This window comes from Fulvivirga sp. AWR4_260 (genome assembly GCF_056158185.1).
The window spans coordinates 922,744-1,153,429 of the sequence record NZ_JBSWSU010000015.1; the positions used below are offsets into that span (position 1 = coordinate 922,744).

The following is a 230,686-nucleotide window of genomic DNA, read 5'->3' on the forward strand; positions in this document are numbered from 1 at the left end:
TATACGTTGACCAGATATTTATTAAGCAAATTCATGAGAGAGAAAAAAGATCTTAATTTGGCCGTTTTAATCGATGCGGATAATATACCATATGCCAATATAAAAGGCATGTTAGATGAAATAGCAAAGTTAGGTACACCTTCTATAAAAAGGATATACGGTGACTGGACTAAGCCAACCGTTAGTGGTTGGAAAACGCCTTTGCTTGAGCATGCCATAACACCAATACAACAGTATAGTTACACTACAGGTAAGAATGCTACAGATTCTGCTATGATAATAGACGCAATGGATATTTTGCATAGTGATAAAGTAGATGGATTTTGTCTTGTTTCTAGTGACAGTGATTTTACCAGGTTAGCTACTAGGTTAAGAGAGTCTAGTAAACTGGTAATAGGTATTGGGGAAAAGAAGACACCTCAGCCTTTTATCGTGGCTTGTGATAAGTTTATATATATTGAAATAATAGGGGCGAAAGATAAACCTAAGAGGAATGAACTGAGCAAAAATGAAATTGATGACCATGGAGATGTTGAAGCGTTGGATAAAAATTTCATTCAATTAATCAGAAATTCGGTAGAAGATCTTGCTGATGATAATGGTTGGGCATTCTTGGCTGAAGTAGGTAATCTCATAATGAAGAAAAAGCCAGACTTTGATCCTAGAAACTATGGTTTTAATAAGCTAACTCCATTGATAAAATCTTTGGATAAATATTTTACTGTTGATGAGAGAGAGGTGGAGAAAACTCACATTAAGCATATTTATGTGAAGATTAAATGACTTGCTATTTAAGTAGGTTTCGCAAATAAGCTGTAAATGTGCTTTTGTTAAACAGCCAGTCGGAGTATAAGAGTGGGTGTATGTTAATCCCTGCTCTTTTTAATATTTTGTATTCGTTTAGAGAAAGCGCCTGTTCAAAAGCTCCTTGATGTCCAATCAAATCAAATGCAATGTATTCGTCTTTGTGATAAAGTAAAATGTCTAACTGAATGCCTGCAACCGTATAGTTGATCCAGTAATTTTCAATTCTCAACTCTTTGAGTAAATTAATTATTATTTGAATAAAACTGTCTTTTTCATGATTTGTGGTGGTTTTACTCTCCTTGAATTCCGTAACCTTGCTGAGGTACTGATTTAATAGTGATGTAGCATCTAGTTCGGTTTGAGAGATAGAAGTGTATACATGCTGATGTTTTTTTGCTCTTGTAATAGCCACATTAAATACATCTCTTTTGTTGAGGTGTCCCCACGCTGAATGATGTGAATTTTTATCAATGGCCATTGATAGAAACATCTCGTCTCTTTCTTCTCCTTGGAATGAATATGCTGTACCTACCTTTATCTTATGTTTTTCAATTTCAGAAATGCTAAAATCTTTAATTACTCTATTGCCAATATATTCAGACTGATCTCTGAAGGGCGATAAAATCCCTATTGTAGTGGCATTTGCCTCAGCACTACTTTCATCATTAATAATTTTTTTTACTTTATTTATTATCGCTTCAGCTTCTTCAGTGTTGTAGCCTTGTTTCGTTCTGCTGCCGTTGATTTTATGAATTGAGATGGACGGTTCATTGCTGTGAGGCCTGCTGGTCATAATTCTTAATGCTCCGTCATAAAAATGCTGATTACTAAATGCGATGATGGGGGCTTTGCTCCGGAAGTGTTCATCTAGCATGGCCACCTGACCTTCGGTTTGCAGCGCATCGATAGTTAGATCTAAAATACTGTTGTTTCTATAATTTAGGAAGTCAGCGCTTATATTTTGTAGCTCGTGTTTTTCTTTGAATAATGTTTGTCGTGCTTGTGACAGGAATGAAATGTGCTTTAATTGATTGGGGTCTCCTGCAATTACAACTCTTTTAGCTCTTTGAAATAATGCTAGGCAGCTAGCAATGTCGCATTGAGTTGCTTCATCAATAATGGCTACATCAAAAAGTTCCTTTTTAAATGGGATTACATCCTTCAATTCTGATAACGGGGCAAGCCAAATAGGAAAAGCTTGTTTTATGACATTGAAATCGAGTGCTTGAAGTTTCTTTATCTTTACCGTGTCACTTTTTTCTAATAGCGCTTGCCTGAAATTTTTGAGTGACTGCCACCTGTTTTTCTTTACAATAGCTATATTTTTTGCGCTCTTTAATCTTAAATATGTTTTTACATTTTCAATATGCTGTGCTTCAAGAGCGTTGAAATCCTTGAAAAGCTTGTTGAAGTCTTTTTGCCAGTTGAGTTGAATTTTGAAGAATAGAAGTTGTAACCTTTGTATTATCCCATAACTGCTGTTGCTTAGTAATGGACTGTAATTCTCTTCTTTAAAAATCCTTTTCTCAATTTTCTTTTTCCAGCTTCTGAGTTGTTTAGTTTCTTTTTCTATTTTTTTGCTATGCTCTGCAAAACTACTTTCAATGCTATATAAACGTTTTATTGAGAGGTTAAACTTTTCCTTAAGTAGGTCTTGGGTATTAAGCCTGGTGATAATGGCTTTTAATAGTTGAGACGTGGGGGTAGCATATTTTCTTCTTTTTCCTGCTCTGAGTGCTAAATGCTCACATCCGATTTGCTCAGCTATTTTGTTCTTAATTACATCTACTGCTTCATCTGTTCGGGATGAAATTAATACTGATTCGCCCCGACTGAGATGGTCTGCTGCTATAGAAGCTATGGTATAAGATTTTCCGGTGCCAGGAGGACCAACAATTAAGGTAAGAGGGTTAGTGGCGGAAGAAATGAGGAGTTGTTGTTGTGCTTGGCTTAGTGTATATGGCAGGTGACTTGTTTTATATTTACTTTCTTTAATTTTATTGTTGAGAAATAGGTTTTGAAGAGGGAGAGAGTAATCTTTTTGATCGGCCAGTTCCTTCAGTTCGTTCAGAATACCCCTAGAACTTGAAGACTTTTCTATAATGCCCAGCATGCTCGAGGGTATTATTTTTAACGTGTTGAGCTTTTTTTGCTCAGTTACTGTGCGTTTAATACCCGATAGTGCTTGCAATGATGGATAATTAAATAGCTCATCTGAATTAACGGAAGGGAAGAATTTTTTAAATATTGCATCAATATTATGAATCTGAGAGAAGGTTATTAGGCCTGCAGGTAAGTCTTTAAATGCATTGTCATCAAGGTCAATGTCACTATTTTCTTTGTCAAGAAATTTAAAAGTAGGATAGTTAATTATTCGGGCTTCCGGATCAATGGATAAATAATGATAATCTCCATTTTGTGATATCTCAGCCGGGTAATAGAAGAGAGGCGAGCATAGATCAACTAGTTTTCCATTAGTATTAGTGTATTGTCCACAAACAAAAAAGGAGGCATAGATTAATTCTTTTTCTTTTTGGTATATGTCTAGCTTTTTTAGAATATCAACTGCTAGTTCACTGTCAATAGGAATTATTGGTGCATCGCCAGTTAATAGTTCTTCTTTACCTTCTATCGTTATTTTGTTTTCTATTGATGAGTGTAAAAAATTAAATAAAGTTAATTCTCTATTGTCTGCACGATAACAATCATAATAATAGTTGATTAAGTTTTTTAACTCCATGTGAACAGTAAATAATAATTGAAGGACTAATATATTACTTTATTTATAAATAATAGACTTCGGAAATTCACTCATTCGGTTGCTGATTGATAATAATGTAAATCACTATTTATAGCTATTGCATAAAAGGAAGGTTAACTTCATATTTACATTATTTAGAATGATTATAAATAATTAATCGATGCCTATTATGAATTCAAGTGTTGAAATCTTGTTTGGGGTGATTAAGGATATTGAAAAGGAGACATCCTTTGAGCGGGTGAAGCCCTATTATTTTATGAAAACCTTTGTGGATATAATATTAGGTGTCGATGAAAATCGGAAATATAAAAGCTATGTAAAATGAACAGTGCAGTAGAATTAATAGGAACAGAATATTATTCCATATCACAATGTAGTTGTTGCGGTAAGGTGGGTATACATTATAATAATATACTTATAAGTCTCCAAGAGCATGAATTTAAAGCATTTGTTAGGTCTTTTTGTCGTATAAATTTTAGCCAATCATGTGACATCCTGAATGGCCGAACAGAGCAAGTGATTATTAATACGCCTCAGCAAAATTTATATTTCACTTTTGATGAGTTTGATTTCCACGAGTTTAAAGATGTTTTGCAGCAATCTTTGTTGCTTATGCAGGCCAGAAGTTTAGTGAATGGATAAAATATTAAAGAAGGTTAGCGTTCAGTGCTAACCTTCTTTAATATTATGCTAATTCTACCACTGTAATGCCCGCGCCACCTCTATCTACGTGCTCATCTGCCACGGAAGAAATTCCAGGTATTGATTTTAAGTGATTTCTTATCAAATCTTTGAGGATTCCATTTCCTTTTCCATGTAAAATTTTAAGCTCTGACATGCTGCTTAGTAAAGCATCGTCAATGAATTTGTCCACTATGCCTAGTACTTCTTCTGCTCTTTTACCCCTTACGTCTAGGGTGGAGCTGAAGTTGGCTAGCTTTTGGTTGAGGTCAAGGCCTGCAGTGGATTTTGTAAGGTTTCTGTTAATCTCTCTGGCTTTCGTTTTTGATATTTTTTCCAGCCTATTTTTCTTGGCTACAGTTTTGAGGTCTCCAATTTTCACCTCAATGTCTTTTCCTCTAATATCTATAACTTCACCCGTTACCTGATTGTCTTTAAACCTTACTGTATCTCCAATAATTATGTCGCCAGGTAAAACCTTTTGCGGGGCAGCTTTTATTTGCTGTTCTACATGAACCTGATCTTTAAGATCATTTAATCTTGCACGCATTTTGAGCGTTTCCTTCTTTTCTGCCTTATTCTCTTTAATGTGGCGAATAGTTTTCTCTATTTCCTTGTTAGTCTTAGAGAGTAGAGCGGCCGCATCTGACTTAGCTTTGTTCAGGATTTCCTTTTTATTGCCTTCTAGTTCTTCGTATAACCGGTCATACTTGGCCTTCATACGTTTCACTTTTTTGTCGGTCTCGTTTGCTTCAGTCTTTCTGCGTTTTATTTCCTGCGTTTGGCGTTCCAGTTTAAGGATAAGGTCGTCTACATCCATGCTCTTTCTGCCAATAATGTCTTTTGCATAAGTGATAACATCGTGCGATAAGCCAATCTTTCTAGCAATTTCTAAAGAGAATGAACTACCGGGGTTGCCAAGCTCCAACTCATATAATGGCTCAAGGTTTTTGATGTCAAATTTCATAGCCCCGTTCATTACGCCAGTCTTATTAGCTGCATAATGCTTAATGTTACTATAGTGAGTAGTAACTACTCCGTGGGCTTTTATATCTACCAGTTTATCTAAAATTGCCTCGGCTATAGCACCACCGTAATGAGGGTCAGTGCCGGTTCCAAATTCATCAATGAGGTACAGCGATCTTTTCTCAGCATTTTTAATGAAATATTTCATGTTAGAAAGGTGAGAGCTGTAGGTACTCAAATCATTTTCTATTGATTGCTCATCGCCAATGTCTATAAATATATCCTCAAAAATACCGGCCGATGAATCCTCTCGTACTGGTATTAATAAGCCACATTGTAGCATGTATTGCAATAGAGCTACTGTTTTTAAGCACACAGATTTACCACCTGCATTAGGTCCTGAAATAATAATTACCCTCTGCTCACCATTGATTTCAATGTTTAAAGGAACCACATGTCTGTTATTATCTTTATAGGATAAGAATAATAGAGGGTGGCGAGCTTCGTGCCATTTAATGCCGGGTTTATTGCCTAAATGAGGTCTCACCGCCTGTAGGTCTAAGGCTAAGCGTGCTTTAGCTCTAATGAAATCAACAAATGCTAAAAACTGATATGCTTTCCTTACTTCAGGAAGGTTAACTCGTAATAAGTTAGTGAGCTCGGTAAGGATTTTTATTACCTCTCTTTTTTCAGCGTTTTCGAGCTCTCTTATTTCATTGTTGCCTTCAAGTACTTCAGATGGTTCTAAAAATACAGTTTGTCCGGTTGATGATTCATCGTGAACGAAACCTTTAATTCTTCTTTTGTACTCTGCACTAATAGGGATTACCATTCGGCCATCCCGTACGGTTAAAGATGCTCCTTCTGGCACGTATCCAGATTTTACTGCATTTTTATATATCGAATCTAATGTGCGCCTTACTTGTGAGTGCTTACCTTTTAATTGTTTGCGAATCTCGGCTAAAGCGATGCTTGCAGAGTCTTTCACGAAGCCACCTTCATCTATTTTATAGCTGATTTCATCAACTAATGATTGGTCAAAATTAACTAATCTATTAAGCTGAAATAGATACGGATATTCTTCTTCTTTTTTATTAAGAAAATTGACACAAGCGGTAATGGTTTTTAAGGATTGATGGATTTTTAAAAAATCATCTTCGCTCAAAAATGCCCCTTCAGTACGTGCTTGTTTTAAAGATAAGGATACGTCAAAATAGTGGTTAGAAGGAAATGGTTCTCCACTAGATATGATGTATGCAAATTCAGATGTTTGATGAAGTAATTTTTCAATTAATTCATGGTCTGTAGAGTAAGAAATTTTATCTACAATAGATGCCCCTAAAGAAGAAAGGCATCTTTCGCTTAATAAAACTCTTATTTTGTCAAAACCTATTTTTTGTTCTATGTCTTTAGGATAAAGCATTATTTTGCCTCCAATTTATTTTTCTCTGTTTCTGGTTTAACCTCTTTCAATCTTTCTTGCATTAGGTTGAGGCTATCTAGTACTTTACTATAGATTTTCTCTAACTTTTCAGGATTATCATAGTAATAACTAATGCTGGTTCTGTATACGCTATCTTTTACCTGATGTTGGGCAAAAAGTGAATCTTCATAAACGGAGAAAATAGACATACTAGAGTCTCTGCTTATTCTTAAATTATTGACTTTGCCTTCTGCAATGTACATATCTAGGTAAAGCGCTGCCATTTTGTCTGGCGGAATTATACCCTCAGGTACATCATCTTCAGATGAACATGCGAATAGCAGGGTAAATGCATAACATATAATTAATAATTTCGTTTTCATGACAGTAAACTAAGTTTGTTAGCGTAAGCAGCAGGGTTTATATTTGCCTCTTAGGGTATAAATTTCCTAAGAATATCAAGGTTAAACACCTGTCAAATCTTACACAGAATTATGTGTAGCTAATATTCTTAAAATTTGTTCTAATTTTATAGCGAAAATTGGGCCAATGAAACACCTTTTAAAAAAGCTACGAAAATACGAAATACAAATTAGAAAGGCTATTAACAGCCAGATGCAAGGTGATTTTCACTCAATATTTAAAGGATCTGGGCTGGAGTTTGATGATGTGCGTACATATCAGTATGGTGATGACATCAGAACTATAGACTGGAATGTAAGTGCTAAAGGGCACGGTACATTTGTTAAAACCTTTAAAGAAGAGAAGGAACAAACTGTTTTTTTTGTATTGGATGTTAGTGGTTCTCAAGAAATAGGAAGTCCTGGAAAGCAAAAGCTTGATGTAAGTAAGGAAATTTGTGGGGTTTTAGCATTGTCTGCTGTAAAGCAGGCCAGTCAAGTAGGTTTGGTTTGTTATTCAGATCAAAAAGAAAAGTATGTAAGGCCTGCTAAGGGCGCTAAGCAAGCTTATGAAATCATTAATAGCCTAGTAAAAGTACAGCCTACTTCTTTGGGTACAGATCTTTCGCAGGCCATCATGTATAGTTTGAAGACTATTAGGAAACGAAGTGTGATCATTTTTATCAGTGACTTTATTGATGAAGGATATTATCACAACCTAAAGGGGATGGCCAAAAAACACGATTTAGTGATGATCAGGGTTACTGATAAAAGAGAAACTAAATTGCCAAATTTGGGTATTGTGCCGGTTTATGAGAAGGAGAGTGGTAAAACTATTTGGGTAAATACCTCTTTTGGAGATTTTAAGTCAAAGCTTAAACAGAATTACTCAGATAAAGAAGATGAACTTTCTACATTTTCTAAAAAGCATCAAATTAACTTTATCTCAGTGGACACTGAAGAAGATTACGTGCCCAAATTGTTGAAATTATTTAAAATCAGAAATAAAACAGTAAAGAGTGTATAAAGGAATTATTAGTCTGGTTCTGCTTTTATTTTTTGCATTTCCTGAGGCTATAGCGCAGGAAATCAAGCCTCATGGTGAATTTGCAATGGACACCATTAAAATTGGAGTTCCTATACCTTTCTCATTGTCAGTTCGCTATCCTAGAGAAGTGGATGTGGTTTTTCCTGATTCGCTGTATGACTTTTCTCCTTATGAGCTGGATCATAAAGTTTACTTTCCAACGCAATCTGACTCGATAAATAGTTATGATAGTGCGGTTTATTACCTCACCTCTTTTGAAATTGATAGTGTACAGGAATTTCAGTTGCCAATTTTTGTGCTCCATGGAAACGATAGTACAATTATCAACTCAAATATCGATCAGGCAATTTTAGAGCAACTTGTATCTGCAGTGCCTGACTCTGTAGCCGTGGATGCTTTACCTCTTAAAGAAAACGCAGATTATATTAAGGTAGACTTTCAGTTCAATTATATCTACTTCCTTATAGGTTTAGGCATTATAATTATAGGTCTAGTGGTAATTATTGTGGTTTTTGGAGGAAAAATTAAAACTCAGGTTAAGCTTTGGAGAATGAAAAAGCACCACGCTAAATTTATTGCTGAATATGAGGTTATAGCTCAGAAAGGCAATATTTCGGCTAGTGAAAAGGCTAATGAGGTACAGTTAAGATGGAAGACATATTTGGGCAAGCTGGAGAAAAAACCTTATAAAGAATTAACCACAAAAGAAATTGTGAATAGGTATGGTATTGTAGAAGCAGAAGAGGCCTTGAAACAGATGGATAGATTAATATACGGAGGTCAAAGTATTGATAACATGCAGACTGACTGCGCTACTTTAAAGCAAATAGCAATTACAAGATATAACAAGAAAGTGGAGGAGGTGAAAAATGACTGATCAGGTTGGATTTGACATGCCTTGGTACTCGTTAGATTGGTTTGCTCCTTCTACCATAAAAAATTTCACATGGGAAAATTCACTGTATTTATATGGATTGGTGCTTATTCCTATATTTATAATTCTGCGATGGGTGTTCAGGTATTTTTTTAATCAAAAATTACCAGTGGCATTATCTAAAAGTCAGGTGAAATCTAACCCGCTTAACTTGGTTCGTTTACTACCTGATGTGCTTATGGTTATGATTATGGCCTTGTTAATAGTGGCCATGGCACGCCCACAAAAGAGTAATGAGCGTGTTGATCAATGGACCGAAGGTATTGATATTATGCTTGTGATGGATATCTCTCAGTCCATGCAAATCGAAGATTTTAAACCTAACCGCTTAGAGGCGGCTAAGGGTGTAGCTAGAGAATTTATCGATGGCCGTTTTCAAGATAGAATAGGGATGGTGATTTTTTCTGGAGATGCTTATTCTCTATCTCCATTAACAACTGATTATGACTTATTAAAATCTTATATAGCAGATATTAATTTTGACATGATAGAAAATAGAGGTACTGCCATTGGTAGCGCCTTGGCAGTGGCTACAAATAGAATGCGAGAGTCAGATTCTAAGTCTAAAGTTATCATCTTACTGAGTGATGGAGATAATACTGCAGGTAATATTGATCCTATCACAGCAGCCAAACTGGCCAGTGCTTACAATATAAAAATATATTCAATAGCTATAGGTAAAGAAGGTCAGGTGCCATTTGGCAAAGACTTTTTTGGTCGTCCACGTATGATTGATAATTCTATGGATGAGACAACACTGCGTGAGATAGCCAAAATAGGGGAAGGACAGTTTTACAGGGTGTCTAATAATAAAGCATTAGAAAATGTATTTGGCTTGATAGATAAATATGAAAAGGCTGAAATAAAGGAGACTAGGTACAAGGATACCACTGATTTTTATAGGAATTACCTAACCTGGGCCATTTGTTTCTTCTTACTTTGGCTGATGCTTAAATCTACATTTATAGCAAACGTATTACAAGATTAAGGCTTTAGGTGCGAGTAAGTGTAAAACAACATGTGTATGCCAAAGCCGATCATGGTAATGCCTACCAGTAAGTTTAAGATTTTAAAAGTTTTTGGTTTGATAAAACTTCTTAGTTTGCCTGCCAAGTAAGCTTTTAGCATATCAGATAAAAATACGGTAAGCAAAGTGGCTGTAAAGAATATAAAAAGTTCTTTGCCGTGGTAGCCGTATCTCATAGATGCGAGACTCATGGCTCCAATCCAGAATAAGAGTACATTGGGGCTTATTCCATTAATTAAAAAGCCTTTTATGATAAACCTAAATGTTCCTTTTGCAGATACTGAATGAGCTTCTGTTATAATTGATTGGCGAGATTTCCATAAATAAAAAAATCCGAAAGCACATAAAATGACTCCGCCAGCATAGCCTAGCCATTCATCGTATCCTTTTTCGTTGATCAATTGAGATATTCCTATGTAGGATAATATGATGAATAAGGAGTCGCTGCATAAAATTCCAAAGGCCACTAATATGGCCTTTTTGAATCCTTTTTCTATACTGGTTTGTATTAAGGTGAAAAATACTGGTCCTATTAAAACCATCAAGACCAGTCCAAATAAAATACCGTTTATTACATACATGAATTACACTTCCTTGATAAACTCCTTCCAGTTTTCGTATTGATGATTTTTGATTACTCTCGGGAATTTATGTTGCCCACCTACTTTTCCTTGCGATTCCATCCATTTATAGAATGTACTCACAGGTAAAACATCTACAAATATATCTTTTAGTGCGGCACTGCGCTCTACTTCATAATCATCATTCAGCTCTTTTAAGTGCTCGTCAAGTTTTTCTTTAATTAACTCAGGGTCTACATCAGCATCGGTACCTATATACCAATGGTGGCCAAATAGTGTTCCGTGCGGAATGCCCGCCACCGTAAACTCTGGTATGTTAATGTTGAAATCCTCAGCTACCCATTCCATAGCCTTATTCATATTGTCTACAGAAAGGTGCTCACCACATAAGCTTAAAAAGTGCTTGGTTCGGCCTGTAATCACTATTTCATGCTCTTGCTTATTAGTGATTTTAACTACGTCCCCAATCATGTATCTCCATGCTCCAGCACAGGTTGAAATCAATAATGCATATTCTTTACCTTCCTCTACTTCATCAATCATGTATGTTTTTGCATCTGATGCAATCTCACCATTCTCATTAAAGTATTGATCTTCGAAAGGCACAAACTCATAGAATATACCATTGTTAAGTACTAATTTCATCACACGCTGATCAGGAGCGGCTTGAAATGCGATAAAGCCCTCTGAAGCCAAGTAGGTTTCAATGTATCGGATGTCTCGCCCCAAAAGTCTTTTGAAGCCTTTGCGGTAAGGGTCAAAAGAAACTCCGCCATGTACATATACTTCTAGGTTAGGCCATATCTCATGAATGTTATCTACATGGTGGTATTCCAATATTTTTTCCATTAAAATTTGAATCCATGCAGGTACGCCAACAATAATGCTAATGTTCCAGTTTTTCGCTTTTTTCGCTATCTCATTCAGCTTCTCTTCCCAGTCCTTGGTCTTAGCTATTTTTTTTCCTGGTTTATAAAAATGCTGAAACCAAAAAGGTAATTGAGCTGCTTGTATACCGCTGAGATCTCCTTCAAAATAACTGCCTCTATTATTGAGATGAGTGCTTCCTCCGAGCATTAGGATACCTCCCTGAAAAAATCCCGAAGGCAAATCATACTTAGAAAGTGATAAAATTTGGCGAATACTAGTTTTTTGTATTGCCTTTTTCATATCCCTTGTAATAGGGATATACTTTGAAGATGCTTCAGATGTGCCAGAGCTCAGTGCAAAATACTTAACTTTACCAGGCCAGCATATGTCAGATTTTCCATCTTGATTCATATGCCACCAATCGGCAAACATTTTATTATAGTTGTGAATGGGCACATTCTGAGTAAATACTTTAAAGAATGCTTTCTGATCTGATTCTTTATAGGCGTTTAATATGTTTGCAAAATTATACTGCTTGCCAAATGCGGTTTGGCGAGCTGTAATCAATAATTTTTTTAATTCTTGCTTTTGTAAGTCATAAGGATTGGAAAATTCTTGATCTAAACTTTCTCTAATCCTAATTCCTTTCTTTAATAAAGTACCTAAAATAGGCATAAGCTATCATTTAAAATTTCTTACTTTGTTAACAGTAAATCTTGACTCGATATTAAAACTATAATATGGATATCAAAAACAATATTAAAGAATTTCAAAATTTTTTATCTGAAAAAGAATGTCAATTAGTGGCGGTGAGTAAAACCAAACCTGTTGAAATGTTGCAAGAGGCGTATGATGCTGGTGTAAGAATTTTTGGTGAAAATAAAGTGCAGGAGCTGGCAGAAAAGTATGAAGTGCTACCAAAAGATATCCAGTGGCATATGATTGGCCATTTGCAGCGGAATAAAGTGAAATATATTGCGCCATTTGTGAGTCTTATTCATTCGGTAGATAGTTTACGATTGTTAGAAGAAATAAATAAACAGGCCGAGAAAAATAATAGAGTTATTGAATGCTTGCTTCAAGTCCATATTGCAGAGGAAAGTAGCAAGTTTGGATTATCTCAAGACGAACTCCTTGAAATGCTTGATACGCAAGAAGTAGAAAATTTAACCAATGTGAAGGTAGTAGGACTGATGGGAATGGCCACATTTACTGATGATGAAAATCAAATAAGGAGAGAGTTTGCATTCCTAAAGCAGCTTTATGATAAAGCTAAAAGTGTACCCGTAGCTGATAATGTAGAAATAAAGGAATTATCTATGGGTATGAGTGGTGATTATAAAATTGCAATAGAGGAGGGAAGTACCTTAATCAGAGTAGGAAGTGCTATTTTTGGAGAACGTAATTATGCAAAGTAACAGTAAGAATATTATTATAGTGGCTGCAGTTTTGGGAGCATTAGCAGTAAGTATTGGTGCTTTTGGAGCACATGGTTTGCGCCCATTGTTGATGGAGCATGGTCGGGTAGAAACTTTTGAAACAGCAGTGAAGTATCAGTTTTACCATACGTTAGCATTGCTTTTTATTGGGCTTTTGTACGATAAGTTTCCAATGAAACAGTTGACTTGGGCTGCTTATGCTATGTTTGTTGGGGTGCTAATTTTCAGTGGTTCTTTATATATCCTTTGCGTAACTAATGTTAATATGCTGGGAGCTATAACTCCTATTGGTGGCGTTTTTCTGATCGTGGGGTGGATAATGCTTTTGCTTGCCGCAGTGAAATCGAAAAATTGAAATAAGACTATAAAACAAAAAGCCCCAATAAAGTAATTTATTGGGGCTTTTTGCGATAAAAGCTTGTGTTATTTATTGCTGTCTTCCTTAGGAAGTACATTTGTTTTTATCATCAACTTATTTTGACCAGAAGCATTGCTTACTATAGTAATTACTTTTGTTTGCATTCCCATTTTGCCTGCACTATTAAAAGTGATTTTGATGCTTGATTCTTGCCCTGGAGCGATAGGGTCTTTAGGCCAATCAGAAGCAGTACATCCGCAAGTAACTTGTACATTACTGATGACTAAAGGCTCATTTCCAGTGTTTTCAAAAGCAAAAGTGTGTTCTACTTTGTCTCCTTGATGAATATCCCCAAACTCGTGCTGAGTCTCTTCGAAAGTCATTACTGGTCCGTTTTCGCTGCTTTCCTGAGCCATTACACTACCTATAGCGAAAAGGCTGAAGATAAATACTACTAATGTCTTCATAATATAGTTATCTGGTTTTGTTTAATTCAATTTAATAAAGCTATAAAGAAACGATTTTCTTTAAAAAGAAGTCAACTATGAGGTAAACAATTTTTTGTTAAAGTTTACTAAAAATAGCTGAGTAGTGGCTCTGGTGACTGCAGTGTAGAGCCATCTCACATACTCTTTATCTATCTGATCGTCTTTAAGGTAACCTTGATCTACAAAAACGGCATCCCACTGGCCACCTTGAGATTTATGGCATGTTAAAGCGTATGAAAACTTCACCTGAAGAGCATTAAGGTAAGGATCCTTTTTTATAGCGTCTTTTCGGTCCTTCGTTTTCGGCATGTCTGCGTAATCTTCAGCTACCGCTTCATATAATTCTCTGTATTGATCTTCAGTTAACGAAGGCGATTCAGAATGAAGCGTGTCTAGCATTACTTTAGCTTCAAAGGTGGTTTCATTGCCATAGTCCATAAGTCTTAGGCTTAACGTAGCAAACCTTAGGCCATAAATTTCTTCGAAGTTGATAATCTTCATTACTTCTACAAAATCACCATTAGCTAAGAAGTTTCCAGGGTTGTCATCAGGGCTATAAACGTAGTTATTTCTCACTATCATTAGATATTCACCTACTTCAAGTTCTGATTCATAATAATGAAGTCTATTTCTGATGTATTGGTTGTAGTTATTCGCAAGTTTATTAGACCTGCATATAATAATTGTGTTTTCTATTCCAAAATGATCATAAGCATACCTTAAGCCATCTTCTAGTTTTTCACCTGTCATCCGGAAAATATCCTGATGCTGTTTAGTGCTAAAGCCAATTGAAGGGGTATCTTTTACCAGTTCAGTTCTTAACTGGGTGGCGTTAAATAGTATGCCAGAGTCTTCTTCTTGCCTCATAACTTCCGTCAATGTGGTGTGATGTACCGAGGCTCCGAAATTACCTTGGATGTAATCGGGGTTCAATGCCGGACTTAATGTTTGGCCAACCGGAGGTAACTGAGCATCATCACCTATGAGAATTAGTTTGTTAGTGGGCTCTGAAAATATATATTTAAATAAATCGCTAAGTAAACCCTTGCTGCCAAAACTACGGTCTTCACTAATCATTGAGGCCTCATCTACAATAAAAACGGTGTTCTTAGAGTAGTTGCGTTGAAGTTTAAATGAAGGGCCATTGATCTGTTCGCTCGTTTGTTTATATATTTTTTTATGTATAGTAAAAGCAAGTCTTTTGGAATAGCTACTCATTACCTTTGCTGCCCGTCCTGTAGGGGCTAGTAAGGTAAATTTCATATTGAATAGTGGAAGCACTTTTACCAATGTACTTACTACTGTAGTTTTACCGGTACCGGCATACCCTTTTAAAATTAATACTGATTTCTCATTCTGCTCTTCTATGAAATTATCAGTTAATTGAAAAAGTTTTAATTGTCCAGGTGTGGGGCTAAAAGGGAATTTATTTTTTAAAATATCTGATGGCCTGGGCATATTAATTTAATGGAATTTAGCGTTTTTATTAACAGTAAAGTGTCATGTAGTAAAACACAAATATAGTATTTAGTGTTAAGGGTGTCCTTATCTTTACTGTATAGAGTGGCAAATGACAATATGAAAGACACTATAAATAAAGTATACGGAAATAAAGTAAGAGTTAGGGCGTGTGGTGTTTGTACTGAAGGAGATGCTATATTATTGGTAAATCATAAAGGTTTGGGCGATGGAGATAATTTCTGGGCTCCGCCAGGAGGAGGAGTTGAGTTTGGAGAAACAGTAGAGCAGACTATAGTGCGTGAGTTTAAAGAGGAGACGGGGCTATTAGTGGCAGTGAAAAAGTTTTTATTTGTAAATGAACTTTTACATGAAAACTTACAAGGAATAGAGTTGTTTTTTGAAGTGAAGAAAGTAGGAGGGGAGTTAATGACAGGCACCGACCCAGAGCATGAAAAGTCTCAACAAATAATAAAACAGGTGAAGTTTGTGACTTTTAACGAATTAGCTTTTATGAATAAAAATGCTATGCATAATGTGCTTCATGGCGTTGTTGATAAAAAAACACTACTAAAAATGAGCGGCTATTTTAAATTTATAAGATAATTGCATAAAATAGCGGTTTAATTAATTATGTATTGCAGTTCAAAATTTTTATTATTGCACCAAAAAATTTCTAAGAAATGAACGTCACCAGAATACTCTCTATAATATTGTTAGCTTGTAGTCTTGGATTAGCTTACTATTTAGTAAAAGATGTTAAGACTGATATCGATGAGAAGGAGTTAATCGCATCGCGTGAAGATGCCGTTATCGAAAGGTTAAAATTAATTCGCGAAGCTGAAATTGCTTTCCAAAAAGTACATGGTAGCTATACCAGCGATTGGAATGAATTAGCTAATTTTATAAAAACAGGCGAGGTGCCGATTATAGAACGTAAAGAGACTGTTATAACTTTAGCATATGGAGCTGATAGTTCTGTTGTGAGTTATGATACTTTAGGTTTTGTGTCTGCTAAAGATGAAATTTTTAAAGATATTCATAACGTAACAGCTGCCAATAATGGTGAGTTCGTTAAATATTTAGTTAAGGAAGGATCGGAAGTTAATAAAGGTAATAGCGCTTACACTTTAATCCAGAATGGTAAAAAAGTAACTCATGACTTTAAAGAAAAAGGTAAAGTTACTAAAGTGGAAAATGTAAATGCTGGCACTATGGTTAAGAAAGGTGATTTATTACTTACCTTAACAGAGGCTATGTTTAGCTCTAATGTGAACCTAGATCAAATTGGAAATGTTCCGGGTTATGAAGGTGTGAAATTTGAAATCTTCACATCTAAAGTTGACAAAGGTGGATCTTCATTAGATGTTATCGAAGTGAAAAATCCTAAGCCTTTTGATAAAACAAGATCTGAAGGAGCTGAGAGTAAAAACAGAAAGCCTTTAAGATTTGGTTCTAAAACAGATGTAACTACGTCAGGAAACTGGGAATAATATTATCTTGGATACAACAAAAGTCAGTTATAAACTTATAAAGAAGGTAAAGGATGCGAAGTTTGACGTAGACAAACTGCATCAGTATAATCTTATGCTCCAGATTGGAGTAAGAGATGTACAGGTAGGCGTGGTGGACTCAACTACCAATGATACCCTTTTACTTGAAGATTATATTTTAGCAAGTGTAAAGTCTCATCAAGAGTTTGTAGAGATACTCAATGCTCTTTTTGAAGAACACCATCTGTTGATGGCTGGCTTTTGGAAAAATGTGCGTATAAGCATCAAGAATAGTAAGTTCTCTTTGGTGCCATCTTCATTGTTTGTGAAAGAGGCCTTAGTAGATTATTTACAACTTAATAGCCACGTTAATCCTGAGAAAGAGGACGTTCTCTATTATAAACATATTAAGTCTGATGTAATCTGCGTGTTTGCAATACACAAAGAGCTTACAGCTTGGCTACATAGCTTGTATCCTAATGCGGAAGTTGGTTTTATCCATCAATCTAGTGCGCTTATTGAAGGGGTTACCAATTACGAGAAATCCAATAAGAAAAATACTTTATACCTGTATATTGACAGGTTTAAACTGCACATAATAACCCTGAAGAATAATAAATTAGAGTATTATAATCAGTTTTCTATAAAACAATTTAATGATTATATACGCTATATTATGTTGGTGATTAAAGGTTTACAAAAAGATCAGCAGCAAAGTGATGTTATTCTTTGGGGTTATATTGGCAAACAATCACCTCACTATAACGAGTTCTATAAATACATTAAGAACATATCTTTTGGAGAAAGACCTGATTACTTGAAATACGGGTATGTTTTTGATGAGGTTCAAGATCACCATTTCTTTGATCTTTACAGTATCCATCTCTGCGATTAATAAAACTAACACATGAGTCGAATAGCTATATTCCCAGGTTCTTTTGATCCATTTACAAAAGGTCATGAAGATATTGTTTTACGAGGATTACAGCTTTTTGATGAAATTGTGATAGCCATAGGCCACAATTCAAAAAAGAATAATAGATATTTTGAAGTAGAGCGTATGGTAGGCTTAATTGAGCAGACCTTCGATCAGTACGATAATATTAAAGTTATTATTTATAATGAACTGACTGCCGAGTTGGCTAAGAAGCATGGAGCTAGGTTTCTTTTAAGGGGGTTAAGAAATACAACAGATTTTGAGTATGAAAACAGTATAGCTCAGGTTAATAAGCATTTGAACGAAGAGCTTGAGTCTGTATTTCTTATTACTTCACCAGAGTTTGCGGCTATTAGCTCTTCTATTATCAGGGAAGTACACCGCTATGGAAGCGATGTAAGCGATTTTCTTCCCTATGAGATTTAAGCTTCACTTTTAGATTCTGACTTCTCTTTCTGAAAGTATTCATCAAATACGAAAGCTATTGATTTGTAAGAATCCTGAATAGCATGAAATACTTCCTTGCGAGTCATCCATCTTACTTCCTCAATGTCTTCCTCAATTTGAGGTTTCATTTTTGAATCCTTTAAAATATCCATAGTGTACCACACTGTCTTTTTAAGGATTTTTCTCTTTTTCATGGTATAGGTATGCCAAGTGGTACAAAGTTTTTCTTTTGTAGTCACTTTTACGCCACATTCTTCTTCTACCTCACGTTGAGCTGCGGTTTTATTGTCCTCGTCTTTGTCGAGTTTTCCTTTCGGTAAATCCCATTTTTTAAGGCGGTAAATCATCAAGATTTTATCTTTTTTCCTTACCAAACCTCCTGCAGCTCTAATTATTTTAAATTTCTTCTTAAGGAATTTCTTGATATCATCGTAATCATCTACCGTAAGGGTTATAGAAATAAGACCTTGCGGAGAGATGGTGTCTAGCATGTCTAGAAGATGATCAATATCTTCTCTTTTGGCATGCTTAACCCACACTCTGTGCAATAGTTTTGCCTGAGTAATAGGTTCTGTTTCTGCATTAATGATATTGTTGAATTCCGTTTTATCCGGCTTTTCTTCCGTCTTTATTAATTTTAATGGAATGTCGTTGATGAATAGGTTCATCTAAGGTAGTTTAATGTATATCGCAAATGAAAAAAATATTTGGCAGCACAGCAATAGAATTTCATTTTTTTAATCCATAATTTCGCAAACAAACACTTGAATATGCAAAAAGACATCGGATACACTATTGCAGGTAAACTTTTAGATATTGAGGCAATTAAATTGAATCTCGAGTCTCCTTTTACATGGAGTTCAGGTTGGAAGTCTCCAATTTACTGTGATAACAGGTTATCATTATCATTTCCTGAAATTAGGACATTAATTAAAGATCAGTTAGCAGAAGTAATTAAGGAAAAATACCCAGAGGTGGAAGCTGTAGCTGGCGTGGCTACTGCAGGTATACCTCAAGGTGCTCTTGTAGCTGATGTACTTGGTGTTCCTTTTATTTATGTTAGAAGTAAGCCAAAAGGTCATGGTATGGAGAATATGATAGAAGGGAAGGTAACGAAGGGGCAGAAGGTAGTGGTAATTGAAGATTTGGTGTCTACAGGAGGTAGCTCTCTTAAAGCAGCAGAGGCTTTAGTGGCTAATGATGTAGAAGTGTTAGGTATGGCAGCTATATTTACTTATGGGTTCCCATTAGCAGATGACAATTTTAGAGCTGCAAATATACCGTTAGTTTGTTTAAGTAATTATGAGCTGCTAATAGAAGAGGCAGTTAAAAGGGGCTATGTAAAAGAAGGTGAAGTTGGTCTTTTGCAAGATTGGAGAAAAGACCCTGCTAACTGGCAAGGGGCATAAAGCATAAAAGAGAGAAAGGTTATGGCCTTTCTCTTAAAACTTTTCTTCTACACCTAAGCCAAATAGGGCAAAGTCATATTTTATTGGATCTTGAGCATCAAAGGCCTTTAGGTTATTAGTTAGTTCTATGGCAGTTTGCCAGTCGGTTTGTTTCCTCGTTATTAGACCTAATTTGCGTGCTACTCTGTCAACATGTAGATCGCAAGGACATACCAGTTGAGAGGCTTTGATGGTATTCCAAAGGCCGAAATCTACTCCATTATTATCTTTTCTAACCATCCATCTCAAAAACATATTTATTCGTTTACATGCTGATTTTCTCTCGGGAGTAGCTATGTGTTTGCGAGTGCGCTGTGGGGCATCTGGCAAGCTGAAGAATAAATGATGAAACTGTTTTATCCCTTGTTCTACCGAATCGTCATGGGGGCCAATAGCCTTAGAAAAGCCATCTTCTAAACTCTGATGGTGTGAATAGAACCACCGAAAGAAGTGAATAAAGTATAGTGTATCCGTGGCGTTGAATGTTCTGTGCTTGAAGGAGATGAATTTTTTTAAGTCAACTTCCTCATGTTGAGTAATAAATTCAAATGGGGCATTGTCCATAAGCTCAAATAATTCTTTGCATTTGTTGATTATCGTTTTTCGCTGGCCCCAGGCAAGTACAGCAGCAATAAAACCTGCTATTTCAATGTCTTGCTGTAGTTTAAACATATGCGGAATGGATACAGGATCGTTAGTGATGAAATTTGGTTGATTATATTCATCAGTTTTTAAATCTAAAAAGCTCTTGATCTCTTCAAAGTTTGAAATCACAATATTTGTATTAAAGTTTTAAATATTTGGAATAAAAATATTTTAAGTTTTGTTATTAACTCATAAACAAAGAGTTATTTATGATGTTGTAATTTTAATTGAATCCTAACACCCTAAACTACCTTAACCATGAAAAAGTGCTATTTAGATAATAAGTTTTTAATAATGGTAGCTATGTTGCTCAGTGTGCAGCTAAGTTACGGACAGATGATTGAAAAAATTACCCTTGGTGGTGTACAAAATGAAGCTTTGGTTTATACGCCTTCAGGTTATAGCGCATCAGGCACAGCTCATCCACTTTTGGTCTTTTTGCACGGAGGGGAGGGGATAGTTAAAGGTTTGGATAATGGAACTGTTTTTACTCAGCCTTATGGACCAATATTATTAGCAAGTGAGGATAATCGAATTAATAAGTCTTGGCCAGCTTTAGGGGCAGAAGAATATATAGTGCTTGCTCCACATTTACCTAGAGATGAGAGTATCGGTAACAAAAATGATCAAGAATGGCCTGTTGAATTTGTTAAAGGTTTTATTGACTATGCAAAGGCGAATTATAATGTAGATGTGAATAGAATTTATTTGACAGGGATAAGTTTAGGAGCCAAAGGGGTTTGGGATTATTTGGCGGTATATCCCAATGATATAGCCGCAGCGGCTCCAATAAGTGGAACGGCTGTAATTGATGATCTATGTCCGCAATTGGCTAATATTCCTCCTGTGTGGGCTTTACACGGTAAGTCTGATGGGTTGGTTGATCCAGAAGGTGTATATGATGACGGAAGGGCTGGTAGTAGCCTTATAGTCCAAAGTTTGAATGAGGGATGTAATGAGATGTATTCCTCATATCCCTTGCGTCTATCTATTCTGGAGGCAGTGGGGCATGATCATTGGAATGAGTACTATGATCTAACTATGGGGTATAACATATATGATTGGTTTAATACTTTTGAAAAAGGTAATAACTTAACAAATAAAGCTCCTGTAGTTACAGTTGATCAGGAGACTGTTACTATAGTTGGAGGTGGCTCACCTTTAGTACTCAGTGCTAATGCATATGACCCTGAGGGAGGGGTATTAACTTATGCATGGGAGCTAGAGGGGGCAACGGTGCCGTTAAGTATAAATATAGGAGATGCTAATACTTCTAAAACCACCATTTCTGGTTTAACTACGGGGGATTATTCTTTTAAGGTTACGGTTACTGACAATGCTCTGAATGCGGTGAGTAAAAGTGTAGAGGTAAAAGTGCTAAATAGCATAGGGACTACCCCGGCTGTTACTACCATATGGTTGGAGCCTGTGGGGGGAGGAGATGCTGTAGAACTATCAAACGGGCAAACTATAAGTACAGATACTTATGGAGAAGTTTTTAATATTAAAGCCAATACGATTAACACTACTAATGGTTCTAGTGTGGTATTTCAGCTCAATGAAAATAGAAATATAGGTACTGATGCCAGTAATCCATATTATGCTCAATTGAGAGGAAAGAACATAAAGTGGGAACCCAAAAACGGGAATTCTTATGTGATTACTGCCACAGCGTATAATGATAAAAACCCATCACTAACACCTGGAGTATCTTTAAGGATGAATGTCAATTTTCAAGCAGGGCCATTGCCTGTTGAATTTTATAGTATAGACGCAAAAAGAGTCAAAGGTAAAAATGTGATTTATTGGAAGACTGCCTCTGAATTGAATAATGATTACTTCACAGTAGAAAAGCTTACTGCTAATGGTGTCTTTAACAAAATAGCAAAAATATATTCTCAAGGAGATAGTAAAGAAATAAGACACTATGAATATTCTGATTTAGAAGTCAATGCGGCAGATCCTTGTTACTATCGTGTAAAGCAAACTGATTTGGATGGGAAATTTAGTTATAGTGAATTAGTAAAAGTAGAGACCACTTCTTTTGGAATACTAAGTTTTGAAGTTTATCCAAATCCATTAAAAAACAATCAGTTGCATCTGCGTTTAGATAATCAGATAAGTGGTAGTGTAGAGCTGAAATTAATTGATGGAGTAGGTGTAGTTTATCAGAACAAGACAAACTTAAATGATGGTGATAATGACATATTTATAGACCTTGGCAGTGAACACCTGCAAGGCTTATATATATTGCAGCTAATGTATAAAAATCAAATTGATACCAGAAAGGTATTAATTGACTAAAACGAAAAAAGGGAGCTCTAGAGCTCCCTTTTTTCGTTTTCTATAAAAAGCCAGTATTACTCAGCTTTTTGGAATGTCATATTCCATGTACCCTCTACACTTTCAGTTTTAGCATTGCTGTAACCAGGACCGCTATATGAGAAAGTTAACTTAAGAGTGTTATCCGTTAATTCAAAAGAAGATGTAGTTAAATCTCCTAATTTAATGTTTGTCGCATTGTCATCTGTAAAACTCCAGTTTCCTGATGGTTTAATAGGTACCAAATCAGGACCATTACTTGTAGTATAAGCAGATGAAGTAAATGAGATGGTATATGCAGGATCAGTAGTGTAGTCAGAACGATTAGTTCCATCGCTTACTGATGTTGCAACCCATGCACTTGTGGTTAATTGCTGAGTTTTTTCTTCTTTAGGAGATGCAGGAGAATCATCACTACCGCAGCTTACGGTAAATAGAAACATAAAAATGGCACCTGCAGATAGTAAGTATTGTAATTTTCTCATTATAAAAAAGTTGTTTAACTAATCAGATTCGAAATATAGGGAAAAATTTAAAATTTATCTTAAATTATTTCGCTAATATATGATTTTGTTTGCTGTGTATAAGTTTAAATACGTTATTTAACTAAAAAGTAACATTAGAGGTCATTTTTTTAGTTGAAATGCAGCTTATGGTTTAAGTTCTTGAATGTTAATTATGTTAGGGCAATATTCTTTATATTCATAGTCTTGGTTAGAAGCAACTATTAACGAGATGTTTCTGTCGTTGTTTATCTTCTTTATCTCTTGATGGTACCAGTCTATGCCTTGATTATCTAAATTTGAGGTAGGTTCATCAAGGAAAATCACCTCTGAATCGGTATAAAAAGCTAAGGCTAATCGTAACCGTTGCTTCATACCCGAAGAGAAGTTCTTGATGAATTTATCTTCTGATTTGCTTAAATAGGCTATATCAATAATGTCTTGGATTGATAAGTTACCTTTTAATTTTCTGAATTTAAAATGAAATTCAAGATGCTCCTTTAGAGTGAAATCTTCAATTAGATCCATGTAAGGAGTGGTGATGGATATTTTTTGAAATACAGTTTCTATGTCTAATTTTTGATCACCTTTGCTGTACTGTATTTTGCCTTCAGAAAGAAGGTGATAGGAGGTGAGAATTTGTAATAGCGTGCTTTTTCCACTTCCATTGGATCCCGTAAGGGCATAATTCTCACCTTCTTTAAAAGTGAAGTTAAAGTGTCGAAATATCCATTCTCTATGGAATTTTTTACCTCCCTCTTGAATGGATATGTTCATACTTTATTAATAGCTATAACCTTTCATTACACCGCGGTCAGAGTTTCTGATGAAATCAATGATTTCGTCTCTCTCTTTTGATGGTGCTAATTCTAGCTCAACTAAGTCTAGAGCTTTAGAGTTATTAAGGCCTTTTAGGAAAACGTATCGGTATATTTCCTGTATTTCATTGATTTTTTCTGATGAATATCCTCTTCTACGAAGCCCAATAGAGTTAATTCCACAATAAGTAAGAGGTTCTCTTGCCGCTTTTGTATAAGGGGGAACGTCTTTTCTTACTAAAGATCCACCTCCTATGTAAGCATGGGCACCAATTCTAGTGAATTGTTGTACAGCACATGATCCTCCAAATATAACGTTGTCTTCTACTATTACGTGTCCGGCTAGTTGGGTAGCATTACCTACGATACAGTTATTGCCTATAATACAGTCATGCCCCATGTGCACATAAGCCATTACTAAGCAATTACTACCAACTTCAGTTTTGTATTTATCAACAGTACCTCTGTTTATAGTGGCACACTCTCTTATGGTCGTGTTGTCTCCTATGATGGTTTCTGTTTCCTCACCGGCAAACTTAAGGTCTTGCGGAATAGCAGAAATTACTGCACCAGGATATATTTTAACATTTTTTCCTATACGAGCCCCCTCAAATATGGTAACATTTGGACCTATCCAAGTTCCTTCTTCTATAATCACGTTTTTATGAATAGTAGAAAAAGGCTCTATTACTACATTTCTGGCAATTTTTGCCTGGGGATGTATATATGATAATGGTTGATTCATATAATTCTCATTAATTAGTGCAACAATAGGGTCTCTCTATTGCCACGTGTTTCCGTAAGGGTGCTAGTCTCTCAATATCAATTTTTATGCCTTAAGCATCTTTTTTTACTATGCTAGCTGTCATAGTACCTTCACATACCAAATTATTTCCAACATAAGCCCTACCAGACATTTTTGCGATTCCTCGCTTAATTGGTGCTAATAAATCGCATTTTATGATTAACGTATCACCAGGTAACACCATCTTTCTGAAACGGAAATTTTCTATTCCTAAGAAATAGGTCCAGTAATTTTCTGGATCAGGAACGGTATTTAAAACTAATATACCTCCAATTTGAGCCATAGCTTCTACTTGTAATACACCAGGCATTACAGGATTTCCAGGGAAGTGTCCTAAGAAGAAGTGCTCATTTAGAGTAACATTTTTTATGCCAGATACGCTGTGCTCATCTAAGTGGATAATTTTATCAATTAAAAGAAACGGATATCTGTGCGGTAAAATATTACTTATCTGATTGATGTCTAATACTGGAGGTGCACTAGGATTGTACTTAGGTACATTTTGTTTAGCACTGCTTTCCATAGCTCTTTTAAGCTTTTTGGCAAAAGCTACGTTAGCAGCATGGCCTGGTCTAGCAGCCAAAATTTGTGCTTTTATAGGTTTTCCTGCCAAAGCAAGGTCACCCATTACATCAAGCAGTTTATGGCGTGCAGGCTCATTTTTATATCTTAACTCTACGTTATTAAGAATTCCTTCTTTTTTAACCTCTACTTTAGGTTTGTTAAACAAGCTAGCAAGGCTTTCTAATTCTTCATCTTTCACTACTCTATCTACAACTACGATAGCATTGTTTAAGTCACCACCTTTAATAAGGTTGTTTTTATGAAGCATTTCCAATTCGTGAAGGAAGCAGAATGTTCTACATGAAGCTATTTCCTTTTCAAATTGGCTAATGTTATTTAATGAAGCGTGCTGGCTACCAAGTACGGGCGAATTGTAATCCACCATAACTGTAACACGGTAGTCGTCTAAAGGTAAGGCTGCTATTTCTACGTCTCTTGATGCATCACTATAGAAAATGCTATCTTGTACTTCGTAGAATTCACGTAAAGCATTTTGCTCTTCAGTGCCAGCTTCTTTTAATATGTCTACAAATTGCTGGGAGCTACCATCCATAATTGGAGGCTCTGGCCCATCAAGTTGAATTAATACATTGTCAATTTCAAGGCCTACTAATGCTGCCAAAGTGTGTTCTACCGTGTTTACACGTGCCCCACTTTGTTCTATAGTAGTACCTCTTGATAAGTCAACTACGTTATCTACATCAGCATCAACAATAGGCTGACCTTCGAGGTCCGTTCTTTGAAACTTAATACCGTGTCCTGGTTTTGCAGGTAAGAAGGTCATCGTTGCGTTTACACCTGTGTGTAGACCAACACCTGATAAACTAACTGATTTTTTTATTGTATGCTGTTTGATATTCATTGCTTTTCCTGAAATGTCGGCAAATTTAGAACTTTTTCTTCAAGTTGTTTTAATCTGATATTTAAATCAGGGAGATTTTTAAAAACTGCGTAAGCTCTGTAGTAGTCCTTGTAGTTGAAGGCTGGGCTTCCCATGAGTTGTTGGCCTTCTTCTTTTATGTTTTTTCCTAAACCGGCTTGAGCACCGATGGAAGTTTTATTTGCAATTGAAATATGACCTGCTATACCAACTTGCCCGGCTACAACACAATTATCTCCTATTTTTGCAGATCCACTTATGCCACTCTGGGCGGCAATAACAGTGTTTTTTCCAATTTCTACGTTATGAGCTATTTGTATTAGGTTGTCTAGCTTGGTGCCATCACCTATTTTGGTAGCATCCCCGTAAAAAGTGGCGCAGTCGATAACGGTATTAGCTCCAATATCAACATGACTTCCAATTTCTACATGACCCATTTGAGGGATCGTTTTATAAGATCCGTCAGCCTGAGGAGCAAAGCCAAAGCCATCACTACCTATTACACAACCAGAATGGATCACCGAATTGTGACCTACTTTGGTGTAAGGGTAAAGCTTTGTGCCCGCGTTTATAATAGTGTTATCACCAATTTCGCAGTTATCTCCAATGTAGGCGTTAGGGTAAATTTTTACATTTTCACCCAATTTTACATTATTGCCAATGTACGAAAAGGCTCCTCTGTAAAGATCGTTTCCGGCAGAAACATCTTTTCCAATAAAAGAAGGCTCTTCAATACCCGACTTTTGATAACTTAAAAACTTATGATATTCCTCTAGCATTAAGGTGAAAGAACTGTAGGGGTCTTCCACAAAAATGAGGGTGCTGTTAATTTCTTTCTTAGGTTTAAAACCTTTTTTTACGATTACTGCACTTGCCTGAGATGTGTATATGAAATGTTCATATTTAGGGTTAGCAATGAAAGATATTTCACCTTCTTTGGCATTTTCAATTTTTGCCAACATGCTTATTTCGGTATTGCCATTCCCTTCTACTTCACCTCCTAAAAGTGATGCAATCTGATCAACCGTAAACTTCATTAAACTAGTGTAGGATAGTTATATTCTTTTTACAAAGATACATTTTTGGGGCAGCATAGATAGTATTTTTTCACAATTTTACTCATAGCTTTTATGTTGGGTAAATCAGCAGCTTCGGCAATGTCTATAACCTTTCCTTTTTTTGTTAACATATTGATGGTCTGTCCACCGGCTATGTAAGCTTTGTTAGTCACTTCTCCATGAGCAAAGAAATACCTGCTATCGGCCCTTAAGACTCCATATTCTTCACTTATATGATTGCGTAAAGTGGTTAGGGAGTCTTTGCTCAAAGGTTCATTGCTTAGGTGTATTTTAAATAGCTTTCGGTTTAAAAGATAATTACTTAAAGTGTTGAGGATTTTATCATCACTATTTTTCCATACCTTAATAGCTCCCCATATATCATAATCATCGAGGTCGCCAAACGTAGCGAGTATTTTGGGGTTTTGCTGAAAGTCTTCTAGGGTATATTCTTTGTAGAGAAAAGCTTTTAGTGCATCAGAACCAAATATTTCATGACCTCCGGTGGCTAAATCTTTGGCGCGTAAAATTAAATTGATGAGCATTTTTTCTGCACTTACAGAAGCTTTGTGTAAGTATACTTGCCAATACATCAACCTTCGGGCGTTTAAGAAGTTTTCTATACTGTAAATTCCTTTTTCTTCTACCACAATATTATCATCTACTACATTAAGCATGCTGATAATACGCTCTAGGCCTATGGCGCCTTCAGATACACCTGTGAAAAAACTATCACGTTTTAAATAATCAAGCCTGTCCATGTCCAGCTGACTGGAAACTAACTGATGTAAAAATTTTTTATGATAGGTATTCTGAAAAATCTTGTTGGCAAGCTCTAGCTGGTTGTCAAATTCTTTATTCAGCTGTTTCATAAAAAGAAAAGAGATACTTTCGTGCTGAATGCCATGCAATAAGCTGTATTCTAGAGCGTGTGAAAAAGGCCCGTGGCCAATGTCATGCAAAAGAATGGCCACCTGTGCAGCTTCGTATTCTTCGTCTGTTATTTCTACATCTTTGCTGCGAAGGCTGTCTAATGTGCGACACATGAGGTGCATAGCACCTATCGCATGATGAAACCTTGTGTGCAAGGCACCAGGATATACCATGTCGGTTAGGCCTAGTTGCTTGATGCGTCTTAGTCTTTGAAAAACAGGATGTTCAATAATATCGAACACCAAATCGCTTTTTATGTTAATAAATCCGTATACCGGATCATTGAAAATTTTCTTTTTATTCAATCTTATCTGGAGTTAATGCGTTACGATTGTAAAAGAAGTTATTATTTTGAGAAAAATATCAACCTATGCAAAGATATAATATTTTGTGGGCAGACGATGAAATTGACTTATTAAAGCCACACATACTATTTTTAGAGAATAAAGGGTATGACATCACTCCTGTAAATAGTGGGACAGATGCTATTGAGCAATGTGAAGAAAAGCATTTTGATGTAGTTTTTTTAGATGAGAATATGCCGGGGATGACAGGTTTAGAAACCTTGACCCAAATTAAATCTACTAAGCCAAATTTGCCTGTGGTGATGATCACTAAGAGCGAAGAAGAGCAGATTATGGAAGATGCCATAGGAGCTAAAATTGCTGATTACCTTATTAAGCCTCTTAATCCAAGTCAAATTCTGCTTTCTGTAAAAAGAATTTTAGATAATAAAAGGTTAGTGACGGAGAAAACTAATCTTAGTTATCAGCAAGAGTTTAGAAATATAAGTATGGCTTTTCAAGATGACTTGGATCATCAGGAATGGGCAGAGATTTATAAGAAACTTATTTTCTGGGAAATGGAAATTGACGAAACAGAAAATAAGAGCATGGCTGAAGTTTTATACAGCCAAAAGGATGAGGCTAATAATCAGTTTACACGATTTGTGAAAGAGAATTATGAGTCTTGGTTGAATGACCCAGATGTGGATAAGCCGTTATTATCTCATCAGCTGATGAAGAAGAAAGTGTTTCCGCAGCTTAGTGATGATAAACCATTGTTTTTTTTGGTAATAGATAATTTGAGGTATGATCAATGGAAAATTATTGAACCTTCCATTCTTGAATACTTTAACGTGGAGTCAGAAGAGACCTATTACTCTATACTTCCTACTACTACTGCCTACGCGCGTAACTCCATTTTTTCTGGAATGCTTCCTTTAGAGATGGCGAAAAAACATAAAGATTTGTGGGTAGGTGAAGATGAAGAGGACGGAAAGAATAATAATGAACAGGAGTTTGTTGAGCGCCAGCTGAAGAGAAATAACCTAGACATTAAAATGAGTTACACCAAGGTGAAGCAGATTAGTGAAGGGAAGCAATTGGTAGATTCTGTGAGAAACCTGATGTCTAACCCGCTTAACGTGATAGTGTACAACTTTGTAGATATGTTATCGCATGCGCGTACCGATATGGCAATGATTCGTGAGTTGGCTCCCGATGAGGCTGCATATCGTTCTATAACAAAATCATGGATTGAGCATTCACCTTTGTTAGAAGCTATGCGCATTATTGCAGAGGGTGGTGGTAAGCTTATAGTTACTACAGATCATGGTACTATTAGAGTGAAAAGGCCGTTTAAGATAGTAGGAGATAGAAATACTAATACTAACTTGAGATATAAACAAGGTAAGAATTTGGGTTACGATAGTGGTTCAAAAATAATGGAAGCAGTAAAGCCTGAAAGGCTGCATTTACCTAAAGTTAATGTGTCTTCTACCTATGTTTTTGCTACCGAAGACCAGTTCTTTGCTTATCCTAATAACTATAATTATTACGTAAACTACTATAAAGACACCTTCCAGCATGGAGGAGTATCCATGGAGGAAATGATTATTCCAATTATTTCACTAAATTCGAAATATGGTTGATAAAGAACTGTCAGGCTTGCGCTTAGAAACCAGTGGGCCAGACCTGCTTAGCGATGCCGCAAAGCAAATTGTAGACTTTGCAGCGGGGTGGAAAGTGTGGGTTTTTGAAGGAGATATGGGGGCTGGTAAAACTACCCTTATTAAAGCCATTTGTGAAGAATTGGGAGTGTTGGATATGGTGAATAGCCCTACATATTCTATTGTAAATGAGTATGAAAATGAGAATGGAGAGGTGATTTTTCATTTTGATTTTTATAGGCTGAAAGATGAAATGGAAGCCATGGACATTGGCACGGAAGAGTATTTAGATTCTGGAAATTATTGTTTTGTGGAATGGGCCAGTAGAATAGAAGGCCTTTTGCCAGACAAGCTTTTGAGAATAGATATAAGTATTGTAGACGAAAAGAAAAGGTTAATAGAAGTAACCAAGTATGAGTAAGAAAGAACGCCTAGGGTTTGCAGAATTAGCAAAGGAGTCGAGCCTGTATCCTCAGGAAAAATTGATGGCTGTAAAAAGGAATAAACATTCTTTTTTTATTGGTTTACCCAATGAGATTTCTTTGCAGGAAAGAAGAATTACATTGACTCCGGATTCGGTAGCACTTTTAGTGAATAATGGTCATGAGGTGTGGGTAGAGACGGGTGCAGGTAAGGGGTCTAAATTTTCGGATACTCATTATAGTGAGGCGGGAGCCAAGATTGTATATTCTGCTGAAGAAGTATATAAAGCAGATGCAATTTTAAAAATTGAGCCGCCTACTATGGAAGAGATAACATTAATGCAGCATCGCCAGGTCTTGATTTCGGCTTTGCAAATGGGCAGCCAATCGCCAGAGTACATCAAGGCTCTTAATGCTAAGCAAATTACAGCACTGGCTTTTGAATTCATAGAAGATAAAGTAGGTGGAATGCCTATAATCAGGGCTATGAGTGAGATTGCGGGTAATACTGTAATGTCCATTGCTGCTGAATACCTAAGTACCAGTAGTGGAGGTAAAGGTGTGATTATGGGAGGTATTACGGGGGTTCCACCAACTAAAGTAGTGATACTTGGTGCAGGTACGGTGGCTGAGTATGCAGCCCGTGCTACTATAGGTCTAGGTGCTGATTTGGAAATCTTCGATAATCATATTTATAAGCTTAGGCGCATTAAACAGGCGTTAGCAAGGCAAGTGTATACTTCCACTATTGATTCTGCAACATTAGCCAGATCTTTGAAAAATGCTGATGTTGTGATAGGAGCGTTAAGGCCTGAAAAGGGAAGAAATAGGTATGTGGTAACGGAGGAGATGGTAGCAGAAATGAAACCTGATTCTTTAATAATAGATTTGTCGATTGATCAAGGAGGGTGCTTTGAAACCTCTGAACAAACTAGTCTAAAAAGTCCTGTTTTCAGGAAATTTGATGTAATACATTATTGTGTGCCTAATATAGCGTCAAGGGTAGCACACACAGCTACTACTGCGCTGAGTAATATTTTTACTCCTACTATTATTCGTGCTGCAGAAGAAGGCGGAATGGATGATATGATTTTTGCTCATAAATGGTTTATGCGTGGTGTTTATACCTACAAAGGAAGCTTGACTAATGAGCATATTGCACGTAAATTTCATATGAAACATAAAGACCTTGGCTTATTAATGGCTGCTAGGTTTTAATTTAGAAAAGCATATAAACAAGAAAGGCTTACCAAAATGGTAAGCCTTTCTTGTTTATAGTTTAAAGCAATTAACTTTCTGCTTTGTTTGCCATTCTCTTTCTCTCGTTTTCATCAAGATAAATCTTTCTCATACGCATAGATTTAGGCGTAACTTCTAAGTACTCATCTTTTTGAATGTATTCAAGAGCTTCTTCTAGGGAGAAACGTTTTGCCGGAGCAATTTTAGCGTTACTATCAGAACCTGATGCACGCATGTTTGTAAGTTTCTTTCCTTTTTGAATATTTACTACTAAGTCATTGTCACGAGAGTGCTCTCCTATAACCTGACCTACGTAAAGTTCTTCTCCTGGATCTACGAAAAATACTCCTCTATCTTGTAACTTATCAATAGAGTAAGCTGTTGATGGGCCTGATTCCATTGATATTAAAGAACCATTAACTCTACCAGGTATATCACCTTTGTAAGGAGCATATTCCTTAAATCTGTGAGTCATGATAGCTTCACCAGCAGTGGCAGTAAGAATATTGTTTCTTAAACCAATGATACCCCTTGCAGGAATATCAAACTCTAAATGTTGTAAGTCTCCTTTAGGCTCCATGATTTTCATTTCACCTTTTTTCGCACTTACTAATTCTATTACTTTACCAGAGCTTTCTTGAGGCACATCTACTACCAAGTGCTCGATAGGCTCATGCTTTACGCCATCAATTTCTTTGAATAGTACTTGAGGCTGACCTACTTGAAGTTCGTAGCCTTCACGTCTCATTGTCTCAATTAATACAGACAAGTGAAGAATACCTCTACCAAATACGTTGAAACGGTCTTCAGAAGTAGTATCTTCTATTCTTAAAGCAAGGTTTTTCTCTGTTTCTTTGTATAAACGATCTCTTAGGTGTCTAGAAGTAACGAATTTACCTTCTTTACCGAAGAAAGGAGAGTTGTTGATAGTGAAAAGCATACTCATGGTAGGCTCATCAATAGCAATCCTTGGAAGTGGTTGAGGGTTTTCGTAGCTAGTAACAGTATCACCAAGCTCGAAATCTTCAACTCCTACTAAAGCACAGATTTCTCCACTAGAAGCTTCTGGTACTCTTTTCTTACCTAAGCCTTCGAAAATGTGAACTTCTTTGATTTTTGCTCTTTTTACAGAGCCATCTTTTTTAGTAAGTCCTACAGTATCGCCTTCTTTTACTGTGCCTTGGGCAATTCTACCAATAGCAATTCTACCTACATAAGCAGAGAAGTCTAAAGAAGTTACCTGCATTTGTAGAATACCTTCTTGCTGAGGAGCAGGAGGGATATATTTTACAATAGCATCTAGTAAAGGTAAAATATTGTCAGTTGGTTGGTTCCAGTCAGTGTTCATCCATCCTTGTTTAGATGAACCGTACAATGCAGGAAAATCTAACTGCTCTTCTGTTGCCTCTAAGTTGAACATGAGGTCGAATACTTGCTCATGAACCTCGTCAGGACGACAGTTTTCTTTGTCTACTTTGTTAACAACTACTATAGGCTTAAGACCTAAAGATAAAGCTTTGCTAAGCACAAATCGAGTCTGAGGCATTGGACCTTCAAAAGCATCAACTAATAAGATAACACCGTCTGCCATCTTCAAAACACGTTCCACTTCACCACCGAAGTCCGCGTGACCAGGAGTATCTATAATGTTGATTTTGGTGTCATTATAACGTACTGATACGTTCTTAGATACAATCGTAATACCTCTTTCCTTCTCTAAATCTTCGTTATCAAGAATAAGATCGTCTGTTTCCTGATTATCACGAAGGATTTTCGAAGCATGAATGATTTTGTCAACCAAAGTAGTTTTACCGTGGTCAACGTGTGCTATAATAGCAACATTTCTAATATTTTGCATAGCCTAAAATTGAATTTGCAAACTTACTAAAAGCAAATTAAAGAATGTAATCTCAAACCTTTTTTTGGTGTAATAAGTTGCGGTTTGCTCGTATATTTCCTTTATATGGCCAAAATCAGCTATAATTCTTAATGTTTTATTATATTATGAAGTTTGTGAAGTTAAACTAACAATCATTTAATATGCCGAAATTGTACTGTAGAGACTGTCAGTATAATTTTGCTTGGATGTTTAAAATCTATTCTCTAAAGTATTCGCTGCCTGCTGTTTATTCCGCTGTTATCTTAATATTAGCAGTGTTGTATATATTATTATCTTCTTTTGTTCAGTATAACTCTGTGGGTACTACCATTGAATCATATCTGACAAATTTTAAAAGGGAAGTTAGTGACCTAGATATTGCCGCAGAAAAGTTAGTGCATGGCGAGAGTGATTTGAAAGATTTCAGAGCTCAATTATCCAGAACCAGAAATAGTTATAAATCTATAGAGTTTTATCTGGCCTATTTGTATCCTGAATATGTGAACAGTAATATTAATGGGGCTCCTATTTTGCATATCGAAAAAGAAACTACCAAGGCAATGGTAGTGCCTCCTGTGGGCTTACAAGTGCTAGATGAGTTGGCTTATGACGATGAAGTAGATCAGGTGAGGTTACGCAATTTATGTAAGAAGCTTACTGGTGCTATTGATATACTTTTTTATAACAAGCTAAATACTGATATACCACAATATGATCTGGTGAATGCATTAAGGCTACAGTTGGTAAGAGTATTCACGCTTGGGGTTACAGGGTTTGATACTCCAGGATCATTAATGGGCGTAGAGGAAACAAAATATTCTATGCAATCATTAAGAGCCATAGTGAAGCGCATGAGTTTTGACGATGAGGAAAAGGAAAAAATGATTTTACTTTTTGATCATGCCATAGGGTATATTAATGATAATGACAATTTCGAGAATTTTGATCGGTTATATTTCCTTAAAAACTATGTTGACCCGCTATATGAATTATTAGGAGAAGTCAATTCGAATAAATCATCAGTAAAGTTAGGAAATTGGAATAATCAAAGTCAGCATATTTTTTCAGATAGTTTTCTAAATCCATATGCTTTCACTTTTTTGAATGAGCAAGAAGACAGTGATCAATTAAGGGCACTGGGGAAAATGCTTTTTTATGATGCAAGCCTTAGTGGTGATGGCAAAATGAGTTGTGGTACTTGCCATCAACCCGAATTAGCTTTTACTGATGGTCAGGTGAAATCTAAAAGTAGTGTGGAAGGCGAGACTGTTTTAAGAAATGCGCCAACATTGCTTAATGCAGTGTATGCCGATAGGTACTTCTACGATCTTCGTGCTTTTAGCCTTGAACAACAAGCTGAGCATGTGATTTTTAATAGAAACGAATTTAACACTGCCTATGATGACATAGTGGCTAAGCTAAAACGCAACAAGGCTTATCAAAAGGCTTTTTCAAAAACTTTTAAAAATAAAAAAATTAATAAAGATAACTTCTCAAAAGCCTTAACCTCTTATGTAATGTCGTTAAGATCATTTAATAGCCAATTTGATCAATATGCCAGAAATGAAACCGCCTTACTACAAGAGGAAGTGAAAAATGGATTTAATTTATTTATGGGCAAAGCTGCATGTGGTACATGCCATTTTGCTCCCACTTTTTCTGGTTTGGTGCCACCGCTTTATCAAGATAGTGAAAGTGAAGTGCTTGGTGTTTTTGAGCATGCTGAGGATAAAGTTTTAGACAGAGATGAAGGACGCTACGCAAATGATAATACAGGTGAACAAGCATGGATCTTTAAAAATAGTTTTAAAACTCCTACTATTAGAAATGTGGAGTTAACCGCTCCTTATTTTCATAATGGTGCTTATTCGTCTTTAGAGCAGGTGGTGGACTTTTATGACTTGGGTGGTGCTGAAGCTCAGGGCGTTCAAGTTGTTAACCAAACGCTGTCAGCGGATCCGCTTCAGTTAACTGCAAAAGAAAAAAACGAGTTAATCGCATTTTTAAATGCTTTAACCGACAATCCTTTTAAAAATAATTAATGCTATAAATGTTAGGTAATAAGGTTGTAAGATTACTATTGATTATATGTTTAGCGATGGTGAATGTACAATCAAAATCAATATTTGATAATGATGGTTATAAGAAAACCATCTTAATGGATGCAACGCAACTAAAAAATGAAATAGATCAGCTACTCCAAATAGAGCATGATTTTGAAAAAGGGAATGCAAGCATAATAGCATTAAAAAATCAATTATCAGCCACTAGAAAAGCTTATAAAACTATAGAGTATATTCTAGAATATTTATTCCCTAAACATGTAAAAGCTTATATCAATGGGGCCCCTCTTGATCATATTGATCCTTATCCTTTGAGTACAGCTGTTGATAGTCAAATTTATGGAGATCCTGAATTGTATAGAAAAAGTTATCCTATTGACTACCTCAACCTAGATCATCATAGAGGTGCTAATAGGGTAGTGGCGCCAGCAGGTTTGCAAAGAATAGATGAGCTTTTGTATCAAAATGATTGCCGTGAGTGTATTGTTGAGTTGATTGCTTTAACTCAAAAATTAAAAGAAGACTATGCAATAATCTATAAATCTATTGAGCAGTGGAAATATTATTATGATTATCAGGTTTTTGAGGCGTGTAGGCTTGAGGTGGTGCGAATATTCACCTTAGGAGTAACTGGCTTTGATACTCCTGGCTCATTAAATGGGATAGAAGAGGCTCGGTCTGCTTTGAAGGGAATGCAGAAAGGCTTGCCGGTATTAGTAGGTAATAAAGTAAGTGTAAAACCGTTGATGGCCCTGTTTAAGAATACAGATAAATACTTAAGCAAACATACGGACTTTAATACTTTTGATAGGTTAGAGTTTCTTATGACGTATGTAAACCCTATTTATGCTGAACTGGCGGCTTTAAAAAGTGAAATGGGACTGCCTTCCTCTGCTGAGAAGCACCATTCTACCCCAGCATGGAATGGCAACAGCACCAATATATTCGATGAAGATTTTTTAAATCCATACCATTATAGCTTACTCAAGGCAGAAGAAGACAGCAAGGCTTTAAGAAAGTTAGGTGAAATGTTATTTTATGACCTCCAGCTAAGTAGTAATAGCAAGTTAAGTTGTGCTAGTTGTCATCAGCCTAAGTTGGCGTATACTGATGGCGAAAAAACTTCATTGGCAGGCATTGACCATTTAAGGGTAAAGAGAAATTCACCTACATTAATTAATGCAGTCTTTTCTGATAGGTATTTTTACGATATGCGTTCTATGGACTTGGAGGATCAGGCTGAACATGTTATTGAAAATCACCTTGAGTATAATACCTCTTTTAGTGAGATTTTGAAAAAGTTAAATGCGGATAGCGGTTATACAGCTGCTTTTGAAAGCTTATTCAAATCTTCAAAAATCACAAGGTATAATTTTTCTAAGGCCTTAGCTTCTTACGTTATTTCACTAAAATCAGTAAACAGCCCTGTAGATCAATACATAAGAGGGGAAATAGCAGAGCTCCCACAAACAGTAAAAAACGGTTTTAATTTATTTATGGGTAAGGCTGCTTGCGGCACTTGCCATTATGCTCCTACTTTTAGTGGGTTAATTCCGCCTACTTTTACTGAAAATGAAAGTGAAGTTTTAGGTGTGCTGCAGCAACCTAATGGAAATATAGTAGATAGTGATTTTGGGCGCTTTGACAATGGGGTTGTAAATGAAGCGGTAGAGATTTATCGCTATTCTTTTAAAACCATGACGGTCAGAAATATAGCTTTAACAGCCCCTTATTTTCATAATGGAGCCTATACAACCCTTAGAGAGGTGCTAGATTTTTATGATAAAGGAGGAGCTGCTGGCATAGGATTGTCAGCTCAAGTACCTCACCAAACATTGCCCGATGCCCCCCTTAACCTCACCGAAAGCGAAATAAGTGATATTATCAATTTTTTAAATGCGCTTACTGATATTAGTTTAACAGAAGGTACAGATCATTGACATTGATTTTAAGTCACTGTTAATGTATTAATAGAATATTAAATAACAGTGCTTTTTGATTATTGCCCTTTATCCTACATTCTGACCTTCAGTACATTTAATTTTTTAGTTTCAATAGTATTGCTTTATCTATATTGTTAAGCCTTAAAATCATATAGAGTCCTTATGTTAATATGGTGTAAATCCTATGTAAATAATGATGTAAAATGATAATGAATGCTTAATTGATAAGGACAATAAACAGATTTGTAAGGGTATAATTTTGTTTGCTAAATAGGTTTATTTTAAAATATTATGAAGCAATTTAACTACTTACTAGTCGTCTTGCTGGTATTTGCTGCCAGTTTAAAAGTAAGCGGTCAAACACTTCCTGGAGATTCTATTGTTTACGGACCCATGTTTAGTCCTGTATACAATAATTCAGTGAGAGTTTGGGTGCTTACAAAGCAAAATACAGGTTCTGACAATGCACTTACTTTGGAAGTTGCTGGAGCAGGTAATCCCTCTACACCTCTTAGCGGTGAAGTGTTTAATAGTGATGATAGGCTCGGATACAGCCTGAGGTCATTTGAATACACAGGCCTTACCCCAGGTGAAACTTATCAGGCACATATAAAAGAAAATGGTGTAGTGCACGCCAGAACGGCTTCTATTGTGAACGAAGCTGATCTATTGAGTGATTTTGAGTTTTTGGCCGGTGGTTGTGGTAGAATATATGATACCACACGCTGTATAGATAGACCAGAATCCCAAACACATAAAAATGGTGATCCCGAAATATTTAATCAGATGTCTACCGAAGGTAGTGATCTAATGGTCTGGTTGGGAGATGCTACTTATTTGCTAGGCTTGCAGCACGCTATGGGGCAGTGTCCTGATGGTGTTGATGACTGGGCCAATAAAGATATGGCTTTTGATAGGTATATGTTTTATCGTCAGTTTCACGATAAATTATTGATGTCAATGCCTCAATTGGCTATCACGGATAATCACGATGTTGGCCCAAATGAGTTCAATAAAACTATGCCTACGTTAGGTGAAATGCGAGACATATTTAAGGATTGGTGGCCAAACCCTGAATATAAAAGCACTCCTGAAGGACCGGGCTTATTTTCTTCATATACATATAAAGATGTGGAGTTTTTCCTTTTGGATAATAGAAGTTATAGAGATGGTACTGCTCAGCACTTAGGTCCCGATCAGCTGGCTTGGCTAAAAGAAAGCCTTTCAAACTCTAACGCCACGTTTAAAGTTCTGATTTCTGGAACACCTGCTTTTGCAAAGCACTGGGGAGGAAGAAATTTCTCGGTAACAGCTCAGGGAGATGATCTGGTAAATTATATCCAGCAAAATAATATTGATGGGGTGCTTTGCCTTAGCGCTGATATCCACCAGCAAGAATTGTATGGTAGATATGGAGATGTCAACTATCCTTTGTTTGATGTTTTGTCGGGTAATATTAATTCTGATGTTGGTGATGGTAACTATTCGGTAGATTATAATAGCGATCGTATTCTTAGAGGGGTGAAGCAAACCTACTTAAGGATAAATGTTATAGGTGAGCAGAAAGACCGAAAAATGAAAGTGGAATATGTGGATTTAGAAGGGAAACCATATTTTGAAACGATAATTCATCAAGATATGCTGGCCAGTGAGCGTGCAACAGCAACTGAGCTAGATCTGTCATTCACAAATAATACTTTGGATTCATCGGCAAATGATTTACCCGTAATTGCCAATAATGTAAACTTTATAAAAGATAAAAACGGAGTCACTAATTCGGCTATTGAGTTGTCAGAGGAATCTGAAATTAAAATAGATTATACCCAAGAACTTAATATGGCTGATAAGGCTTACACTCTTTCTTTTTGGGTGAAGCCTCAAGTAGCAAAAACGAGTACTATATTTTCTAATGTTAATGGAGCCTCAGGCTTATCATTTAACTTAGATCAAGATAATTATCTTCATTACAAAGATATAGCCAATAGCATAGATTTGGTGAGCTCATTTGCATTGCCGGTCAGTAAATGGTCTCATGTGGCGTGGAAATACGATAATGTGAAGCGCTCTTTGAAGTTGTATTATAATGGACTCGAAGTGCAAAGCTGGTCAAATATAGTGTCTTCTAAATCTTCTGACGCATCTATTTATGTAGGAAGTGATACTAACGGAAATCGATTAGTAGGAGGTTTAGATGAATTTGAACTGTATAGTAAGCTTATTGATGATGAGGCTATCAGAGATAATGCAGAATATGCTTCGCACCGAGGAGAGGTTTTGAAATTGAATGGAGCTCAGCAAATGTATATCCCTTCAAATATTGTTAATGAAGCTCTAAAGGAAGATTTTACCATTGCGTTTTGGGCGAAACTGACATCAGATCCAGGTGATAACTTTAAAATTTTATCTTCAAATGGTCGCGTAGATGGCAATAGTACAGGTATTTCATTCGAGTATCCGGGCAGCAATAAGCTTAATGTTGTATTGGGTAATGGAGGTAGTGACTGGACCAGCATTTCAGAACAAGGTGATGTTTGGAATTTGGGAGAGTGGAATCATGTAGCATTTTCTGCTAGGAAGAATGATAAAATGTACTACTATGTAAATGGTGAGCTGGTGGCGGAAGGTGATTTCTCTGGCTATGTTCCTAATAATTTTGATGGACTTGGATTGGGGTATAGCCCTAATTATTCTGGAGCTATACAGGCTGAAATGGATGAGCTTAAAATTTATAATACTTCATTGACGCAAGCTCAGGTTAATAAACAGTTGCATTATGAAATTACGGGTACAAATGAAGAAAACTTAGTGCTCTACTATGATTTTGGTCCTTATGAAGATCATTCAATTATCAGTAAGGGGAGTGAACCTTTTGAAATCGAACTGAATGGAGCCGAGCTCATATCGGGAACGTCTCCTGTAGGGAGTATTCCAGGTGCATATACTTCTGAAGTAACTGCTTATTGGAGCAAAGGAGGTAAGCCTAATAACGGACTTTCAATTGCCGACCCTATTACATTGTATAATAGTAATGTAGTTATTGGAAGTGGTGATGGCGCTAATGAAGTGATCGATTCAATAGCAGTAGAAGAACTATACTATTCAAATATAGGTTGGAGCATAGACCCCGTAAATGTTTCTTTCGCTACTCTAAAAGTAGATTTGGAAACAGCTTTGGCGAATTATGATAGCATTACCAAAAATGCCAGTGAATACTATTTGCTTCAACAACAAGATGGTGGTTTAACCGCAATCGGGAAAGGTGCATTTGACGGTAGAAGCGTTACTTTCTTTAATACATCATTAGAGAAATCTGAATACTTCATAGCCTGGAAGGCTGGTGAATATGGAGCTGCAGGTAGAGGAGGAGCCTTGTCGCTCATAGAAAATCATGATGTAGTCATTCCGTCTGTGGACGTAAATCCATTGTTGTCTAATTCATTTACTATAGAGTTTTGGTCAAGGTTGATGAAAGATCCGGCTAATAATGATAAGCTTCTTTCTAATCATGGTAGGGTAGATAATAATAGTACAGGCTTCAGTATTGAAGTGCCCGATGATAATACCATAAAGGTGGTTTTTGGCCTTAATAATAATGATTGGTTAGAGCTACGTTCGCCTTCGGCAGTAAATGTTGGAGAGTGGAATCATATTGCAGTAACAGCTGCTCCCGGAGAATGGGTTAAATTATTTATTAATGGCTTAGCAGTAGATAGCGCTGAATATGACAGTTACGTACCCAATGAAAATTGGGATTTGGCATTAGGCGAGAGTTTAAATTATGGAGGTGAAACCATCTCAATGATGGACGAACTAAGGGTTTGGAGTCAGGCAAGAACGGCTACTGAAATTCATTCTAAAATGTACTCATCTATAAAATCGGATGACGAGCAATTGGCTTATAACTTTACTTTCGATCAAGAAAATGATGGGAGTTTGTTAAATTCTGGTGTTAAAGGAGGTGAAATACCTTCTTCTAATGCTAATATAGTTGCGTCTAGTGCACCAGCAGGTACAGTTCTGGAAAACTATAATGAGAATATAGCTGCTAGTTGGAGTGTGATAAGAGATCAAAGTACAGGGCTTTTTGTAGAAGGAGCTATTCAGGATTACACGTCTAATTTAATCGTCAGCTCAGCAATTAATTATGGCATAAAGCCCTTAGCACAAGATTCATTTTATATCGCCCAAGGATGGAGCATTAATGCTCTGAACTTGCCCGTGGCTGATTTAAAAGTGGATGTGCGGAGAATCGTTAACAATGTAGATTCACTATTGAATTATGTAAGTGAGTTTTATCTCCTTCAAGGTGACCCTGAGTTAAATTACGAATTGATAGCCAGCTCAAAGCCAGAAGGAGCCTTAGTAACTTTCGCTGATGTAAATTTAAAACAGGGCGTATACTACTTAGCTTATAAAAGTAGTCCTACTGAAGCATTTTCAATTCTTGCAGCTTCTGATGATGCTGAGCAAGATGTGGAGTCTGGGCATATGTATATCGATAGTTCTGATATTGAGCTAACCAAAGACGGGGACAGTGAGCAGTTAATTGGACTGCGTTTTGATGAGGTTAATTTGCCTCAAGGTGCCATAATTAGAAATGCCTATATTCAGTTTACTGTGGATGAAGTAAATACAGATGGTGTTGTCAATGTGGCCATTGGTATTGAAAATAGCGTTAACTCATTGCCAATACAAACATTTGATTTTGATCTTTATCACCGCACCATGTACTTGGGTGATACCGTAGTTTGGCAAGCGGCTCCTTTTGCTAACGTAGGAGATGCAAACGAAGCTCAAAGAACGCCAAATATTGCTCATTTGCTAGATTCGGTTTTGAGTAATCCTGCATGGGAGAAGGGGAATGCTGTCACATTCTTGCTGGCGGACCCCGTTACATTTAATATACCGGGTTATAGTGCTAATACTAGTAAAAGAGTGGTGCAGACTTTTGATAAATCTGCTACTGCCGCAGCTAAGTTAATAGTTACTTATGATATGCCTGATAGGTTCATTAATGGAGATTTTCCAATGGGAAAAGGTGCATTATGGATGTATAATGATAATGGAGAAAGCCTAGATGAGGTGGATTGGACTGCTTTAGATTTTGCGGACGATGAATGGGCCTATGGAAATGCAACTCTAGGTTATGGTGATGCATCAGTAACCACTTTAAATTATGGAGATGATGCAGAAAATAAATATCCAACAACGTATTTAAGACATGTTTTTAAGGTAGAAGATAAAACGTTGTACGATTCACTAGTCTTTGATGTATTGAGAGATGATGGTGCAGTAGTTTATGTAAATGGCATAGAGGCCTTCCGTATGAATATGCAAGAAGGTGAAATTAACTATAATACTCTAGCTACAAGTGCTGTTTCTGGTCAAGATGAAGAAAAGTATTTTAGAGTTAAAACTGCCAATTTATTAAATGATGGCTTAAATGTAATAGCAGTTGAGCTACACCAGGCCGCATTAAATAGCTCTGATTTAGCTTTTGATATGCAAATTGGCTATGAAGAACCTCCTTTGGCTCCAGCAAATTTCCCTCTAGTTAAAGCCTCTAGTTGGCATTATCTCGATAATGGAAGCAGCCTTGATGATGTGGAATGGATGGATACCTCTTATGTTGCATCTAATTGGTCAGATGGTGAAGGTCCATTAGGTTATGGAGATGAAATGAACACTGTGATATCTTATGGAGAAGATGCTTCAAATAAATTTATCACTACTTATTTTTATCGTGATATACTTATTGAAAAGGATAATCTAAATAGTGCTCTTGAGCTTGGACTTAGGAGAGATGATGGCGCCATTGTTTATATCAATGGGAAAGAAGTGGTAAGAAGTAATATGCCTGAGGGAGATATTAATTATTTAACTACTTCTTCAGCAATAGTTGATGGAGCAGATGAGCGTGCTTATTTTTCATACATCATAACTTCTGCAGATTTTAGAGAAGGCCTCAATAGAATTGCTGTAGAGGTGCATAATAGAGACGGCCAAAGTTCTGATTTAGGGTTTGACCTTTACCTTAAAAATGCATCAGAACCAAACCCTCCGGTAGACTGTGGCGAAGATCATATTGGTTGCTTCACATCTATTGACCCTACCGGGCAGACAGATAAATTGATTATTTCTGAAGATCATGACTTTCAGTTGTTATTTAAACAAGGGGATAGGTATACTGAAATAGAGGGTGATGTGCCTGGTAATAATGATTTTACCGCTTATGTGCCGATTAATGGAAGCAGTATTCAAGGGTATTTATCTGTTAACCATGAAAACACACCAGGTGGAGTGTCTATGTTAGATATTCATTACAATACCGATAATTACTTGTGGGAAGTAGATAAGTCAACAGCGGTAGACTTATATAATAATGCTTTGGTTACCACTACTAGAAATTGTTCTGGAGGTATTACTCCATGGGGTACAGTCATTACTTGTGAAGAGTCAACCAATAATGGTGACTTAAATGGTGACGGATACCAAGATGTTGGATGGCCCGTAGAGATAGATCCTAAAACTGCTCAGGTAGTTATTTACGATGAAAGTGTAGGGCAGGAAAAACTTTGGGCAATGGGGCGAATGAATCATGAGAATGTTGTAGTGGCTGATGATAGTGTTACGGTCTATTATGGCGAGGATGGAGGCACACACTGTGTTTATAAGTTTGTTGCAGATGAACCTGCAAATCTATCTTCAGGCAAGGTATATGTGCTAAAACTTGATGATCCACTAGTGGCCGATGATCCATCAGGGTCTACTGCTACTTGGGTACAGGTACCTAATGTAACCAAAGAAGATAGAAATAATATCAATAGCATGGCGGCAGCTTTAGGAGGTACAAACTTCAATGGTGTAGAAGATTGTGAAATCAGCCCTATTGATGGTAAAGTGTATTTTACTTCTAAAGGAAAGGGAAGGGTTTATCGTTTTAAAGATGAAGGAGATCATGTAAGTGACTTTGAGACTTTCGTAGGTGGTAGATCTTACGAAATTACTACAGCTGCGGGTGTTGTAAATGAACCTTGGAGAGGTGGTAACGATAACCTTACTTTTGATGATAAAGGTAATTTGTGGGTGTTGCAAGATGGTGACAATAATTACATCTGGGTGGTAAGGCCTGATCATACCCAATACGCACCTAACGTAATGTTATTTGCATCAATGCCTATAGGTTCTGAACCAACGGGATTAACTTTTTCACCTGACTATAAATTTGGTTTCTTTTCAGTGCAGCATCCTAGCTCTGCTACTTCATATCAAAAGGATGCAACGGGTAACGATGTTAAGTTCGATGCCTCTGCCACCGTTGTGTTTGCATTAGAAGATAACTTGGGAATGGACTTGCCAAAAGTGGTAATAGATGCCGATACTACCAAAATAATTGTAGGTCAGTCGGTTACCTTTTCTGATGTAAGTTGGGGAGCTGTAGTTGAAAGAACTTGGAATTTTGATGGCGGAAGTCCGCTAACTTCTAACAATAAGACTGAAGTGGTAACTTACAATGAAGTTGGTGAATATACTGTTAAATTGACTGTAACTAACGTAATAGGTACAAGTTCCAAGGAGTATCCTGCTTATATATCTGTAATGAATCCATTGCCTATGGCAGAGTTTGAGGCTAATCCACGTACAGTTTTTAAAGGAGAGTCAGTTAAATTTACTGATATGAGTACAGGTTTCCCTAATATATGGGACTGGAGCTTCGAAGGAGGCACTCCTAATACTTCAGATATTCAAAACCCTACGGTAGTTTATGATACTCCAGGAGTGTATGATGTGTCATTAAAGGTTTCTAATGAATCAGGAGAGAGTCCTGTCAGACAAAAAACAGGTTATATTGAAGTGTTAGATGATGTTACAGGGGTTGATCCAGGGCAGGAGACCTCGGTTCAAATATATCCTAACCCTACAAACGGCACGTTAACATTGAGTTTTGGTAATAACACTGTTTATCAAAATGCTGAAGTGGAGGTGTTTAATGTTATGGGTATATCATTGTTTAGCATGGAAACCAGTAGTGCTGAAATAACCATAGATCTTAATGATTATATCAATAGCAGTCAAATGCTAGTAATAATGGTCAAAAGGGCAGATCAGGTTACCAGATATAGACTTCAGTTCATTAAAAATTAAATTATAATTCAATCAATATATTAGAGAGTCGGCTAAGTCCGGCTCTCTTTATTTATGCACATGAGAGCTATTATATTATATCTTTTAGCAAGTTTTTCAACTGTCTTTAATGTCTCTGCACAATATGTAAATCCATTAAAGGAAAAGGTTTATACGAGTATTACAGATGCCGTAAATGCAGATACGAAGGCTAAACAATTAAACCTGAGAGATCAGCACCTGTTTAGCTTAGACGATAATATAGAAAAGCTTAAAGAACTGAGGTTTTTGAATATTATGCGTAATAACTTCGAAACTTGGGATCATTCAATATTTGAATTAAGAAAGCTAGAAATCTTAAATGCTAAGTTAAATACGTTAAAGCTAATCCCTGATGATATTAAGTTGCTGCCGCACTTAATTAAGCTAGAGCTTTCTAATAATCACATTATGGAGGTCAGTAAAGATGTGGCGAGGTTAAAGCACTTAGAATACCTTCATTTATCAATTAATGATCTTGGGAGGTTTCCTGTGGGCTTTGCGGAGTGTAAAAAGCTTAAGGTAGTAGAGCTAGATTATAATCAGATAAGTGATGTGCCTTATGATTTGTCTAAACTGCAAAAGTTAGAGGTCCTCAACTTAGGGCATAATCAAATGAATGAAGCTAATGTAGACTGGAGTGGACTTAATAACTTAAAGGAATTAAACCTTGAGTTTAATAAGTTAAAAGCGCTGCCTGAAAGTTTGGGTGAACTAAAGTCTTTAAAGGCATTAATAATAAATAATAATCAATTAACAGCTTTACCAAATTCTATTGGAAAGTTATCAAATCTAGAATTGTTGATTGTGTCAGATAATGAATTAGAAAGTTTACCAGATAATATAACACAGTTAAAAAAACTGAAAACATTAATCATAAGGAACAATCAAATTAGTGAAATAGAGGTAAACAGCATCAAAAACTTACTTCCTGAGTGCAATATTTATTTTAAATAAAAAGAGACTCAATGGTTAACACCGTGAGTCTCTTCCATCATTAAATGATTTAAGTCACATTATGTTTTGGCAATTAACTTCCAATACCTCCATTTTCACTGTCAACTGGATTGCCTTCAGAACCTCCGCCTTCAGTAAATTCTTCTTGGTTTTGACGTGGATTAATATCCTCTTCAGAACATGAATAAAAAATGCCAGACAATAATACAACTGTAAAAAGGGTTAATAACTTAGTTTTCATATGTTTTAGTTTAGTTTTGAGAATACTTTGTTGTAAAAAAATAGTCAAATGATGAAAAAATTTCTTTTATTTAAAAAAGAATTGTGAGTCGGCAAATTTATTTATACTGATATTAATTAGGATAAACAATAGATGCAAATTAGCATATTATTTTATAAAGACTCCACTTAACTTTGACTATAAACTTACATGTGTTTTTGAAAAGGATATTCCTTGTGAAGCGAAGCTTAATTATATACTTGATTATCACTTTATTTCCTCTGTATTTATCTGCGCAAGATAATTTAGATTCTCTAAAAAATTTATTGAATTCTGAAATAAATAGTGCAGAAAAAATGGATTATGCCAAGTCATTATTTCTCAGGTATAGAAAGATTGACATTGACAGTGCTATAAAGTATGCGGAGGTATTTAAAGAATTAGCAATTGATAAGGGGGACTCTGTGTCAATTCTCCAATCTGACTTTAGTATAGGGTTGTTGTATCAAAAAAAGAGCTTTTATAAAGATGCTATTGATCATTATAAACAGGCCCTTATTATATGTGAGGTTTTAGAGTCTCATGAGTCATTGTCAGAAATACTCAACAACTTAGGTAATGCCTGCTATTTGTTTGGAGAATATGATGCAGCATTAGATTATCATTTAAGAGCTTTAAGGTTAAGAGAAAAAGAAAGAAACCCCGTTGAAATAGCTAATTCCTTTAATAATATTGGCTTGGTTTATTTGAAAATAACTGATTATTCAAAAGCACTTGGATATTTTTTAAATACTCTAAAAATTCAAAATAAAATCGGGGATGACCTTGGGGTAACGAATACCTTGTACAACATTGGTGTCTGTTATACAGATTTAAAAAATTATGAAAAGGCATTAGAGTATTTCAATCAGGCTCTGGAGTTGTGTGAGCAGGAGAAATGTAGTGAGCTCAGTAAAATAAGTGTATATAGCGGAGCTGGAATCGCTTACTTTCATGAAGAGAAATTAATGGAGGCAGAGGAAAACCTTCAAAATTCAATTACCCTTTCTGAAAATGGTAATTACGAGAGGTATCAGGTGATAAATTATCACTTTTTAGCTTTTGTAGAACTTAAAAGGGGGAATTTGAAAAACGCCAAACTCAACCTCGATAAAAGTCAAAAATTAGCAACCAAGCTAGAATATAGAACATGGTATAGGGATAATTACGATTTATACGCAAAAATTTATTTTGAATTAAATGAGTATAAGGACGCGTATTTGTTTAAAGAAAAATACGATTCGTTAAACAGTCTGATCCTAAATGAGGGGGTTATTAAGAATTTGGCTTCTATACAAGTTGAATACCAAGAGAAGGAGAACCTTGAAACTATAGATTTTCAGAAAAACGAGATAAGTAAAAGAACTACCTTGTTGATGCTGCTAGGGATTATTACACTTATGGCTGTAATTATTCTTATTATATTGATTAAAAATAATCAACAAAGGAAAAAGGTAAATCACGCTCTATCTACAGCAAATGCCACCATTGAAAAGCAGAATCATGCACTTACAGATGTTAACTTTAAGCTAGAGGAGAAGGTTAAGGAAAGGACCAAGGAGCTGAAAGCTTCCAATGCTGCATTGATTAAATCTAACAACGAACTCGATAATTTCATTTATAAAACCTCTCATGATATCAGAGGGCCATTGGCAACGCTGCAAGGTATGTGCAATGTAGCAATGATAGATATTGAAGATGCTAAAGCTCGAGACTATTTTGAAAAGCTAGGCAAAACGGCTGACCGATTAAATGAAATACTATCTAAGCTGTTAATTATAAATCAGATCAATACTTCTTTGGTAGAGAAAAATACCATAGTTATTCAGCCTGTAATACGAGATATTATAGCAGAACAACGAAGTAATTATAAAAAGAAAGATATTGCTGTTAATGTAGATATAGATGAAGGGTTAACCCTGCTGAGTGATGAGGGGCTTATCAGAATTATATTGAATAACTTAATTAGCAATGCCTTTAAATTTCATAATACCTCTGAACGTTTAGCATCTTTTGTACGAGTAAGGGTGGAGAAGAAGGAAGGAATGGTGTTTATGGAAGTGATAGATAACGGAATAGGCATAGATGATAAGCTAAGCCATAAAGTTTTTGAAATCTTTTCTAAGGTGTCAGAAATAGCTGATACAGCTGGCTTAGGGCTTTATCTGGCTAAGTTGGCTGTAGAAAAGCTAAAAGGAGAGATTAGTATTAAAAAATCTAAGGAAGGCTTTACCATCTTTGAAGTAATCCTTCCTCAGTTCTAGTGTTAGTCATTAAAGCTGTTCATAGTTCTCACTGCTCCTATAGTACAGAATGACAATATCATATCTATAGCTTTATCCATTTTTTCTGGGAGCATGTCAAATTCAGATCGAGTAAATGAGCTGAGTACAAAATCAATTTGTTTCCCTTTGGCATAGTCATCGCCTATACCAAATTTAAGTCTAGAGTAATTGCTTCCGCCACAAACTTGCTCTATGTTTTTAAGCCCATTATGTCCGGCTGCAGATCCTTTGGTTCTCAGCCTCAAATTGCCAAAAGGAAGCGCTATATCGTCTACTATTACTAATAGGTTCTCTTTAGGAATTTTAAGCTCTTGCAGCCAGTAATTAATGGCTTTCCCGCTAAGGTTCATGTAAGTGGTAGGCTTTATTAAATGAATTTGACGAGACTTGTGCTTGAACTCACTTTTAAAAGCGAGTTTGCTTACTTCAAAAGATGCCTTTTCCTGTTCAGCCAGCCTGTCGAGTGTTAAAAAACCGATATTATGCCTTGTGGTTTCATATTCGGCTCCTATGTTTCCAAGTCCTGCAATTAGGTATTTCATTGTCTGTAATTGTCTTTAAACAAAAAATCCTACCCTTATTAGGGGTAGGATTTGAATCTTTAAAAAGCAGTTATTATGCCTCAGCTTCTTCTTCAGCATCATCATCAGCCATATTAGTTTTTCCTCTAAGTGCTCTAGGAATTTCTACTACCGCTACTGATGCAATTTTAGAGTCTAAGATATTGAAATTATTCTCTTCAATTTCTTGAACTTTAATTGCTTTACCGAAGTCTAAAGAACTAAGGTTTACTGTTACGAATTCAGGCATGTTTTTAGGCAATGCCTCGATTCTTAAGTATCTTCTTTTCTTGATTAAAGTACCACCTTTTGCAACTCCTGGAGATTCTCCTTCGAAGTGTACAGGGATATCCATTTTTACAACTTTTCCATCGAATAATTGTAAGAAGTCAGCGTGAAGAATAATCTCACTTACTGGGTGGAATTGTATGTCTTGAAGAATCGCTTGGAACTCTTCTCCTTCTACGTTAATATTAACGAAGTGAGCTTTGTCAGTATAAACTAACTCACGGAAAAGAATCATTGGAGCGTAAAAGTGAACTTGTTTGTCTCCTCCATAAATTACGCAAGGTACATAACCTTCTGCACGTAATTTTTTAGATTCAGACTTGCCGAGATTTGCTCTTTTAAACCCTATAATCTCAACTGTTTTCATAGTAATATATATTTATGTTAGAAAAAATCTTATGAATGAATGAACAGTGAACTGATAGATTCGTGATCATGAATCTTACGAATAGCCTTTGCAAATAAGTCAGATAAAGTAAGAACTTTAATTTTGCTAGACTCTTGCTTGATAGGCAAACTATCTGTTACTACTAATTCTTCTAATACCGATTTCTCGATATTTTCGTAGGCTTTGCCTGATAATACCGGGTGAGTGGCTACTGCTCTTACAGATCTTGCTCCTTTGTCTTTCAAAAGGGCTGCTGCTTTACAAATAGTGCCTCCAGTATCGATAAGGTCATCTACCATTACTACATCCTTACCTTCTACATCACCAATAAGCCTCATAGTGGCTACTTCGTTTGCTTTCTCTCTAAACTTGTCACAAACTACCATTTCTGCATTGAAGAACTTGGCGAAGTATCTTGTGCGCTTCACACCACCAACGTCAGGTGAAGCAAACATGATGTTTTCTAATTGTAATGATCTGATGTATGGAATAAAGATTGAAGTCCCATCCAAGTGATCAACAGGAATATCAAAGAATCCCTGAATTTGATCGGCATGTAAGTCGCAAGTCATTATTCTGTCAGCACCAGCAGCAGATAAAAGGTTGGCCATTAACTTAGCTGCGATAGCAACTCTTGGCTTATCTTTTCTGTCTTGGCGTGCATAACCGAAATAAGGAACTACGGCTGTTACATATTTAGCGCTGGCTCTCTTTGCTGCATCTATCATCAGTAACAGCTCTAAGAAATTGTCCGCTGGAGGAAAAGTTGATTGAATTAGAAAAACATCGCTACCTCTTACAGATTCTGAGAAGAATGGAGACATTTCTCCATCGCTAAATTTTTGGAGAGTAACTTCACCTAAAGGTTTACCATATGCCTGAGCTATTTTGTGTGCTAGATACTCAGTAGACTTTCCGGAGAAGATTTTAACTGATGACATTTTTTTCATTTTGCCGTTTAAACAACTAAGGCGGACTAATTAGTCCGCCTTTTTAGTTGCCCGACTAGGGCTCGAACCTAGACTCTTCTGAACCAAAATCAGACGTGTTGCCAGTTACACCATCGGGCATTTTGTGTTTCCCTTATCGTTTGGGAATGCAAATGTAGTAGGAAATTTTAAAAACAAAAACATTGTGCGAAAAAAAATGTAAAAAATTTCAAGATCCATCCGAAAGTGCCTCATTTTGCTCCTTCAAAAAGTCCTCAGCAAAGAATTGATATTTGTTCAAAATGGACTTTACAGCGTTATTTACGTCTTTTATGTTATTGAAGTCTACCTTTTTGTAATAGTCGGTGGCATAACCTTGCCAAATCGACATTTTTTGTTTGCGATCAAAAAATTGAATCAGTAACGTTCCTTTTTTTATATCATACTTTTGTCTTTCATAAGTAATTTCTGTTGATGGGCGTTCGGCCCACTCAATAATGTTGGGTTGCTTATAGCCTCTGAAGTTTAGGCTATCCATATAAACTTTAAAAGATAAGAGTAAGTCGGGCTTACTGTTATTCTGTTTGTAGCCCAAAAATTTCATGTGATTTTCAATAGCGTATGTTATAGCCTTAGTACTGGTTAAGTTTTCATCAATGTCAGTCTGAATGAGGAAGTCGTAAGTTTTGTATTTTTTAAACTTACCACGGTAGCTATAGTCGTATTCTACAGGTAATTCTCTGTAAGTAAAACATGCATATAGGAGTAGAGGCATTACTCCTATGAGTAGGATGGTGATGAGACGAGATTTCATATGGTCAGTTATTTAAAAGGGAAGTATTATTAATATAATATTTATTCTTCTCTTTTTATAGTAAATCCTGTCCTTATTTAAATGAAATCTCGTCTTATTGTATTTTAATTATTTTTTTCTAGCAACCAATTACGGGCATTTACAAATGGCTCTATCCAAGGGCTTACATCGTCTTTTCTGCCTTGAGGGTAGTCAGCCCAGTTGTAAGGATATAAAGAGCGCTCTAAGTGCGGCATAATGGCTAAATGACGACCATCCACTGAACACAATGCAGCCGTGGCATAATCTGACCCGTTAGGGTTGGCAGGGTATGCGTCATAAGCAAATGTTGCAGCGAAGTTGTAATTTCTCTTATCACCTTCTAAGTCAAACCTTCCTTCTCCATGTGCTAGCCAAACTCCCAGTTTAGTGCCTGCAAGTGTGCTAAATAGGATAGAGTTAGATTGTGGAATTTCCAAATTAATGAAGCATGACTCGAATTTTTCCGATCTGTTGTGCTTCATAGTAGGATGGTTTTCCATTTCAGGGTATATCAAGCCTAGTTCCATCATTAATTGACAGCCATTACACACACCTAAACTCAAGGTGTCAGGTCGGCTGTAGAAATTATCTAAGGCCGCTTTTGCTTTTTCATTAAATAAGAATGCACCTGCCCACCCTTTAGCAGAACCTAATACATCAGAATTGGAGAATCCTCCCACGAATACAAGGAACTGTATGTCAGATAAATCTTCTCTACCAGAAATTAAATCCGTCATGTGAACATCCTTTACATCAAAGCCAGCAAGGTGCATTACCCAAGCCATCTCTCTGTCTCCATTCACACCTTTTTCTCTGATAATTGCGGCCTTTAAGCCAGTTTTGTTCTTCCTGTTAAGGTCTATGTTGTATTTGTCAAGTTTGCCTGTAAAATGCTCAGGGAAACGATAATTAAGTGGCTGTTTTTTGTAGTTCTCGAAACGAGCTTTTGCTAAATCACTTGCTGTCTGTTGTCTGTCAAGTAAATAACTTGTTTTGAACCAGGTGTCTCTTAAGTCATCTATGTCAAAACTGTAAGTGCTGCCGTTAAAGCTGATGTTCAAGCTTCTCTCAGTAGTGGTTTTGCCTATTTTGTAAGCTTTTATACCTTGATCTTGCAGATGATTGAAAGCACTTTCATTATTAAGCTGAAGGATTAATCCAGGCTTTTCACTAAATAAAATCTTTATGATGTCACTTTCTGGCAGTGCGGAAAGATCGATATTTAGACCTAGTGATTCGCTAGGGAATGCCATTTCTGCTAAAGCAGTAATCATACCTCCTGCAGAAATATCATGACCGGCTAATATTAAATCTCCTTTGATCAGTTTTTGAATAGCTCCAAAAGATTTTTTGAAGTATTCTGCATCTTTTACAGTAGGGGCTTTCTGACCTAACTTATTAAGCACTTGAGCAAATGAACTGCCACCAAGTTCAAACTTATCTAACGAAAGATCTACGTACGCCATAAAGGCATTGTCAGCCTTTTTAAGGTTTGGAGTGATGGTTTGTGTTACATCGCTCACTTCACCTACCGAACTTATGATAACTGTCCCTGGTGAGTAGACCACTTTTCCGTCAGGGTATTTCTGGGTCATAGATAATGAGTCTTTACCCGTAGGAATGTTGATCCCTAGCTCTTGGGCGAAGTTACTCACCGCCTCTACGGCACTGTAAAGTCTAGCATTTTCTCCTTCGTTTTTGGCAGGCCACATCCAGTTGGCGCTAAGAGATATTCCGCCAAGGCCGTGGCTTAGTGGTGCCCAGATGATATTGGTCAAAGCTTCTGCAATAGATAGTTTTGAGCCTGCATCAGGATCAACCAAAGCACTTACTGGCGCATGACCAATAGAAGTGGCGATACCTTTTTTGCCTTTGTAGTCGAGCGCCATAACCCCAACATTATTAAGCGGTAGTTGTATTTCTCCGCATGTTTGTTGTGTAGCTACTTTTCCTGTTACAGACCTATCGACCTTATTGGTTAACCAATCTTTACATGCTACAGCTTCCAGTTGTAATACGGCTTCAAAATATGATTTGAGATTCTCAACGCTATACGATAGGTCTGAGAAGTTACTCTTAGAAGTTTTGTCTTCTAATATAGTTTTTGGAGATGAGCCAAACATATGCGATAGATCCCAGTCTATAGCATTTTTGTCAGCATCTTTATTTTCAAATTTAAAATGACCATCGCCCGTAGCTTCACCCACAACATACATCGGTGATCTCTCTCTATCAGCCACTTTTTTCAGTAATTCAAGATCTTTTTCCTTCATTACTAATCCCATTCTTTCTTGAGATTCGTTACCTACTATTTCTTTATCAGATAGTGTAGGGTCACCCACAGGCAGTTTTTGTATGTCTATGGTTCCTCCAGTTTCTTCTACTAGTTCTGATAAACAGTTGAGGTGTCCTCCGGCTCCATGGTCGTGGATGGAGATGATAGGGTTTTCATCACTTTCTACCATAGCTCTAATGGCATTCATTACCCTCTTTTGCATTTCCGGGTTAGAACGTTGAATAGCATTTAGTTCTATAGAGTTACCAAACTCACCAGTGGCTACAGAAGATACTGCGCCACCACCCATGCCTATGCGGTAGTTGTCGCCACCAAGTATTACTATTTTATCCTGAATTTCAGGAGATGCTTTTAAGCTATCTTTTTTCTTGCCATAGCCAATACCGCCAGCAAGCATAATTACTTTGTCAAAGCCATATGACTTATCATTTTCAGTATGCTCAAAAGTTAATACGCTACCGCTGATAAGTGGCTGGCCGAATTTATTTCCAAAATCACTGGCTCCATCAGACGCTTTGATGAGAATGTCCATTGGTGTTTGATACAACCATTTTCTTGGAGCTAAATCTTTTTCCCAGCTTCTGTTTTCTTCCAATCGTGAGTATGAGGTCATGTACACAGCAGTTCCGGCCAAAGGTAAACTTCCCTTTCCGCCAGCTAGTCTGTCTCTTATTTCTCCTCCTGAACCTGTAGCAGCACCGTTAAAAGGTTCTACTGTAGTGGGGAAGTTATGTGTTTCAGCTTTTAAGCTGATTACCGTGTCAATGTCTTTGGTAGTAAAGAAGTCAGGCTTGTCTTGCGTAGCTGGGGCAAACTGCTCTGCCACTGGGCCTTCTATAAAGGCTACGTTGTCTTTATAAGCAGAAACTATATAATTAGGGTGCTTGTCTGAGGTGTCTCTTATTAATCTGAATAGAGATTTTTCTTTTTCCTTTCCGTCAATAATAAAGGTGCCGTTGAAAATTTTATGACGGCAGTGCTCTGAGTTTACCTGAGAGAATCCAAAAACTTCACTATCAGTAAGTTTTCTTCCTAGCTTCTCACTTACACCTTCTAAATAGTTAACTTCTTCTTCACTTAGGGCCAAACCTTCAGCTTCATTATAAGCTGCAATGTTGTCAATTTCTTTTACCGGATCAGGACTTTTGTTGATAGTGAAAAGGTCAGCATTAAGGTTGTTATACAAAACCTGCAGCATAGGGTCGTGCGCTGCATCTGCATTTTCTACCTTTTCAAACTCTTCAATACGGCTAATTCCGCTGATGCCCATATTTTGAGTTATTTCCACGGCATTGGTACTCCATGGTGTAATCATTTCTTTTCTAGGGCCCACAAAATAGCCTGATAGGGAATCTGCGTCAACTAATGCTGCATTACCCAATAGCCATTTTATTTTTTTTGTATCGGTCTCATTAAGAGGCTGCGATAGTTCTACTGCGTAATACCGCTGGTCTGAAGCATGGAAAAATTGGATCATCAAATTTGAAGATTTGGTGGTTAATTTTTAATGCTGCAAAAGTAGTTAAAAGAATTAAAAAGATTATTTAAAAGTAAAGGATTAGCCTTTCTTAAAATCTTAAATAACTGGAATATAGCCTTTATGGCAGGGGGTGGCTATAAAGTGGAGGTTATGGCGGTGTTTTTATTGCACTTAGGCGTGAAGATATGCTCTTCTGCCACCTGTTATGAGGCAGAAGAGCACGGCATTAAAAGAATTTTTTGTAATTGTCTTCATCTTTCCAAAAATCCCTACATTTCTCTATCTGTTCATTTTTAAACGATTCGTCATTTTTTAAGGTTTGCCAATCTCCATAGCCCAACGTTTCGCCCAGTTTAAAAAACCTGTTGCCTTGTCCGTTTTTGGCATCTTGTATAAGTGCACTTAAAAGTGGGCGCCCTTGTTCATGCTCTTCGATAGAGATTTCGTCTAATATAGTGCCTAATAACTGCTTTTCGTGTTTTATGTCCAGATTCAGGCCTAATTCAACAGTGTTGATTAACCTTCTGTAGGAGATAGGAGCACTTTCAGTTCGTGCTAACTGTATCAGTTTGTTTCTAATCCTTGTATCCAAAATATCTACGTATTTAGTTTTAAACTATACATTGTTAACATGATTTTTAATCGAAAAAATCAGTGATTAACCATTTTTAAATGCTTAGCAACCATAAGAATTAGCTTATTATGGTTACTGTCCAAAGTCACTAAATTGTACACATCCAGCAATTTGATCAAATTTTTAACTGTTTTTGTTGTAATTATTTTATCCTGGGCGCCAATATATATGTTTGGTTTTATCTTATTTTGATTAAATGTAGACGCTAATTTTTTTGTGCTAAATTTTAGTTTAGAGAAGATCATCCAAGTGTTATAGACCAGTTCTCGTTTGGCTTCAGTATTCATTTGGCTAGAAGCAAATTTATGCAGCCCCCTGTCAAGAAACCCTATTTTTTTTAGCGTATTGATGATGTTGAAAAACCTTTCAGGCCTTTTAATCATACTTTTGAAATAGTTGCGCGTCAATTTTCTTTCAGTAGCTAATTTATACCAAAAGTTTGTTTTTATGCCATCAGGCGCTATTAATGTCACTTTGGTGATTTTTTCTGGGGCAGTAATTATTGAAGCTAATACTAACTTATTGCCAAGGCTGAAGCCCATTAGCTCAAACTTCTTGATATGATATGTGTTGAGGAAATTTGTTAAAATTTCAGACCAATTGGTTAGGCTGAACGGCTGGTTGGGGTCTAGCCACCTGCTTTTGCCATGAAAAAATAAATCGAAACTATAAAGCGTGTAATCTGGGCCTAAGCTATTGTAAACATTTTTATAATAAGTTCTGTCTTGGCCAAAGCCATGGAAACAAAGCATAATATTTTTACCTTCACCATATTTGGAAAAGTGCAAATGAAACCCGTTTTCTATGATTGTGTGCTCGGTCAAAATAACTAAATTATTTTTTTTATAAACTTATAAAATATTTCTCTTACTCGTTCGACTATAGGTTTATATGAGTAATGGACAGACCATATCGGTAAATGTAACATCCATGAGCAATCATCAGGAAGAGACTATAAAGCGGGAAAGAGGGCGACTTTTAAATTTTATAAGGTCGAAGGTAGATAATGCTGAAGATGCAGAAGATATTTTGCAGGATGTATTATTTCAATTTGTGGATGGGTATGGAACCATTAAATCTTTAGAGCGTGCTACTTCATGGTTATTTAGTGTAGCAAGAAACAAAATCATTGATTCTTACAGGAAAAGAAAGATAAAAACCGAGGATTTGAATTATCAGTCATCGGATGATGAAGGTCAACTGATGTTGGTAGACATATTGCCCGACTTGGGGAGCTCTCCTGAAGATGTGCATTTTCGTGAATTGATATGGCAGGAGCTTAATGTGGCGCTTGATGAGCTTCCTGAAGAGCAGCGCGAAATATTTATTCAGCATGAGTTTGAAGAAAAAAGTTTTAAAGAGCTTTCTGCGAAGTATGGTTTGCCAGTAAATACCTTAATATCTAGAAAAAGGTATGCGATGCTGGCACTTAGAAAAAAATTAGAAACAATATACAAGGAGTTATAAATAATGGCACTTAGAAAACGAAAAAAAGTGGGGCTAATCATTGTAGGAGTAATTACTATGATTGGAATTCTGGGAGCATTAGTAATGGTGTTATGGAATAATTTAATTCCTGAACTATTTCACGGACCAATGATTACTTATTGGCAAGCCTTAGGCTTATTAGTGTTGTGTAGGTTACTGGTTGGTAAGTTTGGTGGAGGAGGACCTGGAGGTAAAGAAAGATGGAAACGAAAGTGGGAAGGCATGAGCCCCGAACAGAAAGAAAATCTAAAAAATAGGTTTTTTCAGAAATGGTGTGAGCCGCACGAAAGAGGGAGAGGAAGGATGCATCCCATGCAGGCTGCTCCGCCACCAGAGAAACACGAAGAAAACTAGTTCACTTTAGGCAGAAAATTATCTGCCTTTTTCTCTTTCAAAAACCGAGGAAACTTTCTGGATAATAAAAGTTTCCTTAGTTTCGTGACAAATTTAGGAGTAGTGGACGATACAAGAGAAAAGTTGATAGCGGGAGCCTGTGATATGTATACCAAGTACGGTATCAGAAGCGTTTCGATGGATGACTTAGCAAGAGAGCTGTCAATGTCTAAAAAAACAATATATCAGTTTTTTAAAGACAAAAAAGAACTAGTGCATACATCAATAGAGCATGTTTTGCATGAATTGCATGCAAATTATATTCGTATACAGGCAGTTGCCGAAAATGTTATTGATGAGTTGATTTTGTGTAGCAGGTGTATGAAAGATGATTTTGAATGTATAAACCCATCTTTACATTTTGATATGCAGAAGTACTACCCAGAAACTTGGGCGCTGTGGAGTAATTTTAAGGATAAACACTTAAAAGAGTTTATAGCCGATAATTTGGATAGAGGTATAGTTTCTGGCTACTACAGAAAGGATATTGATACTAAATTATTAGCCGCCTTTAGGGTAGAGTTAGTAGAAACAGCATTAAACGATAAATTATACCCTGATGCTTCTTACAATATGAGACAGGTACAACTACATTTGTTTGATCATTTTATGAGGGGCATTATTACCAAGCAAGGTGAAGAATTATACGAACAATATTTAAAATTAGAACTACCAAATAACCATAACCATAATTGAAAATGAGAGTAAAACATGGCTTCATAGTATTGCTGATACTATGGGTAAGCAAATTGTCAGCGCAGGAAAATCCCCCCACTGATTATTCTTTGCAACAATGCATTGATTATGCCATGGAGCATAATCAGGACATTATAAATAAAGCTTATGATAAGGACATAGCACAGACGCAGGTGGGCGAAACACTGAGTAAAGGTTTGCCACAAATAAGCGTGGGAGCAGGAGTCAACTATAACTTTGAAGTTCAAAAGTCATTGTTAGATGCCAGTACTTTCGATCCTACTGCACCGGTAGGTCAGGAGGTGGAGTTTGCTTTTGGCCAAACTTACGATGGCAACATTAGCCTGTCGGCCACTCAGCTTATTTTTGATGGTTCTTTCTTTGTGGGCTTACAGGCCTCAAAAACCTACAAGGAACTTTCGACCAAAGATCACATTAAAACGCAAATAGATGTGATAGAGGCAGTTTCAAAAGCTTATTATAATGCTTTGGTAAGCGAAGCGAGGTTTGAACTACTGAAAACCAACTTCAATAGGCTGGATACGCTATTATATGAGACGCAGAGTATGTTTGAAAATGGCTTTGCTGAAAAAATAGATGTTAGCAGATTGAAGGTGCAGTATAATAACTTGGTTGTGGATTTAGAAAACGCTGAAAAAATGCTTGCCGTAAGTCGTGACTTGCTAAAGTTTCAAATGGGCGTTAATCTTTCTCATCCTATAACTCTAACAGATGAGCTAGAGGAGGTGACTTTTGAAGATCCTGGTACGCAAGGAGAAGACTTTAACTATGCCGAAAGAATTGAATACTCTCAGTTACAAACTAATATGGCATTAACACAGCTAGATTTGAAAAATAACAAGGTGCAGTATGTACCTACTTTATATGCTAAGTTTAATTATGGATATAACACACAAACGAGTGAGTCTAATGAGTTGTTTGAGAGAGATCGTTGGTTAAATTATGGTTTGGCGGGTTTAACGTTAAGTGTGCCTATATTCGATGGGTTATTAAAGAGTAATCGTATTCAAAAAAATAGAATACAGATTAAACAGTTAGAGCAGTCTTTTACTCAGCTAGAAAATAGTATAGATCTTGAGATGAAGCAGTCCCGCATTAATATGGAGACAGCGCTTAAAAAAATGGAAGCTCAGAAAGAGAATATGGAACTGGCTGAAGAAATCTACAATGTAACCAAAATTAAGTACCAGGAAGGAGTGGGCTCTAATTTGGAAGTAGTAGAAGCGGATGCTGATTACAAAGAAGCTCAAACCAATTATTATAATGCCATGTACGAAGCGCTAGTTGCTAAAGTAGAACTTCAGAAGGCATACGGTCAACTCAATAAAAATTAATCACCTCTATTAGAAAATATACTTATAATGAAAAATATACTAACCTACGTAGTTATACTTTCTGTCATGCTTGCAGCTTGCAAAAAAGACGGGTTAGAAGCCAAAAAAGAAGAGCTTGCTAAGTATAAAAAAGAAGCTCAGGACTTAAAGCTAAAAATTAAGACTTTACAAAAAGAGATAGCCACTCTTGATACCACAGCAGTAAAAGGTACTAAAAAAGGATTATTGGTAAATACTGCCAGTATTCAGCCAGTTGATTTTAAGCACAAAATTGAAATCAGAGGAGCTGTAGAGTCAAGAAGAAATGTAATGCTTACGTCTGAAACAGCAGGAATTATAAATGATGTAAGAGTTTCTGAAGGGCAAAAAGTTTCTAAAGGCCAAGTGTTAGTAGTGCTAGACGGTGATATTTTGAGAAATAGCATTGCTGAGATAAAAACTAACTTGGAATTAGCTACCGCAGTGTATGAAAGACAATCTAACCTATGGGAGAAAAAGATTGGAACGGAAATGCAGTACTTGGAAGCTAAAGCTAATAAAGAAGGTTTGGAGAGGAAGTTAGCTACTACTAATTCTCAGTTAGCACAAACTATAGTAAAAGCTCCTTTTAGTGGAATGATTGACCAAGTGCCTGCCAGGGTAGGTGAAATGTCTCAGCCAGGAAGAGAATTGGTGAGAATAGTAAGCCCAGAGATGATGTACATAGATGCAGATGTTTCTGAGCGCTACATCGATGACTTTAAAGTAGGTGATGAAGTAGAGCTACATTTTCCTATAAAAGATAAAACGGTGAAGTCAGTGATATCATCAGTAAGCAGTGTACTTAAAACTGATAACAGAACATTTTCAATTGAAGTAAAAATACCTAAGCTTGATTTTCAGGTAAATCCTAATCAGGTGGTAATGCTTAAATTAATTGACTATGAAGATAAAGGAGCTTTAGTAGTGCCTACACAAACTATACTTTCTGATAGTGAAGGTCAATTTTTGTACAAAGCTGTTAAAACTAATAAGGGCTCAATAGCTAAAAAGCAAAAGGTGAAAGTGGGGCAAAGTTATGATGGTGTAACTCAGGTGCTTGAGGGAGTAAAGCAAGGAGATTTAATAGTGGTAGAAGGGCATAGAAGCTTAACTGACGAAGTTGCTATTCAGCCAGTAGAAAGAAGTACTAATAACACTAACATCTAATCAGTATAACTAATATTTGATATGTCTGAGAATTTAGATAAAGATTTATTATCGTCTCAAGGTAAACCACAAAATACTCCTGCAGAGCATCATGAAGATAAGGAGTTTGGTTTAACCAAAATGGCGTTAAACAATAAGAATACCGTGTTTTTCTTATTGTTTTTGATTGTAATTACCGGTATTAGTGCATATGTTAATCTTCCAAAAGATAGTTACCCTGAGGTAGAGCAACCTATGGTTTATGTAGGTACACCTTATGCTGGTAACTCGCCTATCGATATCGAAAACCTGATCACTAGGCCTCTGGAGAAAGAGATTAATGATATTTCTGAAATTGATAATATTAAGTCAACTTCAGTTCAGGATTACTCTACCATTATTGTTGAGTTTGAGCCAGATATTGATATCGATGATGCGCTACAAAAAGTGAAAGATGCCGTAGATAAGGCCAAGCCAGATTTGCCTAATGATATGGATCAAGATCCTAATGTTTTTGAAATGGATTTCTCTGAAATGCCTATCATGAACATTAACCTTTCGGGTAACTTTAGTTTAGAGCACTTAGAAGATATAGGAGAGGATTTAAAAGATGAGCTAGAGAAAATTAGCGAAATTTCTTCGGTAGAAATTCGAGGTGTGGATGATAAAGAGGTGAAGATTATGGCTGATCCATACCTTATGGATGCCCGAAAAGTAAACTTCAGTGATATTGAAAATGCTGTAAAGGCTGAAAACTTAACCTTTTCTGCAGGTAATATCAAAGAAGGAGACGTTAGAAGAACTATTCGTATTGTAGGGGAGTATAGTGACCCGCAAGACATGCTCAATATTGTAGTAAAGCATGAAGACAATAACATAGTTTACCTAGGCGATATTGCCGAAGTAGATTTTGACTATGTGGATCCCGAAAGTTTTGCCCGATTATCTTTAAACCCAGTAGTTTCTGTAGATGTAGTAAAAGGAAGTGGAGAAAACTTACTTATCGCGACAGAAAAAATTAATGCGGTTTTAGAAAAAATGAGGGAAGATTTCCCTAACGGCTTAGAGGTATCTATTACCAATGACCAAAGTCAAATGACTAAGGATTTGGTAAACAGCTTGGAGAATAACATCATTTCTGGTGTAATATTAGTAGTGTTGGTGCTATTGTTCTTCTTAGGAACAAGAAATGCGCTATTCGTAGGTATGGCTATTCCTGTATCTATGTTTATTACTTTCCTTATTATGAGTATGCTCGGCATTACCATTAACATGATGGTGCTATTCTCACTTATTTTAGCCTTGGGTATGTTGGTGGATAATGGTATCGTTATCGTGGAGAATGTTTATCGTTTAATGGAAGAAGGACAAACAGCATGGCAAGCAACTAAGAACGGAGTAAGTGAAGTGGCATGGCCTATTATAAGCTCTACAGCTACCACGTTAGCCGCATTTTTACCTTTGGCCATGTGGCCTGGGCTAATGGGAGAGTTTATGAAATACTTGCCTATTGGTGTAATGATCGTACTAACCTCTTCTTTATTTGTGGCATTGGTTATTAACCCTGTAATGATTGCTGCATTCATGAAAATAGAAGATGAACGCAGAATTGACAATACCAAAGTATTAAGAAATACGGGCATTTTTGTGCTACTAGGTACCATTTGCCTTGTGATAGGATGGACAGCCTTGGGTAACTTGTTAGTAGCTGCAGGCTTATTAATTGTACTTAATGTTTATGTGCTAATGCCATCGAGTAGAAGGTTCCAAGAGAGCTTCTTGCCATGGTTAGAAAATATATATTCTAATACATTAAAATTTGCGCTGAAGGGCTACAGACCTATGTTGTTCTTCTGGGGTACTATAGTGCTACTTTTCTTATCTATATACCTTAATGTACTTAGCCCTCCAAAGGTGTTGTTCTTCCCAGAGAACTTGCCAAAATATGTGAATGTATTTGTGGAGTTTCCTATAGGTACGGATATAGAAAAGACTAATGATTTTACCAAAAAGGTTGAAAAACGTGTGCTAGAGGTGGTAGAGCCATATGGTCCTGTAGTTGAATCTGTAATTGCTAAGGTAGGTCAGGATACAGCAGATCCAAATGACCCTGGAGCTTTCGGGTCAACGGACACTCCTAACAAAGGGCGTATCACTGTTAACTTTGTGGAGTTCAAAGACAGAGACGGTGTAGATACCAGAATAATAATGCAGAAAATCAGGAATGCGATCAAGGGTTATCCTGGCGTTTCTATTACTGTAGATCAAGATGCAGCAGGGCCTCCAGTAGGTAAACCTATCAATATTGAGGTTAGTGGTGATAATATTGATTCTTTGGTGAGCATCACTGATAGAATGAAGAAGTTTATCAACGAGTCAGATATTGAAGGTATAGAAAATTTACAAACTGACTTAGAGACAGGTAAACCTGAGCTTTTGGTAAATATAGACAGAGAGAAAGCCAGAAGGTTTGGTCTTTCTACAATGACTATTGCCAATGAAATCAGAACATCATTATTTGGTAAAGAGATTTCTAAATACAAAGAAGGAGAAGATGATTATGAAATTCAGCTTAGGCTTCAAGATAAGTACCGATATAACTTAGAAGTACTTAAAAATAAAGAAATCACTTTCCGCGATCAAAAAGGTCAGATGGTGCAAATTCCAATAAGTGCGGTGGCTACTATGGAGCTCAGTACTACGTATGGTTCTATCAAGAGAAAAGACTTAGAGCGAGTGATTACTTTGTACTCTAACGTGTTACAAGATTATAATGCAACAGCCATTAATCAGGAGATTAAAGATTTGCTTACAGACTTTAATATGCCAGCGGGCTATGATTATAAATTTGGTGGTGAACAGCAGAAACAGCAAGAGGAGATGGATTTCTTGTCTCAGGCGTTAATGTTGGCAATTTTCATCATATTCTTAATCATTGTAGCTCAGTTTAATAAAATTACTACACCTATAATCATTATGTCATCAGTGTTATTAAGTACTGTAGGTGTATTCTTAGGGCTATTCATATTCAATATGGAGTTCGTAGTAATTATGACCATGATAGGAATTATATCACTGGCTGGTGTGGTAGTAAATAACGCTATTGTACTTATCGACTTTATTGAGCTTATCAGAGAGAGAAAGCTAAAGCAACTAGGTGTAGATAGACTTGATTTTGATGATATCAATGATGCTATAGCTGAGGCCGGAAAAACCCGATTGAGACCTGTATTGCTTACTGCCATTACAACAATTCTCGGTTTAGTGCCGTTAGCAATAGGTATAAACTTTGACTTCATAAAGTTCTTTACCAGCTACGATCCTGATTTTTATTTAGGTGGTGATAACGTAGTATTCTGGGGACCAATGTCATGGACAATTATCTTCGGACTAACTTTCGCTACTTTCTTAACATTGGTGATTGTACCTATAATGTATCAGTTCTTTGCTAAAATTAACCGAAAGCTTAATGTTAGCTAAGAAGTAATATTCTTAATTTTTGAATTAAAAACTGTATCAAGTTCTTATAGTCAATATGTCTGGAATTTTTGATACAGTTTTTTTATTGGTTTTTTTTATGAATAAATTGATGTTAATTCCTTTGATCTTAATAGTGCTGCTGCTATTGGATTTATATGTTTATCAAGGGGTTGTGTTCGTGTTAAAGCAAAGTTCATCGCAGCTGAAAAGTATTGTTAAATGGGCTTATTGGGGTTTAACCGTTGCTACCTTTCTGATGATATTAGTCTATAATTTTGGTGACCCTGAATGGTTTACCGGAGCTTCAAGAGGGTTGATTTTGACTGGGATATTCATTAATTACTTCTCTAAGTTTTTTATCATTATCTTCCTTTTTATAGATGATATTACTCGTTTCTTTAGAGCAGTTTTTGGCTACTTTCAAAGTAATGATTCTACGGCAGCTACTGGTAAACCCATACCTAGGTCTGAATTTTTAACCAAAACGGCCATACTAGCAGGTAGTGTCCCTTTTATAACTATGAGTTACGGTATCATTTCCGGAGCGCATGATTATAGGGTGAGAAGAAAAACTGTTTATTTGCCCAATTTACCCAAGTCATTTGATGGGGTAACTATAGGCCAGCTCTCTGATATTCATACTGGTAGTTTTTTTAATAAAACAGCTGTAAAAGGTGGGGTAGAGATGTTTATGAAAGAGAAACCAGATATGGTGTTTTTTACCGGAGATTTAGTGAACAATGAAACTTCTGAAGTTAAAGATTACATCAATATATTCGATAAAGTAAAAGCTCCATTAGGGGTATATTCTGTTACGGGTAATCATGATTATGGAGATTACCGCGTATGGACTAAAGCGCGGGATAAAGCTCAAAACTTTATTGATCTTAAAGACGCTCATAAGCATATGAATTATGACTTGCTAATGAACGAACACCGTTTTATTGAGCTAGGAGGTGAAAAGATTGCCATTATAGGTAATGAAAACTGGGGAGCAGGTCGTTTTTCTAAATATGGTAAATTAGATCAGGCATATGCTGGTACCGAAGAAGCTTCCGTAAAGTTGTTGTTGTCACATGACCCAAGCCATTGGGATGCACAAGTAAGGCCTGATTACAGTGATATTGATATTATGTTTGCAGGACATACCCATGGGTTTCAGTTTGGTGTAGAGGTAGGAGATATCAAGTGGAGTCCATCGCAGTATGTTTATAAGCAATGGGCAGGTTTGTATCAAGAGGGTAATCAATATTTATATGTTAACCGAGGCTATGGGTATCTGGGGTATCCTGGTAGGGTAGGCATGCCTCCCGAATTAACAATTATTACTTTAAAAAGAGCTTAAAAGTAGAGGCTCAGTTTTTACACTGAGCCTCTTTCTTTATACCCATGAATATTTAAATGTAAGTTGTGGAAAAGCTTTTATTATACTGACTGCGATATACAAAAGCTTGAAAAGCGGGTATAAGTTTTATATGCTAAACATGAACGATGCTACGATCATCCAAGCACCTACTATTAGTCCTAGAACTCCAAATTTACCTTGTTTAGGAGCAATAGAAGCTCTTAATGAAGCTGCTTTTTCTTGAGCAGTAGGGCTGCTGCCAAGTACTAATTTGTTAATTAACGAAAAGCCCAACATAAAGCCTAAGCTTGCTTCTACCACACTGCCGGCTAATAAAGTACCCCACCAGATAGGAGCGCTGGTTAACCAACCTAAATTGAGGATAGCTGAAATAATTCCCCACACACCCCAAAAACAGAAAACTAGACCGATCCAACCTTGGTAAGGTTCTACTTTAGACAGCAATTCTGCTGCATTTGGCTTTTTAGCAAGAATTAACGAAGGCACTGCAATAATGCTTAATAAAATAAGTGTAATACCGTATATCATAATTTTAAAGTTGTTTATTAATTATTATGATACAAAGATGAAGATACCTCGGCCCCTGGAGTAGACCATAAATGGTGAAAGTGCACTCACTGTTTTCAGGGGTGTGTTAATCTACCAGCCCATTTTCTAATGCATATCTTGTAAGGCCTGCTAAATTTCTAACCTGTAGCTTAGATATTAAGCTTTTTCTGTAGCTTTCAATAGTATGCTTGCTTAAAAATAGTTGATCTGCTATTTCTTGTGTGGTATACTCTTTAGCAATTAATTTTATTACTTCTTTTTCTCTTTCAGTGAGTACTATTTGAGGGGTATTATTGGCTTCGAAAACGGCCTTCATCATTACTTGCCTAATTCTATCAGAGAAATAATTTTCTCCTTTGAGAATACTTCTTATAGCTTGTAATAGCTCGTGTTTTTCTGAGTTTTTAGAAACATACCCATTTACTTGTGCATCAGCCAGTTCTTTGATTCTTTGTGCATCTTCGAGCATACTTACTACCAGAGTCTTTATCTGAGGATAATCTTTTTTAATAGTACTGTTTAGCATAACTCCATTCATTTCGGGCATGTTGATGTCAGTTATAATAAGGTCAATGACATCGTTACTAAACATTTTTAGGTATTTGATCACCTCTTCACCATGTGTGGCAGTGAGTTTGATCTTTATGTCTGATTGATCTGCCAATATGCTTTTAAGCCCGTCAGTAAACATGGCATGATCATCGGCTATAATAACATTATAAGTCTTTTTCATGGCTTAAGATTTGGGTACGCTTATGCTTATTACTGTTCCTCTTTGTGCAGCACTGTCTATGGCAATACTGCCATTAAAGTTACTCACTCGTTCATTTATATTCCGGAGTCCTATTCCTTTTTTAGCTTTTTCTGGGTTGAAGCCTACGCCATTATCTTCATATAAGAGCTCCAGTGTATGCTCATCTTCTATTATGTTTAATTGAATATTGATAATAGAAGCTTCTGCATGTTTAAAGGCATTTGTGATTAGTTCTTTAATGATGTTGAAGAGCATTACTTGCAGCTGCTGATCTAGTAAGTTAATTCTGGCTTCAGGATAAGCACTGAAATTTATAGTAGTTTGCTGGCTATCATTTAAATTATTAAGATATGCAGTAACCAAGTCAATAAAGGCTTGGTCTTTAAATGCCTTTGGTATTAGGCTATGCGAAATCTCTCTTACCTGATGGTAAGTCATGTCGAGCTGTTGTATCAGTTGCTGTGTAAACTTGCTTTGGTCGGGTAAAGTATGCATTTGCAGCTTTATGCCGGCCAAATTACCACCTATACTATCGTGTAGCTCTCTGGCAATGCGGTTGCGCTCTTTTTCTTGAGCGGCTATGGCGGTTTTTGCTAATTGGAGTTCTTGAGATTGTAATAATGATTGCACCTCTTGTTTATTAATTTCATCTTGCTGCTTATTTAATAAACTTTGCGCCTGTAGTTTTTGGTAGTAAACTACAAGTAATAAAATAATAGGGGCCAAGATTACAACAAAACCTATCAATATGGCATTTTTAATAGTTTTTTGGTTGTCTAATTCTGCCTGCTTTTTTATCTGTTCTTTTTGAAGAAGATCAATTTTACGTTCCTTTTGTAGTGTTTCATACTTTAGCTCTATCTCATGGAGCTGCATTTTATTTTGCTTCGCAGAGATCATTTTTGTAATGTTGGCATCTTGGGTCATCAGGCTATATGCATTTTTGTAATCACCCTGGCTGACATACAAATTCACCAATGCACCTATCACTTTCTTTTGAAGTATAAGTTTGTTCCACGATACCGAATTTATGTAAGCCATAGTCAAAGCTGCCTGAGCTATTTCAAATTCATTTAACTCTTGGTATATGCTCCCTTCATTTAGAATAGCGGTGATGTAGATGTCATAAAACTCATGCTTTAATGCTTCATTTTTAACTTTCCTAAAAATTAAAATGGCTTCTTCTTTATTTAGGTCAGTTTTTGCTTTTACTAAGCCTCTGTTGACCTCTGCTCTTAGTTTAATTTTGGGGAAATATCCTATGTTTTCATTGTCTAAAATAGATTCGTAACCTGATAGTGCCTTGTATGGATCTCCTGCATAAAAGTAGTAATTGCTTTTGGCCATTATTAATGATAAGGTCAGAGAGAAGTCTTCTTGTAGTATTGGTATTTTTTCTAGTAGACTGTGGGCTCTTTCAATATCGTTTCTTATCAGGTATGTCTCAGCTAGGCCTAGTTGCAAATAGTAGTACATGGTGGAGTCTCCATTTATAACCACCTGTAAACCTTCAATAAATGTGGCTACCGCATCTTCAAGGAGTCCCATTTCACGTTTACCAACTCCGGCATAATAGTCAGCTTTTTGTTTGTAAAAAGTATAGGTGGCGGTGGTTGAGTCAAGCCTAATGACCTCTTGGTCTATTTTATTTCCATAGGCAATAATAGAATCTACATAATCAGCTTTAAAAAAAATATGTGCTATGGTATCAAGGTAGGCCAGTCGCTTTTCAGGATTATCAGCATTATTCAGCTCTTGATATAATGACGGTTCTACTGTGGTGGGAATCTCAGAAAAAGCTTTAAAATGAGACATGTCTGCCTCTTGCGCTTTGGCATTAACAAATACTAAAGACGCAATTAAGAAAAATAAATGTTTGTACTCCATTCGGCAATAAATGTTGGCGATGCAAAAATATTACTTATTTCATAACTCATTTATATTCAATGTGATCATTTTAATATATTTATAATCTGTAACGCATAAAAAAAGCGCTTTCGGATAGAAAGCGCTTTTTTTATGCGTTATATAGTTTTAGTAAGCTCTTTCTATAGTTCCGGAGCCATAAAGTTTACTCTCTACTTTTTTAGTGGAGCCCTTGTGTTTAACCGTACCAGTACCGTATATTTCAGCTTCCAATAGGTTGGTTACATTTACTTCACATAAACCAGAGCCGCTTGTTTTTACTGATGCCTCTTCAAGCTCGCAATCAAATGCATGTAGTGAGCCAGAGCCACTTAGGGTTATATCATTTTCAGAAGCATATCCTTTAAGGTTAATGCTGCCCGATCCTGATATTACAGTTTTAATCTCTGAGCCTTTAATATCTAAATCAATATTTCCACTTCCTGTAACGCTTAAGTCTAGTTCGTTAGAGGCTATGGAATTTTCTCCGATAATTTTTCCCCCTCCATTTACTTTTAAGTCATGAATGTCTTTAACACTCACGTATAATTTCATGGTAGGCGCTATTTTTATATCCTCGATCTTAGACCAAACGCTCTTACTCTTAGTGTCTTTTTTTCTTTCTACATTTACGTGTAGAACACCATTTTCTACTTTAAACTCACTTAATTCATATATTTCAGTTAGGACCTCTACAGATACTTCTTGCTTGTTAGTTTGCTTGAGGTATACTGTATAATTTGAGTTGACAGAAATACTATTAAATGAAGGTAAGTCAATTGTTTTAGTAGTTATATCAGGACCTCTTTTTGGCTTTTCTGTGGCCAATAAAGGTGAGCTGAATAAACATGCTAATATTAAAATGATCTTAAATTTCATAGGTGTTTGGTTTTAATTATTATGCTAATTATTAACCAATCTAAAGACACATATTCTAATTATTCTGAGATTTTTATCCAGTCGTCAGAAGATGAAACTTCAATTACACCATTTTTATGCTCAAGTATAAAGTCTAGCATAACAGGTTTGCGGCATCCTTGAAATTGTGTTTCTCCTGTGCTTTTTAAAAGAACAGGATAAGAATATCCATATTCTCTTTCAAATTTTACAATTTGATTGTTCTCGTCTAGTAAAAAGCCCCATTCTAATGATATAACATCCTTTTTACAACTTTCAGGAGCAAAGCCGAATACATCGTACTTATAAGAGCCCGTACCGTCTTGGTTAAGCTCTAAAAAGCCAGTTTTTCTACCAGAGTAAGTGCCATAAAATGCTTCAGGAATACTGAATGTGGTTTTTACAGCTTTTCCGTTGTATTCTATTTCGCGAACCTTGTCAGATGATGACAGGCCGATGAAAAGTAATAGTGAAAGCGCTAATGTTTTCATAAAATATTAAAAAGGTAAATCATCTTCATCTCCATTGCTAATCCAACCTGGTTCTTCCATTTGATCCATGCCGTTGTCGGCTGCTGGTGGAGGAGGGGTGTTGCCGCTTTGTGGTTGAGCGCTTGAAGCTCCTTCTAATTTCCATGCTTGTAAAGAATTGAAATATTTTACAGAACCTTGCGGGTCTGTCCATTTTCTTCCTTTTAAGTTGAAGTGAACATTTACTTCATCATTAACCTTATAGGTGTCTAAAAGATTACACTTATCCTGGATCATTTCAAATTTCACATACTCAGGATACTGCGGGTTTTCCGCATATTCTAATACAAATTCGCGTTTTTTGAAACTGCCTGTTACTTGTTGAGTATTTGAAATCTCAATGATTTTACCCTTTACGTTCATTAAATCTTTACTTTTTTATTTTTAAATATTTGTTCGCCAGCAAAGTTAACAGATAATAATAATCTTGTTACCTTTTTCTGAAGATAGCCCAAAAGATGACTACAAACAATATCATCCCTATCACCATAATTAACAATGTAGGTGAATCGATAAGTTCTACTGCGTGCATGTTTGTATGTTAAAAAAATGTATGGCACTAAGTTACTAACTCTGTAAATTTTATGAATAATAAATAGATAAAGAGAAATAAAAAACGGTAAGTGCCTAAAAAATAATTCGTATCTGAAATTTGAGGTCGGTCTTAATACTACCTTGTATTTCTTCTAAGCCAGAACTTATTACTTTGCGGTCACGGTAGTTGGTTCGGGCATATTTACCATAGAGATCGAAATGTCGGCTTATTTTGTAGCGTAAAACTATATATTGTCGTGTTCCCCTGCCATAATACGCGGGTATCGAAAATGCATATAATACATCTTTTTCATATACGTATTGTCTGTTGTCATAATCATCAGTATCAAATAAAGCAAACCGGGTAGATACGCTAAATTTTTTGTAGTTGAAAATAAAATCTTGTGCTAATACGTAGCCAGTGGTATAGTTTCTATTAAAGTTATAGTTGCTAAACTGAACTCTTGATTTTAACTGTATAAAATCACTTGCTACATGGTCGAGGTTAAAAATGAAGTTTTGTTTAGTGGCGGTTTTTGCTGTTTTGATATTACTTGTATTGTCTGAAGATGAGAGGTTATCGTCTTTGGTTTCATTTCTAAGCTGAAAATAAAACTTGCTGAGTTTATTTAAGGAGATTGTAGTTCTGAAAAGGTATTCATATCCATGTGATGGTTTGGCAATGTTCGTGGTTAACCATGGAAATGAAAAGCTGTCGAAGTAAGCAGAAAACTCTAATTTTCTTGAAAAAGTATATTTTAAACCCCAGTACCATCCTTTTTCATTAATGTTATAGCCAGATGACTCTGCAAATGCACTGCCATAAAAGCTATAGAAATCTTTGTCATAATTTCGAAGTAGTACTGATGTATGTACGTTGTGACTTAGTGGAGCTATAAAACCAAACAAGTAACCTTTTCCGTGTTTGTAGGTTTGTGCTAATTCGCTAAAAAAACTTATGTTTTGCCATGTGTAATTAAGACTGGCACCTGCTATTAGATTATTATTACCGTTGAATGAATAACGGTATTGTGGAGAGTCATCTTTAAGTATAGGAATGCTGTAATGATTATTCATTATACATATACCCGCTTCAAAATTTTCCTTAGCACCTTTGTATAGCAAGTAAGAGCCAATGGTAGTTTCTCCTATTTTGTCTTTTGCTTGTAACTCATTAGCTGTTCTGTGAAATCCGCTATTTTGTAAAGCATTTATATATGATAACCGTGAGTAGCTAGAATCTTGTGCAGTTCTAATGACTGCATCTTGCTTTAGGTGTGATAAAAACGAGGTGATTTCAAGTCTTTTGTTAATAGAAAAATTACTGGCAATACCTCTAAAATAATTAGTTTCCAATGCAGAGGTATAAGGTCGCACGCCTATATTTGATCGCCTCACAGTACTGATAGTTTCACCTCCTTTACCAACATTAAAGCCCGAGGAAAGTACAAGTCCTTGCCCGTATTGAATTTGATAATCTCCTATAACTGTATTTTTAAACCTCCCTTGATTCTTTAACTGAAAATGATAACTGTAAAAATCAAACCCTTTTTTGTTCTGATTGAATACAAATGCCTCTCCCGCATCTTTTTCCGCAGTGAATCCCAGACTAAAATCTTCAGTGTGGCTAATTCTAAACCTTACATAGAGTTTATCAGGTGAGCCGTTGTACCTGTTTACTCCTTCATCAGCAGAAGTATATCCCTTTTTTTCTTCTAGAGTGCGTTCATGTCTTATTATCAGGTAATTATTTTTTTCAGATATAATGCGCTGTATTAATGGCCTATTATCTTTATGTATGTTGAGATCTCTGACACTGACAAATGGTATAAGCTTTTCAATGTCACTCAGGTTAAGGGTGGGTATAGCCTGGAGCTCATAAATAGAAATCAAAGGCCCATATTTTTCAATATAGTTGATGATATTGCTTATTTGCTCTTCAGTAAGGATATAAAGTGACCTTAATTCATCTTTATCGGCTTTATTGAGGTTAATAGGGTTACTGTAAAATAATAATAGTGACTCATATACCGCCTCATAATCGATGTCACTGTCTTGTACTGCAAATATCTCTTCAATAAATTGTTGCATATCTATTTCTGGGCGTTTAAATTCTTGAGCTATAAGCTGATTAAAAGTCAATGTGGCAGTGAATATGGTTAACATCAACCTATTCATGTTTATTGATTTTATAATTAAGAGATACCTGATGGGTGTTGCCTAAATATTGATTATTGGAATAGGCATAATCAATATTGAATTTGATGTGCTTAAACCCTATTCCTAAAAAATGGTTGAAAGGGAATGTGTTGATGCCTGTGCGTATTAAGAACTTTTTTAGAAATTCATATTCTAACCCTATTTTAAAATTTGCATCATAGTCAATGTCTTTTTCTGCTTCTATGTTTACTATGAGTTTATTTGTGGGTAAATAAGAAATGCCTGCATACATTATGGTTGGAATTCTCTCATCATGAAAGTCAGATAAACTGCTCTGATTAATATTTCGGATATATGCACCAAAAAATAACTGTTTGCTGAGTGCTGTTATACCGCCAATGTCTAAGTATAAAAAGCCCTTTGTGCCATAGTTTTCAATATGGTATTGATGATAATTCATGCGAGCTCCAAGGGTAGTATTGCCTAATTGATGACTGTAGCTTATCGAATTTCGGATTTCATTGTAAATGTCATCTCCGAATTTTATCACCGAAATGCTTGCGTATCCTTTTAGCACAGGGGCTGAAATGCCGGCAGCTGCAGACCCTAACCCACTAATACCATAACTGTTACGATAACCTGCTAAAACCTCTATAGAAGTTAGGTAAGAGAGACCTGCAGGATTATTAAAAGCGGACCAACAGCCTTTAAGCGTACTTGCAGTATTTCCCATTCCTTCTGATCGTGCTCCGTAGGTCTGTTGAGCCAATTGAGCATGACATACCAAAGATTGGAAAGCGAAGATGCAGAATAATATAGGCGTATATGCGTTCAATCCATTATGTTTATACTATATATAAATTAATGAATTAGACACTATTTATGCAGTATTGCTTTATTAAAATAGGTAAATATATTGTTGTTTTTGTTTTAATTGTATTATTTCAAAAGCCAATTCTAGCTCAGGATACGCTTTATTATAAAACAGGAAAATTAAAGGCTGTAGGCTATGCCGTAGGTGAAGAGAAACATGGTGCTTGGCATTATTTTTACCCTAACGGCAATGTTAGTGCTGTTGAGAATTATGATCACGGAGCCTTATCGGGTAGTATTATTTATTATAACACTGAGGGGAATAAAGTGGGGGAAGAATATTGGAAGGATAATTTGCCTCAAGACTCAGCCTTTTATTATTTCGATAGTGGCCATTTGCATAAGAAGGGCAGGTATAAAGATGGTCAATATAATGGTGACTGGTTATACTATCATGAGAATGGCAGGCTGGAGAGAATTGTTCATTATTTTAATGGGCTCCCACATGGTGATTGGAAAGTATATAATAATAATGGAGTATTAATACAACAAGGCCAGTATGATGAAGGTAAAGAAACTGGTGAATGGAAATTTTATACCCAAGAGGGAAGTTTGGAGTATGAAGGCAGATATGAGCAGGGAGAAAGAGTAGGTAAGTGGTTTTACACGAATAAAAAGGGTAAAAGGAAGGAAATTAGTTATTAAAACTCTTTCCTGAAGTGAATAAAGAGGCCTGATTCTTTTTCTTTATTCATGCTGTATTCAAACCGAAGCACGGTATCATAATAAGTTACAATATCTATACCCACACCTGTTCCATATATTAATTCATCAGAAAAGCTGGTGTTAAAGTCATAATGTTGAAAATTTTCGGCATAGCCAAGGTCTAAATAACTTTTTAAGTATATAGCAATAGGAATGTTTTTGAACTGATCTATAGGAATGAAATTCATATGAGACACTGTTTGGAATAACCGTTTCTTGATAGTAGTACGGTTGAGGTAATAAGACTTTCCTTCCACTACATAAAGTTCATAACCTCTTATAAAATCGCTTTTATAGCCTAAACCAACCAAGTTAGCATAAGGCTGACGCTTAGGTGTGCTGGCATAAACAGAGGTATAATTGGATAGGTAAAAACCTTTGTGAAGGTCGAAAAAATGAGAATATTTTATGCCTGCATCAGTTTGGTCTAAGTCATTATAGAGGCCTATGCCATATTTGTCTATGTAGAAATTAAATTTATAACCAGATAAGGGATAAGATACATTATTTCTTCTGTCAAGATTGAACTCATAAACTAAGCTTATGTATTTCTGTCTTGTTCGTCCATTTAAATAGAAATTCGGGTTTTCTTGAGCTACTTGATCTTCAATGTCATTGTCATTATACTGCAGGTATAAGTAATGAGTGCTGTAAAACGAATTTCGGAAGGTATAACCTAAAGAGAATAAACGCTCAGTGCGTAATACATTTTCAGAATCAAGGAATTCCCTTTTATGCTCCACCGTTCTATACGGAATGTTCTTATTTTCAGAATACCTGTAGCGTATGCTTAGCCCGTGGCGTTGTCCTTTATCTATGTACGGAATACTGTAAGCCCCTTCAAATTGTTTAGTATAGCCAAACTGTACTTGAGCTTTTAGCTTTTCTCCACGCCCTCTCACATTATACTGATATAGGGTAAGCCCATAATTGATTCGGCTCAAATCATGGTTTTGGTTTTGCCACCAATCGTTGAAATTACGGTCTACAAGGTCAAAAATAGGTACAGGGAAAGTATACCAGCGTTCTGTTACTTTTATAATTATATCTACAACATCATTGCCCAATTCAAGCAAAGAAATATCAACGGTGTTAAATAGGCGAGTGTTAAATATTTTATTTTTATCGGCTTTCAGAATTAAATTTAGGTCTTGCTCATTATAACGCTCGCCTTTCCTTACGCTTACCTCCCTTTCTATCATACGTTGCTTGGTTATTTTATTACCAATAATGATGATATTATCAATATACAGATAGCGTGATTTAACCGTGTCTTGTGCTATGGTAGGACGATTTCTCTTTAACGAATCAGCGGCATTATTCACATCTGCCACCGAAGGTACGGTATAAAACAAGGATGTGATTAATAGAAATATAAATGCCAGCATCTGATCTTTCAGCCCAATAAAATCTTAGTTTAAAAAAAGCGTACTTTAAAAATTAAATATCTTAACCACAGAAAGCAAATTTTCTGATGTTAGTAATTTAATTAGCTATGTAAACTAAGCTTTTTTTCTTTGATTAAATACAGCTCTAACTAAAATAATTATACCTGCAATAATAAGTGGGATGCTTAGGATTTGCCCCATATTTAAAGTCATACCATCTTCAAAGGCTACTTGGTTTTCTTTAAAAAACTCATGCACAAATCGTAACCCAAAAATCCAAGTAAGGAATATGCCAAATAATAAGCCACTAGGTAAATCCTTTTTTCTTTTATTCCATAGAACCATCAACAGTATGAATAAAAGCAGGCAAGTAAATGATTCGTACAACTGTGTAGGGTGTCGTGTAATTCCGTATGTATGAACATGTGCTATAAAAACACCTGCTGTAGGTTCTTCTACTTCGTAATTTAGCTCGCCTCTTTGATGAAATTGAGCTTTTAGATAATCCCATTTTTCTAAATTGGGCTGAAAAGTAGTTTCTAAGTATAGAGATACGCCCTCTTTTGTTTTTACGTCAGGGTGTGGTTTAAAAGACAGGTTAATGATGATTGGTTCGTATCCGGGGGTAGAAGTTGGCTTATGGTCATCTTTTTCAAAGTCGATGGTTTTTATTGGACTGGCATCAGTTAAAAATGCATCTTTTAGATGGTTAGTAAATACGACCCCATATGATGAATGAGTCGGTTTTCCATAAATTTCGGAGTTAGCGAAGTTACCCATCCTTATTAAACAGCCTACTAATGCCACAGCTATGGCTATCCTGTCTAATGTCTGCAAGTAGCTCTGATTAATTCTATTGAGGCGCTTTACATGAAATTTGGTGTATAACCATAACCCTAAAAATATGCCTATGGCTGCTCCATGGCTGGCCAGCCCTCCTTCTGTAAGGTATAATATTTCGATAGGATTATTAAAGTAGCGTTCGGGCTCATAAAATAATATGTGGCCTAAGCGGGCACCCACTACAGTAGCTATTAGCATATATATTGTGAGTGTTTCTACATCTTTTTGAGGCTTATCTTCCTTTTTAAATATATAGAATAATAACCTTTGGCTGATTACAAAACCCAGCATAAAGAGTATACCGTAGTATCTAACAGGGTTATTTAAAAATGGAAGAGTAAATGCCGTAGGGTCAAAATCCCAAATTATAAAATCAAAAAAATGCATGTAGCAGGTGAATTAAAGCTTTTGTTATAAATTTTCTAACGCTAAGAGTTCCTCATGGAAGCTGCTGCTCAAAATAGGAAAGCGGCACCAAGTTCTAGGATCCACATTAAAGTCATCTAAATGGAAGGCAGGAGCTATTCTTTCTCTTTTCCATTGGTTTCTTGACCATAATCTGTAAAACTTAGCAATGTGAAGTTTTAAAAGCGTTTTAGGTTCCAAGTCCCTTTCTGCTAGTATAGCATATACTTCTTGAGGAGACATATGCTGTTGAATGGCTAACTTTTCAATTTCTACAATGATGTGATAAGGCATTAAGTCAGTTTCATCTGTTTGTACAGAAGCCAATGGCCGTAATTCGGCACTAGGCTGCAAGGAGTTGACATGAGATAAAGAGCTATACCCCAGCTTTTGCTCTGCCCATTTTAGCCAATTGATAATGAAAAATTTATCTACTGCTGCAATAGGAGCTATACTTCCGCTAGTATCCCCATCCATAGTAGCATAGCCTACATCTCCTTCACTTCGGTTAGATGTAGTGAGCAATAATCCATTTTGAATATTGGCAAACATCCAAATAATAGGAGAGCGCGCTCTTGCTTGTATATTTTGCAGGGTAATGTCGTCTTTCTCCCAAGTTAAGTCTCTGGAAATGGCCTTTTCTACTTTTGAAGTGTAAGATTTAACCTCGTCATCTATCAACCATGAATGGAAAGTAGCACCTACTTCTGTTGCTAATTCTTTCGCTGAATTGAAAGTGTCTTCAGAGCTGTTTACTGTACCTTGGTAAGCACATGTAAATATTTGACCGGTGATTTCTTTGATCTGATCTTCAGTACTTGTTGAAGTTAATGGCTTTATACGCAGATTTGATTTTTTTATAAACGGATCAACTCCAAGTGTATTGACTCCTATTTTTACCATTTCAGCTACTAACACGGCTATAGAGGAGGAGTCTGCTCCACCACTTAATGAAAGTACAAAACCATGACTTCTGCTCTTGCGCATATAGTCGTACAATGCTAAAGTATTGGCTTTAGTAAACTCTACATTTTTATCTGCAGGCTCAAGAGTTACTTCATTATAAGCTTCGTGTTCATTGTCGAAATCCACTTTAGCTTCTAATAATTGTACGCTTTCAAAAGAAAGTAATTCATTACGAGCTATTAGTTTTCCATAACGAGAAATCATAATTTCTCCATCATAAATCATTCTCCCGGCTTCGTTGCCTAAGAGATTAGCGTATACATATGTGCAATGGAAATTTTTAGAGCTAGTCATAATTAGCTCTTGCCTGGTAATGGTTTTGTCAAACGCAAAGTGGCTGGCACTTGGGTTTAAAATAAGGTTTACACCTTTTTGTACTAATCTGCATGCAGGTCTGTCATCTCGCCAAGCGTCTTCACAAATTTCAAAACCCATTTTAACCGATCCAAACTCAAATATTAGATCGCCAATATCATAGGTGTTTTCTGCTATTTCAATAGTGTCGATTTTGCCTACAGGCCATGGGGTAAACCAGCGAGGTTCATAGTGTACACCATCATTGGCCAAGTTTTGTTTGGCGTAGAAGCCGAGAATGTGAGCGTCTTTTATAACACATGCAGCATTATAATTGATTCCGTTATGCTTAATAGGTAAACCTACAGCTACAGTAATGTCTGTACATAGAGGAACTATCTTAAGTAAAATATCTACTGATTTTTTGTAGATCCATTCACTTAAAAATAAATCTTCGCAACCATAACCTGTAATGCATAGTTCAGGAAGGCAAAGAATGTCAACTTCTTGTTGTTGAGCTTGTTCTATAGCCTTAAGAATGTTTTTTAGGTTATTGGTCCAGTCGAGTGGAGTCTGATTTAAAGTTGCCCCTGCCAGTTTTTGTATATTCACCTTCTTCGCAATTATTAAATGAGCTAATGAAGGCGAAGATCGGAATCTTTACGGTAAGTTCAAGATATCACAGCTTTTTTGCGCTGCATCTTGTTCAGCTTTTTTCTTACTGTGGCCGTAACCTTTAGCCATAGGCTCATCATCTACATACACCTGCGCAGTAAATTCTCGATGTTGCTTATCTGTTTTTACACTGATAATTTCGAACCTAAGATCTTTACTTTCTTTCTGTGACCACTCTATGATCTTGCTTTTCCAGTTAGGGTTGGACCTAACTACTTCATTAAGATCATAATTAGGAATCAATAACTTTTCTATAATAAAATTTCTACAGAATTTATAGCCATGATCTAGGTATACCGCACCCACCAATGCCTCTAAAGTGTCACCATAAAGTGATTTATGAGATAGTTTAGTCTTTTTATTTTGATCATACTCCACCACCTGATTAAGACCAATCTTTTTACCAAGTGTGTTTAATGATTCTCTATTAACTATCCGTGCCCTTATTTCGGTAAGAAAACCTTCGTCTTTATAAGGGAAGGTTTTAAAGAGGTAATCAGCCACCGCTGCTCCTAAGATAGCATCACCCAGGTATTCAAGCCTTTCGTTAGACTCTTTAATGCCCAGATTATTGGCCTTAGCCATGGAGCTATGTTTTATCGCCAGCTGATATAAGTTAAGGTTAAAAGGCTTACTACCAACAATGGTAGTAATTGCGGTAATAAGCCTTTTATCTTTTTCTGATTTTGTCTTAAATGTGTTAAGCAGGCGTTTTACACCACGAAGCACAGTTATTGGATTTTTTTAAGAATTATGGAAGTATTATGACCTCCAAACCCAAATGTGTTGCTTAATGCAATATTAATCTCTCTTTCCTGAGCTTTGTTAAAAGTGAAGTTCAGTTTGTTATCTAACTGATCATCATCGGTAAAGTGATTAATAGTAGGAGGTACTAAGCTATGATTAATAGCCATAATACTCGCTACTGCTTCGATAGCTCCTGCTGCTCCAAGTAAGTGACCAGTCATGGACTTAGTGGAGCTGATATTTAAATTATAGGCATGTTCACCAAAAACCTTTTTAATGGCTAATGTTTCACTAGTATCTCCTAAAGGAGTAGAAGTTCCGTGAACATTGATATAATCAACATCTTCGGGCTTAATATTCGCATCAGCCAAAGCGTTGATCATAACATTAGTAGCACCCAAACCTTCTGGGTGAGGTGCAGTAATGTGGTGGGCGTCAGCAGACATACCACCACCTATAATTTCAGCATATATTTTAGCTCCGCGTGCTTTGGCATGCTCGTATTCTTCAAGAATAAGTGCACCTGCACCTTCGCCAAGAACAAAACCGTTACGATCTTTATCAAATGGTCTTGAAGCGGTCTCTGGAGAGTCATTGCGCTCAGAAAGTGCTTTCATTGCGTTAAATCCTCCAATACCTGCTTCTGTTACTGCTGCTTCACTACCACCAGAAATGGCTACATCCATGTGGCCTAATCTGATATAGTTCATGGCATCTATTAAGGCATTAGTAGCCGATGCACATGCAGAAACAGTAACGAAGTTAGGACCGTGAAAGCCATATTTAATAGAAATATAGCCTGCACTGATGTCCGCTATCATTTTCGGAATGAAAAATGGGTTAAAACGCGGTGTGTTATCGTTGTTCGCGTAACTCTTTACTTCTTCCTGAAAAGTCTGAAGACCACCTATTCCAGAACCCCAAATAACCCCTGCTCTATCCAAATTAATGGCTTCCAGGTCCAAATTTGAATCTTTGATAGCTTCATCAGCTACAATGAGGGCATATTGGGTGAAAGGGTCCATCTTACGAGCTTCCTTCCTGTCGAAATATGCTTCGGCATCATAGTTTTTTACTTCACAAGCAAATTGAGTTCTGAATTTCTCGGGATCAAATCTGGTGATACGTGCCGCTCCACTTACTCCGTTTTTTAAACCTTCCCAGAATTCTGGGGCTGTGTTCCCGATTGGAGTTAGGGCACCTATACCTGTTACTACTACTCTTCTCAATGTCATAAAAGAGGGTTCGGATTAGATAAAGGGGGTATTAGTTTATTTTACGTTTTCTTCTAAGTAAGAGATGGCTTGGCCAACTGTTCCAATGTTTTCTGCCTGATCATCAGGAATTGAAATGTTGAATTCTTTTTCGAATTCCATAATTAATTCAACTGTGTCTAATGAGTCTGCGCCTAAATCGTTTGTAAAGCTTGCCTCAGGAGTAACCTCAGATTCTTCAACTCCTAATTTATCAATGATTATTGATTTCACTTTTTGTGCTATTTCAGACATGTTTTTAATGTTTTAATAGTTAAAATATCTGCAAAGAAATACATTAAATGTATTAATGTCAAACAATTTAAATAAAGTTATTGACGCGGCAAAAATGCTGAATATTAGCATAAAAACTTATAGTATTTGCAAAATTTCGCCAACTTTGAGGTTGGAAAAGGATTTGGTGTCAAATATTTAATCCTATATATATTAAGGTGTAGGCACCTAAATCATGCTTTAACGGAGGGCTAAGCAACAAATACTAAGCTTAAATATAAGTGAAAAAAACGAAACTTGTCATCGAATATGAATACGAATTTGATCTTTTAGGGATCATTTCTTCGGTGAAGTTCTACAAATTAGCCTGGTATATAAATAAACATTTGAAAATAAGATTTAAAAAAGAAGAGGATCTAAAGCTAAATGTTACCGGCAACCGTTCTTCTTATTTTGGAAATTATTTATTCGAAACAGAAAACAATGATGTGTGGCTATATAAAAATAAAAGCGTGGATGGAGAGGCGTCCTTTCTTATTCCTGAAATGCAACATTTCGACTACCTGATCAAGTCTGACAAGGAGTCGCAAACGTTTGCATGTGAAGAAATACTGAAAGGGCTTAAAGAAGTCCCGTGGATTGAATATATTGCCAACATTGAAGTAAATAAATTAAAGTCTAAAGACAATCTTTTAACTTAATATGGATCAGGAAATACAGTTTAACAAAACTAAAATTGTAGCAACCGTGGGCCCTGCCTCTAATAGTAAGGACATGCTCCGAAAACTAATGGAAGAGGGAGTGGACATCTTCAGGTTGAATTTCTCACATGGAACTCACGAGGACCATGCAAAAGTAATACAGTACGTTCGCGAACTCAATGAAGAATTAGGCAGTCATGTTTGTTTACTTCAGGATTTACAAGGACCTAAAATTCGTTTGGGAGAAGTAGAAAAGGGTGCTGTTATTGAAACTGGCCAGAAATTCGTTATTACTAGCGAAGAAATGGTGGGTAATAGCCAAAAGGCTAGCACTGTTTACCAAGGACTTGTTAACGATGTAGAAATCGGAGACATGATTTTGATCGATGATGGAAAGATCGAATTAAAAGTTACTGGTAAAAACGATAAAGAAGTAGAGACTGAAGTAATTTTTGGTGGAAGCATTAAGTCAAGAAAAGGAATAAACATGCCTTTTACTAAGGTATCGGCTCCTTCGCTTACTGAAAAAGATATAGCTGACTTAGAGTTCGGGTTGCCTCACGATATCGAGTGGGTAGCACTTTCTTTTGTTAGATCTGCTGATGATATCAGAGATTTAAGAAGAAGAATAAGAGAGGGTGGAAAAGATAGCCGTATCGTTGCTAAAATTGAAAAGCCTGAAGCTATCAATAATATTGATGAAATTATTGCAGAAACTGATGCAGTAATGGTAGCTAGAGGTGATTTGGGTGTTGAAATCTTCATGGAAGAAGTGCCAATGGCTCAAAAAATGATCGTTGAGAAATGTAATAAATTGGCTAAGCCTGTAATTATTGCTACTCAAATGATGGAGAGTATGATTGAGAACCCTCGTCCTACACGTGCAGAGACTAATGATGTGGCTAATGCGGTAATGGATGGTGCTGATGCACTTATGCTTTCTGCTGAGACTGCTGCTGGTTTATTCCCTGTAGAGGTAATCAGAAGTATGGTTAAAACCATTACTAGTGTAGAAAGACAAGCTGATGTTTATTTCAAACATGAGCCTAATGATAAAGAAGATCCTTTATTCAATAACAACTCATTAATTTTAGCTGCTTGCCGTTTAGCGCAAATTTCTGATGCTAAGGCTATCGTAGGTATGACTGCATCTGGTTATACTGCATTTAAAGTAGCGGCCAGAAGACCTAAAGCTCACATCTTTATCTTCACAAACAACAGACCTTTATTAAATACGATGAATTTAATTTGGGGTGTTAGAGGTTTTTACTACGACAAAGAAGAGTCTACAGATAAAACTTTTGCTGACATTGAAGAGATACTTAAGAAGAACGGTCACATCAAAGAAGGTGAAGTATTCATCACCACTGCTAGTATGCCATTAGATGCAAGAGGCAGAACAAACACAATTAAACTTAACGTAGGTTAAGTAATACCAATCATTTATGGATCAGGTTAGAAGGATAACTTGATCCTCATTACTATTTTATTGACAATTAACAAGGGGCAAGGGGCCTCCGTTAATTGCTCAATAAAATCTTGTCCCTTTTATTTTCCAGGTCTTACCAAAACCACCATTTCTTCCTTATCTACTGCTACTGCACCTGCAGGGTCACCTTTGCGTTTTCTTACATATTTTCTAGGTGTAACTATTACGGGGCATAGTGTATCATTTTTTCTTTTAGAATAATACGCTGCCAATTCTGCTGCTTTTTCAATTACATCTTTAGGTATTTTTTTGCCAGCTTTTTGTTTTATAAGTACATGAGAGCCACTTACGTCTTTGGCATGCAGCCATAAATCTTCTTTGTAAGAATATTGTTGCAGCATCAAATCATTGTTTTTGGCATTTTTTCCAACCCAAATATCATAACCATGGTGGGTGAAAGCATTAAAAGGTCTACTGCCTTTATCTTGCTGAACAGTGTCACTTTTCTGTATTTTTTTAACTACTGACCGTAACTCTCGTAAGTCTTCGGTCATTTCTATTTCCAGAATTTGATCTTCTATTTCATTTACCAATTCTTTTTTTGAATCTAAATTCTCTTCGAGGGCTTTTATTTCAATAGCCTGATTTTTAGCTTTTCTATAGTAGTTTTCTGCGTTTTTCTGTGGGCTTAACTCCTTTTTTAAGTTGATGGAAATTGGGGCGTTGTTGTTATAAAAGTCTTCCAGCTCAACAGTTTTGGTTTGAGGCTTTATACGGTGCATATTAGCCATTATAATGTCGGCTAGTTGACTGTAGTTACTTTCAGATTTTATCTGATTAAGTTTTTTAGAGGTTTTTGTAATATAACTTTGAGTTTGTTTTAATACTTTATTGAGCTGGTTAAGGCTTTGATTTTTAGTGTTACGAATGGTGAATTCGCTAATGTATTTGATAAAAAAAAAGTTGATGGCTGTGATGGCTTTATCAAATTGGTTAAGAACTTTGCCAGATGAGATTAAACTCAGGTGTAAACTAGAGTCTTGCTGCTCAGTAATGTGAAAATTGGACTTATCAAGTTCAGAAACTAAATTTTGTAATGCCGTCCATCTCTCTTCGGTAGATAGGTCCTCAATTTTAATTTCCTCTTTTAGGTAAGCAGTTATCTCTTTTCCAAAAGTGGGGTAGAGTTTGTAAATATCTCCATTATGCTCTTCAAATGCTTTAAATGATTGGTCAATAGGCCTGTCGATAGTCAATAAGTCGATATCAAAATCATTTTTGAGATTCTTTTTGAAGACAGAAATAATTTCGTTTTGCTGGAAAAGAATCAGGTTGGACCTATTGCCATGCATTTTAAATAATAGAGTGAAGCCATCTTCAAATATCAAAGAAAAACACCGTTCGTTGAGATATTGACGGGTATCAATAACTTTTTTATTTATGATAGGCTGCATTAAATTCACGCTATTCTTTTTTGCTCTGCTGAAGTCATCAGGGAATGTGAGGCAACAAAAGTTAGGGTCTAGGTGGGCTTTAATATAGAAGTCTTCTTTGTTGGCTAATGAAAACCCAAAAATCAACTCATCTTTATTTTGAGAAAAGCATTCTATTAAGCTAGCAGATTGGAGTATAGGCTTAAGCTCAGCACTAAGGTGCTTTAAGAAATAGTAATTATTATGCATAAATTAAACGTCCAGTGTGAGTCCATCGTAGGCCAGGTGGACATTTTCTGGTAGCGTTTTTTCTATGTCTCTATGCAGGCCCATTCGGTGACCAATATGTGTTAGATAAGTTATTTCGGGGTTGAGTTCTTGGGCTAAAGCTATGGCCTGCTCAAGATTAAAATGAGATATGTGAGTTTCGTGTTGTAAGGCATTTAAGATTAGTACTTTGGTGCCTTTTATTTTTTCTTTTTCAGTTTCTGAAATATGGTTAGCATCTGTGATGTAGGTGAAGTCATCAACCCTAAAACCATAGACAGGCAACTTATAGTGCATAACCTCAATAGGTGTAATATCTATTCCTTCTATGCTAAAAGGTGCACCATCGAGCTCTTTGGTGTGTATTTGTGGCACGCCAGGGTATTTTACTTCTGTAAAAGCATAGCTAAATTCCTTTTTAAGCTGCTCTATAACTCTAGGCCTGCCATACACAGGCATATCTTTTTTTTGCTTAAAATTGAAAGCTCTTACATCATCTAACCCAGCAGTGTGATCTTTATGCTCGTGGGTGAAGATTATAGCATCAAGGTTTTTGATACGTTCTCTTAGTATCTGCGATCTGAAGTCCGGTCCAGTATCAATCACAAAGCTTTTACCGTTTTTTTCAATATGTATTGAAGAGCGGGTTCTCTTGTCATGAAAATCCAATGACTCGCATACCTCGCATTCGCACGCTATTACAGGTACGCCTTGTGATGTTCCGGTGCCTAATACAGTTATTCTCACAGTTCTAGTTTTGTCTGCGCCAACTGATCGTACAACTTTTGATTTTTCTCGCTCAGTTGGCCTTTGTCTATGTCTACTGTTTTAATGATTTCTAATAAACAGTTGATTTTACCATCAAGCGCAAAGTATTTATTGACAATAATTACTTTATTGTCATTGAGAACACACCAACCAGAATTAAAGTTACCCTTTTCGTATCTTAAAATATACTCTGTTTCTGCAATAAGATCTTCGAGCTTATTTAAGAAGTGTTTAGAGTATTTTACATCCATACGTTAAGAGTATTTTTTTACAGCATCTACCAATGCATCATAATCCAATGGTTTAATTAGATATTCATTGATTCCTGCTTCTTCAAAATCTGTTTTGTCGTAGTTTTTATAATTGCCTGAAATAGCTATGATCGGAATATTAGCCTTTTTAGAGTCGCTTAAACCTCTGATTTTTTTTGCTAGTTCCATTCCATCAGCACCTGGCAAAATAATGTCAAGGATTACTACATCATAATCATTACCTTCTATTTCTTTAAGTACGGTGGTGCCTGATTTTATGCCTTTGATATCATAGCCTTGTCCTTGAAAAATCTTCTTCGATAAGGTTTGAATTACCGGGCTATCATCCGCAAGTAAAATTTTTTTTCCCATTGTTAACGTTTAGTTTATTAAACTTTGTAATTCTATAACGAAACTCTCGTAGTGAGTTTTTAACTGAATCAAATCAGTCTCAAAATTAGGATATTTTTTGTTTTTTGCTTTATCCTCCATGATTTCGGCTTGTCCAGCAAGTTTTTCTACTCCCAATGTACTCGCATTTCCTTTCAAGGTATGTAAAACATCTGACATCTCCTTGAATTTTTCTTGTTTATGGAGAGTAGAACAAGCACTTATTTGAGATTGACATTCATTATCAAACTCGATAAGTGTTTCTCTCAAAACCTCATCACCTGCATATTTACGCAAAGTTTCTAAAGTCTTTACATTGATATCCAATAAAATTCTTTCATCATCCTTCACTTCTTTTTCATCAGAATTATCCATTTCTGATGAAGTCCATTTTTTCACCTGTTTAAAAAGTACCCTGGGCTGTATGGGCTTCGGCACGAAATCATCGAAGCCAGCTCCAAGAAACTTCTCTTTATCTCCATGCAGCGAATAGGCTGTCATGGCTATAACGGGAGGTATATGTTCACACGTCTCTCTTATTCGTTTTGTAGTTTCTATACCATCCATATCAGGCATCTGTATGTCCATTAATACAATGTCGTATACATTGTTTAAACATAAGTCTATGGCCTTTATTCCTCCATCTGCAGTAGTCACATCTCCTCCAGCATTTTTTAGCATTTCTGAGGCCAGCTCAAGGTTTACTTTATTGTCATCTACTACCAATATTTTAGGATTATGATTTAGATTAACTAATTCTTCCTCAGGAATGTTTAGCTCTTCTTTTATTTCTACAGGCTCGGTTTCAAATGTAAACCAGAAAGCACTGCCTTTACCTTGCTCTGATTTTATACCGATTTTACCGTTTAAAAGTTTTATTATTTTTTTAGAGATATGCAGCCCAAGGCCAGTGCCTTTATATATTTTGCTTCGGCTGCTGTCTAATTGTGTAAATATGGAAAATAGTCTCTCCTGATCTTCTTTTTTAATGCCTATGCCGGTGTCTTTTACCTTTCCTTTTAATATCAGGTGTCCATTTTTTTTGTTCTTTTTCAGTTTTAGCGATGCGGTTACTGAGCCCCCAGCAGGGGTGAATTTTATGGCATTAGACACTAGGTTGCTGTATACCTGTAGCAACTTAGTTTCATCAGTTACTATATGTGAAGGTATGCTATTATCAAGCTTTTGCTTGAGAGCTATTCCTTTGTCTTTGGCTTGCTGCTGATATAGTAAAATTAACTTGCTTAATAGCTCGTTAGTATTTACAGGAGTTTGTTTTAACTCCATTTTTCCTGCTTCTATTTTAGAAATATCTAACAGGTCGTTGAGTATGTTTAGAAGTATGTCCGAAGAACTTTTTAATGCCTTTACATGGCGAGTCTGCTTTTCGTCTAAAGAGGTTTCGTCCAATAAGTGTAGCATGCCAATGATCCCGTTTAAAGGGGTGCGGATTTCATGACTCATGTTAGCCAGAAATTTCTCCTTTATTTTAAGAGATTTTTCAGCTAGTTCTTTAGAGCGTTGTAGTTCTTCAGTGGTTTTCTTTAATTCTGAAATGTCTCGGGCCACTCCCTCAATGCATTGCGGTTCGCCAGCGTCATCATAAATTATACGCATATTGCATATGCAGTATATTATTTTTCCTGATTTATGAACCAAGCTGGCTTCAAAGTTACGCACGCTTCTGTCGCGCCTTAAAGTCTGTAGTAGGTGCTTGGTTTTTATATTGTATAGGTAGTAGTTAGTAACATTTTTTCCTAGCAGCTCTTGCTCGCTATATCCGGTGATGTCTTCTACCGAAGGGCTTAGCATGCTGAGTATACCTCTGAAATCGCAGCGGAAATATAAATCTTGAAATGACTCGAAAATGTTACGGAATTTTTCTTCGCTTTTAATTAAAGCGAGTTTTGATTCCATCTTTTCGGTAATATCATAAGCAAGGCCAGAAACACCTGTAATATCACCGCGTGAATCGTAGATGGGAGTTAAAAATACTTCCTTCCATCCGTGAGTATTGTCAACATCAATACAAATTTCGAAATTACTAGAGCTGCCTTTTAATGATTGCTCATACTTGGTATTCCAAAATTTTTCTAAGTTAACGTAAGTTACAACTCCGCCTTTTTCGTACCCAACTTTTTCGCCTGCATCTTTTTGCAAGAAGAAGTTGAAATAGTTTTGGTTAAAGCTGGTGAGGTCTTTTTCTGAGTTGATGGCCCATATAATGAGAGCCCCACCTTCTAGTATGGCATTGGTAAATGAGTTTTTGTGTTGCTCATCGGATAGCCGCCTCTGTAAATCAGATATTTGGTCTTCTAACTGCTTTATGGTGGGGGTGTTCTCTTTCATGGGCTGTGAATATAATAAATTCTACAAATAAAAAGTGTTCTTATATTATAAGCGCATTGGGTAAGTGTTTTTATAGCTATATTTTTGTGTCGATGGAAAAAGAGAAATACCTGATAGTAGTGGTGGGGCCTACGGCAGTAGGTAAAACTAGCTTGTGCATTCAGCTGGCTAATGATTATAATACTGAAATAGTATCGGCCGATTCTAGGCAAATATTTAAAGAACTGAATATAGGAACAGCTAAGCCTACAGCAAAGGAGCAACAGCAGGCTAAGCATTATTTTGTAGATTCTCATTCTATTCATGATAGTTATAATGCTGGAGATTATGAGCGCGATGCTATTTTAAAACTAGATGAATTGTTTTTGCAGCACGACTATGTGGTGTTAACGGGCGGATCGGGCTTATACGTAAAAGCTGTAACAGAAGGAATGGCCGAAATGCCAGAGGTAGATGAAAGCATTAGAGAGAAGCTGCGGGTAAGGTTAGCCCATGAAGGGCTTGATGCGTTAGTATCTGAATTAAAGCGCTGCGATCCTGAATATGCTGCAGAAGCAGACCTTCAAAACCCTCAGCGTGTAATGAGGGCTTTAGAAATTTATGAAGGTACTGGTATGAAATTTTCCTCTTTTAGAGATAACAAAAAGAAGAAAAGGAATTTTAAAACAATAAAAATTGGACTGACTCGCAATAGGCAAGAACTTTATGACCGTATTAACCTTCGTATGGACCAAATGATCGAACAGGGGTTGTTTAAAGAAGCCGAAGAGTTTTTTCCCTTTAGAAGTATAAATGCTTTACAAACCGTGGGCTATAAAGAGATTTTTGACTTTATGGAAGGTAAATATGATAGGGAGGAGGCTGTAAGGTTACTAAAGAGAAACAGTAGAAGGTATGCTAAAAGACAATTAACCTGGTTTAGTAAGGAGGAAGATATGATGTGGTTTCATCCTGATGATTATGATAATATAAAAAGATATATAGATAAAGTCACTAGAGCCTTATAAATGGCAAAATTGGTGAAATTATTTTAACTTGGAGAGCGTTTGACTTTTACTGAAGTAAACTATTATGAAAAAGATATTATTTAGCTTGTCAATTTTTGTTGTATTTATTGTTGGTTCAGCATTTATAAAGGAGACCGATGGTGATAGTTGTCAGCAAAAAGTGGAGACCGTAGAGGAGGAAGACGAAAGTCCTGTGCATTGGATGTCTTTTGAGGAGGCTGTAGAAAAATCAAAAGAGGAAAAGAAAAAGATATTTATAGATGTGTATACCACATGGTGTGGTTGGTGTAAGGTGATGGATAAAAATACTTTTAACAACCCTACTATTGCAGAATATCTAAATGAAAATTTCTACCCTGTAAAGCTAGATGCAGAGCAATCTGAAGATATTGTTTTCAAGGGTAATACCTATCAGTTTGTGCCTTCCGGAAGAAAGGGGTATCATCAGTTGGCTGCCGCTTTATTACAGAATAAGCTGAGCTTTCCTACGGTGGTTTTCCTTGATGAAAATTTCAATATGATTCAGCCGTTACCAGGCTATCAAAAAGCTCCTGAATTTGAAAAAATAGTAAAGTTTATAGGCGGAGATCATTATAAAAACACAAAATGGGAGACTTGGACTAAAGACTTTCAATCTGAGTTGAATTAATAAATTAGTCTTTTATTTTGGGTAATGACAGGTTGTATTTGATAGCTACTATTCTTATGGTAATAATAGCAAGAATAGTAATGGCATAAGCAATACGAATATCTAAACCAGAGTAAAAGTCTAAAATCAAAAAGATGGCCGCGCCTAATAGGCATGCAGTGGCATATATCTCTTTTCTAAAAATGAGAGGTATTTCATTGCACAAAATATCTCTTATTACACCGCCTACTACTGCCGATACCATGCCCATTACAATAGCCAAAAATGGGTTCAGGTTCAGCATCAAGGCTTTTTGCATACCACTGATGGTAAAAAGGGCAATGCCTAGGGTGTCAAAGACGAAGAAAGTGCGCTTCATATTAACGATATACTTTCTGAATAGTATAGTAAACGGGAGTGCCATTAAAATAATCAATGGATAATTAGTGTCTTGAATCCAAGCTACAGGATAATTTCCTAGCAGCACATCTCTTGTAGTGCCTCCACCCACAGCTGTAACAAAGCCAATGACGCTGGCCCCGAAAATGTCCAGTTCTTTTTTTGCAGCCAGCCTAATGCCGCTGATGGCAAACACAAAAGTACCTATAATATCGAGAGTATAAAGGAGCGTCATGGTGCGTTTTTTCGCGAAGATCACAGTTTTTTACAATATAAGAAAGAATAAACATTGAAGGTACACGATGGTAACAGGGTTATTTTTAATTCGTGATACGATTATGTAAATTTGTGCTTCCTTGAAAATCAAGGATTGAATCAAAAAAATAAAATACCAAATTCATGTCTGAAGCAAAAAAAGGCGACAGAGTAAAAGTACATTATACTGGTAAACTTAAGGATGGAACTATCTTTGACTCATCAAAAGATAGAGATCCTTTAGAGTTTGAAGTAGGAGCAGGAATGATGATTGCAGGTTTTGATAAGGCTGTAACCGGAATGAAAATAGGTGATTCTAAAGTAGCTGATATCCCTGCCGATGAGGCATATGGTCAGCGTAATGATGAGATGGTGGTTGAAGTACCTAAGACTCAGCTTCCTCCTGATTTAAAGCCTGAAGTAGGACAGCAATTAGCTATGCAGCAGCCTAACGGTCAGTCTGTGCCTGTATTAGTAAGTAAAGTGAGTGAAGAGACTATTGAGATTGATGCTAATCACCCACTTGCTGGAAAAGATTTAGTTTTCGAAATTGAATTAGTTGAGATTGGATAATTTCTATTCAACTTTAAAAATATAAAAGCTGCCTATTCAGGTGGCTTTTTTTATGTTGATACCAATAGGGTATAAAAAAAGCCCTTTCGTATGAAAAGGCTTCTGATATCTTAAGAATCGATTGAATTTCGATTTTAGTGGTGCTTAGTTTCTGTGTCTTGCTTTTTGTTAGTCTTAATGAAGTCAAGAGCGCCAATTGCTGCTCCAAAACCTACTAAACAAGCCACGATAGTGATAAATGTGCTGGCTCCATCACCAATAAACTGTGATTCAAACATAATATTTAATTTTAAGAGGTCCTTATTTGCTCGCTCAAATTTAGTAGATAAACATGGTTTAGTAAAGGTATTAGCCTTCTTTTTTCTGAAACGGATCTATATAATTCATTACATATCATTTCATGGTTTTTATACGTTCTTAGAAGCATGGAAGATCATTACCGAAAGCTTGAACACGTCTATCTTCATGAGGCTCCTATCAATAAATTTTATAATCCTGATATAAAAATTTCTAAAGGAGAGGCTGAAATTACCATTACTTTGGAAACGAAGTATTTTCATGCAGCCAATGCTGTACACGGGTCAGTGTATTTCAAAATGTTAGATGATGCAGCTTTTTTTGCTGTTAATTCATTAGTTACTGATACTATGGTGCTGACTAAAAATTTTAATCTTTACTTTATTAGACCTGTGGTATATGGTAATAAAAGCTGTAGGCAAGGTAGTGAGTAATGCACGAACTTCATTTGTAGCGGAAGCTATTTTATATAATGAAAAGGGGAAAGAGATTGCCAGAGGCAGCGGTGAATTCGTAAAAAGTAGTATTGAGCTTAATGAAAGAATAGGCTATTAAGGATACAAGAGCATAAGTCAGGCCTTTGCTTATGCTCGATCCGTGATGTTATTATAAAATAGTGTTCAACTTGCCACCATCTACTCGTAATGCAGCACCATTGGTAGCACTGGATAAAGGAGAGGAGATGTATGTTACCATATTGGCTATCTCTTCGGGTGTAATAAATCGTTGCAGTAAAGAGCTTGGACTTGAATGCGATATTATACTTTCTTTAATAACATCTATTGACTGATTACTTGCTGAAGCCATCTGCTCTATAGTTTGTGATACACCATCGGAATAAGTAGGACCGCCAAGAATGGTGTTTACTGTTACTTCACTATTTTTGGTGAGTTCAGCTAGGCCTCGGCTTATTGATAGCATAGCTGTTTTTGTAGTACCATAGTGAATCATGTTTGATGGAATGTTTACACCAGATTCACTGCTGATGAAAATTATTCTGCCCCAATTCTTTTTAAGCATTTTAGGTAGTAGCTCACGCGATAATCTGATGCTGCTCATAACATTTACTTCAAACATTTTGAGCCAATCATCATCAGTGATTTGATCAAATTCTTTGAGTTCAAAAATGCCTACATTATTGATCAGGATATCAATGCTGGGAAGTTGAGCTAACAGTTGCTTGACTTCTGCACGATTGCTGAAGTCAGCGGCAATTCCTGATATCTTGGCACTAGGGTATTCAGAGCGTAGTTTTTCTAGAGTGATATTGAGTTTTGTGGAATTACGGCCATTAATGATGACCTGAGCTCCTTCTGATAACAAGCTTTTGGCAATACTTAGTCCTATACCCTGACTTGACCCACTGATAAAGGCTGTTTTTGATGATAAATTTAAATTCATAGTTTTTTACCTATTTTTGTAATGATCATTACAAAAATAGGTAAAAAAATTAATTCAGTATACTAAGTTGCATTTCAATTTGTTCTGTAAGTGTTTGCTGATCAGGATAAATTCTCCTTAAAACATTGAGGCCACTCCAAAAAGTGATTAAATACTTTCCTAGAATATGGGCGGGAGTTGTGTTGTTCATTTGTCCTGTTGCCTGCGCCCGTGCAATGGCTGCGGTATACATTTCTTCTACTTCTTGTAGTATCCTTGTGGCATCTTTCTCTAAATCTTCATCAAGAAATGTCATTTCCACAACTGTGTTAACAATTAGGCAGCCTTTTAAATGACTGTCGTTAGACTCATGAGCAATGCTCTTATAGAAATCTTTTATCAGCTCTAGAGGTGTTTCAGATTTTTCTAACTGAATTTTGAAGGTGTTAAAAGCCTCTCTTCTTTGTTCTATGGCTTTTTTGAAGAGTTCTTTCTTTCCGCCTTTGTAGGCATTATAAAAGCTTCCATTTCCCATGCCCATAACTTTAAAAAGTTCGCTCAGTGAAGTAGCTGTATAACCCTTAGTCCAAAATAGGTTTTGAGCTTTTATTAATACATCCTGATCATTATAGCTACTGGGGCGTCCGCGCATAAGTCTTGCTTTTATGCAAAAGTATTAAAATACTGGTGATTTGCTTTATATTGAAAGGTTCGTCTATTTACTTTTGGCTTCACTAAATCTACCTGCAGCAAATGAATGCTGAGAATTTAAGGGTGCACAGCACCCTTGATAAGTGAGTAAGTGCGGTGTTAAGCCGATTTTCCTTTGATCAGGACTTTTAGTGCACCGGTTGACCATAGTGCCCAAACGATTAGTACGGGTTGAAAAAAAAGTCGGATCAGTCTTTTTTGATCAGTATCTAGTCCAAAAGCATCTCTATGGTGAATGTATTGCGCTATATTCCCAGGAAAGATTAAAATATAAAAAATTGCTAAGGCTATGCCTACATATACTCTTTTAGAGCGCCAAAAGATCATGCTTGTTCCTAGTATAAATTCTACTACGCCAGAAAGTATCACCACCATATCTTTACTGATAGGAATCCAGTTGGGAACCTGTGCCTGAAATTCTTCGCGTTGAATAGTTAAATGACCAACAGCGGCTAGTACCATAAATAGGCCTAATATAATTCTAAATACTTTTTGTGCGGTAGAGGTTGGGGTAGAGCTTTTCATAAATTTTATTTTACTTAATAACTGCAATTATGGCTAAAAGTTAGAATATTTTTAAAATAATGTTTAAACATTGAAACTTAAAAAGTGTGGCTTCGTTATAATTAATGTTTAAACATTGAATTAATAATAACGGTAATAGCGATGGAAACTTTAGTAAAAACAAAGTGGTTAGTAGACCCAACTCACTCAGAGTTAATTTTTAAAGTAAAGCATATGATGATTTCTACGGTAACGGGTCATTTTGAAAGATATGATGGTGCTGTAGAGGCTGCGGGTGATGACTTTAGTAATGCAGAAATAGAGTTTAGTATTGATGTAAATTCTATTAATACTAAGAATTCAGATAGAGATATTCATCTCAAATCAGCAGATTTTTTTAATGCTGATGAGTATGGAGAGATTAAATTTAAATCTACTTCATTTAACGGTAGTAAATTAACGGGAGATTTAACAGTAAAGGATGTCACAAAAGAAGTGACTTTTGATGTTGACTTTAATGGTATAGCTGTTGATCCTTATGGACAAACCAAAGCTGGTTTTGAGGCAGAGGCTGAAATTAATAGAAAAGAATTTGGGCTGACATGGAGTGCTGTAACAGATGCTGGTAGTATTGTGGTGTCAGATAAAGTGAAATTGTCTGTTAACGTGCAGTTTGTGAAGCAATAGGCGTTTTATTTTAGGTTTTGATTAAAAAAGGTGAAGCTATTTAGCTTCACCTTTTTTAATTATTTCTTTTCGAATGAAACTTCAGCTTCTAAAGCTACTTCACTCCAAGTTTTGCTTACGCCATCAGGTCCGGTGTGTAAAGCTTCACAAGCTTTGTTGATGGAAGATACTGCCTCTAGAGCATCCCAATCTTCTAAGTTAATTACTGCCTTAAAAGTGTAGTAAGTTTCAGAAGTTACTTCGTAAGTAAATGGTACGTTTACTGTTTTTCCGTTTAAAGTGATGTCTGCAGAGCACGTTTCTTTGTCTTCACCTAATTTGAATTGACCAGAAATGATATCTGTATCTACCATTTTACCAAAAAAGAACTCTATGATTTTAGGGTCTCTGGTGCCTGTGGCATCGTTAGTGAATAAACTGCTAACAGTAATGTTGAATTTTGTTCCATCTAAAGCTTCTAATGGAGAATCACCTTCTTTAGAATTAGATAATTCAATTTTCTTAAAAGTACCTCCAACTGGTTTTTTTTCGGTGGTTTTATAAGCTGTGAAATTAACTTCGGCAGAAGATGTAACTACACTATATTTTCCTGTAGAAGTAGTTGCTTCAGTGGTCGTAGTTGTACTTTCTGTATCCTCTTTTTTTTGCTGACCGCAGCTTGCTGCAATTAATATAACGCCTAAGCATGCAAATGCTAATTTTTTCATAGTTCTGTGTTTTGCAAGTTTGTTATTAGATAATTAATAGAACGATCTAACACTATTTTCGTTCATCGAATTAAGTATTATTAATTATACAAATCTATTTTTTAAACTTAATATTCGCATAGAATAAGCGTAATTAATCCTGCTTTTTATGTTAGGCGACTTATCTGTTTACAAGAGGAGTTATTTGTAATTCTTTGGTGAAATTAAAGCGAGTAACCTAATGATAACCCTCCGTAATACGGTAAATAGCTGCCGCAGCAGGCCACAGGAGGAACCCAGTAAATCCTAAATATAATACCGTTTTTATAGCTTTGGTATCGGTAGCCCATTAGAAATTGCATTCCGTTTTGATACATGTCATCATCATCATCATGTCCCATGAAAGTAGACGCATCATAATCAAAAAGGTAGTTAGCTCCTAATTCAAATCCTCGGTGCTTTCCAAATATATAGTTGAAGCCTAAATGACTAGAAGTTTTTGTGAAGTTATTAACCTTGCCAATTCCTCCACGAAATCCCATCCTAACTGTTTTAGTTAATACAACTGTTCTTTCATAGGCTATTCCATAACCCATTATCATTGGTCCAGCTAATTCTATTATCACAGCATTTTTTCTTTTAAACTCATTTTCCTGAGCAGTAGATTGTATTACTATCACTGTTAGTAAAAACGACAGTAGGATATATTTCATTTTAATATCAAGGTTTAGGTGTTAAGACTATGTTGAGATGGGGAATAAATTTAATTTGTTTAAGCTAAAGACCCACTTAATTTCACAAAGGTTGTAATTATATATTATTATTGCAAGTATATTTTTTCTTTAATAAAGACGCGAGAGAAATACTTTTTTAGTAAGTTCCTACTTTAGAAGATTTTGGGCTTTTTTGCTAAAGTTGATTAACATAAGATTAGAAATAACATCACTCAATGAATATTTATAAAACCATTCAGGCCGAAATCATAAAGGCTGACAATATTATCATTACCGCTCATAAATCTCCTGATGGCGATTCCATCGGGTCCTCTCTCGGTCTTGCTGCTTTTATAAAAGCATTAGGCAAGCAAGTAACAGTTTGTCATCCAGATCCGGCACCAGAATTTCTCCATTGGTTGGGGGTTGAGTCTATATTGACCATGAGTAATGAAGCAGAAAAGATAACGGAGTTATTTGAAAATGCTGATCTTATTTTTTGTCTTGATTATAATTCGCCAGATAGGGTGGGTGATGAAATGCAGGCTTTATTAATAGACTCAACTGTCAAGAAAATTATGATCGATCATCACCTTGATCCAGCTGATTTTACTGATATCATGCTCTCGGAGGTTTCAGCATCTTCTACTAGTGAGCTAATAGCGGAGCTAATCATAGAATCTGGCAATGAAGCTCAATTAAATGAACAAATAGGTACGCCTCTTTATTTAGGGATTTTAACTGATACAGGAGCGTTTCGCTTTTCTTCTGTACAGCCCAGAACTCATGAAATTTTAGCATTTCTTTTAAAGGGTGGAGTTCAGCATCATTTGGTTCATGAGCAATTAAATGATAATAATACACTCTCTCGCCTGAGGTTGCAAGGATTTGCTTTAAGTGAAAAATTAGAGGTTTTGGATGATTTTAAGGTGGGAATTATCGGTTTGAGTAAAGAAGAATTGGAAAAGTTTAGCTACCAAAAAGGTGATACTGATACTTTGGCGAATCAGATATTATCGATTAAAGGTATGAAGGCAGGTATTGTATTTACCGAGCGTGACGGTATGATGAAAATCTCTTTTAGGTCAAAAGGAGATAACCATGTCAATACATTGGCCGCAGAACATTTTGAAGGAGGTGGGCATGCCAATGCTGCAGGAGGAAGAAGTGATTTATCGGTAAATGAAACTATTGAGAAGCTGAAAAGGTTGGTGCCGGTGTATTTTGGTGAGGGGTAATAGTTTTGTTATTATGATAACTATGTTTTTTCAGCATAAGAAACACTTTAATCTATTGCTTGTGCAGAATGGATTTGGCACATAAATATAGAGGAACCAAAATTGGAGCCATTTTTACAATTGGAAGCTTGATTTTAACGGTTACAGTTGTGGTTCCAATCATTTCAGTGATGCCAGGCATATTAGCAGAAGAGCTTATTTCTCAATTTGTGAAATTTGAATCTAATAAGGAGGTAGGAAGTGGTGTAATTATTCTATTTTCTGCTTTATTAATCCTTCTGCTAGCACTGTTTCTTTTTTGGGAAAAGAGCCAAGACAAAAAAAAGAAACAGATAGAGAATAAATTCATATACTTATTCATGACTGTTGCTTATTTCGTTTTGCATCCGTTGGGTTTTGTTATTATTGGCTATTTAATTGATTTTGTGCCGGTGTTGTACAAGCGAATAAGGTAAGCGTGGAACTTCATCGCCACCTTCACACACATTTGCAATGCCCCTTTAAAGCACATCCCCAACATTCCCACCACTCATCAGTCCTATTTCTGATGTTGTTAGAATTCACAGAAATAGGAATATATTGCCCGCAGGCAGATCAAATTGGTCTAGTGAGAAAATTTCGCAAAGACTTCAGGTAAACAAAGCGAAAACAACTTGTTGGGGTAATATTCAAGAACTGAGAAAAAGACATGATGAGGAAGTTCTTCAAAAGGTATATGACTTTTCGCAATCAGAGGATAGAAAGAAACGTATCATAGGAAAGGAGTTTTGACACAAGGTGATATTTCACTGAAGTTTATCCATCCGATGGCTCTAAGCCATCGGATGGATAATTGAGCAACAGTTAAATAGACTTATATTTTACTTTTTGCGTAGTTCAAATTTTATGGGTAAAATGAGAACTGAACTCACGGGCTTGCCATTATGCATGGCAGGGGTAAACTTTCCTAATGTGTGTATTGTGCGCACAGCCTCGTCTTTTAGCTCTTTGCTTCCAGGCTCATTGGAGTCATTATTTTGGTCACTGTAGCCAACCACTACTATTTCTTGCAATAAGGTGCCATCGAGTTTTTCTGCCACCACATCTTCTATGTTTCCTTCTTTGTTTACTGTAAATGATACATAAACCTGGCCTGCATTTGTGGCCTGTCTACTCATGGCGGGGTATCGAATCTCATTACCTAGTTGCTTGTACATCGCTTTTTCGCCCTGAGTATATACAGCAGTCGTGTCCTGACTAATAGGATTAAATGCGCTAATCAATAAGAAGAATGCCATCAGTGGCAGAAATAGGGCTGCTTTAAGATAACTGAGTTTGGATTTTGAATCGTGTTTTTCCATTTTTTTGAATCTTATATTTAAACTTGTTTTATTGCTTATGCCATTGCCTATTGGTAGAGAAATACCTGTTCTGGTCTTAAATAGGAGTTTTTGATACTCCAGAGGCTCTACACCGCTATTGAGAACCATCATGTCAGCAGCATATTCATGCTCTGCTTTTATATCGCGTTGAAACAACCAGATAATGGGGTTAAACCAAAAAATGATAGTGATTATTTCAAGCAATAAAGTATCCACAGTATGCCATTGATCCTTGTGAAATTTTTCATGAGTAAGGATCATTTCCAGATTCTTTTCTGTCATGGTTCTCTGCCCAATAAAGAGCACGCGGCCAAATGTGAAAGGTGAAAGGTTATCGTATATTATAGCTGTTTTGAAGTGCCCTAGGCGAGTTTTTTGTGCTTTGAGATATAAATAAATGATTTTGGATATGCCTGATAAAAATCTGAAGAGAAAGAAGGCCATACCTATTAAATAACAGATGAGTAGAATATTTATGGAATCCTCTGAGTTGACCGAAGCCACCTTCTGAAAGGTCTGTTGAATGGCATTACCTTCGCTTAGAGAGAAGTAGGTGACCACAGGCTCTTGCTGATCGAGGAAATATTGCTGTATAGGGAAGTGGATTAGCGTAATAGAAAATAGTACGCATGCCATGCCTGCAAAACGGTTGATGTGATGATTGGATTCGTAGCTGATAAATAGCTTGTAAATCGGGTATAAAAGCAGTAATGATAGGCTGGAGGTGATTAGGTAGTTTTCCATTATTTCTTGTTCTTTTCGTCTATCATTTTTTGAAAATGAGCTATAAGCTCTTCCATATCACTGGTAGATAACTCATCATCACTACTTAGCTCAGAAACCATTCTCTTGTACGAGTTAGAAAAATAATTCTTCACCATTGATTTCATCATATGGCTGGTATAAGCTGATTTTTTCACCAGGGGATAATATTCATAGGTGTTAGCAATGGCTGTTTTACCGATGAATCCTTTCTTTTCTAATATTTTAATGATGGTGGCCACGGTGGTGTAGGCAGGCTGTGGAGGCTCATATTCGTTTACAATATCCCTTATCACTCCCTTTTTTATAGACCATAATATTTTCATGGCCTTTTCCTCAGCTTTTGTCAGCTCGAACTGGTTGTATTCTTGTTTCATAAATCTAATCTACTAAAAATTTAGTAGATCTACTAATTGTATAGTAGAAATATGTTTGAGATGAAATGATTTTAGTTTTGTAGAAGTAGTGTTTGACGATCGGTCATTACTTTATATACAGTTTCTCAATGCACTTGGCCTGATGATATCCAATTTGTGGAAGGATACAGAAAAACATTATTTGGGATGACAATGTCCTTAAAGATCAAAAGGCATTTATAGAAAATTTGAGCTAATGAACTATAAGGGCGAAACAGTGGAGGCCTTAGATCTCATATCTATGATTGGGAGTTAGATACTTTTTAATTAATTATTCTGTTTTGGATTCAGTTAGGCTCAATGGTAACGCTGACATTAATTATTTGCGAAATGTTGGAGTAATCAATAAGCCTTGGGATAATAGAGGAATATTGTATACTGATACTTTAGAATTTAAATTTAGAAATGTTTATGTGACGAAGGTTGCCACTGATGAAATAGTGGTTGATGCTGTATATATTTCTATTACTTATATTGGTTATTTCGAATCTACAGAAAACGTATCATCCGATCTGGAATACACGAGGTGTTATGAAATTATTAATTCAAAAGATCAGCCATTTGAATGGTGGTTTTTAAGAAAATATTAACCTTGATCGCAACTTCCACAGGCATTTGCCATGCCTCTTCAAAACACTTCCCCAACATTCCAACCACTCATCTGTTCTATTTCTGATGTTATTAGAATTCACAGAAATAGGAATATATTGTCCGCAGGCAGATATCTACATAGATCCCTGGAAGCCGGTAGATCGAGCGCTGATTACCCATGGGCACTCTGATCATAGCCGCTGGGGGCACAAATATTATTTGTGTACTGAGGCTGCCATGCCGGTGATCAAATATAGGCTGGGGCAGGATATTAATGTGGAAACTGTAAAGTTTGGTGAGATAAGAACCATCAATGGCGTAAAGTTTTCGTTTCATCCGGCCGGTCATATTATTGGTTCTGCTCAGATCCGAGTAGAGTATAAAGGAGAGGTTTGGGTAGCTTCTGGAGATTATAAGGTGGTGGAAGATGGCTTCACGGAGCCCTTTGAGCCAGTGAAGTGTAATACCTTTATTACGGAGTCCACTTTTGGTTTGCCTATTTATAAGTGGAAGTCGCAAGAGGAGGAGTTTAAGGAGATCAACAATTGGTGGCGTACTAATCAGGAAAATGGCAAAGTTACGGTGCTCACAGGCTATGCTTTAGGCAAGGCGCAGCGCATTATTCAAAACCTGGATGATTCCATCGGTACTATTTATACCCACGGGGCAGTCGAAAATGTTAATGAAGTGATTCGTGATCAGGGTATTAACCTAAAACCGACAGTAAGAGTAACATCAGAAATTCCGAAAGAAAAATTCAAAGGAAATATAGTAGTGGCCACGCCCTCAGCGGTAGGCTCACCATGGATGAAAAAGTTTATGCCTTGCAGTGTAGGTGTAGCCTCTGGGTGGATGAGCCTTCGTGGAGCCCGCAGAAGGCGTGCAGTAGACCGCGGCTTTGTGCTCTCGGACCATGCTGATTGGGATGAACTCAATACCGCCATAAAAGCCACGGAAGCTGAAAGAGTTTTTGTTACCCATGGTTACACCAGTATTTTCAGTCAGTGGCTCAATGAGCAAGGCATAGAATCTGGTCGTGTAGAAACTCAATATGAAGGTGAGCTCAGCGAAATAGGAGAATCAACTGTGAAAGAAGACGAGGAGGAAAGCTGATGAAGCATTTTACTGAGCTATTCACCCGCCTGGATCAGACCACAAAAACACTGGTAAAGGTAGATGCCCTTACCGAATATTTCGAAAAGGCTCCTGACAAAGATAAGCTTTGGACCATAGCGCTCCTTTCTCATCGTAGGCCTAAGCGAACGGTTAATCGAAATTACATCAAGCAGTGGGCCGCAGAGTTCAGCGGCCTGCCTTTTTGGCTTTTTGAAGAGAGTTACCACGTGGCAGGAGATTTGGCTGAGACCATCGCCCTCATATTACCTAACCCGGCTACCAGAACTGACTTCACGCTTACTTACTGGATAGAGTTCATACAGTCACTGGGAGGTCTGGAGGAAGAGGAGAAAAAGGCTAAATTAAAGGATGCCTGGCTTTCGCTGGATGCCATTGAGCGCTTTGTGTTCAATAAGCTGATCACTGGTGGTTTTAGAATGGGTGTTTCCCAAAAGCTGATGACAAGGGCTTTGTCGAAATATACAGGTGTAGATGAAAGCAGTCTGGCACATCGCCTTATGGGTAATTGGACTCCTGAAACTACTACTTTTCATGATCTGGTGCTGTCTGAGGACCCTAATGAAGATAATTCAAAGCCATATCCTTTTTATCTGGCCTATGCTTTAGAAGATGAGGTGGACTCACTGGGCAGCCCTGATGAATGGATGGCAGAAAGAAAGTGGGATGGCATCCGCGGGCAGATCATAGTTCGGAATAATGAACTCTATGTATGGTCCAGAGGAGAGGAGCTGGTAACAGATAAGTATCCTGAATATGAGGTGCTAACAGATAAACTACCCAACGGCACTGTGTTAGATGGGGAAATTCTGCCTTTTAAAGATGGACAGCCGCTTTCATTCAATTTACTGCAAACAAGAATTGGTCGTAAAAATCTGACTAAGAGTGTATTGCAAAAGTCTCCTGTGGTTTTTAGGGTATATGATGTTTTAGAATGGCAAGGAGAAGACATTCGTCAAAAGCCCATGCAAGAAAGGAGGAAGCTGCTGGAAGAAATTGTGAGCCAGGTGAATGATCCTGTTATGCCTATTTCTGAGCTGGTAGCATTTGAAAGTTGGGAGCAGCTGGCAGAGGAGCGCGACAAGAGTCGGGAATACATCAGTGAAGGCATTATGCTCAAGCGCAAGGATTCAATTTACCGTGATGGTAGAAAAAAAGGCGATTGGTGGAAATGGAAGGTCGATCCTTTAACTATTGATGCCGTTATGATCTACGCTATGCGAGGCAGCGGCCGCAGAGCTAATTTATATACGGATTATACTTTCGCTGTCTGGGATGGAGAGCTGCTGGTTCCATTTACCAAAGCCTACTCTGGCCTCACCGATAAAGAAATTGGGCAGGTAGATCGGTTTGTGAAAAAAAACACCATCGATAGGTTCGGGCCGGTAAGAAGTGTAAAACCAGAGCTGGTCTTTGAAATTGCCTTTGAAGGCATCAATAAATCTACCCGCCATAAATCAGGTGTGGCTCTTAGGTTTCCCCGAATAAAAAGATGGCGACATGATAAAAAGAAAGAAGAAGCCAATACTTTAGAGGAGCTGCATCAGTTGCTAGAAGTATATGGTTAAGTTATAATATAAAAAAATCAAAAATGGAATATAAGAGACTCGGAAAATCAGGTTTACAAATAAGTAGATTGTCATTTGGTTCATGGCTTACCTTTGGTAAACAGATAGGAGACAATACTGCAGAAGATCTCATGAAGATGGCTTATGATGGTGGTATCAACTTTTTTGATAATGCAGAAGCTTATGCTGGCGGCAAGTCAGAAGAGGTAATGGGTGAGGTACTTAGTAAAATGGGGTGGAGAAGAGATAGTTACATTGTTTCGAGTAAAGTTTTTTTTGGTGCTGATGAAGGTGCGGGAAACTTAAAGCCAACCCAAAGAGGTCTGAGTAGAAAGCATGTTACAGAAGCTTGCCATCAGGCGCTGAAAAGATTAAAGGTAGATTATCTGGACTTATATTTTTGTCACCGGCCTGATAAGGAAACTCCTATAGAGGAAACGGTCTGGGCGATGCATAATCTGATTCAGCAGGGTAAAGTGCTCTATTGGGGTACTTCTGAATGGAGCGCGCAAGAGATCATGGAAGCGCACATGGTGGCCAGACAGTACAATCTCATAGGCCCTACCATGGAGCAGCCTCAATATAACATGATGGTGCGAGATAAAGTGGAGGTGGAGTACTCGCAGATATATAAAACTGTAGGTTTGGGTACTACCGTGTGGTCACCATTGGCTTCAGGGTTGCTTACAGGGAAGTACAATAATGAATCTCCGGAAGATACTCGCTTTAAGTTTGAAAGTTTAGGATGGTTAAAGGATATAACTCTTGCCGAAGAAAAACTTGAGAAAGTAAGAAAATTAACCGCTTTTGCTAAAGAATTAGGCACCACAATGCCCTTATTAGCTTTGGCGTGGTGTTTAAAAAACGATAATGTGAGTACTGTTATTCTGGGTGCTTCAAAAACGAGCCAGCTGGAAGAAAACCTGAAAGCTATTGATGTAAAAGAGAAGCTCACCCCAGATGTAATGGAGCATATTGAGCAAATTCTTGATAATAAGCCCCAGCAACCAGCATTCTAACGTATGGGGCAGGAACTTATTCAAATAGGTGAGAGCTGGTTTAATGACCAAAACTGGAAGCCTTTTCAATTTCAATTGGAGAGCTGGCAGGCTTATTTGGATGGTTATAATGGGCTGGTAAACGCGCCTACGGGTAGTGGTAAAACTTATTCTTTGGTGATGCCTATTCTTTTGGAATACATTAGGGAAAACGGAGGTGCTACTTCATCTATTGGGAAAAACGGCCTTCGCGCCATTTGGATTACGCCTATAAAGGCACTGGCCAAAGAGATCAGTAATTCAGCCCAGCGAGCGGTAAACGGGCTTGGTCTTGATTGGCAGGTGGCGCTCAGAACAGGAGATACATCACCAGCTGACCGGCAAAAGATGAAGAAAAATCCACCTGAGTTTCTGATCACCACGCCTGAGAGTTTGCAGCTTATGTTAGCTCAAAAGCAATACCCTAAGTTCTTTAAAAACCTCAGAGCCGTGGTGTGTGACGAATGGCATGAGCTGCTGGGCTCTAAACGTGGAGTGCAAATGGAGTTGGGCTTGTCCCGATTAAAAAATATTTGTCCGGATCTGAAGGTGTGGGGAATATCAGCAACCATAGGTAATATGGATGAGGCTGTTCAGGCGTTGCTGGGATCTACTTTAGAGCAAGGTAAAAGCAAAATTATTCGCTCAGATATAAAAAAGGCGATTGAGGTAGAATCTGTGCTACCAGACACTTTGGAGAAATTACCCTGGGCTGGCCATTTGGGAGTGAATCTTATCGATAAGGTTATACCTATCATAAAGAACAGTAATAGTACTTTGATTTTTACCAACACACGGTCTTTCGCAGAGATTTGGTATCAAAAGCTTTTAGAAAGAGCACCTGAGTTGGCCGGAATAATGGCGATGCATCATGGTTCAATCAGTAGAGAGCTGAGAGATTGGGTCGAAAATGCACTGCATCAAGAGCAGCTCAAAGCCGTGGTATGCACCTCAAGCTTGGATCTGGGGGTAGATTTTCGACCTGTAGAAACGATTATTCAGATAGGGAGCCCCAAGGGCGTAGCCCGGTTTATGCAGCGAGCAGGTAGAAGTGGTCATCAGCCAGGGGCGCTGAGTAAAATATTCTTTGTACCTACTCACTCCCTGGAGTTGGTGGAGGCAGCTGCGTTGCGGGAAGCGATTAAGGTGGGCCTTGTGGAGGATCGTATTCCTTATATCCGTTCTTTTGACGTACTCATCCAGTATCTGGTGACACTAGCCGTATCTGATGGCTTTAACGAAAAGGAAATCTTTGAAGAGGTAAAAGGCACTTTCAGTTTCAATAGCATCAATCGTGAAGAATGGGTGTGGTTGCTTAGCTTCATCACTACCGGAGGAAACGCTCTTACCGCCTATGATGAATACAGGAAAGTTGAGGTTGAGGATGGTCTTTACAAGGTGAATAACAGAAGAATAGCTATGCGACATCGCTTGTCCATCGGCACTATTGTGAGTGACTCTTCCTTAAAAGTGAAGTATGTTACCGGTAAGTATATCGGTACTATTGAAGAGTGGTTCATTGCGCGCTTATCTCCGGGTGATGTTTTCTGGTTTGCCGGAAGAAATTTGGAGTTTGTACGTATTAAAGAAATGGCTGTTCAGGTGCGTAACACCAAGAAAAAAGCAAAGGCTGTTCCTTCCTGGATGGGCGGCAGAATGCCGCTTTCCAGTCAAATGTCCGTGATGCTGCGCAAAAAGTTGCATGAGGTCACCTTGCCGGGTAAGAAAGAAGATGTAGAACTCAACTTTCTTCAGCCCTTGATGGATTTACAACGGAAAAGATCTCATTTGCCTTCAAAAGATGAGTTTTTGATTGAATATTTTAAAACCAGAGAGGGCTATCACGTACTGATGTATCCTTTCGAAGGTCGTTTTGTTCATGAAGGTATGGGAGCGCTGTTGGCCAAAAGAATTAGTGAGATTACACCCATCACGCTGAGTATTGCCATGAATGATTATGGCTTTGAACTACTTTCTGATAAAGAAATTCCTATTTATGAAGCCCTGGAAATAGATATCCTTTCCTCTGATAACCTCTATCAGGATATTCAGGGAAGTATGAATAGTGTAGAGATGGCCAGAAGGCGATTTAGAGATATTGCCGCCATATCAGGCTTGGTGTTTAAGGGGTATCCTGGTCAGCAGATTAAAGACAGGCATTTGCAGTCGTCCTCACAGTTATTTTTTGATGTTTTTCATGACTATGAAGCTGATAACCTATTGCTGCTTCAGGCCTATGAGGAGGTGATGGATTTTCAATTAGAAGAAGCACGTATGCGAAAGGCTCTGGATAGAATCCATCATCAAAAAATCATTATTAAAGAGCCTGAAAAGCCCACACCATTTGCTTTTCCTATTATGGTAGATAGAATGAGAGAAAAACTGTCTTCTGAAAAATTGGAGGATAGAATAAAGAGGATGACTTTACAATTTGATGAATAGCCTAGTTTTTAAAGAAAATATGCACCTTAATTGGCTTCATTTCGTTTTGTTATTGTAATTAAATAAAAAGCATATGTCAAAGTTTAAAGATTTAATTAATGGAGATAAACCTGTTTTAGTTGATTTTTACGCAACTTGGTGTGGCCCATGTCAGATGCAAGCCCCTATGTTAGATGAGTTGAAGGCTGAAATTGGAGATAAGGCAAGAATAATAAAAGTAGATATAGATAATAATAAGCAGGCGGCTCTGACTTATGGAGTTAGGGGAGTGCCTACGTTGGTCGTTTTTAAAAACGGTCAGATAAAATGGCGGGAATCAGGAGTGCATACTAAGCAGCAGCTTGCTGATGTGCTTAATATTTATGCATAGACCGATTAAAACGACAAAGGGTGCTGAATTCAGCACCCTTTGTCGTTTATGTTATCTCTAAGCTTAAGCTAAAGTTTTGCCTTTAGTTACTGCCCAGATAGTGTTTATGTTTTGAATTAATTGTTTTAATTCAGCAGGCTTTAAAGACTGTTTTGGGTCATCGCCAATTCCGAATTTAGGGTCTACGTGCGTTTCGATAATTAATCCATCGGCACCATAAGCCATGGCAGCCATTGATGCTGCTGCTACATATTTCGCTCTTCCTACTGAGTGAGAAGGATCTACAATTACTGGAGCCCAAGTTTTTTCCTTTACTAAAGGAGTAATGCTTTCGTCAGGATTATTTCTGTATCCATCAACTTGAGGAATAGTACCCCTCGGGCAAAGCATTACATTTGGATTACCACCAGCAGCAATATATTCTGCGGCCGCGATTAATTCATTAATTGGTCCCATAGCTCTACCTCTTTTAAGAAGAACGGTAGTGTTGGTTCCTGCAGTTTTTTCTCCAATCTTTTTAAGAAGAGAGTAGTTTAATGCATTTCTTGTTCCTATTTGAAGGATGTCAACTTGTGCTTCTAAGGCTACTTCAAGTTGGTGCTCATCCATTACTTCCGTGTCAACAGGTAGGCCAGTTTGCTCTCTCGCTTCTATAAGCGTTTTGATAGATCTGTCATCCCCTTGAAATGAATACGGCATTGTTCTTGGTTTCCAAACTCCACCTCTAATGGCTTTAGCGCCAGCTTCTTTTACAGCGTGAGCTGTCTCGATAAAGTAGTTAGGATTATTAGGGTCAATAGTACATTGGCCTGCTATAATAAAAGGCTCAGCACCTAGAATGTTGCTTCCTATTTTGATTTTATGGTGAGCCAATTCTGAATGAATGTCCATTAATTTATAAGGAGAGTCAATAGCGTCAAACCTATCAATATAATCAAGTCCCAGAATTCTGTTAATCATTACTTGTTCTCTTTCTTCGCCAAGTAGGGCATAAATAGTTCTGTGGTGACCTTCGATAGCCTGAACTTTACAATTGTATTCGCTTGCTATCTCATTAATTTCGTTTTGCTGTGCTTCTGTCAGCCTGGGTTCCTTGGGTATTATCATGATTACCGTATTTTCAATAAAGATTCAAATGTAATCTTAAATGATAAATTTCAAAGAGAATAGGCGTATTTTCGTTACCGCAATGCAATATTTTTAGCAAATTAGTAATTATTGCTCGTATAAATGAAAATCATTCAAGAAATAATCGGTTTGGAGATTAGTTTATCAAAAAGTGAGGTGGTTTTGTTACCTGAAAAAGGTATTGTTCTCAAACAAGAAAAGATTTTGCTTTTGGCAGATTTACATTTAGGTAAAGCTAACCATTTTAGGCGGTCAGGTATTGCTGTTTCGCGGCAGGTAAATGATGAAAATATTGATACGCTAATAGCTTTATTGCAAAAGTATAATATACAACGCGTTATATTTTTGGGCGATTTATTTCATAGTCACTATAATCAGGAGTGGGAAGTGCTGGGGCAGGTTATTGATGCTTTTCGAGAAATTTCATTTGAACTAGTGATGGGGAACCATGATATATTGAGTGATTATCAATATTTCAAGCATAATATCTATTTGCATAGGGAGCCTTTAGTGTGCGGTAAGTTCCTGCTGTCGCATGAGCCATTAGAGAATATTCCTGATGGTTTATATAATCTGGCAGGACATATTCATCCTGGAGTTACGCTGCGAGGGAGTGGTAGGCAATCTATTACATTGCCATGTTTTTATTTTAAAGAGAATCAGGGTTTGCTCCCTGCATTCGGTGCTTTTACAGGTTTATTTCGTTTAAAGCCAAAAAAGGAGGAAAGAGTTTTTGTAATAATAGAGGGGAAGGTAATGGGGGTGTGAAATCATCTTCATTAATAAGTTTAATGAAGATGATATTATTGTAACTAATTCTGCTAGTTACTTTTTTCCTCCGAAAATGTAAGCTCCTATTCTAACACCCCAATAGCTATTTTTAATCTCATCGATAGTAGCTGTTGTGCCGTTTTCATACTCAACCGTTACACTTTCTGTGTTTCCGATAATGTTATAATCGAAATTAAGGTTGAAGTGTCCTATATCTAATCCTAATCTTGGGTAGAACCCGAATTTAGATCCGCCCCCAACTTCTCCTGTACTCGATCCAACAGAAGCTGATGCCATTGAGAATATACCAAGTCCTAGGCCCACATATGGACGAACCTTAGAATCAGACAAATAATATTGTCCATTTACAGTGTAAGAGCCACTGCCGGTAACATCAGCTTCTTCATTACCGATTTGTCTTGCCATAGCCGCAGACTCTATTCTTAGTCCCACTGCTATGTCATCATTAATGCGGTAGGCAGGTTCTAAGTCAAGTAAAACTCCACCGCCTCCATCGCTAGGAGAGCAATAACCTAAGCCAATACCTAATTTAAAGGCTTTATAATCTTGTGCGTTTACAGTAATTAATGCCATTAAGGATAATGCGAAAGAAAGTACAACTCTTTTCATGATTTGTTTTATTAAGTTATATAATTAAATAAAAGTTGTAAGTATTTAAAAAATTCAGACAACAATAGATTTTTTGCAATGTATTAAGTTTAGTTTTAAATAAAAAAAATTCAATATTAAAATGTAATAAAAGGTAGTGTATTTGGTCATTTGTTGATTGGAGTCAACTTTGTTGAATAAAATATTTAATTGGTTGTAACATTTATTATGCCAAGTCGTCCTCCTTATGAATCATGGATACAGAAGTTTTTAAAAATCGAATTCTTCCTATAAAGAATAAGTTGTATCGTTTTGCTTTTCAGTTTCTTAAAAGTGAACCTGAAGCGCAGGATGTGGTACAGGATGTCTTTATAAAACTCTGGAATAAGAGGGGGGAATTGGATCAACTTCAAAGTGTAGAGGCATATAGTATGACGCTCATTAGAAACCTTTCCTTGGATAGGTTGAAGGCGAAAAGGGTTAAGATAACAGATTCTATTAAGGAGGATTTTGATGTAAGTTCTGGTGAAAATTATACTCCTTATAGTGTGGCAGAGAGGCAGGATGCGATGAATAAGGTGGGATATTTTATTGATCAATTACCTGATAAACAGAGGCAGGTGATTCTCCTAAGGGATGTGGAAGGATATAGTTATAAGGAGATAGGTGAAGCGCTTGAAATGGATATGAGTCAAGTGAAGATAAATTTATTTAGAGCACGAAAATCAGTGAAGGAAAAATTATTAAATATCAACGCGTATGGACTTAGCTAAGATAGACGAGTTGTTAGAAAAATATTGGAATGGGGAGTCTACTGTTGAGGAGGAGCAGGCATTGAAATGCTTTTTCAATGAGAATGAAGTACCGCCAAAGTACAAGGATGTAGCCCCTTTATTTCAGTACTACAATTATGCGGAAGCGGAGCTGAAATTAAGTGACGATTTCGATGAGCTAGTTTTGGGGCAAGTAAAGAAGGAGCAGAAAAAGTCCAAAGTTAAATACTTATTTAGTGAGGTATTGAAAGTTGCTGCAGTAATATTGGTTTTGGTTACGGCTGGCTATTTTATGTATCACGATTATGCCATTAAAAAAGATGAAAGGCTTGCTGCGGAGACTTTTGAGAACCCTGAAAGAGCGTTTGAGGAGACAAAAAAAGCGTTATTGTTAATATCAAAAAATATTAATAAAGGAAGAAAAGAGGCGCAGAAGGTGGGTGTGTTTCACGAAGCGCAAAAAAGAATTAAAGAAACAGAAACATTATAATTAATAAGATGAAATCAGTAATAGTGGTGATTGTTGGTCTTTTGATGTCGTTTCAGGTTAGTGGACAAGATGCGATTAGTAAGTTTTTTGAAAAGTATGAGTACGATGATTCTTTTACTCATGTATCAATAACTAGTAGGATGTTTCAGCTATTTACTAACCTAGAAATGGATAGCGAAGAAGATCAGCAAATAATGGACGCAATTAGTAAATTAAAAGGGTTGAAAATCTTAACCAAGGATGCTACATCTCAGGGGAAGCAATTATATAAGGAAGCCTTTACCCTTTTGCCTAAAGGGGAGTATGACGAATTGATGTCTATTCGAGAAGAAGATAGCGACATGAAGTTTCTGATAAAAGAAAGTAATGGTAAAATCAGCGAATTGCTGATGCTAATGGGAGGGGATAACGAGTTTTTTGTGTTGAGTATTTTCGGAGAAATAGACTTGCAGCAGATTGCTAAAATTTCAAAGGCTATGGATATAGAAGGCTTAGAAGGATTGGAGAAATTAAAAGATAAGAAAAAATAGAGGTTAAAGTGGTCAAACTTCTAAGGTCATAAATAATAACAACTACAATTTAACAACAACTCAAAATAAAAGGATTATGAAAAATTTAATAGTGTGTGCGTTAGTGCTGGTTACTACGAGCGTTTTTGCTCAGAGTAAAACAGTTGAGGAATTTCAGGCTAAGTATAAAGATCATCAGGATGCGAAAGTGGTAAGTTTAAATGGTGGGTTATTTCAGCTGTTAGCAAGCATTACTTCGTGGGATGAAAATGATGAAGAAGCGCAAGTGGTGTCAAGAATAGCTTCTAACATTAAATCAATGAAAATACTAGCTATTCCGGTTAAAACTACGGGGTTTGATAAAAAACAAGTGGATAAAATGCGTAAAGAATTGGGCACAGAAAAGTATGAAGAGATGATGACCATGCGTGATGGAGATGAGAAAATATATATGCTTACCCAAGGCACAAAAAATGAAATAAAAAATATGCTCGTATTAATTCAAGATCAGGAAGAGTTTGTGGTGATGAATGTAGATGGAGCTTTGGATATGAAGGATTTGGCATATCTGGCGAAGAATTGTAAAAAATATGATTAATAATATAAGCGAGCTACTGCATTTCATTATGCAGTAGTTTTTTAATATGGTGTACCGATTGATTGTAATTTTATGTGTTTTACCTTTTTTGGTGAATGGACAAAGTAAAACCACTCGTGAGTTCTCAGAGCAACATGATAGTGCTTTTACTCTGTTTTTTTATAACAATACCTTGAAAATGCTAAATCAAAGTCATAGTGCGGAGTTTGATGAACTTGTTGATGGTATTGAAAAAATGAAATTTGTTAGAATAAATAAAGCCGCTGAAAAATTTGATATTAGTTCGAGGAAGGAATTGGTTGGCGCTTATCATAAAGAAGGATTTGAAGATTTGATCAGTTTGAGGCAAGAGGGGTTGGATGTGCAGGTTTATATAAAGGAAGAAGCGGGAGTAACTGAAGGCTTACTTTTTTTAATGTCAGATGATGAAAGCATATCTATTTTTGATATAAAAGGCAGTGTTCCTCTCAATAAAATAGCTAGTTTTATTTCTCAACTACATCGTGCTGAAGATTTTAAGTTTAACTAAATTGATGATCTTTCAGCTTAACTATAGAATAACAATAATTTGAATACAGTATTAGAAACCCGAGGATTAACCAAGGTGTATGGTCGAGTAACGGCCGTAAATAACCTTAACCTTAAAATAGAAGAAGGTAGTGTGTTTGGTATTTTAGGTCCCAATGGCAGTGGTAAAACCACTACTTTGGGGATGATTCTCGATGTTATTAACAAAACAAGAGGAGATTTTTATTGGTTTAATTTACCATCATCTAAAGAAAATAGGAAAGAAATCGGGGCTATTTTGGAGACGCCTATTTTCTATCCCTACATGTCTGCGGCTAAAAATCTGGAAATAGTGGCTGATATTAAAGGTGTGTCTTATGATAGGATAGAAGCTGTCTTAAAAATGGTAAACCTTTATGAAAGAAAAAACGATGATTTTAGTACCTATTCTTTGGGGATGAAACAGAGGCTTTCTCTCGCGTCTGCTCTTCTTTGCGATCCCAAGGTTTTGGTTTTGGATGAGCCCACTAATGGCTTAGACCCCCAAGGTATTGCCGAGATAAGAAGCTTAATAACAGATATTGCCAAAAGAGGTAAAACTATAATTTTAGCTAGCCATTTATTGGATGAAGTACAAAAGGTATGTACACATTTTTGTGTGATGAAATCGGGCAATTTACTTCATTCTGGCCGTGTAGATGAGATGAATGAAAATACTATTTCCGTAGAGGTTGCTTCAGCAGATATGAATCGTTTACGAGAGGTAGTTGTTGATTGTCCAGGTTTTGTAAGGGTGGAAGATGCAGAGCATGTTTTGACTGTGGTGATTAGTAAGGATGTAGCACCTCAAAATTTAAATACCTTCTTGTTTGAGCAAGGAGTAGTGGTAAACCACCTAATGGTGATCAAGAAAAGTCTTGAGAAACAATTTTTACAACTTTTAGCGGAATCTGACAATGCTTAACTTATTAAAGATAGACCTTAAAAAGCAACGTAATTATAAAGCGTTTTGGGTGCTGAGTGCTATATATGCTTTTTTGATTATGAGTATACCGGCCACTGTTTTAAAAATTTTACAGATGGTGAAAATTGGTGGAGGTAACTTTGATAAGTTCGATCCTATGCTCATTCCTGTATTGCACTTTCCTGATATCTGGCAAAATGTTACCTATGTCTATGGCTTTGTTAAAATATTTTTAGCCATCATAGTCATTATGTCCGTATCTAATGAGTTTAGTTATAAAACAGTAAGGCAGAATGTAATTGATGGTTTTAGTCGAGTAGACTTTATGAAGTCTAAGCTCTTCACAATTGTATTTTTGAGTTTATGCTCAACTTTTTTGGTTTTTTTTACTGGCTTAGTAACCGGCATGGTGTCATCTCCTGAGTTTGAACTAGCGCGTAGTTTCGGTGGAGTTGAGTTTGTGCTTGCTTATTTTTTAGAGTTGTTAACTTATTTAACCTTAGCCTTTTTGATTACTTTATTGGTGAAAAGGGCTGCATTGGCCATTTTTACTATGCTATTGCTAACTCCAATTGAAGGGATTTTAGATTTTTTAATTATTCGAGGTCCTTTAGAGTCACTTTCGCCTTACTTGCCTATGAATGCAATGGATGCATTAATTCCTTTTCCGTTTTCAAAATATTGGTTTCAGGAAATACAAGACTATGTTGCTATGTCTTCTGTAGCTTTGGTTTTGGCGTATTTATGTCTCTTCATTTACCTTATTTATTATAAGCTGAAAACTACTGACTTGTAAATTCGAATATATATTTTTTAATATCCTTTTAATTCCATTAGTATATTAATACTTTCGAGTCACTGTTGAGCTCTAAATACTGAGGTGAATAATGGCTGCGCATGAAATTATTAAAAAATATAAAGATGCTATAATAGAACGATGGCTCGATGAGGTCATTGCTGAGCTTCCTGCATCTTCAAATAAGAAAAGGCCTGTTGTCAAAGATGATATTCCTGAATTATTAAATCAGTTAATTAATAAGCTTGCTTATGGACAGGACGATGTAAGTAATTTTAATGAGCTACATGGAGTATTACGGGCTAAGCAAGAAAATTATTCTTTGGTAGATGTGCTGCGTGAGTATCGCTTGCTGAAGAGGGTAGTTATTAGATGGGTAGACTTAAAAGAAGTCTTGACTATTGAAAGTAGAAACTTGATTCTTGACTTTTTTGATAATGCCACAGAAAAGGCTGCTCAGTCATTTTTTGAAGAGAAGAATCAGGTGCAAGTGAAGGCCAGGATTGAAGCAGAAAGTAGAGTAGGTAAGTTAGAAAGTGATAATGATTTACGTACGCATTTTATAGAAGGCCTAACTCATGATTTGAAAAATCCTTTAACCAATATGAAATTGGCGTTGGAATACTTGGAGGCATCAGAGCAATTTAAGGAGAGGAAATTACTGCATTTAATAACAAAAAATATGGCTAAAACTGAAATTTTAGTCAATAGTTTGTTAAATATTCAATTGGTCAATGCAGGGGCAAGCTTTCCGATAAAAATAGCTTCATGTGATCTTGTAGATGCACTTTCTAGTTTGGTTAATGATAATAGGCTAGGAGAGTATGTTAATGTGAATTATGATTTTGTTGAAAATAATATACAAGGTTATTGGGATGAACAGGCCATAAGACGAGCTGTAGATAATTTGGTGCAAAATGCTATTCGATATGGAGATAGTCAGAAGCCAATTACAGTTAGTGCCCGGAGGTATGATGATATTACACATATATCTGTACATAATTATGGCAGAGCAATACCATTTGAGGAGCAGGTGAAGATATTTACTCGGTTATATCAAGTAGATGGTAAAAATGGGGGTAGTGGTTTAGGACTATATTTGGTAAAAGAGATAGCAGAAGCACACTATGGAAAAGTGCAGCTAGAAAGTTCTGAAGAGGCAGGTACTACATTTATAATATCTATGCCTAATGATATAAGGCAGTATGCCGAGCGCAATAATGTGATAAGTTAATTGCAGCATCATTTTTGATTTAAATATCAGATGTAAATTAAAAATGATGATATGAATAAGGCACTTAAAATAGCTCTTACCTTAGGGAGCATGGCAGGAATGCGGAGTATGACCGCACCAGCAACATTATCCAATTACTTTGTTAAAAATAAAACAGCTGGAGAAAGTAAAGCTGCTCAAATCTTGAGTAGCCCAGCAATGATTATAGCTACTAATTTGATGGCATTAGGCGAATTAGTTGTTGATAAATCGCCTCAAATTCCTGCTAGAATTACCCCGATAGCTTTGGTAGGAAGGGCAGCTTCAGGGGCTATTTCTGGTGCTGCTATTTATAAGCATGAAAATAGAAAGCCATGGAGTGGAGCTTTAATTGGAGGTGCAGTTGCTGTGGTATCAACTTTTGTTACTTATTACTTAAGAAGGAAGCTTAAAGAAGCGCCTTACCTCGATAATACTACAAGCGGGATTATAGAAGATGTGGCCGTGGTAGGAAGTGGTGCTACTATGGCACTCAGCGTGTAAAGGATTAAAGCTGGCGAACTATCTAAAGTTGTTTAATGATTTGATTTACTTTTAAATGCTTTCACGCCAGCTTTTACTTTTGTTTTTACTCTGTTTTGCCTAGGCACTAAAGGGCACGAAAAGCGAGAACTATAGGCGCAATAAGGGTTGTACGCTTTGTTAAAATCTATAATTATTGTTTTCCCTTCCGGAATGGATAAGTCAAGGTAGCGGCCGCCTCCGTATGTTTCTTCTCCATTACTATAATCCGTAAAAGGTAAAAATAGGTGATTTTTGTATTCTTCTGTTCGCCTTAAATCATGGCTTTGGAAAATATCAAGTTTAACTTCTATTGAGTCAAGGGAAAACCTTACTTCACCATATTTTTCATAAACCGGTTTTCGATCGGTAGAAGTGGCCATTTTAAAAGGCTTTTGGTTAGGGGTTCGTGTAAACTCAGCAGTAATGTAATATGCTGTGTCAATATCAAAAAAAGCTAAGCCTTTAAACTTCCGCCTGTCTTTTTTGTCTAATGGACTAGTAGATTTATTGCTAAATTCCTCATTAAGCTCCGATTGAAATGCTTTTATTTCTACAATTTTATTCTGAGCGTATATGCTTGATTGAAAGCTTAATATAGAAATTAATAATAGTATAAATCTCATGTCTGCATCTTTAAAATTATGCTGCTAAGGTAATTAAACTTGCTAGTTTAGTGCGGCTTGCTTGTATATTTCTCTTGGTAGGCTACAGGTGGGAAGGGTATATGATTGAGAGAAGGAATAGTTACCAATTAATTGGTAACTATTATGCCTATTGAAATTTCCAATCCAGTAAAATCTACTTTGGCGTTGTCCCAGTTTACTTCTTTGGTTTGTAATGGACCAGCCATATTTCCTCCAACATAATTGCCCTTTAAGCCAAAGCCGGCATCTCCAATAAAATAATTAGCTTCTAGGCTTAGGCCCCACCTTCTGGTTACATAAACCACATATTCAGCTCCTCCGTATATTCCAAGCCCTAAACCATGGTTGTACGTAAAATGAGAGTTGGCTACATCCCAATTTTCTGCTTTTCTTATGGCTTTATCCATATTGCCATAGTCTAGCTTGTTGTCGAAGCCATAAAAACCAAAGCCACCAGCTTTAAAACGCAATTCTTGTTTATTTCCAACAAATTGAAGGGCCAATTCAAGTGGTATCATGAGTGTGAAATTGGGGCCAAGTAGCGGGTCTTTGCTTTCAAATGCATCAATATCTTTGATGTTTAGCCCACTCATTCTATATAATGAAAAACCCGTTTGTAAAGCAAAATACTTATTTAGATCAATACCAACGCCTCTTACTGAAAATGGACTTATAGGAGTTGATAGATAACCATTTTTAGGTAGGAAATAAGAAAATGAAAGGCCTACTTCCTGAGCCTTTAGGTTAGTTAATGAGAAAAAAAAGATAAGGAAAAGGAATGGTAAAATACGCTTTATTAATGGGCTCATTATAGTTGGTTGTATTGGTATATATAATTTGTTTGAGTTATTAATTGAAGAACCAATATAAGATTTCTTTAACATCATTTTCTAATCTATTTCAGATTTCATGAGCATGAAAGTGTATTTGTTATTTATCGCCATGAGTAGTAAATGTTTATATTCTTAATGTTTGATTCACTACTTTAGAGTGAATTTTCAAATGCAAGTAATTAAAATCTTTAGAAGAGGCTAATCCATTGACTTATGAATAGACTATTTTATTTCACCTTATTGTTTTTCTGTTTGATATTCTCATGTTCTCAAGAGAAGAAAGAACCATCTGCTGATAAGGTGATTTATGGAGGTGTAATATATACTGTAAATAAAAATAACGATCAGGTAGAAGCAGTAGCCATTAGAGACGGGCGAATAATAGCTGCCGGAAGAAAAAGTGAGATAGATCATTTGGTGGGAGATAGTACCACATTAATTGATTTAAATGGAGCTACCATGACACCTGGTTTTATAGAAGGGCACGGGCACTTTATGGGGCTGGGATTTAATGAGCTTACACTGAACCTGCAAGATGTAAAAAGTTATGATGAGTTAGTGGCAAAAGTGCAAAGTGCTGTGACCAAGGCTAAGCCTGGAGAGTGGATAATTGGTAGAGGGTGGCATCAAAGTAAGTGGGATAAAATGCCGGAAAATATAGTAAAGGGCTTTCAGACTCATGAAAAGCTGAGTGCAGTTTCGCCAGATAATCCTGTCTATTTAACTCACGCTAGTAGTCATGCGGGGTTTGCAAATCAAAAAGCTATGGAAATAGCCGGTGTTACGGCATTGTCTAAAGAGTCAATGTCGGCACATGAAGTTGAGGGAGGTGAAGTAATTAGAGATGAGGTAGGTAATCCGACAGGTATTTTCAATGAAACGGCCATGAATTTGATTACTCAGCATATACCCGATCCTACAGTGGAAATGAATTTTAAGGCATTTGAGTTGGCTCAGCAAGCGTGTTTTAAAAATGGTATCACTAGTTTTCACGATGCCGGGATAGATAGTTTAACATTGAAACTGTACCATGCAGTAAAAGATAAGCGTCAGTTGCAAATAAGAATGTATGCTATGCTTTCGGGTAGGCAACCAGAATTGCTGGAAGAGTGGTATAAAAAAGGACCAGAAATTGATACGGTAGACAACCTTTTAACTATCCGTTCCGTGAAATTACATTGTGATGGAGCTTTAGGTTCGCGTGGAGCATGGTTGTTAGATGAATATACCGACCGAGCGGGGCATTATGGCATGGCGACTATTCCTATGGCATATGTAAAATCCACGGTGGATAAATCATTACAATCGGGTTTTCAAGTTTGTGCTCATGCCATCGGAGATAGAGCTAATCACGAAGTGTTAAATATTTATGATAGCGCATTTCAAGCATATCCTAAAAAGTCTAAAGATTCTAGGTTTAGGATAGAGCATGCTCAGCATTTAGCGCCTAACGATATTGGTAGGTTTGCTCACTTGGGAGTTATTCCATCAATGCAGGCTATTCACATGTCTTCAGATAGGCCGTGGGCTATAGAAAGATTAGGAGAAAAGAGGATTAAAGAAGGTGCCTATATGTGGCACGATTTAATCTCTTCAGGTGCTGTTTTAATGAATGGTACAGATGTGCCGGTAGAGCCAGTAAATCCTATCCCTTGCTTTTATGCGAGTGTAAGTAGAAAGACTTTGAAAGGGGAGCCCGAGCAGGGATTTGAACCAAAGCAAAAAATGACAAGAGAGGAGGCCTTAAGGTCTTATACCATTAATAATGCTTATGGTGCATTTGAAGAAAATGTGAAGGGAACAATAGAGGTGGGTAAGTTGGCCGACTTTACTATTTTTTCAGAAGATTTGCTAACGGTGCCTGAGTCAGAAATATTAAATATAGAGGTTTTAAAAACTATTGTAAACGGAGAAGTAGTTTACGAAAAAGAACAGTAAAGAATTATGAAAAAGTGGAGTATTAATGATTACTCAAAAGCATTAGTAGTCATTTGTGCCTTTGGTTTGTTAATTAGCTGTAACAAAGTTGGTAATACTGGAAATCAAGGAAGTGATACTACAAGCACCTCAGGTGATGATGCAAGAAAGGAAGCTCCTTTGGCCAGTCCAAGGCTACAGGCTGAAGGGAAATCTGATGGGGTGAAAGTAACTGTAGATTATGGATCTCCAGGGGTGAAAGGTAGAAAAATTTGGGGTGGTTTAGAGAGCTATGGAGAAGTGTGGCGAGCAGGCGCCAACGAAACTACGGCATTTACTTTTCATCATGATGTTACCATTGGTGGCGTGAAAGTGGAGGCAGGAACGTACGGTTTTTATTTGATTTTAAACGAAAACGATAAATGGACTGCCATCATCAATGCTGACTGGAGTAAGGAAAAACATTCAGCTTGGGGTGCATATAATTACAAAAAAAGTCATGATGTAGTAAGGGTGGAGTTGCAACCACAATGGGTGGTAGACAATCAGGAAAGGTTAAAGTATGAAGTAACCAAAGAAGGAATTCTATTGGCCTGGGAAAAGATGAGGCTATTGTTGCCCATAAAGCGGGCTACAGCGAAATAAAAAAAAGGCCGGAGTTAAATCCGGCCTTTTTTTATTTTAAATATTTTTGAGCTTTTTTACGTAGTAAGTCTCTGTCAGCCGTTATCGAGGGGTCACTAAATATTTTAGATGACAATTCAGCAATAACTCCTTTTTTATAGCCAAGTCTTTCAGCTATCTCTTGGCAAAATACGATTTCACTTTTGAATACCTGTCCATCAACTTTCATCAATTGAACAATGTGATATAAGTGCTCGAATTTCTGATCTTCAGTTAAGGTACTTAGATCTCCTATTGCTCTATTAGGATTTTTAAGCATCTCATCAATCTCTTCTTTTGATACTCCATTTGACTGGCCAATAACGTGAATAAGTTGAGCTTCTTTATCGGCTACATGGTTATCACTTGCAGCAAGTTGAACGAGTACGTTTAATCTATCCTTTACCATTGTTTGAAAAAAATTTTGTTGTCCCAGTTAATGAGCTAAAGTTATAAAATTATTGCCTTACCAATATAGGTAAAATAATCTTATTTATTACAGGCTAATTATAAATGACGTATTTAAAATCTTTAAGTGTAGTAATGCAGCTTTAAACATAATTTGTCAAATGAATTTAAGTGATAGCTTATGGTTGCTGCATTGATGAATATTGTATTATTTTGGTGTGTATATATTAATTGAAGGCTTTTAATTGCATTTGTGCAACCTTTAATATATTCACCTGTCTTTAACACGAACATTAAAAACAATAATATGCGTATCGTACAATTACTAATATTACCGTTGCTGATAGGGCTCAACTGGGGCGTGGCTAATGCACAGAGCATGGTAGAAAGGAAGTTAGATAGTTTCGATGAGCTGAGGGTAGGTCAAGGAATAACGGTATATCTTAAGGCTGGTGATAGTGAAAGAGTGAAAATAGAGTATAAAAATATGGATCCTGATCGCCTGATTACAGAAGTCTCAGGCAGCACTCTGCGTATTAGCTATGCCAAAGGAAATTATTCTAATACGCAAGTTAAGGTATATGTTACCTATAAGAAGTTAACAGAGATAGATGCTAACTCTGCCGCAAGTATTTATACAGAAAATAAGATAAAGGGCGGATCGCTAGAGGTTCATGTGTCGAGTGCAGCAAATGTGGAGTTAGATGTTGAAATGAATAGTTTTGAGGCCGAGGTATCAAGCTCAGGAGATTTGGAAGTAAGAGGGGATGCAGCAAAAGTAGGGCTCTTTGCCAATAGCGCAGGGAGTATTGATGCCTATGACCTGAAGGGAGAAAAGGTAGAGGTGAAAGCTAGCAGTGCTGGTAGCATCAAGGCTTTTGCCAGTAATGAGATAAATGCTAATGCTTCTAGTGGTGGCAGTGTAAGATACAAAGGAACTCCTCAAAAATCACAAGCTAATTCAAGTAGTGGAGGGTCGGTAAGACGAGTAAACTAAAGTAAACATAACTATAAAAGGCCTGGCTATTTGCCAGGCTTTTTTTTATAATGAAGTTTTAAGTCTCTCTTCTTGTAAATTTAGCTCTAAATTAAGAACAGCATCATTGAAGTGCTTCATGTATGAAGCGTCAACAGATTTATTCATTGCTTTTCTTATATTCCAAGTCGTTTTTTTTAGTGCAAAATTAATCATAAGAAAAATTCTTTGTAAACGAAAAAATAGTTCAGTTACCTATATAGACAACCCTTTTTTGCAATACGTTGCTTCGTTTAACGTAAATTTTAAAGTTAAAGTGCAAATATCTCGATTACCGGCCATATATGAAGCTAATTCGTATTTATTTTATGGTCAGTGGTACTTCTTTTTAGCACGTAAAACTCTACATCTTTATTGTCAGGGTTTTGTAACTCCATTTCAATACGAAATTGAAAAACAAATGTTTTGAAAAAATAAAAATTTAATTCTGTTATAAAAGTATTTTGATAAGGTGAAAATCGAAGATAAATTCATAATAGATTCACTAAAATCATGTATACTATGAAAGAAATTTTATTTAAACTTTTTATTTTTTGTAGTTTTTTTGTTTCTAATTATGGCTACTCAAAAATCATTACCGAAAACATTATTCATCCAGAGGTTTTTGGAGCAATAGCTGGAGATAATCAGGACGATTATGCAGCAATACAGCAAGCGCTAGATAGCGCAGCTCTCGTTGGAGGAACCGTACAGTTGGGTACTGGTGTCTATTTAACTACTAATACATTATCAGTTACAGCAGGCGTAACATTGAGGGGAGAGGGGCGTGGTGCTAGCGCTACCAATACACCTTCTACCGGTACTATAATTAAAAATATAGGTATTCATACCACCATTAAGGTTACTGGGCACAATGTGGTGGTAGAAAATATGGTTATTTATGACTCTGACAATGAGGGGGCTGCCGGAGGTATTGCTTTGGTGGGTGATGGAAGCATTGTGGAAAGTGCCGTATTACGTCAAGTCTTAATCTTTGGATTTACAGACGGAGACGCTTTATTGCTAGAAGCCAAAAATAGCGGGGGTGTTACATATTGTTCATTTTATGATGTAAGAATCAGGCATGCTAAAGTAGGCATTAAAATTAAGGAGCAGAGTGGCTCATTTGTTAACTCAAATAGTTTTTACCATGGAGCTATTTCAGGTGGAGGGTTTGATTATTGCTTAAAAGTGGAAGGGGGTAACAGTAATATTTTTAATGGTATTGTTATGGAGCCATACACTTCTAATTATGGTCATCTGGTGGTAGATGCAGGACAGGTAATAGGTATTACTATAAGGATTGAAGGGGCGCAGCAACCTAGCGATATACCCCTGATAGAGTTTAAAGAAGGCACTTTCAATTCTATATTAGCAGGGACCTACTCTGGAGGCTTAACCATTGACGATGGTGATAATTATATAGATTTGACTAGTGGTAAGTCTATTGATTTTAAAAATGCTAATAACAATCTGTTTAAAAATGCGGCTTTTAAAAATGTAACTAATAATACCATTCCACTGTGGGAAATTTCCGGATCAGGCGTAACAATAGAAAGTAACGCCCCTGAGTTTTTGCCAGAGTATAACGTGGTTAAAATTAATATTCCTCAGGGTGTTTCGGGGTATATACGACCAGCAGCTGCCTATTTACCTAAAGCTATGGCTCCTTCAAAGTACGATCATGTTAATTTTGGAGCAATTGTGAAGGCCTCTATCCCAAATTTAATTACAGCCACCTGCAAGGCGCCAGCAGGGATAGTAACCAGTAGCTATCACCCTGGTGACGGTGATTGGCATACCGTAGGCATGACAAGTGCAGTAGACAAAACTACTTCTTACGATCCTAAATTCATTTTTAATAACACCAGTGGTGCTGCCACTACAATATATATTACTACACCAGCATTGAATTTTGGGTATTCTCCCTTAGAAATAGAGTCTTACCTTTCTACAGCAGGTGGGGTGTTGTATGGTACACTTACTACAGGTATCTCTTCTCACAGCACTCAGTCTAGCGGTTTTTTGGTGTTGCCAAAAAATGCCAACGTATTTGAAATTTCAGGAACTAATACCATTATGAGAATAAACCATGGTACGGGCGATAGATTTCTGAAAGGTACAGTGATTACGCTGATATTTAATGATGCCAGTACCTCGGTGATTAACAGCGGATATATTAGGCTAAAAGCTGGCTTTACTTCTATTCAAAATAGCTCGCTTACCCTTGTTGCAATGGGAGATGGCACTTGGCGGGAGATAAGTAGGAATAATTAAAAATATGATATTTGTAATATATAATTAATATATTTTACCTTTATTTGAGGCGTTATAATTATTTTTTTACCTTCTTTAAGTTTTTTGTTTATGAATGATCTTCTGAATAGAAATTTATTCTTCGTGAAAGAACATGTAGGCATGTTCAAAGCTGCTAACAATTATGATATTTTCGATCCGCATACTCAGGAGAAAATCATGGAATGCAGAGAGGATAATTTAGGCTTTTTTACAAAAATGTTCCGTTTCACAGATTATAAAAGGATGACTCCTTTTCATGTTGAGATTAGAAGTGTAACCGGAGAAAAATTATTAACAGTAAAAAGAGGAGTAACTTTTTTTCTATCAGAAGTGGAAGTGCTAGACGGTAACGACCAGCTAGTGGGCAAGTTTAAGCAAAAGTTATTTTCAATAGGAGGTAAATTTAACATTTACGATAATAATGAAAATTCATTATGTCAGTTGAAAGGTAAGTGGACGAGTTGGGATTTTAAGTTTGTAAAGGATAATTTCGAGTTTGCTCGAGTATCTAAAAAATGGGCCGGTTTTGGTAAAGAGTTATTTACTACGGCTGATAATTATATGCTTGAGATTGGAGATAAAGTACCTTTAGATCACCCCTTAAGAATGCTGATTTTGGCCGCGGTAATGTGTATCGATATGGTTTTAAAAGAGTAATCCTTATTAGTTAAAAGTTCTGAAAGATGTCTTTCGGCAATAAAAAAGGCGAGTCTATACTCGCCTTTTTACTTTTTGTGCTTTAGATTTTTTCTACTTTTATCGAAGAAATGACATCATTGTAATCATAGTCTACCAAACATCCAATATCAAAAGATGCAGAAGCAGCATTGCCGCTAAAGTTATCATCAGTATAAATGATAATTCTATAGCCACTCTGTACTCTAAAAGAACTGATATCATCATTAACCGTACCTTTGGCCATCATCTGACCTAAGTTATAGGTACCTACACCATAAGTTTGAGCTGCACCTGTATAGTTACAGTCAGCATATACTGTAACAGGGCCATTACTGCCTCCTTCTGGGTATAAAGATTGAACAGCAACTTGATCATAATAAGTAAATCCACTCCAAGGAAGTACCCATGAATTCATTACTGAATTTTCATCGGTTTCGGGGGTTCCGGGTATAGTGCTACCATCAGTTTGGTTAGTGTGCAATAAACCAAAGTTATGACCCATTTCATGCGCCATGGCAAATATCTTTTGGCCAGCTTCAAGATCATTGAAATAGGTATTGATTTCTAATGAGCCTCCAGGTGTTCCGTTAGCACCAGGTAGTGTAGCGCGAGCTATCCAGTTAGCTCCATTGTCTGTTCCCATTTTAACCTGAACATTGGCATTGCCACTGTTAGATACCTGAGAGATGTAAAGCTTTGTACCATTAACAGCATTCCAAGCATTGATGGCTTGGGTTATAGCGGTTCTCCAACTTTGAGGAACACTACCATTGATGAAGTATTTAATGTTGCCAACATAAGCGTCTCCTACAACATAAGTGTATCGCTTTTGTAGTTCCCGGGCGTTGGTAGTGCCTTCAAAATCATCTCTTTTCATGTAGTTTTCTACTTCATTTTTAGAGATTTGTAAGTCTTCATCAATAGTGAATAACCCAGTTTTAGCGTTAAAAGTAATCTCTTCTTTCTCAAAACCGGTGCTTTCAAGAAAAGCTACATGCTTATTTAATGATGTAGGAATACTTTCTGAATCTGGGGCAAGATTCTCTTCTTCCTGACTACATGCTCCGGCAAATAGTACGCATGCGGCTAATGACATAGTCTTAAGATTTTTCTTAAAACTGCTGTGTTTTAAAAATTCCATAATTAGGGTTTATGTTGGTTATAAATTTATTGTATTAATAATTTAACAACTTTAATGATAATATCCGCGCACATGTAATACTAAATCGTTAAAGCGTAGTTTATTAAGTTGAATTAATCTAATATCGAAATCGATTGTGAAATGGATGAAATGAAGGTTTTTGAGTTTATATTTAAATTAAACATTATTTTACTGGACAAGTTGATTTGCTTCTTTGTAAAAAGGGAATTATATAATTTTGGAGCGAATAGAAATCGATGAAGATGACAGAGCGAGATATTAAATTTATGAAAAGAGCTATTGAATTGGCTCAGACCGGTATGAATAACGGACATGGAGGTCCATTTGGAGCTGTAGTGGTTAAAGGGGATGAGATAATAGCAGAAGGCTATAATGTGGTAACTTCTACTAATGATCCTACGGCCCATGCAGAAGTTACAGCCATTAGAAGGGCATGTGAAAAATTAGGAAGTTTTCAACTGGAAGGTTGTTCTATTTATACGTCATGTGAGCCATGCCCTATGTGTTTAGGGGCTATTTACTGGGCTAGGCCAGATCAGGTATTTTATGCATGCAATAGGCAAGATGCCGGAAATATAGGATTTGATGACCAATTTATATACGATGAATTAGCCGGAGATATGAATGATCGTAAAATCAAGTTTATTCAAGTGGCAAGAGATGAGGCACTGCCTGTTTTTGATAATTGGCAGAAAAAAATAAATAAAATTGAATATTAACAGAGGTGCCAATTAATGGCACCTTAATTTTTTACGATTTTATGATATTTCCAACGCTTATTTTCTTGCGTTCTTAAAGTATATATACCTGAAGCCAGGTCTGAAAACTCGAGGTATAATAAATCTTCATCTTTTTTTCTGATTATTTTTCCACTGCTATCCATGAGTTCAGCATATACAGGCATGCTGAATGAAAGTTTATCATGTACAGGGTTAGGGAAAATCTCCAAATTCATTTCAATGCTGCTAATGCCAGTAACAGTTTGAGAAATGTTATTAATTTGTATTACATCACTGTCTTCACAGCCAAGGTAATCAGTGACCATTAGCTCAAGGGATGCCTCTCCGTGTAGCATAATTATTGGGTCTTTTTCTATAGATACGGTGTCGCCATCCAATAGCCAAGTGTATGAGGTTAATCTGCCAGTGCTATTGTTTTCAATATTGATGCTCTGATCTATAACGTATGCATTAAAAGCCGCGTTTGCGGTTGATAATGTGATATTTATTTTGACCGGTGTACTTTCCTTCCATTGATCGAAGTTCGTCACATATATTGATCTGGCTTCATTGACATCAGAAAGCATTAAACATTTTCCTTTATGGAGGATTTGATTTAGACTGCTGTCGGCATAGTAAAAAAACAACTTGCCATTTGTTGGAGAAATAGTTGCTCCTTCATTTTTACATACTTCTATGTCATTAGCTAATGGCGTAATAGATTCTGAGGGGGTAATTGTTTCTTGCTTAATGTTGAAACACCCCATAGCATCTTGCGCAATTAATTTGATTGAATATGACGAGTCCGCATCGAGCGCAAATTCAATATTCTTACTTTCAGAACTGAAAATATCGTTAATGTACCATTGAGCAAAGTTTTCTTTTTCACTTGTATTTGTAAGTAGTACCACATTGCTGTCTAACTGAGTCGTGTCAATTGATATTTCGAAATTAGCCTTTACCTTACTAGTTGTAATATGGACAGGCTGTGGATTGCTTTCATATAAAGAGTCCATGCTAGTGACATAGAAGGTAGTATCCGATGTAATAGGAGCACTGGTGAATGAATTTCCTGTGAATACCATTTCTGTTAAGAGCGCATTGCTATAAACGTTAATTTTATTTGTGTTTGTGGCCGTGAGTGTTATTGGATCATTTTCACAAATATATTGGTCTTTAATTTCGGGTTTTAAGCTTCTATTAGCTACAAGTAATTCTTTTCTCACCTTTTCAACACATCCTAGGTCATTAGTAACTTCAAGTTCTATGGTATAATTACCGGGCTTAGGGTAGTGCATGAATGGATTTTGACTATGACCTTGATAGCCGTTGCCAAAGTCCCAGCGCCACCGTATGGCATCTTTGCTATAATCTTCAAATTGTACTTTTGTATTGTTGTTTTCATCAATTAATAGAGGAGCCGAGTCCATAAGGAAATTGGCACTGAGCAGTTTAGGGGCTGCAACTACTCTTTCAATATCTGAATCATAGCCTAGGTCTTTCCTTACTACGTAATAACTGATAGGTTCATTTACAGTGTCACTAATGATAGACGCACCAGAGCTAATGTATTTGGTAAGTGCAGCATCTTCATAAAAATCATACATTGCTTCATCAGTTGATGGCTTTACTTCAACGGTGTTACCTTTACATGTGTAGGCAATATGAGAAAGAGGAGGAGATTCAAGGTACTGATGATAACGTTGTTCTGCATCTGCAATATTCTCTTTAAGTTGCTCTAGGGAGTGTGCTGCCGAGATTACAAAAATAATCTTAGCGTAGCTTTTAGCATTTAGTGCATTAATACTGGCCCCGTTAATCATGGATACATCATTGCCTGTACCTTGGTCGCCAGCAGATAGGTTTTGAATGCCATTTGATATTATTTTGTATTTGATTTCATCGTATAAAATACTAGGAATATCCCTGTCATTACCGTTGTAGTTCTTGTTGTCCAAGGCATTGAAAATAAGGTTTTCTCCTTTTATTACAGTTATTCCTGCAAATAGGTTGTTACTCTCATTGTCCATTACATAACCGATGCCGTCTTCCCAGTGTGCCGAGTTGTTATTTTTTTCATTTAGATTAAAATCGGCCAAAATAGCCATTTTCACCTCATCCAAATGCTTAGTGCCATTATTGATTAATCGATATTCAATAACTATATAATCTTCATTCTCCCACCCTAAGTTTTTTTGCTCTATAATTAGTCCATCATTGGTCATGAAGGAGTGCCTTGCATCGCATGATGCGATGGAGTTTCTGTAAAACTTAATGTTGCTTGCTTTTGTGAAGTCATTATCCCTCACATTTAATGTTAAGCTATTAGAGATATTATCCGAGATGGTAACAGAATCTGTAGAGATGATTAAACCAAGGTTGTCTAGTAGTAATTGATTTTCAAATTGATAGCCGATGCCATTACGGAAACCATCTTCAGCATACGCCAAATTACCATTACTAGCCAAGGTTAATTGAGTGCTACCTCCTTTAAAGTTTATGTAATCTGCATTGCTCTTAAGCGTGAAATATTCAAAGTCATTGTAACCCGTACTTCTATAATCTATTCGAAATGTGATTTGATGATCAATAGGTAGGTCTTCTGACATAATCACTTTAAAAGGCTCTGAAGAATTATTGGCAGTTTTAAAAGTGCCTAATGCGCCTATTTTAAAAGAGGGGTTAATGATTTCTACATAAGGAGAGTTGGAACTTATGCTAACATTCATGTCAGAGGCTGAAGCAGCGAGGAAGTTTTTTATTTCAGTGGTTATACTGATAGTGTCTCCATGGAAAATGTATGCGCCATGGCCATTGGAGTAAGTAATGTTTTGAGTTCTTAGTGAAGGAGATTCAATATCTGTAATCGCGTTTAGGATATTTAACCTGCCTTTGCCTAGAGCCCCGAAATAATTAGAATTAGACCCTATTCCATATATGTCATCAGCGGTAACTCGTACTTTTTCCATGGCTTGCTGAGCGGTAAGTTCAGGAAATCGCGATCTCACTAAGGCTAATGCACCAGCAACTATTGGTGCAGATAAAGAGGTGCCCTGAGAGTAAGTGTAGCCTTCATTTTTTGAAGTGCTAAATATAGCATTTCCAGGAGCGGAAATGTCCACATTATAGCTGTAAGTGCTCCATGCTGTTTTTTCATCTGACAGAGTAGTAGCAGTAACAGAAAGTACATTTTTATAAGATGCAGGGTAAAAGTCAAGATGAGCAGAAGTGTTTCCTGCAGCAGCTACTATAGCAGCATCTTTTTCTTCCACAGCATAATTTATAATGTCTTGAGCATAACTGCTATATCCACCTGCATCTCCCCAAGATAAGTTTATTACTTTACACCCCATATTAGCAGCTAGGGCTATACCTTCATAGCCATTATAGAAGGAGTTACTGCCACTTTTGAAAATTTTGATCGGTAAAATGGATGAGTTATAACCTACACCCGCTATTCCTGTATTGTTGTTAGTGGCTGCACCAGCTACACCAGCCACTACTATTCCATGAATGTCTGTGTCAGCTGCTGGTATATTATCATTGTTAGCAATGTCCCATCCATAATAATTGTCAACATACCCATCTCCATCATCGTCTATGCCGTTGATTGGGTCAGCATCATTAATCTTAATTTTTGACTCAAGGTCAGGGTGATATAAATCTATGCCTGTATCTAAAATGCCTATTGCTATGTCAGGGTTACCCTTTTCTATACTCCATGCGTCATAAGCCTTTATTATTTCCAAATAGTTTTGCTTCCCCTTGGAGGGCACTGATTCTGGGTCGTTAGGCACATGCAATAAATGATGACTGAAATATGGTTCGGCATATATTACATTCTCATTTTGAAGTAACTTGTTTATGGCTTCTATAATGTCAGTACCGGTTGCGACTTCAATTTTGTAAATATTGGATAATGAATTAGACGAAGATGATCTTGCTTTCGTGTTTGAGGCAGCTAATTGGGGTAAAGCATTTTTTGCGGATAATGTATTGATATTGGCTTCATCTAAAATGCGTTTTAAATCATTTGAAGAACCATGGATGTTGCGCGCATTATCAAATGACGAAGAAGATATTTTTAAAATAATAATATTTGATGCATAATCATCCGTAGATAAACTGTCGGGTAAATTATAGGTTCTGTTTTGTGCATTAACAGAAACACATAAGATTAAAAAATATAGAAGTATACAGTATTTCAAGGGGTTATTTGTTTACATGTTTATATGTCAAAAGTCGTTTTGGTAAGTGGGGAAGACAAAAAATAAAGATGAATGGAAGTTTTTATTCGATCATTTGTATTGAACATTGGACTGTAAAACAAAGTAGTGCCTCTTATTTGGCTGATATCGTTAAAAAAGTGCGGCTAACTTCTTTTTTTTTAGTTTTTTTGCGGCACTAACCGATTCTTATTTTATAACAATGGAGAAAGTAATAATAAAAAGCCACGAGGAATTTGAAAAATTTATAGGTAAGGAGATTGGTACTTCTGATTATTTGAAAATTACTCAGGAGCAAATCAATCAATTTGCTGAAGCCACATTAGATCCGCAGTGGATACATACTGACCCCGAAAGAGCTGCTAAAGAAAGTCCATTTAAATCAACTATTGCGCATGGCTATTTAACAGTGTCAGTAGCGCCTTATTTGTGGAAGCAAATTGCAGAGTTTCATAATATTAAGATGATGATTAACTATGGCATTGAAAAGTTAAAGTTTAATCAGCCGGTGTTAGTGGATAGCGAAGTGAGACTGGTGGCTAAGTTGGAATCTTTGGTGAACTTAAGAGGAGTGTCAAAAGCTCAGTTACATGTGACTTTAGAGATTAAAGATTCTAAAAAACCTGCTTTCAGCGGTTTGTTAGTGTTTTTATATCACTTTGAATAATCAAACTGCAATTCGTTTAACTTTTTGCTATAAAGATTGCTAATATTAAAAATGGCTATGCAAAACGAGAAAGCTTTAAAAGAGCAAATTACCAAGCTGATAGAAGGAGGTAATGCTCATGTTACTTTTTATGATGCTATTAAAGATTTACCTGCAGCAGATAGAGGTAAAAAACCTCAGGGTTTACTGTATAGCATATGGCAATTAGTTGAGCATTTACGAATTGCTCAGTACGATATTTTAGATTTTTCTGTTAACCCAGATTATAAAACACTGGAGTGGCCGAAAGATTACTGGCCAGAAAGTGAGGCGCCTGAAAATGAGGAAGCGTGGAATTTATCAATTGCTCAGATAGAAAAAGATCAGGCTACATTTTTAGATTTGGTGAATGACGATAATGCAGATTTATATACGCCATTTGCGCATGGAGATGGGCAAAACTTACTAAGAGAGGCTTTGCTTATTGCTGATCATAACAGTTACCATATTGGTCAAATTGTAATTGTGAGGCGCATGTTAGGCGAGTGGAATTAAATAAAAAAGGAGCGGAAACCCGCTCCTTTTTTATTTTTTCAACTTATAGGTAACAAAGTCAAATGCGTAATTGTGTCTATCGTCTTTCGGGTGGGGGATGCGTTCTACTTCTTCCCATTGGTTTTTATTAAACTCTGGGTAAAGAGTATCTCCATCAAAAGATCCTTTAACTTCAGTAATATACATGGTGTCTGCGAAGTCTAGCCCTATTTCATAAATTTGACCTCCACCAATAATAAATGCTTCTGTTTCTTTGTTGTTCTCAGCTATTTTAAGCGCATCTTTCATTGAGTGTACTATTTCCACACCATCGGCACGCCAGTCATCTTTTCTTGTCATTACAATATTGGTGCGCCTGGGTAGAGGCCTGAATTTTTCTGGAATCGACTCAAAATTGCGCCTCCCCATAATTACATGATGATTAGAGGTTTTATCCATGAAGAATTTCATGTCATCGGGTAAATCCCATACCAAATCATTATCTTTTCCTATTACTCGGTTTTCGGCTACTGCCGCTATCATTGAAATTTTCATGCTTTATTATTTAGAGCTTATTACCTCTTAAAAATTCATCTATAGTCATTCTGCGCTTTCCTTGGATTTGTAGCTCCTGTATATCCAGTGCTCCATCTTCGGTACGAAAATACAAAAATGTTTTATTGTCAGTTTTGTAATCTCCTGGTTTTAAGTCGTTTGTTTCTGAGGAGAGCTGTAGTTTATTTACTTTATATAATTTAAGGTTTTTATCATTAATTTCAGTCCATGCGGCAGGGTAAGGAGATAAACCTCTTATGAAATTATAAACTATATCCGTGTTTTGTTGCCAATTGATTTCACAGGTTTCCCTGAAAATTTTCGGAGCACTTTTTAATGTAACGCTTTCATCTTGGTCTATTTGAGGGTAATCTCCTTTTTGTATGGCTTCTACTGTTTTTAGAACAAGCTTACCACCTAAATTCATTAACCTGATATAAAGATCACCTACAGTGTCGGACTCTTGTATTTGCTCTTTTTCCTGAAATATGATTTTTCCTGTGTCAATTTCGTGCTGCAAGAAAAAGGTGCTTACACCTGTTTCTTTTTCGCCATTAATTATGGCCCAGTTAATAGGTGCTGCACCTCTGTATTGAGGTAATAAAGAGGCGTGAAGGTTAAAAGTGCCAATTTCAGGCATGTCCCAAACAGCTTCGGGTAACATTCTAAAAGCTACTACTATTTGTAGGTTGGCATTGTAGCTTTTTAGTTCTTCTAAAAATTCTGGTGATTTAAGATTGGTTGGCTGCAAAACAGGTATGTCATGTTTTACGGCACAATCTTTAACAGGCGATGTAGCTAGCTTCTGCCCACGACCTTTAGGTTTGTCTGGGGCCGTAATTACAGCTACAACATTAAAATTATTTTCTACTAATATTTCTAATGAAGGCACAGCGAAATCGGGTGTACCCATATATATAATGCGTAAGTCTTTCATTTCAGTTATTTAATGAGCCAAGGATTGTGTTTGTTGTCTATTCACAACCAATGTGCAAAGCTACTAGGCTAGGCATGATATGCAAACAAGAGCAGATACGAATGCATTATTGTGCTCATTTTAAATTAATTTACTCAAAAATTCAGGTTTACTGTATCCCTATGGATTAAATTCTTTTCTTTGCAGCTTAAAATCATTAATACATGCTTTCAGTACAAAATATATCTTTACAGTTCGGAAAACGAGTACTCTTTGATGAGGTGAATTTGAAATTCACAGAGGGAAATTGCTATGGTGTAATAGGAGCAAACGGTGCGGGTAAATCTACATTTCTTAAAATATTATCTGGTGATGTAGAGGCCAACAGTGGAGCGATATCTTTGGAGCCAGGGAAACGTATGGCGGTGCTAAAGCAAAATCACTTTGAGTTTGATGAGTATTCGGTTTTGAATACTGTGATGATGGGGCACAATGATTTATGGAAGATCATGGAGGAGAAGGATGCAATATATGCTAAGCCTGATTTTTCTGAAGCGGATGGTATAAGAGCGTCTGAATTAGAGGCTGAGTTTGCAGAAATGGACGGGTGGAATGCTGAGTCTGATGCAGCAGCTTTATTAAGTGGCTTGGGGATTACAGAGGATGTGCACTACTCGTTGATGAAAGACTTGAGTGGTAATCAAAAAGTAAGAGTATTATTAGCTCAAGCATTATTTGGTAATCCTGATGTGCTTATTCTTGATGAGCCTACCAACGACCTTGATATTCACACGATCTCATGGTTAGAAGATTTCCTATTAGATTTTAAAAATACAGTAATTGTTGTGTCTCACGATAGACACTTCTTAGATACCGTTTGTACTCACATTGTTGATATTGATTTCAGTAAAATTAATGTGTTTACAGGTAACTATACTTTCTGGTATCAGTCTAGTCAGTTAGCATTAAGCCAAAGATCTGCGGCCAATAAAAAGGCAGAGGAGAAGAAGAAGGAATTGCAGGAGTTTATTGCCCGATTTAGCGCTAATGCTTCTAAGTCAAAACAGGCGACTAGTAGAAGAAAGTTATTAGACAAAATTAATGTTGAAGATATTAAGCCATCTTCAAGAAGATACCCTGCTATTATTTTCAACCAAGGAAGAGAAGCCGGAGATCAGATTTTGCAGGCGGAAGAATTAAGCAAGTCTACGGAAGAGAAGACACTATTTTCTAGCTTAGATTTCTTTGTTAATAAAGGAGATAAAATTGCTTTTATTAGTAGAGATAGCATGGCAACTACAGCGCTATTCCAAATTTTAGCGGGAGAAATGGAGGCTGATAAAGGTGAGTATAAGTTTGGACAAACGATCACGACTGCTTATTTACCTAACGAGAATGAAAAGTATTTCAAAAATGACCTAAATCTTATCGATTGGTTGCGTCAATATGCAGAAGGAGATGACAAAGATGAAGTGTACATCCGCGGATTCTTAGGTAAAATGTTATTTTCTGGACAAGAGGTGTTGAAGAAAAGTAATGTGCTGTCAGGAGGAGAGAAAGTAAGATGTATGCTTTCAAGAATGATGTTGGCAGGGGCTAATTTATTATTGTTAGATGAGCCTACTAACCACCTTGATCTTGAATCTATTCAGGCACTAAACAATGCTTTGAAAGAATTCCCAGGAACAATACTATTTACTTCTCATGACCATGAGTTTACTCAAACGGTAGCTAATAGAATTATCGAAATTACACCTAATGGGTTTACTGATAAGTTAATGACATTCGATGATTATATGAATGATGAGGCCATTCAAGAACAAAGAGAAGCCTTATATAAATAAGATAATTTTATATTCAAGTTTAAAAAGCCACTATTCAGTGGCTTTTTTTATTTAATGAAGTTGCTGCCAGTGTGCTGTACAGTGTTCATCAAAAGGAAAGCTAATATTGATGATTATATAATACTGTCCATCATGAGCTAAGGCAGAATAGGAGCAAGTTTGTAGGCACTGAACTTAATCTGTTTAATACATACCTCAATGAAATAATACTTTTGTCCGTACATTAGCAAGCACTATTTAAGTTATGCAAGATGATGCTTTAGAGCTTTTCTATTGAAGCGGTTATTTCAAATGCTTTTGAATAAGGCGAAGATCTGATAAACCGAGAGGGGAGAAAAGGAGGAGTTAATTCAAAAAATATTGCCATCAGCCAATGATTTGGTTGAGGTAGATGCAATGAACTCAATATCGTAAATTACTAAAAATAAAGGCCTCTATCACTAGAGGCCTTTTAAGTTTTAAGCAGCTTGTGCTGCGTTTTCTTCTGGATCTTTTGGGTCTTTTTTAAGATACATCATTACCAGACCAAATATTATGAAAGGGATGCTGAGTAATTGTCCCATGTTGAATAACATGCCTGCTTCAAATGCTGATTGATCTGCTTTTACAAATTCGATTAAGAACCTAGCTATGAATAAAAGCGTAAAGAAAAGCCCGAAGATAAAGCCATTGTGCCTGTTGGATCTTTTTAATAGGAAGCTTAAAACTAAGAATATTCCAAAGTAAGTGATAGCTTCATAGAGCTGGCCGGGATGACGAGGTAAATCATCTACTTGTTCAAATATAAATGCCCATGGAGCATCAGTTGGTTTACCAATAATTTCAGAATTCATTAGATTTCCCATTCTTATGCAGCAGCCTGCCAATGCTCCAACCACACTAAGTCTGTCTAAAAGCCAAAGAGGCTTTACCTGATATTTTCTGCAGAAAAGTAGCGTTGCTATGAAAACACCTAATATTCCTCCGTGGCTTGCCAGGCCTTGGAAGCCTATAAACCTGAATTTAGGCTCGAATTTAAATGGAAGAAATATCTCCAACAGGTGCTGCGAATAATAGTCAAAATCATAAAATAGACAGTGAGCTAACCTTGCACCAATAACAGTGGCCAGCACAAGGTACATAGTTAACTTTTCGAGCTTGGTTTCTTCAAGGTCGGCTGTTTTAAATTGCTTTTTTAGGATATAATAACTTAAGGCAAAACCTAAAGCAAAAAATAATGAGTACCACCTAAGTGCGTAAAAACCAAAGTCTATGAGGATTTTATTAGGATCCCAATGTATGTAAGCCATGAATTTTGTTAATTAAAATCTGGGTATAATAAATATTTTTTTCTTTTTTCTTTAAAGGCATTCAAAGGATCTTTCCATGTTTTACGGATCTCCTTTTCTGAAAGACCTTGCTCTATTTGTTCTTTCAGTTTGTTTGTACCTGCCAAGGTGTTAAAATAAGAAGTAAAAAAATCATCACCTTTATATTTTGCATAAAAATCAATGAGATAGTGTAAATCCAAGCCTCCACTGACTTCTTTTTCAGCAGTGAAATCTATTCCATAGCACTTTTCATTTTCATGCTTTGGGTGTTTAGCCATGCCGTCTATACTTACCGGAGTAAAGGTATATTTAAATTCACTAAAATCAGGGTGACCTATTTGCTGAAAAGGTTTATAGGTGCCTCGGCCTACACTTATTACTGTGCCTTCAAATAAGCACAGTGAAGGATAAAGTTTTATAGACAAGTTTGTAGGTAAGTTGGGCGATGGTTTTATAGGTAAGCTATAGTTGTCATTATGATTATAATGCTTTACGGGGATAATTTGAATATCGCACTTAACCTTATTCGAGAGCCATTCTTCACCATTAATCATCAAGGCCAGTTCGCCCACAGTCATGCCGTGTAAAATGGGTAGTGGATCAAGGCCTACAAAGGATTGAAATTCAGGTTCTAACATGGGGCCATCTGCATACATGCCATTTGGATTGGGCCTGTCAAGAATAATCATTTTAACATGATTTTCTGCGCAGGCTTCCATCATATAGTGCATGGTGCTGATGTAGGTGTAAAATCTAGTGCCCACATCTTGAATGTCAAAAATAACAATGTCCAAACCTTTAAGTTGTGCAGGAGTGGGTTTCTTATTATTACCATACAAACTGATTATGGGCAAACCGGTTTTTAGGTCAGTGCCACTTTTAACCTCTTCACCGGCATCGGCTTTACCTCTAAAGCCATGCTCTGGCGCAAATACACTCTTAATGCTTACTCCAACACTAAGCAAGGAGTCAACCAAGTGCGTGTTGTTGATAAGTGAAGTTTGGTTGACCACCAGCCCAACGGTTTTGTTTTCTAGCAATGGTAGGTAGGCCTTGATGTTGTATGCTCCGGGTGTGATTGCCACATTATCGGACTGAGAAATGGCACACGAATGCAAAGCCAATAAAAATGATATCAATAATATAAGCCTGTTCAATTCTTAATTAGTTAATTTGCAGTATAACGGTCTAAAATTAAGCATATTCTTGAACCTGTCGTATTTTATATCCAAAAGAATAGCCTCTAACACAAAAGGGAGCTTTTCTTCCACTATTCACAAAATAGCAGTTGGTAGCATTGGCATAGGGCTGGCTGTAATGATTGTATCCTTTCTTATCTTAAAGGGATTTCAGGACACAGTAACCAATAAAATCTACAGTTTTAGTTCTCATTTTCAGGTTACGAAATACACCTTGGGTAATTCGTACGAAGAGGCACCTATTTCCACCAATAATGAGCTTTATAACAATTACAAGAAGTACGATTTTATTGAGCATGTGCAAGAATACAGCCATAAAGCAGGGCTTATAAAAACTGACGATGAAGTATTGGGAATAGTTTTTAAAGGGGTAGGGCCAAGGTTTGATAAAGAAAAGTTTAGTCCTAATTTGCTAGAGGGTAGGTTTATTAATTACCAAGATGGGAACTATTCAAAAGAAGTGGTACTGAGTAAAGCTATTGCAGATAAGTTGAGGTTGAAATTGAATGATGACGTAATAGTTCATTTTTTTCAAGACCCTCCGAGAGTTAGAAAATTGAATATTGTAGGTATTTATGAAACTAACCTTAGTGAGTACTATGACAATAAATTTATAATAGGAGATATAAAACTTATTCAAAAACTAAATAACTGGGCAGATAGCATTGCTGGTGGCATGGAGGTTTTTGTGAAAGATGCCCGGAAAATAGATGAAGATGAGCTGAAACTTGAAGAGATAGTGGATTATGATCTTTTTGTGGAGAAAGTGAGCGATAAATACCTACAGGTTTTTGATTGGTTGCATTTAATTAGCCGACAGGTAAATATATTTTTAGGCATCATACTGTTTGTAGTTTGTGTTAACATGATATCCATTATTATTATTTTAATTATGGAAAGAACGCAAATGGTGGGGCTTTTAAAAGCTTTCGGGGCTAACAATGCTCTTGTACAGGGCATTTTTGCTCTTAATGGAATGCAGCTAATATTGAAAGGCCTGGCTTTAGGTAATGTTCTGGGTATCGGGCTATGTGCTATTCAGTATTTCTTTAAAGTTATACCACTTAACCCTCATGATTATTATATGAGTTACGTGCCTATAGGCTGGAATTGGGAGATTATTATAGCACTTAATTTATTGACATTCGTAGTGGTAAGTCTTATTATTTTAATTCCTACTAATATCATTGCCAGAATCAACCCTATCAAAAGTATTAAATATGATTAAGAGGCAGGTGTAACTGACTCTCAATTCAAAGTGATATATTGACTGTTTTATGAGAATAGCAGAGTGGTATTGCAGCAGCTTTTCTTGCAATAAATACTCTTTTCTATATTTCAATATATAGAAAACGCTGAACTCATATTAGCCTATCTGTAGATTTTAGGAAGAAGAGGTGATCAGAATATTAAGTTAATTTCTGTGGTACTTTTTAAACCAGCTATTAATTTTTAGTTGTATTACACCAAAGAATGCTTCTTTAAAAATTGATCCAGACATTTTTGACTTTCCTCTTGTTCTGTCAGTGAAAATGATCGGTACTTCATCTATTTTAAAGCCAAACTTCATGGCTGTAAATTTCATTTCAATTTGGAAGGCGTACCCGATAAACTTAATTCTATCTAGTTCAATAGTTTCTAGCACTTCTCTTTTAAAACATACAAAACCAGCGGTGGTATCATTGATTTCCATGCCTGTAATAAAGCGCACATACATGCTGGCAAAGTAACTCATCATAACCCTGCCCATTGGCCAGTTGACCACGTTAACGCCCGTTATATACCTAGAGCCTATGGCCATATCATACTTCCCTGTGGCGCAGGTCTCATATAAGCGCACCAAGTCTTTAGGGTTGTGTGAGAAGTCCGCATCCATTTCAAAAATGTAATCGTACTTTTGTTCTATTGCGAATTTAAATCCTCTGATGTAAGCAGTGCCAAGCCCTAGTTTGCCTTTCCTTTCAATTAAATGAATGGTGCGGCCGTTATTGTCTTGGGTTTGTAGTTGCTTTACAATATTTCCTGTGCCATCAGGAGATCCGTCATCAACTATAAGAATATCGAAAGGGTGAGGTAAATCACATACTGCCTTGATAATGAGTTCAATGTTTTCCTTCTCGTTATAGGTAGGAATAATTACTAGACTATCGTTCACGTTACAGGTTAAAGCGTTTTTTCTGAATTTGAAGGGGTTAAAAATACTAAATCTTGATTAAACACTAACGTGTGGCATTTGATTTTCTTGTGTAAATTTTATTTTTGCATCTAACAGCAACGATAAAAATAATTATATTTTGAAAAAGTGTATTTTTTTAGACCGTGACGGAGTCCTGAATAGAGATTACGTAGATTACGTATATTCAGAAGAGAAGCTAGAAATACTTCCTGGAGTTAAAGATGCTTTAATCTCATTGAAGCGCGCAGGGTATTTGTTAATAGTAATTACTAATCAATCAGGGATAGCCAAAGGGATTTATACCCGTGAGCAGATGCATGAATGTCACGAGTTGATGCAGAAAGCATTTGAATATGCACTTGACGATATTTATTACGCACCTTTTCACCCCACAGTAAGTGAAAGCTTAACGCGTAAGCCTGATTCACTCATGTTTGAAAAAGCTATAGCCAAGTATGATGTGGATATTAGCAGGTCTTGGATGATAGGAGACAAAGAGCGTGATTTAGTGCCTGCCAAGAAGCTAGGCATAAAAACCATTCAGGTAGATAATGATGATAGTAAATTGGCTGATTTTAAAGCTACAGATCTGCCAGATGCATTAGAAATAATATTTGGATAGCAATAAAAAAGGGTATTGAAATTTCAATACCCTTTTTTATTATTTAGTAGCCAAGTAGTTTAAGCATCGCATCGCTTTCTTGCTCTTGAGAGAAAAGCTTTGTGGTTATATTGCCATTGGCGTCTTTGTCAATTAATACATGTTTTGGAGCCGGAATAAGGCAGTGTTGAATTCCGCCATATCCTCCTAATGACTCTTGGTACGCACCAGTGTGGAAGAAACCTATATAAAGCTTTTTCTCGTCATTAGGGTCTGTCATAGGCATGAATACATCCCCAGAATGAGCTTCGGAGTTGTAGTAGTCCATGCTATCACAGGTAAGTCCACCCAAGTTAACTTTATGATACATTTCATCCCATTTATTTAGAGGAAGTAAAATGTATTTCTGGTTTAGTCCCCAAGCATCTGGCAAGTGTGTTATAAACGAACCGTCAATCATGTACCAAAGCTCTTTGTCGTTCTGAAGCTTTTGATCCATAATAGAGTAAAGTACGGCACCACTTTCACCTACAGTAAAACTTCCAAATTCAGTGAAAATGTTAGGTACAGGTACATTGTTTTTACCACATATCCATTTAATGTTTTCAATGATTTGCTCCACCATGTATTTGTAGTCATAGTCAAAGTGAAGCGAAGTTTGGATAGGGAAGCCACCTCCAATATCAATAGTGTCCAAATCAGGGCACTCTTTCTTTAATTCACAGTATTTGAAAATAAACCTGCTTAGTTCACTCCAGTAGTAAGAAGTGTCTTTAATTCCGGTATTGATGAAAAAGTGTAAAAGCTTAAGTTTTGCTTTTTTGCTGGGTTTAATTTGGTCTCTATACAGCGTATTAATGTCGCTATATCTGATGCCTAATCTTGAAGTATAAAATTCAAAGTTAGGCTCTTCATCAGCAGCAATTCTTATACCTACATTAAACTCACCCTTTACTGATTGCTCATAAGCTTCCAGTTCGTTTAAGTTGTCTAATACGGGTATACAGTTTTTGAAACCATCGTTTAATAAATCACTAATATATTGTTTGTAAAGCGGACGTTTAAAACCGTTACAAATAACATAAGTGTTTTTGCTGATTTTCTTCTTTTCGTGAAGCTTTCTTACGATAGGAATGTCAAAAGAAGATGATGTTTCTATATGAATATCATTCTTCAGTGCCTCTTCCGTTACAAAATTGAAGTGTGAAGATTTAGTACAGTAGCAATAAGTATAACTTCCCTCATAGTTATACTTTTTTATAGCATCATTAAATAATTGCTTAGCATAACGTATGTTTTGCCCTATTTTAGGGAGGTATGTCAGTTTTAGCGGAGTGCCATACTGCTCTATAATATCCATCAACGGCACATCATTGAAGTGCAGCTCATTATCCACAACTTTAAACTCTTGCTGCGGAAACTCAAAGGTTTGTTCAATTAAATCTATATACTTTTTCACACTATAATATTAATAGTTTCAATCTGTACAATGTTACAAATTTTGCAAAGGATTCTCTATATGTAAATAAGAAAGTGGTGGATAAAGTTTTGTGAGGTAATAGCTAAATTAAAATTATGCAATAACGTAGCAGATATTTAAATTTGAACTTGTATAAATGTAGTTACAAGGCAATAAATTTATGATAGATGTTTATGTGAATGATGAAACCTCTCCGCTGAGGTCGGTAGTGCTAGGAATAGCCGAAGGTTTTGGAGGCGAACCTAAGTTGGAAGAGGCGTATGATCCTAAATCTAAGGAATTTATAAAAAAAGGCGAATACCCTACTGAAGAAGATGTGAAAGCTGAAATGGCTGGATTTGCAGCAGTTTTAGAGAAGCATCATGTAAAGGTATACCGGCCTGAAACTATTGGAGATTGTAATCAGGTTTTTACCCGAGATATTGGTTTTGTAGTAGAAGATAAATTTATCAGAACCAAAATACTGAAAAATAGAAAAGAAGAGATAAAAGGTATTCAGTACATTATAGATCAAATAGCTGAAGATAATTTGCTAGAGGTGCCTGAAGGTATTAGAATAGAAGGTGGTGATGTAATGCCCTGGAAGGATCACTTGTTTGTAGGGTATTCGGAGCCAGAAGATTTTGATAAATATGTGGTTTCCAGAACCAATAGAGGTGGTGTGGATTTTTTGAGGGAACACTTTCCTCAAAAAACGGTTAAAGGCTTTGAATTGAATAAATCTGATGTGGACCCAAGAGAAAATGCTTTGCATTTAGACTGTTGCTTTCAGCCTGTAGGTACTGACCACGCCATCATTTATAAAGGTGGTTTTAAAAATGAGGCTGATTATCAGTTTTTAGTGGATTTCTTTGGAGCTGATAAAGTAATAGAAATTACTAAAGAAGAGATGTATAATATGAATAGTAATATATTTTCTATATCTCCCAATGTAGTGGTTTCTGAACGTGGTTTTACAAGAGTGAATACCATTTTAAGAGAGAAAGGCTTTACCGTAGAAGAGATCAAATATTCTGAAACCTCAAAAATGGAAGGGTTGCTCAGGTGTTCTACATTGCCATTGTTAAGAGAAAAAAACTGAGTAAAATGAAAAAGCAAAGTACTGATACATTAATGATGATAAGGCCGGTTAATTTCAGGTTTAATGAGCAAACGGCCGTAAATAATTATTATCAAAAAGTATTAGATGGTTTAGCCCCTGCTGAGGTGCAGCAAAAAGCTCAGCAAGAGTTCGATGATTTTGTGAATAAGCTTAGCGCAGTGGGTGTAAAGGTAATAGTGATAGAGGATACACTATCGCCAGATACTCCTGATTCTATATTTCCTAATAACTGGGTCTCATTTCATGATGATGGACGCGTGACTTTGTATCCAATGTATGCCGAAAATAGAAGGCTTGAGCGCAGAGATGATATTTTGTCGGCCCTAGAGAATGAGCACTGCTTGAAGGTGGCAGGCATAGAAGATTTTTCTTTTCATGAGAAAGAAGATAAATATTTAGAAGGTACCGGCAGTATGATACTGGACAGGCCTAATCAATTGGTTTATGCGGCCTTGTCAGAGCGAACCAATCATGATGTTTTGGAAGAATTCTGTAGAAAATTCGGTTATAAACCTGTAGAATTTACCGCTTTTCAGAATGTAGAAGGTAAAAGGAAACCTATTTATCATACTAACGTTATGATGTGCATTGCCAGTGATTTTGCCGTGATTTGCCTTGATTCAATTGATGACAAAACGGAAAGAGAACAGGTAGTAAATTACTTAACAGAATCAGGAAAGGATATAATAGAAATTTCGGAAGATCAAAAACATCATTTTGCAGGTAACATGCTTGAGGTTACAGGTAAAGAAGGTAAACGCTATTTGGTAATGTCTTCTGCCGCATTTTCATCTTTAAAAGAAGAACAAATAACCAACATCGAAAAACATTGCCCTATCGTTCATAGTTCATTAGATACGATAGAAGCTTTAGGAGGGGGAAGTGCTCGCTGCATGATGGCAGAAGTGTTTTTGCCTTCAATTAAATAAAAATTAATTGTATAAAATTTAATAAAATGGCTCACTCGTCTATTACAGAGTTTATAGAAAAAAATTATTTGCATTTCAATGCTGCTGCATTGGTAGATGCAGCCAAAGGTTATAAAGCACACCTAGCTGAGGGTAAAAAAATGCTAGTATCATTAGCAGGAGCTATGAGTACTGGTGAATTAGGTAAGTCTTTTGCCGAAATGATTCGCCAAGATAAAGTTCAGATAGTATCTTGTACTGGTGCCAACCTTGAAGAAGATGTAATGAACTTAGTGGCGCACAGTCACTACGAAAGAGTGCCTAACTATAGAGACTTAACTCCAAAAGAAGAGTGGGATTTATTAGAAAGAGGGCTGAATAGAGTTACTGATACTTGTATTCCTGAAGAAGAAGCTTTTAGGAGAATTCAGAAACACATTTTTGAAATTTGGAAAGATGCCGAAGAAAAAGGAGAACGTTATTTTCCGCACGAATTCCTATATAAGTTAATAAATTCAGGTGTTTTAGAGCAGTATTACGAGATTGACCCTAAAAACAGCTGGATGGTGGAAGCTGCTAAAAAGAACTTACCAATGGTAGTGCCAGGCTGGGAAGACTCTACATTAGGAAACATCTTTGCATCTTATTGCTTAAAAGGTGAGTTGAAAGCATCTACTATGAAGTCAGGTATTGAGTACATGGTTTGGTTAGCAGACTGGTACACAGAAAATGCAGAAGACAAAGGAATTGGCTTCTTCCAAATAGGCGGAGGTATTGCTGGTGATTTCCCTATTTGCGTGGTGCCAATGTTATATCAAGACCTTGAAAGGACAGATACCCCGTTTTGGAGTTACTTCTGTCAGATTTCTGACTCTACTACAAGTTATGGATCTTACAGTGGTGCAGTGCCTAATGAAAAGATAACTTGGGGTAAATTAGACATTAACACGCCTAAATTTATAGTTGAATCAGATGCTACTATAGTGGCTCCGCTGATATTTGCTTACGTACTAGGCTGGTAAAATATGACTGAAAAACACGAGGACGGCTCACACCTGCTGGTCACCAGAAATATTAAACTATCGGACTATGACCGCATAGTAGAGATAATGCAGAAATGTTACCCTTTAATGAAGGGTGACATTTGGCTGAAATCTCAGGTCAAAAAGCTAATACGAATTTTTCCCGAGGGTCAACTTTGTGTGGAGGACCATGGCGAAATGGTAGCATTTGCTATGTCTATTATAGTTGATTATTCAAAATATGGTGATAGTCATACCTATGAAGAAATAACCGGAGAATCTGGTTTTAATACGCATAACCCTGAGGGTGATGTTTTATATGGTATTGATGTGTGTGTAGACCCTGATTATCGTGGAATGAGACTGGGTAGAAGGCTTTATGATATGCGTAAGGAGCTTTGCGAAAAGTTGAACTTACGTTCTATTGTAGCAGGTGGTCGTATACCCAATTACCATAAACATAGCGATCAGTATACTCCTCGTGAATATATACAGAAGGTAAGGGATAAAGAGATTTACGACCCTGTACTTTTCTTTCAGATGAGTAATGACTTTCACGTAAAAAAGGTCTTAAAAAATTATATTCCTTACGATAGAGCTTCTGGTGCTTATGCCGTGCTTATAGAGTGGAATAATATTTATTATAACGAACAAAAAGTTCATTATGGAGTGCGCAAAACCGCAGCGCGTATTGGAGTGGTGCAGTGGCAGCTGAGAAGCGTAAGATCGTTAGAGTCATTTTTTGAAAATGTAGAGTTTTTTGTAGATGCAGTAAGTGGCTATCAGGCAGATTTTCTAGTATTTCCTGAGTTGTTTAATGCACCCTTAATGGCAGAGTTTAATGAAGACAATGCCGCAAAAGCGATAAGGAAATTAGCGCAGTACACCGATGAAATCCGCGATAAAATGGTGGAGTATGCCGTTTCTTATAATATCAATATTATAGCAGGTAGTATGCCGGTTTATGAAGATGAGAAACTGTACAATGTAGCTTATCTGTGTCGTAGAGATGGTACTTACGAAGCTCAATATAAAATACATGTTACCCCAGCAGAACGTAATGATTGGGGGATGGTAGGCGGAAACAAAGTGCAGGTATTTGAAACGGATACAGCGCGTATAGGAGTCCTTATTTGCTATGATTCTGAGTTTCCTGAGTTGAGCCGAATTTTGGCTGACCAAGGCATGGAAATACTTTTTGTGCCATTTGCTACAGACATGCACAATGGTTATAACCGTGTTAGGGTATGCAGCATGGCCAGAGCTATTGAAAATGAATGTTATGTGGTGATTTCTGGTAGTGTTGGTAATTTGCCTAAGGTGATAAATATGGATATTCAGTATGGCCAGTCGGCTATATTTTCCCCTTCAGATTTTGCCTTCCCTCATAATGCCATAGTTTCGGAGGGTACGGCCAATACAGAAAATACCATTATTGCAGATGTAGACCTTAATGACTTGAAACACTTGCATATGCATGGCAGCGTTAGAAACTTGCTCGATCGTAGAAACGATGTTTACGAAATAAGGGAGAAATAATAGATATAAAAATAAGGAAGCCGGTGAATACCGGCTTTTTTTTTGTCTAAGTTTTGAAGCTGGTTTTCAGAAAGGTTAAATCAAATCTTCTTTTTTAGATATTTTAATCCAGACTGCATTAACTTTGTGGAGACTGATGGTCATACTGCGCTATCAGCTGAAAAGAATATATATTACTTCAAATTTAGCATGAATATAGAATTACAGTTAAAGCAAGATATATCTAACGCATTTACCTCATTATTTAGCACTGAATTGAAAGTGGAGGATATAGCATTGCAGCCTACACGCAAAGAGTTCGAAGGTTCTCATACTTTTGTTTGTTTTCCATACGCAAGGATTTCAAAGAAAAACCCTGAAGAAACAGCCAAGGTAATAGGTGAGTATTTAAAAGAAAATGCTGCATCAGTAGTGGACTATAACGTGGTGAAAGGCTTTTTGAATATTGTTTTAACTGACCAGACATGGATAGATTTATTCTTGTCTTTCTGGGGTAATAAGAATTTTGGCCAAATGCCATCTAATGGTAAAGAAGTGATGATAGAATATTCATCACCCAATACCAATAAACCACTGCACTTAGGGCACCTAAGAAATAACTTTTTAGGCTGGTCTGTGGCTGAAATTATGAAAGCCAACGGTTATGATGTGCACAAAGTACAAATCATTAACGATAGAGGTATTCACATCTGTAAGTCTATGCTGGCGTGGAGCAAATTCGGTAACGGAGAAACTCCTGAAAGCTCGGGCAAAAAAGGTGATAAACTGGTTGGGGATTACTATGTGAAATTCGATCAGGAATATAAAAAGGAGATAGCTGAGCTTGAAGAAAAAGGTATGCCCAAAGAGCTAGCTGAGAAGGAGGCTCCTATTATGAAAGAGGCGCAGGCATTATTGAAAAAGTGGGAAGCTAAAGACGAAGAAACGTATAAGCTTTGGGAAACTATGAATGGCTGGGTATATGCCGGCTTTGATGTAACCTATAAAGCTATGGGGGTTGATTTTGATAAGCTTTATTATGAGTCTGAAACCTTCTTGTTAGGTAAAGAAGAGGTGTTAAAAGGAGTGGAGCAAGGTATCTTCTTCAAAAAAGAAGATGGTTCTGTTTGGGTAGATTTGACAGATGATGGATTAGATCAGAAACTATTGCTTAGAGCAGACGGTACTTCTGTGTACATGACTCAGGATATAGGCACGGCTATACTTCGTTTTAGAGATTTCCCGAACATTATTCGTCAAATATATACAGTTGGTAATGAGCAAGAATACCACTTCAAGGTGTTGTTTATTATCTTAAGTAAGTTGGGCTACGAGTGGGCTAAAGAGTGCTATCACTTGTCTTATGGTATGGTAGATTTACCTACAGGTAAAATGAAGTCTCGTGAAGGCACTGTGGTAGATGCTGATGATTTAATGCAAGAAATGACAGATACGGCTCAGCAACATACTGAAGAGTTAGGTAAAATAGAAGGTTTTACGGCTGATCAAGCTGAAGAATTATATAAAACGTTAGGAGTTGGTGCATTAAAGTACTTCTTGTTAAAGGTAGATCCTAAGAAGAGAATGCTATTTGACCCTAATGAGTCTATTCAATTCCAAGGAAATACAGGTCCATTCATTCAGTATACTCACGCACGTATTTCAGCTATTTTAAGAAAAGCAGAGCAAATAGGTGTAGAGCCAACAGAAGAGGCCATTAAGCAGATGGAAACCTTGCAGGGGAGTGAGCAAAATGTGATTGCATTGCTTAATGATTACGCCAGTAAGCTTAACGAAGCCGCTACTAACTACTCTCCTGATGTAATTGCACAATATGCGTATGATCTGGCTAAAGAATATAACCGCTTCTATCAAGATGTGTCTATTTTCAATGAAGAAGATCAAAATGCACTTCAGTTTAGAATAGCATTTTCAAAAGTAGTAGCTAAAACAATAGCTAAGGTCATGGGACTTTTAGGTATACAAGTGCCAGAAAGAATGTAATTACAGATTTAGCGAAGATACAATGAATATAAAACCCTGGATAATAGCCTTCAGATTAAGGACTTTACCTCTTGCCCTTGCCAGTATTGGCATGGGTAGCTTTTTAGCAGCTGCCAATGGCTTTTTCAATGCTAAAATATTTGGGTTATGTGCTCTTACTACCATTTTATTACAGGTTTTGTCTAATCTGGCTAATGATTATGGCGATACGGTTAATGGAGCAGATAGTAGTGATAGAGAAGGGCCTTCTAGAATGGTGCAATCCGGGGCTATTAGTTTAAGCCAAATGAAAAGGGCATTAGGTATTTTTGTAGTGCTGACGTTGGCTAGTGGGGTTTCTTTGTTATATGTGGCTTTTGGCTGGCAGCTTCAAGCCTTCTTATTCTTTTTTGTATTAGGGCTGTTATCCATACTTGCAGCATTAGCTTATACGGCAGGGAGAAAACCTTATGGTTATATGGGGTTAGGCGATCTGTCTGTTTTGTTATTCTTTGGTATTACCGGTGTACTTGGTTCTTACTATTTGTATGCCCAGCAAATGGACTGGACACTGCTTTTGCCTGCTTTTAGTTGTGGGTTATTTTCTGTAGCGGTGCTTAATGTTAATAATATCAGAGATATAGAGTCTGATAAAAAAGCAGGTAAATATTCTATACCGGTGAGGATAGGTCGTGCCAATGCAGTTAAATACCACTGGACAATACTAATTCTTGGTGTGCTATCTGCTATAGTTTTTACAGTGATTAATTTTCAGGCTTGGTATCAAGCTATATTCATTTTGGTTTTACCTCTTTTTATAGTTAATGCCAAAGCCGTAAAGCAAAAAGTCAAAGCACAAGACTTAGATCCTTATTTAAAACAAATGGCTATTAGCACTTTGCTATTCGTTATCTTGTTCGGAGTTGGCTATATTTTGGCCTAATAATACTTAATATTTTTGGTAGGTAGTAGTAAGCTAATTTAAGTTATTGATTAACTTTATTCTTGCCAAGGATGCTCATTTTAGAGCATCTAAAGGAAGAAATTTAGAAAATTAACGCTACGGCCATGAAAAAGATACTAGTACCAACAGACTTTTCTGAGCACTCTTTATATGCTCTGGAAACAGCCTACCATATAGCCCAAAAAACATCTTCAAGTATAGTGCTTATCCACGTGGTGGAAGACACAACTGTTGCTTCTGTGCATTATACAGGAGAAGTAGACCTGCCCTACATGGAAGACAGGGTATTTATGCTTAAGCTTATTGAAAAGGGTAAGCAAGATTTGGCAGACTTAGCTTCTAATCCTGCTTATGAGGGAGTAAACATCAGTACTGAGCTTAGAATAGGGAACCCTTATCATAATATAAAGGATATTATTGCAGAGCATGATATGGATTTGGTGGTTATGGGCACCAAAGGCAGCTCTGGCTTAGAGGAATTTTTAATAGGCTCTAATGCCGAAAAAGTGGTGAGGCATGCAAAATGCCCAGTGCTAACAATACATAAGAAGCTAGAAAGTGTAGATTTTAAAAACATTGTCTATGCTACAGCACTTGATGAGAAAGAGGCTCAGAGCATTAAGGTTTTAAACGTTTTTAGAGAACTATATGGAGCTGAAGTCACAATAGTTAAAATTAATACACCTAATAATTTTCAGTCAGACAGGGTAGCATTAAAAGAAATAGCAGATTTTGCAGAAAACAATGGCTTAAGTAATTGCAATTTCAGAATCTACAATGAGGCTACTGAAGAAGAGGGGATACTCTATTTTGCTGAAGAAATCGATGCCGATTTAATAGTAATGGCTACTCATGGTAGAACAGGCTTGGCTCATATGTTGGGTGGAAGCATTGCCGAAGATGTAGTGAATCATGCAAAAAGGCCTGTACTTACTTATGTAATTGGAAAATAAAGTTACAGTCTTTAAAGTTTAAAACTCCATTTCACTAAATGGAGTTTTTTGTTTTATAATAGTCTCATAAATAAAGCCTCATATTTGTAGTTTTGAGGTTCGTAAAATTATTCCCATCTCCACGCTCAACTAGTTGCTTAATATGTCTGCAAAAAGCTTTGTAATATATAGATCTTCTGCCGGTTCAGGTAAAACCTATACCCTTACCAAAGAGTACCTAAAGCTGGCTTTAAAGCGAAATAAATACTACAAGCACATCTTGGCTGTTACTTTCACTAACAAGGCCATGCAAGAGATGAAAGACAGAATTGTGCAGAAGCTTTATGAATTCTCTACGGGCAAGCTTGATGTTATGGCTGAAGAAATTATGGCGTATCATCAATTAGATACTTTCGCTTTTCAGCAAAAATGTAAAGACACTTTAACGGATATATTGCATGGTTACTCTCACTTTTCTATAAGTACAATAGATACTTTTTTTCAGAAGATCATTAGAAGCTTTGCCAAAGAACTCGGCTTGGCAGGGAGCTACAAGCTAGAGATGGATATTGACCTGGTGCTCATGCAAATTGTAGATGATTTACTGTTTGAAGTAACGGAAAATAAGCAAGTCCGTGAGTGGATCATCAGTTTTGCCAGAGAGAATTTGCAAGAAGGTAATAGTTGGGATGTACGTAAAAACATCAAAGACTTAGCTTATGAAATATTTCAGGAGAATTTTAAACAGATAGAAACCGAAATATCTCAGCAAGATGCCAACTTAACTAAAAACCTCAAGAAACAACTAGATGAGGTAATAAAGACCTTTGAAAATAAGATGGATGCTTTTTCAAAAGAAGGCTTTAAAATATTGAAAAACCACGGGCTTGATGTAGCAGACTTTTCTTATGGAAACAGCGGGGCTATGGGGCATCTGAATAAAATCAGTAAAGACAAGAAAAGTTATGAGCCAGGGAAAAGATTACAGGCAGCTTTGGACGGTGGCAGTTGGTATGCTAAAAAATCTACTAAAGCAGGTGATATAGATACTGCATTGGCGGCCGGCTTGCAAGATGCCCTGAATCAATCAGTGGATTACTTTAATGCTGAACATCAGGCTTATACCACTGCGGTGCAAGTGAAAAAGTTCTTTTATGGCTATGGTTTGCTGGCCGATTTGTCTCGTAAACTGCAAGAGTACAAGCGTGATAACGATGTGATGCTGATTTCGGATGCTACCAGATTTTTAAAGGAGCTGGTGCAGAATGCCGATGCACCATTTGTATATGAGAAAGCCGGTTCTTTCTATCAACATTTTTTGATTGATGAGTTTCAAGATACCTCAGGCTTTCAGTGGGATAGCTTTAAGCCTTTAGTAGATAATAGCTTAGCAGAAGGAAATAAGAACCTTGTAGTTGGTGATATAAAGCAATCTATTTATAGATGGCGTGGAGGAGATTGGGAGCTGCTATTGCATAAAATAGAAAGTGATATAGGTTCTCTTAGAACTCAAAATGAAGTGTTGGACACAAATTTCAGAAGTGAAGCCAACATTATACAATTTAACAATAGCCTTTTTAAACAAATGCCCACCACAATGGTAGGCATGGCCAGTAACGGTATAGAAGAGTGGAAAGTGTTGGAGAAGGTGTATGAAGATACTTATCAAAATATTCCACCGCACAAGAGTAATGATCCGCAAGGCTATGTTAATATCTCATTTTTAAAAGACGAAGAAGAGTATTCATGGAAAGAGCAGGTTGCTGAAAGGCTTCCACTTTTAATAGAAGAGTTACAGGATGCTAATGTGCCACTAAAGGACATTGCTATTTTGGTGAGGCGAAACAGAGAAGGGCAGGCAGTTACAGATTTTCTTACACAATATATTCAGGAAGGTAAAGCTAAGGAAGGCTATAGGTATGATGTAGTTTCTAATGAATCTTTGTTTTTGATAGCTTCTCCTGTAATAAGGTTAATCATAGCATCGCTTCGATATTTGTATGATAAAAATGACAAGGTGGTGCAAGCCGAAATGGTGTACGAATATCAGAAGGGAGTGCTGGAGGCAGATATTTCTGAAAGTCATATTTTTCAGAGTATCAGTGCTGGGGAGTTAGAAAAATGGCTGCCGCAGTCATTTGTGGAGGCCGGAGATCATGTTTTATACCTACCTTTCTATGAACTAGTAGAGGCTATAATCGATTATTTTTCTTTAAATAGGTCTGCGGGGCAGTATGCTTATTTGCAAACCTTTCAAGATTTAGTGTTGAAGTTCTCTCAGAACGAAAAAGGTGACATCCATTCATTTTTAGAATGGTGGAATGAGAGAGCTTCTAAAGAAAGTATTAAGGTTTCGGATGACCTGGATGCTATCAGAATCGAGACCATACATAAATCTAAAGGGCTTGAATACACTTCTGTAATATTGCCATTTTGCGATTGGGAAATAGATCATAAGCGTTCGCCCATCATCTGGACGATTACTGACAAACCTCCTTTTAATATTGGGCACTTGCCATTAAAATATAAAAAGGAATTAGCCAATACTTATTATGGCGTTGATTATGAAGAAGAACGGATAAAGGCTCATCTCGATAGTTTAAACATGCTTTATGTAGCATTGACAAGGGCAGCTCATAACTTGTGGATTTTTGCTCCAGACAAAAGAAATAATATTGCTGAAGTAATGAAAAATACGCTCAAGTCGGGACAATTTGAGCTAGCAGAGCATTTTGAGCCAGAGAGCAATGTTTTTGAATTTGGTAGTCGTGATTTTAAGCTAGAAAAGGAAGAAACGGTAGTTTCAACGGCATTGACTTTAGATGCGTACCAACATTTTCATTGGCGAGGTAAATTGGCTGTAAAACAAGATGCTGATGACTTTTTACAAGAGGAGGAAGATGGGCGAAGAATGAAAATTAACTATGGTATACTCATTCATAAACTGCTTTCTAAAATTCATTATATGGATGATAAGGAAAGGGCACTTACGGCATTATATTACGAGGAGGGATTAAATGCAGAGCAGAAAACCGAAATAGAGGAATTGCTGGGCAAGCTTTTGGGCAATAATGAAGTACAGGAATGGTATGCCAAAGGCTGGACTGTGTATAACGAGATGCCCATTATAACACCGCAGGCAGAGTACAGACTGGACAGGGTAATGCTCAGAGCTGGTAAGGCTGTGGTAGTAGATTATAAGACAGGCTTGCCAAAAAATGAAGATGTAAAGCAGATGAAAAGGTATAAAAACCTTTTGAATGAAATGGGATATGAAGAGGCAGAGGGGTATTTATGGTATTTGGCAGAAAACAGAGTTCAGGAAGTTAATTAAGAGTATACATACAGTTTAGGGTCGTATAGAAATAATAATGTCAACTTTTTTACATCAAATAGCGGAAACGCTTATCAAAGATTATGGTGGTCGGCTAGCCGAAGTCACGCTAATATTTCCTAACAGAAGGGCAGGGTTGTTTTTTAAGGAAAGAATGCGCGATTTAATTGCTCAACCTACTTGGTCACCTCGTATCATGTCTTTTCAAGATTATATGGCCATTCAGTCAGAAATGCAGGTGGCTGATAAACTTTACCTTACACACAAGCTGTATGATGTATATTCTAAAGTGCTAAAGACAGGCGAAAGCTTCGATCGTTTTTATTATTGGGGGCAGATGCTGCTGAAAGATTTTGATGATGTAGATAAGTATTTGGTTAATCCTGAAAACTTGTATGCTAATCTTAGTAGCCAAAAGCAACTCGATCTGACATTTGATTTCTTAATGCCTGAGCAAAAGGAAATTATTCAGCGATTTTGGTTGGGCTTTGATAAGAGTAAATCGGAGCAAAAGGAGAGGTTCGAATTTGTTTGGGATAGGCTTTATAAAGTCTATGTTAGTTTTCAGCAGGCCCTTAAAGATGAAAAGTTGGCTTATGAAGGTATGCAATACCGTTATGTAGCTGAGAGGATGGATAAGCTAGACTTCAAATTTAGTGATGGTCCTGTGGTTTTTGCAGGGTTCAACGCACTAAATAAAGCTGAGGAGACGATTATTTCTTGGTTTCTAGAAAATAAAGAAGCCAGAATAGAGTGGGATTTAGATGCATATTATGTAGAGAATAGAAATCAGGAAGCGGGTATATTTATGCGGGAGTATCGGGCTAAGCCTGCCTTTGCTCAATCTTTTCCAAAAGAACTCCCCAACCAGTTTAAGACTGAGAAAAAAGATATACGTGTAATTGGAGTCCCTCAGTATGTGGGGCAGGCAAAGCTCATGGGGCAGCGGTTAGGGCAGTTATTAAGATCGAACCCTGAGCTTAACATCAAAGATGTAGCAGTAGTGCTGGCTGATGAAGCCTTGCTATTTCCGGTGCTTCACTCGTTGCCTGAAGAGATACAGGCCATTAACGTTACCATGGGTTTTCCTTTATCTTATGCGCCAATCAATAGTCTTTTAGAGCATATCCTTGAGCTTCAGCGTACTATTAGGGTTGATCCTGATGAGAATACACTGTATAATTTTAAGCCTGTCTTGGCTATAATGAGGCATCCGTTGATTCTAGCATTGGATGTGGAAAAGGTGCAGGAGATTGCTCAGAAGATTGAAAAGGAAAATAAAGTATTTCTAACGGCAGCTGATATTCCTGATCTGGAGGTGTTGAAGTATATTTTTATGCCTGCGGAAGATGATCTCATCAAGTATTTGGGGGATATTTTATTGGCATTACATCAGTTGTCTAATGATGAAAATAGTATTGAGGTAGAGTATATTCATCACTTTTATCAAATACTTAATCGCTATGAGGAGCTTTTGCAAATCGGGAATCAGAAAACGGATTTGGCCTCTTTTAGCAGGCTCTTTAAACAACTTGTTCGTACCGAAAGATTGCCTTTTGCGGGTGAACCAGTTATAGGTTTGCAAATTATGGGAGTGCTAGAAACTCGTAACCTTGATTTTAAGCATATTTTTGTATTGTCAATGAACGAAAGCTTCTTTCCTGCTCAGGGAGGTAAGCATTCATTTATACCTTATAATTTAAGAAGAGCCTATAGGTTGCCCAATTATGATCAGCAAGATGCCATTTACGCTTACCTTTTTTATAGGCTTTTGCAGAGGTCAACAAATATTGAGCTTTATTACAATACCGAAAGTAGTGACTTAGGAGCTCAGGAAATGAGCCGTTTCTTGCAGCAGTTGATTCATGAATCTGGCTTGGAGATAAAGCAGGAAATGCTGGCCAACTTTTCTGAGCTCGAGAAGGCCCGTACGATTACAATAGCGAAGGACGAAACGGTGCTTAAGAGTTTGAACAGATATTTAAATACTGAAAGCGGTAGAGCTTATAAAAGATTATCTCCTTCGGCCTTAAGTACTTATTTAGATTGTAGGCTCAGGTTTTATTACCGCTATGTGGCAGATCTTTTTGAGAAAGATAACATGGAGGAGGATGTGGATGCTCGTACTTTAGGTAATGTATTGCACTATGCCATGGAGGTGCTGTACAAAGATTATGTGCAGGAAACGGGTAATGCCGAAATTCATGAGCGCGATATAAAGGCTTTGACGCTAAGGGTAGAGAAGGCGGCCACGCATGCTTTTAGAGAGCAGTTTGCTATAGAGGAGGGCCGAGTGTTTTATTTTGAAGGGAAGAATATTATAGCCAAGGAAATAATAAAGGACTTTATGCTCAATATATTAAAGCTCGATAAACAATACACGCCATTTGAGTTTGTGGGGGCAGAGTTACAAATAGAGCTTGATTACAATGTAGTTGGAGAAATAACAGCATCTGATGCTGGTCAGAAATACAACGTAGGGTTGCGTGGTACGATTGATAGAGTAGATAGAAAACAACAAAGAGTAAGGTTAATTGATTATAAAACAGGTCAGGATAAACATGTTTTTGATGGTATTCCGGAGCTTTTCGATAGAAAGAAAAAGAACAAGGCCGCTTTTCAAACAATGTACTATGCCTTATTGTATGATCATCTACGCAAAGATGATGAACTGATGATTCCAGCTGTTTTTAACAAAGATTCCCTGTTTTTAGGAGAAGATGTGTTGTTAGTAAATAAAAATATTGGAGTGGTGAATAATGCATCGCTTTACCTAGAGGAATATAAGCAGCATTTGGGTGAATTGCTTAGTGAGATATTCAATAAGGGTATCCCTTTCGATCAGACGGATGACGATAGAAAGTGCTTATATTGTGCGTATAATAATATTTGTGCTAGAGGATAAAAGTAATGATGAGTAGAGTTTTCATATTTGTATTATTTACAGTAGTGTCTCAGATGTCGTGGGCACAGTCAACTAAGTTAGTGGTAAGGGCGAAAGCTAAAGACGCTAAATTTATAGGGTCTTCTATTGGTGGAGCACAAGTGCTGGTGAAAAATGCCAATACCGGGGAGCTTCTGGCTAAAGGAATTACGCAAGGAGGTACAGGTAATACTGATCTTATTATGAAGCAACCTCATAGCAGGGCTCAGCGACTCAGTGATGATGGTACTGCTAAGTTCGTGGCCGATTTGAAGATAGAAGAACCCACATTTGTGACAGTAGAAGTAACATCTCCAATCAACCAGCCGCAGGCAGCTGTGCGTGCGTCTGTTCAAACTTGGTTAATTCCCGGAAAAGATATCGATGGAGAAGGGTTGGTTGTGGAAATTCCTGGTTTTGTGGTCAACATATTAGCACCGCAGACGCACGAAGGTATTGAGGCTAAAAAAGCATTGATCAAGGCTAATGTAGTGATGATGTGTGGCTGTACCATTTCTAACGGTGGGTTGTGGGATGCTGAAAAAATCGAAGTGAATGCTATTATTAAATCAGAAGGAAAGGTTGTAGACACTGTACCATTACATGTTAATAATAAGGTGAATACATTTGAAACGTATTATGACTTCAAGCAAGGAGGTCTTTATGAAGTTACTGTTTATGCTTATGATTCAGAAACAGGAAACACCGGAGTTGATAAGACCAATTTCATTGTGAAATGAAACTAGTAATTAGCATTTAAGAACATAGTAAATACATCCTGTTTCTCGTATAAGCCTTCATAAGAGTCATACCCATCAGGGAGTGGTATTATTCGGTCGCCATTACTGAACTCAAATTGTCGGTTAGCCTTTGGCTTGTCCTCAATTAATTGCTTGGGTAATGAACGTTGGTTTTCATCCCATAAAGATTCATTGTATACAATAATAGGGTTAATCATCTCTTGGTACAGAATAGTGCGTTGGCCATAGTTTAATTCCGTAACATGGTCTTTTTTAAATACTCCGCCTATAATGCTTATTTTCTCGCTAATGGTATCAGTATTTACATAGTATTCTGTATTAAGGGTAGTGCTTTTCAAGTAATAGTCATTGGCAACTTGGGTAAAGTCAAGCTGAAAATGAGCTTTGATTTTGTGTACTTTACATGTTTCTGGATACAATATGTTTTCAGCATTGTTGTCGTTGATGTCTAGTCTTAAAAGCGCATAATCATCTACTTTAATATAAGCCATGCCAGTATAGGTAAACTTTTTGGGGTCAATAGGTCTAAAGCCTATTACAAAAACATCAGTGTTGTTAAAAGAGGTAATGCTATCCACCGTAAAGCGGAACTGTTTGCTTACTTTTTTCTCGAAAAGGCTATTGTATAAATACTCGCTTTTGGCTCTGTTGAGCTTGTCTATTTCTAATGTTCTTTTTTTACTGCTGTTGCATTCTGAATTAACCGTGTATTTTGTTCTGCGTATGTTTTTCCACTGAGCTATATCGTACGAAAATAATTGGTTTTTTCGGTTGTAATTGGGCTGGTATCCAGCAATATGAAAAATGCCATATGCTTCAGTGTAGCCCGCATAAAATGAGTTTTTGATCACTTCTTCGGTGTAGTATCCATATAGATAATATGGGTGCTTGCCTAGTAATAGCTGCAGACTTTTTCCTGTTTCTTTAATCATCTCTTCGGCAGATTCACGGTCAGCTTTTACAGTTATCTCTCTTAGCACAGTTACCTTGGGCTTTAATAGAATGGTGTCTTGGCTATGTTTGCTCAGCTCTTGAATAGATATGGTATAAGGATGATACCCTATGTTAGAGATCAATAGATTTTGGTTGCGGTTGCTGGCATCTACTTTTAGTACAAATACACCCTCTGCATTGGTGCTGAATCCATATTGAAGAGCGGGAAAGGCTACCGTAGCAAAAGGCACAGGCTCTTTGTCTTCAGCATTCAGCACAGTTACACTTATTTGCTGAGCCGCAACAGTTAATATATTAGCGCATACCAAAATGAATAAAAGGCTAGCGCGCCTAAGATAAGTTGTTTTAACGTTGTTCATTGGTAAGTAATGATATCTAAAATAGTAGCCTGGCAGATTGCTGGTTTTGGTCAATATTAAGCCTGTATTAATATACTGCTGTTAATTTTAAATTTAAACGAATACAGGGTTAAGATGTTTTTGGAATATGAAATAAGAAAGTGAAACTTATTATATCACTGAATAACTTCATAATTTTGTTAAAAAGAGATAAACAGAATTATGTATTATAACTCCATTATAGAAGCCATAGGTAACACTCCCCTTGTAAAGCTTAATAAGGTGAGTCAGGGAATAAAGGGAACAGTATTAGTAAAGGTAGAATACTTTAACCCGGGTAATTCAATGAAGGACCGTATGGCGCTTAAAATGATAGAGGATGCCGAGAGAGAAGGGCTGTTAAAGCCAGGAGGTACTATCATAGAAGGTACATCGGGTAATACAGGTATGGGATTGGCATTGGTAGCCATTGCTAAAGGCTATAAATGTATTTTTACATTGTCAGATAAGCAATCTCAAGAGAAAATAGATATACTAAGAGCTGTAGGAGCAGAGGTGATCGTTTGTCCTACCAATGTGGCTCCAGAAGATCCAAGGTCATATTATTCTGTAGCTAAAAAATTGAATCAGGATATTCCTAACTCATTTTATCCCAACCAATATGATAATGTTTCTAATGCAGGAGCGCACTATGAAACTACAGGGCCAGAGATCTGGAAGCAAACTGAAGGGCAAATAACACATTATGCTGCAGGCGTAGGTACTGGTGGCTCTATGTGTGGAACAGCAAAGTATTTAAAAGAGCAGAACCCGGCAGTTACTACAGTAGGTATTGACAGCTATGGTTCGGTGTTTAAAAAATATAAGGAAACAGGTATTTTCGATCCTAACGAAATATATCCGTATATGACTGAAGGTATAGGCGAGGATATTTTACCTAAAAATGTTGATTTTGATGTTATTGATCACTTTGTGAAGGTAACTGATAAAGATGGCGCCATTATGACGCGTAGGCTGGCACGTGAAGAGGGGCTTTTTGTTGGGTGGTCGTGTGGGTCTGCTGTATTTGGAGCATTAGAGTATGCCAAGAAGAATCTGAAAGAAGATGATGTAATGGTGATTATTTTACCTGACCACGGAACACGTTACTTAGCTAAGATCTATAATGATAACTGGATGAAGAACCACGGGTTCTTAGAAGAGAGAGAATTTGCTACAGCAAAAGATATTATTGACAGGAAAAACGGAGCGGGTAAACTTTACACAATAGCTAAAGATCAAAAAGTGGGTGATGTGATGCGTATCCTCAATAAAGAAGGTATTGATCAAGTGCCTGTGGTAGAAAATAGTCAGTTTGTAGGAAGTGTTTCCACAACAAAGCTGTTAGAGGCACTTATAGATAACCCTAATGTTAAAGACCAATCTGTAGCTGATATTATGGATAAGCCAATGCCTTTCGTGGCTATGGATAATACCCTAGATGTACTCTCATCTATGATAAACAAGGATAATAAGGCTGTATTGGTAAGGGATCATCAAGATGAAGTGCATATCATTACTCAGCACGATTTGCTAGAAGCTATCAGTAACGGATAAGATATTTTGTATTGGCATAGATATTGTCTTGCTTATAGCAAGGTTGATAACATGTTAATGTAAGTAAGTTTTGGGACAAAGGCCTCGCTTAAAACGTAAGCGAGGCCTTTTTTTGTCTTTATTATACTAGGTGATAAATCATAAAAAAAAGGCCAGTACATTAATTAAATGTACTGGCCTAGATTATTTTAAGAGTAATCTCTTTATCTATATCAGCGTCTTACTGCGCCTGAAATAAGTGATATTACAAACAATACAAGGAATACGAAGAATAAAATCTTTGCGATTCCTGCTGCTCCTGCTGCTATTCCTCCAAATCCGAATAATGCTGCAACTAAAGCTACTATCAAAAATATTACTGTCCATCTAAGCATAATTGAAAATTTTTGGTTTTGATTATTCTATTGGAAATATTGAGCCATATTATTATTTGTTATTTAAGTACCTGTTTTTCAGTTTGTTATAAATTTTTGGTTTTCCGTTTAAGCCTGAAATATTGTGGAAAAGTTATGTATGTGGGTATTTTTTTACTCAAAACATTACATAATATAGATTGCTACATACCTCAGAAAATTTTACATTGTAATAAAGAATGAGTATGCACTATCGTTTATCGCTATATATTCTAATAACAGTATTGCTGTCACATATTTTTATTTTTTCAGGTGTGGCGCAAACTCCATTAATGGATAGCCTTTCAAGAAGTTATCATCAGGCTGTAACTGATAGCGCAAAAATAAGGTTACTTACTAGCTTGGCTTTTGAGTATACTCATGTGGCTCCATTAGTAGCTAAAGACGATGTTGATATTATCATTAACTATAGTAAGCTAGTTGGATATCCGGCAGGAGAGGGTATGGCTTATAATGTATTAGGAAGTGCAAATTGGGCGATGAGCAATTACCCTGAATCGTTAGAAAATTACTTAGATGCCTTAAAAGTGTTTCGGTTAGTAGGGGATGTTCAAGGAGTTTTTACGTGCTATAATAATATTGCAGAGGTATACAAAAAGCTTAATGAATATGACGATGCACTTCAATTTTTATATAAGGCTAAGCGATTAATTAATAAGCATCCTGAAATCGAAAATCAGTTTATGATTACCTTAAATATAGGGGAGGTGCATGTGGGCAAAAAAAGCTATGATTCTGCAAAATATTATTTTAAAAAAAGCTTTTTGAAAGTTGGAGATGATAAAAGGGCGCGCGCATACGCTTTTAGTGGTATAGGAGATGTCTATTATGCAGAGGGTAGTTATGACTCTGCTATTATTAATTACAAAAGTGCACTCTTGTTGAGAAAGCAATTGAAAAACATGAGAGGCGTAACTTTATCATATCATAAGCTGGCCAATGTTTATATGAAGCTAGCAGAGGTGTCTATAGCTGAAGATTTTTTTAATAAAGCATTACAATCAGCACTTAGTGTAAGTGCCAAAGATTTGGTCATGTCTATTTATCATGATAGAAGTGAGCTGTATAAATCCACTAGAAGGTACGAGGAGTCATTAACTGATTATGAACGTTTTTTTTCTATTAGAGATAGTATTTTTAATGAAGAAAAGTCTTCTCAGATAGCTCAGATGAGACATTCTTATGAGACGGAATTATTAAAAAAGGAAAGAGAGGCTTCAACTTTACAATTGAGGCAGCGTAATACTATCATTATTACGGTTATGATACTGTTCTTTATTTCTACAGCGTTGGCTTACGCATTTTACAAGCAAAGGAAAGTACAAACAGAAGTGAATAAGCTGCTGGCTGATAAAAATGATGAGATACAGGCCCAGTCCGAAAAAATACAGGTACAATCTGACAAACTGCTGAAGTTGAATCAAAATTTAGGTGCGCTTAATGATTCTTTGGAAGATAAAATAAAAGAGCGTACTAGGCTTTTGAAAGAGCAAAATCAAGTATTGGCCGAGTATGCCTATGTGAGCGCACATGAAGTGCGCTCTCCAGTAGCCAATATTATTGGTTTGGTAAATTTGCTAAATAGCAGTGCTATGAATGATGATCAAAAAGAAATTGTCTCCCACCTCAACAAAAGCATAAAAAATCTCGACTTGGTAATTTACAATATAAGAGCGAAGCTGGAAGATAAGAGCAACCAGCAACCTGGTGATTAAGTTTAAATGAGCACTAACCTACGGGTAGGTAAAAGCTCTTCTAGTTCTGGCGGTGGTCCAAAATGTTTGCCCAAAAAACCATTCAATTCATCTAGGGTTTCAGTGGACAGGATTTGGGTTATTTCATCTAATGCCGCTCCACATATCATATAAGGCATGTGCCCAAGTTCCATTTTAGTGCCTTTACAGTGGGCGTAAAGCTGAAATTCTTCCAAGCTGTTTTTTTCGTTTCCTTTAATTAAGCACTCACTGGTCCATTCTTTTGGGTTATCAGGGTGGTTTTGCATTATGTTTAACCTGTTAACCATGTTTACATTTTCAGTGAAATACTGTTCTATGCTTTGCATTGATTCTTTGGATATCTTATGCCTCATTTTTTCGGCACAATCCAAGCAAATGGCGTATTCAAATATTACATCAGCAGCTTTAAATCCATTATACTTTTTAACGGCTTTTTCTATAAAGTATTCCGTGTCATCATCAAGCAGATGTTTATCACATTCAATGCATTGTTCGAAGGGCTTTCCTTTACTAAAAGAATGAAACTCCTCTGGTATCTCCACCATTCTTCCGTTTTTTTCATCATTCATGGCTGCAAAATTAGTTGATTATAACCCTCATTGAAAAATATACGATCACAAAATCTGATTTTTTGTTTTCAGTATAGCCTAGTAGTTAAAACAATACCGTCTATAAATAACAATTTTCTACACCTAAAATTGTGCTTCATAAAAAGTTAAAACAATTAGACGGTGAAATTTATTAATACTTAGTGAAGTGAAATTGTAAGTGTTACATTGATAATTTTAAAATATTGATAAACATTTTTTATCATTTTTTAATTAAATGTGTGGTTATGATAAAAATACTCAAACTGGAAAACTATCTTTTTGTCATACCAGCAATATGTTTTAACTTTTCACTCATTAAAAGAGCTTCTTATACATAACATATATATCGATAAATGGATATCCAACTAAAGGACATAAAGAAATTGATGGTAGCTAATCGTGGAGAAATCGCGATAAGAATATTAAGAGCTACATCGGAATTGAAAATCAGGTCAGTAACTGTATTTACTTATGAGGATAGGTATTCTTTGCACAGATATAAGGCTGATGAGGCTTATCAAATAGGTGATGATAACGATCCTTTAAAACCTTATTTGGATATTGAGGAGATTATAGCGGTGGCCAAAAGAAATGATGTGGACGCTATACACCCTGGTTATGGCTTCTTGTCTGAGAATGTGAATTTTGCGCGCAGATGTAAAGAAGAAGGGATCATTTTTATTGGTCCGGAGCCTGAGGTGATGGATAAGTTGGGGGATAAGGTAGAGGCTAAAAAAATAGCAATAGAGGCCAATGTACCTATTATTGAAGATAGTAAAGAAGAATTGGTAAACTCTGATGTGGCGCTGGAAGAGGCCCGCAGAATAGGATACCCTATAATGGTAAAAGCTGCTGCTGGTGGTGGTGGTAGAGGTATGCGCGTAGTGCGTGACGACAGCCAGTTGGTAAGTGCATTTAACGAAGCTAAAAAAGAAGCAGGAAATGCCTTTGGCGATGATACCATATTTTTAGAGAAATTTATTGATCAGCCCAAGCACATTGAAGTGCAAATAATGGGTGATAACTATGGTAATATAGTTCACCTTTTTGAAAGAGACTGTTCTGTTCAAAGAAGGTTTCAAAAAGTGGTGGAGGTGGCTCCTTCAATCACGCTTAGTCAAGAGACAAGAGATAAGCTTTACGAATATGCTTTGAGCATTGCTAGTAACGTAAAGTATAATAACGTAGGTACGGTAGAGTTTCTGGTGGATAAAGAAGAGAATATCTACTTTATAGAGGTGAACCCAAGGGTGCAGGTAGAGCATACCATTACCGAAGAGGTGACAGGGATAGATATCGTTAGATCTCAAATCTTAATTGCCCGTGGATATGACTTGGCTGATCCAAGAATATTTATAAAAAGCCAAGAGGATGTAAAGTGTAATGGTTATGCTATTCAGTGTAGAATTACTACAGAAGATCCAAGCAATAACTTTAAGCCAGACTACGGTACCATTATAGCATATAGAAGTGCTAGTGGTTTCGGAATTAGACTTGATGCGGGTAACTGTTATGCTGGGGTTACTATATCTCCTTTCTTTGACTCCCTTTTAGTGAAAGTATCATCTTGGGGAAGAACATTAAAAGGCGCTGCTGAAAGGCTGGAGCGTGCCCTAAGTGAATTTAGAATTAGGGGTGTAGAGACTAACATTGGTTTCTTAGCTAATGTAATCAGTAATCCAGTATTTTATAAAGGCGAGGCTACGGTTAACTTTATTGGAGACCATCCAGAGTTATTTAATATGCCAAGACGCCTCAATAGAGGTACAAAACTGTTGAGTTACCTTGCTGATTTATCAGTGAATGGTAATCCTAATATTAAAAAAGCAGACTTAACTAAAGTATTTAGAGAGCCTAAAGTTCCTGAGTTTGATCGTTTGGGAGAGCACCCCAAAGGAACTAAAGATAAGCTTACTGAGCTTGGGCGAGATGGGTTTGTAAAGTGGTTGAAAGAAGATAATAAAATTCACTTCACTGATACTACTTTCCGTGATGCTCACCAGTCGTTATTGGCTACAAGGGTGAGAACGGTAGATATGTTAAAAGTAGCGGAAGGTTTTTCTAAGAACCATTCTAATATTTTCTCTATGGAAGTGTGGGGCGGAGCCACGTTTGACGTGTGTATGCGATTTTTGCATGAAAACCCATGGGAAAGATTGAAGTTATTCCGTCAGGCAATGCCAAATGTATTGCTGCAGATGCTTCTAAGAGGTTCTAACGGAGTTGGGTATAAGGCATATCCTGATAATTTAATTGAAAATTTTGTAGAAAAAGCCGCAGAAACCGGAATTGATATTTTTAGAATATTCGATTCATTGAACTGGGTAGAAGCTATGAAAACGAGTATTCGCACAGTAAGAGAAAGAACAGATTCTTTAGCTGAGGCGTGCCTATGTTATACTGGAGACATTCTGAAGGAGAATACTAAATATGATTTGCAGTATTATCTGGATTTGGCTCGTCAACTAGAAGATGAGGGTGCACATATACTTGCCATAAAAGATATGGCTGGTTTATTAAAGCCACAAAGTGCTGCAGTGCTTATTACTGAATTGAAAAAGGCAGTTGACCTTCCTATTCACTTGCATACTCACGATACTTCTAGCATCCAAAGTTCTACCTACTTTGAGGCTATTAAAGCAGGGGTAGATGTGGTAGATGTAGCTATAAGTTCAATGTCAGGGCTTACCTCTCAGCCGAACTTCAACTCTATGTTGGCCGGTCTGGAAGGTAATGAGAGAGAACATAAATTTGATCTTCATTCATTAAATAAGTACGCTAATTATTGGGAAGATGTAAGAGAGTACTATTATCCTTTTGAATCTGACTTGAAAGCAGGGACAGCAGAGGTATATGAGAATGAAATTCCTGGAGGGCAATATTCTAACTTAAGACCGCAGGCCAGAGGCTTAGGCTTGGAAGAAAAGTTTGTGAAGGTGAAGGAAAACTATGCTTTGGTGAATCAAATGTTTGGTGACTTAGTAAAGGTGACGCCATCATCAAAAGTAGTAGGGGACATGGCTTTGTTCATGACTGCTAATGATCTTACACCTCAAGATGTAATTGAAAGAGGGCACTCATTATCTTTCCCTGAGTCAGTGGTGAGCTTGTTTAAAGGAGATTTAGGTCAGCCGCATGGAGGATTCCCCGCAGAGTTACAGAAGATAATTCTTAAAGGAGAAAAACCATTTACTGATCGTCCTAATGAACATTTGGAACCGATTGATTTTGAGAAGGAATTTAAAGAATTTCAAGCGGAATTTGATGAGTATTGCGATGAACTAGATTTCTTGTCTTACAAGCTTTACCCAAAAGTGTTTAAAGATTTTCACGCTCATTGGCAAAAATTTGGAGAAGTGTGGAGACTACCTACGCCTGCATTCTTATATGGATTGAGGAATAATCAAGAGATATTTGTAGAGATAGGCAAAGGAAAAGCTATCATTATTAAGAAACTATACCGTTCTGAGCCTGATGAGCGAGGAATGTGTAAGGTTTACTTTGAGATGAATGGACAAACAAGGGTGCTTGAGGTGAGAGATGCCGACTTTAAAACTGATAAGCTTACGCACATAAAAGCGGAAGGTAATAAGCAGATAGGAGCACCTTTACAAGGAAGGCTAGCTGAAATAAAAGTGGCTGTAGGAGATCAGGTGAAAGAGAATATGCCATTATTTGCTATTGAAGCCATGAAAATGGAGTCTACCGTAAGCTCGCCAGTTTCTGGTGTAGTAAAGAAAATTCACCTACCTGTAGGAGAAATGGTAGAGCAAGATGACCTTGTTATAGAGCTAGAATAGTTAAAATTATTGTTCGATATAAAGAAAGCAGTCTCCGAAAGAGACTGCTTTTTTATTTATGTGCTGCCGCAGCGTAACATGCTGCCCCTATTATACCTGCGTTGTTAAGCTTTTGAGACACAGAATAGGGTGTGTTGATTTTAATCTGTTTACGATAGAGGTGGATTTTTTTACTTACACCACCACCAAGAATGATAAAGTCAGGAGAGAAAATTCTTACTACATGCTCTAAAAAGAAATTGAGTCTTTCTCCCCATGTGTCATAGTCAAGTTCTTCTTTTTTGCGTGCTGAGTTTGCTGCATAGAACTCAATTGGCTGGCCATCTTTGCCCATCATTCTGCCAAGTTCAAAGTTGGGAATGAGCTCGCCATTGAAAAATACGCCACTGCCCAAGCCGGTGCCAATAGTGATGGTGATTACAAGTCCTGATTTCTTCTTGCCGGCACCAAAATTCATTTCTGCAATTCCTGCTGCATCGGCATCATTTATAACAGTGAATTTTAAATCATCGCAATACTCACTGAAAAGATCATCTATTTGTTGTCCTTTCCATGAAGGATCTAGGTTAGAGCTATAAAGAGCCTTTCCATTGTTGACCACCGTAGGGAAGGCGCAACCAATGTCATCACTCCATTCAAAATGATCTTTTATTTTTTTGATAACCTTTGCTACTGCCTTTGGAGTGGCGGGCTGCGGTGTTTCTATTCTATATCTGTCTGATATTAATTTGCCTTGTTCTGTATCTACTATTGCACCTTTAATGCCAGTGCCTCCTATATCTATACCTAGTACTTTCATAATTAACAGTTAATATATTCAGAATATAACTGCTGAACAAATAGAAGGTGTAATTGATTAGGAGTTGCTTATTTTCCTATGGTTACGTTGTGTTCTTTCATTTCGTGTAACACCACTTTTTCCATTTCCTTAAATACTTTTTCTTTTAGTAGTGGCAGGTCATTAGAGTCATATTCGCTCACGTCTATTTCTTCACCGAAAATCACTTTAATAAGCCCTGGTCTCAGGTTGATAGAGCTAGGAGGCATTAGTTTGCCCGCATTTGTGATAATAATGGGCATTATCGGTGTTTTTGTTTCAATGGCTATTCTAAAAGCGCCATCGTAAAACGGTTGCAAAGGAAGCTTAGTCCGGTTTTGTGTTCCTTCAGGAAATATTAAAATAGAAATCCCCTCCTTTAATACAGTTTTAAGCTTGTTCATGCTGTCTTTTCTGCTTTGAGCATTTGAACGATCTACAATCACTGTAGCTACTTTTACAATAAAGCCAAAGAATGGAATTTTTGTAAGCTCTCTTTTTGCTAATGGCCTGAACTGAGTAGGAACACCTTGCACTAAACCAGGTATGTCTAAGAAAGAAGTGTGGTTGCAGGTGTATATGTAAGAGGCAGACTTGTTTACGTTGTTCTTGTTTACAACCTCATACCTTATAAAAGTAAGTATACTGAAAATAATGGACCATAACCTTAATGCAAAGTAGGTGATGTTGCCATATTTTTCGCCCAATAAAATAGGTATAATGATTATGGGCATCAGAATAACCATGAAAACGCAGAATACTATCAGCACCCATACCATGTATAATTTTAAAAAAATTGTTTTTATCATAGCCTTAAAAATCTCGAAATTAAGAAAAAGGAATTTATTTGCAGCCTATTCTTAGTTATCTGTTGGTTAAATTTATGTAGGCGGTGGCGGTTATTCTTTTGATTGTTACTTGCCTACGGAAAGAAAAGGGGGATGTTGTCTTGTTATTTTGTGGAAATTTTTAACTTTAGGTATATAAAAAAATGTACAACCTCTTTGCTTGCAAAACCGCCTAAGACAGGGCGGTTTTTCTATTTTAGTTGTCTTCTGTTTTTATAGAATCTTCATCATCTAAGCTTATCTGAGCAAATTCTATCATGCATTTATTTACAGCCAAAGCAATGTCATATTCAGATGATCCCTCTAAAAATGAATATTCCAATTTGCAAAATTGCATGAACTCATCAATTTGATCTTCAGGCAGACCAGTTAGATTTTTCACCACTTCTTCGTTGTATTTTTTTTCTACAGTAATTCTATTATTATATTCTTTCTCGTATTGAGCAAGCATTTTTTTCTCTTTAGCAGCTTTGCTGAAAGTATCAGCAAATTTTGAGACAGCTCCTGTAATGCCTGCAGGAGAGTTGTTGTGCGAATTAATGTAGTTCTTAGCATTTTCAAAGCCATAAACTTCTAGCTTATCATCTTTTTCTAATGGCACGTCCATGTTAAGTATAGCTTGCTTTAAGGCGTGTTCATCGCGGTAGGCAAAAACTTTAACAGCTTTAAGATTAAGAGTAGAGGTGTTGAGTTCTATGTTTACCTCTAATTTATTGCTGTTCATGTCACTCTTCAGGGTAAAGGCATAGGTTTCAAACCCAATGGAGGAGAATAGTAAAGTGTCTGCTTTGTGCATTTTAATCCAAAACCTACCTTCGGTGTTACTTACTACACCCTGTGAATTGTTTTTATTCAAAATATGTACATAAGGTACTGCAGAATTGGAGCCTGCTTCGGTAATAGTACCAGAAATTGAAACTATATCATTTTGCGCAAATGCACCTACTATCGAAATGAATAGTAATGAGATCGTTAGAACGAATTTTGACATACTCAGCATACGAAAATTAGAGGAAAAGGATTCGTTGTTATGTAAAGAAATGATGGTCAGCATGTCAAAATTTTTAGTATTGATATTCTAAATTTATATATTTACCGTCTAAATTCCACAGCTAATGAAAAAAACTTGGTTATTGATCTTATCGATCGTTTATAGTGCAACGGCTTTTGCGCAAGAGTATGGAGAAAGATATGAATTAAAAAACCTGGGAAGAAAGGTGAATACTGGGTATCATGAGGGTGCTCCTGTTATTTCGCTTGATGGTAAAACATTGTATTTCTTCGTGCATAATCATCCTGATAATACGTATGGCAGAGAAGGTAGTCAGGATATTTGGTATTCTGAGCGGCAAGCCGATGGTACCTGGGGGGAGGCAAAGCACATGGATAAACCATTAAACCAGCACCATTCTAATCAAGTGTTTACTGTTTTGCCAGATGGAACACTGTTTATAAGAGGTGGAAATTCTAAAAATTCTAAAGGTTTTTCCTTTACTCATAAAGAAGGGGGCGAATGGGCTAAGCCTGATGAGATTGATGTAGATGATTTTAAGAACATGAATAATGGTAAATTCTACGGGGCTACACTCTCATCTGATAGGAAATTTATGATCCTTTACTTTAGTGAAGATGATAACGGTACTTTTAGTGATTTATATATGAGTAAAGCTTTAGAGGATGGCAAGTGGTCTCGCCCTGTGAAGTTGGGTAGTAATATCAATACTTCTAGAGATGAGTTTGCTCCTTATTTGGCTCCTGACGATAAAACCATGTACTTTTCTAGTAACAGGAAAGATATGGGTATTGGTAGTGCTGATATTTATAAGTCTACAAGGTTGGACGGTACTTGGACTAAATGGTCTGACCCTGAGAATGTAGGAAGACCGTTGAATACCAGTGCGTTTGATTCATATATGTCAATAGATGCTAATGGCAACTTATTTACTGCTCAGTCAGGGAGAACTATTGATGGTGGTAATCTTGATATTTTTCAGCTCATTGAAAAGGAGATTACTATTACCATTAAGGGCTTGGTTACTGATGAAAAGTCTAAGTCTGGTATTAATGCTACTATTCGTTTTATGGGAGCAGATGTTACAGATACCTTGCAATCTGATAATTTGAATGGATATACTGTAAAGGTAAAGGGTGAAGGTAAGTTTGATTTCAATGTTTCTGCTGCCGATTATTACGCTGTAGATGCATCGCTAACGCTGAAGGATGTGTTTAGAGATACTGTGGTAATTAAAGACTTTACGCTAAAGCCTAAGCAGAGAAATTCTATGCTTACTGTAAATGTATATGATGCTAAAACTAATGAGCCATTAAAGTCGCACATTGAAGTGTCTATGAAAAGCGGTAAGGTAGTGGCCGAGAAGAATTTGGCGGAGGGGTATTATGAGCAAGAGTTGGAGAAAAATGGTTGGTATATTTTGAATGCCACAGCAGAGGGATATCTTAATGGAACTGATAGTGTTAACAATACTAGCAATGATGGTAGTTTGATAAATAAAGAAATTTACTTAAAACCAATTGAAGTTGGAGCTACCGTAAGGTTAAATAATATCTTTTTTGATTTCGATAAAACCACATTGAAGTCTGAGTCATTTACTGAACTAGATAAGGTGGTAGAGTTTTTGAATGAGAATAAGTCGGTAGAGATAGAAATAGGAGGCCATACCGATAGTAAAGGTTCTGATGATTATAACCAAAAACTATCGCAAGGTAGAGCTGAGGCTGTGGTTGCTTATTTAATAAAGCAAGGTATAGATGATTATCGCCTTCAGGCTAAAGGTTATGGAGAGGAAGTGCCTCTGGAAAGTAACGATACTGAAGAGGGAAGAGCCACTAACCGTAGGGTTGAATTTAAAGTGATGAAAAAATAATAAAATTCGATAACACGTTGAAAAAGGCAGCTTAAAGGCTGCCTTTTTTGTTGGGTGAAATTTTACGGTAATTTGAAGTAAGTTTTTTGTTAAAAAATGAGTATTAATTTTGTGCTCAATAATGATAAATGTTTTGATTTGAGGGTATTGCAGATGATTGTTCTTTTTTTAGTTTTAAAAAAGATGAATTATTTTCTGTCAGAAATATTGGCTTTTTGTACTATTTTGTTCTATTTTCAACTTTTATTCGGAATAATATGGGTACGTCAAAGAGTCATTACTTCTTCTCTCTGTTAATTGTTATATCATTATTTGCTTGTAAAGCATCAAAAAATGATGCTACAACCTTGGTGGATGCAGAGGGTGAAAGCCTGAGTAGCGCAGATATCATCATGGTAAATGGTAAGTTGAAAGAAACGCTAGAAACTTATTTCTACATTTTCTCCAAGATGAAAAGGGAAGATGTAAATACTAAAGAAATGAAGCGCAAAGAAGTTTTTGAATATTTTAAATCTGAAGAGACCCCAGTTTTTTTAGTGCTTTATAATAAGGAAGGTAAAAAATATTATGACGAGCCTACGTCAATCAGTGAGTACCTCCATTATTTAAACGATACACAACAAGCTCCTCACTATATAGAAAATATTGTGCTCAATGAAGAGCAGACGAAAATAGTAAAATTAGAAATGGCAAGTAAGTAGGAAATTAGAATGACGATGAGAAAGGAATATATAGCGTGTATAGTCTTGCTCTTGGTTGGTATGTTAATGTTTTCCAAAGTAAAGGCGCAGGGAGCCGGAGGGTACTTTGAAGAGGAAGTATTGGAGCCGGACCAAAAGATTATGGTAGACTCCATGGCTATGGAAAAGATCAGAGATTTGAGTAAGTACATTGGAATTATGGCCAATAAAAATACTCCATTTTCTGAAGCAAAAAGGGTTATGGATAGAGCTGTAGGCTTGTTTGCAGAAGAAAGTGTAATTGGCGTTTCAGCTGTGGATCAAGATGAGGTGAAACAATACCCTATTAAAACATATTTTGAACGCCTTATGGCACTCAGCTACGATAAGGTTACTATTGAGTGGTTTGATATTCAATATATTAGTGATTTGGAAATAACACCAGACGGTAGGTATGTGGGGATCGTAACCATTTATCAAAAATTTGAAGGAACTAAAGGAGATCAATTGGTTTACAAGGATGTAACCAAAAAGGATATTACCATTTACGTAGAGCGTAAAATGATGCAGGTGGAAGGAACTGATGTGGATTTTTGGGACGTATTGCTTGGCGATATAGTAGTAAGTGAAACAATGCTATGAAAAAGATACAACTTATTTTAAGCTTAATTCTATGTGTAACAAGTATCCGTGTTTTTTCACAGGGTGTTACATATGACCAGGGAAATGAGTTCATTATGGCTGAAACAAAGCAAATGAACCAGTTTTTTAGAAGGTTTAATGGTGAGGAAGATTATGAAGGCAAAAGATTCTCTACCAGAGACAAAAAGTTTCATGACCCTAAGTTGAGGCAGGTTTATATTCCTAACTTATTTAATAAGGCCACTACTAACATGGCTGATACACTGATCAATAATTTTATTGCAGATGTTACTGATGATTCCACTCCTGCTTTTCTTTATTCGAGAGGCGGAGATTGGTATGCTCAGCTTGATATCATCATTTCATATGATGGAAAAAAGCAGCCTTGCTCACTGTTTTTGAAAATGGAAAGAGAAAATGTAGGTACTAAATGGGTTTTGACAAATGTTTATTTTAAGCCCTTTATAACCTTATTTAAAGGTATAGACCTGTTTCATAGCGAAAAGCCTTATGAACCCGGGCCGTATTTACATCCCAAAAGTCATGAAATTAATTTTGTGAACTTAAAAAAAGCATTTATTCAGTTAGATGAAATTGAAAAGTATGCTGCAAATGAATATAATCCCGATTTTTTGACTTTATTTATTTATGAGTTGAAAAAGAAAAACGCAGAATTACTGGAGATTAAAGGACTAAAGTTTCATTTCTTTCAAGTTAATAACTGGTATTTTGAGGTTTCTAAATTTTCAAGACAAGACAAAAATTCTGGATGGCTAGTTTCTGATTTAATGAGAGTAGCTGAAAAGGATAAGGAAATTCTAAGGAAATATATTTTTTATAGTGATAATAACCATTTGCCCGATTCGCCATAAAAATCAACTAACATGAGATCATTTACTCTAGCACTTATTTCTCTCTTATTTATAACCTCTTTTTCTCATGCACTAAAGGCTCAAACTGCTGATGAAAAGAAGAGGGTTACTGAACTAATGGAGTTTATGCAGTTTACATTCAATACATTGGGTAATAAAGATGTGCCCACTAAGGATAAGAATGTAATAACAGATAAAACGTATGCTAAAATATTTACAGGTGCGAATGCCCAAATTGAAGATGATTTAAGCGAAAGGCAAGTGAGCTTAAATAAAAGCGTGCAGAATTATCTTAAAGACATAGATATACTTTATAAAAGCCTCAAGTTTGATTTTAAAATCAGTCAGGTAGAAAAGCTCAGCTCATCACAAAAGTCTTATTTTAAGGTGAGCTTTACCTCTAGTTTAAAAGGTATTACTGTTGATGGAAAGGCATATGAAACCTCCTCTAAGAGGTTTGCTGAAATTAATTACGATGAGCAGCAGCAAGTATACAAGGTGGCAAGTATATATTCTAGTGGTATCAGAGATTTAAAAGCATTTCAGCAATGGTGGGATGCACTTGATTTTGAATGGAAAGTGGTGTTTCAGCGTGCAATAGGAGCTAACGTAAATCTAAATGAGCCATACAAAGTGTTAGGTATTAAGAAGGTGGATATTTCGTACAACAGGTATATCACCAATTTGAATCCGCTGCTAAACCTTCAAGAGCTGGAGGTGCTAAATATGTCTAATACAGCTATACATGATATTTCGGTGGCTAGTGAGTTGCCGGGGCTTAAGGAGTTGTACATGTCTAATACAGATATCAAAACTTTAGATCCATTAATAGAGCTTAACCACTTAGAGGTTGTGTTTTTTGATAATACTTTCATTAGTTCGTTAGCGCCCTTAGATAATATTAAATCATTGAAAAAGGTTGTTTGTAGCAATACGCCCATTGATTTAAAAGAAATAAAGCAGTTTGAGGCGTACCATCCCAAATGTCAGGTAGTATACGAAACCACTGATTTGGTGGGCTGGTGGAAAAACCTCCCCTTGGCATGGAAAGAAGCCTTTAAAGAGCAGTTTAAAATCACCAGCACCGTGCCTTCAGGTGAAGAGCTTGCCAGAATAAAAGCAACTGAAGAGATCAATATTGAAGGTAAATCGCAAATAGTGTCTCTTCAGCCTATAGCTGATTTTAAAAATGTACAAAACTTAAACCTGAAGAAATCAAGTGTTAACTCACTAGCTCCAATTGCTAATTATACTGAATTGGAAAGATTGGATATATCAGATACTCCTGTTGATTCTTTAGGCCCCGTTTCCCAGATGGAATTGAAGTTGTTAGCCGCTGATTATTCCAAAGTGGGGCAGGCAGAGCTGAATAGGTACCAAGAGGCGCACCCGTCTGCTACAGTTATTTTCAAAACTATGGATTATACTGTATGGTGGATTAGACTTTCAAAGGAGTGGAAGCAGATTTTTACAGATCATGTGGGGTATAGGGGAGAGATAGATAAACTGCCTCTTAGCAAGTTGTATGATATTTTAGAATTACAGAAACTGGTAGTGCCAGAAGGTAGTGGGATAGAAAATGTAGCGCCATTGTCATCATTAAAAGAGCTTAGAGATTTGAAAATTAGCAAGGTGATGAAAATCTCTGACTTATCGCCCATTTCAAAATTGACGAAACTAGAGAAATTGGATTGCTCGTATAATCCTGTGTCCGATTTGTCACCTTTAGTGGGGATGAAAAACTTGAAGGAATTAAATATAGATTACACCCGTGTGGGAGATTTGAGTACAATAGAAAGTGTGAGGAGTATACAGGTACTTTCTTTTTCAGGGACTAAAATATCTAATATCAATTCGTTGCGAAAACTAGATCAATTAGTGGAGGTAGACTTGCAAAATACCAGTGTTAGTAATTTATCTCCGCTATACACACTTATACATTTAGCCAAAGTATCTTGTTTTAATACCAAGGTAAGCCAAAAGGATATAGAGAAGTTTAAGGAAGTGAAGCCATCTTGCCAGGTAGTTTACTATTAGAATTAAAGTTACATTATCCGTTTATACTATTGTAAGGCAGTTTTCTTTCGAGAAGCTGCCTTTCTTCTTTTAAAGGGAAGCTATTTTACTGATTTTAATTCAGTGTTAAAGTCTCAGGATATTGGGTATATCATTCACTGTTTTTTTCTACTTTTGTAGGCGATGAACTTTTTATACCCCCAATTCCTGTATGGTCTTTTGGCGCTGGCGATTCCCGTCATCATTCATTTGTTTAATTTCAGGAAAACAAAAAGGGTATACTTTTCTAACACTCGTTTTCTTAGAAAAGTAAAAGACCAAAGTAGTGCTAAGCGTAAATTAAAGCATTACCTGATTTTGGCGTCTCGGCTACTCGCAATTTTCTTTTTGGTAATGGCTTTTGCGCAGCCATTCATCCCTTCCGAAGAAGATGTAAATACATCTGAAAGAACACTTATTTATTTGGATAACTCTTTAAGCACCACTAATGAAAAGGAGGAGGGGCTTTCGGTCTTTGATGAATCAGTTTCTTATGTGAATCAATTGGTGAGCGTTTTTCCTGCCTCGCAGCAATATAAATTAGTTACCAATGATTTTGATAATTTCTCTCATACTGACAAGAGCAAGCAAGATGTTCAGGATTATATAACTGAAGTAAATGTAAGTGGCGTAACACGAAGCATTGAAGATGTGTATAATCGCCTTACTTTAAATACCATGTCCTCTACTAAAAAAGGTGGTGAGGTGTTTTGGATTAGCGATTTTCAATCTTCAACGGCTGGTAACAATGCTGATATTAAATTTGACAGCACCTATCATGTTAATTTGGTGCCGGTAAGGTTTAGTAATAAGAATAACGTGTATGTTGATTCTGTCTATTTAGATAATCCTTTTTTAATAGGTGATGGTAAGCTTAAACTCAATGTAGTATTTAAGAATATAGGACCAAAATCAATAAGTGATTTAAGTGTTAAAGTGTTCATTGATGATATTCAGTCAGCCACTTCATCTATTAACCTAGATGCAAATGATGAAACTAAGGCTACATTTGATCTCGCTTTTAACCTGAATAAAAATAGTAGGGGTAGAATCAGCTTTGAAGATTTTCCGGTCACTTTTGATAACGATTTTTATTTTACAATTAACGGCAACCCTGAAATCAACGTTCTGGAAATTAAATCAAATACAGCTTCTACACCAATAGGAAGTGTATATGCGAATGAGGATTTGTTCAATTTTAAATCTTACACTGCTGAAAATGTAGATTATGGTTTAATATCATTGTCCGATTTAGTTGTGATAAATGGTTTGGATAATATTGATGCTTCTCTAGCTATTGCACTCAATAAATATGTTCAAAATAATGGGCATGTGTTTATAATCCCTTCAGCACATCCAATTTTGGACAACTATAAAAGCATCATAGGTCTTGAAGGAGTGCAGCTGGCAGACTCAGCTGCAATGAGTGATTTGAATACACCTGATTTCAGTAACCCATTCTTTGCTAATATTTTTGAAGAGAAAAACCCTTCGTTTGTCATGCCTAAAGCGCGGCCTGTGCTGCAGTTGGGGATAGATAGATCTTCGCTTTTAAGTTTTAAAACAGGTACTCCATTTCTAAGCATGAAGTCACGTGGAGCAGGAGCCGTTTATGTGTTGGCCTCTCCTTTAGCTTCTTCATTCAGTACATTTCAATCTCATGCCGTTTTTGTGCCCGTAATGTATAGGCTGGCAGCAGAGAGTGCTACAAAAAAATCTAATTTATATCATTATATAGATGATGCTAAGGTCTCTGTTTCATTAGATAGTTTACAGGCAGATAATGTCATCAAATTAAAACAAGGAGATACCGAACTGATTCCTCAACAACGTTTTGTGGGTAACGAAGTGAAACTGGAGGTTCCAAAGTTTACATTAAAGTCTGGATTTTATGATGTTATATATCAAGGATTACAAATTGGTACATTAGCATTTAATAATTCCCCCGAGGAGTCTGATCTCAGCGTACTTAGTAATGATGATATTTTGAGTAAGATATCAGGAAACGTTCAAATTATAGATGTTGCTGATAAATCAGATTTCGAAAAAACATTAGAGAGTAAATATGTAGGCCAGGCATTATGGAAGTATGCCATTTTGTTGGCGTTACTATTTTTAGTAGTTGAAGTTTTATTAATACGATTTTTAAGATAGCCCTAAATGGGCTAAAGCCCTTGAGTGAATATATAATCCAATGAAAAAAATACTTATAAAGTCTGCTCAGATCGTTAGCGAAACATCTTCTTTTAATGGAAAAGAAGTAAATGTAGTCATCGAAAACGGTAAAATTAATTACATAGGGGCTGATGAACCCGATGCTGATAAAGTTATTGATGCTGAGGGGATGTATTTAACTTCGGGTTGGTTTGACATGCGGGCTCATTTGGCTGATCCTGGCTTTGAACATAAAGAAGATTTGGATAGTGGTGCGGCTACAGCAGCAGCCGGTGGTTTTACAGGTGTGGCCATTTTGCCTAATAATGCTCCTGTCACTCAAACTAAAAATGATGTAAAGTACATCAAAGGAGTGCATCACGATTGTATTACTGAGTTTTTTCCTATAGCAGCAGTAACAAAAAATACCAAAGGAGAAGAACTTACGGAAATGGTGGATTTACACCATGCTGGAGCAGTGGCCTTTTCAGATGGATTAATACCTATATGGCACACCGATATTGTTTTGAAAACGCTTCAGTACCTTCAGAAATTTGATGGGTTGCTGATTAATAAGCCCGAAGATATACATTTAAATATGTTTGGGGTGATGAATGAAGGCGTAAATAGCACTATGTTGGGCATGAAAGGAATGCCTAATTTGGCGGAAGAGATCATTATAAAGAGAGATGTAGACCTTTTAGGGTATGCTGGAGGCAAAATACATTTTGCCAATATTTCTACAGCCAAGTCTGTTGAGCTTATCAAAGCTGCAAAGGAGAAAGGCTTAAATGTAACTTGTGATATTGCTTCATACCAGACGGACTTCAATGATGATGCTCTCATGGATTTTGATAGCAATTATAAAGTGAATCCTCCTTTTAGAACGGATGATGACAATCAGGCTTTGATAGCAGGTTTAAAAGAAGGGGTGATAGACGTGTTGGTGTCTAGTCATGTGCCGCACGATGAAGAGTGCAAGAAGCTGGAGTATGATTTGGCCGATTTTGGGATAATCGGACTACAAACTGTGGCTCATAATATAGCTAAGTTAATGGCGTATGTAGATATTGAAACGCTAATAAAAGCAGTAACTACTAACCCCAGAAATATACTCAACATATCTAGTCCAGTAATTGAAATGGGAGAGTATGCTAATTTAACTTTGTTTGACCCTAAATTTGAGTGGTCGTTAAATTCAAAAACAAACCTTTCTAAATCACAAAATTCTCCTTATTGGAATAAAGCTATTCATGGTAAAACCTTAGCTACTTTTAATAAAGAGAAGGTTTATTTAGATGAGGCTTTGTAAAGGTATAGTTGGTTAATTTTTTATTGAAATATGAGTTTATTTAATAATATACGCCCATTTTTTAAAATACCATTAAAGTATGGTTTTTTTGGGGCTTTCGTGGGCATGCTTTTAATTGTGGTAATGTATTATACCAACAGGCATCCATTTTTAATTCCCCCAATGTACGATTTCAGGATCCTTCTTTTTGGGCTGTTTGTGTTTTTTGCAATAAAAGAATATAAGCAATATTACAATAATGGTTTGCTGAATTTTTGGCAAGGAATGTTAATCGGTTTTATCATCTATCTTACTATAGGTGTACTTGTTGGCTTATTTGTGATTGGTTTTGCTGCTTTTGTGCCTGATTTTATGCAAGGTTATATAGATGGTACTATAAAGGGGATGATGTTGGATAAAGATGAATTGTTGCATGGCAAAGTAAGTATTTCGGAAGAGACATTTAATCAGCAGATTGCCATGCTTAAGAATGATACTAAATCGTATGTGTTGGCTTTTGACTATTTGGTTAAAAGTTGTTTCATTGGATTTTTTATAACTATTTTATTATCAGTTATTTTAAGACGAACCGAAGATAGGTTTAAGCGAAAAGCTTAATTGACCACTTACCATTTATTCTGGCCATATGTGAGATTGAGATTGAGGCGTGACTTAATAAAAAGTACATTGAGGATTGTAATATAATACTATTTAAACTCAATTAACTATAGTTATGCTAGACTCTGATCAACCCGAAATAATAGAACAACCTTCTGTAAAAGCCATCGCCTTTAAGTATGGAGTTATTTTTGGCTTAGTTGGTATCTTTTTCTTTATCCTTACCAACTTGTTGAGTATGCAAGGCAACTCAGCCTGGAGTGTTTTAAATTATGTCCTTATTATACTAAGTATAGTTTTATGTCATAACGAGTACAAGAAAAGTGGTGATGGTTATATGGCGTATGGAAAAGGCTTGCTTCTAGGGACCTTAGAGGTTACTATTTCATCGTTGATAAGCTCTATTTTCTTTTACCTTTATATTACCTTTTATGATACTGGATATTTGGATGTAATGAAAGATACTCAGTTAGAATTATACAAGGATAAAGGTATGACCGATAGTCAGATAGATGCTGCAATGAAGGTGAATGAGTTGATAATGACCCCTGAGATTATGTTCGGCACTGTAATTTTTGGAGGATTATTTGGAGGTTTTATACTATCTTTGATTGTGACTGCGTTCACAAAGAAAAATAACCCAGAGTTTGAATTGTAAATATGCCATATGAATTGAATATTTCTGTAGTGGTTCCTTTATATAACGAAGAAGAATCGCTGCCAGAATTATGTGATTGGATAGACCGTGTAATGACCAAGCACGGTTTTACTTATGAAATAATACTTGTAGATGATGGAAGTCAAGATACATCATGGGATGTAGTAAAAAAGCTATCACTTGCAAATCCTAGTATAAAGGGTATACGATTTAATAGAAATTTCGGAAAATCAGCTGCTCTAAATACCGGTTTTAAAAAAGCCAAAGGAGAAGTAGTGATTTCCATGGATGCAGATTTACAAGATAGCCCTGACGAAATTCCAGCACTTTATAACATGATAAAATCTGAAAACTATAATATGGTTTCAGGCTGGAAAAAAAAGCGTCATGACCCGCTAGGAAAAACGATACCTTCAAAATTCTTTAATTTAATAACGCGTTGGATCTCCGGAATCAAACTTCACGATTTTAATTGCGGACTAAAAGCTTATCATAATCGAGTAGTGAAAAATATTCAGGTATATGGAGAAATGCATCGCTACATACCTGTTATAGTGAAGTGGAACGGTTTTTCCAAAATAGGTGAAAAGGTAGTGGATCATAGGGCCAGAAAATACGGCTATACCAAATTTGGTGTAACCCGTATTGTAGGGTTGTTAGATCTATTGTCAATTACTTTTGTATCTAAGTTTAAGCAAAAACCGATGCATTTCTTTGGTACACTCGGTACATTATCTTTTATGAGTGGCTTATTGATAACTATGTACGTTATTGGAGATAAATTATACCGTATTTATAATGGTATGATAGCCCGCGATGTAGTAGATCAACCCTTATTCTTTTTGGCATTGGTAGCATTAATTGTGGGGAGTCAGCTCTTTTTGACAGGTTTTCTTGCAGAAATGATGGCTATGAAGTCTCAATCTAATAATGAATACTTAGTTATAGAGAAAATCGGTATTCAGTAAGTATTATGCGTTTTTATTCGGTAATTATTCCTGTTTTTAACAGGCCTGATGAAATAGATGAGTTGCTGCTCAGTCTCACTAAGCAAACCTTCACTAATTTTGAAGTAATTGTGGTTGAAGATGGATCTGAAGAGGCTAAAAGATGTAAAGCCATTACAGAGTCTTATGCTTCTCAATTGGACATTACTTATTACTTTAAAGAAAACTCAGGGCAGGGCTTTAGTCGTAACTTTGGCTATGATAGAGCTAAGGGCGATTATTTTATTGTATTTGATTCTGATTGTATAATTCCTGAGCATTATTTTGCTGCAGTAGATGCACACCTCAATGAGCATCATTTAGATGCGTTCGGAGGACCTGACAGTGCTTTAAAATCTTTTACATTGATGCAAAGAGCGATCAGTTGTTCTATGACATCGATGTTTACCACTGGAGGTATTAGAGGAGGCAAGAAGAGGGTAGGCGCTTTTCATCCACGTAGTTTTAATATGGGCATTTCCCGAGAGGTTTATGAAGCTACCGAGGGTTACATCATCACCCGGATGGGAGAGGATATTGAGTTTAGTATTCGTATTATAGAGAAAGGGTTTAAAACAGGGTTGATAGAAGACGCTTATGTGTATCATAAGAGAAGGACTAACCTATCACAGTTTTATAAACAGTTGCACTTTTTTGGTAGAGCAAGAATAAACATAAGTAGGTTTTACCCCTCAGAAATAAAACTGGTTCATACATTTCCGGCTGTATTTACTTTAGGGGTCTTTGCCATGATTTTGTTGCCTTTGATAAGCTATAAGCTATTCTTGTTTGCAGCATTTCTGTACACCTTTTTTTTGAGTCTTGTGTTTATAGATTCATTAGGGCGTGAAAAGAATGTGATAGTGGCTCTTTTAAGTGTAGCTGCAGCTTTTACGCAGTTATTTGCGTATGGCATAGGTTTTATGACCGAAGCCAAGAGAAAGATGTTGGATAAATAAAAAAAGCCTGAAGTTATTCAGGCTTAGTACAGAAGTATATGATTTCGTTTTTAGGTAATGCATACCTTTCCACATCTTCTTTCGGAAGTTGATGTACGAAGTCATCTTCTTTTACCTCAAAGCCAGCTTGGCGCAATCTTTTAGAGTAGTCTTCTCCATAGAGTCTCACATGGTCATCCTGGCCAAAATATTTTTCGCGTTCTCGTGGGTTGGTAATAGATTTGTCTTCAAAGGTGACTTCCGGTAGTGGCGGAAAAAATGGAACTTGAATAATGGCCCATCCGCCAGGCTTTAATACACGACAAATTTCACTCATAGCCTTTATGTCATCATCTACATGTTCCATTACATGATTACACATGGCAGCATCAAAGGTGTTGTCTTCAAAAGGAATGGCATGTACATCCATTTTTACTTTGGCTAATGGGGACTCTATATCTCCTGTAATGTAGCCGTCTTTGTGTTGCTCTTCAAACTTTTTCATAAAGCATTCTTCAGGAGCTATATGTAAAAAGTGAAGTTTTTCTTTAAAGAAATTAGTCTTTTCTTTCAGATATAACCATATTAATCTATGTCTTTCGAGCGATTGCGTATCTGGACATAATGCATTGGCTCTTGGGTGTATTCTGCCATAAGGGAGAAACTTCCGGTAACTCTTATTATTTATAGGACATGTATATTTATTCCCTCTTAAGAATAGCCCTGCAACTTTTAGTGCCGGTGCACTTACTAATTGAAGGTATTTCCTAGGGACAAAGCGAATGGTATAACTGATGATTTTTTTCATAAAGTGAGGCAAATATAAATAATGCCAGCCTTTATTTAGAAATAAATTGTTTTCTATTAAAGGTTGATGATTGAAGTTAGGGAGAATATGTGCAAAATATAATTTGTGATAACTTTGGTGTATGAAGGTATTGATACTTGCTGTGAGTATGTTGGTTTTTTTATTGCTTGGGCAAATGGCTCATGCTCAGGAGGAATTGGAGTTTGGAGATACAGGCACTACAAATACCGCCCCTACTTATAGGCCAAAGCATAAGGAGTATAAGCAAAAACATCTTATTCAAATCATTAAATCCAATGCGAATAATTTATTGCAAGGCAATAGATGTATGGATGACCTAACAGCCGCCATGGGGTTTCAATATGTAGTGCAGCCCAAAGGCCAGCCGGGCAATAAATCAGATATGCAGAGGTGGCTACATAATTTTGGAGCTAAACTTGGTATCCTGTTTAAAAATGGGCCTTTTTGGAAGATTAAATTGAATAAAGGTAAAAAGAATTGCCGCCAGCAAACCGGTGATTTTATGGGTTAAATATGAGCGTTGGCGAAATTGTAATTGTGCACAGGTTAATTAAAGCTCCTCAAGAGTCTGATAAGGATATGTTGCACTCCAAAGTGCTCGACCTGCTACAGTGTTTGAAAAAGGAATTTGGAGAGGAGTTTTTTGTTAAAAGTAAGCCTGTCAGTATTCCTACTGTTGAATGGTCTCATTGCATTAATATCAGTAAAGGCAAAAGTATAGGTGTAGAGATTGATTTGCGCTGGAATTTGCAAACCAATGATATTTTAGAAATCGAAATCAATGAGTCTACTTCTGTAGGGAAATACATTAAATATGGTGTGCTTATTCCATTTATGATATCAGGGTTTTGTTTAACGGTCGCTAAAGTTGGACCATTTGCCTTGATTCCTGGAGGATTAAGGATTGCAGGGGCTATTGGAGCTTGTGTTGCGCTGATACCAGGCAGTATTTTGGTTTATGTTTTCCGGAGGGTGTTGCTGAGGGATTTCGATTTGAGAAACAAAGAACTAAAGAAACGGGTAGAAGATATTTTAATAAAAAAGGCTTCAGTTCTCTGAAGCCTTTTTTGTTTTATAATCCTGTGTAGTTGTAAGGAGTAATTTTTCGTAATTCTTCTTTTATAGGCTCTTCCACGTTTAAGGTTTCTATAAAGCTTTTAATCGTTTTCTCAGTGATCTTTTCGTTTGTGCGTGTAAGATCTTTAAGCGCCTCGTAAGGTTTAGGGAACCCTTCTCTTCTTAGTATAGTCTGGATGGCTTCAGCTACTACAGCCCAATTTTCTTCTAAGTCATTTTGGATTGCAGCTTCATGTAATTCTAATTTGCCTAATCCTTTATTTAAAGATTTGAAAGCGATAATCATATGCCCAAGAGGTACGCTGATGTTACGTAAAACAGTAGAATCAGTTAAATCTCTTTGTAGTCTTGAAATAGGTAACTTAGCTGATAAGTGCTCTAGTACCGCGTTGGCTATACCTAAATTACCTTCAGCATTTTCGAAATCAATAGGATTTACCTTATGTGGCATGGCAGAAGAACCAATTTCTCCGGCTTTAATTTTTTGTTTGAAGTAGTTACTAGAAATGTATTGCCAAATATCTCTACTTAAGTCTACAAGTATAGTGTTGATCCTTTTTAGGTTATCAAAAAGTGCAGCTAAATTGTCGTAGTGCTCTATTTGGGTGGTAGGATTACTTCTTTCTAACTCTAAGTAGTTTTTTACAAATTGATTGCCGAACTCAATCCAGTCAGTGTCAGGGTACGCTACATGGTGAGCATTGAAATTTCCTGTAGCGCCACCAAATTTAGCAGAGAATGGTATAGTATCTAGTAATGCTAGTTGTTTAGCTATTCTTTCAACAAAAACCATAAACTCTTTTCCTAATCTTGTGGGAGATGCAGGTTGGCCATGAGTTTTTGCTAACATTGGAATCTCTTTCCATTCCTCTGCATAATGCTTTAATTGGTCGTGAACCTCTTGCAAAGCAGGGTAAATGCAGTTGTTTAATGAATGTTTGAGAGAAAGAGGAATTGCTGTGTTATTAATATCCTGAGAAGTAAGTCCAAAATGGATGTATTCCTTGAACTCACTAATATTTAAAGCATCAAATTTCTCTTTAATGAAATACTCTACAGCCTTCACATCATGGTTGGTGACTTTTTCTGTTTCCTTAATGGTGTTGGCATCAGCTTCAGAAAAATCAGTATAAATTTTTCTTAACGTATCGAATAAAGAATGATCAAAATTACTGAGCTGAGGTACACCATGTTCACATAATGCGATGAAGTATTCGATTTCTACCCATACCCGGTATTTAATTAGTCCGAATTCAGATAAAAACGGAGCAAGGTCTTTTGTATGCCTTCTATACCTTCCGTCAATAGGTGAAAGAGCTGTAAGTGTATTTAATTCCATGAAAATGTGATTATTTAGGATCGCAAAAATAATAAAATACCCGTGACCGGCAGGCAATTAATGGAGTAATTCGCCTTCCTTTTTTCTAATTTGGTTAGTTTTGCCATAGAAAATAGACGAAAACTTATCTGCCTTCATGTACGTTTGATTAGCGGACAGCAGTCTTCTTTTGGCTTACATTTGAGGTGTGGCTTGTTAAAATAAAGGTATTACAAGGAATAAATATTTAATTCAATGGCATTCAGCTTTTTTAGAAAAAAGAAAAAAGAATCAAAACCAGCTAATGATTCAGCTGCTAAATATTATCATCTAACAGTTAATGATATTGTTCAGGAAACTGCAGACGCAATTACGATTGTGTTTGATCACCCAGAACAAGCTTTGACCTATAAAGCAGGCCAGTTTTTAACACTTATACTGGAAATTGGAGGAAAGGAAGTTCGTAGAGCTTATTCTCTATGCTCATCGCCTTATGTAGATGAGAAATTAGCAGTAACTGTAAAGCGTGTAGAAGGAGGGCTGGTATCTAACTGGTTGCCCGATAATTTAAAGGTTGGTGATGTGGTGAAAATTATGCCTCCTATGGGAATCTTTACAACCGAGTTTGATTCTGTGAATAAGAGACATGTAGTGATGTTTGCCGGAGGAAGTGGAATTACTCCTATGATGTCTATTACACAATCGTTATTATCTCAGGAGCCTGATAGTATTGTTTCTTTGATTTATTGTAATAGAAATGAAGCTAGCATTATTTTCAAAGATAAGCTAGAGCAACTTCAGACTGAAAACGAAGGAAGGCTGCAAATTGTACATGTGTTAGATGAGGCTCCAATGAACTGGCAAGGGCATTCTGGCTTGTTAAACCATGATATGCTTTTAGGAATTTTTGATCGTATTCCTAACTGGGGCATTGATAAGACCACTTACTTAATGTGTGGGCCAGAGGGAATGATGAATAACGTTCAGAATTTACTGCAGGAACAGAAAGTGGACTCATCTAAAGTGTTCAAGGAAAGTTTTGTGAGTGGTACACTAGATAAGCCTAAGGAAAATGCTGGAGAGGTGAGCACTCAGGAAGTGACTGTTCTATATGATGGCGAAGAACATAAATTTACTGTAGAGCCAGGAGAGACCATTTTAGATAAAGCACTTGACTTAGGAATTGATTTGCCTTACAGCTGTCAGAGTGGTTTGTGTACTGCGTGTAGAGGTAAGTGTGTTTCTGGAAAAGTGAAGTTAGATGAAGAAGAAGGACTGTCAGAAGAAGAATTAAAAGATGGATATATTTTAACTTGTGTAGGTCATCCATTAACTGATGACGTGGTGATAGAAATAGGTTAACATATAACGACTAAATGAGAAACTTATGAGTAAAGAAATAGCTATACCAGAAAGAGGTGAGAGGCACTTTGTGCCCGAAGATTTTAAAGTGACCGATTGGGACACTTTAGCACCATTCTTTCAGGATTTATTAGATAGAGAAATTAATTCACTTTCTGATTTAAGACAGTGGTTTAAAGATAGAAGTGAAATAGAAGCAATAGTATCAGAAGATGCTGGTTGGCGGTATATTAATATGACAAGGTATACTGACAACGAAGATAACACAAAGGCTTATCAGTATTTTGTGCAGGAAATACAGCCTAAGTTTGCTCCCGTTTCAGATAAGCTTAATAGAAAAGTGGTAGATAATCCATTTTTAAAAGAGCTAGAAAAGGAAGAAGGGTATGATATAATGATTCGAAGCCTGAAAAAGGAGCTCGATATTTTCAGGGAAGAGAATATACCGCTTTATACAGAGATACAAACCGAAACTCAAAAGTTTGGTCAAATCAACGGTGCAATGACCGTTGAAATTGATGGTAAAGAGCAGACTTTACAGCAGGCAGCGGTTAACCTACAGTCTCCGGATAGAGCAAAGCGCGAAGAGGTTTATCATGCAATAGCCAACAGAAGACTTGAGGATAAGGAGAAGTTAGATGATTTGTATTCTAAGTTAATAGAGTTGAGACATAAAGTCGCTCAAAACGCAGGATTTGATAATTATAGAGATTATATGTTCAAGTCTATGGGGAGGTTTGATTATACTCCGCAAGATTGTTTTGACTTTCATGAGTCTGTGAAAGAGGTAGTAGTGCCACAGTTGAATGTATTGGCTGAGAAGAGAAAAGAAGCACTTAATGTAAATGAACTTCGCCCGTGGGATAAAGCGGTTGATCCTGAGAATAAAGAGGCCTTAAAGCCATTTTCTTCTAGTAAGGAATTGACCGAAAAGACAATTAAATGCTTTGAGAAATTAGATCCTTATTTAGGACAGTGCCTTTCTATTATGGATGCAATGGGGCATTTAGATTTAGAGTCAAGAAAAGGTAAAGCTCCCGGTGGTTATAACTATCCTTTGTCAGAAATTGGAGTGCCATTTATATTCATGAATGCTACCTCTACTTTGCGTGATATGGTTACTATACTGCATGAAGGTGGGCACGCGGTACACTCGTTCTTAACTAGGGATTTAGAGCTTACTGATTTTAAACATACTCCTTCTGAAATAGCAGAATTAGCATCTATGAGTATGGAGCTAATTTCCATGGATCATTGGGACTTGTTTTTCGATAACGAAGAGGATTTGAAGCGAGCCAAACGTGAACATTTGGAGCAGATTATAGAGACTTTACCATGGGTAGCTACTATTGATAGGTTTCAGCATTGGGTGTATGAAAATCCAGAACATTCACAAGAGGAAAGAGTTGGGGAATGGAACAAAATCTTCGAGGATTTTAGCGATAACATTACGGATTGGGAAGGATTGAATACCAATAAAGATTACTTATGGCAGAAGCAGTTGCACCTTTACGAAGTTCCTTTTTACTACATTGAATACGGTATGGCACAACTTGGAGCTGTAGCGGTATGGAAAAATTTCAAGGAGGATAGAGAAAAGGGGGTGAATGGTTACATGAATGCCTTGAAATTAGGTTATACACGATCTATTCCAGAAGTATATGAAGCAGCAGGTATTAAGTTTGATTTTAGTAAATCGTATATTGCTGATTTAATGGGGTTTGTGAAAAGTGAATTAGAGAAAATATAGGTGATGATGTAATTTCTTGCCAAGATTTTAATATACTGAAAAGGCTGGTATTTGTCTAAATATCAGCCTTTTATGCTTTATTTTATCTACTAAAAGTGATATAATTTATTAAGCCTTAATTAAAACGCTATATAAGTTCATTTTAATATTAAAAAAATTAAATTATTTGATGTAAAAAATTTGATGTTAATGTCTTTTTATGTAACATTGGAATTGTGAATATTTTAATGTTAAACATAATAAATCTATAGAAATGGCTGATGCACATATTTTGATTATTGTAGACACTCAGGCGTCTTTAAAAAATCCTGAAAATCCTGTTGTATATTTGGTGGATGATGATCCTACGGAAGATAGTGGACAGGGTACATTGCAATTAACTACTCATGTTCCACCTGAAGGCAAAGTTACTTGGAAACCAGTAGCTATAAATAATGATGATACCGTAGAATTGTCTAAATTTGAAGACAAAGGTGAAAAGGGTTTCTTTAAAGTTGAACCTTGTCCGGAAAAAGGTGACGTGGAGGGAGCATGGACTGGTGAAGTAGGAAATCATCCTAAAGGTACAAAGTCTAGCTATGGTTTTTATTTTAAAATAAATGGAGCAGGTAATTTCTATTTTGATCCGGATGTTGAAATTCAGCCAACTTCCGACAATAACGGTTGATTTGAGATTTGAATTGCTATTGAAAGGCCTTTTTCTATTTATAGGCCTTTTTTTTAGCTCTCTATCTTTTGGGCAAAATGCAAAAATTGATAGCTTAAAGGAATTATATTATTCAAAAAACTTATCCACTACGGAAAAAGTAAAGGTTTTAACGGAACTATATAAGTCAAATACAAACCCTGATGAAAGAATTCAATACGCTAGTATTGCTATTGAAATGTCTACTGATAATAATATTAAATCTGAAGCATATTTAAATATTGGTTATTCTTTTAAGGCTAAAGGAGATCTTAATGAAGCTTTAAAGGCACTTTTTGAGGCACTATCATATGCGCATGACTCACATAGGGCGGAATATTTCGCTTCTGTATATAATGCTATTGCTAGTGTTTATAAGTCTCAAAAAAACTATAGCCTTTCGATTGAATACTATGATAAGGCTATGCATTCATATAAGAGTACTGAAAATGATAGACAGATAGCTTTGTTAACATTGAATAAAGGAGAGGTTTTTCGGCTGTTGGGGGAGTATGATTCAGCACTAATTTATTTTGATGAATCTGGAGCATTGTTTAGAAAACTTCATTTAAATAGGGTCATTGGATACAATGAAGGAAATATAGGCCTTGTTTATGAGGAGCAAGGGAGTTTAGATAAGGCTGAAAAAAAATTGATCTCATCTATTGAGATTCTCAGAGATTATAATGATAACTATCCTATTTCTGTATATGAAATTTCACTTTCCAATATTTACAAAAAAAGAGGTGAAGTAGATAAGGCCTTAACGTATGCTTTGGATGCGTATAAATTAGCTAAAGACCTTGGTTTAAAAGAGCAGATTAGAGATGCTAGTTTTGCTCTTTCTGAATTATATTTAGAAAAAGAAGATTTTAAAAATGCCTACGATTATCAGCATAAATATATGGTTTATGAGGATAGTGTAGTGAATGAGGACGCTATTCGAGAAATGGCTACTCTTCAAACAGAGTATGAGGTTTCTCAAAAACAAGCTGAAGTAGATTTGCTAGAATCTGAAAAGCGCAGAAGAGAAATTGTTGCCACATCATTAGGTATAGTTCTGCTACTTATTAGTGCCTTAGCCGTGATGTTCTATAAAAATAATGAGCATAGGAAACGAGCTAATAGACTTCTCAATGAACAGAAGGAAGAAATAGAAACGCAAAGAGATCAGTTAGAAGAGCTCAATAAAACTAAAGATCGTTTCTTCTCCATCATATCCCACGATTTACGAGGACCAGTACATGCCTTTAAAGGATTGTCTCGTTTAATAAAAATGTTTGTCGATGCAGGCGAAATAAATGAATTAAAAGAAATTAATGTACATTTCGATAAATCAGTAGATCAGCTTAGTACCATGCTGGATGATTTACTGGATTGGGCAGTGTCTCAAGAGGGTAATATTCCATATCACCCTGAAGTAGTTGATTTGTCGAAAATGAGTAATGATTTAATGTCATTGTTCATCAATATGGCTAGGGCCAAAAAAATTGAGCTGATATCTAATATTGATGAGGGTACTCAGGTGTGGGCAGATCAAAATTGTGTTAATACCATATTGCGTAATCTGATAAATAATGCTTTAAAGTTCACTCCTGAAGGGGGACAGATTGAAATAAGCTCAGAAGAACTGGAAAAGGAAATTGCCATTAAGGTGAAGGATACCGGTATTGGAATGAGCCCTGAAAAGGTAGAAAGCTTATTTAAATTAGCAGGAAGCAAACGTTCTTGGGGTACGCAAGGAGAAAAAGGTTTAGGCCTTGGCCTTCAGCTGGTGCAGCAATTTACTGAAATGAACTGTGGTAGAGTAGCCGTTCAAAGTAAAGAAAATGAAGGGGCTACTTTTATCGTATACTTACCGAAGCATGAAATAAAAGAAGTTCATGTTTAATCCTCTATGGCTAAATTTATAGCAGTGTAATAATTAAAATCGCTTTTCATTAAAGGTGTTATTTTGGCTATGGTGCTTAAGTATTATACCAATCAATATATGCAGAAGGGAATTCCACCTTTAAATTCATTGCTTCACCAAGGTTTAATAATTGTTTTTATTTTATTGGCACCATCTGTCAAATCTGTGTATTCATTTTCTCCGAATCTACAGGATAGTCTTTATCAACATTATCTTCAAATAGAATTGAACGAGTATCGATTTGTTGACTGGTTCAATTTAAGAACATAAGCCTGTTGAGAATGATTAGATTAATAGTTTTGCTTGTTTTATGTAGTGGTGTTTGCTTATTAGTGAATAACGGTTTTTCTCAAAATTTATCTAAAGCAGATAGTTTAATTGAAGTAGTTAATAAAAAAAACTTATCTGATGAGGTGAGGCTGAAATGTTTAGTTGAAATTTCCTATAATCACCCTAACCCCGACTCTTGTTTGAAATATGCTAATGAGGCATTAGAGTATGTTGAAGGTGCTGAGTATGAAAACTATTATTTAACTGAGATATACTTACATCTAGGTTATGCTTATAAATTGAAGGGGCAATTAAATGACGCGCTGCATGTGCTATTACTATCATTAAAATATGCTAATAAGCATGATAATGAGTCTTTAAATGGGATTGTATATAATGCAATAGCTGGTGTTTATCGAATTCAAAATAACTATGTTTCTTCCCTTAATTATTATAATAAAGCAGAGGAGATTTTTAGGAATCTAAACGACCAGAAAAGATTAGCTAAAATTTTACTTAATAAAGGGGAAATAGGTCGATTTCTGAATGATTATGAGTCAGCTAAGTCATATTTTATAGAAGCTAGGGATATATTTGAGGATATTGATTATGTAATGGGAGTAGCTTACAGTGTAGGTAATTTAGGGATGGTCTATTCTAAAACCCGACAAGAAGATATGGCATTGGTAAATCTCGTGTTAGCTGTGAAAATGTTACGAGGCTTCGGAGATGTTTACCCAATTACGGTGTATCAATTGGCACTTTCAGATCTATTTAAAAACAAAGGTGATTTTGATACTGCAATTCTGTACGCAGATAGTAGTTTTAATGCAGCTAAGGCGAATGATTTAAAAGAACAAATACGTGATGCTTGTAAAAGTTTAGGCGAGCTGTATCGAGAAACTGGCAAATACAAAGAAGCCTATTCATATCAAAATCAGTATAAACTCTATAAAGATAGTGTAGTTAATAAAGATATAATAGAGGATATGGCTGTAATGCAGACTGAGTATGAAGTTGCTCAGAAGCAAGCTAAGTTGGACCTGCTTCGTTCGGAGAACAAAAGCCGTGAATTGCTAAGCATATTTTTGTGTTTAGGACTAGTGCTGATCAGTGCTATAGCATATACCTATCATAGAAACACTAAAAAGCGTAGAGATACATCCATTCTCTTAGGTGAGCAAAAGGAGGAGATTTCAGCACAGCGAGATCAATTAGATGAATTGAATAAAACTAAAGATCGCTTTTTTTCCATTATATCACACGATTTACGCGGGCCTGTGCACTCATTCAAAGGTCTTTCTCGTTTAATCAGAATGTATATTGATAATTTAGAACTTCTCCAATTGAAAGAAATTAATAAGGATTTTGAAAGTTCAGTAGATCAATTGACTTACATGCTAGATGATTTGCTGGACTGGGCATTAACCCAAGGAGGAAAGTCTATTTACCAACCTGAAAGAGTAGAGTTAGCCAAAATTAGTACAGACTTATTGTCTCTGTTTGTTAATATGGCTCGCGCTAAGAATATCACATTGGTCTCACATATAGCTAAAAATACTTTCGTTTGGGCCGATTACAATTGTGTCAATACTATACTTCGAAATCTAATTAATAATGCATTAAAATTTACAGAAGATGGAGGAATCATAGCCATATCTGCGAAAAGGGATAATAAAGAAGTAGCCATAAGTGTAGCCGATAATGGCATAGGAATGAGTGCCGAGAAGCTAAAAGTGCTTTTTAAGTTAGCCGAAGGAGGAAGGTCTTGGGGAACTGATGGAGAGAAAGGCCTAGGACTAGGATTGCAGTTGGTACACCAATTCACAGAACTTAACGGAGGCCGAGTTAAGGTAGAAAGTAAGGAGCAAGAAGGATCTGTGTTTACGGTGTTTTTGCCGGCTTTTAGCGCTGAAACTTTATACTAAAGATTGTAATTGTATTATAATTAGATTTATAGCATTATTTGTGGTCTTAAAGTTGTGTTCCTGATTTTATAATTTAATCTTTGTACAGGATTTAGCATACTCACTACCCTTAAAACTGCTTCCTTGAAGGATTTACCAAAAATCGGATCTGTTGTCTTATTGCTACTTAGCTTACTGCTTAATGGAGGTTTTATTGTAGAGGCTCAAAATATTCATGTTGCTGATAGCTTAAAGAATGAGTGGAATCATTCAGAGGGCTTGTCTACAATGGAGAGATTCCGTCTGCTGAGAGGCATCTACTGGGAACATCCAAATCCTGATTCATGTATAAAATATACCGACATAGCCCTTGTTTATGCTGATACTGTGCAAAATGACAAGATGCGGAATTACATGAAGCATTCCGCTTACCTTTATTCTGGGTACGCTTATAACGATAAAGGTGACTTAAGTCAAGGACTAGATCAGCTCTTTAAAAGTCTTCAATATGCTGATTTGTTAGGAAATAATAGTAATACCGTAGTAGAAATTGCTATCGCCTATAGTTATACCAGTCAGTCAAATTTTAAAATGGCTCAGAAGTATTACAATATGGCTAGGCCGAAATACGAAGCGGCTGGAGATAGCACCGAGTTGGCTAATTTGTACATTAATAAAGGAGAGGCATTTAGGTTAGAAGGGGCTTATGATTCTGCTATGTTCTTTTTTAAGAAGGCGGATCCAATATTATTGGATTTAGATAACGAATTGTCATATGGATATAACCAAGGTAATATTGGTATGGTGTACGAAGTATTGGGAATGTACACTGAGGCACGAGATAAATTAACTAATGCAATAAGAATTTTGCAAAAGTATGGAGCCAAAGGCCCTATTATAGCCTATGAATTATCTATGTCTGATGTTTACAAAGATTTAGGTAAATATAAAGAAGCGATTGCATTGGCAGAGAAATGTTATAATAATGCTTCTAAAATGGGCTATAAAGAATATATAAGTGAGGCTAGTTTTAAATTGGCAGCCTTGTATAAGTTAGTAAATGAATTTGAAAAAGCTTATGAGAGGTTATCTGATTACCTGATTTATAAGGATAGTGTAGTCAATAAAGATGTTATAAGGGAGATGGCTGATATTAGGACTGATTATGAGTTGGCTAAAAAGGAGAACGAAGTGCTTAAGAAGGACGCAGAACTTGATAAGCTAAAAGCTGAAAAGAAAGTGCAACAAGTAGTAGGAGTATTTCTGACTATAGTATTGCTATTGCTTAGTTTCTCTTTTATAGTGCTCTACAAAAACAATAAAATCAGAAAACAAACCAGTGCACTACTCAGTGAGCAAAAAGAAGAAATTGAAGCGCAAAGAGACCAATTAGAAGCCTTAAACTCTACTAAAGACAGGTTCTTTTCTATTATTTCGCATGATTTGAGAGGGCCGGTTCATGCATTCAGGGGGCTTTCTAGGTTGATAGGCGTGTACATTAGCCAGCGTAATATAAAAGAATTAGAGGAATTGAATGCTGATTTTTCAACTGCTATTAGTGGGCTAACCAGTATGTTAGATGGCCTTTTAGACTGGGCCTTGTCACAGCAGGGGGCATTTATTTATTCTCCAGAGAAGATTTCGTTATCAGAGTTAAGTGAGGGAATGAATGAAGTGTTTGCACATTTCGCAAAAGCGAAAAACATAAGCTTGCATTTCAGCGTGGAAAACGGAGTTTACATTTGGGGTGATAAAAATAGTGTTTATACTGTTTTTAGAAATTTGATAAATAATGCAATCAAGTTTACGGCAGAGGGCGGAGAAATAGAGTTTAAAGGAGGAAGCTATGCTGATGACAAAGTGCAAGTACAAGTAATAGATAATGGAATAGGTATGTCACAAGAGAAAGTGACTACATTATTCAATTTTGATGAAAAGAAGAGGTCTTGGGGTACAGATGGAGAAAAGGGATTAGGTTTAGGACTGCAACTTGTGCATCAATTTGTGGATCTTAATGAAGGTACAGTAAAAGTACAATCAAAGGAAGGTCGGGGAACCACCTTTAGTGTACTACTGCCAGCATATATTGCAGAAAATTAACCTCTTGCTTTATCTAATAAGTGATTGAGTTGCTCTGCTTCTTCTTCTGATAATGAAAGTAAAAGCTTTTCTGAGTATTTCATCTGGTCATCCATAGACTTAAGTAAATCTAACCCTTCGTCAGTTATAATTACATCCACAAGTCGTCTATCTCCTGGGCAGGTTGTTTTTTTTACTAAAGATTTAGACGTTAGTCTATCAACAATTCTAGAAACATCCGAATTTTTATCAAGCATGCGCTCTTTAATGCCCGATGTTGATAATGATTCAGGGTGCTTACCTCGCAAAATCCTCAATACATTGTATTGTTGGTTAGTTACACCATAGGGTTTAAACATGTCTTTTAACTTGTTTTGTAACCAACCCGCGGTAAACATAATGTTGAGGTTAGCCTTCTGTTTGCTGCTAGTGAATTTCGATTGCTGAATTTCGTCTTCAAGTCTCATAGTTATAATGTATAAAGAGGGGCATTGCCCCTCTGTTGATTTCTTATGCCTTTTTTTGCAACTCTATGTTACAAGTAATTTCTACTTCTTCGCCTACTACAGCTCCTCCTGCTTCAGTTAAAGCATTCCAGCTAAGGCCATATGCAGTTCTATCAACAGTACCAGTTAATTTAAAACCAGCTTTAGTGTTGCCATAAGGATCTTTAATAGTTCCATTATATTTCACTGCAAATGTAGCTTTTTTAGTAACGCCATGCATGGTGAAATCACCCGTCAGTTGATATTTAGAACCTTTTTTTTCAAGTTTTCCTTTGAATGTTATTTCAGGATACTTTTCTGCGTTGAAGAAATCAGCAGATTTTAAATGCTCATCCCTCTGTTCATTGTCAGTGTCTATTGAAGCAACTTTAGCTGTAAAAGTAACTTCAGCGCCAGAGAAATCCTCATTTTTTGAAACTACAGAAGCTGTGAAGTCCTTGAAGTTTCCTTCAGTTTCTGAGATAACCATGTGGCTTACAGTAAAACCTATGCTTGAATGGCTGTTGTCTATAGACCAAGTAGATTGTGAATAAGCGTTCGTAAAAGCCGCTATTAAAATCATTAAAATTGAGATTCTTTTCATTTTGTTATTAATTAATTCAAACGATTATGATGCAAATATATACGATGTTATAACATTAATGTTTAAACATTGTAAAATATTTTTCAAAAAAAAACGAGTCGTACTTTGACTCGTTCATAAAACCGAATGAATTTATTATTTATTAATAACTTTCAGATTTAGGGCGCGCTTCTTTAACAACTATTGTTCTACCATCAAATTCAGATTCGTTCAATGTTCTAATCGCTTCTTTTGCTGCTTCGTCATCTGGCATTTCTACAAAACCGAATCCTTTAGATCGCTGAGTTTCTTTATCAAAAATAATTTTTGCTGAGTTTACCTCACCAAATACTTCGAATTGTCTTTGAAGAGCCTCACTGGTTGTTCTGTAATTTAACTTTGCTACAAAAATGTTCATTGTAAAATAAAATAATTAATTGAAAATATCTGTTTGAGGGGTGAGTAGTAGCAAAGGTCTTACTAGGCCACGGCTATAACTTAAGCCCAAACGTTATGCTAAAGATAATAGAAGAGATTGACTAATACTATTGTTTATTCAAAGAAGTTTTCTTGATTTTTATAATACTTTTTTGCTGTATTTTATTGATATAAAGTAATATACAATGCTTTAAAGTTTTATATAAAAATCTCTGGTTAAATCTACATACTGATCACTCCAGCTATTATCTAAATGGTAATGCAATAACTCATTTTTGACCACAGAAGTTTTAGATTTTATGAAACTCAATAAAAATCTTTCTACAAACTTGTTTTCTTTGGGTTTAAACGCAGTTTCTTTTTGTAAGAATAGATCTTCAGCTATGGCTATTTCCTTAAATTCTGCAGCTTCAGCAGTGGGTAGTATTACGCACAGTTTTCCGTTATCCTTCAGTAGCATTTTTGATGTAGCAATTAAGTCATGAAAGGGCAAAGTTTGGGTATGTCTGGCATTGGCTCTGCTGTTTTGGGGTGACCGTGTGCCGTCAGTAAAAAATGGCGGGTTACTTACAATTAAATCATATTGATGATCAGTTTTAAACTCTTGCAAGCTAGTATTATATGCGTGTAATCTTTGATGCCATTTTGAGTTATTAAAGTTAACCTCAGCCTCTTTGCATGCAAGTTTATCAATTTCTAACGCATCTACATTGGCATTAGGAAAACGTTGGGCGCACATTAAGGCAATAAGTCCGGTGCCTGTACCTATGTCTAATATTTCAGTAATTTCGTTTTCAGCTTCAGCCCATGCTCCTAATAAAACGCCATCAGTTCCTACCTTCATAGTTGTTTGTTGTTGCAATATGCTAAACTGTTTAAAGTCAAACTGATGATTTCTCCTCATGATATTAATGTAATTATTGAAAGAATGGTGCATGCAAAATTATGATAAAATATAATTAATAGCTCTTTCATGTTTTTGGGTAGCTATAATTTTACCTAGGTGTGCTAAATGTTAGTGCTACCAATTTCATTTTTACCAATTTAAATTCAATTGTTTACTTAAATTTATGGTTTACAAAAGTTTATAATAAAATTTTAGATGGATACTACTGTTACTAAAAAGAAATATCTTTCGGATTTGGAGATTGCGCAAGCCAATGAGATGGCGCACATTAAAAGCATAGCCGCAAAAGTTGGTATAGATGAGCATGATTTAGAGATGTACGGCAAGTACAAGGCAAAGCTTCCTCTTCATCTTATAAAAGAAGATAAGGTCAACAATTCGAATCTTATTTTAGTAACAGCCATGACCCCAACACCGGCAGGGGAAGGGAAAACTACAACTTCCATTGGGCTTACAGAAGGGCTGAATAAAATTGGTAAAAAAGCAGCTGTGGTGCTTCGAGAGCCTTCTTTAGGCCCCGTTTTTGGAATGAAAGGAGGCGCAGCCGGTGGAGGATACTCGCAGGTAGTGCCTATGGAAGATATTAATCTCCATTTTACGGGTGATTTTGCAGCCATTGAAAAGGCAAATAACCTACTTGCAGCACTTATTGATAATAATATCCAAACTAAATCTGGCAACCTTGGCATAGACCCACGTACGGTGGAGTGGAAACGGGTAATGGATATGAATGATCGTGCACTTCGCAATGTGGTTTCGGGCATGGGAGGCAAAAACGGAGGTATAATGCGTGAGACTGGCTTTAATATTACAGCGGCTTCTGAAATTATGGCCATATTATGCCTTTGTAATAGTGTTTCTGATTTAAAAGAAAAATTAGGTAATATTTATGTAGGTGATACATATCAGGGTGAAGCTGTATTTGCGCGTGACTTAAAAGCAGAAGGAGCAATGACAGCGCTTTTGAAGGATGCTATTAAACCAAATTTGGTACAAACCTTGGAAGGAAACCCTGCCATTATACACGGAGGGCCGTTTGCTAATATAGCACAAGGGACTAATTCTATTATAGCTACTAAAATGGGCTTGTCACTAACAGATTATGTAGTGACCGAGGCTGGTTTTGGAGCAGATTTGGGAGCCGAAAAGTTTTTAAATATTAAATGTAGGTATGCTGGCTTATCTCCAAAAGCGGTAGTAGTGGTGGCTACTATTAAGGCGCTGAAGTATCACGGAGGACAACCCTTGGCTGAATTAAAGCAACCCAATACGGTAGCTTTAGTTAAAGGTATGGCCAACCTAGAAAAGCATATCGAAAATGTTAAAATTTACGGATTACCGGCTGTGGTCTCTATTAATAAATTTTCAGGAGATACTGAAGAAGAACTGAATATACTAAAATCAAGGTGTGAAGAGTTAGGAGTAGGCGTGGCTATTTCTGAAGGTTGGGAGCATGGCGGAGAAGGAATGAAAACGCTTGCAAGTAAAGTAGTGAGGGCCGTTGAAGAATTTGAAGGCACTTATAAACCTCTTTATGATTGGGATTGGAGTATAGAAGATAAAATTGAAGCTATAGCCCGTAAGATTTATGGTGCTAGGGAAGTGGAGTTTTTGCCAAAGGCTAAACAAAATTTGAAAAAAATAGAACGTATAGGGCTCGGTAATAAGCCTGTTTGTATTGCCAAAACTCAAAATTCTTTGAGCGATGACCCTAAATGGCTAGGCAGGCCCGAAAATTTCACATTAACAGTGCGAGAAATTGAAATTGCAGCGGGTGCTGGGTTTTGTATTCCTGTGACTGGTAACATATTAAGAATGCCAGGGCTGCCTGCTGTGCCTGCTGCCGTAAATATGGATATTGATGCAGATGGAAAAATATCCGGCTTAAGCTAATAAGTGGTACATATAAGTTTCTTAATTTTATCTGATGAGCAATGCGAGCGTAGGAGCATCTGATATTATCAAATTTGACGAAGGTATAATTCTTTCTCAGAAAGATTTATTGGCAGTAGAAGAGCCTTTGGAAATAAGGCTAGGCTACGGACCTTCTTTCAAACGCAAAGAAATTAGCTTATCAGTAACTATGAGAACCCCAGGCAATGATGATGAGTTAGCTTTGGGGTTTTTGCTTTCAGAAAGTATTGTCACTGCATTACATCAGGTGGTATCTGTTAGGCACTGTGAAAACGTGAAAGATGAGCACGAACGTGGTAATGTAATTAGAGTAGAGCTTGAAGAAGACCTACATTTTGATGTAACGAAACTAGAACGACACTTTTACACTTCGTCAAGTTGTGGGGTATGTGGAAAAACATCAATAGAAGCTGTAAATGCACAATGCGCATTTATTCAATCAAGTTTAAAAGTTAAGGCAAATCATATAATTGAAGCACCACTTTTGCTCAGGGAGCATCAAAGAGTTTTTGAGTACACCGGAGGGCTTCATGCTTCAGGACTTTATAGTCAGTCCGGAGAATTACTACTTGTAAGAGAAGATATTGGCAGGCATAATGCCTTAGATAAACTGTTGGGTGCCATAGCGCGAAATGAAACTATTAATCCTGCCGAATGTTTTATACTAGTAAGTGGACGGATAGGATTTGAGTTAGTTCAAAAAGCTGCAGTAGCACGTATCCCTCTACTGGCGGCCGTGGGTGCACCCTCTTCGTTGGCCGTAAAGTTAGCTGCAGATGTTGGTCTTACACTAGTGGGCTTTACTCGTGGGCAGAAGTTCAATATATATTCAGCTCCGGAAAGAATTGAGTTAGAAAAAGGCAACACTAACCCCATTAATGATGAAAATTAGAATCAAAGGAAATACTTTGAGGTTGAGGCTTTCGCAAGGTGAAATTGACACTATTCGTGAAGATGGAGTTACCAGTGATAGTATTGATTTTGGCGAAAGCCAGTTGATCTATACCTTACAGCAATCTGATGCTACTACAGAGGTGATGGCCTCTTATAGTGGCAATTTTATAACAGTACATGTACCTACTGAAATTCTGAAACCATGGGTAGAATCCGATCAGGTTGGATTCAGTGGTAGCATGAATATTACCGCAGAAAAAACACTTTTTATTTTAGTAGAAAAAGATTTTCAATGTATGAAGCCTCGCCCTAATGAAGATGAGACTGATCTTTTTCAAAACCCTTTAGCTGAACATAATAAAAATGGAAAATAAGGATAAAATTAATGCGCAGCCCCCAGAGGAGCATAATCACATAACGTTAAAAGACCCTAAAACCATAGCTGGTGGTATTCCGGCCATTATTTCTTCTATGAAACACGTTTATGGTGAGGTAGGAGTAATGGATGGTACCAAAACAATGTTAAAACTTAATCAATTTGATGGTTTTGACTGTCCGGGGTGTGCCTGGCCAGACCCAGATAAGCACAGGTCTGTGGCGGAGTTTTGTGAAAATGGAGCTAAGGCTGTAGCTGAAGAGGCTACAACGGAGCGCGTTAACCCTGAGTTTTTTAAAAAATATAGTGTAGCTGAAATATCTAAATGGTCAGACTATGAAATAGGTAAAAGTGGTAGAATAACCGAGCCTGTTATCTTAAAGCCAGGAGCTACACATTATGAACCCATTTCTTGGCAAGATGCATTTCGTACCATAGGCGACCACCTCAATGCTCTGGCCTCACCTGATGAGGGTATATTTTACACTTCAGGACGAACAAGCAATGAAGCAGCCTTTTTATATCAGCTTTTTGTGCGCCAATATGGGACTAATAATTTGCCCGATTGTTCTAATATGTGTCACGAATCTAGTGGTTCAGGGCTATCAGAAACGGTGGGTATAGGAAAAGGATCGGTTACTTTAGATGACTTTTACGAGTCAGAGGTGATCGTTATAATGGGACAAAACCCAGGGACAAATCACCCTAGGATGTTAACTGCACTAGAGAAGGCAAAGCAAAGCGGAGCTAAAATAGTAACGGTTAATCCATTGCCAGAGGCTGGGTTAATTAGTTTTAAACATCCGCAAAGTCCTAAGGATATTATTGTGGGCGCTACAAAATTGACAGATTACTTTCTGCAAGTAAAAATTAATGAAGATGTAGCTCTACTAAAGGCTATAATGAAAATATTGGTTGATAAAGAAAATGAATCCCCGGGTAGCGTATTCGATCAAGAGTTTATAAACGAACATACTGCAGGACTTGATGATTTCCTTAATGACCTCAAATCTTATAATACTGATGAACTGATTGCCAGAACGGGAGTTGATAAAAAGCAGATATATGAAGTAGCCGATCTGCTGGCAGAGAAAAGAAAGATTATTGTGTGTTGGGCTATGGGACTGACTCAGCATAAAAATGGAGTAGATAACATCAGGGAGGTTGTGAATCTTCTGTTGCTTAAGGGAAGTATTGGTAAGCCGGGAGCAGGTACATGCCCTGTTAGAGGACACAGTAATGTACAGGGTGATAGAACTATGGGGATATGGGAGAAGCTACAGCCGAAGTTTGGCGCCAAACTAAAAGAGGTTTTTAACTTTGATCCTCCCAAAAAAGATGGATATGATGTGGTGAATAGTATAGAAGCTATGTACAATCACAAGGCCAAAGTTTTTGTAGGTATGGGAGGTAATTTTATATCGGCCACGCCAGATACAGAATTAACAGCTAAAGCTTTACAGCAGTGTGATTTAACCGTTCATGTATCTACCAAGTTAAATAGGAGTCATGTTATTCATGGCAAAACAGCACTTATTCTTCCTTGTATTGGGCGCACAGAACGCGATGAGCAGGCATCAGGAAAGCAATTTGTAACCGTAGAGAACTCTACTGGTGTAGTGCATCAATCAAGAGGAGGTAAAACACCTGTTTCTCATCATTTATTGAGTGAGCCTAAGATTATAGCTGAAATAGCTAAAGCTACCTTAGGAGATAAAACTACGGTAGACTGGGATTTTATGACTTCAAATTATGATAATATTCGTGATGCTATAGCAAAGGTATGTCCTGGCTTTAATGATTATAATACGAGGGTTAGAAATAAGGGAGGCTTTTATTTGCCCAATGGTGCACGCGAAAGACAGTTTGATACCAAGACCAAGAAGGCCAATTTCACTGCTAACTTGCTGCCAGATTTTAACCTTACTGATGATGAGTATCTCATGATGACCATCAGAAGTCATGATCAATATAACACTACTATTTATGGAATGCACGACAGGTATAGAGGTATTCATAATGAAAGAAGAGTGGTGTTAATGAATACAAAAGATATGGCTAAGGCTAACTTGGATAGAGAGTGTAGGGTGGATTTGATAAGCGAATATGATGGAGAGCAAAGAGTGGCAAAAGACTTTTTGGTTATTCCTTATGATATTCCAGAACAATGCATGGCTACTTATTTTCCAGAAGCCAATGTATTAGTTCCTTATAATCAAACAGCAAGAGAAAGCAATACGCCCATTTCTAAATCTGTTGTAGTCAAAGTAAGAAAAATGGTATAAAAACATTATTTTTTCATTATCTTAATCACACTAATTAGGATGATTACATGGTAATATGAGGGCACTACTGCTGCTGTTTATTTTTTCTTTTTATTCTTTTTCCCTCTTAGCTCAGAATTTCAGTAAAAGAATTTTTGGTGTTAATGATGGTCTGGTTACCCCTATAGTAAAAACAACAGCATATGATTCTCTGGGTTTTTTATGGCTAGGTACTGATGAGGGTTTGATGCGTTACGATGGTAATGTATTTGACCCTTATATTAGCGCTACTCCTAGCAGGTATATAAAGAGCCTTTTTCACTGTAAGGATGGTTTTTTTGCCATTAGTGATTTAGGTATCACCAAAATCAATTCTACGTTAGATTCAGCTTCTTTTTCTAATGTGCTTTTAGGGTCAAGGGTTGAAAGCGATTCAACATTGTGGTACCCGAAGGGACTACACATTGATGGTGCTGATAATTGGTGGATTTCTGAACCCAAATCCATAGTTAAATATAACGGGAAGCAGATGAAAAGGTATAGCTTTCCTAATGCAGATCACTCTGATAACTTTTTTCGATCATTCTCCATTTTCATGTATCATGATGCTATTTATGCTTTTAGCTTTAATGGCAACCTGTACAGGTATGAAGCTACGGAAGATAAGTTTTTGCCTGTAGCGCTTAACTTGGAGGTTGGTCTCGAAAACGTTAATACGGTGTTGGTGTCGGGTGACACAGCACTAATAGGAGATCTTAACGGCCTTCATAAACTGTGGGAGCTTGAAGGTGAGTTGAGGTGTGAGTTTATAGATAAGGTAACTGTTAAAAATATATCGATAATACAGCAGTATGATGAGAAGGAGTTGATCATAGGTAATTTTGATAATGCATTTGCGCATTTGGAGTTGCCTTCTTATAAGTTAACCAATGAAGAAAATGTGCTAAGAACCAATGATATAACTCCTAGTAACAATGGTGACTTTTGGTTGAGTTCTGATGAAGGCCTTATTTTACTAAAAGAGAATTACTTTGTTTCTCATGGTAGTGATGCTAGCTATGTAGATTGTATTCATATCTCAGATGATAATGTTTACTATAGCAATAAAGACGCTGTTTTTAAGGTTTCATACAAAGATGGGAGGTATAAATCACAGAAAATTCTTAGTGGAGAAAGTGATTACTTTCTAAGTATAGCAGGCGTTGCCGATGATTTATGGATAGGAAACAAACAAGAACTTTTACACTTGGTCAATGAAAAAATCGTTGATAGCCTAGACTTTTCATTTGGTAAAACTTTAATCTTTCATATTTTTTCAGACCAGCAAAGTAATATTTGGGTAAACCAATCTGAAGGAGTAATAAAAATATCAGAAGATAAAGGCATTGAATTTTTTCGTAAAGGCGAGGGGATTGGCGCCAGAGTGCTAATTGTTTATGAAAATGAAGGGAAGCTGTGGTGTGGAGGCAATGGAAGCAGTACCTATTTGTATGAATATATACCTGACAAGAATTTATTTGTAAATAGAAGTAAGCCACTATCGAATAACCTACCTTATAATTTTGAAGTTAACGACATAAGATCGAGAAATGATACCTTGTGGTTGGCTTCATCACTTGGCGTATTACTGTATACCGAAGACTCTGTTACTAGGCTGAATTTAGGGCGCTATTCAGATTTGCCAGTAAAATCATTGGCCTTAGAGGATAATTTCATTTGGTACGCCAATGCTCAGGGCATATTTAGGTATGATATGAATAACCCACAAGATGTTATTGGTTTTACTGAAAGTTCGGGGTTGCCCTCTCGCTCAGCTAATGAGCGCACATTAAAGATAGACGCTCATGGAACTAAGTGGGTAGGGACTGCCAGAGGTATCACCCACAGTTTGCAAGGGAGTGATATCTTTAAAGTTACCAAAACCCCATTATTACATAGGTTTAAACTTAATGGGGAAATAGTGTCAGAAGGCTTTCTGGCTAATAATCATATACCTTATAATTCATTCGTTGAAATAGATTTTTTATGCATGTCTATTCCTAGCGAATATTTAAAATATCAATATCGAGACTTAAATATTAGTGAAGAATGGTTAAACATGGAAGACGTGGGTGTGCTACAGTGGAATGCCATTACTGATGGGGTATATCATATTCAGGTGAGAGTGCGGCAAGAAGGAAATTACCTGTGGAGTAGCCCTGTTGATATATCTTTTAATGTAAGTAAGGCTTACTATAAGCAAGCTTGGTTTTTGTTTGTGGCATTGATGGTAGTAGCCTTTGCTATTTTTGGAGTTTATAAAATACATCATTTCCGATTGCAGAGAGATAGAGATAAACTCAATGCAATAGTGCAAGAAAGGACTATACAACTGCAAATTGCTAACGAAGAGTTGCTGCAAACCAACAAAGAGCTGGATATGTTTGTGTATTCTGCGTCTCATGATTTAAAGGCTCCTCTAACCTCACTTATAGGTCTGTTAAATTTATATCACCTTGAAAATACCACTCAAGCTAAAGATGACTTAGTGGATAGAATGACTGGCAGTGTTAAGAAATTAGAAGCTTTTATTAAAGATGTTATAGATTACTCTAAAAACTCTAGGATGGACGTAATCTATGAAAAATTGGACTTTTATCAATTGATTAGTGATGTTTTAGAGGCGCATCAATACGTGGGTGATTTTGAACATATTAAATTTAGAGTGCATATAGAGCGGAAGGCTTTCAAGTCAGATAAAAGTAGGATAAGAATTATATTCAATAACCTCATATCAAATGCTATAAGGTATAGCGATATGAATAAAAAGCAGCCCTCTATCGGGGTGAATGTTAGTGGTGATGGAGGAAATTTAAGAATAGAGGTAACAGATAATGGAATAGGTATTAAAGAGCAGTTTCAGGAATATATCTTTGATATGTTTTACCGGGCTAATGAATCAAAAGTAGGGTCTGGTTTGGGACTTTACATAGTGCGTGAAACTGTTAATACATTAGGAGGCACTATAATGATAGACTCAAAGGAAGGTAAGGGGTCTAAATTTATCATTATAGTACCTAATCATGTTGCTTAAGCATCCAATGCTTTTTGCATTTTTGCTTTTATTTCTTCGTTACAAAGGTTGCCAATACTTCCTTCGTGCGTGTGCTGCACGTTTTTGTCAGGATTGTAATTGCCATCAGCTATGTCCTTACCTACTTTCTGGTAAGCTTCTCTAAAAGAAAGCCCGTTTTGTACTTCTCTATTCACTACTTCAACACTGTATAAATAATCATATTTTGGATCATTAATAGCTTCTTTATTAATGATAATATGCTGAAGCATAAATTCGCAGATTTGCAAACAAGCTTTTAATTCAAACAATGCAGCAAATAAGCTTTCTTTCAACAATTGAAAATCTCTATGATAGCCACTAGGTAAATTGTTAGTGATTAATGTTAGCTCAGTGGGTAAAGCCTGTATTTTATTGCATTTTCCTCTAATCAGTTCAAATACATCAGGGTTCTTTTTATGAGGCATAATACTTGAGCCAGTGGTTAAATGCGCAGGAAAAGTAAGAAAACCAAAGTTTTGACTCATGTAGAGGCATACATCCATGGCAAATTTTGATAAGGTGCCAGCTACACTTGCTAACCCAAAACTAACAGACTTTTCTAATTTACCTCTACTCATTTGAGCCGCTACTGAATTGTACTTTAAAGTATCGAAATTCAATTCTTTAGTAGTCATGGTGCGGTTAATAGGGAAGCTGCTACCGTAACCTGCTGCTGACCCTAATGGATTTTGATCAGAAATGTTAAGAGCAGCATTTAAGAAATGCACATCGTCTATCAAAGCTTCTGCATAAGCACCAAACCACATTCCAAAAGATGAAGGCATGGCAATTTGCAAGTGCGTATACCCAGGGATTAGTATATCTTTGTGAGCTTCACTTAGGCTTTGTAATCTGTTGAATAAACCTTCGGTTAATTTCTTTACATCTTTGAGCTCTTCTTTGCAAAAAAGGTGCATGTCTACCAAAACCTGATCATTCCTAGATCTTGCAGTGTGTATTTTCTTACCTGCTTCACCTAGTTTTTCAGTAAGCACATATTCCACTTTTGAGTGAACATCTTCAAAATGCTCTTCAATTATAAAATCGCCTTGCTCTATAGTCTGTAGTATTACTGCTATTTCTTTCTCAATACCAGCAATATCTTCATCAGTCAAAATATTAACATGATGTAACATATGCGCATGTGCAAGAGAGCCTAATACATCATATTTTGCTAGGTGCATATCAAGCTTGCGGTCGTTACCAACGGTAAATTCTTCTACTGCCTGCTCTATTTTATATCCTTTATCCCAAAGTTTCATTTTGTAATTATTATTAAGCCTGAAGGTATTGATCTAGCAAAGCTATATACTTTTCAATGCCTTCTTTAATTTGATCTATATATATAAATTCATCTGCTGAATGTGATCTTGCACTGTCTCCAGGTCCCAGTTTTATACTGGTGTAGGGTATAAGCGCTTGATCTGACATGGTGGGAGACCCATATAATGACATGCCCATTGCCTCAGCTATTTTTACTATTTGGTGGTTTTTGTCAATTCCCGAAGGTTTTAACCTCGTTGATCGAGCAGAAACTTCGCATGATGTATTTTCTGCTATAATAGCTAATAATTCATTGTGCGTATAGCTATCGGTCAGTCTCACATCTACCACAAAAGTGCAAGCATCAGGCACTACATTGTGCTGTGTGCCGGCATTTATCTGTGTCACATTCATGTGTACAGGGCCTAAAGTTTCTGACACCAAAGGAAATGCATAAGTTCGAAACCACTCAATGTCTTTAATGGCTTTGTAAATGGCGTTTTCTCCTTCGTTTCGTGCGGCATGCCCTGAAATACCTTTTGCAGTACAATCCAAAACCATTAAGCCTTTTTCCGATACAGCTAAATCCATGCTGGTAGGCTCACCAATTATGGCTAAATCTATAGCTCCAAGTTCAGATAAAATGCTTTCTACACCATCTTTTCCAGAGACCTCTTCTTCGGCTGTAGCTGCAAATACAATGTTATGAGTAAGGTCCTTGCTGTTATAGTAATTCATAAAAGTAGCGAGCAGAGATACTAGCGCACCTCCAGCGTCATTACTACCTAAACCAAATAACTTTCCATCTTGCACTATTGCTTGAAAAGGATCTTTAGTATAGCCCGTATTTGGTTTTACAGTATCGTGATGTGAATTAAGTAAAAGTAATGGCTTTGAGTTGTCAAAATGAAGATTGTAGGCCCAAATATTATTTCCTTTTCTATGTGTTTTAACCTCCTTTGAGGATAGGAAATCTTCAATAATGTCGGCCGTTTTGTTTTCTTCTCTTGAAAATGATGGAGTTTGAATGAGTTGTTTTAAAAGGTCAATGTATACTTCAGCGGTCATTGTAAAATAGTTCCTATATCGTTATTAAGGTTGTTAGCATGCTTTATCTCTACGCTCACGCCATGTCTTTTGGCTAGGAAGGCATTGTCTAGCTTGGGGATCATGCCTTCGAATATGATACCGTCATCTTTTAATCTTTGGTAGTGGAGGTTGTCTAGCTCTCTCACCAGCGTACCATCATCATCAGCGTCTAATAGCACTCCAGGCTTTTCAAAACAATAGATGAGGCGGATGTCAAAATCATTTGCTAATGCCATGGCTATTGATGAAGCCATGGTATCAGCGTTAGTATTAAGTAAATTGCCTTGGCTATCATGGGTTAAAGCGCAAACTACTGGCGTTAAGTCACCATTTAGGAGGTAAGCAATTTTATCTGCCTTGATTTCATCTATATTTATATCCCCAACAAAACCATAATCAATTTCCCTCACCTCTCTTTTATGCGCAGGGATGATGTTAGCATCAGCACCAGTAAGGCCGATGGCATTATTGCCCATGCTTTGCAGCTTAGCTACTATATTTTTATTTACTAAACCTCCATACACCATCGTTACTACTTCAAGCATTGGTTCATCAGTAATTCTGCGGCCTTCTACCATGGTTGTTTTTACACCCAATTTTTTAGCAGTAGCAGTAGCTATTTTACCTCCGCCATGAATAAGTATTTTCGCACTAGGAAGCGCTGCAAATTTTTTAAGTACTTCTTGCAGCATTTCCGGGTTGTCAATAACGTTTCCGCCAATTTTGATGATGCTTAATGATGGTTTCATAAATTTTCTAATATTTCGTGAAGAACGGCCTGCGCGGCATATTCTCGGTTTTTAGCCTGTTGATATACTATTGAATTATCTATTACTTCATCTGTTGCTATTACATTCCTTCTAATAGGAAGGCAATGCATAAACTTACCTTTATTGGTAAGGTTCATTTTTTCGGCAGTTATGGTCCAGTCTTCCTTCACTTCCAATGCCTGACCGTAATGCTGATAACTACTCCAGTTTTTGGCGTATATGATATCTGCATTATCAAATGCCTCTGCTTGGTTATGAACAATTTTCAGCCCTGAAGAGAACTCATCGGCTAATTCATATCCTTCTGGGCAGGCCAATATCACTTCTGCGTCTGTAGTTTTAATCCATTCTGCAAAAGAATTAGGCACAGCCTGTGGCAATATACGTGGGTGAGGAGCCCAGCTTAAAACAACTTTAGGTTTTTTGTAGCCTATTTCTGTTATGGTAGTAATATCGGCTAGCGACTGTAGTGGATGTCTTGTTGCTGACTCAAGGCTTACAACGGGTACATCCGAATATTTCAGAAAGTTATTGAGTACATTCTCGGCATAATCAGCTTCTCTATCTTTTAGCTCAGGGAAAGTTCTCACCGCTAGTATATCTACGTACTGACTCATGATTTTTACAGCATCTTTAATATGCTCTTGACTTCCTGAGTTCATAATGGCACCATCTTCAAACTCTATCTTCCAGCCATCTTTATCAATGTTAATATTAATAACATTCATTCCTAGGTTGAAAGCGGCTTTTTGAGTACTCATCCTAGTTCTTAAACTAGGGTTAAAAAATATAAGCCCAAGGGTTTTATTTCTACCTATTTGGGCATTGTAAGGATCTTTTTTAAAATTGAGAGCTTTTTGTACCAAGCTCATGGGGTCAACGATGTCTTTAACGGAGGTGAATTGCTTCATCAGCTTTTATTTTTGAAATTGCTTTTTTTAATTTTTCTATAAAAATATTTACTTCATTTTCTGTTATGGATAAAGGAGGTAGCAGCCTTAAAACATTAGGGTTTGATGCTACGCCAGTGAAGATATATTCTTCTTCAATGAGTATTTTCCTAAGCTGTTTTATAGGAAAGCTAAACTCTAATGCTATCATCAAACCCGCTCCACGTATTTCAACTAACTCATCAATTTCAACTAAATTAGCAATAAATAGTTTTCCTAGTTTGTCAGCATTATGAATGAGCTTTTCTTTATCCATTACTTCCAGAACGGCCATTGCAGCAGCACATGCTAAATGGTTGCCGCCAAAAGTAGTGCCTAATTGACCATGTTTTGCTTCAAATGAAGGGCTGATCATTACACCGCCAATAGGGAAGCCATTACCCATGCCTTTGGCTACGGTAATGATGTCTGGTTGTATGTTTGCATGCTGGTGGGCAAAGAATTTACCCGTACGTCCGTAGCCAGATTGTACTTCATCTAAAATTAGAACAGTTCCTGTTTCTTGGCAGAGGGCCTGCAGGTCTTGAAGAAATGCAGGGTCTGGAATGTTTATTCCTCCTACACCTTGAATACCTTCAATAATAACACTGCAAACATCACCTCCATTGATAGCATTTTCTACTCCTTCCAAATCATTAAGCTCCAGAAAAATGACCTTATCATTTTGGTTGACTGGTGCAATGTAATTAGGGTTGTCAGTAGCAGTTACAGCAGCAGAAGTTCTTCCATGAAATCCTTTTTTAAAGGCTATAACTTTGCTTTTATTAGTGTGGAATGAAGCAAGTTTTAGTGCGTTTTCATTGGCTTCGGCCCCTGAGTTACATAAAAATAAATCATAATTATCATAGCCAGAAAGCTTGCCTAATTTCGTGGCCAGTTCTTGTTGAATGGGTATTTGAACGGAATTAGAGTAAAATCCTAATTGTGATAACTGATCGTTAATTCTCTTTATATATTCAGGGTGCGAGTGACCTATAGATATTACAGCGTGGCCACCATAAAAGTCGAGATATTTTTGTCCTGTTTTATCATAGATATAACAGCCTTCGGCCTTTACTGGCTCTATGTCTAAAAGCGGATATACGTCAAACGGTTTCATTAATTCTTTTTCATTTTATTGATTCGCTCATATGATGTTACCAGCCCTTTAATGAGCGCTGAACTCAAGCCATGATGTTCCATTTCGTTAAGCCCAGCTATGGTACATCCTTGGGGAGTAGTTACTTTGTCAATTTCACTTTCAGGGTGGTTTTCAGTAATGTCTAGTAGGCTGGCTGCTCCTAAACATGTCTGTACGGCTATTTTTTGAGCGTCTTCCGCATCAAAACCTAGCTGCACTCCCCCTTGAGTGGTAGCTCTTATAAATCTCATCCAAAATGCAATGCCACTGGCACAAACTACTGTAGCGGCTTGCATTAGACTTTCTTCTATTACCATAGTTTTTCCTACACAGTGAAAGATAGTTTGAACCATGTTCACTTTTTCTTCCGCAGCTTTGTTGTGAGCTATGCATGTCATAGATTGACCTACTGCAATGGCTGTATTGGGCATAGCTCTTATTACAGGAAAATTACCACCAGCCATATCGGTTATCTCACTAGTGCTTACAGCGGTTATTACCGAAATTAAAGTATGATGTTCAGGGTTGAGCTCAGGTTTAATATCTTCAATTACTGCTGGTAGCTGTTTGGGCTGCACGGCAAATATGATGATATTGGACTCTTTTGCTGCCCACCTATTGTCGCTGGTGATAGTAGTGCTGGGATGGTTGATGTCAGAAATATGATTAATGTCCCTACGGGTAAGTATAACATCATTACTTTCTAACAAGCCTTTAGCCTCTAGGCCATGATATATGGCTAAGCCTAAGTTTCCAGCGCCTATTATGGCAATAGTCTGTTTTTTCATAATTAAAAATAATTAGCCTTTAGGCTTAATCCTGTTTTTGCAGGTAGCCCCATCATTAAGTTCATATTTTCAACAGCTTGTCCTGACGCTCCTTTAAGTAAGTTATCAATTATGGTGGTAATTAGTAGCTTATTGTTATGCTTTTCTACTTTAATGATACAGTTGTTGGTATTCACCACTTGTTTTAGGTGAATGTTTTCACTGGTTACATAAGTGAATGCGGCATCAGAATAAAAATCATTATATATTTTTAGAGCCTCGTCTTCTGTACCATCAAACTCTGTATACATAGAAGCTAAAATTCCTCTACTGAAATTTCCTCTTAGTGGTACGAAGTTGATGTCTTTGTTGAAATTTTGCTGTAAGCTTTGTATGCTTTCAGTGATTTCAATAAGATGCTGATGCTCAAAAGCCTTATATATGGAAAGGTTATTATTCCTCCAGCTAAAGTGCGTAGTAGCGCCAGGAGCCTGACCTGCCCCGGTGGAGCCGGTGATAGCATGGACATGAAGCTCATTACTTAATAATCCTTTACTTGCTAGGGGTAAAATCGCTAACTGAATGGCTGTAGCAAAACAGCCAGGATTAGCAATGTTATTTGCTTCAGTAATTAAACTTTTGTTCAGCTCAGGTAAACCATAAATAAACGTTCTTTCACCTAATTTGGCATTTTTAATATGCCTGAAATCTTGGCTAAGATCAATTATTTTAGTGGCTGAGCTGATGGTGTTTTCTTGTAAGAATGCAAGTGAATGACCGTGTCCTTGGCACAAGAACAGTACATCTACATCTTGCATAGTATCCGAAAATACTAAGTCAGTTTGTCCTAGTAAGTCATCGTGTATAGAGGTGATGGGCTTGCCGGTTTGGCTTTTACTGTGGATAAAAGAAATTTCTACTTCTGGGTGAAAGAGTAGAATTCTAATTAATTCACCAGCCGTATATCCGGCACCGCCTATAATTCCTGTTTTTATCATTTTGATAGGTTGAGAGTTAGCTTTAGTGTTTACAAATCGTTAACCGCGTAAAAGATTTTAGTAGGGTTAGCTAATATTTTCGTAAACCCTTTCACGTCCTCACCAGACCAACCTTTGTTCATTTCTCCATAGTTGCCGAATTTGGATGTCATTAAATCATGGTCTGATTCTATGCCTATAGTGAAGAATTGGTATGGCGAAAGTTTTATATGAACTTTACCCGTAACAAAAGTTTGGGTGTCATCCATAAACTTCTCAATGTTTCGCATGATAGGATCTAGATATTGCCCTTCGTGCATCATCATTCCGTACCAACTGCTGAGCTGCTCCTTCCAGTGTTGTTGCCATTTAGTAAGGGTGTGTTTCTCTAATAAATGGTGAGCTTTTATTAAAATTAAAGGTGCTGCCGCTTCAAAACCAACTCGCCCTTTAATGCCTATGATGGTGTCACCTACGTGAATATCTCTACCAATAGCATATTCACTAGCCACTTTGTTGAGCTGTTGAATAGCTTTTGTTGCAGACATTTTTTCGCCATCAATAGCAGTGATTTCACCTTTAGTAAATTCGAGGGTTAATTGCTTTTCATCTTTCTTTACTAATGGGCTAGGGTACGCTTCTTCAGGCAATGCATCTTTAGAGGTTAAAGTTTCAGCTCCACCTACGCTGGTTCCCCACAGTCCTTTGTTTATGGAATACTTGGCTTTTTCCCAGTTCATTTCTACTCCGTGGCCTTTAAGGTAATCTATTTCGGCCTGTCGTGATAGCTGCTGGTCTCTGATAGGAGTGATAATTTTAGCCTCGGGTACCATAATATTAAACACCAAGTCAAATCTCACCTGATCGTTACCCGCTCCAGTGCTACCATGAGCAATGCATTCGGCATTATTGGCCTTGGCATATTCTGCTATTGCCATAGCTTGGAATACGCGTTCAGCACTTACAGAAAGAGGGTAGGTGTTGTTTTTAAGGATGTTACCAAAAATAAGGTACTTAATAGCTTTTTGATAGAATTCTTCAACTACATCAATAGTTTCATGCTTTTCAACACCGAGGTCGTAAGCATGTTTTTCGATGTTTTTAAGTTCTTCAGCATCAAATCCACCTGTGTTTACTAACACAGAATGAACTTCTAAATTAAGGTCATGTTTTAAGTATTTAACGCAGTAAGAGGTATCTAGTCCTCCACTAAAAGCTAAAACAACTTTACTTTTGTCAGCCATGATAATTTATTAAAGGTTTTATTTTCTTGGTTATTTATTTTTAATTTTAACTTCTCTCTCAGCCTTCCTGCACCTTCCTTAATGTTGTTTATACTTACAAAACGTTTGAAACGCTGCCATCTCTCTTCTTTTGTAGCTTTTTGAACAGGTTGTTTCGCTGGGTCATATATCATTCCGGTGCATAAACAATGTGCTCTATTGGTTCTGGTAAGTATATCGTAGTTTTTGCAACTTTGGCATCCCTTCCAGAAATCTTCATCTGTAGTAAGCTCAGAGAATGTGGTAGGTTTATACCCTAAATCTGAGTTGATTTTCATTACAGCAAGACTAGTAGTGATACCAAATATTTTAGAATCAGGATATTTTGATTTTGAGAGTTTAAATATTTCGGCTTTAATCTTTCTGGCCAAACCAGTGTTTCTACAGTCAGGATGAATGATTAATCCAGAGTTAGCTACATATTTACCATGTCCCCAGGTTTCAATATAGCAGAATCCTACAGGTGCATCGTTAGAAGTAGCAATAACGGCCTTGCCTTCCATCATTTTTGCACTTACATATAATGGTGAGCGTTTTGCAATACCAGTGCCGCGTTGGGCAGCAGCCCTTTCCATCATATCGCAAATCTCTTCCGCAAACTGTAGGTGCGTTTCATTTGCTATAGATAATTTAATTTCCGTCATTTTCTGGAAATGATTAAATGATAAATATGCCCGTGAAGAGCGTGTAATAAGATTTTAGAAAAATGTATATGGAAATGATACAACGGACGTACCGTTGCCGAAGAAATTATTACCCCAACAGGGGCCTAAAGGGCCTAATCCTAACTTCTGGAGCATACACACCTGCAGCTATGGCAGCTGTCTTTGTAACTTGTGTGTATGTGAATGCGTTAGTCATTGTGAGTCAAAGGTTATAACTTTCTATTTATTTACCAAATTAACATCTGGTTTTTTTTATTATTTAATTTTTGTTAGTTAGACTGTGACTCTAAGAAAAAGTCACACATGTACAGAGAAATTTTTTAAAATCCATGAAATTTATTTTTCCACTTGCTCTATTAATTGTTGTATGTCAAGCTGTTTGTGGCCAATCAGCACAAGATTATTTAGATGAAGGCTATGAGTATTATCAAAGCGGAGAATATGATAAGGCTATTGAGAGCTATAAAAAATCTATAGACAGTGATAGTAGTAATGCAGAGGTGTTTTATTTATTAGGAGTTTCGCAGAGTCAATCAGGTAATAATAAAGATGCATTAACCTCTTATAATAATGCTATCACTTTAAATAGTGACTATGCGGAAGCTTATTTTGAAAAGGGCTATTCTTATATGATGCTTAAAGACTACAAGCATGCGATTGCAGCTTTTGATAAGTGCTTAGAAATTAACCCTAATTACGTAGAGGCTCTTGTAAATAGAGGCAGTACCTATTTTATAACAGGAGATGAAGCTAAAGGTAAGGCCGATTGGCTGCAGGCTAAAGCTATGGGGGCTTCTATTCCAGCTTTAGATGAGTAGTTATTTGTTATTTAGTCCATCAATAAGCATATTGGCCATTTGAGAGCCCAGTTGTATGGGTTCAATAATGCCATGCGGGTCGTACCAGTGAGGCATCCAGTTTAAAGAAGAGAAAAGAGTCATTACAGCTAGTTTTGTGTCTAATTTTCTAAACTCACCCGATTTTATACCGCCTTCTATTATTTTTTTAAACCTGTTAATATAATTGATTCTAAGTAAAAGGAATCGCCTTAAATGGGGCTGGCTCAGGTGTCTGTGTTCATTCATGAAAACGGCCGATGCAGTTAATTGCTTAGCCATAACCTGTACATGTCCTAAAATGCCTAACCTTAACTTTTCGGTATAAGAAATATCTGCTTTTTCAACTTGCTCTAATGAATCTCTAAAAAGCTGAGCCATTTCAAAACACAAATGTTGAAGTATTTCTTCTTTAGATTTTATATGCGAATATAGACTTGCAGCTTCTATTCCTAAGGCATTGGCAAGATCTCGCATAGACGTAGCTGCATAGCCTTTTTCTCTGAAAAGTTCTGCCGCAGTCTTAATAACTTGCTCTTTACGACTTAGATTTTCTGCTTCTACCATCACACAAAAATAATGATTATTGCTTTCCGAGGAAGTAATTTGTTAGTTTTAGGGCAAAATTTATATAAATGACATTTAAAAGTCCTGAAGAATTTCATAATAGACTAGGGTTTATATTTCATGCGCTTCTACTGTTTCCATTAGCGGTGTTTGCTTATTTGTTTATGGAAATAAAAGGTAAAACGCTAGATGCATTTGTGCAGGGAGAAACATTAATTTGGTGTATTAATGTTTTATTTTCAGTCTTAGGTATTGGCCTGTTTTTGTATGCATTAAGGCAGTTTAAAAAGTTATTTCCTACCCTTAAGGGGTTAGATATGCAAGAGAAGCTCAGCTTATATTACTTTGCGGCTAAGCGTTTTTATATTGTTGGGACTATGGCATCAGCAATATTAGTGGCAGGGTTATATTTAACGGCCAGCCCTATATTTATAATTGCCTATGTATTCTTGCTTTTTTTTCTATCATTAAGCAGACCCACTCCGCAACAATATGTAAAGGATATTCCATTCAATGAACAAGAGAAGAATATCATCATACATAAGGGTAGTTTTGATGAGTTAAACAAGTAAAAGATCTTATCGTTTAGCAATGAAAAAAGTATTGATTATCACTTATTATTGGCCGCCAAGTGGAGGTAGTGGGGTACAGCGTTGGCTTAAGTTTACCAAATATTTGCCTGAAAATGGATGGCAGCCCTATATTTTTACGCCCGAGAATCCGTCTTTTGAAGTGAAAGATAGCAGCTTGGAGAAAGATATTTCGCCAGAAGTGGAGGTGATAAAATTGCCTATTTGGGAACCCTATTCTTTAATGGAAAAATTTAAGAAAAAAGGGCAAAGCCAGCAAAGTGATGTGGTGAAGAAGAGTAAGAAAAGCTTTGTGAATAAGGCTATGCTATGGATGAGAGGGAACCTGATGATGCCCGACCCTAGGGTGTTTTGGGTAAGGCCTGCTGTTAAGGTGTTGGAAGATTTACTGACTTCTAATGGAATAGATACCATTATCACTACTGGGCCACCTCATAGTATGCACCTTATTGGCTTGAAATTAAAAAAGAAGTTAGGTGTAAACTGGATTGCAGACTTTAGAGACCCTTGGACTCAGTGGGATTTGTATGATAATTTTTACTTAACCAAGTGGGCTAGAAATAAACATAAGAAATTGGAGCATGAGGTATTAACCACAGCAGATAAAGTTATTTCTGTGAGTGTTAATTATGCCAAAGAGTTGGAGGAGCTAGGAGCACCAAAGGTAGATGTTATTACTAATGGCTTTGATGCAGCAGATTTTTCCAAAGATAATAAAAAGCCACCGCAAGAATTTGTTTTACGGCATGTAGGCTTGGTGGATGAAATGAGAGATCCATCACCCATGCTGGAGGCTATTAAGTCCGTAAAGCAAGAGCATGATATAGATGTGAAAGTGGAATTTATTGGAAATGTAAATGCTTCATTTAAAGAGAAAATGCAATCTGATAAAGTGCTTTCAAATATTGTGAAGTTCAAGCCTTATGTGCCGCATAGTGAGGTTTTGAAAATATATGCCGAGTCAGCTGTGCTTTTATTGGTACTGGCGCATTCTCAAAATGCATTGGGCAATATTCCTGGTAAGTTATTTGAGTACCTTGCTTCTGGTAGACCTATTTTGGCTATCGGTAATACAGAAGGTGATTCCGCTCAAATCATTAATCAGACAGGAGCAGGTTTAGTATGTGATAGAGCAGATATGGATGCGCTGAAAGCTGAAATACTGAGATTATACAATACTTTTAAGGATAGCCGTGATGAGGTGCTGCATAAGGCAATGGCTTATTCGAGGGAGGAGTTGACTAAAAAATTGGCCAAATGTCTTAATGATTTATGAGTGTTCCTTTTTTTGACCTTGCACGCCAATATGAGACGTTGAAGGATGACTTGCTTCCTTTAGTTGAAAAGGTGATGTCTTCGGGGTATTATGTAGGAGGTAAGTATGTTACTCAGTTTGAAAACGACCTAAAGGCATATTTGGGTGTATGCGATGCCGTGGGTGTTGGTTGTGCTACAGATGGGCTTGAGCTTATATTGAGGGCACTAAATATTGGTATGGGAGATGAGGTGATAGTTCCGGCTTTTACTTGGATTTCTGATGCTGAAGTGGTGTCTTTGGTAGGGGCTAAGGTGAAGTTTGTAGATGTATTGCCCGATGAACTAACAATCAATCCTGAGGCTCTGAAAGCAGCCATTTCTCCTAGTACTAAAGCTGTGATTGCGGTTCACCTGTATGGTAAAGCGTGCCATATGCATGAAATTAAACAGATCTGTGAGGGCCAAGGAGTGGTTTTGATTGAAGATTGCGCACAAAGCATTGGTACAATGTACCATGGTGAAAAAGTAGGTAGTATTGGTGATGTAGCAGCATTTAGCTTTTACCCTACCAAAAACCTTGGTGCCATGGGTGATGGAGGTGCTGTGGTTAGTAATAATAAAGAAATAGTTGAAAAGGTAAGGTTGTTAGCTAATCATGGACAGGTTGTAAGAGATGAACATGTTGTAGAAGGTGGAAATAGCAGGTTGGATGCTTTGCAAGCGGCCATTTTATCTTTAAAATTACCCCATTTGGAGTCTTGGAATAGGCGCAGAAGAGAGGTGGCTAGCAAATATATAGCTGCTTTTGAAGGTGTTGAAGCTATCAGGTGTTTAAAGCAGGATGTAGGAGATACTTATCACGTTTTTGCTATTCAGGTTAATGAAAGAGATCGATTGAGAGCTTTTCTTGCTGAAAAAGGAGTAAACACAGCTATCCACTACCCGAAAGATTTACCAAGTATGGACTTTTATAAAAATGCCACCAACCAGTGTGCCGTGGCATTATCAGCCTCAAAAAATGTATTGAGTCTGCCCATATTTCCTGAGTTAACCGATGAGGAAGTAGAAACAGTTATTAATGCTATTTCTGAGTTTTATTTACGCAAGTAAGACCAAAGTTAGGAGAATAGTACTTCCTTATAGAATACATAATTTTAGTGATGGTAGAGTTTATTTTACTGGTTAAGGTTTTAGGTGCAGCATGCTCTGATATCCATGAAAAGCCGCTAAATTCTAACCCAGCTCTTTCAAGTACCTCTATCATAATATAAGGGTCTAAATAGCAAGTGTGCTCAATGTTAATGAATGGCCTTTTGAACCAGAAAACATTCAATATTTGCCTAAAGCTAAAAGGGTTTGGAGTTGTAATGATTATAGCTCCATTAGGGGCGAGGTGTTTCTTGTAAAATTCAAGAAATACATTTACATCACTGACATGTTCTATAATGTCACCCATTACGATCACATCAAATAACTGGTCTTCTCTTAAATCATTAACTGAACATACATTATAACCAGAAGCCTGAACTTCTTTTATTTTTTCTTCATTTATATCTACTCCAGTAACATTGTCAAATTTTTTACAAAGAAGACCATGAAGCCATAAGTCAGATTCAGAATCAATGGCTTGCCCTATACAGCCTACGTCTAAGATTGACTTGCCGTTAGCACAATTCTCTAAAATGAATTTTTGTTTACTTTTAACTCCCGATTTTAAAAATAACTGCTTTAGTAAATTCTCTTTGTCCACCATTAAATCTTTTTTAAAAAATTAAAGATAGCCATTCTAACATTTAGAGGAATAATTTGTCTCATTTTATGTCTTAGTTGATGCTTGATTTCTTTTGAAATATTGTAACTGAGAAATATGTTGTCAATGCCGAATGCATCATTCAGGTCTTTTAAACGAGAGGTTTTGCCTCTCATGAAATTTTCCATATTACCTTCATGTATTATCTGTGCCCATAATGGCTGATCATTAACTTGGCATACATTTTCATATTTCATATAAGCAGCATGCTTTTCTTTGTACACACTTTGTATGTCATCAGTGCTTTCAATTAATGATACAAATGGGCCGTCAGGTAAATTTACTGTTGTTGTCAGTTGAATTTGCTCCTTAGCATCTAATCTTAAACAATACCCTAAAGCTAAATTAATAGGTGTATTGTGTATGGGCTTAAAATGATCTTTGATTATTTGTGTTGCATGTTTTTCTAAGCTGTCGTCATTATCTAGGCGGGTGGTGATTACGAAATCTTTTTCTGAGCAAAAAGATTTAATGTCGCTAGACATCTCTTTCATGAAGGCATCATAGCTTTCTTTATAAATTGGGGTGAAATAAGTATGTTTTTTAGACCATTCTTCAATTTTTTGTTTAAAAACATCAGGAGTGTCAGTGTCGAAGTAAACTAACCATTTGAAATCTTTTTCTGATTGGTTAGCAACTGATGGGAGGCAAAACGTTTCAAAAAGGTTGAACCTAGTTTTTAGCCAATCTAAAGTTTGTACTTCTTTGTTATTTCTATCTTTGGTCCATATGGTGCCCATAACCTCATTAGTGGCTTTTACTTTAAGGTTGAAGCGAGTGATAATGATATGCTGGAATAGATTTGGCATGCAATTAATGATTGAAAGCAGCTAGGAATTTTTGTTTGAAATTATTGTTGTTAAAGGTTTTGTAGTGCTCTTTACACTTTTCTACAGCGTAGACATATTTAGGGAAGTCTATTTTACTTAAGTTAAACTCATGGTAGAAGAAGCCACTTCCAGTCTCAACTAATTCTCTGGTGGTGTTTCTTGTGTTGCCTAAAATGGGAATTTGTAATGCTAAATAGTCAATATCTTTATTTGCATTCTGAGAACTGTAACTTCTATGGGGTTCTTGTATAAGGCTTATGCCAATAAGATTGTAATTTTTTCTCAGTTCAGTTATTTTGGTTATCAACCCCTGAGCTTGAAAGTTTCCTAAGTATATACTATTGTCAGATGATTCTACCTGTTTTTTTATGTAATTATCTCTCAAGATGCCGCAAATGAAGAACTTTTCATGACCTCTGTTTATGAAGTTAAAAAAATCAGGAGCTATTTTTTCTTCTCTTAGTTGCCCAAGATAAATATAAGCAAAAGGTAACTCTGGCTTTGGAGCTATGTAATCTCCTTCTAAAGGAGAAGTGTAATAGATAAGAGTGCTGTGAGGGAAAAGCTCATTTAATGAAGCAGAATTAACTATTACTGATTTTACTTCTTGTGAGAGTTTTTGCTCTTTTCTGAAAAACTTTTTATGGATTATGGAGGCCATATTCTTTAACAATAAACTCCGCTTTGCCAACTCATAAACATGGTAAGTTACATCATGATTTAAAGTTTGGTATATGCACTTTTGCCTCAAAGCTGCGGGTAAGAAGTTTAATGGAAGCAAGCATTGAAGACCGTACAAGAAAATCAAGTCATAATTATCGGCTTCTTTCTTAAGAATTTCTAGAGCCTTTACATTTACAAATTTCAGATAAATTAGTGTTTTTATCTTTTGAGAGATTGTCAATTCAGCATCGCCACAATGAATGGCTGTACAATGAAAACCATTGTCTGTTAAAATGCTCATTTCATACTCTAGCCTGGCATGTTTAGTGTTTTTTTGGTAGTTTGTAAGTACTAGAACTTGCCTTTCTTTTGTTTTGCTGTGCATAGTTACTTATTGAGCTCTTAATACCCCTCTTCTCAAGTATGGGGCTTTAAGGTTATTGTCAAAGAAAAATAGCATGTAGTTTTTAGACATTTCAGTAGAGTAATTGAACAGGGAAAAGAACTGCTTTAATTTCTGCTCATCGTCTTGCTTATGATATGTACAGATAGCTATTTTGGTTTTGTATTCTTTAAGGCTATTCTTAAAACCTTCCATTAGATTCATCTCTTCACCATCAACATCAATTTTTAAAAAATCAATATGTCCATACTTTTTTGTAATATCATCAAGAGATATGGTGCTGTCGGAAGACGAGGAGGTGACATACTTATTAAATATTCTAACCTTATCTTTCCAAGGCTCAAAAGTATGTTCTAAAGCTTCTACCCACAAAGGATCTGTTTCAAATATGTAAATCTGCTTGGCGTATTCTACAGCATCTAATGAAAAAGAGGCTTCGGCTGCACCGGCCTCCACAATTGTATCTCCTATTTCAACCTTAAATGTATCAGTAGTGTAGCGGTGAGGGGACTGAGGGTCTTGTTCAATGCTTAGGCCACGGTACATCCTTTGTATTTTTTCTACACTAAAAGTTCTTCGGAAAAAGAGCTTCTTGTCATGATGAAAGATGTATTTTAACCCAGAGTTGTTGTCCGTGAATACTTCTACCTCTAAGTTTTCGTATTTATCTTTGTAGTCCCCAGGGAAAACAGTCAATCCATTGTTTTTTAAATATTGGTAAGCGCTGGATTGTTCTTCATTTAATGAGTCGGAGTGATTTTTTAGATACTTTACTACCTTATAAAGCACAGCCTTTCTATGTATTTTGGTGAACAGAGGAACGAAGATGTTTCTGACTTTTTTTGGAATTACTGAGTGATAAGCTTTTTGTAACTGAGCAAATTTAGACATAGTTAGTTTTTCTTTGATAGTCCAGTTTTACTCATAACTGAAACTAGTATTTGGTTAAATTCAATGGAAATTTTGCTAAAATACATTAAGCTAGTAAAGAGGGCTACCATTATTACAGATTTTATGATACCGGTTAGCCAAACAGAGCCAGTTTCTGGTATTAAAACAGGTATTGCCACACCTATTATGCAAATGCCTAAACCTTTTAAGTAGGTTAAATCAAAAGGAGTTAGGTTTAGCTTTATTTTTAAAAACAAATATTTAAACACATTGAAAAGTGTAATTGAAAATGTAGTGGCGAAAGCAGCTCCTAACACTCCATATTTAGGTATGCAATAAACATTGGTAGCAAATGTGATAATCAGTAAGAAGAAAGAGAGTAAGGTGTCAACTCTATAATATTTGCTATTTATAATTATAGGGCCGTTCATGCCAAAAGCGGTGTCTATGATTCTTGTTCCCCCTAAAAATAAAAATATATATAAACTGTCTTGGTAATATTCAGGGAGGAACATCATCATTAGATTGTAGTTAATGGCGATAAGAGCAAAAATGAGCATTCCAAATAGCAGTTGGTTTAGTGCTGTTTTTTTATATACCTCATTGAGTTTTTCCCTATCATTTTCTTTTGATGCATTAGCTAGAATTACGGATATTGTTCGTGAAATGGCAGAAGACGGAACGAGAATAACAGTACTCATGTTAAATGCAATGCTATAAATAGCTACAGCATCTAACCCAATGTATTTGCCAATCATAAGGATGTCGAGGCGATTGATAAGTAAAAAAGATAGCCCGCTGAGTATTGTGAAAAGCCCAAACCAACCTATGCTTTTCATACTTTTGATTACATGGTGGTCAAATTTAAAACTAATTTTAAATTCTTTTAGTTTGATAAGGTAGACTGCACAGATTATGGTGATTAGTGTTTGGCATCCTACATAGAGTAGTAAAAAAGTAGATATATCGACCCAGCCAAAATAGTATATTAATACTGTAATTAACCATATAACTCTTAGTACGATAAAGCTTAAAAATACCACAATGGCATTTTTGAATAATACTCTTAGGTATGCATCAAATAGATTGAAAAAAACTATGGATACCACATAAGGTGCAAGCAAATAAAAATAGTCAACAAACATTTTAGAGTTGTCTTTATACAGGTTGTTAAAGGTGTCTCTAAAAAAGAATATAGTTATTGAAGTTAAGGTTAAACCCACAGCTGCAATAACAAACCCTATGGATAATATGGTGTTTGAGTTGTTTTTGTTTTTAAAATATGGCGCAAATCTAATTATAGCATTGTCGCCTCCTAAGATAGAAAATTGAGCTACTACAGTAGCAGCAGAAGCAAGTAGTTTTATTAAACCAAATTCTTCTTCTGAAAGTACCCTAGGAAAAATTAAAATGGTATTTATATAACCTATAACAATACCTACGTATTGAATGATTGAAAACTTAATACCACTTTTACTTACTACACCCATTGTTTAATTTTTATAAAGAGGCAAAGATATATAAGTTTTGTCTACATATTTTAATTACAGTAGGTGCCCTATAAAGCTTACTCTTAATAATTAAATTTTACTTCACTCTTCCAGGGTTTTCTGATATAAATGCTTTCCAACTCTTTGCTTTGCTACTTTCATTGCCATTTTGAAAATGATGACAAACAGCCACTGCCAGCGCATCAGTAGCATCTAATAATTTTGGTGCTTCTTTAAAGTTTAAAAGAGTCATGAGCATCTGTGCTACTTGCTCTTTCGAAGCATTACCGTTGCTAGTCACAGATTGTTTTACCTTTTTTGGGGCATATTCGGTAATGGGAATTTCTTTGGAGAGCGCTGCGGCCATGGCTACTCCCTGAGCTCTTCCTAATTTTAACATCGATTGCACATTTTTTCCATAGAATGGAGCTTCTAATGCTACCTCATCGGGACAGTAATCATTGATTAGGCTAGATACCCTTTCAAATATTTTCTTCAATTTTAACTCGTGCCCACTATATTTGCTTAAATGTATTACCCCAAATTGTAGTAATGACATCTTGTTGTTTTTAACCGAAATAATGCCATATCCCATAACACTAGTTCCAGGATCTAAACCTAGAATGATGGTCTCTTTTTGTGTCTTTTGTATTACCTTCTTCACAGGTGCAATTTAACTATATGGCTTGGCTAATAAAAGTATGGGGCAAACCTTGGGTGGATAAAGCCATTAAAATTATTGTATTAGGCTTTATTGTAAGCTTTGTAGTACTAAAAGTTAAAGACAATGAAGTGGCGTTTGGTATGGTTCTTAAACATTTAGTTGTTTTGGGCAGTGAGCAACCCTTTTTTTTGTGCCTTATAGTTTTTTTAATGTTTGTGAATTGGGGAGTAGAGGCTGCCAAATGGAAGGTGCTGGTTAAATCAATTAGTAGTATCACTTACATGCAGGCAGTGAAAGGTGTATTGTCAGGTATGGCATTAAGCTTTGTAACTCCACATGGCGTAGGAGATTATATAGGGAGAACGCTTACCTACAAAACAGCCTCCAGAGAAAGTTTGGTAGGAGCTACATTAGTTGGGAGGATAGCTCAAATGTTTCCTACATTAGCCATGGGGACAGTGGGAGTAATATATTTTTTTAATTTTAGGTATGTCTTACTTGCAGTTGCAGTATTTTTTTGTTCAATAGTGGTAGGTTGGATTGTACTTATATTGGTGCGAGATAAGCTTAAAACCAAAATTTTTGCTTTTGCAAAGCCTTATATAGGCGTGGTATTGACTTATAAAAGAAGTGTAATAATAACAGTTTTGTTAATGTCCATATGCCGCTACTTAGTTTTTTTAACTCAGTTGCTACTTTTGCTAAATGTGTTTAAAGCTGGAGTTAATCTTATGACAAATGCGGCAGGAAGCGCTTGGATGTTTCTTGCTAAATCAATTATACCGAGCTTTAATTTTATGAGTGACCTTGGAGTAAGAGAAACTTCCGCACTTATTTTTTTTGAAAGGTACCATGCAGATTTAGATGCAGTGGTGGCGGCCAGCTTTACTTTATGGGTTATTAATATATTGATGCCTACAATAATAGCTGCTCCACTAGTGTTGAAATTAAAAATACACCGCAAATGATTGCTGTTATTATATTTCTGATTGCTGTATATGTGATTTTAATAATAGTATTTACAATAGGTTGGAAGTCTATTAAAAGGGGTGGTGTAAATAATAATGCACCCAGATTATTTTATTCCATAATAATAGCTTTTAGGAATGAGGAAAAGCATCTGCCCGCCATTATCAGTTCGCTGAAAAATATTCAATTTTCAACAACAAACTACGAAATCATATTTGTAAATGATCATTCTACAGATGAGTCAGTTAATATTCTTCAAAAGAATAAATTTTCTAGCAATTGGGAGGTGCTGCACTTAGAGGATGGAGAAGGTAAAAAGGCTGCACTCGAACTAGGCATAAAGCATAGCAATGGAGATGTAATAATAACTACGGATGCCGATTGTATAATGTCCCCTTTATGGCTTAATAGTTTTCAGAGTTTTTTTGAAGATAAGGATGCAGTTTTGGTTTCAGGTGCTGTTACTTTTTATACTGAGGTCAGTTGGTTTGAAAAATTGCAAACTATAGAATTTGCATCTTTGATAGGAATTGGAGCGGCTTCCATAGCTCTTGGTATTCCTGGTATGTGCAATGGAGCTAATTTGGCATTTAAAAAGGAGGCCTTCTATCAGGTGGGGGGCTATGAAGGCAATAAGAAGTACGCCAGCGGAGATGATACATTTTTATTATATAAGCTATTTAAAAAGTTTCCTTCATTAGTGTATTTCAATAAAAGCCCTTATGCTACTATCTCAACAAAGGCCCAGCAATCGGTCAAGGCCTTTTTTTATCAAAGAAAAAGGTGGGCTTCGAAATGGAAAATTGGGGATAATTATGCCAATGCATTCCTAGCACTTATTATATTCTTGTCTAATGTTTCTTTTTTTATAGGCTTTGTGTTATTACTCACAGATGAGAAGTTGCCCATAATTCTGTATTTTCTGATTTTTGCTAAATGTTTGGCAGAAGGAATACTCTTATATTCGGTGCTAAAGTTTTGTGCTAAGAGGTTGAATGTATTTAGGTTTCTGATACTGCAATTATCTTACCCCTTATATGCCATCTTTTTCGGAATAGCTGCTAACTTTGGGGGCTACATCTGGAAGGGGCGAAAGCACTAATTAACATTTTCAAATCTTTTTTATTACCTTGTGCAGTAGGGTAGAAGAATTTATGGAGACATTATCCTTACAAAATAAATATAACCTTAAAGAGCTAGAGCTAAATGCTTTATTGGAGATTACGCAAGCTATTAATAGTAACTTGCCAGAAACATCTCTATATAAAATATACGACTTTACGCTTAGGGCTAACCTCAATATCAAGAAATTAGCATTGTACGTGATGGACGAGAAATGGGGGTGTAAGGTTAGTTATGGTACCACTAGTAGCTGCTTAGATATTAGCGTACATGAGGAGTTCCTTAACCTCAGTTCGGTTACTTCCATGGATAAAACCAGAGATGATGTTTTTGGTGAATTTGATTATGTACTGCCGGTTTCTCATAAAAATGCTATTCTTGCTTTGGTGTTTGTGGGTGATTTAGAAGAGGAAGATGAGGAGATGAGTAAGAGCAGTATGCGGTTTATTCAAGCGCTCAGTAATATTATTATTGTTGCTGTAGAAAATAAGAAATTGGCCAGAAAGCAGTTGGAGCAAGAGGCCTTGAGAAAGGAGCTAGAAATTGCGAGTGACGTACAACAATTCTTATTCCCAGAGAAGCTTCCGTATGGTGAAAACCTAAGAATAGAAGCTAGTTATTTGCCTCACGATAGGGTAGGAGGAGATTATTACGATTATATTCCTATCAACGAAGATCAATTTTTGATCTGTATAGCCGATGTTTCAGGTAAAGGTATTCCGGCAGCCTTGCTCATGTCTAATTTTCAGGCTTCGCTGCATACATTGATCAGGCAGACTACCGATCTTAAAGAGATTGTAAAGGAGTTAAACTATCATGTGCTTGAAAATGCAAAAGGAGAGAAATTTGTTACCTTTTTTGTTGGTATATATGATGTGAGGGCTAAGGCTCTGGTATATATCAATTCAGGACATAATCCGCCCATATTAGTAGACCGTAATGGTAATCACCAGTTTTTGGAAACGGGTAGTACTGTGCTTGGAGCATTGCAGCCGCTGCCGTTTTTAAATAAAGGCCATGTGCACGATGTAGAAGACTTCCTTCTCTTCTGCTATACCGATGGACTAACCGAAACAGAGAACGAGCTGGGCGAAGAGTATGGTACTGATAGGTTGGTGAATTACTTTAGCAGAAATAGTAATACAGATCTTAAACAAGTGCATCAAGATATTATAATAGATTTAGATCTGTTTAAAGGTGCTAATGGTTATAGAGACGATATTACATTGTTAACTTGTAGAGTAGAGCCATAATTGAAAATGTTCGTTCATAAAACTCCTAAATGGGTGAAATGGTTATATCCAAATTTAATTTGGGATATGCCTACCTCTAAGGAGCCTACTATATACCTTACCTTTGATGATGGGCCTATTCCTAAACTGACTCCGTTTATTTTAGATGTTTTAGCAGATTATAATGCACAAGCTACCTTTTTTTGTGTAGGTGAAAACCTGTTAAAGAATAGCAAAATTGCTGAAATGAGTATTGATGCCGGACATACCTTGGCTAATCATACTTATAATCATATGAATGGCTGGTCGGTAGACTCCCCTTCGTACATTGCCAACGTAGCTAAATGTCACGACCGATTAGAAAAACTAGGCCAGGGTAAAAAGTTACTAAGACCACCCTATGGGCGTATTAAAAGAAATCAGATAAAAATACTTACCAAGGAGTATGATATAGTCATGTGGGATGTTTTAACAGGTGATTTTAGTGCTAAAATTACCCCTAAATCTTGCTTGGAAAAAAGCATTAAGGCAACAGCCGATGGCAGTATTGTGGTTTTTCATGATAACGTAAAAGCGGAGAATAATATAAAATATACGTTG

204 protein-coding genes and 1 tRNA gene (1 of these 205 cut by a window edge) are annotated in these 230,686 nt (G+C 36.5%); 111 read left to right on the forward strand and 94 right to left on the reverse strand.

All coding sequences use genetic code 11. The features are described from left to right. Nucleotides 1–33: 33 nt before the first annotated feature. Nucleotides 34–783 (forward strand): NYN domain-containing protein, encoded by a 750-nt coding sequence (locus tag ACXACQ_RS10395; protein WP_474975877.1) that lies wholly within the window; start codon nt 34–36, stop codon nt 781–783. A 4-nt stretch (nt 784–787) separates the two neighbouring features. On the opposite strand, the gene ACXACQ_RS10400 is transcribed toward ACXACQ_RS10395, so the two are convergent. Next, nucleotides 788–3,547: a DEAD/DEAH box helicase gene (locus tag ACXACQ_RS10400; protein ID WP_474975878.1), complete on the reverse strand. Its 2,760-nt coding sequence runs from the start codon at nt 3,545–3,547 to the stop codon at nt 788–790. Nucleotides 3,548–3,889: 342 nt separating this feature from the next. Here ACXACQ_RS10400 and ACXACQ_RS10405 point away from each other — a divergent pair, with 342 nt between their 5' ends. Beyond that, on the forward strand, nt 3,890–4,210 hold the full coding sequence (locus ACXACQ_RS10405; RefSeq protein WP_474975879.1) for a DUF6686 family protein: 321 nt from the start codon (nt 3,890–3,892) through the stop codon (nt 4,208–4,210). 43 nt (nt 4,211–4,253) lie between these two features. Here ACXACQ_RS10405 and ACXACQ_RS10410 read toward each other — a convergent pair whose 3' ends face one another. Together ACXACQ_RS10410 and ACXACQ_RS10415 are read right to left on the reverse strand one after the other, a co-directional pair. After that, the gene (locus ACXACQ_RS10410) at nt 4,254–6,638 is read right to left on the reverse strand and encodes an endonuclease MutS2 (RefSeq protein WP_474975880.1); all 2,385 of its coding nucleotides are present in this window, start codon (nt 6,636–6,638) and stop codon (nt 4,254–4,256) included. Further along, a complete protein-coding gene (locus ACXACQ_RS10415; RefSeq protein WP_474975881.1) occupies nt 6,638–7,021 on the reverse strand; it encodes a DUF4296 domain-containing protein in 384 nt (127 codons plus the stop codon). The genes ACXACQ_RS10410 and ACXACQ_RS10415 overlap by 1 nt, the downstream gene beginning before the upstream one ends. A gap of 166 nt (nt 7,022–7,187) precedes the next feature. Between ACXACQ_RS10415 and ACXACQ_RS10420 the strand changes: the two genes are divergently transcribed. The 3 genes from ACXACQ_RS10420 to ACXACQ_RS10430 are packed head-to-tail and all read left to right on the forward strand — an operon-like array spanning nt 7,188 to nt 10,009. After that, nucleotides 7,188–8,066: a DUF58 domain-containing protein gene (locus tag ACXACQ_RS10420; protein ID WP_474975882.1), complete on the forward strand. Its 879-nt coding sequence runs from the start codon at nt 7,188–7,190 to the stop codon at nt 8,064–8,066. Next, the gene (locus tag ACXACQ_RS10425; protein WP_474975883.1) at nt 8,059–8,964 is read left to right on the forward strand and encodes a hypothetical protein; all 906 of its coding nucleotides are present in this window, start codon (nt 8,059–8,061) and stop codon (nt 8,962–8,964) included. Before ACXACQ_RS10420 ends, ACXACQ_RS10425 begins: the two co-directional genes overlap by 8 nt. Then, nucleotides 8,957–10,009: a vWA domain-containing protein gene (locus ACXACQ_RS10430; RefSeq protein ID WP_474975884.1), complete on the forward strand. Its 1,053-nt coding sequence runs from the start codon at nt 8,957–8,959 to the stop codon at nt 10,007–10,009. Before ACXACQ_RS10425 ends, ACXACQ_RS10430 begins: the two co-directional genes overlap by 8 nt. On the opposite strand, the gene ACXACQ_RS10435 is transcribed toward ACXACQ_RS10430, so the two are convergent. Both ACXACQ_RS10435 and ACXACQ_RS10440 read right to left on the reverse strand, forming a co-directional pair. Beyond that, the gene (locus tag ACXACQ_RS10435) at nt 10,006–10,629 is read right to left on the reverse strand and encodes a LysE family translocator (protein ID WP_474975885.1); all 624 of its coding nucleotides are present in this window, start codon (nt 10,627–10,629) and stop codon (nt 10,006–10,008) included. The two genes, ACXACQ_RS10430 and ACXACQ_RS10435, sit on opposite strands and share 4 nt — an antisense overlap. Before the next feature lie 3 nt (nt 10,630–10,632). Then, on the reverse strand, nt 10,633–12,174 hold the full coding sequence (locus tag ACXACQ_RS10440) for a GH3 family acyl-acid amido synthetase (protein ID WP_474975886.1): 1,542 nt from the start codon (nt 12,172–12,174) through the stop codon (nt 10,633–10,635). Between the two features lie 65 nt (nt 12,175–12,239). On the opposite strand from ACXACQ_RS10440, the gene ACXACQ_RS10445 reads away from it, so the two are divergent. Continuing rightward, complete coding sequence (locus ACXACQ_RS10445) at nt 12,240–12,917, forward strand: YggS family pyridoxal phosphate-dependent enzyme (protein ID WP_474975887.1); 678 nt, start codon at nt 12,240–12,242, stop codon at nt 12,915–12,917. Beyond that, entirely contained in the window at nt 12,907–13,293 is a 387-nt protein-coding gene (locus ACXACQ_RS10450; RefSeq protein ID WP_474975888.1) for a DUF423 domain-containing protein, read from the forward strand. The genes ACXACQ_RS10445 and ACXACQ_RS10450 overlap by 11 nt, the downstream gene beginning before the upstream one ends. A gap of 68 nt (nt 13,294–13,361) precedes the next feature. Here ACXACQ_RS10450 and ACXACQ_RS10455 read toward each other — a convergent pair whose 3' ends face one another. Together ACXACQ_RS10455 and ACXACQ_RS10460 are read right to left on the reverse strand one after the other, a co-directional pair. Further along, a complete protein-coding gene (locus ACXACQ_RS10455) occupies nt 13,362–13,763 on the reverse strand; it encodes a DUF1573 domain-containing protein (RefSeq protein WP_474975889.1) in 402 nt (133 codons plus the stop codon). Nucleotides 13,764–13,838: 75 nt separating this feature from the next. Further along, the gene (locus tag ACXACQ_RS10460) at nt 13,839–15,242 is read right to left on the reverse strand and encodes an ATP-dependent DNA helicase (protein WP_474975890.1); all 1,404 of its coding nucleotides are present in this window, start codon (nt 15,240–15,242) and stop codon (nt 13,839–13,841) included. A gap of 120 nt (nt 15,243–15,362) precedes the next feature. On the opposite strand from ACXACQ_RS10460, the gene ACXACQ_RS10465 reads away from it, so the two are divergent. The 4 genes from ACXACQ_RS10465 (at nt 15,363) to coaD (ending at nt 18,098) form a co-directional block, all read left to right on the forward strand. Next, nucleotides 15,363–15,848 (forward strand): NUDIX domain-containing protein, encoded by a 486-nt coding sequence (locus tag ACXACQ_RS10465; protein WP_474975891.1) that lies wholly within the window; start codon nt 15,363–15,365, stop codon nt 15,846–15,848. Nucleotides 15,849–15,925: 77 nt separating this feature from the next. After that, entirely contained in the window at nt 15,926–16,735 is an 810-nt protein-coding gene (locus ACXACQ_RS10470) for a hypothetical protein (RefSeq protein WP_474975892.1), read from the forward strand. 7 nt (nt 16,736–16,742) lie between these two features. Then, entirely contained in the window at nt 16,743–17,630 is an 888-nt protein-coding gene (locus tag ACXACQ_RS10475; protein ID WP_474975893.1) for a DUF3822 family protein, read from the forward strand. A 12-nt stretch (nt 17,631–17,642) separates the two neighbouring features. Next, complete coding sequence (gene coaD / locus ACXACQ_RS10480) at nt 17,643–18,098, forward strand: pantetheine-phosphate adenylyltransferase (protein ID WP_474975894.1); 456 nt, start codon at nt 17,643–17,645, stop codon at nt 18,096–18,098. Here the strand turns inward: coaD and ACXACQ_RS10485 are convergent. After that, nucleotides 18,095–18,787 (reverse strand): NUDIX hydrolase, encoded by a 693-nt coding sequence (locus ACXACQ_RS10485; protein ID WP_474975895.1) that lies wholly within the window; start codon nt 18,785–18,787, stop codon nt 18,095–18,097. The genes coaD and ACXACQ_RS10485 overlap by 4 nt on opposite strands. A gap of 102 nt (nt 18,788–18,889) precedes the next feature. On the opposite strand from ACXACQ_RS10485, the gene pyrE reads away from it, so the two are divergent. Continuing rightward, complete coding sequence (pyrE, locus tag ACXACQ_RS10490; protein WP_474975896.1) at nt 18,890–19,528, forward strand: orotate phosphoribosyltransferase; 639 nt, start codon at nt 18,890–18,892, stop codon at nt 19,526–19,528. A gap of 33 nt (nt 19,529–19,561) precedes the next feature. On the opposite strand, the gene ACXACQ_RS10495 is transcribed toward pyrE, so the two are convergent. After that, nucleotides 19,562–20,341: a TIGR02757 family protein gene (locus ACXACQ_RS10495; RefSeq protein WP_474975897.1), complete on the reverse strand. Its 780-nt coding sequence runs from the start codon at nt 20,339–20,341 to the stop codon at nt 19,562–19,564. 129 nt (nt 20,342–20,470) lie between these two features. Here ACXACQ_RS10495 and ACXACQ_RS10500 point away from each other — a divergent pair, with 129 nt between their 5' ends. After that, complete coding sequence (locus ACXACQ_RS10500; protein WP_474975898.1) at nt 20,471–22,516, forward strand: PKD domain-containing protein; 2,046 nt, start codon at nt 20,471–20,473, stop codon at nt 22,514–22,516. A gap of 56 nt (nt 22,517–22,572) precedes the next feature. On the opposite strand, the gene ACXACQ_RS10505 is transcribed toward ACXACQ_RS10500, so the two are convergent. From ACXACQ_RS10505 to ACXACQ_RS10530, 6 genes are all read right to left on the reverse strand, one after another. Next, a complete protein-coding gene (locus ACXACQ_RS10505; protein ID WP_474975899.1) occupies nt 22,573–23,019 on the reverse strand; it encodes a hypothetical protein in 447 nt (148 codons plus the stop codon). Nucleotides 23,020–23,184: 165 nt separating this feature from the next. Continuing rightward, nucleotides 23,185–23,814, reverse strand: a complete 630-nt coding sequence (locus ACXACQ_RS10510; RefSeq protein WP_474975900.1) for an ABC transporter ATP-binding protein — start codon at nt 23,812–23,814, stop codon at nt 23,185–23,187. Between the two features lie 6 nt (nt 23,815–23,820). Next, nucleotides 23,821–24,600, reverse strand: a complete 780-nt coding sequence (gene lpxA / locus ACXACQ_RS10515) for an acyl-ACP--UDP-N-acetylglucosamine O-acyltransferase (RefSeq protein WP_474975901.1) — start codon at nt 24,598–24,600, stop codon at nt 23,821–23,823. A gap of 91 nt (nt 24,601–24,691) precedes the next feature. Beyond that, nucleotides 24,692–26,086, reverse strand: a complete 1,395-nt coding sequence (locus tag ACXACQ_RS10520; protein ID WP_474975902.1) for a bifunctional UDP-3-O-[3-hydroxymyristoyl] N-acetylglucosamine deacetylase/3-hydroxyacyl-ACP dehydratase — start codon at nt 26,084–26,086, stop codon at nt 24,692–24,694. Further along, on the reverse strand, nt 26,083–27,141 hold the full coding sequence (lpxD, locus tag ACXACQ_RS10525; RefSeq protein WP_474975903.1) for a UDP-3-O-(3-hydroxymyristoyl)glucosamine N-acyltransferase: 1,059 nt from the start codon (nt 27,139–27,141) through the stop codon (nt 26,083–26,085). Before lpxD ends, ACXACQ_RS10520 begins: the two co-directional genes overlap by 4 nt. A 29-nt stretch (nt 27,142–27,170) precedes the next feature. Beyond that, nucleotides 27,171–28,400, reverse strand: coding sequence for an HD domain-containing protein (locus tag ACXACQ_RS10530; protein WP_474975904.1), 1,230 nt, complete (start codon nt 28,398–28,400; stop codon nt 27,171–27,173). Between the two features lie 65 nt (nt 28,401–28,465). Between ACXACQ_RS10530 and porX the strand changes: the two genes are divergently transcribed. From porX to ACXACQ_RS10545, 3 genes are read left to right on the forward strand one after another with little or no spacing between them, the layout of a single operon-like run. Continuing rightward, nucleotides 28,466–30,028 carry a T9SS response regulator signal transducer PorX gene (gene porX / locus ACXACQ_RS10535; protein WP_474975905.1) on the forward strand — a complete coding sequence of 521 codons (1,563 nt, stop codon included), beginning with the start codon at nt 28,466–28,468 and terminating at the stop codon, nt 30,026–30,028. Then, nucleotides 30,021–30,467, forward strand: a complete 447-nt coding sequence (tsaE, locus tag ACXACQ_RS10540) for a tRNA (adenosine(37)-N6)-threonylcarbamoyltransferase complex ATPase subunit type 1 TsaE (RefSeq protein ID WP_474975906.1) — start codon at nt 30,021–30,023, stop codon at nt 30,465–30,467. The genes porX and tsaE overlap by 8 nt, the downstream gene beginning before the upstream one ends. After that, entirely contained in the window at nt 30,460–31,686 is a 1,227-nt protein-coding gene (locus tag ACXACQ_RS10545) for an alanine dehydrogenase (RefSeq protein ID WP_474975907.1), read from the forward strand. The genes tsaE and ACXACQ_RS10545 overlap by 8 nt, the downstream gene beginning before the upstream one ends. 70 nt (nt 31,687–31,756) lie before the next feature. Here ACXACQ_RS10545 and typA read toward each other — a convergent pair whose 3' ends face one another. After that, complete coding sequence (typA, locus tag ACXACQ_RS10550; protein WP_474975908.1) at nt 31,757–33,565, reverse strand: translational GTPase TypA; 1,809 nt, start codon at nt 33,563–33,565, stop codon at nt 31,757–31,759. 182 nt (nt 33,566–33,747) lie between these two features. On the opposite strand from typA, the gene ACXACQ_RS10555 reads away from it, so the two are divergent. The 4 genes from ACXACQ_RS10555 (at nt 33,748) to ACXACQ_RS10570 (ending at nt 46,712) form a co-directional block, all read left to right on the forward strand. Then, on the forward strand, nt 33,748–35,628 hold the full coding sequence (locus ACXACQ_RS10555) for a cytochrome-c peroxidase (RefSeq protein WP_474975909.1): 1,881 nt from the start codon (nt 33,748–33,750) through the stop codon (nt 35,626–35,628). A gap of 56 nt (nt 35,629–35,684) precedes the next feature. Then, complete coding sequence (locus tag ACXACQ_RS10560; protein ID WP_474975910.1) at nt 35,685–37,589, forward strand: cytochrome-c peroxidase; 1,905 nt, start codon at nt 35,685–35,687, stop codon at nt 37,587–37,589. A gap of 294 nt (nt 37,590–37,883) precedes the next feature. After that, the gene (locus tag ACXACQ_RS10565) at nt 37,884–45,737 is read left to right on the forward strand and encodes a LamG-like jellyroll fold domain-containing protein (protein WP_474975911.1); all 7,854 of its coding nucleotides are present in this window, start codon (nt 37,884–37,886) and stop codon (nt 45,735–45,737) included. Between the two features lie 60 nt (nt 45,738–45,797). After that, complete coding sequence (locus ACXACQ_RS10570; protein WP_474975912.1) at nt 45,798–46,712, forward strand: leucine-rich repeat domain-containing protein; 915 nt, start codon at nt 45,798–45,800, stop codon at nt 46,710–46,712. 73 nt (nt 46,713–46,785) lie between these two features. Here the strand turns inward: ACXACQ_RS10570 and ACXACQ_RS10575 are convergent, their stop codons facing one another. Then, nucleotides 46,786–46,953, reverse strand: coding sequence for a hypothetical protein (locus ACXACQ_RS10575; RefSeq protein ID WP_474975913.1), 168 nt, complete (start codon nt 46,951–46,953; stop codon nt 46,786–46,788). A gap of 305 nt (nt 46,954–47,258) precedes the next feature. On the opposite strand from ACXACQ_RS10575, the gene ACXACQ_RS10580 reads away from it, so the two are divergent. Further along, nucleotides 47,259–49,235 carry a tetratricopeptide repeat-containing sensor histidine kinase gene (locus ACXACQ_RS10580; RefSeq protein ID WP_474975914.1) on the forward strand — a complete coding sequence of 659 codons (1,977 nt, stop codon included), beginning with the start codon at nt 47,259–47,261 and terminating at the stop codon, nt 49,233–49,235. A 2-nt stretch (nt 49,236–49,237) separates the two neighbouring features. Here ACXACQ_RS10580 and pth read toward each other — a convergent pair whose 3' ends face one another. The 8 genes from pth to ACXACQ_RS10620 all read right to left on the reverse strand — a co-directional run bounded on the left by pth (nt 49,238) and on the right by ACXACQ_RS10620 (nt 57,490). Continuing rightward, on the reverse strand, nt 49,238–49,798 hold the full coding sequence (gene pth, locus ACXACQ_RS10585; protein ID WP_474975915.1) for an aminoacyl-tRNA hydrolase: 561 nt from the start codon (nt 49,796–49,798) through the stop codon (nt 49,238–49,240). A 73-nt stretch (nt 49,799–49,871) separates the two neighbouring features. Continuing rightward, nucleotides 49,872–50,471 (reverse strand): 50S ribosomal protein L25/general stress protein Ctc, encoded by a 600-nt coding sequence (locus tag ACXACQ_RS10590; RefSeq protein ID WP_474975916.1) that lies wholly within the window; start codon nt 50,469–50,471, stop codon nt 49,872–49,874. A gap of 29 nt (nt 50,472–50,500) precedes the next feature. Then, complete coding sequence (locus ACXACQ_RS10595; protein ID WP_474978471.1) at nt 50,501–51,433, reverse strand: ribose-phosphate pyrophosphokinase; 933 nt, start codon at nt 51,431–51,433, stop codon at nt 50,501–50,503. Nucleotides 51,434–51,489: 56 nt separating this feature from the next. Continuing rightward, nucleotides 51,490–51,562: transfer RNA gene (locus ACXACQ_RS10600), tRNA-Gln, on the reverse strand. A gap of 88 nt (nt 51,563–51,650) precedes the next feature. Continuing rightward, entirely contained in the window at nt 51,651–52,235 is a 585-nt protein-coding gene (locus tag ACXACQ_RS10605) for a DUF4136 domain-containing protein (protein ID WP_474975917.1), read from the reverse strand. Between the two features lie 104 nt (nt 52,236–52,339). Further along, on the reverse strand, nt 52,340–56,032 hold the full coding sequence (gene purL, locus ACXACQ_RS10610; protein ID WP_474975918.1) for a phosphoribosylformylglycinamidine synthase: 3,693 nt from the start codon (nt 56,030–56,032) through the stop codon (nt 52,340–52,342). 226 nt (nt 56,033–56,258) lie between these two features. Continuing rightward, nucleotides 56,259–56,624: a hypothetical protein gene (locus ACXACQ_RS10615; protein ID WP_474975919.1), complete on the reverse strand. Its 366-nt coding sequence runs from the start codon at nt 56,622–56,624 to the stop codon at nt 56,259–56,261. Nucleotides 56,625–56,683: 59 nt separating this feature from the next. Then, the gene (locus tag ACXACQ_RS10620; protein ID WP_474975920.1) at nt 56,684–57,490 is read right to left on the reverse strand and encodes an alpha/beta hydrolase; all 807 of its coding nucleotides are present in this window, start codon (nt 57,488–57,490) and stop codon (nt 56,684–56,686) included. Between the two features lie 67 nt (nt 57,491–57,557). Between ACXACQ_RS10620 and ACXACQ_RS10625 the strand changes: the two genes are divergently transcribed. The 7 genes from ACXACQ_RS10625 (at nt 57,558) to ACXACQ_RS10655 (ending at nt 66,590) form a co-directional block, all read left to right on the forward strand. Then, nucleotides 57,558–58,133 carry an RNA polymerase sigma factor gene (locus ACXACQ_RS10625; protein ID WP_474975921.1) on the forward strand — a complete coding sequence of 192 codons (576 nt, stop codon included), beginning with the start codon at nt 57,558–57,560 and terminating at the stop codon, nt 58,131–58,133. Between the two features lie 3 nt (nt 58,134–58,136). Continuing rightward, nucleotides 58,137–58,508, forward strand: coding sequence for a hypothetical protein (locus ACXACQ_RS10630; RefSeq protein WP_474975922.1), 372 nt, complete (start codon nt 58,137–58,139; stop codon nt 58,506–58,508). Between the two features lie 84 nt (nt 58,509–58,592). Continuing rightward, nucleotides 58,593–59,243 carry a TetR/AcrR family transcriptional regulator gene (locus tag ACXACQ_RS10635; RefSeq protein ID WP_474975923.1) on the forward strand — a complete coding sequence of 217 codons (651 nt, stop codon included), beginning with the start codon at nt 58,593–58,595 and terminating at the stop codon, nt 59,241–59,243. Nucleotides 59,244–59,245: 2 nt separating this feature from the next. Then, nucleotides 59,246–60,598, forward strand: coding sequence for a TolC family protein (locus ACXACQ_RS10640; RefSeq protein ID WP_474975924.1), 1,353 nt, complete (start codon nt 59,246–59,248; stop codon nt 60,596–60,598). 27 nt (nt 60,599–60,625) lie between these two features. After that, a complete protein-coding gene (locus ACXACQ_RS10645) occupies nt 60,626–61,786 on the forward strand; it encodes an efflux RND transporter periplasmic adaptor subunit (RefSeq protein ID WP_474975925.1) in 1,161 nt (386 codons plus the stop codon). Between the two features lie 21 nt (nt 61,787–61,807). Further along, on the forward strand, nt 61,808–65,245 hold the full coding sequence (locus ACXACQ_RS10650; protein ID WP_474975926.1) for an efflux RND transporter permease subunit: 3,438 nt from the start codon (nt 61,808–61,810) through the stop codon (nt 65,243–65,245). Nucleotides 65,246–65,342: 97 nt separating this feature from the next. After that, a complete protein-coding gene (locus tag ACXACQ_RS10655; RefSeq protein ID WP_474975927.1) occupies nt 65,343–66,590 on the forward strand; it encodes a metallophosphoesterase in 1,248 nt (415 codons plus the stop codon). Between the two features lie 126 nt (nt 66,591–66,716). Here ACXACQ_RS10655 and ACXACQ_RS10660 read toward each other — a convergent pair whose 3' ends face one another. The 8 genes from ACXACQ_RS10660 to ACXACQ_RS10695 all read right to left on the reverse strand — a co-directional run bounded on the left by ACXACQ_RS10660 (nt 66,717) and on the right by ACXACQ_RS10695 (nt 74,775). After that, nucleotides 66,717–67,139, reverse strand: coding sequence for a hypothetical protein (locus ACXACQ_RS10660; protein WP_474975928.1), 423 nt, complete (start codon nt 67,137–67,139; stop codon nt 66,717–66,719). A 106-nt stretch (nt 67,140–67,245) separates the two neighbouring features. Next, complete coding sequence (locus tag ACXACQ_RS10665; RefSeq protein ID WP_474975929.1) at nt 67,246–67,893, reverse strand: response regulator; 648 nt, start codon at nt 67,891–67,893, stop codon at nt 67,246–67,248. A gap of 3 nt (nt 67,894–67,896) precedes the next feature. Beyond that, nucleotides 67,897–69,801, reverse strand: coding sequence for a tetratricopeptide repeat-containing sensor histidine kinase (locus tag ACXACQ_RS10670; protein WP_474975930.1), 1,905 nt, complete (start codon nt 69,799–69,801; stop codon nt 67,897–67,899). 147 nt (nt 69,802–69,948) lie between these two features. Further along, complete coding sequence (locus tag ACXACQ_RS10675) at nt 69,949–70,698, reverse strand: head GIN domain-containing protein (RefSeq protein ID WP_474975931.1); 750 nt, start codon at nt 70,696–70,698, stop codon at nt 69,949–69,951. A gap of 59 nt (nt 70,699–70,757) precedes the next feature. Next, nucleotides 70,758–71,207 (reverse strand): hypothetical protein, encoded by a 450-nt coding sequence (locus ACXACQ_RS10680; RefSeq protein ID WP_474975932.1) that lies wholly within the window; start codon nt 71,205–71,207, stop codon nt 70,758–70,760. A gap of 6 nt (nt 71,208–71,213) precedes the next feature. After that, nucleotides 71,214–71,609 carry a DUF3127 domain-containing protein gene (locus tag ACXACQ_RS10685; RefSeq protein WP_474975933.1) on the reverse strand — a complete coding sequence of 132 codons (396 nt, stop codon included), beginning with the start codon at nt 71,607–71,609 and terminating at the stop codon, nt 71,214–71,216. A 264-nt stretch (nt 71,610–71,873) separates the two neighbouring features. Beyond that, nucleotides 71,874–73,958: a ComEA family DNA-binding protein gene (locus ACXACQ_RS10690; protein ID WP_474975934.1), complete on the reverse strand. Its 2,085-nt coding sequence runs from the start codon at nt 73,956–73,958 to the stop codon at nt 71,874–71,876. Next, nucleotides 73,951–74,775, reverse strand: coding sequence for a PorV/PorQ family protein (locus ACXACQ_RS10695; RefSeq protein ID WP_474975935.1), 825 nt, complete (start codon nt 74,773–74,775; stop codon nt 73,951–73,953). The genes ACXACQ_RS10690 and ACXACQ_RS10695 overlap by 8 nt, the downstream gene beginning before the upstream one ends. Before the next feature lie 47 nt (nt 74,776–74,822). Between ACXACQ_RS10695 and ACXACQ_RS10700 the strand changes: the two genes are divergently transcribed. Beyond that, nucleotides 74,823–75,458 carry a toxin-antitoxin system YwqK family antitoxin gene (locus tag ACXACQ_RS10700; RefSeq protein WP_474975936.1) on the forward strand — a complete coding sequence of 212 codons (636 nt, stop codon included), beginning with the start codon at nt 74,823–74,825 and terminating at the stop codon, nt 75,456–75,458. Here ACXACQ_RS10700 and ACXACQ_RS10705 read toward each other — a convergent pair. The 6 genes from ACXACQ_RS10705 to ACXACQ_RS10730 form a co-directional block, all read right to left on the reverse strand. Next, entirely contained in the window at nt 75,455–76,906 is a 1,452-nt protein-coding gene (locus ACXACQ_RS10705) for a BamA/TamA family outer membrane protein (RefSeq protein WP_474975937.1), read from the reverse strand. The two genes, ACXACQ_RS10700 and ACXACQ_RS10705, sit on opposite strands and share 4 nt — an antisense overlap. Before the next feature lie 114 nt (nt 76,907–77,020). Then, a complete protein-coding gene (locus tag ACXACQ_RS10710) occupies nt 77,021–78,136 on the reverse strand; it encodes a prolipoprotein diacylglyceryl transferase (RefSeq protein WP_474975938.1) in 1,116 nt (371 codons plus the stop codon). A gap of 24 nt (nt 78,137–78,160) precedes the next feature. Next, a complete protein-coding gene (nadE, locus tag ACXACQ_RS10715; protein ID WP_474975939.1) occupies nt 78,161–80,026 on the reverse strand; it encodes an NAD(+) synthase in 1,866 nt (621 codons plus the stop codon). A 48-nt stretch (nt 80,027–80,074) separates the two neighbouring features. Further along, nucleotides 80,075–80,818: a ribonuclease III gene (gene rnc, locus ACXACQ_RS10720; protein WP_474975940.1), complete on the reverse strand. Its 744-nt coding sequence runs from the start codon at nt 80,816–80,818 to the stop codon at nt 80,075–80,077. Nucleotides 80,819–80,820: 2 nt separating this feature from the next. Beyond that, nucleotides 80,821–82,071, reverse strand: coding sequence for a beta-ketoacyl-ACP synthase II (gene fabF / locus ACXACQ_RS10725; protein ID WP_474975941.1), 1,251 nt, complete (start codon nt 82,069–82,071; stop codon nt 80,821–80,823). Nucleotides 82,072–82,107: 36 nt separating this feature from the next. Beyond that, entirely contained in the window at nt 82,108–82,344 is a 237-nt protein-coding gene (locus ACXACQ_RS10730; protein ID WP_474975942.1) for an acyl carrier protein, read from the reverse strand. 260 nt (nt 82,345–82,604) lie between these two features. On the opposite strand from ACXACQ_RS10730, the gene ACXACQ_RS10735 reads away from it, so the two are divergent. Together ACXACQ_RS10735 and pyk are read left to right on the forward strand one after the other, a co-directional pair. Further along, nucleotides 82,605–83,024: an IPExxxVDY family protein gene (locus ACXACQ_RS10735; protein ID WP_474975943.1), complete on the forward strand. Its 420-nt coding sequence runs from the start codon at nt 82,605–82,607 to the stop codon at nt 83,022–83,024. A 1-nt stretch (nt 83,025) separates the two neighbouring features. Next, on the forward strand, nt 83,026–84,453 hold the full coding sequence (gene pyk, locus ACXACQ_RS10740) for a pyruvate kinase (RefSeq protein WP_474975944.1): 1,428 nt from the start codon (nt 83,026–83,028) through the stop codon (nt 84,451–84,453). Nucleotides 84,454–84,572: 119 nt separating this feature from the next. Here the strand turns inward: pyk and ACXACQ_RS10745 are convergent, their stop codons facing one another. Genes ACXACQ_RS10745 through ACXACQ_RS10765 form a run of 5 tightly spaced genes read right to left on the reverse strand, consistent with a single transcriptional unit; the run spans nt 84,573 to nt 89,911 of the window. Further along, nucleotides 84,573–86,135 carry an NFACT RNA binding domain-containing protein gene (locus ACXACQ_RS10745; protein ID WP_474975945.1) on the reverse strand — a complete coding sequence of 521 codons (1,563 nt, stop codon included), beginning with the start codon at nt 86,133–86,135 and terminating at the stop codon, nt 84,573–84,575. A gap of 3 nt (nt 86,136–86,138) precedes the next feature. Beyond that, nucleotides 86,139–86,900 (reverse strand): MBL fold metallo-hydrolase, encoded by a 762-nt coding sequence (locus ACXACQ_RS10750; RefSeq protein WP_474975946.1) that lies wholly within the window; start codon nt 86,898–86,900, stop codon nt 86,139–86,141. Further along, nucleotides 86,897–87,172: a hypothetical protein gene (locus ACXACQ_RS10755; protein ID WP_474975947.1), complete on the reverse strand. Its 276-nt coding sequence runs from the start codon at nt 87,170–87,172 to the stop codon at nt 86,897–86,899. Before ACXACQ_RS10755 ends, ACXACQ_RS10750 begins: the two co-directional genes overlap by 4 nt. Nucleotides 87,173–87,175: 3 nt before the next feature. Next, on the reverse strand, nt 87,176–87,544 hold the full coding sequence (locus ACXACQ_RS10760) for a response regulator (RefSeq protein ID WP_474975948.1): 369 nt from the start codon (nt 87,542–87,544) through the stop codon (nt 87,176–87,178). Between the two features lie 9 nt (nt 87,545–87,553). Then, the gene (locus tag ACXACQ_RS10765) at nt 87,554–89,911 is read right to left on the reverse strand and encodes a response regulator (RefSeq protein WP_474975949.1); all 2,358 of its coding nucleotides are present in this window, start codon (nt 89,909–89,911) and stop codon (nt 87,554–87,556) included. A gap of 92 nt (nt 89,912–90,003) precedes the next feature. Between ACXACQ_RS10765 and miaA the strand changes: the two genes are divergently transcribed. Together miaA and ACXACQ_RS10775 are read left to right on the forward strand one after the other, a co-directional pair. Then, nucleotides 90,004–90,918: a tRNA (adenosine(37)-N6)-dimethylallyltransferase MiaA gene (gene miaA, locus ACXACQ_RS10770; protein WP_474975950.1), complete on the forward strand. Its 915-nt coding sequence runs from the start codon at nt 90,004–90,006 to the stop codon at nt 90,916–90,918. 64 nt (nt 90,919–90,982) lie between these two features. Continuing rightward, complete coding sequence (locus ACXACQ_RS10775) at nt 90,983–91,567, forward strand: thioredoxin family protein (RefSeq protein WP_474975951.1); 585 nt, start codon at nt 90,983–90,985, stop codon at nt 91,565–91,567. Nucleotides 91,568–91,571: 4 nt separating this feature from the next. Here ACXACQ_RS10775 and ACXACQ_RS10780 read toward each other — a convergent pair whose 3' ends face one another. Beyond that, on the reverse strand, nt 91,572–92,180 hold the full coding sequence (locus ACXACQ_RS10780) for a trimeric intracellular cation channel family protein (protein ID WP_474975952.1): 609 nt from the start codon (nt 92,178–92,180) through the stop codon (nt 91,572–91,574). A gap of 164 nt (nt 92,181–92,344) precedes the next feature. On the opposite strand from ACXACQ_RS10780, the gene ACXACQ_RS10785 reads away from it, so the two are divergent. Continuing rightward, nucleotides 92,345–92,773: an FKBP-type peptidyl-prolyl cis-trans isomerase gene (locus ACXACQ_RS10785; RefSeq protein WP_474975953.1), complete on the forward strand. Its 429-nt coding sequence runs from the start codon at nt 92,345–92,347 to the stop codon at nt 92,771–92,773. A 134-nt stretch (nt 92,774–92,907) separates the two neighbouring features. Here the strand turns inward: ACXACQ_RS10785 and ACXACQ_RS10790 are convergent, their stop codons facing one another. Continuing rightward, the gene (locus tag ACXACQ_RS10790; RefSeq protein ID WP_474975954.1) at nt 92,908–93,051 is read right to left on the reverse strand and encodes a hypothetical protein; all 144 of its coding nucleotides are present in this window, start codon (nt 93,049–93,051) and stop codon (nt 92,908–92,910) included. Nucleotides 93,052–93,198: 147 nt separating this feature from the next. Here ACXACQ_RS10790 and ACXACQ_RS10795 point away from each other — a divergent pair, with 147 nt between their 5' ends. Continuing rightward, entirely contained in the window at nt 93,199–93,504 is a 306-nt protein-coding gene (locus tag ACXACQ_RS10795; protein ID WP_474975955.1) for a PaaI family thioesterase, read from the forward strand. Further along, nucleotides 93,470–93,625, forward strand: a complete 156-nt coding sequence (locus ACXACQ_RS10800; protein WP_474975956.1) for a hypothetical protein — start codon at nt 93,470–93,472, stop codon at nt 93,623–93,625. The genes ACXACQ_RS10795 and ACXACQ_RS10800 overlap by 35 nt, the downstream gene beginning before the upstream one ends. A 51-nt stretch (nt 93,626–93,676) precedes the next feature. Here ACXACQ_RS10800 and ACXACQ_RS10805 read toward each other — a convergent pair whose 3' ends face one another. The 3 genes from ACXACQ_RS10805 to ACXACQ_RS10815 all read right to left on the reverse strand — a co-directional run bounded on the left by ACXACQ_RS10805 (nt 93,677) and on the right by ACXACQ_RS10815 (nt 95,686). Then, complete coding sequence (locus tag ACXACQ_RS10805) at nt 93,677–94,471, reverse strand: SDR family NAD(P)-dependent oxidoreductase (protein ID WP_474975957.1); 795 nt, start codon at nt 94,469–94,471, stop codon at nt 93,677–93,679. Nucleotides 94,472–94,520: 49 nt separating this feature from the next. Further along, nucleotides 94,521–95,102, reverse strand: coding sequence for a TetR/AcrR family transcriptional regulator (locus ACXACQ_RS10810; protein ID WP_474975958.1), 582 nt, complete (start codon nt 95,100–95,102; stop codon nt 94,521–94,523). Between the two features lie 158 nt (nt 95,103–95,260). Continuing rightward, nucleotides 95,261–95,686 carry a DoxX family protein gene (locus tag ACXACQ_RS10815; RefSeq protein WP_474975959.1) on the reverse strand — a complete coding sequence of 142 codons (426 nt, stop codon included), beginning with the start codon at nt 95,684–95,686 and terminating at the stop codon, nt 95,261–95,263. Between the two features lie 141 nt (nt 95,687–95,827). On the opposite strand from ACXACQ_RS10815, the gene ACXACQ_RS10820 reads away from it, so the two are divergent. Beyond that, nucleotides 95,828–96,352 carry a YceI family protein gene (locus ACXACQ_RS10820; protein ID WP_474975960.1) on the forward strand — a complete coding sequence of 175 codons (525 nt, stop codon included), beginning with the start codon at nt 95,828–95,830 and terminating at the stop codon, nt 96,350–96,352. Between the two features lie 59 nt (nt 96,353–96,411). Here the strand turns inward: ACXACQ_RS10820 and ACXACQ_RS10825 are convergent, their stop codons facing one another. After that, nucleotides 96,412–97,059 (reverse strand): hypothetical protein, encoded by a 648-nt coding sequence (locus tag ACXACQ_RS10825; RefSeq protein ID WP_474975961.1) that lies wholly within the window; start codon nt 97,057–97,059, stop codon nt 96,412–96,414. 203 nt (nt 97,060–97,262) lie between these two features. Then, nucleotides 97,263–97,751, reverse strand: a complete 489-nt coding sequence (locus ACXACQ_RS10830) for a hypothetical protein (RefSeq protein ID WP_474975962.1) — start codon at nt 97,749–97,751, stop codon at nt 97,263–97,265. A gap of 236 nt (nt 97,752–97,987) precedes the next feature. On the opposite strand from ACXACQ_RS10830, the gene ACXACQ_RS10835 reads away from it, so the two are divergent. Both ACXACQ_RS10835 and ACXACQ_RS10840 read left to right on the forward strand, forming a co-directional pair. Then, complete coding sequence (locus ACXACQ_RS10835) at nt 97,988–98,989, forward strand: DHH family phosphoesterase (protein WP_474975963.1); 1,002 nt, start codon at nt 97,988–97,990, stop codon at nt 98,987–98,989. A 68-nt stretch (nt 98,990–99,057) separates the two neighbouring features. Beyond that, nucleotides 99,058–99,444, forward strand: coding sequence for a hypothetical protein (locus tag ACXACQ_RS10840; RefSeq protein WP_474975964.1), 387 nt, complete (start codon nt 99,058–99,060; stop codon nt 99,442–99,444). 405 nt (nt 99,445–99,849) lie between these two features. Here the strand turns inward: ACXACQ_RS10840 and ACXACQ_RS10845 are convergent, their stop codons facing one another. Further along, nucleotides 99,850–101,094, reverse strand: a complete 1,245-nt coding sequence (locus ACXACQ_RS10845) for a M56 family metallopeptidase (RefSeq protein WP_474975965.1) — start codon at nt 101,092–101,094, stop codon at nt 99,850–99,852. Next, nucleotides 101,094–101,489: a BlaI/MecI/CopY family transcriptional regulator gene (locus ACXACQ_RS10850; RefSeq protein WP_474975966.1), complete on the reverse strand. Its 396-nt coding sequence runs from the start codon at nt 101,487–101,489 to the stop codon at nt 101,094–101,096. The genes ACXACQ_RS10845 and ACXACQ_RS10850 overlap by 1 nt, the downstream gene beginning before the upstream one ends. Nucleotides 101,490–101,809: 320 nt before the next feature. Between ACXACQ_RS10850 and ACXACQ_RS10855 the strand changes: the two genes are divergently transcribed. From ACXACQ_RS10855 to trxA, 6 genes are all read left to right on the forward strand, one after another. Next, on the forward strand, nt 101,810–102,118 hold the full coding sequence (locus ACXACQ_RS10855; RefSeq protein WP_474975967.1) for a hypothetical protein: 309 nt from the start codon (nt 101,810–101,812) through the stop codon (nt 102,116–102,118). 85 nt (nt 102,119–102,203) lie between these two features. Then, nucleotides 102,204–103,232 (forward strand): ligase-associated DNA damage response exonuclease, encoded by a 1,029-nt coding sequence (locus tag ACXACQ_RS10860; protein ID WP_474975968.1) that lies wholly within the window; start codon nt 102,204–102,206, stop codon nt 103,230–103,232. After that, nucleotides 103,232–104,821 carry an ATP-dependent DNA ligase gene (locus ACXACQ_RS10865; protein WP_474975969.1) on the forward strand — a complete coding sequence of 530 codons (1,590 nt, stop codon included), beginning with the start codon at nt 103,232–103,234 and terminating at the stop codon, nt 104,819–104,821. Before ACXACQ_RS10860 ends, ACXACQ_RS10865 begins: the two co-directional genes overlap by 1 nt. A 23-nt stretch (nt 104,822–104,844) precedes the next feature. Then, a complete protein-coding gene (locus ACXACQ_RS10870) occupies nt 104,845–105,840 on the forward strand; it encodes a potassium channel beta subunit family protein (protein ID WP_474975970.1) in 996 nt (331 codons plus the stop codon). A 3-nt stretch (nt 105,841–105,843) separates the two neighbouring features. Beyond that, on the forward strand, nt 105,844–108,300 hold the full coding sequence (locus ACXACQ_RS10875; protein WP_474975971.1) for a ligase-associated DNA damage response DEXH box helicase: 2,457 nt from the start codon (nt 105,844–105,846) through the stop codon (nt 108,298–108,300). Nucleotides 108,301–108,373: 73 nt separating this feature from the next. Continuing rightward, nucleotides 108,374–108,670, forward strand: coding sequence for a thioredoxin (trxA, locus tag ACXACQ_RS10880; RefSeq protein WP_474975972.1), 297 nt, complete (start codon nt 108,374–108,376; stop codon nt 108,668–108,670). 63 nt (nt 108,671–108,733) lie between these two features. Here the strand turns inward: trxA and ACXACQ_RS10885 are convergent, their stop codons facing one another. Beyond that, nucleotides 108,734–109,777, reverse strand: coding sequence for a hypothetical protein (locus ACXACQ_RS10885; protein WP_474975973.1), 1,044 nt, complete (start codon nt 109,775–109,777; stop codon nt 108,734–108,736). A 123-nt stretch (nt 109,778–109,900) separates the two neighbouring features. Here ACXACQ_RS10885 and pdeM point away from each other — a divergent pair, with 123 nt between their 5' ends. After that, nucleotides 109,901–110,566, forward strand: coding sequence for a ligase-associated DNA damage response endonuclease PdeM (gene pdeM / locus ACXACQ_RS10890; protein ID WP_474975974.1), 666 nt, complete (start codon nt 109,901–109,903; stop codon nt 110,564–110,566). A 57-nt stretch (nt 110,567–110,623) separates the two neighbouring features. Here pdeM and ACXACQ_RS10895 read toward each other — a convergent pair whose 3' ends face one another. Then, the gene (locus ACXACQ_RS10895) at nt 110,624–111,199 is read right to left on the reverse strand and encodes an outer membrane beta-barrel protein (protein WP_474975975.1); all 576 of its coding nucleotides are present in this window, start codon (nt 111,197–111,199) and stop codon (nt 110,624–110,626) included. A gap of 233 nt (nt 111,200–111,432) precedes the next feature. On the opposite strand from ACXACQ_RS10895, the gene ACXACQ_RS10900 reads away from it, so the two are divergent. The 9 genes from ACXACQ_RS10900 (at nt 111,433) to ACXACQ_RS10940 (ending at nt 117,571) form a co-directional block, all read left to right on the forward strand. Beyond that, nucleotides 111,433–111,951 (forward strand): RNA polymerase sigma factor, encoded by a 519-nt coding sequence (locus ACXACQ_RS10900; RefSeq protein WP_474975976.1) that lies wholly within the window; start codon nt 111,433–111,435, stop codon nt 111,949–111,951. Beyond that, nucleotides 111,938–112,441, forward strand: a complete 504-nt coding sequence (locus tag ACXACQ_RS10905; RefSeq protein WP_474975977.1) for a hypothetical protein — start codon at nt 111,938–111,940, stop codon at nt 112,439–112,441. Before ACXACQ_RS10900 ends, ACXACQ_RS10905 begins: the two co-directional genes overlap by 14 nt. A gap of 8 nt (nt 112,442–112,449) precedes the next feature. Then, complete coding sequence (locus ACXACQ_RS10910) at nt 112,450–112,971, forward strand: DUF4252 domain-containing protein (RefSeq protein WP_474975978.1); 522 nt, start codon at nt 112,450–112,452, stop codon at nt 112,969–112,971. Nucleotides 112,972–113,047: 76 nt separating this feature from the next. After that, nucleotides 113,048–113,548 carry a DUF4252 domain-containing protein gene (locus ACXACQ_RS10915; protein WP_474975979.1) on the forward strand — a complete coding sequence of 167 codons (501 nt, stop codon included), beginning with the start codon at nt 113,048–113,050 and terminating at the stop codon, nt 113,546–113,548. A 58-nt stretch (nt 113,549–113,606) separates the two neighbouring features. Then, the gene (locus ACXACQ_RS10920; RefSeq protein WP_474975980.1) at nt 113,607–114,077 is read left to right on the forward strand and encodes a DUF4252 domain-containing protein; all 471 of its coding nucleotides are present in this window, start codon (nt 113,607–113,609) and stop codon (nt 114,075–114,077) included. A gap of 39 nt (nt 114,078–114,116) precedes the next feature. Continuing rightward, nucleotides 114,117–115,019, forward strand: coding sequence for an ABC transporter ATP-binding protein (locus tag ACXACQ_RS10925; protein ID WP_474975981.1), 903 nt, complete (start codon nt 114,117–114,119; stop codon nt 115,017–115,019). Beyond that, nucleotides 115,012–115,815, forward strand: a complete 804-nt coding sequence (locus ACXACQ_RS10930) for a hypothetical protein (RefSeq protein ID WP_474975982.1) — start codon at nt 115,012–115,014, stop codon at nt 115,813–115,815. Before ACXACQ_RS10925 ends, ACXACQ_RS10930 begins: the two co-directional genes overlap by 8 nt. Nucleotides 115,816–115,906: 91 nt before the next feature. Next, nucleotides 115,907–117,049 (forward strand): ATP-binding protein, encoded by a 1,143-nt coding sequence (locus tag ACXACQ_RS10935; RefSeq protein ID WP_474975983.1) that lies wholly within the window; start codon nt 115,907–115,909, stop codon nt 117,047–117,049. A 51-nt stretch (nt 117,050–117,100) separates the two neighbouring features. Further along, the gene (locus ACXACQ_RS10940; protein ID WP_474975984.1) at nt 117,101–117,571 is read left to right on the forward strand and encodes a DUF4126 family protein; all 471 of its coding nucleotides are present in this window, start codon (nt 117,101–117,103) and stop codon (nt 117,569–117,571) included. 32 nt (nt 117,572–117,603) lie between these two features. Here ACXACQ_RS10940 and ACXACQ_RS10945 read toward each other — a convergent pair whose 3' ends face one another. After that, entirely contained in the window at nt 117,604–118,215 is a 612-nt protein-coding gene (locus ACXACQ_RS10945) for a DUF1684 domain-containing protein (protein ID WP_474975985.1), read from the reverse strand. Between the two features lie 128 nt (nt 118,216–118,343). Further along, nucleotides 118,344–119,045 (reverse strand): hypothetical protein, encoded by a 702-nt coding sequence (locus tag ACXACQ_RS10950; protein ID WP_474975986.1) that lies wholly within the window; start codon nt 119,043–119,045, stop codon nt 118,344–118,346. Between the two features lie 237 nt (nt 119,046–119,282). On the opposite strand from ACXACQ_RS10950, the gene ACXACQ_RS10955 reads away from it, so the two are divergent. Further along, entirely contained in the window at nt 119,283–121,007 is a 1,725-nt protein-coding gene (locus tag ACXACQ_RS10955) for an amidohydrolase (RefSeq protein ID WP_474975987.1), read from the forward strand. A 6-nt stretch (nt 121,008–121,013) separates the two neighbouring features. Then, a complete protein-coding gene (locus ACXACQ_RS10960) occupies nt 121,014–121,631 on the forward strand; it encodes a DUF2911 domain-containing protein (RefSeq protein WP_474975988.1) in 618 nt (205 codons plus the stop codon). A 31-nt stretch (nt 121,632–121,662) separates the two neighbouring features. Here the strand turns inward: ACXACQ_RS10960 and ACXACQ_RS10965 are convergent, their stop codons facing one another. Continuing rightward, on the reverse strand, nt 121,663–122,058 hold the full coding sequence (locus tag ACXACQ_RS10965; protein ID WP_474975989.1) for a tellurite resistance TerB family protein: 396 nt from the start codon (nt 122,056–122,058) through the stop codon (nt 121,663–121,665). 306 nt (nt 122,059–122,364) lie between these two features. Here ACXACQ_RS10965 and ACXACQ_RS10970 point away from each other — a divergent pair, with 306 nt between their 5' ends. From ACXACQ_RS10970 to ACXACQ_RS10980, 3 genes are all read left to right on the forward strand, one after another. Continuing rightward, nucleotides 122,365–123,054, forward strand: coding sequence for a head GIN domain-containing protein (locus ACXACQ_RS10970; RefSeq protein WP_474975990.1), 690 nt, complete (start codon nt 122,365–122,367; stop codon nt 123,052–123,054). A gap of 540 nt (nt 123,055–123,594) precedes the next feature. Continuing rightward, entirely contained in the window at nt 123,595–125,349 is a 1,755-nt protein-coding gene (locus ACXACQ_RS10975) for a hypothetical protein (RefSeq protein WP_474975991.1), read from the forward strand. A 90-nt stretch (nt 125,350–125,439) separates the two neighbouring features. Continuing rightward, nucleotides 125,440–126,027: an LURP-one-related family protein gene (locus ACXACQ_RS10980; protein ID WP_474975992.1), complete on the forward strand. Its 588-nt coding sequence runs from the start codon at nt 125,440–125,442 to the stop codon at nt 126,025–126,027. An 82-nt stretch (nt 126,028–126,109) separates the two neighbouring features. Here ACXACQ_RS10980 and ACXACQ_RS10985 read toward each other — a convergent pair whose 3' ends face one another. Continuing rightward, nucleotides 126,110–127,189, reverse strand: coding sequence for a M57 family metalloprotease (locus tag ACXACQ_RS10985; protein ID WP_474975993.1), 1,080 nt, complete (start codon nt 127,187–127,189; stop codon nt 126,110–126,112). 263 nt (nt 127,190–127,452) lie between these two features. Here ACXACQ_RS10985 and ACXACQ_RS10990 point away from each other — a divergent pair, with 263 nt between their 5' ends. Next, on the forward strand, nt 127,453–127,929 hold the full coding sequence (locus ACXACQ_RS10990; RefSeq protein WP_474975994.1) for a nucleoside deaminase: 477 nt from the start codon (nt 127,453–127,455) through the stop codon (nt 127,927–127,929). A 23-nt stretch (nt 127,930–127,952) separates the two neighbouring features. Here ACXACQ_RS10990 and ACXACQ_RS10995 read toward each other — a convergent pair whose 3' ends face one another. Beyond that, complete coding sequence (locus ACXACQ_RS10995) at nt 127,953–132,137, reverse strand: S8 family serine peptidase (protein WP_474975995.1); 4,185 nt, start codon at nt 132,135–132,137, stop codon at nt 127,953–127,955. Between the two features lie 220 nt (nt 132,138–132,357). Here ACXACQ_RS10995 and ACXACQ_RS11000 point away from each other — a divergent pair, with 220 nt between their 5' ends. Further along, complete coding sequence (locus ACXACQ_RS11000; RefSeq protein WP_474975996.1) at nt 132,358–132,822, forward strand: MaoC family dehydratase; 465 nt, start codon at nt 132,358–132,360, stop codon at nt 132,820–132,822. A gap of 57 nt (nt 132,823–132,879) precedes the next feature. Next, nucleotides 132,880–133,356: a DinB family protein gene (locus tag ACXACQ_RS11005; protein WP_474975997.1), complete on the forward strand. Its 477-nt coding sequence runs from the start codon at nt 132,880–132,882 to the stop codon at nt 133,354–133,356. A gap of 30 nt (nt 133,357–133,386) precedes the next feature. Here the strand turns inward: ACXACQ_RS11005 and ACXACQ_RS11010 are convergent, their stop codons facing one another. After that, nucleotides 133,387–133,890 (reverse strand): dihydrofolate reductase, encoded by a 504-nt coding sequence (locus tag ACXACQ_RS11010; RefSeq protein ID WP_474975998.1) that lies wholly within the window; start codon nt 133,888–133,890, stop codon nt 133,387–133,389. A 10-nt stretch (nt 133,891–133,900) separates the two neighbouring features. Then, entirely contained in the window at nt 133,901–134,827 is a 927-nt protein-coding gene (fmt, locus tag ACXACQ_RS11015; RefSeq protein ID WP_474975999.1) for a methionyl-tRNA formyltransferase, read from the reverse strand. Nucleotides 134,828–135,030: 203 nt separating this feature from the next. Here fmt and ACXACQ_RS11020 point away from each other — a divergent pair, with 203 nt between their 5' ends. Next, complete coding sequence (locus ACXACQ_RS11020; RefSeq protein WP_474976000.1) at nt 135,031–136,650, forward strand: ABC-F family ATP-binding cassette domain-containing protein; 1,620 nt, start codon at nt 135,031–135,033, stop codon at nt 136,648–136,650. Nucleotides 136,651–137,108: 458 nt separating this feature from the next. On the opposite strand, the gene lgt is transcribed toward ACXACQ_RS11020, so the two are convergent. After that, nucleotides 137,109–137,939 carry a prolipoprotein diacylglyceryl transferase gene (gene lgt, locus ACXACQ_RS11025; protein WP_474976001.1) on the reverse strand — a complete coding sequence of 277 codons (831 nt, stop codon included), beginning with the start codon at nt 137,937–137,939 and terminating at the stop codon, nt 137,109–137,111. A gap of 8 nt (nt 137,940–137,947) precedes the next feature. Further along, complete coding sequence (locus ACXACQ_RS11030) at nt 137,948–139,117, reverse strand: exo-beta-N-acetylmuramidase NamZ family protein (RefSeq protein ID WP_474976002.1); 1,170 nt, start codon at nt 139,115–139,117, stop codon at nt 137,948–137,950. 49 nt (nt 139,118–139,166) lie between these two features. On the opposite strand from ACXACQ_RS11030, the gene ACXACQ_RS11035 reads away from it, so the two are divergent. Continuing rightward, nucleotides 139,167–140,387: an ABC transporter permease gene (locus tag ACXACQ_RS11035; RefSeq protein WP_474976003.1), complete on the forward strand. Its 1,221-nt coding sequence runs from the start codon at nt 139,167–139,169 to the stop codon at nt 140,385–140,387. Between the two features lie 186 nt (nt 140,388–140,573). On the opposite strand, the gene ACXACQ_RS11040 is transcribed toward ACXACQ_RS11035, so the two are convergent. Then, nucleotides 140,574–141,314 (reverse strand): polyprenol monophosphomannose synthase, encoded by a 741-nt coding sequence (locus ACXACQ_RS11040; protein ID WP_474976004.1) that lies wholly within the window; start codon nt 141,312–141,314, stop codon nt 140,574–140,576. Nucleotides 141,315–141,453: 139 nt separating this feature from the next. On the opposite strand from ACXACQ_RS11040, the gene ACXACQ_RS11045 reads away from it, so the two are divergent. After that, nucleotides 141,454–141,957, forward strand: coding sequence for a D-glycero-alpha-D-manno-heptose-1,7-bisphosphate 7-phosphatase (locus tag ACXACQ_RS11045; RefSeq protein WP_474976005.1), 504 nt, complete (start codon nt 141,454–141,456; stop codon nt 141,955–141,957). A gap of 43 nt (nt 141,958–142,000) precedes the next feature. Here the strand turns inward: ACXACQ_RS11045 and ACXACQ_RS11050 are convergent, their stop codons facing one another. Continuing rightward, nucleotides 142,001–143,395, reverse strand: coding sequence for a type III PLP-dependent enzyme domain-containing protein (locus tag ACXACQ_RS11050; protein WP_474976006.1), 1,395 nt, complete (start codon nt 143,393–143,395; stop codon nt 142,001–142,003). 181 nt (nt 143,396–143,576) lie between these two features. Between ACXACQ_RS11050 and ACXACQ_RS11055 the strand changes: the two genes are divergently transcribed. From ACXACQ_RS11055 to ACXACQ_RS11100, 10 genes are all read left to right on the forward strand, one after another. Beyond that, the gene (locus ACXACQ_RS11055) at nt 143,577–144,497 is read left to right on the forward strand and encodes a dimethylarginine dimethylaminohydrolase family protein (protein ID WP_474976007.1); all 921 of its coding nucleotides are present in this window, start codon (nt 143,577–143,579) and stop codon (nt 144,495–144,497) included. Between the two features lie 5 nt (nt 144,498–144,502). Beyond that, entirely contained in the window at nt 144,503–145,447 is a 945-nt protein-coding gene (gene ctlX / locus ACXACQ_RS11060; RefSeq protein WP_474976008.1) for a citrulline utilization hydrolase CtlX, read from the forward strand. 26 nt (nt 145,448–145,473) lie between these two features. Next, the gene (locus ACXACQ_RS11065; protein ID WP_474976009.1) at nt 145,474–146,448 is read left to right on the forward strand and encodes a deoxyhypusine synthase family protein; all 975 of its coding nucleotides are present in this window, start codon (nt 145,474–145,476) and stop codon (nt 146,446–146,448) included. A 3-nt stretch (nt 146,449–146,451) separates the two neighbouring features. After that, nucleotides 146,452–147,987 (forward strand): GNAT family N-acetyltransferase, encoded by a 1,536-nt coding sequence (locus ACXACQ_RS11070; RefSeq protein WP_474976010.1) that lies wholly within the window; start codon nt 146,452–146,454, stop codon nt 147,985–147,987. 189 nt (nt 147,988–148,176) lie between these two features. Further along, on the forward strand, nt 148,177–149,970 hold the full coding sequence (argS, locus tag ACXACQ_RS11075; RefSeq protein ID WP_474976011.1) for an arginine--tRNA ligase: 1,794 nt from the start codon (nt 148,177–148,179) through the stop codon (nt 149,968–149,970). 22 nt (nt 149,971–149,992) lie between these two features. Then, nucleotides 149,993–150,892 carry a 1,4-dihydroxy-2-naphthoate polyprenyltransferase gene (locus ACXACQ_RS11080; protein WP_474976012.1) on the forward strand — a complete coding sequence of 300 codons (900 nt, stop codon included), beginning with the start codon at nt 149,993–149,995 and terminating at the stop codon, nt 150,890–150,892. Nucleotides 150,893–151,017: 125 nt separating this feature from the next. Next, nucleotides 151,018–151,866, forward strand: a complete 849-nt coding sequence (locus ACXACQ_RS11085; RefSeq protein ID WP_474976013.1) for a universal stress protein — start codon at nt 151,018–151,020, stop codon at nt 151,864–151,866. A 142-nt stretch (nt 151,867–152,008) separates the two neighbouring features. After that, complete coding sequence (locus ACXACQ_RS11090; RefSeq protein ID WP_474976014.1) at nt 152,009–155,179, forward strand: UvrD-helicase domain-containing protein; 3,171 nt, start codon at nt 152,009–152,011, stop codon at nt 155,177–155,179. 37 nt (nt 155,180–155,216) lie between these two features. Beyond that, a complete protein-coding gene (locus ACXACQ_RS11095; RefSeq protein ID WP_474976015.1) occupies nt 155,217–158,084 on the forward strand; it encodes a PD-(D/E)XK nuclease family protein in 2,868 nt (955 codons plus the stop codon). Between the two features lie 5 nt (nt 158,085–158,089). Further along, nucleotides 158,090–158,842, forward strand: coding sequence for a hypothetical protein (locus ACXACQ_RS11100; RefSeq protein ID WP_474976016.1), 753 nt, complete (start codon nt 158,090–158,092; stop codon nt 158,840–158,842). A 2-nt stretch (nt 158,843–158,844) separates the two neighbouring features. Here the strand turns inward: ACXACQ_RS11100 and ACXACQ_RS11105 are convergent, their stop codons facing one another. Continuing rightward, a complete protein-coding gene (locus tag ACXACQ_RS11105; protein WP_474976017.1) occupies nt 158,845–160,176 on the reverse strand; it encodes a carboxypeptidase-like regulatory domain-containing protein in 1,332 nt (443 codons plus the stop codon). Nucleotides 160,177–160,377: 201 nt separating this feature from the next. On the opposite strand from ACXACQ_RS11105, the gene ACXACQ_RS11110 reads away from it, so the two are divergent. Continuing rightward, the gene (locus tag ACXACQ_RS11110) at nt 160,378–161,751 is read left to right on the forward strand and encodes a cystathionine beta-synthase (protein ID WP_474976018.1); all 1,374 of its coding nucleotides are present in this window, start codon (nt 160,378–160,380) and stop codon (nt 161,749–161,751) included. Between the two features lie 212 nt (nt 161,752–161,963). On the opposite strand, the gene ACXACQ_RS11115 is transcribed toward ACXACQ_RS11110, so the two are convergent. Further along, nucleotides 161,964–162,125, reverse strand: a complete 162-nt coding sequence (locus tag ACXACQ_RS11115; protein WP_474976019.1) for a DUF1328 family protein — start codon at nt 162,123–162,125, stop codon at nt 161,964–161,966. A 224-nt stretch (nt 162,126–162,349) separates the two neighbouring features. Here ACXACQ_RS11115 and ACXACQ_RS11120 point away from each other — a divergent pair, with 224 nt between their 5' ends. Beyond that, nucleotides 162,350–163,879, forward strand: a complete 1,530-nt coding sequence (locus ACXACQ_RS11120) for a tetratricopeptide repeat protein (protein ID WP_474976020.1) — start codon at nt 162,350–162,352, stop codon at nt 163,877–163,879. Nucleotides 163,880–163,881: 2 nt separating this feature from the next. On the opposite strand, the gene ACXACQ_RS11125 is transcribed toward ACXACQ_RS11120, so the two are convergent. Then, nucleotides 163,882–164,469 (reverse strand): hypothetical protein, encoded by a 588-nt coding sequence (locus ACXACQ_RS11125; RefSeq protein ID WP_474976021.1) that lies wholly within the window; start codon nt 164,467–164,469, stop codon nt 163,882–163,884. Between the two features lie 374 nt (nt 164,470–164,843). Here ACXACQ_RS11125 and ACXACQ_RS11130 point away from each other — a divergent pair, with 374 nt between their 5' ends. After that, a complete protein-coding gene (locus tag ACXACQ_RS11130; protein ID WP_474976022.1) occupies nt 164,844–168,290 on the forward strand; it encodes a pyruvate carboxylase in 3,447 nt (1,148 codons plus the stop codon). A gap of 52 nt (nt 168,291–168,342) precedes the next feature. Here the strand turns inward: ACXACQ_RS11130 and ppgK are convergent, their stop codons facing one another. From ppgK to ACXACQ_RS11145, 3 genes are all read right to left on the reverse strand, one after another. Continuing rightward, complete coding sequence (ppgK, locus tag ACXACQ_RS11135) at nt 168,343–169,089, reverse strand: polyphosphate--glucose phosphotransferase (RefSeq protein WP_474976023.1); 747 nt, start codon at nt 169,087–169,089, stop codon at nt 168,343–168,345. Nucleotides 169,090–169,157: 68 nt separating this feature from the next. Further along, nucleotides 169,158–169,841, reverse strand: coding sequence for a lysophospholipid acyltransferase family protein (locus ACXACQ_RS11140; RefSeq protein WP_474976024.1), 684 nt, complete (start codon nt 169,839–169,841; stop codon nt 169,158–169,160). A 310-nt stretch (nt 169,842–170,151) separates the two neighbouring features. Further along, complete coding sequence (locus tag ACXACQ_RS11145; protein WP_474976025.1) at nt 170,152–170,946, reverse strand: carboxypeptidase-like regulatory domain-containing protein; 795 nt, start codon at nt 170,944–170,946, stop codon at nt 170,152–170,154. 124 nt (nt 170,947–171,070) lie between these two features. Here ACXACQ_RS11145 and ACXACQ_RS11150 point away from each other — a divergent pair, with 124 nt between their 5' ends. The 11 genes from ACXACQ_RS11150 to ACXACQ_RS11200 all read left to right on the forward strand — a co-directional run bounded on the left by ACXACQ_RS11150 (nt 171,071) and on the right by ACXACQ_RS11200 (nt 183,755). Further along, a complete protein-coding gene (locus ACXACQ_RS11150) occupies nt 171,071–172,840 on the forward strand; it encodes an OmpA family protein (RefSeq protein ID WP_474976026.1) in 1,770 nt (589 codons plus the stop codon). Between the two features lie 257 nt (nt 172,841–173,097). After that, nucleotides 173,098–173,541 (forward strand): hypothetical protein, encoded by a 444-nt coding sequence (locus tag ACXACQ_RS11155; protein WP_474976027.1) that lies wholly within the window; start codon nt 173,098–173,100, stop codon nt 173,539–173,541. Nucleotides 173,542–173,601: 60 nt separating this feature from the next. Beyond that, nucleotides 173,602–174,162, forward strand: a complete 561-nt coding sequence (locus ACXACQ_RS11160) for a hypothetical protein (RefSeq protein ID WP_474978472.1) — start codon at nt 173,602–173,604, stop codon at nt 174,160–174,162. Continuing rightward, entirely contained in the window at nt 174,159–175,034 is an 876-nt protein-coding gene (locus tag ACXACQ_RS11165; RefSeq protein ID WP_474976028.1) for a hypothetical protein, read from the forward strand. Before ACXACQ_RS11160 ends, ACXACQ_RS11165 begins: the two co-directional genes overlap by 4 nt. A 12-nt stretch (nt 175,035–175,046) precedes the next feature. Next, nucleotides 175,047–177,071, forward strand: coding sequence for a leucine-rich repeat domain-containing protein (locus ACXACQ_RS11170; protein ID WP_474976029.1), 2,025 nt, complete (start codon nt 175,047–175,049; stop codon nt 177,069–177,071). 162 nt (nt 177,072–177,233) lie between these two features. After that, nucleotides 177,234–179,243, forward strand: a complete 2,010-nt coding sequence (locus ACXACQ_RS11175; protein WP_474976030.1) for a BatA domain-containing protein — start codon at nt 177,234–177,236, stop codon at nt 179,241–179,243. 40 nt (nt 179,244–179,283) lie between these two features. After that, nucleotides 179,284–180,555, forward strand: coding sequence for a dihydroorotase (locus tag ACXACQ_RS11180; protein WP_474976031.1), 1,272 nt, complete (start codon nt 179,284–179,286; stop codon nt 180,553–180,555). Between the two features lie 30 nt (nt 180,556–180,585). After that, the gene (locus ACXACQ_RS11185; protein ID WP_474976032.1) at nt 180,586–181,152 is read left to right on the forward strand and encodes a DUF4199 domain-containing protein; all 567 of its coding nucleotides are present in this window, start codon (nt 180,586–180,588) and stop codon (nt 181,150–181,152) included. Nucleotides 181,153–181,267: 115 nt separating this feature from the next. Then, nucleotides 181,268–181,810: a DUF4199 domain-containing protein gene (locus ACXACQ_RS11190; RefSeq protein WP_474976033.1), complete on the forward strand. Its 543-nt coding sequence runs from the start codon at nt 181,268–181,270 to the stop codon at nt 181,808–181,810. Between the two features lie 2 nt (nt 181,811–181,812). Further along, complete coding sequence (locus ACXACQ_RS11195; RefSeq protein WP_474976034.1) at nt 181,813–182,778, forward strand: glycosyltransferase family 2 protein; 966 nt, start codon at nt 181,813–181,815, stop codon at nt 182,776–182,778. Nucleotides 182,779–182,783: 5 nt separating this feature from the next. After that, nucleotides 182,784–183,755 carry a glycosyltransferase family 2 protein gene (locus tag ACXACQ_RS11200; protein ID WP_474976035.1) on the forward strand — a complete coding sequence of 324 codons (972 nt, stop codon included), beginning with the start codon at nt 182,784–182,786 and terminating at the stop codon, nt 183,753–183,755. A 13-nt stretch (nt 183,756–183,768) separates the two neighbouring features. Here ACXACQ_RS11200 and ACXACQ_RS11205 read toward each other — a convergent pair whose 3' ends face one another. After that, nucleotides 183,769–184,542 (reverse strand): class I SAM-dependent methyltransferase, encoded by a 774-nt coding sequence (locus tag ACXACQ_RS11205; RefSeq protein ID WP_474976036.1) that lies wholly within the window; start codon nt 184,540–184,542, stop codon nt 183,769–183,771. A gap of 121 nt (nt 184,543–184,663) precedes the next feature. Here ACXACQ_RS11205 and ACXACQ_RS11210 point away from each other — a divergent pair, with 121 nt between their 5' ends. Next, nucleotides 184,664–185,074 carry a hypothetical protein gene (locus ACXACQ_RS11210; RefSeq protein WP_474976037.1) on the forward strand — a complete coding sequence of 137 codons (411 nt, stop codon included), beginning with the start codon at nt 184,664–184,666 and terminating at the stop codon, nt 185,072–185,074. A 2-nt stretch (nt 185,075–185,076) separates the two neighbouring features. Then, a complete protein-coding gene (locus tag ACXACQ_RS11215; RefSeq protein WP_474976038.1) occupies nt 185,077–185,622 on the forward strand; it encodes a hypothetical protein in 546 nt (181 codons plus the stop codon). Between the two features lie 13 nt (nt 185,623–185,635). On the opposite strand, the gene purB is transcribed toward ACXACQ_RS11215, so the two are convergent. Then, nucleotides 185,636–186,979, reverse strand: a complete 1,344-nt coding sequence (purB, locus tag ACXACQ_RS11220; RefSeq protein ID WP_474976039.1) for an adenylosuccinate lyase — start codon at nt 186,977–186,979, stop codon at nt 185,636–185,638. Nucleotides 186,980–187,213: 234 nt separating this feature from the next. Between purB and ACXACQ_RS11225 the strand changes: the two genes are divergently transcribed. The 6 genes from ACXACQ_RS11225 to ACXACQ_RS11250 all read left to right on the forward strand — a co-directional run bounded on the left by ACXACQ_RS11225 (nt 187,214) and on the right by ACXACQ_RS11250 (nt 196,944). After that, the gene (locus ACXACQ_RS11225; protein ID WP_474976040.1) at nt 187,214–188,320 is read left to right on the forward strand and encodes a 2Fe-2S iron-sulfur cluster-binding protein; all 1,107 of its coding nucleotides are present in this window, start codon (nt 187,214–187,216) and stop codon (nt 188,318–188,320) included. Nucleotides 188,321–188,345: 25 nt separating this feature from the next. After that, the gene (locus ACXACQ_RS11230; RefSeq protein WP_474976041.1) at nt 188,346–190,070 is read left to right on the forward strand and encodes a M3 family oligoendopeptidase; all 1,725 of its coding nucleotides are present in this window, start codon (nt 188,346–188,348) and stop codon (nt 190,068–190,070) included. A gap of 253 nt (nt 190,071–190,323) precedes the next feature. After that, on the forward strand, nt 190,324–190,737 hold the full coding sequence (locus ACXACQ_RS11235) for a hypothetical protein (RefSeq protein WP_474976042.1): 414 nt from the start codon (nt 190,324–190,326) through the stop codon (nt 190,735–190,737). A gap of 1 nt (nt 190,738) precedes the next feature. Then, entirely contained in the window at nt 190,739–192,646 is a 1,908-nt protein-coding gene (locus ACXACQ_RS11240; RefSeq protein WP_474976043.1) for a tetratricopeptide repeat-containing sensor histidine kinase, read from the forward strand. Nucleotides 192,647–192,948: 302 nt separating this feature from the next. Beyond that, nucleotides 192,949–194,865, forward strand: a complete 1,917-nt coding sequence (locus tag ACXACQ_RS11245) for a tetratricopeptide repeat-containing sensor histidine kinase (RefSeq protein WP_474976044.1) — start codon at nt 192,949–192,951, stop codon at nt 194,863–194,865. Nucleotides 194,866–194,988: 123 nt separating this feature from the next. Beyond that, nucleotides 194,989–196,944 carry a tetratricopeptide repeat-containing sensor histidine kinase gene (locus tag ACXACQ_RS11250; protein WP_474976045.1) on the forward strand — a complete coding sequence of 652 codons (1,956 nt, stop codon included), beginning with the start codon at nt 194,989–194,991 and terminating at the stop codon, nt 196,942–196,944. Here the strand turns inward: ACXACQ_RS11250 and ACXACQ_RS11255 are convergent. The 4 genes from ACXACQ_RS11255 to ACXACQ_RS11270 form a co-directional block, all read right to left on the reverse strand. Further along, entirely contained in the window at nt 196,941–197,390 is a 450-nt protein-coding gene (locus tag ACXACQ_RS11255) for a MarR family winged helix-turn-helix transcriptional regulator (RefSeq protein ID WP_474976046.1), read from the reverse strand. The two genes, ACXACQ_RS11250 and ACXACQ_RS11255, sit on opposite strands and share 4 nt — an antisense overlap. A 43-nt stretch (nt 197,391–197,433) precedes the next feature. Further along, nucleotides 197,434–198,012 carry a YceI family protein gene (locus tag ACXACQ_RS11260; protein ID WP_474976047.1) on the reverse strand — a complete coding sequence of 193 codons (579 nt, stop codon included), beginning with the start codon at nt 198,010–198,012 and terminating at the stop codon, nt 197,434–197,436. A gap of 142 nt (nt 198,013–198,154) precedes the next feature. Then, nucleotides 198,155–198,409, reverse strand: coding sequence for an RNA recognition motif domain-containing protein (locus ACXACQ_RS11265; RefSeq protein WP_474976048.1), 255 nt, complete (start codon nt 198,407–198,409; stop codon nt 198,155–198,157). Between the two features lie 210 nt (nt 198,410–198,619). Next, nucleotides 198,620–199,333, reverse strand: coding sequence for a tRNA1(Val) (adenine(37)-N6)-methyltransferase (locus ACXACQ_RS11270; RefSeq protein ID WP_474976049.1), 714 nt, complete (start codon nt 199,331–199,333; stop codon nt 198,620–198,622). A 198-nt stretch (nt 199,334–199,531) separates the two neighbouring features. Here ACXACQ_RS11270 and ACXACQ_RS11275 point away from each other — a divergent pair, with 198 nt between their 5' ends. Genes ACXACQ_RS11275 through ACXACQ_RS11295 form a run of 5 tightly spaced genes read left to right on the forward strand, consistent with a single transcriptional unit; the run spans nt 199,532 to nt 207,857 of the window. After that, complete coding sequence (locus tag ACXACQ_RS11275; RefSeq protein ID WP_474976050.1) at nt 199,532–201,229, forward strand: formate--tetrahydrofolate ligase; 1,698 nt, start codon at nt 199,532–199,534, stop codon at nt 201,227–201,229. Nucleotides 201,230–201,263: 34 nt separating this feature from the next. Continuing rightward, nucleotides 201,264–202,142 (forward strand): formate dehydrogenase accessory sulfurtransferase FdhD, encoded by an 879-nt coding sequence (fdhD, locus tag ACXACQ_RS11280; protein ID WP_474976051.1) that lies wholly within the window; start codon nt 201,264–201,266, stop codon nt 202,140–202,142. Beyond that, entirely contained in the window at nt 202,129–202,518 is a 390-nt protein-coding gene (locus ACXACQ_RS11285) for a DUF7009 family protein (RefSeq protein WP_474976052.1), read from the forward strand. Before fdhD ends, ACXACQ_RS11285 begins: the two co-directional genes overlap by 14 nt. Continuing rightward, nucleotides 202,508–204,805: an FdhF/YdeP family oxidoreductase gene (locus ACXACQ_RS11290; RefSeq protein WP_474976053.1), complete on the forward strand. Its 2,298-nt coding sequence runs from the start codon at nt 202,508–202,510 to the stop codon at nt 204,803–204,805. The genes ACXACQ_RS11285 and ACXACQ_RS11290 overlap by 11 nt, the downstream gene beginning before the upstream one ends. A gap of 55 nt (nt 204,806–204,860) precedes the next feature. Further along, nucleotides 204,861–207,857, forward strand: coding sequence for a sensor histidine kinase (locus ACXACQ_RS11295; protein WP_474976054.1), 2,997 nt, complete (start codon nt 204,861–204,863; stop codon nt 207,855–207,857). On the opposite strand, the gene argH is transcribed toward ACXACQ_RS11295, so the two are convergent. The 9 genes from argH to ACXACQ_RS11340 are packed head-to-tail and all read right to left on the reverse strand — an operon-like array spanning nt 207,854 to nt 216,741. Then, on the reverse strand, nt 207,854–209,140 hold the full coding sequence (argH, locus tag ACXACQ_RS11300; RefSeq protein WP_474976055.1) for an argininosuccinate lyase: 1,287 nt from the start codon (nt 209,138–209,140) through the stop codon (nt 207,854–207,856). The two genes, ACXACQ_RS11295 and argH, sit on opposite strands and share 4 nt — an antisense overlap. Nucleotides 209,141–209,153: 13 nt before the next feature. After that, complete coding sequence (locus ACXACQ_RS11305) at nt 209,154–210,209, reverse strand: M20 family metallo-hydrolase (protein ID WP_474976056.1); 1,056 nt, start codon at nt 210,207–210,209, stop codon at nt 209,154–209,156. Beyond that, on the reverse strand, nt 210,206–210,979 hold the full coding sequence (gene argB / locus ACXACQ_RS11310; protein WP_474976057.1) for an acetylglutamate kinase: 774 nt from the start codon (nt 210,977–210,979) through the stop codon (nt 210,206–210,208). Before argB ends, ACXACQ_RS11305 begins: the two co-directional genes overlap by 4 nt. Continuing rightward, the gene (locus ACXACQ_RS11315) at nt 210,976–211,911 is read right to left on the reverse strand and encodes an N-acetylornithine carbamoyltransferase (RefSeq protein ID WP_474976058.1); all 936 of its coding nucleotides are present in this window, start codon (nt 211,909–211,911) and stop codon (nt 210,976–210,978) included. The genes argB and ACXACQ_RS11315 overlap by 4 nt, the downstream gene beginning before the upstream one ends. Then, nucleotides 211,889–213,049: an aspartate aminotransferase family protein gene (locus ACXACQ_RS11320; protein WP_474976059.1), complete on the reverse strand. Its 1,161-nt coding sequence runs from the start codon at nt 213,047–213,049 to the stop codon at nt 211,889–211,891. Before ACXACQ_RS11320 ends, ACXACQ_RS11315 begins: the two co-directional genes overlap by 23 nt. Next, nucleotides 213,049–213,858 (reverse strand): pyrroline-5-carboxylate reductase, encoded by an 810-nt coding sequence (gene proC, locus ACXACQ_RS11325; protein WP_474976060.1) that lies wholly within the window; start codon nt 213,856–213,858, stop codon nt 213,049–213,051. The genes ACXACQ_RS11320 and proC overlap by 1 nt, the downstream gene beginning before the upstream one ends. A gap of 2 nt (nt 213,859–213,860) precedes the next feature. Further along, complete coding sequence (argC, locus tag ACXACQ_RS11330; RefSeq protein WP_474976061.1) at nt 213,861–214,835, reverse strand: N-acetyl-gamma-glutamyl-phosphate reductase; 975 nt, start codon at nt 214,833–214,835, stop codon at nt 213,861–213,863. A 29-nt stretch (nt 214,836–214,864) separates the two neighbouring features. Further along, nucleotides 214,865–216,058 (reverse strand): argininosuccinate synthase, encoded by a 1,194-nt coding sequence (locus tag ACXACQ_RS11335; RefSeq protein ID WP_474976062.1) that lies wholly within the window; start codon nt 216,056–216,058, stop codon nt 214,865–214,867. Continuing rightward, a complete protein-coding gene (locus ACXACQ_RS11340) occupies nt 216,031–216,741 on the reverse strand; it encodes a GNAT family N-acetyltransferase (protein WP_474976063.1) in 711 nt (236 codons plus the stop codon). The genes ACXACQ_RS11335 and ACXACQ_RS11340 overlap by 28 nt, the downstream gene beginning before the upstream one ends. A gap of 350 nt (nt 216,742–217,091) precedes the next feature. Here ACXACQ_RS11340 and ACXACQ_RS11345 point away from each other — a divergent pair, with 350 nt between their 5' ends. Beyond that, complete coding sequence (locus tag ACXACQ_RS11345) at nt 217,092–217,580, forward strand: tetratricopeptide repeat protein (protein ID WP_474976064.1); 489 nt, start codon at nt 217,092–217,094, stop codon at nt 217,578–217,580. Here the strand turns inward: ACXACQ_RS11345 and ACXACQ_RS11350 are convergent, their stop codons facing one another. Then, complete coding sequence (locus ACXACQ_RS11350; RefSeq protein WP_474978473.1) at nt 217,581–218,165, reverse strand: TetR/AcrR family transcriptional regulator; 585 nt, start codon at nt 218,163–218,165, stop codon at nt 217,581–217,583. A 68-nt stretch (nt 218,166–218,233) separates the two neighbouring features. Here ACXACQ_RS11350 and ACXACQ_RS11355 point away from each other — a divergent pair, with 68 nt between their 5' ends. The 3 genes from ACXACQ_RS11355 to ACXACQ_RS11365 are packed head-to-tail and all read left to right on the forward strand — an operon-like array spanning nt 218,234 to nt 221,122. Continuing rightward, nucleotides 218,234–218,737 (forward strand): hypothetical protein, encoded by a 504-nt coding sequence (locus ACXACQ_RS11355; RefSeq protein WP_474976065.1) that lies wholly within the window; start codon nt 218,234–218,236, stop codon nt 218,735–218,737. Nucleotides 218,738–218,756: 19 nt separating this feature from the next. Then, nucleotides 218,757–220,031 carry a glycosyltransferase family 4 protein gene (locus tag ACXACQ_RS11360; RefSeq protein WP_474976066.1) on the forward strand — a complete coding sequence of 425 codons (1,275 nt, stop codon included), beginning with the start codon at nt 218,757–218,759 and terminating at the stop codon, nt 220,029–220,031. Beyond that, entirely contained in the window at nt 220,028–221,122 is a 1,095-nt protein-coding gene (locus ACXACQ_RS11365) for a DegT/DnrJ/EryC1/StrS family aminotransferase (protein ID WP_474976067.1), read from the forward strand. The genes ACXACQ_RS11360 and ACXACQ_RS11365 overlap by 4 nt, the downstream gene beginning before the upstream one ends. Here ACXACQ_RS11365 and ACXACQ_RS11370 read toward each other — a convergent pair. From ACXACQ_RS11370 to ruvC, 6 genes are all read right to left on the reverse strand, one after another. Further along, nucleotides 221,094–221,765, reverse strand: coding sequence for a class I SAM-dependent methyltransferase (locus tag ACXACQ_RS11370; protein WP_474976068.1), 672 nt, complete (start codon nt 221,763–221,765; stop codon nt 221,094–221,096). The two genes, ACXACQ_RS11365 and ACXACQ_RS11370, sit on opposite strands and share 29 nt — an antisense overlap. Further along, complete coding sequence (locus ACXACQ_RS11375) at nt 221,765–222,631, reverse strand: glycosyltransferase (protein WP_474976069.1); 867 nt, start codon at nt 222,629–222,631, stop codon at nt 221,765–221,767. The genes ACXACQ_RS11370 and ACXACQ_RS11375 overlap by 1 nt, the downstream gene beginning before the upstream one ends. Before the next feature lie 4 nt (nt 222,632–222,635). Further along, nucleotides 222,636–223,700, reverse strand: coding sequence for a hypothetical protein (locus ACXACQ_RS11380; protein ID WP_474976070.1), 1,065 nt, complete (start codon nt 223,698–223,700; stop codon nt 222,636–222,638). A 6-nt stretch (nt 223,701–223,706) separates the two neighbouring features. After that, entirely contained in the window at nt 223,707–224,609 is a 903-nt protein-coding gene (locus ACXACQ_RS11385; RefSeq protein ID WP_474976071.1) for an FkbM family methyltransferase, read from the reverse strand. Between the two features lie 2 nt (nt 224,610–224,611). Further along, nucleotides 224,612–226,099, reverse strand: coding sequence for a lipopolysaccharide biosynthesis protein (locus ACXACQ_RS11390; RefSeq protein ID WP_474976072.1), 1,488 nt, complete (start codon nt 226,097–226,099; stop codon nt 224,612–224,614). Nucleotides 226,100–226,196: 97 nt separating this feature from the next. Next, nucleotides 226,197–226,763: a crossover junction endodeoxyribonuclease RuvC gene (ruvC, locus tag ACXACQ_RS11395; protein ID WP_474976073.1), complete on the reverse strand. Its 567-nt coding sequence runs from the start codon at nt 226,761–226,763 to the stop codon at nt 226,197–226,199. Nucleotides 226,764–226,780: 17 nt separating this feature from the next. Here ruvC and ACXACQ_RS11400 point away from each other — a divergent pair, with 17 nt between their 5' ends. The 4 genes from ACXACQ_RS11400 to ACXACQ_RS11415 form a co-directional block, all read left to right on the forward strand. Beyond that, entirely contained in the window at nt 226,781–227,731 is a 951-nt protein-coding gene (locus tag ACXACQ_RS11400; RefSeq protein ID WP_474976074.1) for a lysylphosphatidylglycerol synthase domain-containing protein, read from the forward strand. Next, nucleotides 227,728–228,834 (forward strand): glycosyltransferase, encoded by a 1,107-nt coding sequence (locus ACXACQ_RS11405; protein WP_474976075.1) that lies wholly within the window; start codon nt 227,728–227,730, stop codon nt 228,832–228,834. Before ACXACQ_RS11400 ends, ACXACQ_RS11405 begins: the two co-directional genes overlap by 4 nt. A 52-nt stretch (nt 228,835–228,886) precedes the next feature. Continuing rightward, nucleotides 228,887–230,107: a PP2C family protein-serine/threonine phosphatase gene (locus tag ACXACQ_RS11410; protein ID WP_474976076.1), complete on the forward strand. Its 1,221-nt coding sequence runs from the start codon at nt 228,887–228,889 to the stop codon at nt 230,105–230,107. A 66-nt stretch (nt 230,108–230,173) separates the two neighbouring features. After that, a protein-coding gene (locus tag ACXACQ_RS11415) for a polysaccharide deacetylase family protein (protein ID WP_474976077.1) crosses the window boundary here: on the forward strand, nt 230,174–230,686 show its 5' portion. The gene runs 54 nt beyond the window's last position; only the first 513 of its 567 coding nucleotides appear in the window; the start codon lies at nt 230,174–230,176; its stop codon lies off the right edge, out of view.

Coding starts and splice junctions, on each gene's coding strand:
- ACXACQ_RS10705 (WP_474975937.1), bottom strand. CDS start 76,906: ATGCTGGCATTTATATTTCTATTAATCACATCCTTGTTTTATACCGTA.
- ACXACQ_RS10645 (WP_474975925.1), top strand. CDS start 60,626: ATGAAAAATATACTAACCTACGTAGTTATACTTTCTGTCATGCTTGCA.
- ACXACQ_RS10675 (WP_474975931.1), bottom strand. CDS start 70,698: ATGAAATTTAAGATCATTTTAATATTAGCATGTTTATTCAGCTCACCT.
- ACXACQ_RS10440 (WP_474975886.1), bottom strand. CDS start 12,174: ATGCCTATTTTAGGTACTTTATTAAAGAAAGGAATTAGGATTAGAGAA.
- ACXACQ_RS10435 (WP_474975885.1), bottom strand. CDS start 10,629: ATGTATGTAATAAACGGTATTTTATTTGGACTGGTCTTGATGGTTTTA.
- ACXACQ_RS10410 (WP_474975880.1), bottom strand. CDS start 6,638: ATGCTTTATCCTAAAGACATAGAACAAAAAATAGGTTTTGACAAAATA.
- ACXACQ_RS10885 (WP_474975973.1), bottom strand. CDS start 109,777: ATGATAATACCCAAGGAACCCAGGCTGACAGAAGCACAGCAAAACGAA.
- ACXACQ_RS10775 (WP_474975951.1), top strand. CDS start 90,983: ATGAAAAAGATATTATTTAGCTTGTCAATTTTTGTTGTATTTATTGTT.
- ACXACQ_RS11230 (WP_474976041.1), top strand. CDS start 188,346: ATGAGTAAAGAAATAGCTATACCAGAAAGAGGTGAGAGGCACTTTGTG.
- ACXACQ_RS10950 (WP_474975986.1), bottom strand. CDS start 119,045: ATGAGCCCATTAATAAAGCGTATTTTACCATTCCTTTTCCTTATCTTT.
- ACXACQ_RS10445 (WP_474975887.1), top strand. CDS start 12,240: ATGGATATCAAAAACAATATTAAAGAATTTCAAAATTTTTTATCTGAA.
- ACXACQ_RS10665 (WP_474975929.1), bottom strand. CDS start 67,893: ATGAAAAAGACTTATAATGTTATTATAGCCGATGATCATGCCATGTTT.
- ACXACQ_RS10575 (WP_474975913.1), bottom strand. CDS start 46,953: ATGAAAACTAAGTTATTAACCCTTTTTACAGTTGTATTATTGTCTGGC.
- ACXACQ_RS11130 (WP_474976022.1), top strand. CDS start 164,844: ATGGATATCCAACTAAAGGACATAAAGAAATTGATGGTAGCTAATCGT.
- ACXACQ_RS10985 (WP_474975993.1), bottom strand. CDS start 127,189: ATGGAATTTTTAAAACACAGCAGTTTTAAGAAAAATCTTAAGACTATG.
- ACXACQ_RS11270 (WP_474976049.1), bottom strand. CDS start 199,333: ATGAGGAGAAATCATCAGTTTGACTTTAAACAGTTTAGCATATTGCAA.
- ACXACQ_RS10955 (WP_474975987.1), top strand. CDS start 119,283: ATGAATAGACTATTTTATTTCACCTTATTGTTTTTCTGTTTGATATTC.
- ACXACQ_RS10795 (WP_474975955.1), top strand. CDS start 93,199: ATGGAAGATCATTACCGAAAGCTTGAACACGTCTATCTTCATGAGGCT.
- ACXACQ_RS10990 (WP_474975994.1), top strand. CDS start 127,453: ATGACAGAGCGAGATATTAAATTTATGAAAAGAGCTATTGAATTGGCT.
- ACXACQ_RS11285 (WP_474976052.1), top strand. CDS start 202,129: ATGATGAAAATTAGAATCAAAGGAAATACTTTGAGGTTGAGGCTTTCG.
- argB (WP_474976057.1), bottom strand. CDS start 210,979: ATGAAACCATCATTAAGCATCATCAAAATTGGCGGAAACGTTATTGAC.
- ACXACQ_RS10565 (WP_474975911.1), top strand. CDS start 37,884: ATGAAGCAATTTAACTACTTACTAGTCGTCTTGCTGGTATTTGCTGCC.
- ACXACQ_RS11175 (WP_474976030.1), top strand. CDS start 177,234: ATGAACTTTTTATACCCCCAATTCCTGTATGGTCTTTTGGCGCTGGCG.
- ACXACQ_RS11155 (WP_474976027.1), top strand. CDS start 173,098: ATGGGTACGTCAAAGAGTCATTACTTCTTCTCTCTGTTAATTGTTATA.
- ACXACQ_RS11110 (WP_474976018.1), top strand. CDS start 160,378: ATGTATTATAACTCCATTATAGAAGCCATAGGTAACACTCCCCTTGTA.
- purB (WP_474976039.1), bottom strand. CDS start 186,979: ATGGAATTAAATACACTTACAGCTCTTTCACCTATTGACGGAAGGTAT.
- ACXACQ_RS11365 (WP_474976067.1), top strand. CDS start 220,028: ATGAGTGTTCCTTTTTTTGACCTTGCACGCCAATATGAGACGTTGAAG.
- ACXACQ_RS11410 (WP_474976076.1), top strand. CDS start 228,887: ATGGAGACATTATCCTTACAAAATAAATATAACCTTAAAGAGCTAGAG.
- ACXACQ_RS11205 (WP_474976036.1), bottom strand. CDS start 184,542: ATGAAAAAAATCATCAGTTATACCATTCGCTTTGTCCCTAGGAAATAC.
- ACXACQ_RS11390 (WP_474976072.1), bottom strand. CDS start 226,099: ATGGGTGTAGTAAGTAAAAGTGGTATTAAGTTTTCAATCATTCAATAC.
- ACXACQ_RS10970 (WP_474975990.1), top strand. CDS start 122,365: ATGCGTATCGTACAATTACTAATATTACCGTTGCTGATAGGGCTCAAC.
- ACXACQ_RS11335 (WP_474976062.1), bottom strand. CDS start 216,058: ATGGCTGACAAAAGTAAAGTTGTTTTAGCTTTTAGTGGAGGACTAGAT.
- ACXACQ_RS11290 (WP_474976053.1), top strand. CDS start 202,508: ATGGAAAATAAGGATAAAATTAATGCGCAGCCCCCAGAGGAGCATAAT.
- ACXACQ_RS10745 (WP_474975945.1), bottom strand. CDS start 86,135: ATGCATAATAATTACTATTTCTTAAAGCACCTTAGTGCTGAGCTTAAG.
- ACXACQ_RS10760 (WP_474975948.1), bottom strand. CDS start 87,544: ATGGGAAAAAAAATTTTACTTGCGGATGATAGCCCGGTAATTCAAACC.
- ACXACQ_RS11145 (WP_474976025.1), bottom strand. CDS start 170,946: ATGTCAAAATTCGTTCTAACGATCTCATTACTATTCATTTCGATAGTA.
- ACXACQ_RS10680 (WP_474975932.1), bottom strand. CDS start 71,207: ATGAAAACATTAGCGCTTTCACTATTACTTTTCATCGGCCTGTCATCA.
- ACXACQ_RS10930 (WP_474975982.1), top strand. CDS start 115,012: ATGCTTAACTTATTAAAGATAGACCTTAAAAAGCAACGTAATTATAAA.
- ACXACQ_RS11295 (WP_474976054.1), top strand. CDS start 204,861: ATGAGGGCACTACTGCTGCTGTTTATTTTTTCTTTTTATTCTTTTTCC.
- ACXACQ_RS10465 (WP_474975891.1), top strand. CDS start 15,363: ATGAAAGACACTATAAATAAAGTATACGGAAATAAAGTAAGAGTTAGG.
- proC (WP_474976060.1), bottom strand. CDS start 213,858: ATGAAAAAACAGACTATTGCCATAATAGGCGCTGGAAACTTAGGCTTA.
- pyrE (WP_474975896.1), top strand. CDS start 18,890: ATGCAAAAAGACATCGGATACACTATTGCAGGTAAACTTTTAGATATT.
- lgt (WP_474976001.1), bottom strand. CDS start 137,939: ATGGCTTACATACATTGGGATCCTAATAAAATCCTCATAGACTTTGGT.
- ACXACQ_RS10830 (WP_474975962.1), bottom strand. CDS start 97,751: ATGAAATATATCCTACTGTCGTTTTTACTAACAGTGATAGTAATACAA.
- pyk (WP_474975944.1), top strand. CDS start 83,026: ATGGATCAGGAAATACAGTTTAACAAAACTAAAATTGTAGCAACCGTG.
- ACXACQ_RS10765 (WP_474975949.1), bottom strand. CDS start 89,911: ATGAAAGAGAACACCCCCACCATAAAGCAGTTAGAAGACCAAATATCT.
- fmt (WP_474975999.1), bottom strand. CDS start 134,827: ATGAAAGACTTACGCATTATATATATGGGTACACCCGATTTCGCTGTG.
- ACXACQ_RS11085 (WP_474976013.1), top strand. CDS start 151,018: ATGAAAAAGATACTAGTACCAACAGACTTTTCTGAGCACTCTTTATAT.
- ACXACQ_RS10640 (WP_474975924.1), top strand. CDS start 59,246: ATGAGAGTAAAACATGGCTTCATAGTATTGCTGATACTATGGGTAAGC.
- ACXACQ_RS11095 (WP_474976015.1), top strand. CDS start 155,217: ATGTCAACTTTTTTACATCAAATAGCGGAAACGCTTATCAAAGATTAT.
- ACXACQ_RS11360 (WP_474976066.1), top strand. CDS start 218,757: ATGAAAAAAGTATTGATTATCACTTATTATTGGCCGCCAAGTGGAGGT.
- pth (WP_474975915.1), bottom strand. CDS start 49,798: ATGAAATACCTAATTGCAGGACTTGGAAACATAGGAGCCGAATATGAA.
- coaD (WP_474975894.1), top strand. CDS start 17,643: ATGAGTCGAATAGCTATATTCCCAGGTTCTTTTGATCCATTTACAAAA.
- argS (WP_474976011.1), top strand. CDS start 148,177: ATGAATATAGAATTACAGTTAAAGCAAGATATATCTAACGCATTTACC.
- ACXACQ_RS11160 (WP_474978472.1), top strand. CDS start 173,602: ATGTTAATGTTTTCCAAAGTAAAGGCGCAGGGAGCCGGAGGGTACTTT.
- ACXACQ_RS10835 (WP_474975963.1), top strand. CDS start 97,988: ATGAATATTTATAAAACCATTCAGGCCGAAATCATAAAGGCTGACAAT.
- ACXACQ_RS11375 (WP_474976069.1), bottom strand. CDS start 222,631: ATGCCAAATCTATTCCAGCATATCATTATCACTCGCTTCAACCTTAAA.
- ACXACQ_RS11065 (WP_474976009.1), top strand. CDS start 145,474: ATGGCTCACTCGTCTATTACAGAGTTTATAGAAAAAAATTATTTGCAT.
- ACXACQ_RS11380 (WP_474976070.1), bottom strand. CDS start 223,700: ATGCACAGCAAAACAAAAGAAAGGCAAGTTCTAGTACTTACAAACTAC.
- ACXACQ_RS11125 (WP_474976021.1), bottom strand. CDS start 164,469: ATGAATGATGAAAAAAACGGAAGAATGGTGGAGATACCAGAGGAGTTT.
- ACXACQ_RS11350 (WP_474978473.1), bottom strand. CDS start 218,165: ATGGTAGAAGCAGAAAATCTAAGTCGTAAAGAGCAAGTTATTAAGACT.
- ACXACQ_RS10870 (WP_474975970.1), top strand. CDS start 104,845: ATGGAATATAAGAGACTCGGAAAATCAGGTTTACAAATAAGTAGATTG.
- ACXACQ_RS10520 (WP_474975902.1), bottom strand. CDS start 26,086: ATGAATATCAAACAGCATACAATAAAAAAATCAGTTAGTTTATCAGGT.
- ACXACQ_RS10895 (WP_474975975.1), bottom strand. CDS start 111,199: ATGAAAAGAGTTGTACTTTCTTTCGCATTATCCTTAATGGCATTAATT.
- lpxD (WP_474975903.1), bottom strand. CDS start 27,141: ATGAAGTTTACGGTTGATCAGATTGCATCACTTTTAGGAGGTGAAGTA.
- ACXACQ_RS10590 (WP_474975916.1), bottom strand. CDS start 50,471: ATGAAAACAGTTGAGATTATAGGGTTTAAAAGAGCAAATCTCGGCAAG.
- ACXACQ_RS10860 (WP_474975968.1), top strand. CDS start 102,204: ATGTTATTAGAATTCACAGAAATAGGAATATATTGTCCGCAGGCAGAT.
- ACXACQ_RS10805 (WP_474975957.1), bottom strand. CDS start 94,471: ATGAATTTAAATTTATCATCAAAAACAGCCTTTATCAGTGGGTCAAGT.
- tsaE (WP_474975906.1), top strand. CDS start 30,021: ATGGTTGATAAAGAACTGTCAGGCTTGCGCTTAGAAACCAGTGGGCCA.
- ACXACQ_RS10900 (WP_474975976.1), top strand. CDS start 111,433: ATGGATACAGAAGTTTTTAAAAATCGAATTCTTCCTATAAAGAATAAG.
- ACXACQ_RS11115 (WP_474976019.1), bottom strand. CDS start 162,125: ATGCTTAGATGGACAGTAATATTTTTGATAGTAGCTTTAGTTGCAGCA.
- ACXACQ_RS10400 (WP_474975878.1), bottom strand. CDS start 3,547: ATGGAGTTAAAAAACTTAATCAACTATTATTATGATTGTTATCGTGCA.
- ACXACQ_RS11180 (WP_474976031.1), top strand. CDS start 179,284: ATGAAAAAAATACTTATAAAGTCTGCTCAGATCGTTAGCGAAACATCT.
- argH (WP_474976055.1), bottom strand. CDS start 209,140: ATGAAACTTTGGGATAAAGGATATAAAATAGAGCAGGCAGTAGAAGAA.
- ACXACQ_RS11140 (WP_474976024.1), bottom strand. CDS start 169,841: ATGCCCATAATCATTATACCTATTTTATTGGGCGAAAAATATGGCAAC.
- ACXACQ_RS11105 (WP_474976017.1), bottom strand. CDS start 160,176: ATGAACAACGTTAAAACAACTTATCTTAGGCGCGCTAGCCTTTTATTC.
- ACXACQ_RS11305 (WP_474976056.1), bottom strand. CDS start 210,209: ATGACCGCTGAAGTATACATTGACCTTTTAAAACAACTCATTCAAACT.
- ACXACQ_RS10690 (WP_474975934.1), bottom strand. CDS start 73,958: ATGAATAGGTTGATGTTAACCATATTCACTGCCACATTGACTTTTAAT.
- ACXACQ_RS10455 (WP_474975889.1), bottom strand. CDS start 13,763: ATGAAGACATTAGTAGTATTTATCTTCAGCCTTTTCGCTATAGGTAGT.
- ACXACQ_RS11055 (WP_474976007.1), top strand. CDS start 143,577: ATGATAGATGTTTATGTGAATGATGAAACCTCTCCGCTGAGGTCGGTA.
- ACXACQ_RS11225 (WP_474976040.1), top strand. CDS start 187,214: ATGGCATTCAGCTTTTTTAGAAAAAAGAAAAAAGAATCAAAACCAGCT.
- ACXACQ_RS10660 (WP_474975928.1), bottom strand. CDS start 67,139: ATGATATACGGTATTACACTTATTTTATTAAGCATTATTGCAGTGCCT.
- ACXACQ_RS10405 (WP_474975879.1), top strand. CDS start 3,890: ATGAACAGTGCAGTAGAATTAATAGGAACAGAATATTATTCCATATCA.
- ACXACQ_RS10685 (WP_474975933.1), bottom strand. CDS start 71,609: ATGAACGTAAAGGGTAAAATCATTGAGATTTCAAATACTCAACAAGTA.
- ACXACQ_RS10655 (WP_474975927.1), top strand. CDS start 65,343: ATGAATAAATTGATGTTAATTCCTTTGATCTTAATAGTGCTGCTGCTA.
- ACXACQ_RS11255 (WP_474976046.1), bottom strand. CDS start 197,390: ATGAGACTTGAAGACGAAATTCAGCAATCGAAATTCACTAGCAGCAAA.
- ACXACQ_RS11120 (WP_474976020.1), top strand. CDS start 162,350: ATGCACTATCGTTTATCGCTATATATTCTAATAACAGTATTGCTGTCA.
- ACXACQ_RS10820 (WP_474975960.1), top strand. CDS start 95,828: ATGGAAACTTTAGTAAAAACAAAGTGGTTAGTAGACCCAACTCACTCA.
- ACXACQ_RS11100 (WP_474976016.1), top strand. CDS start 158,090: ATGATGAGTAGAGTTTTCATATTTGTATTATTTACAGTAGTGTCTCAG.
- ACXACQ_RS11400 (WP_474976074.1), top strand. CDS start 226,781: ATGGCTTGGCTAATAAAAGTATGGGGCAAACCTTGGGTGGATAAAGCC.
- ACXACQ_RS10560 (WP_474975910.1), top strand. CDS start 35,685: ATGGTGAATGTACAATCAAAATCAATATTTGATAATGATGGTTATAAG.
- ACXACQ_RS11345 (WP_474976064.1), top strand. CDS start 217,092: ATGAAATTTATTTTTCCACTTGCTCTATTAATTGTTGTATGTCAAGCT.
- fabF (WP_474975941.1), bottom strand. CDS start 82,071: ATGACATTGAGAAGAGTAGTAGTAACAGGTATAGGTGCCCTAACTCCA.
- ACXACQ_RS10700 (WP_474975936.1), top strand. CDS start 74,823: ATGCAGTATTGCTTTATTAAAATAGGTAAATATATTGTTGTTTTTGTT.
- ACXACQ_RS10910 (WP_474975978.1), top strand. CDS start 112,450: ATGAAATCAGTAATAGTGGTGATTGTTGGTCTTTTGATGTCGTTTCAG.
- ACXACQ_RS10670 (WP_474975930.1), bottom strand. CDS start 69,801: ATGGAGTACAAACATTTATTTTTCTTAATTGCGTCTTTAGTATTTGTT.
- ACXACQ_RS11000 (WP_474975996.1), top strand. CDS start 132,358: ATGGAGAAAGTAATAATAAAAAGCCACGAGGAATTTGAAAAATTTATA.
- ACXACQ_RS11010 (WP_474975998.1), bottom strand. CDS start 133,890: ATGAAAATTTCAATGATAGCGGCAGTAGCCGAAAACCGAGTAATAGGA.
- typA (WP_474975908.1), bottom strand. CDS start 33,565: ATGCAAAATATTAGAAATGTTGCTATTATAGCACACGTTGACCACGGT.
- ACXACQ_RS11320 (WP_474976059.1), bottom strand. CDS start 213,049: ATGAAACCGTTTGACGTATATCCGCTTTTAGACATAGAGCCAGTAAAG.
- ACXACQ_RS10450 (WP_474975888.1), top strand. CDS start 12,907: ATGCAAAGTAACAGTAAGAATATTATTATAGTGGCTGCAGTTTTGGGA.
- ACXACQ_RS11185 (WP_474976032.1), top strand. CDS start 180,586: ATGAGTTTATTTAATAATATACGCCCATTTTTTAAAATACCATTAAAG.
- ACXACQ_RS10800 (WP_474975956.1), top strand. CDS start 93,470: ATGGTAATAAAAGCTGTAGGCAAGGTAGTGAGTAATGCACGAACTTCA.
- ACXACQ_RS10825 (WP_474975961.1), bottom strand. CDS start 97,059: ATGAAAAAATTAGCATTTGCATGCTTAGGCGTTATATTAATTGCAGCA.
- ACXACQ_RS11080 (WP_474976012.1), top strand. CDS start 149,993: ATGAATATAAAACCCTGGATAATAGCCTTCAGATTAAGGACTTTACCT.
- ACXACQ_RS10865 (WP_474975969.1), top strand. CDS start 103,232: ATGAAGCATTTTACTGAGCTATTCACCCGCCTGGATCAGACCACAAAA.
- ACXACQ_RS10815 (WP_474975959.1), bottom strand. CDS start 95,686: ATGAAAAGCTCTACCCCAACCTCTACCGCACAAAAAGTATTTAGAATT.
- ACXACQ_RS10460 (WP_474975890.1), bottom strand. CDS start 15,242: ATGCCCAGGCCATCAGATATTTTAAAAAATAAATTCCCTTTTAGCCCC.
- ACXACQ_RS10505 (WP_474975899.1), bottom strand. CDS start 23,019: ATGAGAAAATTACAATACTTACTATCTGCAGGTGCCATTTTTATGTTT.
- ACXACQ_RS10850 (WP_474975966.1), bottom strand. CDS start 101,489: ATGAAACAAGAATACAACCAGTTCGAGCTGACAAAAGCTGAGGAAAAG.
- ACXACQ_RS10625 (WP_474975921.1), top strand. CDS start 57,558: ATGAGTAATGGACAGACCATATCGGTAAATGTAACATCCATGAGCAAT.
- ACXACQ_RS10510 (WP_474975900.1), bottom strand. CDS start 23,814: ATGAACATATCCATTCAAGAGGGAGGTAAAAAATTCCATAGAGAATGG.
- ACXACQ_RS10545 (WP_474975907.1), top strand. CDS start 30,460: ATGAGTAAGAAAGAACGCCTAGGGTTTGCAGAATTAGCAAAGGAGTCG.
- ACXACQ_RS10915 (WP_474975979.1), top strand. CDS start 113,048: ATGAAAAATTTAATAGTGTGTGCGTTAGTGCTGGTTACTACGAGCGTT.
- ACXACQ_RS10965 (WP_474975989.1), bottom strand. CDS start 122,058: ATGGTAAAGGATAGATTAAACGTACTCGTTCAACTTGCTGCAAGTGAT.
- ACXACQ_RS11370 (WP_474976068.1), bottom strand. CDS start 221,765: ATGGTGGACAAAGAGAATTTACTAAAGCAGTTATTTTTAAAATCGGGA.
- ACXACQ_RS11340 (WP_474976063.1), bottom strand. CDS start 216,741: ATGACGGAAATTAAATTATCTATAGCAAATGAAACGCACCTACAGTTT.
- argC (WP_474976061.1), bottom strand. CDS start 214,835: ATGATAAAAACAGGAATTATAGGCGGTGCCGGATATACGGCTGGTGAA.
- ACXACQ_RS11020 (WP_474976000.1), top strand. CDS start 135,031: ATGCTTTCAGTACAAAATATATCTTTACAGTTCGGAAAACGAGTACTC.
- ACXACQ_RS11165 (WP_474976028.1), top strand. CDS start 174,159: ATGAAAAAGATACAACTTATTTTAAGCTTAATTCTATGTGTAACAAGT.
- porX (WP_474975905.1), top strand. CDS start 28,466: ATGCAAAGATATAATATTTTGTGGGCAGACGATGAAATTGACTTATTA.
- ACXACQ_RS10415 (WP_474975881.1), bottom strand. CDS start 7,021: ATGAAAACGAAATTATTAATTATATGTTATGCATTTACCCTGCTATTC.
- ACXACQ_RS11275 (WP_474976050.1), top strand. CDS start 199,532: ATGGATACTACTGTTACTAAAAAGAAATATCTTTCGGATTTGGAGATT.
- ACXACQ_RS10905 (WP_474975977.1), top strand. CDS start 111,938: ATGGACTTAGCTAAGATAGACGAGTTGTTAGAAAAATATTGGAATGGG.
- ACXACQ_RS11210 (WP_474976037.1), top strand. CDS start 184,664: ATGAAGGTATTGATACTTGCTGTGAGTATGTTGGTTTTTTTATTGCTT.
- ACXACQ_RS10470 (WP_474975892.1), top strand. CDS start 15,926: ATGAACGTCACCAGAATACTCTCTATAATATTGTTAGCTTGTAGTCTT.
- ppgK (WP_474976023.1), bottom strand. CDS start 169,089: ATGAAAGTACTAGGTATAGATATAGGAGGCACTGGCATTAAAGGTGCA.
- miaA (WP_474975950.1), top strand. CDS start 90,004: ATGGAAAAAGAGAAATACCTGATAGTAGTGGTGGGGCCTACGGCAGTA.
- ACXACQ_RS11195 (WP_474976034.1), top strand. CDS start 181,813: ATGCCATATGAATTGAATATTTCTGTAGTGGTTCCTTTATATAACGAA.
- ACXACQ_RS10780 (WP_474975952.1), bottom strand. CDS start 92,180: ATGACGCTCCTTTATACTCTCGATATTATAGGTACTTTTGTGTTTGCC.
- ACXACQ_RS10755 (WP_474975947.1), bottom strand. CDS start 87,172: ATGGATGTAAAATACTCTAAACACTTCTTAAATAAGCTCGAAGATCTT.
- ACXACQ_RS10555 (WP_474975909.1), top strand. CDS start 33,748: ATGCCGAAATTGTACTGTAGAGACTGTCAGTATAATTTTGCTTGGATG.
- fdhD (WP_474976051.1), top strand. CDS start 201,264: ATGAGCAATGCGAGCGTAGGAGCATCTGATATTATCAAATTTGACGAA.
- lpxA (WP_474975901.1), bottom strand. CDS start 24,600: ATGAATCAACCATTATCATATATACATCCCCAGGCAAAAATTGCCAGA.
- ACXACQ_RS11170 (WP_474976029.1), top strand. CDS start 175,047: ATGAGATCATTTACTCTAGCACTTATTTCTCTCTTATTTATAACCTCT.
- ACXACQ_RS11260 (WP_474976047.1), bottom strand. CDS start 198,012: ATGAAAAGAATCTCAATTTTAATGATTTTAATAGCGGCTTTTACGAAC.
- ACXACQ_RS10935 (WP_474975983.1), top strand. CDS start 115,907: ATGGCTGCGCATGAAATTATTAAAAAATATAAAGATGCTATAATAGAA.
- ACXACQ_RS10790 (WP_474975954.1), bottom strand. CDS start 93,051: ATGTTTGAATCACAGTTTATTGGTGATGGAGCCAGCACATTTATCACT.
- ACXACQ_RS10710 (WP_474975938.1), bottom strand. CDS start 78,136: ATGCATTTTTTTGATTTTATAATTTGGGATTTTGACCCTACGGCATTT.
- ctlX (WP_474976008.1), top strand. CDS start 144,503: ATGAAAAAGCAAAGTACTGATACATTAATGATGATAAGGCCGGTTAAT.
- ACXACQ_RS11405 (WP_474976075.1), top strand. CDS start 227,728: ATGATTGCTGTTATTATATTTCTGATTGCTGTATATGTGATTTTAATA.
- ACXACQ_RS10650 (WP_474975926.1), top strand. CDS start 61,808: ATGTCTGAGAATTTAGATAAAGATTTATTATCGTCTCAAGGTAAACCA.
- ACXACQ_RS10810 (WP_474975958.1), bottom strand. CDS start 95,102: ATGCGCGGACGCCCCAGTAGCTATAATGATCAGGATGTATTAATAAAA.
- ACXACQ_RS10940 (WP_474975984.1), top strand. CDS start 117,101: ATGAATAAGGCACTTAAAATAGCTCTTACCTTAGGGAGCATGGCAGGA.
- ACXACQ_RS10975 (WP_474975991.1), top strand. CDS start 123,595: ATGAAAGAAATTTTATTTAAACTTTTTATTTTTTGTAGTTTTTTTGTT.
- ACXACQ_RS10500 (WP_474975898.1), top strand. CDS start 20,471: ATGAAAAAGTGCTATTTAGATAATAAGTTTTTAATAATGGTAGCTATG.
- ACXACQ_RS10980 (WP_474975992.1), top strand. CDS start 125,440: ATGAATGATCTTCTGAATAGAAATTTATTCTTCGTGAAAGAACATGTA.
- ACXACQ_RS10395 (WP_474975877.1), top strand. CDS start 34: ATGAGAGAGAAAAAAGATCTTAATTTGGCCGTTTTAATCGATGCGGAT.
- ACXACQ_RS10840 (WP_474975964.1), top strand. CDS start 99,058: ATGGATTTGGCACATAAATATAGAGGAACCAAAATTGGAGCCATTTTT.
- ACXACQ_RS11005 (WP_474975997.1), top strand. CDS start 132,880: ATGCAAAACGAGAAAGCTTTAAAAGAGCAAATTACCAAGCTGATAGAA.
- ACXACQ_RS10420 (WP_474975882.1), top strand. CDS start 7,188: ATGAAACACCTTTTAAAAAAGCTACGAAAATACGAAATACAAATTAGA.
- ACXACQ_RS11235 (WP_474976042.1), top strand. CDS start 190,324: ATGGCTGATGCACATATTTTGATTATTGTAGACACTCAGGCGTCTTTA.
- ACXACQ_RS10570 (WP_474975912.1), top strand. CDS start 45,798: ATGAGAGCTATTATATTATATCTTTTAGCAAGTTTTTCAACTGTCTTT.
- ACXACQ_RS11190 (WP_474976033.1), top strand. CDS start 181,268: ATGCTAGACTCTGATCAACCCGAAATAATAGAACAACCTTCTGTAAAA.
- pdeM (WP_474975974.1), top strand. CDS start 109,901: ATGAAAATCATTCAAGAAATAATCGGTTTGGAGATTAGTTTATCAAAA.
- ACXACQ_RS11215 (WP_474976038.1), top strand. CDS start 185,077: ATGAGCGTTGGCGAAATTGTAATTGTGCACAGGTTAATTAAAGCTCCT.
- ACXACQ_RS10785 (WP_474975953.1), top strand. CDS start 92,345: ATGTCTGAAGCAAAAAAAGGCGACAGAGTAAAAGTACATTATACTGGT.
- ACXACQ_RS10845 (WP_474975965.1), bottom strand. CDS start 101,094: ATGGAAAACTACCTAATCACCTCCAGCCTATCATTACTGCTTTTATAC.
- ACXACQ_RS11315 (WP_474976058.1), bottom strand. CDS start 211,911: ATGAAGCAATTCACCTCCGTTAAAGACATCGTTGACCCCATGAGCTTG.
- trxA (WP_474975972.1), top strand. CDS start 108,374: ATGTCAAAGTTTAAAGATTTAATTAATGGAGATAAACCTGTTTTAGTT.
- ACXACQ_RS10430 (WP_474975884.1), top strand. CDS start 8,957: ATGACTGATCAGGTTGGATTTGACATGCCTTGGTACTCGTTAGATTGG.
- ACXACQ_RS10630 (WP_474975922.1), top strand. CDS start 58,137: ATGGCACTTAGAAAACGAAAAAAAGTGGGGCTAATCATTGTAGGAGTA.
- ACXACQ_RS10875 (WP_474975971.1), top strand. CDS start 105,844: ATGGGGCAGGAACTTATTCAAATAGGTGAGAGCTGGTTTAATGACCAA.
- ACXACQ_RS10595 (WP_474978471.1), bottom strand. CDS start 51,433: ATGTCATCAGTTAAAATCTTCTCCGGAAAGTCTACTGAGTATCTAGCA.
- ACXACQ_RS11355 (WP_474976065.1), top strand. CDS start 218,234: ATGACATTTAAAAGTCCTGAAGAATTTCATAATAGACTAGGGTTTATA.
- ACXACQ_RS11150 (WP_474976026.1), top strand. CDS start 171,071: ATGAAAAAAACTTGGTTATTGATCTTATCGATCGTTTATAGTGCAACG.
- ACXACQ_RS11070 (WP_474976010.1), top strand. CDS start 146,452: ATGACTGAAAAACACGAGGACGGCTCACACCTGCTGGTCACCAGAAAT.
- ACXACQ_RS10960 (WP_474975988.1), top strand. CDS start 121,014: ATGAAAAAGTGGAGTATTAATGATTACTCAAAAGCATTAGTAGTCATT.
- ACXACQ_RS10485 (WP_474975895.1), bottom strand. CDS start 18,787: ATGAACCTATTCATCAACGACATTCCATTAAAATTAATAAAGACGGAA.
- ACXACQ_RS11265 (WP_474976048.1), bottom strand. CDS start 198,409: ATGAACATTTTTGTAGCAAAGTTAAATTACAGAACAACCAGTGAGGCT.
- ACXACQ_RS10945 (WP_474975985.1), bottom strand. CDS start 118,215: ATGAGATTTATACTATTATTAATTTCTATATTAAGCTTTCAATCAAGC.
- ACXACQ_RS10730 (WP_474975942.1), bottom strand. CDS start 82,344: ATGTCTGAAATAGCACAAAAAGTGAAATCAATAATCATTGATAAATTA.
- ACXACQ_RS10605 (WP_474975917.1), bottom strand. CDS start 52,235: ATGAAATCTCGTCTCATCACCATCCTACTCATAGGAGTAATGCCTCTA.
- ACXACQ_RS11385 (WP_474976071.1), bottom strand. CDS start 224,609: ATGTCTAAATTTGCTCAGTTACAAAAAGCTTATCACTCAGTAATTCCA.
- ACXACQ_RS11200 (WP_474976035.1), top strand. CDS start 182,784: ATGCGTTTTTATTCGGTAATTATTCCTGTTTTTAACAGGCCTGATGAA.
- ACXACQ_RS11090 (WP_474976014.1), top strand. CDS start 152,009: ATGTCTGCAAAAAGCTTTGTAATATATAGATCTTCTGCCGGTTCAGGT.
- ACXACQ_RS11245 (WP_474976044.1), top strand. CDS start 192,949: ATGATTAGATTAATAGTTTTGCTTGTTTTATGTAGTGGTGTTTGCTTA.